We start from the raw sequence: 168,300 nt of genomic DNA on the forward strand, positions 1-168,300 counted from the left end.
CACGACACCACCATCTTCGAACCACACCCGCCCAGCCACAAGCAGTTTTCCCTCACCACCGAGACGCGAAGCGGCTTCGCCGCTCGATACGCCGCGTTCCGCGGCTACTCGACCAGCATGCTGCGCTCCATGCTGGTCGAGTAGCCCTCGGAGAGGGCGTATCGAGACCCACGCTCTGCCGGACCTGGGTCTCGATACGCCGCTGCGCGGCTACTCGACCGGCATGCTGCAGCCCATGGTGGTCGAGTAGCCCTCGGAGAGGGCGTATCGAGACCCGGCGGACCGCGGAACGACGAACGACCGGCGGAGCGGGCTCCGGCCGGTCGTGCGTCGTGGGAGCGCCGCTGGGGCGCCCCGGGTCAGGCCTGCTTCTTGAGGCGGCTGGTCGCGCGGGCGCGGGCGTTCGCGTCCAGCTCGACCTTGCGGATGCGGACGATCTCGGGGGTGACCTCGACGCACTCGTCCTCGCGGGCGAACTCGAGGCACTCCTCGAGCGTCAGCTGGCGCGAGGGCGTCATCGACTCGAACGTGTCGGAGGTGGACTGACGCATGTTGGTCAGCTTCTTCTCCTTGGTGATGTTCACGTCCATGTCGTCGTTGCGCGAGTTCTCGCCGATGACCATGCCCTCGTAGACCTCCTCGGTGGGGTTCACGAAGAAGGTCATCCGCTCCTGCAGGGCGATGATCGCGAACGGCGTCACGACGCCGGTGCGGTCGGCGACGATCGAGCCGTTGTTGCGGGTGACGATGGCGCCGGCCCACGGCTCGTAGCCGTGCAGGATCGCGTTCGCGATGCCGGTGCCGCGCGTGGTGGTGAGGAACTCGGTGCGGAAGCCGATCAGGCCGCGCGAGGGGACGATGAACTCCATGCGGACCCAGCCGGTGCCGTGGTTCGCCATGTTCTCCATACGGCCCTTGCGGGCGGCGAGGAGCTGGGTGATCGCGCCGAGGTACTCCTCCGGAGCGTCGATGGTGAGGTGCTCGAAGGGCTCGTGCACCTTGCCGTCGACCTGGCGGGTGACCACCTGCGGCTTGCCGACCGTGAGCTCGAAGCCCTCGCGGCGCATCTGCTCGACGAGGATGGCCAGTGCGAGCTCGCCGCGGCCCTGGACCTCCCACGAGTCGGGGCGGCCGATGTCGAGGACCTTGAGCGACACGTTTCCGATGAGCTCGCGGTCGAGGCGGTCCTTGACCATGCGCGCCGTGAGCTTGTGGCCCTTGACCTTGCCGACCAGCGGCGAGGTGTTGGTGCCGATGGTCATCGAGATCGCCGGGTCGTCGACCGTGATGGCCGGCAGCGGGCGGATGTCCTCCGGGTCGGCGATGGTCTCGCCGATGGTGATCTCGGGGAAGCCCGCGATCGCGACGATGTCGCCGGGGCCGGCGGTCTCGGCCGGGTAGCGGTCGAGCGCCTTCGTGATCAGCAGCTCGGTGATGCGCGCGTTGGTGTGCGAGCCGTCGTGGTGGACCCAGGCGACGGTCTGGCCCTTCTTGATCGTGCCGTTGAAGACGCGGAGGAGGGCGAGGCGGCCGAGGAACGGCGACGCGTCGAGGTTGGTGACGTGGGCCTGGAGGGGCGCCTCGTCGTCGAAGGTCGGCGCCGGGATGTGCTTGAGGATCGCCTCGAACAGCGGCTCGAGGTCCTCGGCGTCGGGCAGCGTGCCGTCCTCCGGCTTGTTCGCGGAGGCCCGGCCGGCCTTGCCGGACGCGTAGACGACGGGGACGTCGAGGATGGCGTCGAGGTCGAGGTCGGGGACGTCGTCCGCCATGTCGGAGGCGAGGCCGAGGAGGAGGTCCTGGCTCTCGGCGACGACCTCGTCGATGCGGGCATCGGGGCGGTCGGTCTTGTTGACCAGCAGGATGACGGGGAGCTTCGCCTCGAGCGCCTTGCGCAGCACGAAGCGGGTCTGCGGGAGGGGGCCCTCCGACGCGTCGACGAGGAGGCAGACGCCGTCGACCATCGACAGGCCGCGCTCGACCTCGCCGCCGAAGTCGGCGTGGCCGGGGGTGTCGATCACGTTGATCGTGATGGGGCCGTCGACCGCGTGCTTGCCGCTGTAGGACACAGCGGTGTTCTTCGCGAGGATCGTGATGCCCTTCTCGCGCTCGAGCTCGTTCGAGTCCATCGCGCGCTCGTCCACGTGGGCGTGCGCGTCGAAGGAGTTCGTCTGCTTGAGCATGGCGTCCACCAGGGTGGTCTTGCCATGGTCGACGTGGGCGACGATCGCGACGTTGCGCAGGTCGGAGCGGGTGGCACTTGCCATGTGAACGGACTCGTCTCGTGTTCTCGTGCAGTAAGGGGGACCCTCCATCGTACCGCAGGCTCGCGCCGAGACGGCGGAGGGCCCCGTTCCGGGCCGGCGACCCGATGAACATCGGGTGTCGCCGGCCCGGAACGGGGCCCTCGTGGAGTGGATCCGGCGGACTAGACCGCGAACTCGATCCCGGCGCCGGGGATGGCGGCGAGCAGCTCGCGGGTGTACTCCTGCTGCGGCGACTCGAACACGGTGTCGGTCGAGGCGTGCTCGACGATCCGGCCCTTCTGCATCACGCAGACGTCGTCCGCGATCACGCGGACCACGGCGAGGTCGTGCGTGATGAACAGGTAGGTCAGCCCGAGCTCGGCCTGCAGGTCCGCCAGGAGGCGGAGGATCTGCGCCTGGACGAGCACGTCCAGGGCCGACACCGCCTCGTCGAGCACCACGATCTCGGGCTTGAGCGCGAGCGCGCGGGCGATCGCCACGCGCTGGCGCTGGCCGCCGGAGAGCTCGTTCGGGTAGCGGCTCGCGATGACCCGCGGGAGGGACACCTGGTCGAGCAGCTCGAGCACGCGCTCGCGCTGCGAGGTGCGGTCGCCGACCTTGTGCACCCGCAGCGGCTCCGAGATGGTGTTGCCGATGTTGTGCAGCGGGTCGAGCGAGCCGTACGGGTCCTGGAACACCGGCTGCATCGAGCGCCGCAGCGCCAGCATCTCCTTGCCGCGGAGCTTCTCGGTGCGGCGGCCGTCGATCGAGATCGCGCCGGACGTCGCCGTCTCGAGACCGAGCACGAGGCGGGCGATCGTCGACTTGCCCGAGCCCGACTCCCCCACGAGCGCCGTGGTGGTGCCCTTGGGGATCGAGAACGACACGTCGTCGACCGCCGTGAAGTCCTCGGCCTTCAGCCCGCCGCGGCGGATCTTGAAGACCTTGGTGAGCCCGTCGAGCTCGATCATCGGCCGCGCGGTGGTGGTCGCCGCGCCGTGGTGGGCGCCGGCCGCGCCGACCAGGTCGACCTCGCGGACGGCGTCGGACTCGCCGGGCACCGCCTCGGTCGCCGTGCCGGCGGTGGACTGGATGCGGCGCGAGGCGAGGCTCGGCGCCGCGGCGATCAGGCGCTGCGTGTAGGGGTGCTGCGGGTTCTGCAGCACCTCCACCGAGGCGCCCGACTCCACGATCCGGCCCTTGTACATCACGATGAGCTTCTCGGCGCGCTCGGCGGCGAGGCCCAGGTCGTGCGTGATGAAGAGCAGCGCGGTGCCGTCGGTCCTCGTCAGGGTCTCGAGGTGGTCGAGGATGCGCCGCTGCACCGTCACGTCGAGCGCCGAGGTGGGCTCGTCCGCGATCAGCAGCTGCGGCGACGCGGCCAGGCCGATGCCGATCAGCACCCGCTGGCGCATGCCGCCGGAGAACTGGTGCGGGAACTGCTTGAGCCGCTTCTCGGCGTCCGCGAGCCCGGCGTTCTGCAGGACCTCGATCGCCTTGGCACGGACCTCCTTGCGGCCGGAGGCGAGGCCGTTGGCCTTGATCGTCTCCTCGACCTGGAAGCCGACCGACCAGACCGGGTTGAGGTTGGACATCGGGTCCTGCGGCACGTAGCCGATCCGGCGGCCTCGGATGTCCTCCAGCTCGGTCCTGGTCGCCTTCGCGAGGTCCTTGCCGTCGAACAGCACGGAGCCGCCAGTGACCGTGCCGGTGCCGGGGAGCAGGCCGATGATCGCCGCGGCGGTCGTCGACTTGCCGGAGCCGGACTCGCCGACGATCGCGACGGTCTGGCCGTGCTCGATCGTCAGGCTGACGCCGCGGAGGGCGGGGACCAATCCGCTGCCGGTCTGGAAGCCGACCTCGAGGTCGGTGACCTGGAGCAGCGGCCCCTGCGGGGTGCTCGGTGTCGTGGACGTCATCGGAGGGCCCTCGCCTTCGGGTCGAGCGCGTCGCGGAGCGACTCGCCCAGGAGGATGAAGCTCAGCACCGTCACCGTCAGCGCGATCGACGGGTAGATCAGCGTCTGCGGGTTGGTGCGCAGGTCGCGCTGCGCCTGGCTGATGTCGTTGCCCCAGGACATCACCGAGCCGGGCAGGCCGACGCCGAGGAACGACAGCGTCGCCTCCGCGGTGATGGCCGCGCCGAGCGAGATGGTCGTGACGACGATGACCGGAGCGATCGAGTTCGGCAGCACGTGCCGGAACAGGATCGCCATCTTGGACAGGCCCGTCGCGGTGGCGGCGCCGACGAAGTCGGACTGCTTGACGCGGAGGACCTCGGAGCGCAGCACGCGCGCCGTCGTCGGCCAGGCGAACGCTCCGATCGCCAGGGCGATGACGAAGACGTTCCGGTAGGCCGAGAAGACCGACATGATGACGACCGCGGCGAGGATGTAGGGGATCGAGAAGAAGATGTCGCCCAGGCGCATGATCACGGTGTCGACCCAGCCGCCGAAGAAGCCGGCCAGCGCGCCGCCGATGACGCCGGACACGGTCGTGATGACGATCACGATCAGACCGACGGTCAGCGACGTGGACGTGCCGTGGATGATGCGCGAGAAGACGTCGCAGCCCTGCTTGGTGTAGCCGAGCAGGCTGCCGCCGCCCGGGCCCTGGTTGCTGAACGAGAGCGCGCACTGCCGCGGGTCCACCGAGGTGAACAGGCCGGGGAGCAGGGCGACCGCGATGATCACGACGATCATCACGCCGGAGATCCAGAACATCGGGCGCTTGCGCAGGTCACGCCAGGCGTCGGTCCAGAGGTTGCTGGGCTTCTCGTCGAGGCTGACCGCGTCGACGGACGCGATCGGCGTCTCCTCGAGCGGGGCGACGAAGTGGTCGATGCGGCGGGCCTTCTGCGCGCCGCCGGAGAACTCATTTGGCATAGCGGATCCTCGGGTCGAGTACGGCGTAGAGCAGGTCGACGAGGATGTTCACCACGAGGTAGAACAGCACCATGACCGTGACGAAGGAGACGACGGTCGGTCGCTCCCCTCGGATGATCGCCTGGTAGAGCGTGTTCCCGACGCCGGGAACGTTGAAGATGCCCTCGGTCACGGTGGCACCGACGATCAGGAGGCCGAAGTCGGCTCCGAACTGCGTGGTGACCGGGATCAGCGAGTTGCGCAGGACGTGCACCGGGATGACGCGACGACGCGAGAGTCCCTTGCTGTACGCGGTGCGCACGAAGTCCGAGCCGGCGGTCTCGATGACCGAGCCGCGGGTCAGGCGGATCGCCGAGGCGACCACGAACAGCGCGAGCACGATCGCCGGGAGCAGGAGCCTCTGGAACGACGCGTCGGCACCGACCGTCGGAGGGAACCAGCCCAGCTGGATCGCGAAGAACGACTGCGCGATGAAGCAGAGCACGAAGATCGGCACCGAGACGAGCAGGAGGCTGACGACCAGGGCGCTCGCGTCGAAGAAGCTGCCCTTGCGCAGTCCGCTGATGAGGCCGATGGTCAGCGCCACGACGATCTCGATGATGATCGCCATCATCGCGAGGGTCAGGGTCACCGGGAAGGTGCGGGCGAGGATCTCGTTGACCGACTGGCCCGAGAACGAGATGCCGAAGTCGCCGCGGACGACGCCTCCCAGGTAGTACAGGTACTGGACGATGAACGGCTCGTTCAGGTGGTACTGCTCCTCGAGGCGGGCGAGGAGCGCGGGGCTCGGCGTCTTGTCGCCGAAGAGCGACAGGAGCGGGTTCCCCGGCATGGAGAAGACCATGAAGTAGATGAGGAACGTGGTGCCGATGAGCACGGGGACGGCTTGCAGGATGCGTCGGACGATGTAGGCGAGCATGTCAGCCCAGCCGGTTCCGGAGTCGCATGGATGGGGACCTCATTCGATTGTGACCGAAACAGGGCGCTCCGCCCGTGCCGTGACCTGGTGGCCGGCGGCACGGGCGAAGCGCCCCAGTGGTTCGAGCTTAGTTCTTGGTGATCTCGTAGTAGAGCGGCACCGAGTTCCAGCCGAACTCGACGTTCGACACGCCCTCGCCGTAGCCGCCGGTCACGTTCGCGTACCAGAGCGGCAGCGCCGGGAGGTCGGTGAGGAGGGTCTCCTGTGCCTGCTGGAACGTGGTGTTCGCAGCGTCGGTGTCGGCGTCGGAGAGGCCCGAGGCGACGAGAGCGTCGAACTCGGGGTTCGTGTAGTCGCCGTCGTTCGACGAGGCGCCGGTCACGTAGAGCGGTCCGAGGAAGTTGTAGAGGCTCGGGTAGTCGGCCTGCCAACCGGTGCGGAACGCCGTCTCGATCGAGCGGTCGACGATCTTGGTGCGCGCCTCGGCGAAGGTCGGGTAGGCGTCGCCCTCGGCCTCGATGCCCAGCGTGTTCTTAATCGAGTTGGTCACCGCGTCGACCCAGCCCTGGTGGCCGCCGTCCGCGTTGTAGGCGATCTTGAAGGTGCCGTCCCAGGGGCTGATCGCGTCGGCCTGAGCCCACAGCGCCTTGGCCTCGTCGGGGTTGTACTCGAGCACGTCGGCGCCCTCGAGGGAGTCGCTGTAGCCGTCGATCACCGGGGAGGTGAAGTCGGAGGCGGGGGTGCGGGTGCCCTCGAAGATCACGTCGGTGATCTCCTTGCGGTCGAAGGCCATCGAGATGGCCTGACGGCGCAGCTGGCCCTCCTCACCGCTGAAGTGCGCGAGGCGCTCCGGGATGGTGAAGGACTGGAAGATCGCGGCGGGCTGGTTCACGGCGCGGTCGCCGAGGTCGCTCTCGAAGGTGCCGAAGGCGGAGTCCGGGATCTGGTCGACCACGTCGACGTTGCCGCCGAGGAGGTCGGCGTAGGACGCGTCCTGGGTGGCGTAGAAGACGATCTTCAGGCCGCCGTTCTGCGCCTCGCGGGGACCGGAGTAGTCCTCGTTCTTGACCAGGTCGATCTGGACGTCGTGCTGCCACGCGTCGTCGCCGGCCAGCTTGTACGGGCCGTTGCCGATCGGGTTCTCGCCGAACGCGGCCATGTCGTCGAACGCGACGGCGGGCAGCGGGTAGTACGCCGAGTAGCCGAGGCTGATCGGGAAGTCCGACTGCGGGGACTTGAGCGCCACGGTGAAGGTGGTGTCGTCCACGGCCTTGAGGCCGGTGAGCTCGCTGTCCTCGGTGTCGCTGTAGCCCTCGAAGTTCGCGAAGAATGACGAGCTGAGCTGGTTGTTCGAGAGCTTCGCGCCGTAGTTCCAGGCGTCGATGAAGGAGCTCGAGGTCACCGGGTCGCCGTTCGTGAACGTCAGGCCGTCCTTGATGGTGATGGTGTAGTTCTGCGCGTCGTCCGACTCGATCGACTCGGCGACGTCGTTGTTCGGCGCCCCCTCGGCGTCGTAGTAGACCAGGCCCGCGAAGATCTCGTCGAGGATCTTGCCGCCGCCCACCTCGTTGGTGTTGGTCGGGACCAGCGGGTTCTGCGGCTCCGAGCCGTTGGTGGAGATGATCGCGGCGGTGTCGCCGCTCGCGTCTCCCCCGCCCGAGTCGTTCGAGCTGCTGCAGCCGGCCAGGACCAGCGTGCTCGCGGCGACGAGCGCCAGAGCTCCGAGGCCGTAACGTCTGATTTTCACAATTCCTCCAGTGGTGTGGGGGCGCGCGAGAAGTGGTTTCCCTGACGCGTGGAGTGCCGTGCGCGTGGCGACGACGTCGGCGCGCGAGACTGGTGGCCACCGCGCGAATGCCTCCGACGAGACTATGTATCGACTGCCTATCGCCACAAAACGATGAGGAAACCGTTACACAGCGGTAACCAGGAGGTGGAATCCTTGCGCGGATTCGCACGAAACGTGCGTCTGCGCGTCGTTCCGCGCACACCAGCGAATCCGAGGAAGGGGCCCGCGTGTCCACCGCTCCCCCAGCGTCCGCACAGTCCCGGGGCCGGATCGGGGCGGAGATCCTCCTGGTCCTCGGGCTCTCCCTCGGGGCGTCGGCGGTCTACTCCGTCGTCTCGATCGCCAACAAGCTCACCCGCTCGGTGTCGCTCGGGCAGCAGTCGACGACGATCAACGGAGCGCTCAGCGACCGGCCCGCTTTCGACCTGATCTACCAGCTGCTCGCGCTGTTCTTCGACCTCGTGCCGGTGCTGCTGTGCGTCTTCCTGCTCTGGCAGGGCGGCCGGCGTCCGCTCGGTCGGCTCGGTCTCGACCTGCGCCGGCCGCTCCCCGACCTCGGCACAGGAATCGTGCTCGCGGTGGCGATCGGCGCACCCGGCATCGGTCTGTACGCGCTCGGCCGGGCGCTCGGGATCACGGTGGCGGTCGTGGCGTCGCCGCTGGACGCCTACTGGTGGACGGTGCCCGTGCTGGTGCTCTCCGCGATCCGGGCGGGGGTGCAGGAGGAGGTGATCATGATCGGCTACCTCTTCGCGCGCCTGGGCGATCTCGGCTGGGGGCGGTGGAGGATCCTGTTCGCGAGCGCCCTGCTCCGAGGCAGCTACCACCTGTACCAGGGCATCGGGCCGTTCATCGGCAACGTGATCATGGGCGTGGTCTTCGGGCTGTTCTACCAGCGCTTCGGGCGGACGCTGCCGCTGGTGATCGCGCACTCGATCATCGACATCGTGTCGTTCGTGGGCTACCCGCTGGCGGTCGCCCTCTGGCCGGAGCTGTTCGCGGCGCCGACGCCGCAGCCGACGCCCTCGGTCACTCCCACCCCTTGACGCCCCTCGTCGTCCGACGCCGAGCCGATCCGTCACGAACGGTCGTATCGCGAGAGCGGACACGACCGTCCGCGACGGATCGGCGGCGGGCGTCAGGCGCGGATCAGGCGAAAGCCTCGATCGGCGGGCAGGCGCAGACGAGGTTGCGGTCGCCGTAGGCCTGGTCGACGCGGCGGACCGGCGGCCAGTACTTGCCGCGCACCAGCGAGCGGACCGGGTAGACGGCCTCCTCGCGGCTGTACGGGTGCGACCACTCGGCGTCGACGAGGCACTCCGCGGTGTGCGGGGCGCCCCGCAGCGGGTTGTCGTCCACCGGCCACTCCCCCGCGCCGACGCGGTCGGCCTCGGCCTTGATGCCGATCATCGCGTCGATGAAGCGGTCGATCTCGGCGAGGTCCTCGCTCTCGGTCGGCTCGACCATCAGCGTGCCCGCGACGGGGAAGCTCATCGTCGGCGCGTGGAAGCCGTAGTCGACGAGGCGCTTGGCGACGTCGTCCACCGTCACTCCGGTGGCCGCGGTGAGCGGTCGGATGTCGAGGATGCACTCGTGCGCGACGAGTCCGCTGCCGCCGGTGTAGAGCACCGGGTAGTGCTCGCGCAGGCGGGCGGCGACGTAGTTGGCCGAGAGCACCGCCGCGCCGGTGGCGGCGCGCAGTCCCTCCTCGCCCATCATCCGGGCGTAGGCCCAGGAGATCGGCAGGATGCCCGGGCTGCCGTACGGGGCCGCGGAGACGGGAGCGCCGCCGTGCACGACGGTCTCGCCGTGCTGGCCGACGGAGTGCTCGAGCCGCTGCGCGAGCGGGTGGCCCGGCAGGAACGGCGCGAGGTGCGCCTTCGCGGCGACCGGGCCGACGCCGGGGCCGCCGCCGCCATGCGGGATGCAGAACGTCTTGTGCAGGTTGAGGTGCGAGACGTCGCCGCCGAAGTCGCCGAAGCGGGCGAAGCCGAGCAGCGCGTTGAGGTTCGCGCCGTCGACGTAGACCTGACCGCCGGCCTCGTGCACGAGCCGGCAGATCTCGGCGACCTCGTGCTCGTAGACGCCGTGGGTGGACGGGTAGGTGATCATCAGCGCGGCGAGGCCCTCGGCGTGCTCCGCGATCTTCGCGCGGAGGTCGTCGAGGTCGACGTTGCCGAGCTCGTCGCAGGCGACGACCACGACACGCATCCCGGCGAGGACGGCGCTGGCCGCGTTCGTCCCGTGGGCGCTCGAGGGGATGAGGCAGACCGTGCGCTCCTCATCACCGCGCGAGCGGTGGTAGCCGCGGATGGCGAGGAGCCCGGCGAGCTCGCCCTGCGAGCCGGCGTTGGGCTGCAGCGAGACGGAGTCGTAGCCGGTGAGGTGCGCCAGCCAGCGCTCGAGCTGGTCGATCAGGGCGAGGGAGCCCTCGACGTCGGCCTCGGGGGCGAAGGGGTGCAGGCCGGCGAACTCGGGCCAGCTGACCGCCTCCATCTCGGCGGCGGCGTTGAGCTTCATCGTGCAGGAGCCCAGGGGGATCATGCCGCGGTCCAGCGCGTAGTCGGCGTCGGCGAGGCGCTTGAGGTAGCGCATCATCGAGGTCTCGCTGCGGTGCGTGTTGAAGACGGGGTGCACCAGGAACGGCGTGGTCCGCTCCAGCGCGCCGGGGATGCTGCGCGCGGCGCCGGCGAGGACGCCGTGCCGGGCGTCGAGGTCGCCGATCGCGACGGCGACCGCCACGACCTCCTCCGGGGTCACGGTCTCGTCGAGGGCGACCGCGACGGTGTCCGCGTCGACGAGGCGCAGGTCGAAGCCGGCCTCGCGGGCGCGGGAGACGGCCGCCTCCGCGCCCTGCGGCACGACGACCGCGACGGTGTCGAAGAAGTCGGCGTGCCGGAGCGCGTGGCCGCGGTCGAGCAGGAGCCGCGCCAGCAGCGCGGCACGGGAGTGCACCTGCTCGGCGATCCGGGCGAGGCCGTCCGGACCGTGGTAGACCGCGTACATCGCGGCCATCACGGCGAGCAGGACCTGCGCGGTGCAGATGTTCGAGGTCGCCTTCTCGCGGCGGATGTGCTGCTCGCGCGCCTGCAGTGAGAGCCGGTAGGCGGGGTTGCCCGCCGCGTCCTGGCTGACGCCGACGAGGCGTCCGGGCAGCTGGCGCTCGAGGCCCTTGCGGACGGCGAGGTAGCCGGCGTGCGGCCCGCCGAAGCCCATCGGGACGCCGAAGCGCTGGGTGGTGCCCACGGCGACGTCGGCGCCGAGCTCGCCCGGCGAGCGGACGAGGGTGAGCGCGAGGAGGTCGGCCGCGACGACCGCGAGACCGCCGTGCGCCTTGACCGCGCCGAGGACGGCGGACGGGTCCCAGAGGTGGCCGGACGCGCCGGGGTACTGGACGAGGGCGCCGAAGGACTCGGGCAGCTCGTCCGCGTCGGTCCGCGAGAGCGGCAGCTCGACGATGCGGATGCCGACCGCCTCCGCCCGGCCGCGCAGCAGCGCGAGGGTCTGCGGCAGCGCGTCGGAGTCGACGACGAAGACGTCGGTCTTCGCCTTGGAGGCGCGGCGCGCCAGCAGCATCGCCTCGACGACGGCGGTGCCCTCGTCGAGCATCGAGGCGCCGGCGGTGTCGAGACCGGTGAGGTCGGCGACCATCGTCTGGAAGTTGATCAGCGCCTCGAGCCGGCCCTGGGAGATCTCGGGCTGGTACGGCGTGTACGCCGTGTACCAGCTCGGGTTCTCGAGGACGTTGCGCTTGATCACGGCCGGGGTGAGCGTGCCGTGGTAGCCGAGGCCGATCAGCGGACGTCGCACGGTGTTGCGCGCGGCGAGGGCGCGCAGCTCGGCCAGTGCCTCGGCCTCGGTGGCCGGCGCGGGGAGCACCGGTGCGAGATCGCGGACGTGGATCGACTCGGGGACGGCGGCCTCGACCAGCGCGTCGACGGAGTCGTAGCCGAGGGCGGCGAGCATGGTGCGCTGGGCGTCGGCGTCGGTCCCGATGTGGCGGGACTCGAACTCTCCGGGCGTGCGGGCCGCCATCTACTCGCCCACCAGCTCGTCGTAGGCGGCGGCGTCGAGCAGGCCGTCGGGCAGGGCGTCGAAGCGCACCTTGATCAGCCAGCCGTCGCCGAAGGGGTCGGCGTTGACCAGCTCGGGGTTGTCGACCACCGCGGCGTTGGTCTCGAGGACCTCGCCGTCGACGGGGGCGAACAGCTCGCCGACCGACTTGGTCGACTCGATCTCGCCGACGACGCTGCCGCCCTCGACCCGGCTGCCCGCCTCGGGCAGCTCGACGAAGACGACGTCGCCGAGCTTGTCGGCGGCGTACGCGGTGATGCCGACGGTCGCGGTCTCACCCTCGACCAGGATCCACTCGTGGTCGGAGGTGTACTGGAGCTCGGTGGGAACGGCCATGGTCAGTTCTTCTTTCTGGAGTAGAAGGGGAGCTCGGTGACGGTCATCGGGAGCCGGCTGCCGCGGATGTCGACGGAGACGACGCTGCCGGGCTGCGCGGAGGCCGGCGCGACGTAGGCCATCGCGATCGGCACGCCGAGGGTGGGCGAGAGGACGCCGCTGGTGACGACGCCGATGACGTCGTCGTCGGGGCCGTGCACGCTGTACTCGGCGCGGGCGGCGCGGCGGCCCTCGCCGATCAGGCCGACGAGCACGGGAGCGTCGCCGGAGGGGCCCTCCTCGCTGGCCGCGCGGCCGACGAAGTCGATCGGCTTGCCGAGGGCGACGACGCGGCCCAGGCCGGCCTGCGCCGGGAAGACGTCGCGGGAGAGCTCGTGGCCGTAGAGCGGCATGCCCGCCTCGAGGCGGAGGGTGTCGCGCGCGGCGAGCCCGGCGGGGACGAGGCCCGCGCCGGCGCCGGTCTCGGCGAGCGCCTCCCAGAGCTCCGGGGCGGTGTCGGGGGCGACGTAGATCTCGAAGCCGTCCTCGCCGGTGTAGCCGGTGCGGGCGATCAGGATCGGGTGCGCCTCGAAGCTGGCGGGCACGGCCCGGTAGTAGCGCAGCTCCTCGAGCAGGCGGGCGGCGTCGTCGGTGTCGAGCACCGACTCCTCGCCGCGGTCGACCTCGATCGCGAGGCCCTGCACGTTCTGCAGGATCTCGAGCGAGCGCGGGCCCTGGATCGCGATCAGGGCGACGTCGTCGCTCTCGTCGTAGAGCTCGCACTCGAACATCGCGGTGCGGTCGCGCAGCTGCTCGGCGACGACGTGGCGGTTGGCCGCGTTCGCGACGACCATGAAGCGGTCCTCGCCGGTGCGGTAGACGACGAGGTCGTCGATCACGCCGCCGGTGCGGTCGAGCAGGAGGGTGTACTTCGCGCGGCCGACGGCGACGGCGGAGAGGTCGCTCGCGAGCGCGTAGTCGAGGGCGTCCACCGCCTCCGGGCCGACGACGAGGATCTCGCCCATGTGGGAGAGGTCGAAGAGGCCGGCCGCGGTGCGGACCGCGTGGTGCTCGGCGAGGTCTCCGGAGTAACGGACGGGCATCCACCAGCCGGCGAAGTCGGTGAAGGAGGCGCCGGCGGCCACGTGCACGTCGTGCAGCGGCGAACGGCGGGGCTCGGTGCTCGGCGCGGTGGCGTCGGGCGAGTCGATCTCGATGCCGCCGGTCTCGGGGGCGCCGGACTCGGCAGGGGTCTCTTCGACAGGGTTTTCGTCAGACATGGGAGTTCTCCATTTCGTCGCAGTGCTGCGCACGCGCCCGCACAGGTCGGTGATGCGTGGCACAGCAGTGCCGTGGGAACTCCCCCTCTGTCGTGGTGCCTGAGAGATTCACGCCGCCCCTCGCGGGGCGATCGCTTTCACCATCGGCGGATCCTCTGCGGATCGCTTTCCAGAGTGGCCAGTTCGACGCGGTACAAGACCTGAGAGATTGGCGGGGAGGCTTGCTCCTTCGGTGCCGACCGGAGTCGGCTCTCCCGCGTCGCGTATGCGGCCCGGTATTCGGTTGTCCGCTCACCCTAGCGGGCGGGTGCGCGTCCTGTCCCCCCGCCGCGAGATGCCACTTGTGCACGCTTCTCACGGCGTGTCGCGTACGCAAGTGGCATCTCGCGGCGGGGAGGAAGGCGTGCACCGGGTTGGTGTTCGGGTCGGGGTGACACTAAGCTCGAGGGAGTCGTTAGGGTCAGGGTGACCTTTAGGGGGGTCTCGTGGAGGCAGCAGTGCCGCAGCTCGCGGTGTCCACCGTGATCTTCGCGCTGCGCCCGCATCCGGAGACCGGGGCCGCGGCCGTCTGGATCCCCGTCGTCCGCCGGCTCCGCGATCCGTATCAGGGGCTCTGGGCGCTGCCCGGCGGTCCGCTCCGGCCCGACGAGGACCTCGCCGAGGCGGCGCGCCGCACCCTCCGCGAGACGACGGGCCTCGCCCCGCGCTACCTGGAGCAGCTCTACGCCGTCGGCGGCACCGAGCGCTCCCGCGGCGAGCGCCGCGTCGTCTCCATCGTCTACTGGGCCCTGGTGCGCACCTCCGAGGCCGACGCGGCGATCGTGGACGAGAACGTCGCCTGGCTCTGCACCGATCTGCTGCCCGAGCTGGCCTTCGATCACGGGCTGATCGTCGACTACGCCCTCTGGCGCCTGCGCAACAAGATGGAGTACTCCCGGATCGCGCAGGCCTTCCTCGGCGAGACCTTCACGCTCGCCCAGCTGCGCGAGGTGCACGAGGCCGTCCTGCAGAAGCCCCTCGACCCGGCGAACTTCCGCCGGACGATCGAGGCCTCCAAGACCGTGGTGCCGACCGAGCAGCGGCTGACGGGCACCCGTCACCGCCCGCCCCGGCTGTACCGCTACGACGGGTCCGTGGCACTCGTCGACAACGGGCCCCTGCCGGTCTAGCGCCGGCCGCCGCCCGCACCAGGCCGCCGCCGGCCCCGCACCGGCCGCCGCCCCCGTCCGAACCGCACCATCGAGGAGACACCGTGACATCGGTCGACAGCACCATCCAGCTCATCGAGCGGGGAGCCGCCCCCGGCGCGACCTGCGCGCCCGAGCTCGCCGAGGCGCCCTGGGCGTTCGACCTCGGCCTCCCGGCCTACGGACCCGGCGCCTCGCAGGCGGACCCGATCCCGGCGGCGTCGCCCGTGCAGGGCCGCCTCCCCGACGAGTACACCGCGGCGAGCGCCGACGAGCTGCACCGCCGCATCCTCGCGGCGAAGGAGACGCTGGGCGAGCGCGTCGTCGTGCTCGGCCACTTCTACCAGCGCGACGAGGTGGTGCAGTACGCGGACTTCGTCGGCGACTCCTTCCAGCTCGCGAAGGCGGTGGCGAACCGGCCCGACGCCGAGGCGATCGTCTTCTGCGGCGTGCACTTCATGGCCGAGACCGCGGACATCCTCTCCCGGCCGGACCAGGCGGTCATCCTGCCGAACCTCGCCGCGGGCTGCTCGATGGCGGACATGGCCGACATCGACTCGGTCGAGGACGCCTGGGCCGAGCTGACCGAGCTCTACGGCACGGAGCCGGACGCCGACGGCCGGGTGCCGCTGATCCCGGTGACCTACATGAACTCCTCCGCGGCGCTGAAGGCCTTCTGCGGACGGAACGGCGGCGTGGTCTGCACCTCGTCGAACGCGACCACCGTGCTCGAGGACGCGTTCGCGCGCGGGCAGCGGGTCCTCTTCTTCCCCGACCAGCACCTCGGCCGCAACACCGCGAAGGCGATGGGCGTGCCGCTCGAGCGGATGCCGATGTGGAACCCGCGGAAGCCGGGCGGCGGCTCGGACGAGGCGACGCTGCTCGACGCGCAGGTCATCCTCTGGCACGGCTTCTGCTCGGTGCACAAGCGCTTCACGGTCGCGCAGATCGAGCGCGCGCGGCTCCAGCACCCGGACGTCCGCGTGATCGTGCACCCGGAGTGCCCGATGGCCGTCGTCGACGCGGCGGACGAGTACGGCTCGACCGACTACATCGTCAAGGCGATCCAGGCCGCGCCGGCGGGCAGCACCTTCGCGATCGGCACCGAGATCAACCTGGTGCAGCGCCTCGCCGTGCAGTACCCGCAGCACACGATCTTCTGCCTCGACGACGTGGTCTGCCCGTGCTCGACGATGTACCGGATCCACCCGGGGTACCTCGCCTGGGTGCTGGAGGGGCTGGTCGCGGGGACGGTGCACAACCGGATCTCGGTCGACGAGTCGGTTCAGGACCAGGCGCGCGTGGCGCTCGAGCGGATGCTCGCGGCGGTTCCGCCGGCCGGTCCGGCCGCTCCCGTTCCTGCTCCTGCTCCCGCGGCAGGGGTCTGACATGGCCCGCGTCGTCGTGGTCGGCAGCGGGATCGCCGGGCTGGTCGTCGCCCTGCTGGCCTCGCGCCGGCACGAGGTCGTCCTCGTCACCAAGGGCGCGCTCGCGGAGTCGAGCACGCGCGCCGCGCAGGGCGGGATCGCCGCCGTCACCGCGGCGGGAGACTCCGTCGCTCTGCACGTCGAGGACACCCTGACCGCGGGCGCCGGGCTCTGCTCGCGCTCGGCCGTCGAGGTGCTCTGCGCCGAAGGCCCGGCGGCGGTCGCCGCGCTGCAGGCGTGGGGCGTCGGCTTCGACCGCGACGGCGACGAGCTCGCCCGCGGGCTGGAGGGGGCGCACTCGCGGCCGCGGATCCTGCACGCCGGCGGCGACGCGACCGGCTCCGCGATCGAGGAGGCGCTCGTCGCCGCGGTGCGCGCCGCTGCCGTCACGGTGCTCGAGGAGACGGTGCTGGTCGACCTGGTGCGCCCGGGAGCCGCCGTGACCGGCGTGGACGTGCTGCGGGACGGCCGGGTCGAGCGGATCGACGCCGACGCGGTCGTCCTCGCGACCGGCGGCGCCGGGCAGCTCTACCGGCACACCACGAACCCCGCGGTCGCGACCGGCGACGGGCTCGCCGCGGCGCTCCGGGCCGGTGCCCAGACGGCCGACCTGGAGTTCTACCAGTTCCACCCGACCTGGCTCGCGCTGGCCGGCGGGTTCCTGGTGTCGGAGGCGGTCCGCGGCGAGGGCGCGGTGCTGCGCGACGCCGCGGGCGTGCGCTTCCTCGTCGGCGTGCACCCGGACGCCGAGCTGGCGCCCCGCGACGTGGTGGCCCGCGCGATCGCCGACCGGATGCTGCTCCAGGGTGGGCTGCCGGTGCACCTCGATGCGCGCGCCGTTCCCGCGGACGTGCTCGCGCAGCGCTTCCCGACCATCTCGGCCGCCTGCCGCGCGGGCGGTCTCTCGCTCGCCGACGACCTCATCCCCGTGACGCCGGCCGCGCACTACTGGATGGGCGGGATCGCCACCGACCTCGACGGGCGGACCAGCCTCCCCGGGCTCTTCGCCGTGGGCGAGGTCGCCTGCACCGGCGTCCACGGCGCGAACCGGCTGGCGTCGAACAGCCTGCTCGAAGGCGTCGTGTTCGCGCGGCGGGTCGCGGCGGCGCTCGACGGACCGGTCGATGCGCCGACGTCCGACGCGGTCGAGCCCTCCGCCCTCGTGCCGCTCGCGCTCGACCGCGCGCAGCTGCAGGAGACGCTCTGGACCGGCGCAGGTCTCTCCCGCGACTCCGCCGGTCTCGAGACCGCCCGGGCCGCCCTCGCCGCCGCCGGCTCCCCCGCCGTGCTGTCCCGGGCGACCCTCGAGGACGCGAACCTCCGCGCCTGCGGCCTCGCCCTGATCGACGCCGCCCTGGCCCGCGCCGAGTCGCGCGGCGCCCACCACCGCACCGACCACCCCCACCCCTCGGCGAGCGCCTACCGCGTCGCCGGTACGAGAAAGGTCGCCGTCCCGTGCTGACCCGTCAGAGCATCGAGCGCATCGTCACCCTGGCCCTGGAGGAGGACGCCCCCTGGGGCGACCTCACCTCCGACACCCTGCTGCCCGCCGATGCGACGGCCTCCGCGGCGCTCGTCGCGCGCGAGCCCGGCGTCTTCAGCGGCGGCGCGGTGCTGCTCGGCACCTTCCTGCAGGCCGACTCGCGGATCAGGGTGCAGGACATCGCCGCCGACGGCACGGTCTTCGCGGCCGGCGACGTCCTCGCCCGGATCGACGGACCGGCCGGCGGGGTGCTGCGCGGCGAGCGCGTGGCACTTAACCTCGTGCAGCGGATGAGCGGCATCGCGACGCTGACCGCGCGCTACGTCGAGGCCGTGGCGGGCACCCGCGCGCGCATCGTCGACACCCGGAAGACCACCCCGGGCCTGCGCGCCCTCGAGCGGCACGCCGTGCGCAGCGGCGGCGGGCACAACCACCGCTTCTCACTCTCGGACGCGATCCTGGCGAAGGACAACCACCTCGCGATCCTCGCGCAGCGCGGTCTCGACCTGACGGAGGCGCTGCTCGCGGCGCGCGCGGCCGTTTCGCACACGACGCACATCGAGGTCGAGGTCGACCGGCTCGAGCAGATCGGCGCGGCCCTGGCCGGCGGCGCCGACACGATCATGCTCGACAACTTCACCCCCGAGCAGCTGGCGCAGGGCGTCGCCCTGATCGGCGGCCGGGCCGTGGTCGAGGCGAGCGGCGGGGTGAACCTCGACACGGTCCGCGCCATCGCCGAGGCGGGCGTCGACGTGATCTCCGTCGGCGCGCTCACGCACAGCGTCCGCTCGCTCGACCTCGGCCTCGACATCGCGATCGAGGCACCGGCCGCGTGATCTACCTCGACCACGCGGCGACCTCGCCCGTGCGCCGCGAGGTGCTCGAGGCGATGTGGCCGTTCCTGACCGGCGAGTACGGCAACCCGTCGAGCAGTCATGCGCTGGGCGCTTTGGCGGCGCGCGCGCTGGAGGAGGCGCGGCGGCACGTGGCGCGCTTCCTCGGCGGGCGCGGCTCGGAGGTCCTCTTCACCTCGGGCGGGACCGAGTCGATCAACACGGCGGTCAAGGGCATCGCGCTCGGCGGTCTCGCCGCGGGGCGCGGCCGGCACGTCGTGATCTCGGCGATCGAGCACGAGGCGACGGTGGAGTCGGCCGATCATCTGCGGCGGTTGCACGGCTTCGAGGTCTCGGTCGCGCCGGTGGACGGCGAGGGGCGGCTCGACGTGGCGGCGCTCGCCGCGCTGCTGCGGCCGGACACGGCGCTGGTCTCGGTGCTGGCGGCGAGCAACGAGATCGGCACGCTGCAGGACGTGCCGGCGATCGCGGCGCTCTGCCGGCCGCACCGGATCCCGCTGCACGTGGACGCGGTGCAGGCGGCGGGGTGGGTGGATCTCGCCGGACTCGGCGCGGACGCGGTGTCGATCTCGGGGCACAAGCTCGGGGCGCCGAAGGGCGTGGGGGCGCTGCTGCTGCGCAGTCGCGTGCCGTTCGAGCCGCTCGTGCACGGCGGCGGTCAGGAGCGGGCGCGGCGCTCGGGAACGGAGAACGTGGCGTTCGCGGTGGCGCTCGGGGCGGCTGTGCAGCTCGTGGATCCCGCGCGGGGCGCCCGCGTCTCGGCCGTGCGCGACGCGTTCGCGGCGCGGGTGGCGGCGGAGGTGCCGCGGGCCGTGCCTCTCGGGGCGGCGGAGCACCGGCTCCCCTCGATCGCGTCGTTCGTCGTGCCGGGGCGCAGCGGCGAGTCGATCCTGCTCGCCCTGGAGGAGCGCGGCGTCGTGGTGTCCAGCGGCTCGGCCTGCGCGGCCGGCCGCGACGAGCCGTCGCCGACGCTCCTGGCGCTCGGCCTCGAGCCGGCCGTCGCGCAGACGGCGGTGCGCTTCAGCTTCGGCGCGGAGTCGACGCCCTCGGACGCGGAGGCGGCGGCGGACGCGTTCGCGGCGGTGCTCGGGCGGGCGTAGGGCGCGGCGCGAGTGCACCTCCTCCCTGCTGATCGAGTAGCCCGCGCTGCGGGCGTATCGAGATCCACCACCGTCAGGAGCAGGGCCCTCAGCGCTCACCTACCGACGGGGCAGGTCTCGATACGCCCCTGCGGGGCTACTCGACCAGCATGGCTGCGGGCGTCTCTTCCAAGTAGATCCACCATCGTCAGGAGCAGAGCCCTCAGCGCTCACCTACCGACGGGGCAGGTCTCGAGACGCCCCTGCGGGGCTGCTCGACCAGCATGTGCGTGCGGCCCGACCCGCTGACCAGACGTCATGCGCCGATGTCCTCGAGTTCTTGCGCCGGGAACGCTCTGGCTGTCGATCGTGCCTAGGGTCCTCCACGGACCAGGACGACGACGATCCTGCAGAAGGACGATCGGTCGGTGTGCAGATGAGGAGTCGCGAGCGGACGCAGGCGCCCTCCCGAACCGGCGCCAGGGCGGCGACCGTCCTCGCGGTTGTGACCGCCGTCCTCAGCGGCTGCGCACTCGGACTGCCGCCGATCGAGGGATCCGCACCGCCGTCGCCCGCTCCGAGCGCCGTCCCGAGCGTCGACGGACCCGGTCCGGCCGTGCCTCTCGATCTCGAGGAGTTCGATGCGATCAACAGCGCGACGGTCGCGTCGATCGGCGACCCGAGCGGCGCGGATCTGACGCGGGCGCTGATCGCCGGTGGCGTGGACCGGGCCGGTCTCGAGGTCACGGCCGACATCACGACCGCCGACAAGAGGGCCGATGCGGTCTTCGTCGCGGTGAGGGTCGGCGACTCCTGCCTCCTGGGTCAGTACCGGCACAAGGCCTCGGGCGAGGACGGCGACCCGAGGTACCTCGGGGCGGTCGTCGCACCGCTCGCCACCGGTCGGTGCCTGATCGGGGACCCGATTCCCGTCGAGTGACGGGCACTCTTCGGAGACGTCGCTGCGCCCTTCATGCTGATCGAGTAGCCCGCAGAGCGGGCGTATCGAGATCCACCGGCGACAGACGAGACGACTGTCGACCTGCCCTGCTGGGGACGGTGGGTCTCGATACGCCCCTTCGGGGCTACTCGACCAGCATGCAATCGCGATCCACCCCTTCGGGGCTACTCGACAGCATGCAATCGCGATACACCCCTGCGGGGCTGCTCGACCAGCATGCAGTCGCGGCAGGTCCCTGCGGGCTGCTCGACCAGCAGGCAGTCGCGACTGGCCCCTTCGGGGCTGCTCGACCAGCGTGCAGAACGGCGGCGGTGCGCCGTCGCGTCACCGCTCGCCTCGCTCCCGACACGCCGGATGCGCGACGGATGTCGGCCGATCGGGAATGTCGGAGGCGCCTGGCAGTGTTCTGAGTCTCGTACCACCCGTCGCATCGACGTCACCCTGGCGATGCGCCCCCTCACGACGATCCCCTTCACGACCGGAGACGCACCTGTGACCGAGCGCACCCTTCCCGAGACGCGGCCCGCCGCCGCGACCGACACGCCCTCGACGGCGCTCGATCCGCGCAGCCGCCTGGTGATCAGCCTGCTGCTGGTCTCGGCCTTCGTCGTCATCCTCAACGAGACGATCATGAGCGTGGCGCTGCCCGACCTCATGCGCGACTTCGGTGTCGAGGCTCACGTGGGCCAGTGGCTGTCCACCGCGTTCATGCTGACGATGGCGGTCGTCATCCCGATCACCGGCTACCTGATCCAGCGGCTGCACACCCGCACGCTCTTCGCCGCCGCGATGACCCTCTTCAGCCTGGGCACGCTCAGCGCCGCGCTCGCCCCGACCTTCGAGGTCCTGCTGGCCGCGCGCGTCGTGCAGGCCGGCGGCACGGCGATCATGATGCCGCTGCTGATGACCACCGTGATGACCCTCGTGCCGCCGGCGATCCGCGGCCGGATGATGGGCAACATCTCGATCGTCATCTCGGTCGCACCCGCCGTCGGGCCGACGATCTCGGGCGTCATCCTCAACTTCCTCAGCTGGCGCTGGATGTTCTGGATCGTGCTGCCGATCGCCGTCGGCGCGCTGATCCTGGGCCTCCGCAAGGTCGAGAACGTCACCGAGCCTCGCAGGATCCCGATCGACTCGCTCTCCGTCGTCCTCTCCGTCTTCGGCTTCGGCGGGCTCGTCTACGGGCTCAGCAGCCTCGGCGAGGGCGGCGAGGCGATCGTCGCTCCCTGGGTGCCCTTCGTCGTCGCCGGTGTCGCGCTCGCGGCGTTCATCGTCCGCCAGCTGCTGCTGCAGAAGACCGACCGCGCCCTGCTGGACCTGCGCACCTTCTCCTCCGGCAACTTCACCGTGGTCATCGTGATGATGGCGGTGAGCATGTCGGCCCTCTTCGGCACGCTGATCCTGCTCCCGCTCTACACGCAGAACGTGCTCGGCCTCACCCCGCTCGAGACCGGCCTGCTGCTGCTCCCCGGCGGGCTGCTGATGGGTCTGCTCGCGCCGTTCGTCGGCCGCGGCTACGACCGCTTCGGCCCGCGGGTGCTGCTGGTGCCAGGGTCGATCATCGTGGCCGGTGCGCTCTGGGGCTACACGACGCTCGACGAGAACTCGGTCTCCTGGTTCATCCTCTCCCTGCACGTGGTGCTGAGCCTCGGCCTCGCGCTGGTCTTCACGCCGCTGTTCACCGCGGGCCTCGGCTCAGTGCGCCCCGCGCTCTACTCGCACGGCAGCGCGATCATCGGCACGGTCCAGCAGCTCGGCGGCGCCGCCGGCACGGCGCTGTTCGTCACGGTGCTCTCGGTGCAGTCGGCCGCGCTCGCCCGCGAGGGCGTCGACGAGGTCGTCGCCACAGCCGGTGGCATCCACTCCGCGTTCGTCTGGGGCGCCTCGATCGCGACCGCCGCGATCGTCGCCGCCTTCTTCGTGAAGCGCCCCGCCGAGACGGACGGCCCGCGCCCGGTCGTCGCGCACTAGGCCGAGGGCCGGTGCTCCGCGTCCGCGCGGGGCACCGGCTGTTCACCTCCGCGACACCGGGTGCCCCTACCGTGGCGCCCCGGCCGACCCGCTCCCGGACGCGCGGCCGGAACGGAGAGCACTCGTGAGCACGGACGCGCATCCTCAGGACCTCCTCGACGCCGGCGCCCTCGCCCCGGCACCGCGCACCCTGATCGACGTCCTCCGCGACACCGCCGAGCGCCACCCCGACGCCTCCGCGCTCGAGGACCCGGCCGGCGCCCTGAGCTACCGCGAGCTGCTCGCCCGCGTCGTCTCCGCCGCCGCCGAGCTGACCGCCGCCGGGGTGCGTCGCGGCGACCGAGTGGGCGTGCGGATGGCGAGCGGCTCGCGCGAGCTCTACCTCGCGATCCTCAGCATCCTCGCCGCCGGTGCCGCCTACGTCCCGGTCGACGCCGACGACCCCGAGGAGCGGGCGCGACTCGTCTTCGGCGAGGCCGCCGTCCGCGGTGTCATCACCGGCTCCGGCCGCTTCGAGCGCGCCGACGCGGAGCCCGCGCGACTGTTCACCGGGTCGGCACCGCACCCCAGCACCGCCTCGATCCCGCTGCTGCAGCCGCCGACCCTCGAGGACGACGCCTGGATCATCTTCACCTCGGGCTCGACCGGCACGCCGAAGGGCGTGGCCGTCAGCCACCGCTCGGCCGCGGCCTTCGTCGACGCCGAGGCGCGCGTCTTCCTCCAGGCCGAGCCCCTCGGGCCCGGCGACCGGGTGCTCGCGGGCCTCTCGGTCGCCTTCGACGCCTCCTGCGAGGAGATGTGGCTGGCCTGGCGGCACGGCGCCTGCCTCGTGCCCGCCCCGCGCTCGCTCGTGCGCAGCGGGATGGACCTCGGGCCCTGGCTGACGACGCACGGCATCACCGTCGTCTCGACCGTGCCCACCCTCGCCGCGCTCTGGCCCGCCGAGTCGCTCGAGAACGTCCGCCTGCTCATCTTCGGCGGCGAGGCCTGCCCGCCCGAGCTCGGCCAGCGCCTGGCCGTCGACGGCCGCGAGGTCTGGAACACCTACGGCCCCACCGAGGCGACCGTCGTCGCCTGCGCCGCTCCCCTCGGCGGGCCCGGCCCGGTGCGGATCGGCCTGCCGCTGGGCGGCTGGCGGCTCGCCGTCGTCGATCCCGAGGGCCGCCGCGTCGGCGAGGGCGAGGTCGGCGAGCTGATCATCGGCGGCGTCGGCCTGGCCCGCTACCTCGACCCGGCGAAGGACGCCGAGAAGTACGCCCCCGCGCCGACGCTGGGCTGGGAGCGCGCCTACCGCTCCGGCGACCTCGTGCGCTTCGAGAGCGCCGGGCTGGTCTTCCAGGGCCGCGCCGACGACCAGGTCAAGCTCGGCGGCCGGCGCATCGAGCTCGGCGAGGTCGAGGCGGCGCTGCAGGGCCTGCCCGGAGTCTCGGGCGCGGCGGCCGCCGTCCGCACCACCGGCGCGGGGATCCAGGTGCTCGTCGGCTACCTCGCCCTCGCCGGCGGCCGTGAGCTCGACCGCGACGCCGCGCTGACGCGGCTGCGCGAGGAGCTGCCGGCCGCCCTGGTCCCGCTGCTCGCGGTGGTCGACGAGCTGCCGACGCGCGTGTCGGGCAAGGTCGACCGGGCCGCCCTGCCCTGGCCGCTGCCGGAGAGCACCGCGGCCGACCCCGGGCTCGACGCCGGGACCGCCTGGCTCGCCGGACTCTGGCGCGAGGTCCTCGGCGTCCCGGTCGACGAGAGGGCGAACTTCTTCGACCTCGGCGGCGGGTCGCTCGCCGCCGCCCAGCTCGTCGCCCGGATCCGCGAGCAGGACCCCGAGTTCACCGTCGCCGACGTCTACGCGCACCCCCGGCTCGCGGCGATGTCAGCCGAGATCGCAAGTCGCGCGACCGGCGCCGGCGAGGTCTCGAGCCACCGGATCGCCCCGGTCCCGCGCCGGATGCAGGTGCTGCAGACCCTCCTCGGCGCGCCGCTCCTGGTGCTGAGCGGCGCCCGCTGGACGACGGTGGTGCTCACGGTCTGCGCACTGCTCGACCTGCTGCCCGGCTTCGGCTGGCTGCCGACCGTGCCGCTGCCCGGGCTCGTCGTCGCGTTCGCGCTCTTCTGCACTCCGTTCGGCCGGATGGGCCTCACCGTCCTCGCCGCCCGCGCACTGCTGCGCGGGGTGCGCGCCGGCGACCACCCGCGCGGCGGCGGGGTGCACCTGCGGCTCTGGCTCGCCGAGCGGATCGCCCACCAGCTCGGCGCCGTCAGCCTCGCCGGAGCACCCTGGGTCGCGCACTACGCCCGTGCGCTCGGCGCCCGGATCGCCGACGACGTCGACCTGCACTCGCTGCCGCCGCTCACCGGGATGCTCACCCTCGGCCGCGGCGCCGCCATCGAGCCCGAGGTGGATCTCTCCGGCTACTGGATCGATGGCGACGTCCTGCGGGTCGGCGCGGTCCGCGTCGGCGCCGGCAGCACGGTCGGCGCCCGCAGCACCCTCCTGCCCGGCACCCGCATCGGCAAGAACGCGCAGATCGAGCCCGGCTCCGCGGTCTTCGGCCGGGTGCCGGCCGGCCAGCGCTGGGGCGGCTCGCCCGCGCAGCGCCTCGGCAAGGCGAGCGCGGGCTTCCCCGCCGAGCGGCCGCCGCGTGCGACGCCGTGGGTCTGGGCCTACGCGGTCTCGGCGGTCGGCCTCGCCGCCGTGCCGGTCGTCTCCTTCGCGGCGGGACTCGGCGTGCTCGCCCTCGCCGTGCAGGGCGCAGCGGATCTCGCTGAGGCTCTCCCCCGCGCCGTCGCCGCCCTCGTCCCCGCGGTCGCCGTCACCGGCGTCGTGCTGGCGGGCCTGGTCGTGGTGCTCGTGCGCCTACTCGGCCGCGGCGTCGAGGCCGGCACGCATCCCGTCCGCGGACGGATCGGCTGGCAGGTCTGGTCGACGGAGCGCCTGCTCGACCACGCCCGCGCGCTCCTCTTCCCGCTCTACTCCGGCCTGTTCACACCGGTCTGGCTGCGGCTGCTCGGCGCGAAGGTCGGCCGCGACGTCGAGGCCTCGACCGTGCTGCTGCTGCCCGCGATGACCACCATCCGCGACGGCGCCTTCCTCGCCGACGACACCCTCGTCGCCTCCTACGCCCTCGGCGGCGGCTGGATGCGGCTGGCCCGCGCGGAGATCGGCGAGCGCGCCTTCCTCGGCAACTCCGGGATGGCGGCGCCCGGCCACACGGTGCCGGCGGGCGGACTGGTCGCGGTGCTCTCCTCCGCCCCGCGGAAGTCGAAGGCGGGATCGTCCTGGCTCGGCTCCCCGCCCGTGCGGCTGCGGCGCACGGTGGTCGAGGCGGAGTCGGCGCGCACGTTCCGCCCGGCCGCGCGCCTGCGTGCCGCGCGCATCGCCTGGGAGCTGCTGCGCTTCGTCCCGGTCGTCGTCTCGATGGCGATCGGCCTCGGCGTCGTGGCGGCACTGCTGGCGCTGGTGCCGGTGATCGGGGCGATCGCGACAGCGGTCGCAGGCGGCGTCGTCCTGCTCGCCGCCGGTGCGGTCGCCGCCGGTGTCTCGACCGGGGCGAAGTGGCTCCTGATCCAGCGCGTGCGGCCGAGCGAGCAGCCGCTGTGGTCCTCCTTCGTCTGGCGCAGCGAGCTCGCCGACACCTTCACCGAGATGGTGGCGGCGCCGTGGTTCGCGCACGCCGCGGCCGGAACGCCCGCCCTCGTCTGGTGGCTGCGGAGCCTCGGCGCGCGGATCGGCCGCGGAGTCTGGTGCGACAGCTACTGGCTCCCGGAGGCAGATCTGGTCGATCTGGGCGACGGAGCGACCGTGAACCGGGGCTGCGTCGTGCAGACCCACCTGTTCCATGATCGAATCATGAGCATGGATCTCGTGAGTCTCGACGCCGGCGCGACCCTCGGCCCGCACAGCGTGATCCTCCCCGCCGCGACGATCGCGGCGCACGGCACGGTCGGCCCCGCCTCCCTCGTCATGCGCGGCGAGCTCGTGCCCGCGGGCAGCCGCTGGAGCGGCAACCCGATCGGCCCGTGGCGCGAGGTCCGCATCGGCGACTACCACGCGCCCGTCGCGTGAGCGACGCGCAGACCGGGCTGGAGACGGCGGGCGACCCGTACCTCCCCGGCATCGGCAACACCGGCTACCGCGTCGAGTCCTACGAGCTCGACCTGGACTACCGGGTCTCGAGCAACCGGCTCGCCGGCCGGGCGACCCTGCGGATCGTCGCGCTGCAGCCGCTGCGCCGCTTCTCGCTCGATCTCAGTCGCCTCCGGGCGACGCGGGTGCGGGTCGCCGGACGCAAGGCGCGCAGCGACCAGGCGGCGCACAAGCTCCGGATCACCCCCGCCGAGCCGCTCGAGGCCGGCGCGAGCGCCGTCGTCGAGATCGAGTACGGCGGGCACCCCGGGCCGCGCGCCAGCCACTGGGGCGAGCTCGGCTGGGAGGAGCTGACCGACGGCGTGCTCGTCGCCTCGCAGCCCTCCGGCGCGTCGACCTGGTACCCCTGCAACGACGACGTCGCCGACAAGGCGACCTACCGGATCAGGGTGAGCGCGGAGGAGGGCTACTCCGTGCTCGCGAACGGCGTGCTGCTCGAGACGAGCGAGCGCTCGGGCCGCCGCACCTGGCTGTACGAGCAGCGCGAGCCGACCGCGAGCTACCTCGCGTCGGTGCAGATCGGCCGCTACGTGCTCGAGGACCGCCTGCTCTCCGGAGTGGCCGTGACGCTGGCGCGCCCGGCCGCGCTGGCCGCGCGGGTCGCCCGCGACTTCGCACCGCTCAGCGCCATGCTCGCGTTCTTCTCCCGGGTCTTCGGCCCGTACCCGTTCCGCCAGTACACCGTCGTGGTCACCGCGGACGAGCTGGAGATCCCGCTCGAGGCGCAGGGCATGGCCGTGTTCGGCGCGAACCACGTCGACGGCCGCGGCGGCTCGGAGCGGCTGATCGCCCACGAGCTCGCGCACCAGTGGTTCGGCAACAGCGTCGGCCTCGCCCGCTGGCGGCACATCTGGCTGAACGAGGGCTTCGCCTGCTACGCCGAGTGGCTGTGGTCGGAGGAGTCGGGCGGACTCAGCGCCGACGCCCAGGCCCGCCGGCACCACGCGCTCCTGCGGTTCCAGCGCCAGGACCTCGTGCTGGGCGACCCAGGACCGGTGGACCTCTTCGACGATCGCGTCTACAAGCGGGGCGCGCTGACGCTGCACGCGCTGCGGCTCCGGCTCGGCGACGAGGCGTTCTTCCAGCTCCTGCGCACCTGGACCGCGCGGCACGCGTCCGCCACCGCCAGCGAGGTCGACTTCCGCGCGCTCTGCGCCGAGGTCGCCGGAGGCTCGGAGATCGCGGGCGGCACGGCCGTCTCGGCTGTCGAAGCGCTGCTCGACGCCTGGCTCGTCGACGTGCGGCTGCCGCCGCTACCGGCCGCCCGCTGAGACCAGCGAGTCCTCGAGCGCGTCGCCGTGCTCGCGGCGCCAGCCGATGATCGGACCGGCACCGCCGACGGAGTCGCCCAGCGCGACGCTGACCCGGAGCGACGGGTCGAGGTGCGGCTCGGCGAGCCGGAAGCGCGAGGTGTCGATCCGTGCCTCCGCGGTGAAGCGCGACTCGTGGATCCGGACGCGCCGCGGGTCGACGTCCAGCCCGCGGCCGTCCGCCTTCAGCGCGGCCTCGATGCGGGTCCAGTGCAGGATCGGGTCGGCCGCGCGGAACCCGCCCGTGGCGAAGGGAGCGCCGGCGATCCGCGTGATCGCGACGCCGCGCTCGGGCGGACCCGCGACCGGCTCGACGTCGACCCCGACGACGCCCGCGCTGCTGGCCGCGACGACGACCGCGCCCGGGCAGTGCGCGATGCTGACGGAGAGGTGCTCGGCGCCCTCGATCCAGGGGCGCCCGTGCGGACCGCCGCAGCGGGAGCAGCGGGCGGTGACCCGGACCATCGAGGCGGACAGCCCCAGGAGCTCGCCCGCGAGCATGCGCAGCAGGACGCGGCCGAAGACGAAGCGCTCCGCCACCGCCGCCGACCCCGTCGCGCGGTAGCGCTCCCGCTCCGCCGTGCCGAGCAGCGGCAGCAGCCGCTCGGCGTCGAGGCGCTGCTCGTCGAGCGCGAGCCAGCGCAGGTGCACCCCCGGCAGATCGCGCACGCCGTCGTCGTTCCTCATCCCGTCCCCCACGGTCGTGTCCCCCATGATCCCGTCCCCCGGTCCGGCGCTACTCGGCGGACCGAGCGGTCGCCGCGTGCTCGCCGCGCTCGTAGACGTCCGCCGCCGAGCCGACGATCAGCGGGTCCGGCCCGAGCGGCGACACGACCTCGTCGTCCCGGCCGTCGTAGTCGTAGAGGCTCAGCACGTAGCGCATCGCCTCGAGCCGGGCGCGCTTCTTGTCGTTGCTCTTGACGATGGTCCACGGCGCGTCGGCGGTGTCGGTCGCCGCCATCATCGCCTCCTTGGCCGCGGTGTAGTCGTCCCACTTGTCCAGCGAGGCGAGGTCCATCGGCGAGAGCTTCCACTGCCGCACCGGGTCGATCATCCGGATGGTGAACCGGGTGCGCTGCTCCTCGGCCGAGACCGAGAACCAGAGCTTGACCAGGTCGATGCCCTCGCCGACGAGCATGCTCTCGAACAGCGGCGTCTGCCGGACGAACTCGTCGTACTGCTCCGGAGTGCAGAAGCCCATCACGCGCTCGACCCCCGCCCGGTTGTACCAGGAGCGGTCGAACAGCACGATCTCGCCCGCGGCGGGCAGGTGCGAGACGTAGCGCTGGAAGTACCACTGCGTGCCCTCCCGCTCGGTCGGCTTCTCGAGCGCGACGACCCGGGCGCCGCGCGGGTTGAGGTGCTCGGTGAAGCGCTTGATGGTGCCGCCCTTGCCCGCGGCGTCGCGCCCCTCGAAGACGACGACCAGGCGCCGGCCGTGCTTCTTGATCCAGTTCTGGAGCTTGAGCAGCTCGATCTGCAGCAGCCGCTTGCCGGCCTCGTACTCCTCGCGCGACATCCGCTCGTCGTAGGGGTAGCCCTCGCGCCAGGTGTCGATCTGCGTGCCGTCACGGCGCAGCAGCACCGGATCGTCGTCGTCCTCGTCGAGCACGACGAGGTCGCGGGCGTCCTCGGGCGTGAGCGAGCGGAGCAGCTCGGGCGTCGGCACGAGGGCACCGTGGGGAGCGGCATCGGGAGCGGCACCGGGAGCGGCATCGAGGACGGCGTCGGAGCTGAGGGAGCGATCGGAGACGGAGGGCACGGAGCGACGCTAGGGGCCCCGAGCGACGCCGGGGTGAACGGCGGGTGTCCGCCCTCTCGCGCCCGCGCGCACCCGGACGTACCCTCGTCGCATGTGCCGGAACATCCACACGCTCCACAACTTCGAGCCCGCCGCCTCCGACGAGGAGGTCCACGCCGCCGCCCTCCAGTACGTCCGCAAGATCAGCGGCGCCACCAGCCCGTCGAAGGCGAATCAGGAGGCGTTCGACCGCGCCGTGGCGGAGATCGCCCACATCACGGGCCACCTCCTCGAGGACCTGGTGACCACCGCGCCGCCGAAGGACCGCGAGGTCGAGGCGGCGAAGGCCCGCGAGCGCTCGGCCCAGCGCTTCGCGACGGCCTGAGCCGCGACGCACGCGCCGGCCGGTCCGGGCGAGGCACGCGCTAGCCGATCAGGTAGACGAACCCGCGACCCGACCGCGCGATCCGGGACGCGAAGTCCACGGCGCGGTCCAGGTACTGACCGAGCTGCTCCCCCTCGGGGTGCTGCGACAGGCCCTCCTCGAGTTCCTGCCGGAGCGCGAGGAGATCGTCGGCGATCTCGGGGACCTCGCCCGGCAGAACGGCGCGCGTCCACGGGTCCCAGCACATCCCCCGCAGCGAGACCCGGCCCTCCAGCATCCGGTGCGCCGGCCGCGGCAGCTGACCCGGCGAGCGCGGAGCGGTCAGCGCCTGCAATCCGGACCACGCCCGGTCGAGGCAGAGCATGTCGTCCTCCGGCACAGGCTGCGGCAGGTCGGCGGCCTCGATCGCGGCGCCGTGCGGCATCCCCCAGGCGCCCGCGAGGGCGGTCTCGCCGATCACGCTTCGCGGGTCGGCGAGCGCGCGCTCGGTCAGATCGGCATCGAAGGCGTAAGCGTAATAACGGATTCCCATGCGTCGATGCTGGCGAGCGCCGCGCTCGCTCCGGCTCCGGATCCCGAGATCTGGGGACGGCCGAGCGATCTCGCGGCTGTGGAGGGACGAGCGACCGCTTCTGTTCCCGGACTCGTCTAGGCGTCGAAGGCCGCCGGCGGCAGGTCCGTCTCGCCGTCCTCGACGGCGCGGACTATGCGCGCCGCGACCGACTCCGGCGAGTGCCCCGCGCCGAAGCGCGGAGCCGTGCCCGCCAGCGGGTGCTGCGACAGCGCGGTCTCCGTGTGGCCGGGCCGCGCGTCGAGCAGGAGGACGCCCGACTTCCTGTACTCCCGGGCCGATGCCCGGACGAACGAGTACAGGGCCGCCTTGGAGGCGGAGTACGCCGCGAGACCGGCGGTCGGTGCCTCGGCGACCACCCCGCTGATCGTGACCGCGAAGGGCCGATTCCCGGAGGCGGACAGGGCGGCGAACGACGCCGTGAGCACGCGGATCGGCGCCAGGGCGTTCACGTCGACGAGCTCCTCGAGCACCGCCGGATCGAGCTCGGCCGAGGGGCCGAAGGCGACGACGCCGGCCGCGACGACGACGCCGTCGAGGCGCCCGTGACGGCGGAGGACCTCGTCCACCAGGCGCTGCGGGGCGTCCTCGCCGAGGAGATCGGCGACGAGCGGCGCGTCGCCGAGGTCGCCGGCGCGGCGCCCGGAGCGGACCACGGTCGCGCCGCGCTGCTCCAGCTCGTCCGCGATCAGCCTCCCGAGGCCGCCGGAGGCACCGAGGACGAGGACGACGGAGCCTTCGAATCGAGTCATGTCCGAAGCGTAGACGGGGGGTCTGGCGCGAATCGCCTCTACCGGGCGGCGAGGGCCGTCAATACGGTGGATCGCATGTCGCGTCCGGACACCTGCGCCGTGCTCCACCGACTGGTGGAGGTCCTCGAGGACCCCGCGCCGATCAACCCGGGACACGCCCGGCACGTGAGCGGGCTGCTCGCCGGCGCCCTCGACTCCGCCCCGGCCCTCCGCGACTGCGCCGGCGCCCCGGCCCAGCTCGTCGCCTTCGCGACGGAGGACCCGGCGGACGAGAACCCGGCCCTCTGAGCGCACCGACGGCCACCGCGTCACCCGGCACGTCGCCGCCTCGCCCACTCCTCGGAAGTCGCGGTAGTCGAGCGCGAGCACCGCGACTTCCGCGGACTCGGAGGTGCCTCTGCCTCCCGGCCTCACTGCACTCCGCGGAAGTTGCGGTAATCGAGCGCGACTACCGCGACTTCTGCGGAGTCGCGGCCTCCCCCGCCGAGCGGAGGGACGCCGCGGGCCCCTCGTAGACTCGACGGGCCGAGAGAACGGGGACCCGGTGGACGACGAACGCGCCGCACCTGCGGGCTGGTACCGCGATGACGCCCACCCGGGGTCGATGCGCTGGTGGGACGGCACCGCCTGGACCGACGCCCGCCGCTCCTCAGAGGACTCGGCGCCCGGCGACCCGGACGAGCAGGAGAAGCGCGGGCGGCCGGACACCGCCCCCGAGCACGTCGAGTACCGCCTCCCCCACTCCGCCGGCACCCCCACCGTCGACGCCGTCGACGAGGCGGAGCGGATCGAGGAGATCGCCGCCGTCGTCGGCCGCCCGCTGCGCGTGGGCGAGATCTCGGATCAGATCGTCGACGTGATCCTCGTCCCCGAGCCGGACCACCCCACCGGCACTCCCGCCGTCTCGGTCCGCGCCGGCGGACGCGTGATCGGCTACCTCCCCGACGCCTACCGCCGCTCCCCCGCGCTTCCCGGGCTCTCCCGCGTGGTCGCGAGTCGCGCCGCCCCCAGCACCACCGCCCGGCTCCGCGCCGAGCGGACGGAGGAGGGACTGCGCGCCTCCGTCACGGTCGCCCTCGTCGCCCCCGAGCTGCTGATCCCACTCAACGCTCCGCCCCAGGAGCGCTACTCGATCCTGCCCTGGGGCCGCGCCCTGCAGGTGCAGCGCGAGGACGAGCACTTCGTTCGTCTGGCCGGCGTGGTCCCCGAGGGCGGCCGCGGGCTCCTCCTGGTGACGCTCCACCCCGTCGGCGGCCTCGTGGAAGTCCGCCTCGACGGCGACCGCGTGGGCGAGCTGACCGCGGCGATGTCCGAGCAGTTCGCGCCCACCCTCCGCCACCTCGCCGGCCTCGGCCTCACCGCCGTCGCCTACTGCTCGCTCCAGGGCTCGCCGCTCAGAGCCGAGCTGACGCTGCAGGCCGCCCGCGCCGCCGAACTGCCCGCGGACTGGGTCGACGGCCGCCCGGCGACCCTCCCCCGGCTGGTCCCCGGCGCCACGGAGGCGCCGCCCGCCTACGTAGCGCCGCTGCGCCCGACCCCGCGCACCTCGGAGGCCGTGGCCCGGTCCACCCGCCGCACCGTCGCCTGGGTCGTCGTCGGCGTCTGCACGCTGGTCGGCCTCTCCAGCTGGATCATCGGCGACGTCCTGAACTGACCCGACTCGTCGCCGCGCTGCCTCGTCAGCGGCCGAGCCGGGCGAGCAGACCTGCGCACGGTATGCCACGGCGATCTCGCCCATCTGAGAAAGCACGTCCGGGTAGCCACCTGGTCAAGAAAGTTCTCAAATTCTCGCCGCACTGCCCCTAGTCAGCAACTATGACCTCAAGAGGAACGCGATCAATCAGGTGAAGTCCGCCGACGGCATGATTGACGTCGCTCCAGCCTTTAACCCCGTTGCTTCGCAGAGATTCCACAGGACTGACAATTCGGTTCTCGCAATCAAACTTCCGGTATTTCAGAATACGATAGAACCACTCTTAGCACATATCTGTTGGCGCGCCCAGCGCGCTCGGCGTATCAATGTCGAAGCCGTTGCCAACCAAGGTCTTAACGTTGTACTCGTCTCGTGCTCCTTTGCATCTGCAACGAAATTCTTCATTCGCCATGTGCAACTCGCGCGTGGGTCATTAATTGCAATTCGACGTGCTGAATCACTCGAACGCACTGGCCTTGCCATACTTAAGGCCATGGTCGGCCGCAAAGCATCTACGCGCTCTTCTGATAGGTCGCGTTGAACACCACTTCGGCGAGCCAGTGCTTGAAACTGCTATTGTCCTGGAACTCCCTGAAGAGCTGCGTGTCATCAGAGATTAGGCGTAGCATGACGTTACTGAGGGCACGATCGCTCTCCACGCGCGCATTCACCGGGTCATCATTAGCCTGTGCGTTCTTGTAGGCCTCATCCTCGGACACGAGCCTCGGGATCTCCTCGGTGATGAAGCGCTCAACACGATCGGCGTCGTTCCACTCGATGTTGCCGAAGTGGTCGTTGAAGGTCCTGACGATCGCAGAAAGCCTCTCGAGTTCCGGGTCCGAGAGATGCCCTCCGCTGGCGGCCGGGACCGGGGCGAGAGTGCCGTCTTCGTCATCGAGCACGATTTTCATCGCGTTGAGCTTCTCCGCGCGGTACGACTCCAAGTCGATGTTCTCAAGGATTCCCGCGGAGAGATCCTCTTCCTTGGGAGCGGGCAGCTTGGGCACCAGGTGATCAAGGAAGATCGATCGCTTCTCCCACTCACTGCTGCCGTATGGCAGGACGGTAGAGAGGAAATTGTAGGTGCGAAGGAAGGCTTTGGCGCTTCCCTTAAACATCACCTGATCGTCTTCATCGAGAAGTTCGATGTACTCAGCGACGCTGGTGTCAAGCAACGGGTCAAGGCGATCACGCCTCTCCCCCGCCAGATACCGACTGACGAACTCATCGACTTGCTCAGGCGCGTAAATGCCAAACGTGTCAAGATCGTTGACCAGATCGTGCAGCTTGTTAGCGTCCGTCTCTTCAGACAGCACGGTCGTACGGTAGTAGGGCTCGAAAGCGCGTTGGATCTCATCCGGTCCATTGGCGAAGTCGAGGACCAACGTGTCGTGTTTCGCGGGGTGCGCCCGATTAAGCCGCGACAAGGTCTGCACGGCCAGCACACCCGAAAGGGCCTTGTCGACGTACATCGTGTGTAGTAGCGGCTCGTCGTACCCGGTTTGGAACTTGTTCGCGACAACAAGGATCCGATACGGATCGGTCTTCACCTGCTCGGCGATCGCGTTGGATGGAAAGCCGTTCAAGCTCGCTTCGGTAACTTTCAGGCCCTTGTATTCGTGCTCACCGGAGAAAGCAACGACCACCCGGTACGGGCTCTTGCGTGCTACGAGCGCGTCGCGGATCGCATGGAAGTACTCGATGCATCGCGCAATCGAGGACGTCACGACCATTGCCCTCGCCTGGCCGCCGATCTTGCGCTTCGCGACCACCTGGGCAAGGAAGTGCTCGACCATGATGTCGGTCTTCTGAGCGATGGCATGCTCGTTGCCCTCGACATAGGCACGAAGCTTCTTCGAGGCGCGCTTCGCGTCGAACTCGGGGTCGTCCTCCACAGTCTTCATCAGCTTGTAGTAACTGCCGACCGGCGTGTAGTTGGAGAGAACATCGATGATGAAGCCCTCCTGGATCGCCTGCTTCATCGTGTACGAGTGGAATGGTCGGAAGCTCGTGCCTCTTTCGTCGTTCGGCACCGGCTCGCCGAACATCTCAAGCGTCTTGTTCTTCGGTGTCGCCGTGAAAGCGAAGTAGCTCGCGTTCGTCAGCAGCTTCTTGCCCTCAATGATCCGATTGATCCGGTCCTCGACGGTGTCCTCCTCGTTGGTTTCGACACCTGCAAGCGCACGTGAGACGGCCGCAGAGGTCTTCGATCCTTGAGATGAGTGCGCCTCGTCGATGACGATGGCAAATGTGCGGTCACGGTGGTCCGCACCGATGTCATCCAGAATGTACGGGAACTTCTGCACCGTAGTGACGATGATTTTCTTGCCTGCGGTAATCGCGCTGCGTAAATCTCCGGATCGATCGGCATGCACCACCGTAGACCCCACCTGCAGGAACGACTTGATGGTCTGCGTGAGCTGACTGTCAAGGATGACGCGGTCGGTAACGACGATGATCGAGTCGAAGGCGATCTTGCCATGATGCTTGGCCTCGGTGAGCTGGTGAGTCAGCCAGGCAATCGAGTTTGACTTGCCACTGCCAGCCGAGTGTTGAATGAGATAGCGACGACCAGCGCCGTTCGCCTCGACATCGGACAGGAGTCGGCGCACGACATCGAGCTGGTGGTACCGAGGGAAGATTGCCTCGGAGACCTTCTTGCCAGTCTTCTGGCTCTTATCCACCACGACCTGCGCATAGTTCTCGATAATTCCGGCGAGGCTCTGCGGCGCGAGCACTCGCCGCCACAGGTAGTCCGTTATGACTCCATCGGAATTCGGCGGGTTACCCGCACCATCGTTGAATCCTTGGTCGAACGGCAGGAACCACGAAGAAGCGCCCTTGAGCTCGGTGCAGAATCTCGCGCGCTGATCGTCCAGGGCGAAGTGTGCGATCGTCCGTCCGAACGCGAACAGCGGCTCACGCGGATCGCGGTCGCGCTGGTACTGCTGAACCGCGTCTTCCACCGTCTGGTTCGTGATGTTGTTCTTCAATTCGAACGTAAAGATGGGCAGACCGTTGACGAACGCGACAAGGTCGACGGCATCGCCCGGACTACTGACGCTGTGATGCACCTGCCGAGTGATGACGAACCGGTTCGCGTCGAAGTGCTCAGCAGCCTTCGAGTTCCCATCGACAGGTGTCGGGTAATACAGATCAATGTGGTGACCGTGATGGTCGATGCCGTTTCGCAAGACATGGACGACACCCCGCCGCGAAATCTCACCCTGAACCCGAGCAAGGAACTTGTGGCGGGCGGGGGTCTCCGTTGTGAGCCCGAGCGGCTCCACGAGATGCTGCTGGGTCGACTCGATGAACGCAGTGAAACACCCGAGATCGATTGCGTAGGAGGCGACGTAGCCGCCGGGCGCACCCTCGGTCCAACCGCCCTCGCTCATCTGCGTGACGATGAGCGATTCCAAGCTGTCCTCGTTGAGACGCTGCATGTTTATTCCTCACCCTCGCTCAGTGCTACCTCGAGATCATCATCGACCGCAGCGATCAGGTTGTCGAACGATTCAGCTGCCTCGGGCAATGCAGCTGCGACCGCACGTACGTCCACTTGACCCGTTACGACATCAGCCACCAAGCGTGTGCGAAATTCCTGAAGTAACTCAATCTCACGCTGAGTCTGTTGCATCACACTGTTGATCTTCTGAGCAGCGATGCGTGCTTGGCGCACGAAGGACGTTTGGGCCTCTGGCGGAGCCAGCGGGATACTGATTCTCTTCATTCGGCCAAGACCAAGGTCCTGGTTCGTCGCACCTCGAGTCTCGAGTTGTGACTGCTCGTAACACGCTGGGGAGTTCAATACAATTTCGAGGAACTCCGGGGAGACTAAATCCTTGATGAGTTTCAGAACAGCTATGTGTACCCACACCTGAAACCGCTCATCGAGATCGACAGCCTTTGCCACCCCTGTCGTCCCACCCTTGGTGTATAAAACATCACCGATCTCAGGACGCACTCGTCTGTCGAACTCAGTCGCGAGACCCTCATCGACATACTTCACGTCGTCGAACGACCACGCCCCGGGTCGAATGTTGCGGGCCGACAAGAATGGAACGCCTGAGTCTGAATACGTGGGCGAGAAGTGAGGACCGTCGACTGCCCGGTGAAGCACTCGTCCGAGAGAAACCACGCTCCACCCATTCCTCACCACCGGGAACCATCGATCCCCCGTATTGGTGTCGCCGCTCGAAATCAGGGTACTCACTTCGACACGTTTTTGCTCCTCGAGGAGGGCAATGAGGCGGCGCTTGGCGACGATGGCCTTATCGATTCGGGCGTTCGCGTGGGCGAGGTACTTCACGATCGCAGCCTGCTCCTCGGCCGGCGGCACAAGGCAAGGCATCCGTTTCAGATCCGACCAACCCAGTTGCTGGCGCAGGCCGCTGCCCATCCCATAGATGCGCTTCGACGAGTCGACAACGGTCAGATACTGATACGCGTACGAATCTCCCCAGCTTCCAGAAGGGTGAAGACCAATGTACGCCGACGTGATAATTCCGCGGTTCTTGACATGCCCGACACGGATGCTCGTCCGGTCGTTCTGCAAGTCCGTGGGGCGCACAACGATATCTCCTGGATCAAGTATCTGATACCCCTCGTAGGAGTCGGGAACGAGTCCGCGTTGCTTCTCGACTGGCTTCACGACCACATGTCCGTAACTCAGCGAGAGCACCTGGGACTCGGTCAATCCGACGTTTTTCCGCCGATTCTCCCTCAGCACGGCGAGTCCGGGTTGCACACGCCAGTGTCTCGGTACTCGAGCTGACCAGAACTGGTTCCAGACCCTCTCCTCATACATCGGCAAATGGCGGAACATTAGTCCTCACCAGCGATCTCGGAGATCAGGTCATCGGTTTCGGCTTCGAGCGAGCGAATATCTGCTTGGATGTCAGCGAGGGTGCGCATTGGCGCGGGCCTATAGAAGTGGCGCGTGAAGGATATTTCGTAGCCGACCTTCGTCTTTGATTCATCGATCCAGGCATCCGGAGCATAGGGCGTGACTTCGCGACGGAAAAAGGCTTCGATGCCGTCATCGTAGCTATTTTCTGGCTCAGTCAGTGGCACCTGTTCAGTGTCGCGAAGTTCGGTGTCGGGCTCGTACTCCACCACACGCGTTCGCCCGCTGATGATCGCCTCATATCGGCCGTGAAGCGAGTTAGAAACGGCAGCGTACGGAAGTGCCCTTCTGATGACCGGCGGAGCAGTCTCATCGCGCACGCCGTCTTCTTTGAACTGCTTGATTTCCTTCGCTGTATACACGCGGTTCGGATCCACTCCGACAATGCGCAGAGGGCGCTCGACGGTGATCTTCTGGTATCCGAAGTCGACTCCGTCGAACACCTTAGAGCGATCGGTGTCGGCGTACTGGTCGAACGCCGTGAACGCTTCGAGCACTTTGTCCGCATCAGTCACGCTGACCTCTACACCCTTCTCACCGAGATTCCTTCGAAGGGGCGTGGACCAGCCAGTGGCATCGATCAGTTGTACCTTGCCCTTGCGGCGCTCCTCCTTCCGGTTGGAAAGCACCCACACGTAGGTCGCGATGCCGGTGTTGTAGAACATCTTGAGCGGCAGCGCGACGATCGCTTCGAGCCAGTCGTTTTCGATGATCCACCGACGGATATTGCTCTCGCCCTGCCCTGCATCGCCGGTGAACAGCGATGACCCGTTGTGGACCGACGCGATCCGGGAGCCCCGATCAGTTTCCTGCTTCATCTTCGAGATCAGGTTCGCGAGGAACATCAGCTGCCCATCGCTGCTGCGCGTGACAAGCGAGTACTCGCTATCGCCAGCGTGAGTGACCACGAAGCGCGGGTCGAGGATTTTCTTTGCGCCGCCGAGCCGGTCCTGATCGGTCTTCCAGCTCTTTCCGTAAGGCGGGTTCGAGAGCATGAAGTCGAACTCCTGGCCCGCGAAAGCGTCATTCGAGAGCGTTGAGTACTCCGGGCCGCCGACGATGTTGTCTGCAGCTTTCCCGTCCCCCTTGAGGATGAGGTCGGCCTTGGCGATCGCGTAGGTCTCGGCGTTGATCTCCTGCCCATACAGATGAGTGGAGACCTTCTTGCCGGAAGACTCAGCAAGGTGATGCAGTGTTTCCTCGGCGACAGTCAGCATGCCACCGGTGCCCATCGCGCCATCGTAGAGGCGGTACGTGCCCGACGGAATCACGTCAGCGATCGGTTCGAACATCAGCCGCGTCATCAGCCGGACCGCGTCGCGCGGTGTCCAGTGCTCGCCGGCTTCTTCGTTGTTTTCTTCATTGAAGCGGCGCACCAGCTCTTCGAAGACTGTGCCCATCCCGTGGTTGTCCATCCCGGCCGGGGAGAGATCGAGATCCGGCGCCAGGAACTTCTCGATCAACGCACCGAGAGCGTCAGCCTTCGTCAGCCGAGGTAACTGGTTTCGGAACTCGAAATTGTCGATGATCTCCTGCACGTTGGGCGAGAACCCGTCCAAGTACGCCTCGAAGTTCTGCCGCAGACGCGTCGAGTTCGACACGTGGCGCAAGTCCTTCAGCGAGAAACCTGACGTGTTGTAGAAGTCCTGCTTGGCAGCATCCCGCAGCGGTGCATCCTGGTCGCCGACGCCCGCCTCATCCAGCATCTTCTTCATCGCCATCACGGCGTCTCGCGTCGGGGCAAGGACGCTATCCAGGCGACGCAGGACGGTGAAGGGAAGGATCACGTCACGGTACTTGCCTCGGACATAGAGGTCGCGGAGCACATCGTCGGCGATGTTCCAGATGAGCGCCACGATTCGAGAATGGTTGATGGAGCTGTGTGGCACGGGGATCCTTCACTTGTGACTAGACATCCTGCTGAGCGGCGGGGCGATGTGACTCGTTCAGGCGATGCGGCTCAACCAACGCTGGAGTGGACGGCGCCACTGACATCGTGTCAGTTGGCACGATGCTTTGTCTGTTCGGTCAAGTTTTCGAGCGTCGCCCCCTTGACGGCTACGTGAAAGCATCTCAAGCACCGTCTGTCAGTGCCTAATGAGCAGTGCGCGCGCCTCGACACCTAGTTGCTCAGCGAGGGCCTCGACCGAGTCCAAGGTGAGGTTGCGCTCTCCACGTTCGATGCCAGCGAGGTACCGAGTCGACACTCCGAGCTGCTCGGCGAGACCTTCCTGCGACAGCTGACGTGCGAGACGTAGATCAAGGTCTGTTCTACACGTTGAAGCGGAACTCCACCACGTCGCCGTCCTGCATGACGTAGTCCTTGCCCTCGATGCGGGCCTTGCCCTTGGCGCGCGCCTCGGCGATGGAGCCGGTCTCGACGAGGTCGTCGAACGAGATGATCTCGGCCTTGATGAAGCCCTTCTGGAAGTCGGTGTGGATCACGCCGGCCGCCTGCGGGGCGGTCCAGCCCTTGCCGATCGTCCAGGCGCGCGTCTCCTTCGGGCCCGCCGTCAGGTAGGTCTGCAGGCCGAGGGTATCGAAGCCGATGGACGCGAGCTGGTTGAGGCCCGACTCGGTCTGGCCGGTGGACTCGAGCATCTCGGCAGCGTCGGCCTCGTCGAGGTCGATCAGCTCGGACTCGATCTTGGCGTCGAGGAAGATCGCATGCGCGGGGGCGACCAGCGCGGCCAGCTCGGCCTTGCGCGCCTCGTCGGTCAGCACGGCCTCGTCGACGTTGAAGACGTAGATGAAGGGCTTCGCGGTGAGCAGGCCCAGCTCGCGGATCGGCTCGAGCTCGATCGAGGACGCCGAGAGCGGCTTGCCGGTGTCGAGGAACTCGCGGGCCTTCTTCGCCGTCTCGAGCACGATGGGCTCGATCTTCTTCCCCTTGAGCTCCTTCTCGTAGCGCGCCTCGGCCTTCTCGAGGGTTTGCAGGTCGGCGAGGACGAGCTCGGTGTTGATCGTCTCCATGTCGCTCGCGGCGTCGACCTTGCCGTCGACGTGCACGACGTCGGCGTCCTCGAAGCCGCGGATGACCTGCGCGATCGCGTCGGCCTCGCGGATGTTGGCGAGGAACTTGTTGCCCAGGCCCTCGCCCTCCGACGCGCCGCGGACGATGCCGGCGATGTCGACGAACGACACGGGCGCGGGGAGGATGCGCTCGGAGCCGAAGATGCCGGCGAGCACCTCGAGGCGGGAGTCGGGCAGGTTCACGACTCCGACATTGGGCTCGATCGTCGCGAACGGGTAGTTCGCGGCGAGCACCGTGTTCTTGGTCAGCGCGTTGAAGAGCGTCGACTTGCCGACGTTGGGGAGTCCGACGATTGCGATAGTGAGAGCCACGGGCATCCATCCTACGGCGTGGTCGCGGGGGCGCCGCGTGCCGGTCCCGGCGGCGTCGGAGGTGCGTGAGAGGGTGAAGTCGTGCCCATCGACTTCACCGCCATCGACTTCGAGACCGCCAATTCGCACGGAGCGTCCGCCTGCTCGGTCGGGCTGGTGAAGGTCCGCGACGGCCGCGTCGTGGACCGCGCGGGCTGGCTCATCCGCCCGCCCTACGGCTACGACGACTTCCTCGAGTGGAACACCCGCATCCACGGCATCCGCAAGCACGACGTGCACGGCGCGGCCTCCTGGGTCGAGCAGTTCGCCGACCTCGTCGCCTTCGCCGGCGAGGACGTCTTCGTCGCCCACAACGCCGGCTTCGACATGAGCGTCATCCGCGCCGCCTGCGCCGCGACCGCGCTCGAGCTCCCCGCCTACGACTACCTCTGCTCGCTGCAGCTCGCCCGCAGGACCTACCAGCTCGAGTCCTACCGCCTGCCGTCCGTCGCGTTCGCCGCCGGCTACGACGACTTCCGCCACCACGACGCCTCGGCCGACGCCGAGGCCTGCGCCGCGATCGTCGTGCACGCCGCCCGCCGGCACGGGGCCGGGAGCCTGGCCGAGCTCGGGGAGCTGGCCGGGGTGTCGGTCAAGCGCCTGCGGCCGAAGGCTCCGGTCGCCGCCTGACCCCCGGGCGGCGATCCGAGAGCCCTTGCGACTCACTCCCCCGCGCGCGGGTCGCCGAACCAGTTGCTGAAGATGCGCCAGAAGTTGCGGTTGCCGTAGGCCGAGCACGCGTCGCCCGAGCCGTAGAGGTTCGCCAGCGCCGCGGCGTTCGGCTGATACGGCGTGTAGTAGTAGAGCCCCGCCGTCGCCGCGTTCTCGATCCGCACCGGAGCGGTCCCGCAGGCGGCGTCGGGCGAGTACTGGATCTCGCTGGTCTCGCCGACCGGGTACCAGTCGAAGCTGCTGTCGGGGTTCCGGTAGCGCTGGAACTGCCAGGCCGCACCGTAGACCTGGCCGAAGAAGCCGAAGTAGTCGCTGTCGCAGTCCGCCGTGTCCGGGCAGCCGTAGCCGGTGGCGCTGCGGAACTGCCGCTCGCTCGGCGCACTGTCGGTGACGAGCGACTGCTCCTTCTGCAGCAGTGTCAGCAGCACGGCGGGGCTGACGTCGCAGGCGCCCGCGACCGCGCTGACGATCTCCGCGGCGGAGACGTCCTGCCCGCCGAGGTACGCGTCGCACTGCTCGTCGGCGGCGACGTCGCCGGTGTCCTCGGCGTAGTCGCGCAGGCAGGGGACGTCGGTCCCGGCGCAGGAGGGCACCCGCGCGTTCAGGAACGCCTGCACGGTCAGCGGGCCGAGCGCGCCGCCGTCGAAGAAGACCTCGTCCGAGACGATGTCGCCCGGGTCGAAGCCGGACTCGTCCACACCACCGGCCAGGTCCGTCCACATCCGGATGCCGGGCACCGCGGTCGCGGGAGCGGTCGCGGGAGCGGTCGCGGCGCTCAGGTCCGAGGCTCCGGTGAGCAGCAGCACGACCCCGAGGGCGGCGAGGGCCGCCGTCCCTCCCCGGCGCCGTCGGACGGCGGACGAGGAGGCGGCGGCCGGTGAGGGATCGGCCGGGCTCATCCCTCCACGCTAGCGGCCGGGCGCCGGACGATCCGCCGCAGGGCGCGAGCCGCGCGGCAGCGTCCGATCGCGTGGCCGGCGCCCCGCGAACCGGTGGAGGACACTCCGTCGAGCACATCTCCCGGAGCGCAGGGCGGCCGCTCCGGAGCGCCGCCGCTCGGATGTCGGAGGTCCGTGGTCTCCTCGGCGCATGGAACTCAGCTTCGTTCTCGGCCTCGCGGTCGGCGCGCTCCTCGCCGCCGTCGTCGCCGTGCTGCTCGCCCGCGCCCGCACTCCCGACACCGCGCTCGCCCTCGAGCTGGCGACCGCGCAGGCGCGGGCCGAGGGGCTCGAGGAGCGGCACGAGTCCGTCGTGGAGCAGCACCGCGAGCACCTCGGCTCCGCCCGCGATCAGATCCGCGAGCTGCAGGAGCAGCTGCGGGTCGTCGCCGAGCGCGAGCGCCACGACGCGCGGATCCTGCAGACGCTCTCCCCCGTCGCCGAGAGCCTGCGCGGGATGCAGGAGTCGGTGCGCCGCCTCGAGAGCGAGCGCGCCGCGCAGTTCGGCGCCATCACCGAGCAGCTGGAGGGGCAGCGGCTCGCCGGGGAGAGGCTCCGCTCGACCACCGAGACGCTCGCCTCGGCGCTGCGCTCGAGCGCCAGCCGGGGTGCGTGGGGCGAGACGCAGCTGCGCAACGTCGTCGAGGCGGCCGGGCTGACCCAGCGGGTCGACTTCGACGTGCAGTTCGGCCTGGAGGGCGAGGGCGGGAGGGGCCGCGCCGACATGGTCGTGCGCCTGCCCGGCGGCAAGGCGATCGCCGTGGATGCCAAGGTGCCGTTCGACGCGTACCTCGAGGCGAGCGCGATCCCCGCCGGCGCGGGGGCCGACGAGGAGGCGCGGCGTGCCGGGCTGCTGCGCGCGCACGTGCGCGCCCTCCGCGGGCACATCGACGCCCTCGCCGGCCGCGCCTACTGGACCGGGCTGCCGGCGAGCCCGGAATTCGTCATCGCCTTCATCCCCAGCGAGCCGCTGCTCGCCAGCGCGCTCGACGCCGATCCGACGCTGCTGGAGTACGCGTTCCGCAAGCGGGTCGCCCTCGCCTCGCCGGTGACGCTCTGGTCGGTGCTGAAGACCGTCGCCTACACCTGGCAGCAGGACGTCCTGACCGACGACGCGAAGCGGCTGCTCGACCTCGGCAAGACGCTCTACGCGCGGCTGGCGACCCTCGCCGACCATGCGGAGGGGCTGCGCCGCTCGATCGAGAAGACGGTCGACTCCTACAACGCCTTCGCCGGCTCGCTCGAGACCCGCGTCCTCGTCACCGCGCGCCAGTTCGACACCCTCGACGAGTCCCGCGTGATCGCGCCGGCCGGCGGCGTCACGACGTCCCCGCGCCGCCTGACGGCCGTCGAGCTCCTCGCCCCGGACGAGCGCACGGCCTGAGCCGCGGGGTCTCGATACGCCGCTGCGCGGCTCCTCGACCAGCATGTGGGCGCCGCTCCGCGGCGGCTCGACCGTCGGACAGGGCGCGCCCCACCATGCTGATCGAGTAGCGCCGGGAGGGCGCGTATCGAGATCCACCCACGCATGAACGCGGGTCTCGATACGCCGCTGCGCGGCTACTCGACCGGCATGCGGCAGCGGCCGTCTAGACCCACTTCTCCGCGAGGTGCTGGGCCGTCACGCGGCGGATCGTGCCCGAGCGCGAGCGCAGGACGATCGACTCGGTGGTGATGATGTGGCCCTCCTTGCGGACGCCCTTCACCAGACCGCCGTTGGTCACGCCGGTGGCGACGAAGTAGGTGTTGTCGCTGCGGACCAGGTCGTTCGCGTGCAGGACGCGGTCGAGGTCGTGGCCGGCGTCGATCGCGCGCTGGCGCTCGTCGTCGTCCTTGGGGCGGAGGATGCCCTGGATCACGCCGCCGAGCGCGCGGATCGCGCACGCGGTGATGATGCCCTCGGGCGTCCCACCGGTGCCCACGCACATGTCGACTCGCGAGTCGTGCCGAGCGGCGTTGATGCCGCCCGCGACGTCGCCGTCGAGCAGCAGCCGCGTGCCGGCACCGGCGGCGCGGATGTCGTCGATCAGCTGCGCGTGCCGCGGGCGGTCGAGCACCGCGATGCGCATCTCGTCGACGGGCTTGCGCTTGGCCCGCGCCAGCGCGCGGATGTTCTCGCCGATCGGGCGCTGGATGTCGATGATCCCCACGCCCTCGGGCCCGGTGACGATCTTCTCCATGTAGAACACGGCGGACGGGTCGAACATCGCCCCGCGGTCCGCGACGGCGATCATCGACAGCGCGTTCTGCCGGCCCGCCGCGGTCAACGAGGTGCCGTCGATCGGGTCGACGGCGATGTCGGCGGCCGGCCCGGAGCCGTTGCCGACGTGCTCGCCGTTGTAGAGCATCGGCGCGTTGTCCTTCTCGCCCTCGCCGATGACGACGACCCCGTCGAAGTTGACGGTGCCGAGGAAGGTGCGCATCGCGTCGACGGCGGCGCCGTCGGCGGCGTTCTTGTCGCCCTTGCCGATGAAGGGGACGGCGCGGATCGCCGCCGCCTCGGTGGCTCGGACGAGCTCCATGCCGAGGTTGCGGTCCGGGTGGAGGTAGAGCGAGTCGTGGTCGATTTCGGTCACAGCGCGGAGTCCTTCGCGTTCGAGTTCGTGCAGACGGCGTCGTCGCAGGACCCGCGGAGCGGATCCCCATCCCAGGGCGAAGCCTATCGGAGGCGTGCCCCGCGCCCGGGGGATGCCCCGCAGCCGCCTCGCTAGACTCGACGCCGACGCGGGCCTCGCCCGACCCCCTCCCGTTCATCCGTCAAAGGAGATGCCATGCCCGTCGCTACCCCGGACCAGTACGCAGAGATGCTCGACAAGGCGAAGAAGGGCGGCTTCGCGTACCCCGCGTTCAACGTCTCCTCCTCGCAGACCATCAACTCGGTGCTGCAAGGCCTGTCCGAGGCCGGCTCGGACGGCATCATCCAGGTCACGACCGGAGGCGCCGACTACTTCGCCGGCCACACGGTCAAGAACCGCGCCGCCGGAGCGATCGCCTTCGCGAAGTTCGCCACCGAGGTCGCCAAGAACTACCCGGTCACGGTCGCGCTGCACACCGACCACTGCCCGCAGAACGCGCTCGAGGGCTTCGTCTACCCGCTGATCGCCGCCTCCGAGGAGGAGGTCAAGGCCGGTCGCGAGCCGCTCTTCCAGTCGCACATGTGGGACGGCTCGGCCGTGCCCCTCGACGAGAACCTGAAGATCGCCCAGGAGATCCTGCCGCGCGTGAAGGCGATCAACGCGATCCTCGAGGTCGAGATCGGCGTCGTCGGCGGCGAGGAGGACGGCGTCTCGCACGACATCAACGAGCACCTCTACACCACGCTCGACGACGCGATCGCGACCGTCGAGGCCCTCGGCTTCGGCGAGCAGGGCCGCTACATGGCCGCGCTGACCTTCGGCAACGTCCACGGCGTCTACAAGCCGGGCAACGTGCGCCTGCGCCCCGAGCTGCTCCGCGAGATCCAGGACGGCCTGCAGAAGAAGTACGGCACCGAGGCCCTCCCGCTCGACCTCGTCTTCCACGGCGGCTCCGGCTCGACCGACGAGGAGATCGCCGAGGCGGTCCGCAACGGCGTCGTGAAGATGAACATCGACACCGACACCCAGTACGCCTTCAGCCGCTCGGTCGCCGACACCGTGCTGAAGAACTACGACGGCTTCCTCAAGGTCGACGGCGAGGTCGGCAACAAGAAGGTCTACGACCCGCGCTCGTGGGGCAAGATCGCCGAGTCCGCCATGGCCGTCCGCGTCGCCGAGGCGACCCGCCAGCTCGGCTCCGCCGGCCACTCCGGGAAGTAGGGCACCGCTCCGTGACGAACGCACACGACCAGCCGGGCCGCACCGAGCGCCCGGAACCGCAGTACGGCGAGTACGCGCCGCCCGGCTGGTCGTGGACGCCTCCGGAGGACGCCGTCGTCGTCCCCGACCCGCGAGGGTCCGAGACCGATCCGCGGCCCGCGACCGCGCCGTCGGCGAAGACCGTCGCGCACCCCGTCGACCGGCTGATCACGATCGTCCTGCTCGCGCTCGGCGTCTTCTTCGCCGTGCCGACGCTGCTCGACCCGTCGAGCTTCGCGACCACCCTCTCCGAGCTCTACACGAGCCAGGGCATCGGCACCTACGCCTCCCCCGACCTCGCCCGCACCCTCGGGCTGGTCGTGGCGCTCGCGCAGGCGCTGATCGTCGCGTTCGCGGTCTGGATCTCGATCCGCCGGCTGCGGGCCGGCAAGCGCGCCGTGCTGGTGCCGATCCTGGGGATCGTCGCGACGGTCGTGCTCTCCCTGACGGTCGCGGCCATCGCGATCCTCGGCGATCCGACCTTCGCCGACTACGTCTCGCGGATGTCCGCCGGGACCGGCACGGACGTCTAGCGCCCGAGCCCGCTCACGCGAGAAGGCCGCCCTCCCTCGGGAGCGGCGGCCTTCTCGGTGTTCTGCGAGCGGAGCGTCAGGCGCTGACGGAGGCGCTCACGCGTCCGCCGGCCCCGCGGGCGTCGCGCTTGCCGGCGACGTCCTTGCGGAGCTCCTTGGGGAGCGAGAACATCAGGTCCTCCTCGGCCGTCTTGACCTCCTCGACGTCGCCGTAGCCGGCGGCGGCGAGGTCGTCGAGCACCTCGCGCACGAGGACCTCGGGCACCGAGGCGCCGCTGGTGACGCCGACGGTGCGGATGCCGTCGAGCCACTCCTGCTTGATCTCGCTGGCGTAGTCGATCCGGTACGCGGCCTTCGCGCCGTACTCGAGCGCGACCTCGACGAGGCGGACCGAGTTCGAGGAGTTGGCCGAGCCGACCACGATGACCAGCTCGGCGTGCTCGGCGACCTTCTTGATCGCGACCTGGCGGTTCTGGGTGGCGTAGCAGATGTCGTCGCTCGGCGGGTTCTGCAGGTTCGGGAAGCGCTCGCGGAGGCGGCGCACCGTCTCCATCGTCTCGTCGACCGAGAGCGTGGTCTGCGAGAGCCAGACGACCTTGTCCGGGTCCTTCACCACGATGTTCGGGACGTCGTCGGGGCTGCCGACCAGGGTCACGTGATCGGGGGCCTCGCCCGCGGTGCCCTCGACCTCCTCGTGCCCCTCGTGGCCGATCAGGAGGATCTCGAAGTCGTCGCGTGCGAAGCGGACGGCCTCGCGGTGCACCTTAGTGACCAGGGGGCAGGTCGCGTCGATCGCCTGGAGGCCCCGGTCGGCCGCGCCCTGCACGACCGCCGGCGAGACGCCGTGCGCGCTGAAGACGATGTGCGAGCCCTCGGGGACCTCGTCGACCTCCTCGACGAAGATCGCGCCCTGGCTCTCGAGCGTGGAGACGACGTGCACGTTGTGCACGATCTGCTTGCGCACGTAGACGGGGGCGCCGTAGTGCTCGATGGCCTTCTCGACGGCGACGACCGCGCGGTCGACGCCGGCGCAGTAGCCGCGCGGAGCGGCGAGGAGCACCCGCTTGGCGCCGTCGACGGGCTCGTCGCGCAGGCGCCCGGTAGCGCGGGGCATGCGCGGCATGGGCAGGCTGATCGGGGCTTCACTCACCCCGCGATTCTACGCGGTGCATCCTGTGCTCCCCGCGGAAGGGCCGGATCCGGCGACCGGTGGCCGGACGCGCGGCCCCGCGCCCGGCCGGGCGCCGCGGCGGCCGAGGTGTCGGAGGCATCCCGTACCGTGGTCCTCGCGGGTCCGCCACCCGCTCCCCCGCCCGCCCGCTCCAGCGAAGGCACTGATGACAGACGCCCCTCCCACCGCCGATGCTCCCTGGCCGGTCGGTCTGCTCGCGAGCAAGATCAAGGGCTGGATCGAGCGCCTCGGCACCGCGTGGGTCGAGGGCGAGATCACGCAGTGGGGCGTCTCCGGCGGGAACGTCTACGGCAAGCTGAAGGACCTCTCCGGCGACGCCACCGTCGGCTTCACGGTCTGGTCCTCGGTCCGGGCCCGCCTCCCGGCGGACCTCAAGCAGGGCGACCGGGTGATCGCCCTGGTCAAGCCGAACTACTGGGTCAAGGGCGGCACGCTCTCGATGCAGGTGTTCGAGATGCGGCACGTCGGGCTCGGCGATCTGCTCGAGAAGCTCGAGCGCCTGCGCCGCCAGCTCGCCTCGGAGGGGCTGTTCGAGCCCGCGCGCAAGCAGCGGCTGCCCTTCCTCCCGCACGGGATCGGCCTGATCACCGGCAAGGACTCCGACGCCGAGAAGGACGTCCTCCGCAACGCGCAGCTGCGCTGGCCGGCCGTGCGCTTCCGCGTCGTGCACGCCGCCGTGCAGGGCGAGCGCACGGTGTCCGAGGTGACCTCAGCCCTGCGCACCCTCGACGCCGACGCGAGCATCGACGTGATCGTGATCGCCCGCGGCGGCGGCGACTTCCAGAACCTGCTCGGCTTCAGCGACGAGTCCCTCGTGCGGGCGGTCGCGGCCTGCACCACCCCCGTGGTCAGCGCGATCGGGCACGAGGCGGACCGCCCGCTGCTCGACGACGTCGCGGATCTCCGCGCCTCCACCCCGACCGACGCGGCGAAGCGGGTCGTCCCGGACGTCTCCGACGAGCTGCTCCGCGTGCAGCAGGCGCGGCTGCGGATGACCACCCGGGTCAGCGGGCTCGTCTCGCACGAGATCGACCGCCTCTCGCAGCTGCGCTCCCGGCCGGTCCTCGCGCAGCCCCGGGTCCTGGTCGACCAGCGCTCGGAGGAGCTGACCCGCTGGGTCGCCCGCGGCGCCGAGCTGGTCGAGCGGCGGATCGAGCGCGCCCACCTGGAGGTCGAGCGCCTGCACGGCCACCTCCGCGCGCTGTCGCCGCAGCACACCCTCGACCGCGGCTACGCGATCGTGCAGAACGGCAGCGGTCACGTGGTCCGCACCCCGCAGGACGCGGCCGAGGGCGAGGCGCTCGTGCTCACCCTCGCCGAGGGCGCCGTCGCCGCCCGCTCGACCGGGCCCGCGGCCGATCCCGCCGGCCGCGGCTGACCCGCCCCGCTCCCACCCGCCCGCGCCCTCCTCGCAGCCCCGATCGATAGGATCACCACCATGGCCGACGCCCGCACCGACTCCCCCGCCGTGCCGTCGAGCGACCCCGTCCCGTCCCGCGAGACCGACGTCTCCGGCTTCAGCTACGAGCAGGCGCGCGACGAGCTCGTCCGCGTCGTCTCCGAGCTCGAGCAGGGCAGCTCCACCCTCGAGCGCTCGCTCGCCCTGTGGGAGCGCGGCGAGGCGCTCGCGGCCCGCTGCGAGGAGTGGCTGATCGGCGCCCGCGCGCGGCTCGACGCCGCCCGCTCGGGCGGATCGAGCGCCGGCGGATCGAGCGCCGGATGAGCCGCGAGAAGCCGCCGCGCGTCGTCGCCGAGCTCGGCCGTCCCGAGACGGCCGCCGAGACCGCGGCCCGCAAGGCCGAGAACTCCCGGCTCTACCGCCAGCGCAAGACCGTCAACAACCTCGTCTTCTCGCTGCTCGCCACCGTCGGCGCGGTCGCGCTGATCGTGCTGATCGTCCCCCGCGGCGAGGGCACCGTCCGCGACCCGGTGGACGTGCCGGCGGTCGCCGCCCAGTTCCAGCTCGGCGAGAGCGAGACCCTCGCCGCGCCCGACATGCCCGACTCCTGGTCCTCGAACGCGGCCGAGCTGCGCGAGGACGGCGGGATCGAGTACTGGTACGTCGGCCTGATCACGCCGAAGAACGGCTACATCGGCGTCAGCCAGGGCTTCGACGCCGATGAGCGCTGGGTCTCCGGCCAGCTCGACAGCGCCGCGGCGACCGGCGTCGAGCAGATCGACGGCCGCGAGTGGACGGTCTACGACCACCGCGACGGTGCCGGCGAGACCGGCAACAGCCCCTACGCTCTCGAGACGACGGCCGGTGGCAGCACCTACCTCGTCTACGGTACGGCGCCGACGGACGAGATCCGCCAGGTCGTCGACGCCATCACCCCGCAGATCGGCCAGGAGGAGTCCCGTTGAGCTTCGATCCGTCGAGTCCCCAGCACGAGGTCCCGCAGAGCATCGCCGTCGCGCGCGAATCGCGCCCGCCGTCGTGGGTCTGGAAGGAGATGCTGCGCGGCAACCAGCGCTTCGTCGCCGGTGAGCCCCGCCACCCCCGTCAGGACGTCGAGCGCCGCAACGAGCTCGCCGCCGAGCAGAAGCCGCTCGCCGCGCTCTTCGGCTGCAGCGACTCGCGCCTCGCGGCCGAGATCATCTTCGACCTCGGCCTGGGCGACCTCTTCGTGGTCCGCAACGCCGGCCAGGTCATCGCGGACTCGATCATCGGCTCGCTCGAGTACGGCGTCGCTGTGCTCGGCGTGAAGCTGATCCTCGTCCTCGGGCACGACGAGTGCGGAGCGGTCAAGGCCGCGATCCAGTCGCAGGCGCCCGACGCCGAGCGCCTCCCGCCGCACATCGAGCACCTGATCGAGCCGATCATCCCGGCCGTCCGCCGCATCGTCGGCCCGCAGCCCGACGGTCGCGTGCTCGTCGACCCGTCGACGACCGACGCCCTCGCGGTCGGCCGCGAGCACCTCCGCGACACGGTGGCCGAGCTGCTGCAGCGCTCCCCGCTCATCGCCGACGCGGTCGCCGCGGGAGAGCTCGCGGTCGTCGGCGCCAACTACCGCCTCGCCGACGGCACCGTCGACTCCGACGTGGTCCTCGGCATCGACCCGCCGCAGATGAGCCCGTACCGCTCGGAGCAGGAGCGCACCTCCAGCCCACTGCAGAGCGTGTCGAGCCCCGACGCGACCGCTCCGGCCGCCGAGTAGCCGGCCCTCGACCTCCTCTCTCCGAACCGATGAACCGAACAGAACAGGACGAACACAGCGTGGTGGACACCTCCCCGACCGACTCCGGCGCCGACGACGCCTTCCGCATCGAGCACGACACGATGGGCGAGGTCCGCGTCCCGCGCGACGCGCTCTACGCCGCGCAGACGCAGCGCGCGGTCGAGAACTTCCCGATCTCCGGCGCCGGCCTCGAGCCCGCCCAGATCGCGGCCCTCGCCCGGATCAAGAAGGCCGCGGCCCTCGTCAACGCCGATCTCGGCGTGCTCGAGGGCGAGATCGCCCGCTCCATCGCCGACGCGGCCGACCTCGTCGTCGGCGGCGGCTACGGCGAGCACTTCCCGATCGACGTCTACCAGACCGGCTCCGGCACGTCGTCGAACATGAACATGAACGAGGTGCTCGCCACCCTGGCGACCACCGCGCTCGGCCGCCCGGTGCACCCGAACGACCACGTCAACGCCTCGCAGTCCTCGAACGACGTCTTCCCCACCTCGGTGCACGTCGCCGTGACCGGTGCGCTGATCCAGGACCTGGTGCCCGCCCTCGAGCACCTCGCCGAGGCCCTCGAGACCAAGGCCGAGCTGTGGGCCGAGGTCGTCAAGGCCGGCCGCACCCACCTGATGGACGCGACGCCCGTGACCCTCGGCCAGGAGTTCGGCGGCTACGCGGCGCAGATCCGCCTCGGCATCGAGCGCGTGCAGTCCGCCCTCCCCCGGGTCGCGGAGGTCCCGCTCGGCGGCACCGCCGTCGGCACCGGCATCAACACGCCCGCCGGCTTCCCGGCGAAGGTCATCGCCCGCCTCGCGGAGGAGACCGGCCTGCCCGTCACCGAGGCGCGCAACCACTTCGAGGCGCAGGGCGCCCGCGACTCGCTCGTCGAGGCGTCCGGCGCGCTCCGCGTGCTCGCGGTCAGCCTCACCAAGATCAACAACGACCTGCGCTGGATGGGGTCCGGCCCGAACACCGGTCTCGGCGAGCTCAGTATCCCGGACCTCCAGCCCGGCTCGTCGATCATGCCGGGCAAGGTGAACCCGGTGATCCCGGAGGCGGTCCTGATGGTCTGCGCCCGGGTCATCGGCAACGATGCGACGATCGCCTGGGCCGGAGCCTCCGGAGCCTTCGAGCTGAACGTCGCCATCCCGGTGATGGGCACCGCGCTGCTGGAGTCGATCCGCCTGCTCACCGCCTCGGCCACGCTGCTCGCCGATAAGACCATCGACGGCCTCGAGGCGAACGTCGAGCACGCGCGCGCCCTCGCCGAGTCCTCGCCCTCGATCGTCACGCCGCTGAACAAGGTGATCGGCTACGAGGCCGCCGCCAAGGTCGCGAAGAACTCGGTCGCGAAGGGCATCACCGTCCGTGAGTCCGTCGTCGACCTCGGCTTCGTCGAGCGCGGCGAGGTGACGGAGGAGCAGCTCGACAGCGCCCTCGACGTCATGTCGATGACCCACCCGGGCTGAGCCGGCCTCCCTGCTGGTCGAGTAGCGCCGCAGGCGCGTATCGAGACTCACTCTCCGGACACCGGCGGATCTCGATACGCCCGCTCCGCGGGCTACTCGATCAACATGAAGGGTCGGCCGTCGCGCGACGGGCGCCCGCGCATGCTGGTCGAGTAGCCCCGCAGGGGCGTATCGAGACCCGCCGCCGTCACCGCGCGGCCGGCCGCCGCGCCCACGACGGCGCGCGCTCGGGCCGCGGACCGATGCCGACCAGTACCGCCGGCACGACGGCGAGCCCGGGCAGCAGCCGGAGCAGCGCCGCGAGCGCGGGCGGCGGCCCTGAGAGCCGCCCGGCCAGCGCCGGCAGGATCAGGCGCGCGTGCAGCACCCGCTGCAGCGACTGGATCAGCACGGCGGGCAGCGCGCGCCGGCGCTGCACCCGCGCGAGGACGCGCTCGCCGGATGCCGTCCGCAGCACCCCCCGGCGCAGCGGCCCAGCCAGCAGCCACGCCGCCGCCACCGCGTCCTGCACGGCCAGGTTGATGCCGACGCCGCCCACCGGCGACATCGCGTGCGCCGCGTCGCCGAGGCAGAGCACCCCCGGAGCGTGCCATCGCGGCAGCCGCTCGAGCCGGACGTCGAGGTGCTTCACGTCGTCCATCGACGCGATCCCCGCCACGTCCTCGGCGACCTCGGGGAGCAGCTCGGCCGCCTCCGCCCGGAACGCCTCGATCCCCCGCTCCCGCACCGCCGCGTCGGTCCCCTTGGGCCCGAGCCGCGCGATCTGCAGAGAGCCGTCGCGCGGGATCGCGATCGACACCCGCCCGCGCCCGATCCGCGGCAGGAGGGACTCGCCCACGGCCCGCGCGGTCGGCAGGCGGTACCACCAGACGTCGAAGCCGACCGGCAGCGACCGCACCCGCAGCCCGACCGCCCGGCGCACCGCCGACCAGCGCCCGTCGCAGGCGACGGTCAGATCGGCGAGCAGGCGCCCCTCCCCGGCCGGCGACCGGTACTCGACACCGACGACCCGCCCGCCCTCGCGGACGACGCCGGTCACCTCGTGCTCGGTGAGGAGCGTGAAGCAGCGCTCGGCCTGCGCCGCCTCGGCGACCAGGGCGAGCAGGTCCCACTGCGGCACCATCGCGACGTACGGGTGGCGCACCGGCAGCCGCGTGAAGTCCGCGATCACCACGTCGCGCCCGTCGCGGCCGGGGATCGTCACCCGCTCCACCCGCGAGTGCCGGATCGCCTCGAAGCGGTCGAGGAGCCCGAGGTCCTCGAGCAGCCCCAGCGTCGTCGGATGCACCGTGTCGCCGCGGAAGTCGCGGAGGAAGTCGGCGTGCTTCTCCAGGACCGTCACCGCGACGCCGGCCCGCGCCAGCAGCAGACCGAGCACCAGGCCCGCCGGGCCACCGCCCACGATCGCGCAGGTCGTCCGCCGCTCCCGCACCGCGCTCCCGCTGTCCGTCCCGTCGTCTCCGTCGCCGTCCGCCATGTCGGCCTCCTCGCTCGGCACCCGGTCTACACCTCCGCGACCGTGCGGACCAGCGTCCGAGGCTCGCCCGTCACGCGCCGACGATGACGAGCCAGAACGCGGCGAGCTGGAAGGGTCCGAACGGGATCCGCTCGCCCCCGCCGCGGAGCGCCGACGGCAGACTCCACGCGCCGGCCAGGACGAACGCCAGCACCGGCGCGGCCAGCGCGAGCCCCGGATCGACCGCCGCGAGCGGAAGCGCGAGCCCCGTCCCGAGCTTCACGTCGCCCCGGCCGAGCCCGCCCGCGGCGTGCAGCACCCCGAGCGCGAGCGCGGTCACCAGCGCGGCGGGGAGCTCCGCCGGCACCCGGCCCACCGAGGATCCGCCGGCCGTCGACGCGAGCCCCGCCAGCAGGATCGGCACCGTCAGCGCGTTCGGCAGCCGCCGCTCGCGCACGTCCGCGACCACGAGCGGCACGGTCACCGCGGCGACGACGAGGACGACGATCGCCGCCCGCCCCTCGACCCTCGCGAGCCCGATCGCGCCGAGCAGGACCGCGCCGACGAGCGCTGCCGAGAGGTCCTGGAGCCGGTGCATCCGGAGACTGTAGGGCCGATCGCCCCGCGCCCGCCGGAGTTGTCCACAGGCGATGCCGGACGTCCGCCCTTCACTCCCGCGGCGGCACCGGCCCGAGCAGCGCGTTCGCGAAGAGCCCGTGCGCGGACTCGTCGTCGGAGGGGTGGAAGAGCCCGGCGAGCACGTCGCGGTAGAGCCGGGAGAGCTCGGAGTCGCGGCGGTAGGACGAGCCGCCCGAGACGCGGACCGCGCTCTCGACGATGCGCAGCGCCGCCTCGGTGGTGCGGATCTTCACACCGACGAGCGACGGGAACCAGCCCGCCCCGCGATCGACCAGCGCGTCGACGTCGGCCGCCGCGCTCGCGAGCGGTGCCCGGAGCCCGTCGAGCAGGATCGCGGCGTCGGCGAGGCGCCAGCGGATGTCCGGGTCCTCGGCCAGCGGGCGCCCGCCGGCCCGAAGCGACGTCCGCTTCCGCGCCGACGCCACGCCGAGGTCGAGGGCGCGCTGGGCGACGCCGAGGTAGACCGAGGCGATCAGCAGCTCGAAGTCGGCGAAGATCGCGAAGACCAGCGGGTCGGTGGTCGGGCCGACGGGCAGCGAGCGGAACATCCGCGCGGCCGGCACCTCGACGCCGTCGAGCACCGTGGTCCGGCTCTGGGTGGCGCGCATGCCGAGGGTGTCCCAGTCGTCGTGCACGGTGAGCCCCGGCACCGGCGCGTCCGGCGACGGCCGGTCGACGAAGCCGTGCACGAGCCGCGGCTCCGGTCCGCTGTCGTCGCGGCCGAAGACGCCGAGCCGCGTCCAGGCGGGCGAGAGCGAGGTGAAGATCTTGGTGCCGGTGAAGCGGTAGCCGCCGTCGCCGAGGGGCTCTGCGCGGGTGAGCGAGTCGGAGAGCACGAGGTCGTTGCCGGGCTCGCTGTTGCCGAAGGCGAAGACGTGCCCGGCCGCCGCGTCGACGAGGACGCGCTCGAGCGAGGCGTCGCCGCGGGCGCGCAGGGCCTTCGCGATCCCGGTCCAGACCAGGTGCATCGTGGTCGCGAGCGCGGTCGCGGGAGCGGCCGTCGCCAGCCGGGTGTGCTCGGCCGTGGCCTGCTCGAGGCCGAGGCCGCCGCCGCCGAGCTCCGCCGGGACGAGCATCGTCAGATACCCGGCGGCCTTCAGCTCCTCGAGGTCCTCGGTGAAGAAGACGTTGCGCGCGTCGTAGTCGGCCGCGCGGAGGCGGAAGCGCTCGAGGAGCGCGTCGTCGAGGATGCTCACCCGCCCCACGCTACGCGCCGCAGCCCCGGATCACTCCAGCCGTGGAGCACCTCCGGCACGCGGAACGGCCTCCGGCTCGCGGGAACCAGTGATTCCGGCGAGCCGGACGTGATTCTGCGAGCCGGAGATGACCGAAGGTCGCTCAGGACCTAGGCCGACTCGTTCGACTCCAGCATCTCGGTGACGAGCGCCGCGATCGCCGAGCGCTCGGACCGCGTCAGCGTCACGTGCGCGAACAGCGGGTGCCCCTTCAGCGTCTCGATCACCGAGGCGACGCCGTCGTAGCGGCCGACCCGCAGGTTGTCGCGCTGGGCGACGTCGTGGGTGAGCACCACCCGCGAGTTCTGGCCGACCCGGGACAGCACCGTCAGCAGCACGTTGCGCTCGAGCGACTGCGCCTCGTCCACGATCACGAAGGCGTCGTGCAGCGAGCGCCCGCGGATGTGCGTCAGAGGCAGCACCTCGAGCATGCCGCGCTCGATCACCTCGTCGAGCACGTTCTGCGAGACCAGCGCGCCGAGGGTGTCGAAGACCGCCTGCGCCCAGGGGTTCATCTTCTCGGCGGCGTCGCCGGGCAGGAAGCCGAGGTCCTGGCCGCCGACCGCGTAGAGCGGCCGGAACACCATGATCTTCTTGTGCTGGCGCTTCTCCAGCACCGCCTCGAGCCCCGCGCAGAGTGCGAGCGCCGACTTGCCGGTGCCGGCCCGGCCGCCGAGCGAGACGATGCCCACCTCCTGGTCGAGCAGCAGGTCGATCGCCAGCCGCTGCTCCGCGGAGCGGCCGTGCAGCCCGAAGACGTCCTTGTCGCCGCGCACCAGCGTGATCTGGCGCTTGCCGGTCACCCGCGCGAGCGCCGAGCCGCGATCCGAGTGCACGACCAGGCCGGTGTTGATCGGGATGTCGGCGACCTCGTCGGTGAAGAGCCGCTCGCGGTCGTAGAGCTCGCTCATCTGGTCGCCCCGCAGGGTGACGTCGTCCATGCCCGTCCAGCCCGACTCGGGGGCGAGCTCGGCGAGGTACTCCTCCGCGGCGAGGCCGATCGAGGCGGCCTTCACCCGCATCGGCATGTCCTTGGACACGACGGTGACGAGGGCGCCCTCGCTCTGCAGGTTCATCGCCACGGCGAGGATCCGCGAGTCGTTGTCGCCGAGCTGCAGCCCGCTGGGCAGCACCGACATGTTCGAGTGGTTCAGCTCGACGCGGAGGGTCCCGCCCCGGCCGACCCGGATCGGGAAGTCCAGCCGCTCGTGCTTGACCCGCAGCTCGTCGAGGTGCCGCAGCGCCTGGCGGGCGAAGTAGCCGATCTCGGGGTCGTTGCGCTTGCCCTCGAGCTCGCTGATCACGACGATCGGCAGGACGACGGCGTGCTCCGCGAAGCGGAACATCGAGGAGGGATCCGACAGCAGCACCGAGGTGTCGAGGACGTAGGTGCGCTGGAGCTGCTCGGTGCGATCCGAGGAGCCGTGCTGCGCGCGGCGGTGGACCGCGCCCTGCGTGCCGTTCTGCGGATCCGTACCCTGGGGAACTGTCACGTCGACTCTCCACATTCCGGGGGCCGGAGCCCCCGACTCACTTCAGAGGATTCGAGTCGGCCGGTGGTGCGTCTCGGCACCGCGCAGTTCCTTCACTGGCAGTCATCGAGTCGTACTTGTGTGGCCGACTCGACCAGGCGCGTCACCTGATGATCCGAACCTAATCCCGGAAATGACAGCCGTGTGGTTCTTGCCGAGACGAACGTGTAACGGCTATGTGAACAGCGCGCGCGGGAGGGCGGCTCAGCTGCCGAAGCGGCGGTGCCGGCCGGCGTAGTCGCGCAGCGCCCGGAGGAAGTCGACCTCGCGGATGTCGGGGCCGAGCGCCTCCATGAAGTAGAACTCGCTGTGCGCGCTCTGCCAGAGCATGAAGTCGGAGAGGCGCTGCTCGCCCGAGGTGCGGATGACGAGGTCCGGGTCGGGCTGCCCGCTCGTGTAGAGGTGCTCGCCGATCAGCTCGGGCGTGAGCAGCCCCGCGACGTCCTCGATCGACGAGCCGCGCTTGCCGTGCTCGTCCAGGATGCTGCGGACCGCCTGCGCGATCTCGTGCCGGCCGCCGTAGCCGACCGCGAGGTTCACGTGCAGACCGGTGTGCGAGGCGGTGCGCTCCTCCGCGCAGTCGAGCGCCGAGACGAGCGACTCCGGCAGCCCGTCGTCGGAGCCCACGTGCTGCACGCGCCACTCGGGCTGCTGCGAGACCTCCTCGGCGAGGTCGGCGATGATCGCGATCAGCTCGGTCAGCTCGGAGCTGTCCCGGCCGACCAGGTTGTCCTGCGAGAGCAGGTAGAGGGTGACGTGCCGGACACCGAGCTCGTCGCACCACTGCAGGAACTCGTGCACCTTGGCGGCGCCCGCCCGGTGGCCGTGGGCGGCCGTCTCGAGCGCGCGCTGGCGGGCCCAGCGGCGGTTGCCGTCGATGATCATCGCGACGTGGTTCGGCAGCGCGGCGCCCTCGAGACTCGAGCGCAGCCGCTTCTTGTAGACGCCGTAGAGGAGGTCCCTTCCCACAGGCAGTCTCGGCTTCGGCACCCTGCCACGGTAGTCGAAGACGGACCCGGATGACGGACCCCACGGCCACTCCCCCGTCCGAGCGCGGACTCCCGGGGCGGGCGGAGCGGCGGGTCGTATCCTCGACCGTATGAGCCACCGGCCGACCTCCCCCACGCCCGATCCGGATGCGCGCGCCCTGGCGGAGGACGACGCGGCAGGCCCGGCGCTGCCCGCCCTCCCGCTCGTCGAGGACGAGATCGCGCACGGTGCGGCGACGGAGGCGCGGCCGACCTGGCGCGGCTGGATCCACGCCGGACTGTTCCCGGTCGCGATCGTCGCGGGCATCGTCCTGGTCAGCGTCGCCGAGGGCGCTCCGGCGAAGTGGGCCGCGACCGTGTTCGCCGTCTCGTCGCTGCTGCTCTTCGGCAACTCGGCGCTCTACCACCGCTTCGACTGGTCGCCGCGGACCAAGATGATCCTCAAGCGGATCGACCACGCGAACATCTTCCTGCTGATCGCCGGCACGTACACGCCGCTCGCCGCGCTCGCCCTGCCGCCCGCGCAGGGCTCGCTGCTGCTCGTGCTGGTCTGGGCGGGGGCGCTGCTCGGGATCGGCTTCCGGGTGTTCTGGATCTCCGCGCCGCGCTGGCTCTACGTGCCGCTCTACCTGCTGCTGGGCTGGGCGGCGGTGATGTACCTCGGCCCGCTGTTCGAGGCGAGCGCGGCGATGATGGTGCTCGTGCTGGTCGGCGGCCTCTGCTACTCCGTCGGCGCGGTCGTCTACGGGATCAAGCGGCCGAACCCCGTGCCCGGGGTCTTCGGCTTCCACGAGATCTTCCACGCGCTGACCGCGGTGGCGTTCCTCTGCCACTGGACGGCGGCGCTGATCGTCTGCCTGCACCCGACCTACAACGTCGGCTGAGCGCCGGGCGCCGTCAGCGCAGGGCGCATCAGCGTCCGAGCGTCAGCGTCCGGACGGGGCGTCCTCCGCGCGCTCGCGCTCCTCGGAGTCGAGCTGCTCGTTGACCTGGGCGCGGTAGGTCGTCCGGCGGACCCGGCGGACCATGTCGAGTGCGAGGAACACGGCGGCGAGCGCGATCACGAACATCGTGATGAAGCCGAACAGGCCGGGTGTCACCGTGTCCTCGTTGAACTCCGGCGCGGTCGTCGGCACCGGCGTCGCCTCGGCGGCGCGGATCAGGGCGAGGTGGGCGGCCTCGAGAACGGTCGCGGCGATCATGCGGACTGCTCCTCGGGGGCGGGGGCGGCGAGGGCGGCGTCACCCGGCAGCGCGACGTCGATCCCGGCGAAGAGGTCGGTCTCCGGCGTCGGCGCGTCGACCCGGCTCTGCACGAGCTGGAAGTCGTCGGTCGGCCACGCGGCGTCGATCGCGGAGTGCGGGAGGAAGAAGAACTTGTTGTCGGGCGCGACCTGGCTCGCGTGCGCCAGCAGGGCCGCGTCGCGGCGGTCGTGGAAGCCGGAGACGACGATCTTCGTGGTGGCGAGGTAGGGCGTCTCCTCGTTCCAGCGCTTCATCTCCTCGAAGGAGGCGAGCAGCGGGTCCTCCGGGTCGATCGAGCGGATGTGCTCGGCGATGGCCCGCAGCTTCTGCGAGGAGAAGACGCGGTCGTAGTAGAGCTTCGAGACGGACCAGGCGGCGCCGGTGCCTGGGTACTCGTCGGCCTCGCCCGCGGCGCGGAACGCCTCGACCGCGACCTGGTGCGCCCGGATGTGGTCCGGGTGCGGGTAGCCGCCGTTCTCGTCGTAGCTGATGATCACGTGCGGGCGGAACCGGCGGACGAGGCGCACCAGCGGTGCCGAAGCGGTCGGCAGCGGCAGGCCGGCGAAGGAGTCCGCGGCGACGGCGCCGTCCTCGGGCATCCCGGAGTCGACGAAGCCCAGCCAGGCGTGCTCGATGCCGAGCGCCCGCTGCGCGGCGGCCATCTCGTAGCGGCGCAGGCCGCCCATGTCGCGCTCGGCGTGCGCGCGGGCGCCGAGCGCCTCGTTCAGAACGGAGCCGGCCTCGCCGCCGGTGCAGGAGACGACCATGACCTCGGCGCCGCGATCGGCGTAGGAGGCGAGGGTCGCGGCGCCCTTGCTGGACTCGTCGTCCGGGTGGGCGTGCACGGCGAGCAGGCGCGGGACCTCGCGCGGCGCGGCGTCCGCACGCGCCTCTGAATCTGCGGAGACCTGGACGGCCTGGGACACGATCGCTCGATTCCTCGGGGTTTAATGGGGGGCGTCGCTCGGTTCTCACCGGCGCACGTCATCCGCCAGAATAGTCGCTTCACCCAGGGAGTTCCGTGGCCGCCCGAACGTCCGAGAGCGACGAGCGCGCGAGCGACCCCGCCCTCGACCCGGACGCCGTCCGCGCCGCCGGACCCCTCGCCTCCCGCTACGGGAGAACGCCGCGCAGCCGCCGCGGCGACCGCCGGCTCTTCGCCCTCGTCGCCGTCGCCTTCGTCGCGGTGTTCGCCGCCTGGGTGATCTGGGCCGGCCTCGACGGAGCCCGCGACGGCGTCGACGTGCAGGACACCGCGCACGTGGTCGTGGACGACCGCACCGTCCAGGTGTCCTTCGACCTCACCGTCCCGACCGGACGCGACGCGGCCTGCGCCGTCCAGGCGCTCAACGAGCAGTCCGCCGTGGTCGGCTGGCTCGTCGTCGAGTACCCCGCGTCCACCGATCGCTTCCGCTCCTACACCGAGACGGTGCGCACCACGGAGCTCGCCACGACAGGTTTGATCTCCTCCTGCTGGCTCCCGTAGGGTGTCGGGGTGCCCTGACGGACTCGTCGGGGCCTTGTCTTTTCCCCCGCCGCACGCCCTCGGTCGATCCGCTCGACGGGCCAGGCGCCCGACAGCACCGTCGGTCGCGCGCGGCCGTCATGTGAGGAGCCCACCATGGCCGACCAGCCTCAGGTCACCTGGATGACCCAGGAGTCGTACGACCGCCTCCAGGCGGAGCACACCGAGCTGTCCACCAACGGACGCCTCGAGATCGCCAAGCGCATCGAGGTCGCGCGCGAGGAGGGAGACCTCAAGGAGAACGGCGGCTACCACGCCGCCAAGGACGAGCAGGGCAAGATCGAGGCGCGCATCCGCCAGCTGACCGCGCTGCTGCGCGAGGCCGAGATCGGCACGCCGCCCGAGAGCCACGGCGTCGTCGAGGCCGGCACGATCATCACCGCCGAGATCGCCGGCGACGAGTCGCGCTTCCTCCTCGGCAACCGCGAGATGGCGGGCGAGAGCGACCTCGACGTCTACAGCCCGCAGAGCCCGCTCGGCGGCGCGATCATGGGTCTGAAGGTCGGCGACTCCACCACCTTCGAGGCCCCCAACGGCCGGAACATCACGGTCAAGGTCACGAACGTCGAGACCTGGAACGGCCACTGACCCTCAGCGCTGACGCACTCCGCGAGATGCCACTTGTGCGCTCGACACGCCGTGTCGGGCCGTCACAAGTGGCATCTCGCGTTTTTGGAGGGCTAGCCGCGGGAGAGGCGGGGGCTGTAGCCGGCGTCGCGGAGGACCTGGAGGACGCGGTCGGCGTGCTCGGGGCCGCGGGTCTCGACGCTGATCTCGAGCTCGACCTCGCTGATCTGCAGGCCGCGGCCGTGCCGGGTGTGCAGCACCTCGACGACGTTGGCGTTGGCCTCCGAGATCAGGTCGGCGATCCGCGCGAGCTGACCCGGCCGGTCCGGCAGGCCGATGCTCATCTTCAGGTAGCGCTCGGAGGCGGCGAGGCCCCGGCTGATCACCCGCTCCATCATCAGCGGATCGATGTTGCCGCCGGAGAGGATGACGGCGGTGCGGCCCGCGTTCCGGATCTTGCCGGTGAGGATCGCGGCGATGCCGACGGCTCCGGCCGGCTCGACGACGAGCTTCGCGCGCTCGAGCAGCACCAGCAGCGCCCGGGCGGTGTCGTCGTCCTCGACGGTGACGACCTCGTCGACGACCTCGCGGATGATCTCGAAGTTCAGCTGGCCGGGCTTCGCGACCGCGATGCCGTCGGCGATGGTGGGCGAGATCGTGATGGCGATCGGCTCGCCGGCCGCGAGCGAGAGCGGGTAGGGCGCGGCGTTCGCGGCCTGGACGCCGATGACGCGCAGCGTGCGGCCCTCCTGGGCGGCCTTCTGCTTCGCGGCCGACGCGACGCCCGCGATGAGCCCGCCGCCGCCGATGGGGACGACGAGCGTCTCGACGCCGGGGGCCTGCTCGAGGATCTCCAGGCCGATGGTGCCCTGACCCGTGATCACGTCGGGGTGGTCGTAGGGCGGGATGAAGACCGCGCCCGTGCGCTCGGCGAACTCGGCCGCCGCTGCGAGGGCCTCGTTGAAGATGTGCCCGCTGAGCACCACCTCCGCGCCGTAGTCGCGGGTCGCCGCGAGCTTGGGCAGCGCGACGCCGATCGGCATGAAGATCGTCGCCTTGATGCCGAGCTCGCGCGCCGCGAAGGCGACACCCTGCGCGTGGTTGCCGGCCGAGGCGGCGACGACGCCGCGCTCCCGCTCCTCGGGGGTGAGGTGCGAGAGCCGGAACACGGCGCCGCGGATCTTGTACGAGCCGGTGCGCTGCAGGTTCTCGCACTTGAGGAAGACGGGCGAGCCGAGGACCTCGGCGAGGAAGGTGCTCGTCTCCATCGGGGTGTTCGCGATGACGGGGGCGAGGACGGTTCGGGCCGCCTCGAACTCGCTCAGGGTCGGTCCGACGACGCGGCTAGTCTGCATGCTCTTCGGCAACTCTCTCGGGGGTTCGGGTCGGCGAGCGCCAGGCTCCGCTCGCGACGTAATTGACCATGACGTTGAGGGTCGCGACCACGGGGACCGCGAAGAACGCGCCCGCGATGCCCGCGACGATCGAGCCGCCGGCGACCGCGAGGACGACGGCGAGCGGGTGCACCTTGACGGCGGAGCCCATGATCAGGGGCTGGAGGATGTGCCCCTCCAGCTGCTGCACGCCGAGGACGACGATCAGCAGGATCAGCGCGATGACCGGTCCGTTGTAGACCAGGGCGATGAAGACGGCCAGCGCACCGGTGACGACCGCGCCGATCACGGGCACGAAGGAGCCGAGGAAGACCAGCACGCCGATCGGGATCGCGAGCGGGACGCCGAGCAGGAACGAGCCGAGCCCGATGCCCACCGCGTCGACGAAGGCGACCAGGATCTGCACCTTCACGAAGTTGGTCAGCGTGATCCAGCCCGCGCGGCCGGCCCCGTCGACGGCGCTCCGGGCGCGGTGCGGGAAGAGCCGCACGACCCAGCGCCAGATGTTCGGACCGTCGATCAGGATGAAGAGGGTCGAGAACAGGGTCAGCAGCACGCCGGTGAGCACGTGCCCGACCGTCGAGCCGACGCTGAGGGCACCGCTGACCAGCATCCCCGAGTCCTGCTGCACGGCGGCGAGCGCCTGCTGCGCGTACTGGTTGATGTCGGTCTCGGTCAGGTGCAGCGGGCCCTCGAGCAGCCACGACTTCAGGGCGTCGTAGGACTGCACGGTCTGGCGGCTGAGGTCGTCGAAGCCGGAGGTGACCTGGGTGACGACGAGGAAGAGCAGGCCGCCGATCACCAGGACGATGCCGAGCTCGGCCACCACGATCGCGAGCCACTTGGGCCAGTGGTGCCGCTGCAGGAACGTCGAGAACGGCACGAGCAGCGCCGCGATGACGATCGCGAGCAGCAGCGGGATGACGATCAGCCGCAGCTCGATCACCAGCAGGCCGATCACGGCGAGGGCGCCGGCGACCACGAGGATCCGCCAGGCCCAGGCGCCGGCGATGCGCATCCCGGTGCTGACGAAGGCCGCGTCCGGGTCGAGCGGGCGGGGCTGCGGAGCCCGCTCGGGAGCCGCGGCGGCGCGGACGGCGTCGCGGGCGCCGGACGTGCGGCGGGACCGGCCGAGTCTCATCCGCCCAGACTAATCCCCGCCGCATTCCGCGGGCGGAATCCGCGACAGCTCACGAGGCCGCGCGGACGGCCACCGGCCGCCGCGCGAGCGCGAGGCCGACCCGCTCCCCCGGCTCGAGCCGGATCCCGGCCGCGTGCTGGACGACGAGCTCGTCCCCCTGCTCGGTGCGGACCGTCGAGCGGCGCACCGGGCCGAGGAAGCTGGTGGCGACGACCACGGCAGGCAGATCGCCCGGAGCACCGCCCGGCACGATCTCGATGTCCTCGGGGCGGAGGAACGCCGAGACGGCGCCGTCGACGGCCGCGCTGTCCACCAGCGGCAGGCGCGCGCCGAGCACGGAGACCGCCCCGCTCGAGACGACCCCCGGCACGACGTTCGAGAGGCCGACGAAGTGGGCGACGAACGACGACGACGGCCGGGCGTAGAGGTCCTCCGGCGCGCCGAGCTGCTCGATCCGCCCCGCGTTCATCACCGCGACCCGGTCGGCGACGGCGAGCGCCTCCTCCTGGTCGTGGGTGACGAAGAAGGTGGTGATGCCGATCTCGGACTGCAGGCGCTTGATCTCGTCGCGCAGCTGCACGCGGACCTTCGCGTCCAGCGCGGAGAGCGGCTCGTCCAGGAGCAGCACCCGGGGGCGGGTGACGAGCGCCCGCGCCAGCGCCACCCGCTGCTGCTGCCCGCCGGAGAGCTGGTGCGCGTAGCGGTCGCCCAGGGCGCCGAGGCCGACCAGGTCGAGCGCGTCCTGGGCGGCCGTCCGGCGCTCCTTGGCCGCGACGCCGCGGGTGCGCAGGCCGAACTCGACGTTCTCGCGCGCGCGCAGGTGCGGGAAGAGCGAGTACGACTGGAAGACCATGCCCATGTCGCGGCGGGCGACCGGCAGATCGGCGACGTCGCGCTCGTCGACCAGGATGCGGCCGGAGTCGATCCGCTCGAGCCCGCTGAGGGCGCGGAGAGCAGTGGTCTTGCCGCAGCCCGAGGGGCCGAGCAGGGCGATGAACTCCCCGGGCGCCACGTCGAACGAGACGCCGTCGAGGGCTTTCGCCGCGCCGAAGTGCCGGGCGACGTCGAGGAAGCGGACGCGGGCGCCCGGGGAGGAAGGCGCGGTCACGAGATGCCTTTCGAGGCGCGGCGTCCGGTCGCGACGAGGCCGATCCGCGCGAGGCGGCCGATCCCGAGCAGCAGGGCGAAGGCGAACAGGAGGGAGAGGAGGGAGAAGATCACGGCGACGTAGGCGTCCTGCTTCGACACCTGCACGAGACCGGTCTGCAGCGTCGTGCGGCTGAGCAGCGAGGCGATGGTGTACTCGCCGAGGACCACGGCGACCGTGATCAGCGCGGCGGCGACCAGACCGCGGCGGAGGTTCGGCAGCAGCACCCGGACGAGCACACCGAAGGGGCCGGCGCCCAACGAGCGCGCGGCCTCCGAGAGCGTGATCGCGTCGAGCCCGGCGAGGTCCGCGGCGATCGCGCGGTAGGCGTAGGGCAGCACGAGCACGCCGTAGGCGAGCGCGAGCGTCCAGGGGGCCGAGCCGACGAGCCGGGTGATCACCGAGTACACCGGGGCCAGCCCGACGACCAGCACGATCGCGGGGACGGTCAGCGGGAGCAGGCAGACCAGCTCGAGCGCCCGGCGCAGGCCCGGCAGGCGGATCTCGACGAGGAGCATCGTCGGCACCAGCAGCACGAGCACGATCAGGGCGGTGACCACCGCGAGGATCAGCGAGTTGCCGATGCCCTGGAAGAGTGCGCGGTAGCCGCGCTCGTTCTCCGGGTCGAGGATCGCGGTCCAGTGCGAGAGGTCGTAGCCGCCGGCGCCGCGGAGGGTGAACTCGGCCATCGCGATCAGGGGCACCGCGAAGGCGAGGCCGGTGACGACCAGGACGAGGCGGGACAGCGCGCGGGTCATCGCTGCCACCGCAGGGCCCGGCGCTGCAGCAGCGCGTAGCCGGACATCAGCACGATCATCACGAGGAGCATGCCGAGCGCGAGCGCGCCGGCCAGGTTCTCCCGGCCGAGGACCGTCTCGCTGACGAGCGCGGCGCGGATCTGCAGCGGCACGATCTGCGCGCCCTGGCTGATCAGTGCCGCGGCCGTGGCGAACGAGGAGAACGCGTTGGCGAACAGCAGCAGCACCGAGCCGAGGAAGGAGGGGGCGAGCACGGGGACCGCCACGCGCCACCAGTAGCTCACCGCTCCCCCGCCGAGCACGGCGTTCGCCTCGGTCCACTCGGGGCGCAGCCCCTCGAGGGCGGGCAGGAAGGTCAGCACCATCAGCGGCACCTGGAAGTAGAGGTAGGGCAGGATCAGCCCGGGCAGCTGGTACAGCCAGACGCCGTCGGCGTAGAGGTCGACGCCGGCGCCGGCCAGGAGGGTCGTGACCAGGCCCTGCACGCCGATCGTCGCGATGAAGGCGAAGGCGAGCATCACGCCGCCGAACTGGGCGAGGACGCTCGCGGCGGCGTCGACGATCGTGCGCAGCGGACCGCGCGGATCGGCGCCGAGCAGAGCGAGGCAGACGATGCCGCCGAGGACCGCGCCGACGACGGCGGTGAGCGCCGACAGTCCGAGCGAGGCGCCGAAGGCGGACAGGACGACCGGGTCGCCCAGCGCCGCGACGTTCGCGAGCGTCGGCCGGCCGTCGCCGTCCACGAAGCCCGTCCAGACCGCGAGGACGGTCGGCACGGCGAGGAAGAGCAGGACGTACACCGCGAACGGAGCGACGCCGAGCGCTGCGGGGAGACCGCGCCGTCCCCGGGGCGCGCGGGCCCCGGGAACGGCGCGGACGGCGGCGGTCGTCACTGGATCGCCGCGCCCCACTTCTCGGCCAGCAGGGCCGAGGCGGCCTCGGTCTGCTCGGAGGTGAACTGGACGAGGTCCTCCGGAGCGGCGCCGACGGCGTCGAGGGCGTCCTTGTCCACCGTGCCGGCGTCGACCATGGCCGCCAGGCGCACCGGGTAGGCGCCGGCCGCGAGGTAGAGGTTCTGCGCGGCGTCGGAGTAGAGGTACTCCTGCCAGAGGCGCGCGGCGGCCGGGTGCGGCGCGTCGGCGTTGATCGCCTGGTTGTAGTAGCTGCCGACCGCGGTGCCGGGCAGCACCGTCGTCGTCCACTCGCGCGTGCCCTCGTTCGCCTTCGCGGCGGCGAGGTTGTTGTAGCTCCAGTCGAAGACGACCGGGGTCTCGCCGGAGGCGATGGTCGCGTCGGTCGGATCCAGCGGCAGGAAGTTGCCCGCGTCGTTCAGCTTCTCGAAGAAGTCGATGCCGGGCTGGACGTCGTCGGCCGAGCCGCCCGACTGCAGGGCGGCGAGCTGCACGGCGGCCGCCGCGGCACCGGCCTGGGTCGGGTCGCCGTTGATCGCGACGGAGCCGCGGTAGTCGGCGCCGAGCAGGTCGTCGAGCGACTCCGGCGCGGGCACGGCGTCGGCGTCGTAGCCGATCGACATGAGGCCGGTGTAGTCGTTCACCCAGAGGCCGGTCTCCTCGCGGTTGCCCTCGGGGATGTCGTCCCAGGTCTCGACCTTGTACGGCGCGAACAGGTCGGTGTTGGCGAGCGCGACGGCGGCACCGAGGTCGAAGACGTCCGGAGCGGTGTCCTGGCCGGCCAGGTTCTGCGCGGTGCTGATCTCCTCGGCGGAGGAGACGTCGGGGTCGGCCGAGTTGACGGTGATGCCGTACTCGTCCTCGAAGCCCGAGATGAGCTCGCCGTAGTTGGCCCAGTTGTCGGGCAGCGCGATCACGTTGAGCTCGCCCTCGGCCTTCGCGGCCTCGACCAGGGCGTCGAGCCCGCCGAGGTCGGCGGCGGAGGTCGCGGTCGAGGCGTCGACGGACACGTCGCCGGACGCGGAGCCGGACGAGGCACCGGCGTCGCCGGAGCAGGCGGTCAGGGTGAGAGCGAGAACGGCGGTCGCGGCGGCGAGCACACCGGCGCGGGGGAAGCGCTGGGTCGTCAAGAGTCCTCCAGGAGTCGGGTGGGTGGGCCCCTGCGGGCGCCTCGGGAAACGTAGGGGCGGCTCCCGACATCCCGGGGCCGCCCGGATGAACCGGACGGGAACACTCGGCGCCGAAGCCGGATCGCCTCCGATCGGCCGATGTCGGCGGCCTTCGCTAGCGTGGGGGCACCATGACCGAGCAGCTCAGCCCCGCGCTCGCGCGCCGCATCGCCCTGGCCGCCCAGGGCTTCGGTGCCGCCCCGCCGCCGCGGGTCGGCACGCGGCAGATCCTCGGCGTGATCGACCGGATCCGGCCGCTGCAGCTCGATTCGGTCAACGTCTTCGAGCGGAGCCACTACCTCCCCGTCCTCGCCCGGCTCGGCCCCTACGACCGCGCCCTCCTCGACGCGGTCGCGTTCTCGCCGAAGGGCCACTACCTCGAGTACTGGGCGCACGAGGCGGCGCTGATCCGTCGCGCCGACCTCCCGCTCTACCGCTGGCGGATGGAGCACTACCGCCGCGTGCGCCTGCCCGAGCACGAGGGCTGGGCGGCCGAGAACCGGTCGACGCTCGACTGGCTGCGCGCGGCCCTCGCCGACGGGCCGCTGCGCGCGTCGGAGATCGAGCACGAGGCCAACACCCGCACCGGACCGTGGTGGGGCTGGTCCGACATGAAGCGCGGGCTCGAGGTGCTCTTCCGCTGGGGCGAGGTGGTGACCGCGGGGCGCACGCGCTTCGAGCGCTCCTACGCGCTCGCCGAGCAGGTGCTGCCCCGCGAGGTGCTCGAGGCGGAGGTCTCCACCGAGGACGCGGTCCGCGAGCTGGTGCGCCGCTCCGCCCTCGCGCTCGGCGTCGGGACGCTCGGCGATCTGGCCGACTACCACCGGCTGCTGAAGGCGCCGACGCTGGCGGCCGTGCACGACCTCGTCGACGCGGGCGAGCTGGTGCCGGTCGAGGTCCGCGGCTGGGAGCGGTCGGGACGCCCGCTGCCGCTCTGGCGGCACACGGCGGCGCGGCGACCGCGCGAGCTGCGGGCCGACGCACTGCTCTCCCCCTTCGACCCGGTGGTCTGGCACCGCCCGCGCGCCGAGCTGTTCTTCGACTTCCACTACCGGATCGAGATCTACACCCCCGCGGCGCAGCGCGTGCACGGCTACTACGTGCTGCCCGTGCTGCTCGACGACGTGATCGCGGCGCGCGTCGACCTCAAGAGCGACCGGCAGAACGGCGTGCTGCGGGTGCAGGCGGCCTGGCGTGAGCCCGGAGCGCCGCCGGACACGGCCGAGCGCCTCACCGCGCTGCTCGTCGCCGCCGCGCGCTGGCAGGGGCTCGAGACCATCGACGTCGTCGGGCGCGGCACCCTCGCGCCCGAGCTCCTCGTCGCACTCACCACCGGCCACCGGGAGGTCCTCGCATGAGCGGTCCGCAGGAGCGGCAGGGCACCATCGCGCTCGCCCTGTCCGAGAAGTGCGTCGCCCTGCTGCTCGAGCGCGGGACCACGAAGGGCGTCAGCTCGATCGACCTGGCGCACGCCGCCGGCATCTCGCTGCGCACCTTCCACCGCTACCTCGGCGGCAAGGAGGACTGCGTGCGGCCCGTGCTCTACGCGGCCGTCGCGGCGATGGCGCGCGAGCTCGTCGCGCGGCCGGAGCCGGAGTCGCTGAACACCGCGCTGGGCGCCGCCTTCGCCGCGGCCGCGTCCGGTCCGCAGCTCGAGCGGACGCTGCGGCTGATGCCGCTGCTCACCGAGACGCCCGGCATGCGCGCGGTCTGGGCGCAGTCGCTGCACGACGGCGAGGTGGCGCTCACCCCGAGCATCGCGCAGCGGATGGGGCTCCCCGCGGCGGACGAGCCGCGCGCGGCCGTGCTCGCCACGGTCGTGCTCGCCCTGGTGCGGCGCGCCCTCGTGGACGCCGTCGCGACGGGCACGGACCCGTCCCCCGTCTTCGACGAGTACCTCACGACGCTCGACGGCGGGCCGCTCGCGGCGGGAGCGGCGACGCGCTGACGCCGGGTCGAGAAGCACATGCTGATCGAGTAGCCCGCGCAGCGGGCGTATCGAGATCCACCAGCGTCAGAAGTCGATTCTGCAGACCCGGCGTGTTGATGACGGTGGGTCTCGATACGCCCCTGCGGGGCTACTCGACCAGCAGGAGGGGGCGACGTCGCGCAGCTCCTCGACCGGCATGAGGGGGGGCGCCGCCGGGGCGCCGCTTCCTCCGCGCCGTCAGAACTGGACGCGGGGCGGCTCCGAGATGGCGGCGAGGTCGCCGACCTCGAAGAACTCGCGCTCGGAGAACCCGAGGCGGCGGGAGAAGAGCGTGTTGGGGAAGACGGTGACCTTGGTGTTCATCTCGCGGACGCCGCCGTTGTAGAAGCGGCGGGCCGACTGGATCTTGTCCTCGGAGTCGACCAGCTCGCCCTGCAGCTGCAGGAAGTTCTGGCTCGCCTGCAGCTGCGGGTACGCCTCGGCGACGGCGAAGATCGACTTCAGCGCCTTCTGCATGTGGTCCTCGGCGGCGGACGCCTCGGCCGGACCCTGCGCGGAGAGCGTCTCGGCGCGGGCACGGGTCACCGAGTCGAACACCTGCCGCTCGTGCGAGGCGTAGCCCTTCACCGAGTCGATGACGTTCGGGATCAGATCCGCCCTCCGCTTCAGCTGGACGGTGATGTCGCTCCAGGCCTCGTCGACGCGGACGTTCAGCGTGACGAGGGAGTTGTAGGTGGCCCAGAGGTAGATCCCGAGGATCACGACGAGCACGACGACGACGATGAGCGGGACGAGCCATTCCATGCCGACAAGTGTAGGGAAGGACCCCGCGCCGTTCCCCGCAGTCCGGCGCATTCGCAGAGACGCGGGTGGCGCTACTTCAGCGTCTTCTGCATCAGCACGGTGCTCAGCCAGCGCTCGAACTTGAAGCCGACGCGGCCCATCCGGCCGACCTCGACGAAGCCGTACTTCGCGTGCATCGTCAGCGACGCCTCGGCCCCCTTGTCCGCGATGACGGCCATGACCTGGCGGATGCCGACGGCCTTCGCGCGCTCGAGCAGCTCGGTCATCAGCGCCTTGCCGAGGCCCTTGCCTGTCGAGGCGGCGCGCAGGTAGATCGAGTTCTCGACCGTGAAGCGGTAGGCGCGCTTGGACGACCACGGCGACACCATCGCGTAGCCGAGGATCTGACCCGAGGGCGAGACGGCGACGATGAACGGCAGCCCGAGCTTCTGGTTGCGCGCGAACTTCGAGCGCCACTCCTTCAGCGTCGAGTCGTCCTCGTCGAAGGTCACCACGGTGTTCCGGACGTAGTGGTTGTAGATCTCCTGGATGTCCGGCAGGTCCGCGCTGCGCGCCTCGCGGATCTCGAAGGAGAACTCCGGCTCGGGGGCGGGTGCCCGGCGCAGGTGCGGCGGCAGGACCCGGCGCTGCTCGTACTCTTCCTCGAGCATCTCGCTCCTTCTCGGCGGTGGTGGTCGGCGTCGCTGATCCCGGGCGGCGGCCGCGATCCGGGCCAGCGTAGCCGGGGTGGCGGAGCACCGCACGCGCGGCGGGCCGCGGCGGCGGGCACCGAGGCTCAGGGCAGGAGCGCCCAGTCGACGGGCTCGGCCCCGCGCTCGGCGAGCAGCTCGTTCGCGCGGCTGAACGGGCGCGAGCCGAAGAAGCCGCGCGACGCGGACAGCGGGCTGGGGTGGGCGCTCTCGACGATGCCGGAGTCGCCCAGCAGCGGCCGGAGGTTCGCCGCGTCGCGCCCCCAGAGGATCGCGACGAGCGGCTGATCGCGGGCGACCAGCGTGCGGATCGCGTGCTCGGTGACCCGCTCCCAGCCCTTGCCGCGGTGCGAGGCGGGCGCGCCGGGTGCGACGGTGAGGACGCGGTTGAGCAGCAGCACGCCGCTGCGCGTCCAGCCGCTGAGGTCGCCGTGCTCGGGCGGGGCGACGCCGAGGTCCTCGCGGAGCTCGCGGTAGATGTTCTGCAGACTGCGCGGCAGCGGCCGGACGTGCCGATCGACGGCGAAGGACAGCCCGATCGGATGCCCGGGCGTCGGATACGGGTCCTGCCCGACGATCAGGACGCGGACGTCCGCCAGTGGCGCGGCGAACGCGCGGAGCACCTGCGCCCCGGCGGGGAGGTAGGGCCGCCCGGCCGCGGTCTCCGCGCGGAGGAAGTCGCCCATCGCCGCGATGTCGCCGGCGACCGGGGCGAGCGCCTCGGCCCAGCCGCGGTCGATCAGGCCGGCACCGGCCAGCTCCTGCAGGTCCACGCTCAGCTCGCGGCGAGGGTGGCGACCGACACTCCGGCCTCGCCCGCGCTCGCGCGCCAGACCGAGCCGGCGCCGCGGACGCGCAGCGCGCCCGTGCCGACGGTGAGCACGGTCGACTCGTCGATCGCGACGCCGCCGTCGACCAGTCCGGCCTCGACGGCCGCGACCAGGCGGCCGAGCGTGCCCCACTGCGCGGCGTGCACGTCGATCGAGACGTCGACCAGGCCGATGCCCTCGAGCACCGTCACCTCGTCCAGCTCCTCGGCCGCGAGCTCCGGCGCCACAGCGACTCCGCCGATGCGGTCGCCGCCGACGATCGCGCGGTCGGCGGCGACCGCGGCGCCCGCGGAGTAGCCGGCGTACGGCACTCCGGAGGAGACGAGGTCGCGCAGGCGCGGGAAGGACGCCTCGAGCGCGTCGCGGTAGGCGGGGGTGAGGCCGCCGCCGACGAAGATCCCGTCGACGTCGTCGAAGACCGCGGGGTCGATCCGGCCGCCCTCGGGCTTCATCACCGCGAACGGGAGGAGCTTGCCGACCGTGGCGAGCGTCGCGGCCCAGCCCGCGTAGACCTCGGGGCCGAGGCCGTCGTGCACGACGACGATCGCGATCCGCGGGCCCTCGATGCGGCCGGCGTCCACGGCGCGGTCGTGCGCCTCCGCCAGGAACGCGCCGTAGAGCTGCTGGTCGTGCTCGACGCCGCCACCGCCGCCGATCAGGTGGACGCTCACTCGCCGTCCTCCGCGAGGGCTCCCGCCACCGGGGGCAGAGCCGACCACGGGAAGACGATCCAGCGCGGCGTGCGCCGCCAGAAGAAGTCGGGCTCGAGCACCGTGCGGGGCTTGGTGTAGAGGGTGACGGTCTGCACCTCGGCGCCCATCGCGCGGATCAGGTCGACCGAGAGGGCGAGGGTGTGGCCGGAGTCGGAGACGTCGTCGACCAGGAGGATGCGCTTCCCGCGCACAGACGCCTCGTCCAGCAGCGGCGGCAGGACGACGGGGGCCGCGAGCCGCGCCTCGACGCCGGTGTAGAACTCGACGTTCAGCGCACCGCAGCTCTTGATGCCCAGCGCGTAGGCGACCGCGCCCGCGAGCAGAAGACCGCCGCGCGCGATGGCCACCACCAGCTCGGGTCGGTAGCCGGAGGCGACGACGTCGTCGGCGAGATGGCGAGCGGCGTCACCGAACTCGAGCCAGCCGAGGACCTCCTTCTCCGTGGCGGCGAGGAGGGCGGCGGAGTCGTCGGCGTCGGAAACCATGAGGGACAGGCTAGAGCGTCGCGAGGCCCCGCGTCACATCACGGGGCCCCGCGACGGGCGCCTGTCACGCCTTCGGGGTGAGCGCGCCCTTGATGACCTTGTGCGGGGCGGCCTGCGCCACCGGCTTGATCGTCACCAGATCGAGGTTGACGTGCGGCGGCAGCTCGACGGAGGAGACGATCGCCGCGGCGACGTCCTCGGCGACCAGCGGGGCGGGGACCTCGGCGTAGACCTTGTCGGCGCGCTCCTTGTCGCCGCCGAAGCGGACCAGCGAGAACTCCTCGGTGTGCACCATCCCGGGCGCGATCTCGATCACGCGGATCGGCTCGCCGGCGAGCTCGAGACGGAGCACCGCGACGAGCGCGTGCGCGGCGAACTTCGCGGCGTTGTAGCCGCCGCCGCCCTCGTAGGCGACGTGGCCGGCGATCGAGGTGACGGTGACGACATCGGCCGAGCCCTCGGAGCCGGCGTCGGCGATGCCCGCCCGGAGCAGCGGGAGCAGAGCGCTCGTGACGAGCTTGACCGAGAGCACGTTGATCTCGAACATCCGGGTCCAGTCGGCGGGGTCGGACGCCTCGACCGAGTCGAGGCCGAGCGCGCCGCCGGCGTTGTTGACGAGGGCGTGCACGGGGCCGGTCTCGGCGAGGTGATCGCGCAGCGCGTCGACCTGCGCCGCGTCGGTGAGATCGGCGACGAACAGGCTCGCCCCGGTCTCCGCGGCGAGCGCCTCGAGCCGCTCCCGGCGGCGGGCGACCGCCACCACGTCCCAGCCGTGCTCGCGGAACAGGCGGACCGTCGCCGCACCGATCCCCGAACTCGCTCCTGTCACCACGACGCGTCGAACCACGCTCGTCCTCTTTCCGTCAAGCCTCGGACACCATCGACTCCGTCGTCGGAGCCAACGCTAGCCTGGCCGCATGCAGCCCGCCGACCCGGCTCCCGCCACTGCCGGGTCGCCCACCGCCCCCAAGCGCCGCGTGCCCCTCTGGGACAACGCCCGCTTCGTCTGCGTCGCGCTCGTGGTGATCGGCCACGGCATCCAGCGGCTGACCGCGAACTCGGACACGTCGCTCGTCGTCTACCTGACGATCTACGCCTTCCACATGCCGGCCTTCGCGATCATCTCCGGCTACTTCTCCAAGGGAGGAGCGCCGAACGCCCGCGCGATGCGCCGGGTGCTCACCGACATCCTGCTGCCCTACCTGATCATGGAGACGATCTGGACGCTGGTGCAGTTCGCGGTCGAGGGCAAGCAGGAGTTCAACCCGACCAAGCCGAGCTGGACCCTGTGGTTCCTGCTCGCGCTCGGGATCTTCCGGCTGGTCCTCCCCTACCTCGCGCTGCTGCGCTGGCCGCTGCTGATCAGCGTGGTGCTCGCCGTCGGCGTCAGCTACTACGACAACATCGACTCGACCTTCTCGCTGGCGCGGGCGATCGGGATCCTGCCGTTCTTCGTCTTCGGCTGGCGGCTGCGCGGCTGGAAGGCCGGCTCGCGGCTGCTGGTGGACCGCTGGCTCGACCTGACGCCGCGGCAGATCCTGCTCTCCCGGGTGATCGCCGTCGCCCTCTTCGCGGCGACGGTCGTCGTGATGACCGTCAACATCGACGCCTTCCGCGCGGCGGACCTGCGCTACTGGTTCTTCTACGACCGGCCGTACGACGCGCTCGGCGAGACCGCCTGGTGGGCCGGGCTCGTCCGCCTGGCGCTGATGGCGACCGCGGTCGTGCTCTCGCTCGCGCTGTTCAGCCTGATCCCGCGCCGACGCACCGCGATGACGGCCTGGGGACAGTCGACGATGTACGTCTACCTGCTGCACAGCTTCGTCCTCTACCCGCTGCGCGAGTCCGGGCTGCTGTCCGCGACCGAGAGCACGGTCGCGCTGATCCTGATGATCGTCTTCTGCATCGCGGTCGCGATCGCGCTCTCGCTGGGCTGGACGCGCACCGTCTTCCACAAGATCGTCGAGCCGAGGGCGGCCTGGCTCTTCGCGCCGGTCGTCGACGAGCGGCCCGAGCGCCCGAACCGGGCCGACCCGACCGGGTCCAAGCGCGACCCGCATCCGACCTCCGGGATCCGCACCGGCCGCTGAGCCGTCGCGGTTACCCCGTGTGTCGGGCGCCCTGGCCGCGCCGGGGACCCGCACCTAGGCTCGTCGCGACGGGGAACGGCCTTCCGTTCCGAACCGACGATGCGATGGGATGCACCATGACCGACTCCGAGAAGTGGCAGTTCGAGACCAAGCAGATCCACTCCGGAGCCGCGCCCGATCCCGTCACCAAGGCGCGCGCGACCCCGATCTACCAGACCACCTCCTACGTCTTCGACAACGCCGAGCACGCGAAGAACCTCTTCTCGCTCGCGGAGTTCGGCAACATCTACACCCGCATCCAGAACCCGACGCAGGCCGTCGTCGAGGAGCGCCTCACCGCGCTCGAGGGCGGCTCCGGGGCGCTGCTGCTCGCGTCCGGCCAGGCGGCCGAGACCGCGGCGGTCCTCAACATCGCGCAGGCGGGCGACCACCTCGTCTCGTCGTCGTCGATCTACGGCGGCACCTACAACCTCTTCAAGTACACGCTGGCCAAGCTGGGCATCGAGACGACCTTCGTCGAGAACCAGGACGACCAGGAGGAGTGGCGCCGCGCGGTCCGCCCGAACACGAAGCTCTTCTTCGCCGAGACCATCGGCAACCCGAAGATCAACATCCTCGACATCCGCGCCGTGGCCGATGTCGCGCACGCGGCGGGCGTCCCGCTGATCGTCGACAACACCATCGCGACGCCGTACCTGATCCGCCCGTTCGAGCACGGCGCGGACATCATCGTGCACTCGGCGACGAAGTTCCTCGGTGGTCACGGCACGGTGATCGGCGGCGCGATCGTCGACGGCGGCACCTTCTCCTGGACCGCGAACGCGGCGAAGTTCCCCGGGCTGACCACGCCCGACCACTCGTACCACGGCGCCGTGTACACGGACGCGGTCGGCGACTCCCTGGCGTACATCATCAAGGCCCGCGTGCAGCTGCTGCGCGACCTCGGCGCCTCGATCGCGCCGGCGAGCGCCTGGCAGCTGATCCAGGGCATCGAGACGCTGTCGCTGCGGATCGAGCGCCACGTGCAGAACGCGCAGGAGATCGCGGAGTACCTGGAGAACCACTCCGACATCGCGACGGTCAACTACTCGGGGCTGCCCACCTCGCCCTGGTACGCGGCGGCGAACCACTACGCGCCGAAGGGCGTGGGCGCGGTCCTCTCCTTCGAGCTCAAGGGCGGCGTCGACGCGGGACGCGCCTTCGTCGACTCGCTCGTGCTCTTCTCGCACCTGGCGAACATCGGCGACGTCCGCTCGCTGGTGATCCACCCGGCGTCGACCACGCACTCGCAGCTCACCCCGGAGCAGCAGCTCACCGCCGGCGTCACCCCCGGGCTCGTCCGCCTCTCGGTCGGCCTCGAGAACATCGACGACCTCCGCGCCGACCTCGCCCAGGCCCTGCAGGCCGCCCGCAGCGTCGTCGAGGCCTCCCGCGCCAACGCCTGACGGCCCCGCCATGCTGGTCGAGTAGCCGCGCAGCGGCGTATCGAGACCCACCGTGCTGAGAACGGCGGATCTCGATACGGCCGCTGCGCGGCCTACTCGATCAGCATGGGCGGGCGGCCGCTCCGCGGCCTACTCGATCAGCAAGGCGAGCGTCACCCCCGCGTAACAAAGGCCGGGCGCTCGCCGCGCTCTGCCACGATGGACACCGCTATGGACTGGCAGCAGACACTCGAGGACACCGTCCCTTCGGCGTTCGTCACCGAGCGCCAGCTCCGCTCGGTGATCGGCAAGCCGCCCGCCACCGGGGCCTGGCGCGAGGGCGACCACCCAGGCGGGCGGCGCTTCGTCGAGATCGGCCCGTACGCCTTCGAGGCGGGCGGTCGCCTCCCCCACGTCCGGGTGGCCTACGAGAGCTGGGGCGAGCTCTCCCCCGCGCGCGACAACGCGATCCTCGTCCTGCACGCGCTGACCGGCGACTCGCACCTGATCGGCCGCGGCGACCCGGGTCACGCGACCGACGGCTGGTGGTCCGGACTCGTCGGCCCCGGTCTCGTGATCGACACCGACCGCTACTTCGTCGTCGCTCCGAACATGCTCGGCGGCTGCCAGGGCTCGACCGGCCCCGCCTCGCTCGCCCCCGACGGGCACGAGTGGGGTGCGCGCTTCCCGTACACGACGATCCGCGACCAGGTCGCCGTGCAGGCGCTCTTCGCCGACCGGCTCGGCATCGACCGCTGGCACACCGTCATCGGCGGCTCGATGGGCGGGATGCAGGCGCTGGAGTGGGGAATCGACCACCCCGAGCGGGTCGCCCGGCTCGCCGTCCTCGCCGCTCCTCCGCGCGCCACCTCCGACCAGATCGCGCTCAACTTCGTCCAGCTCGAGGCGATCCGCAACGACGCCGCCTTCGCGGGCGGCGCCTACTACGACGCCGGCGACGGCAAGGGCCCGTACCACGGCCTCGCGCTGGCCCGCCGGATGGCCCTGCTCAACTACCGCAGTCCGTCCGAGCTCAACGACCGCTTCGAGCGGAGCTGGCAGTCCGGTCTCAGCCCGCTCGGCGGCGGCGGCCGGTTCGCAGTCGAGTCGTACCTCGACTTCCACGGCAACAAGTTCACCCGGCGCTTCGACGCCAACAGCTACATCACCCTCGTCGAGGCGATGAACTCGCACGACGTGGGGCGCGGGCGCGGCGGCGAGGCGGAGGCGCTCGAGCGGATCACCAGCCCGACGCTCGTGCTCGGGATCGACAGCGACCGGCTGTTCCCGGTGGACGGGCAGCGGATCATCGCCGCCCACGCCCGCGGCAACATCGACGGCGACGAGGTCGCGGTGATCAGCTCGACGTTCGGGCACGACGCCTTCCTCATCGAGGACGACGCGGTCGGCGGCCACCTCGCGAGGCTCCTCGCGGTCTGACCCGATCCCGGCCGTCCCGCGGGCCGACCGCCGGTCTGTGACTATCGTGAGACGGGGGTCCGCCCCGCGCCGCCCACCGGAAGGAGCGTGCCCGTGCCGTTGGTCCGCAGCGCTCGCGAGCGCGACCGCCTCCTCCGCCAGTCCGCGTGCGGCATCGGCCTCCTGATCGACGCCACGGCGATCGCCCTGGTCCTCGGCCCCGGGGCATTGGCGCCCGACGCCGTGCCGTTCGCGGTGGCGCTGCTCCTCGGACTCGCCGTCCTCCACCTGCAGCTCGGCCGCAGCGGACGCACGCTCTGGGTGCTCCTGCTCGCCGTCGGCGGCCTCGCGCTGAGCATCGGGCTCGCGAGCGCCATCGGCGTGAGCAGCGGCTTCGAGGGCTACGTGCTCGTCGGCACCGCCAACGCCGTCACCAGCACCGTCGCCGTCGTCGTCACCACCTCCGTCCGCCGGCTGCTGCTGCTCCTGCCGGTCCTGGTGCCGAGCGTGGTCGTCTCCGTGCTGGTCGCCGAGGAGGCGATGCTGTCGAACGCGCTCGTGCAGAGCCTGCTGCCGTGGGGCACGCTCGCCGGCTTCGCGCTCTGGATCAGCACGGCCGTCCCCCGGGTCGTCCGGCGGATCGACAGCATCGGCAACGCGCACCGCGTCGAGCGGCAGGCCAGCGAGACGGAGGCGCAGCGCCGCCAGGGAGCGCGGCTCCTGCACGACACGGTGCTCGCGACGCTCACCCTGCTCGCCCACTCCGGCCGCGGCGTCTCCGAGGACGCGCTCCGCCGCCAGGCCGCGCAGGACGCGCAGCTCCTGCGCCAGCTGCGCCTCGGCGGGACGCCGACGCCGAGCGCGTCCGGCTCCTACCAGCTGACCAGCGTCACGGCGTCGCCCGCCGCGACCTCGCTCGAGGACGTCCGGGACCGGTTCGGCCGGCTGGGCCTCGAGGTCGTCCTGCACGGCTCCGGGGAGGTCGTCCTCGAGGGCGACGCGCTCGACTCCTTCCTGCTCGCCCTCGCCGAGTGCCTCGAGAACGTGCGGCGGCACTCCGGTGTCGAGTCCGCCGACGTCACGATCACCGAGGACGAGCAGACCGTCCGCGCGATGGTGACGGACGCCGGTGCCGGCTTCGACATCGCCACGGTGCCCGCGACGAAGCTCGGCTTCAAGGAATCGGTCGTCGCGAGGCTCGCGGACGTCGGCGGCCGCACCCGGCTCTTCAGCTCGCCCGGCTCCGGCACCACCGTCGTGCTGGAGGTGCCCAAGTGAGCGCCGGCACCGAGCGGGCCTCCCCCCTCCTCGGCGGACCCGGCGCCGCTCCCCGCCGGCCCGACGGCTCGCCCCGCTCCGCCCGCGCGCGGAAGGGACAGCAGGAGACCCTCGGCACCAGCTACCTCGGCAGCGGCCTCACCGGCATCGCGGCGGCGCTGATGGTCTACGAGCTCCTGGTCTTCCTCGCCACCGTCGACGACTACGCGCGGCCGGGGCTGGTCGTCGTCGCCTGGCTCCTCCTCGTCGCCTCCTTCACGGCGACCGTCGTCGCCATCCACGTCTGCGGTCAGCGCCTGCCCACGGCCGCCTACGTCGGCCTGCTCGTCGGGATCACCGGGGCCGTGGCGCTGGACCTGATCGCCGTCGCCGGTCACGGCCCGTCCGCCGCCGTCCCGACCGCCGCGGTGGCCGCCGCGGTCGCCCACGCCGCGATGATCGTGCACCGCCGCAGCATCGAGGTCCTCGCCGTCGCCTTCGCCATCGCGGTCGCCGAGCTCGTCGCGTACAGCGCCATGGGCTCGGGCGACGAGACCTCGTTCTCGGTGCGGATCAGCGCGATGGCCGTGACCCTCGCGCCCGCCGTCGTGGCCGTCGTGATGATGCGCGGCTTCCGGCGGATGGTCCAGCTCGAGATCGACCGCGCCCTCGTCCAGAGCACCACCCTCGGACCGCGCTACGCGGTCGGCATGCTCGCCTCGGAGGAGCTCGCCCGCCTCGACCTCGCGGCCGAGCGCCTGCTCGCCGAGGTCGGCGACGGCACGACCGTCCTGCCGCTCGATCCGCACCGCGCCGCGCACGCCGCCGCGCTCGCGACCAGCCTCCGCCTCCACCTCATCGAGGGGCGTCGCGAGACCTGGCTGCACCACGCGATCCAGGAGTCCGAGCTGCTGGCCCCGCTCGTCGATCTGCACGACCCCGACGGCACCGCCGGCCTCCTCGGCCACCAGCAGCGGGACGGCCTGCTCTCCGCCATCTGGCTCATCCTCGACGGCGCCTCCGGGCTCACCGTCGTGCTGCACGTCGAGGCGGGAGCACCGCGCGAACCGGACGCCGATGCTCCGCCGCGCTCCCTGCTGGTGCCGCTCACTCTGCAGTCCGAGGGCGTGCCCGTGCGCGGAGTCGATCCCGCGACGTGGGAGGCTATCGCACAGGTCGGTGCGTTCCGCGACACGTCGCACGACGACGCGCTCCGGATCGAGATCGACTGCTACGTCGAGAATCCGGCCGATCGCTGAGCAGAGACGACCGCCCCGCCCTCCCGCCGAGCCGAAGGACACCGATGACCTCCACCGCAGAACCGAAGATCACGCTCGCCGTGGTCGACGATCACAAGATGCTCCTCGGTGCCCTCACGGAGTGGATCCGCGGCGCCGCGTCGGACATCCAGCTGGTCGCCGCGGTCGCGTCCTGGCCGGAGCTGCTCACCCACCCCGAGTTCCCCGTCGACGTCGTGCTGCTCGACCTGGACCTCAAGGACAACATCCCGATCTCGGTCAAGCTCTCCACCCTGAAGACCACCGGCGTGAAGACCGTGCTGATGAGCACCTACTCCGAGCCGGCCGTGGTCCGCGAGGCGCTCGCCTCGGGCGCGCTCGGCTACCTCGTCAAGACGGAGGACGCCGACATGATCGTCGAGGCGATCCGCGCGGCCAAGGACGGCCACTCCTACATCTCGCACGAACTCGACATGGCCCTCTCCACCGGCGACTCCGACGGCGCCCCCAAGCTCAGCGCGCAGGAGCGCCGCGTGATGGCGCTCTACGGCGGCGGCGAGCCCGTCAAGTCCGTCGCCTTCGAGCTCGGCATCTCCGAGGAGACCGCGAAGTCCTACCTCAAGCGCATCCGCGAGAAGTACCGCGTGGTCGGCATCGACGTCGGCACCAAGGTCGCGCTGCGCAAGCGCGCCATCCACGACGGCATTTTGATCGAAACGGATTGAGGTGGGCGCGTTCCGCAGAGCGTCTTACGGCGGCTGCGGAAATCCGCTGGCACGCCGTCCCGAGAGATGCGTGCCCGCTTCCCTGCTGGTCGAGTAGCCCCGCAGGGGCGTATCGAGACCCACCGACGTCAGCAGGGCGGCATGCAGACCCCCCGTCCGGTGCCGGCGGGTGCCGCCGGGCCGGCCTTAAAGGGCGTTGACCGGGACGCTGCCCGTGGCGGGGCGGGCGGGGTCGCGCGGCGCGTCGACGGTGCCGCGGGCTCGGTCGATGGCGATGCTGGCGAAGGCGAGCAGGATGCCGGCCGCGGTGAGGACCACGCCGACCCAGATCGGCGACAGGTAGCCGAGGCCGGCGGCGATGGTCACCCCGCCGAGAGCGGCGCCGACGGAGTTGCCGATGTTGAGCGCGGAGTGGTTGAGCGCCGCGGCGATGGTCTGGCTGTCGCGGGCGACGTCCATCAGCCGGGTCTGGATGGCCGGCGACGCCCCCGCCGAGAAGCCCGCCGCGAGGAACGTGAACACGACCAGGCCCACGACCGACGTCGCGGTCAGCGCCAGGCCGATCAGCGACACGAGCACCCCGAGGAACAGCACCACGAGTGCGAGCCGCACGTTCCGGTCGGCCGCCCAGCCGCCCGCCAGGTTGCCGACCGTCATGCCCAGGCCGATCACCACCAGGATCCACGGCACGGCGCCGAGCGGCAGCCCGGTCACCTCGGTCGACAGCGGCGTGATGTAGCTGTACATCGCGAAGAGTCCGCCGAAGCCGATCGCGCCGATCAGCAGGGTCATCCAGACCTGCAGCCGGCCGAAGGCCTTCAGCTCGTTGCGCATGGTCGCCCCCGGGTTCCCCCGCTGGAACGGCACGAGCAGCCACACCGCGACGACGGTGACAGCGAAGATCGCCGCGACGACGAGGTACGCGCTGCGCCAGCCCGCGTTCTGCCCCACCCAGGTGATGGCGGGCACTCCGACGACGTTCGCGATCGTGAGCCCCGACAGCACGAAGGCGACGCCCTTGCCGCGTTTGCCCGGCCCCATCAGGTCGGCGGCGACGAGCGAGGCGATGCCGAAGTACGCGCCGTGCGGCAGCGCCGCGACGAAGCGGGCGGCCAGCACGAGCGGGAAGGTCGGCAGCAGGGCCGAGGCGACGGTCCCGATCGTGAACGCGGCCAGCAGCATCAGCAGCAGGCGCTTGCGCGGCCAGCGAGCGGCGGCCGCGGCGATCGTCGGAGCACCGACGACGACGCCGAGCGCGTAGGCGGAGATCAGCAGTCCGGCCTGCGAGTTCGCCTGCTCGGAGCTCGCGGCGTAGACGTCCGGGAGCAGGTCGGCGGCGAGCTGCGGCAGCAGCCCCATCGCGACGAACTCGGTCGAGCCGATGCCGAAGCCCCCCATCGCGAGGGCGAGCAGGGCGAGGCGGGTCCGGGCCGGGGAGAGGGTCACCGGACCACGATAGCGAGGATCGGAAACGGATCGAAACGATTCGAGTCGGAGAGCGCTTTCGCGTGCCTCACTCCTCGAGCGCGCGGCCGAGCCGCTCGATCTTCGCGTCGATCTCGCCCGAGTAGCCGGGCCGGATGTCGGCCTTCAGCACCAGCGAGACCCGCGACCCGTAGGCGCCGACCGCCTCGGTGGCGCGCTTGATCACGTCGAAGACCTCGTCCCACTCGCCCTCGATCTCGGTGAACATCGAGGTCGTGCGATTCGGCAGGCCGGAGTCGCGGACGATGCGGACGGCGGCGGCGACGGCGTCGTGGACGGAGGCGTCGGGGCCCTCACCGCCGGACGGAGCGACGGAGAATGCGACCAGCACGAGGGACCTCCCAGCGGACCCGACCACCGGACCCGCCGTCCAGCCTAGGCGCGCGGACCGCCGACGGCGCCGTCGGTCACCACAGCCTGCGCGAGCGGCGACCGCTCCCCAGAGGCCTCCGGCGAGACGTCCTTCGCGCGGCTCCCCGTCCGCCACAGCTCGCGGAGCACCCAGCCGAGCAGCACGAGCAGCAGGACGTTGCGCACGGTCAGCGCCAGCACCATGCCCGCGTTCGAGTACAGCAGGAAGAGGTAGAGGTACGGGTAGACGATCTGCGTGAACACCGCGATCGCCAGCGTCAGCTTGGCCGGCGTCGCGAAGTCGCGACCGGCGACGACCAGCCCGACGATGACGGGCGGCGCCAGCCAGACGATGTACTGCGGCGAGAGCACCTTGTTGATGTCGATCAGCACCAGGACGAGCCCGAGGCTCAGCAGCGGCAGCAGCCGCACCGGCGACGCCTTCGCGCGCAGGGCTCGGAAACCGAGCAGCACGGTGCCGATCACCGCGAGCGCGAGCGCCGGGTTCATCAGCTCGGCGGCGACATCGGTGAACGGACCGTGCATCTCGAAGGTGTTGATGTCGGCGGCGTACCAGACGTAGCTGCCGGCCCAGCCGCCGATCGAGAGCCACATCCAGAGCGTGCTGACGGGCGCCTCGATCTGCAGACCGCGCGTCGTCTGGTCGGTGACGAAGCTGAAGACGTACTCGCCGCCGCCGAGCGCGAACACACCGGCGATGATCGCGACGGAGAGCCCGGCGCCGACGGCCACCAGCCGCCAGCGGCCGCGCAGCACCAGGACGGCGGCGCCCAGCAGGGCCGCGGGCCAGACCTTGATCCAGGTGGCGACGGTGAGCGCGAGCGCCGCGATCACCGGGCGGCTCGAGGCCCAGAGCAGCCCGGCGATGGCGAGCGGAACGGTGAAGGCGTCGATCCGGCCGACGGCGATCGGCCCGAGGAGCACCAGGAAGAGCAGCCACCAGCGCGCCGCGGCGAGCCGGGCGGGGACGCCCCGGTGCAGGAGGAGCGCGAAGGCCGCCGCGTCGACGGCGATCACGCCGACCAGCCAGGTCAGGTCGTAGCCGGCCTCGCCGAAGAGCCAGGCGGCGCTGATCGGCACCAGGGCGAGGATCGGGTAGACCCAGCCGGTGTCGAAGCCGACGAGCCCGCCGCCCTCGACGGCGGTCCGCATCCAGCCCTTGTAGACGATGCTCACGTCCCCCATCGGCAGTCCCGGAGCGTACAGCGCGAGCAGCGAGAGCAGGACGTGCACGAGCGCGAAGCCGCTCCAGAGCACGGCGGCGGAGTCGCGGTTCTCGCGCAGCCACGCGATCGGGCGCGAGGAGGCCCGGGGGGCGGCGGTCTCTGAGGCGGCAGGGGTCGGCACCGCGTCAGTGTAGACGGCGCCCTCATCGGACCCCTGAACGGCCCCGGGAACCCCTCCCTGAGCGGCCACCGGCCTCATCAGTAGCCGGCGAAGGCGTCGGTGCGGACCTTCTTCGCACCGGCCGAGCGGAGGGCGCCGCGGACGGAGTCGACGAACGCGGGCGAGCCGGAGACGAAGCCGACGCGGCGTGGCGCGTCGGGCACGGCGTCCGCGAGGCGCTCCGCCGTGATCCGGCCGGCGACGTGCGACCAGCCCTCGGGCAGCCGATCCGGCGCCTCGGGCGAGACCAGCACGACGCGGGCCCCGGAGGCGCGGAGGAGCTCGCGGTACGCCACGTCCTCCAGCCGGGCGGCCGCGTAGACGACGACCACGTCGCGCTCCGGTCCAGCCGCGATCGCCCTCAGCTGGCTCGCGAACGGCGTGATGCCGATGCCGCCCGCGACCAGGAGCAGCGGCGTCGCCGGGTCGGCCGGCAGCACGAAGTCGCCGCCGACGCTCGTGGCGCGGACCAGGGCGCCGGGCTCGAGACCGGCGAGCGCCCGCTTGAAGCTGCTCGCCTTCTCGGGCAGCCGCATGGCCACGGCGATCTCGCCGTCGGCGGGAGCGGAGGCGATGGAGAAGGTGCGCCGGCTCCCCCGGCCGTCGGAGCGGTGCGGCACGTCGAGCTCGAGCCACTGGCCCGCCTCGAAGCGCACCGGCGTCCGCGGGGCGAAGCGGTACTCCGTGATGCCCGGCGCGATGACGCTCGAGGAGCGCAGCTCCAGCGACAGCCGCCGGCGCTGGCCGAAGAAGAACGCGATCGCGTTGCCCGCGACGAGGCCGAGCTCCGGGCTGGCGTGCAGCGGTCCGAGCGAGAACGGGACCGTCGTGAGCAGAGCCGCGACGACGGCCACGATCAGCTGCTGGGAGCGGCGCGGGGCGAGGGTCAGCGGCTCGGTCAGCATGAAGGCACCGGCGAACACGAACGGGTACGCGGTGAGGACCAGCGACAGCGCGGCTCCGGGCTCCTGGCCGTTCATCACCGAGTTGAGCACGGACACGGCGCCGGCGACCGCGACGAACACGACGACGATCGCCCAGCGGCGCACCCGCGCGACGACGACGAGCGCGCCGAGCAGCACCCACGGCCAGAGCGCGCCGGTGGGCAGCGCCCAGGCCGCGGCGGTCAGCGAGCCCGCGAACGGGGTGTCCTGCAGCAGGCCCTGCGCGATGCCGACGATCAGCACCGCGACGGCGGCCGGGTTGAAGAGGTGGCGACCGCGCCACACCAGCACGTACTTGGAGGCCGCCGCGATCACGCCGATCAGCGCCACGACGAGGAGCGCGCGCGGCTCCGAGGTCGGGAAGAGCAGGAACGCGATCAGCAGTCCGGTCACCAGCGACGACTCGAGGTGGGCGGGCGAGCCAACCAGCCGGGCGATCAGCCAGGTCGCCCCGGTCGTCGAGACGATCGCCACGACCGCGGTCGCCGCGATCTCGATCGGCGTGAAGAAGATCAGCCCGGCGGCGGAGTAGCCGAGCGCGACCACGAGGAGCGCGGCGAGCGTCAGCCAGACCAGCCGGTACATGGTGATGCGACCGAGGGCGCGATCGAGGGTGCCGAGCATCAGAAGACCTCTCCGGGGAAGCGGGGCGAGTAGTGCAGCCCGCCGGCGCTGAGCACGCGGACGAACTCGAAGTCGAAGCGCTCGGCGAGCACCTCGGGCGGGCGGACGAAGAGGGCGGTCGCGAGTCCGTCGGCGACGAGGGTGCTGTCGGCGACGACCCAGGTGGCGACGACCGTGTCGACGGGACGGCCGGTGCGGCCGTCGAGGACGTGGTGCAGCCCGTCGCCCCAGGCCCGGCGGTTGCCGGCCGAGGCGCAGAGCGCTCGCTCGCCCGGCTCGGCGACGCCGATCGCGCGGTTCGCGTCGAAGGGGTGCTCGAGGCCGACGCGGTAGGTGCCGACCCCGCGGGCGCGCAGGTCGCCGCTCGCGTCGACGACGGCGCGCTCGACACCGGCGCTCGCGAGCTCGTCCAGGACGAGGTCGACGAGCTGACCCTTGCCGGCCGCGCCGACATCGAGCACGACTCCGGCGGCGGTGCGCAGCGTCGCTCCCCCGCCGCCGCGGGCCGCGGCCCAGGACGGAGCCGGCGCAACGGGGCCGCGCGGCACCAGGGAGTAGGCCGGGTCGTAGCCGAGCTGCTCGAGGGCGTCGCCGACGAACGGCGTGACGCCGCCCCCGGTCAGCGCGAAGAGCTCGTCGTAGAGGGCGAAGAGCTCGACCGCCTCCGCCGGGAAGACGTGCTCGCCGGGCTCGGTCCGAAGGCGCGAGGCGGCGGAGTCGTCGCGGAACCGCGACCAGGTGCGGTCGTAGGCCTCGATGCGGACCTGGACCCGTTCGCGCACGACCGCGTCCAGCGGTGCGTCCGTGTCGATCTGCCAGGTGGTGCCGATCGCGTCGAACCGCCAGGCGTGCTCGAGGACGCGCCGGGTCGCGGTCGGCGCGGCGTCAGGGTGCAGAGGTTCAGGCCGCGGCATCGGCCTTGATCGTCTCGACGGCGTCGTTGAAGCCGCCGGAGGTGAGCGAGGAGCCGGAGACCTTGGTGACGTCGAGCTCGTCGAGGCTCTTGCCGACGACCTCGCCCGAGATGCCGCTGGCGAAGCGGGTCTGGTACTCCTGGCCGGTCGGGTTCTCGGACTCGGGGGTCACCGTGACGGCGGTGACGACGCCCGACTCGAGGGTCAGCTCGACGCCGACCGACTCGTTGCCGCCGGGCGAGGTGTAGGAGCCGTCGGCCTCGTAGGTGCCGTCGGCGTAGGCGCCGGTCGCGGCGGAGCCGGTCGAGTCGGTGCCGGTCGACTCGGAGGAGGAGGCGCTGGAGGTGGCGGCGGGCGCGCTGGTCGCGGCGGCGCTCGAGCCGGCGTCCTCGGTCCCGGCGGTGGCGGTGCTCGAGCAGGCGGCGAGGGCCGCGAGGGTGCCGGCGCCGGCGAGGAGGGTGAGGGCGTAGCGGACGGGAGTCGTGGTCTTCGCGGTCATGTCTGTTCTCCTGAGTGGGGGGGCGGACGCGGCTGTCGTCCCCGACGCTAGGGCCGGGAGCTCGGGGGTTCCGATGAGGCGGCTGTGCGGCTCCGATGTCCGGGTCGCGGGGGAAGGCCGTCTCTCCTGTGTCAACGGGCCGAGGACGCGATCGGTTCAGTGCGGCAGGCGACGACGGCGTTTCAGTTCAGCAGCCGCGCGACGACGCCGGGGAGCTGCTCGGCGATGTCGAGGGCCGCGATCGGCCCGCCTCTGGACGCCGCCGCGCCGGCCTGCGCGTGCAGGACGGCCGCGGCGGCGGCGACCGCCGCGAGATCCTCGTCCCCGAGCGCCGTCCCCCGGCCCTCCGCGTCCGCGGCCCGGCCGGCCAGCAGGGCGCCGAGCACTCCGCCGAGGACGTCCCCGCTGCCCGCCGTGGCGAGCCAGGGCGTCGAGCCGCTGACCTCGTGGGCGGTGCTCCCGGAGACCACGTGCGTGGTGCTGCCCTTGAGCAGCACGCAGACCCCGAAGCGATCGGCGGTGCGCCGCGCCCAGCCGCTCGCGTCGGCGGCGATCGCGGCCGCGTCGACGTCCACCCCGGCGCGCGTGAGCAGGCCGGCGAGCTCGCGGTAGTGCGGAGTGACGACCACCGGCCCGCGAGCCTCGCCGATCAGGTCGAGCGCGCCCGCGTCGAGCACCACGGGGACCCCCGAGTGCAGCTGCTCGAGCAGGACGGCGCGCTCGTCCTCGGACCGGTCGTCCGCGCTCGTCCCGGAGCCGAGGAGCCAGGCCTGCACCCGCCCGGCCGAGGTCACGACCTCGGGGCGACGCGCCAGCACAAGGGCGGACGGCCGCTCCGGCCCGAGGTAGCGCACCATGCCGAGCCCGGTGCGCACCGCCGCCTCGACCCCGAGCACCGCCGCCCCCGGGTAGCGCTCGGACCCGGTCGCGATCCCGAGCACCCCGCGGCTGTACTTGTCGTCGTCGGCGCGCGGCACCCGCACGGCCAGCGCCGCCTCCGCGAGCCCGAACTCCCTCTGCCCATCCGTCATTCCGCCAGCCTAGGTCGCACCCCCGACGCCACCCTCTGCGCGATCCACCCGCAGCAGAACGTCGGCAGCCGCGCGCCTGGTGACCGCGGGTCTCGACACGCCCTGCGGGCTACTCGACCAGCATGGTCGAGCCCGCGCCGACGCGCCCCGCACGCCCTGTCGCCTCGCCCGCCCTGACCGCCGGCGCGCGCGCCGATGCGCCTTCCCTGCTGATCGAGTAGCCCGCATCGCGGGCGTATCGAGATCCACCACCGTCAGAACGGCGGCGGCACATCGACGAAGCGCGGGCGCCCGGGCGGGTCCGGCGGCCGCCCCGGCAGCGGGGGCGGCCGGTTGATGACGCGCCTGCCGGTCGGGGTCGTCCAGACGATCGTCCCGTCGTCGTCCTTCGTGTAGGTCCATCGGTCGCCGTGCCGGAGATGATGGTGCGCCGTGCACAGCGACACCAGGTTCTCGAGCGAGGTCTCGCCGCCGTTGCGCCACTCGATCGTGTGGTCCGCTTCGCTGCGGGCGGAGGTGCGCTGGCAGCCTGCGAAGCGGCAGGTCTGATCCCGCAGCTGCACGTGCAGGCGCATGCGGGACGGCGGGAGGCGCTGCGTGCGGCCGACGGAGACGACCGCACCCGTGTCCCGATCGGTCAGCACCCGGGTGAAGGACGCTGCCGTCCGGATGAGCTCCCGCGCGACAGGGGCGGGAACCGGGCCGTAGCCGTCGAGCTCCGCGGGTTCGTCGTCGAGGTCGACGGCCGTGGACGCCGCGAGCGTGAGCCGCACCTCCGCCCGGACACCGGGAACGAACGTCGGGTCGGGCGGTCCTCGGCGTCGGGGGTGGTGCCGATGATGTCGCCGTCGCAGAGCAGGTCCACGGCGACGTCCGCGCGAAGCTGCGAGAGCGTGCGCACATCCCCGGCATCACGCAGAGAATGCGCCATCCGGTCCGCGCGGTCGTAGGCGCCCATCACCGCAGGGGCCGGCCCGTACAGGCAGAGCGTCGCCATCCCGTCCACGTCCGGCGTGACCCACACGGCCCGGTCCGTCCGGGCGCGGGCGTGCCGCGCCGCGAGGGACTCCTGGTGCAGTTCCTCCCGCCAGCGACGCAGAGCGCGTCGCAGCTGCGTCAGCGTCATCGACGGCGCCGCCTCCGCGACGCGCTCGTCGAGGGCCGCGCGGGAGGACTCGGGCAGGCTGCCGGCGGTCGCGCAGATCGCCTCCCCTTCCTCCCAGTGCAGGCGCGCGTGCGCGAGGAGGGCGCGGGTGAGCGGGAGGTGCTCGAAGAGCAGCTGCGCGTTCTCGAGGCGGCGGGCGATCACCTGCTCCGGCAGACCCTCCGCGACGGCGAGCTCCGCGCGGATCGAGCGCTCGACAAGATCGCGGGTCTCGCCGGGGGTCGCGCCGCGGGCGAAGGCGTCGGGGTGGGCGAGGGCCGTGCGATGGAAGTCGTAGAGGTACCGGGCCTCGGCGAGACGCGGCTGGGCTGCGGCGCGGGCGTTTGCGGCGGCGCCGTCGCTGAGGGCGCGCAGGTGCTTCAGCACCTCTTCCGTCGATCCGAACTCCGTCATACGAGTATTGAAGCAGGGACCACCGACACGGGGTCCGGCTCGAGGGTGCAGCGGGACGATCGCGGGCTGAATCGGGGCTGTGGAGGAGGCACTGCGCTGGTGGGCGGGTCTCGATACGCCCCTGCGGGGCTACTCGACCAACATGTTCCGCCACCGCCACCGCCACCGCCACCCCAGCGTTCAGCGAGGCCTCTATTACCCGCCGCAGCCGGCGAAGCCGCTGCCCCGCCGCAGCCGGCGAAGCCGCTGCCCCGCCGCAGCCGGCGAAGCCGCTCACACCCGCACGGCGGGCGAAGCCACTGTCACCCGCACGGCCGACGAAGCCGCTGCCACCCGCACAGCCGACGAAGCCGCTGCCCCACCGCAGCCGGCGAAGCCGCTGCCCCGCCACAGCCGGCGAAGCCGCTGCCACCCCGCCTCGAGTCGAGGCGCGGGCCGGGGAGGTGGTGATCGCAAGGCGGAGGAGGGAGCGATACCGGCGGTATCGCGACCGACGACAACGCCGCGAGCACCGCCTCCCCGGCCCGCGCCTCAGCGGCGGGTGGCGTCGTCGACTTCGCCGACCAACTCCTCGATGATGTCCTCGAGGAAGAGGACGCCGGTGGCGCGGCCCTGCTCGTCGAAGGCGCGGGCGAGATGGGCGCCGGTGCGGCGCATGATCGCGAGGGCGTCCTCGAGGTCGGTGGCCTCGAAGATCGAGGCGAGCTGGCGGATCCGCTTGGCCGGGATGGGCAGGCGGAACTTGGGCCCCTCGGTGTCGCCGTCGAGGTCGAGGACGTCCTTGAGGTGGATGTAGCCCTCGGGCTGCCCGTCCTCGCCGAGCACGACGTAGCGCGAGAAGCCGTGCTTCGCGACGGCGCGCTCGACGTCGGCGGGCGAGGCTCCGGCGGGGAGGCTGACGATGCCGTCGAGCGGCAGCGCCACGTCGTGCACCTTCTTCTCGGTGAACTCGAACGCGGCGAGGAGGGTGCCGTTGCTGCGCAGGGTGCCCTCGCGGGTCGACTGGTCGACGATCGTCTGCACCTCCTCGAGCGTGAAGGTGCTGTTCGCCTCGTCCTTCGGCTCGACCCGGAAGAGCCGCAGCACCCCGTTCGAGATCGCGTTGAGCGCGACGATGATCGGGCTGATCACGCGGGCGATCGCGACGAGCGGCGGCGCGAGCAGCAGCACGGCGCGGTCCGGCATCGAGAAGGAGATGTTCTTCGGCACCATCTCGCCGAGCACGACGTGCAGGAACGAGACGATCACCAGGGTGATCACGAACGCGACCGTGCCCGAGAACTCGTCCGGGATGCCGACCGCGTGCAGCGGCACCTCGAGCAGGTGGTGGATCGCCGGCTCGCTGACGTTGAGGATCAGCAGTGAGCAGACGGTGATGCCGAGCTGGGTCGTCGCCAGCATCAGGGTGGCGTGCTCCATCGCGGCGAGCGCGGTGATCGCGCTGCGGCGTCCGCTCTCGGCGAGGGGCTCGATCTGGGAGCGGCGCGCGGAGATGACCGCGAACTCCGCTCCGACGAAGAAGGCGTTCGCGGCGAGCAGCACCACGAGCCAGGCGATTCCTGCCCAGTCACTCATGGTCGGCCTCCTGGCGCCCTCGGTGCGGCCGGCCCACGTCGGCGAGCGGGTCGGGGATGCCCTCGCCCGCCGCGTCGGGGTCCGGGGTGAAGCGGAGCCGGTCGATGCGCCGGCCGTCGAGCCGCTCGACGCGGAGCGAACCGCCCTCGACGGGCACCTCGTCGCCGACGGCGGGCAGGCGGCCGAGCTCACTCATCACGAACCCGGCGACCGTCTCGTACGGCCCCTCCTCGGGGATGACGACGCCGGCGCGGTCGCGGACCTCGTCGGGCCGCAGCATGCCGGGGAAGGTGGTCGAGCCGGGCAGCTTCACGACGTCGGGGCGCGAGCGGTCGTGCTCGTCCGCCACCTCGCCGACGAGCTCCTCCACGAGGTCCTCGAGCGTCGCGACGCCCGCCGTTCCGCCGTACTCGTCGACGACGACGGCGAGCTGGAAGCCGCGGCCGCGCAGCTCGGTGAGCAGCACGTCGAGCTTCATCGTCTCGGGCACGCGGAGCGGCTCCGAGCGCAAAGCGGTGACGGGCACCTCGGAGCGCTTGCCGCGCGGCACCGCGACCGCCTGCTTGACGTGCACGACCCCGACGATGTCGTCGATGTCGTCGTCCGTGATCGGGAAGCGCGAGAGGCCGGTGGTCCGCGCGAGGTCGAGGACGTCCTGGGCGGTGCTGGAGCGCTCGAGCGTGGACAGCCGCAGCCGCGGGGTCATCACGTCGCCCGCGGAGAGCGCGGAGAAGCGGAGGGTGCGCCCGAGCAGGTCGGCCGTGTCCTCCTCGAGCAGTCCCGCGCTCGCGGAGTGCCGCACCAGGCTCGAGAGCTCCTCGGCGCTGCGGGCGCCGGAGAGCTCCTCCTTCGGCTCGATGCCGGCCAGGCGGAGCAGGGCGTTGGCGCTGCCGTTGAGCAGTGCGACGGCGGGGCGGAAGACCGTGGTGAACGCGGTCTGGATCGGCACGACCAGCTTCGCCGTCGCCCGCGGCAGCGCCAGCGCGAAGTTCTTCGGCACCAGCTCGCCGAGGATCATCGACAGCAGCGTCGCGATGACGATCGCGAGCACCGTCATGATCGGCGTCAGCACCTCGTCCGGGATCCCGAGACCGCCGAACGGCACGCGCAGCAGCGTCGAGAGCGCCGGCTCCATCGTGTAGCCGGTGAGCAGCGTCGTCAGCGTGATGCCGAGCTGCGCGCTGGAGAGGTGCGTCGAGGTGACGCGGAGGGCGGCGATCGTCATGCCGAGGCGGGTCTCGCCGCGGTCGCGGCGGGCCTCGAGGTCGGCGCGGTCGAGGTTGACCAGCGCGAACTCGCTGGCGACGAACACGCCGGTGCCGAGCGTCAGCAGCAGGCCGACGCCGAGCAGGAGCCACTCAGTGCCCACGGGGGTCACCCCCGGTCAGCGGAAGCGGGAGCGGCTGCAGGATCGAGCCCGAGGGGATCGGGGAGATCCGAACGAGCCGGTGCGAGGGCGGATGCGCAGAAGGGGGGTCGTCCATTGTGGCGTCGAGTCTAGCGGCATCCCGGCTCCGGCAGGGCCGCTCTCAGAGCCACTTCTTGCGCTTGAACACGGCGTAGAGCACGAAGCCGAAGACCAGCATCAGCCCGATCGCCCACGGGTAGCCGAGCCGCCAGTGCAGCTCCGGCATGTCGTCGAAGTTCATGCCGTAGATGCCCGCGACGAGCGTCGGCGCGAACAGGATCGCTGCCCAGGACGAGATCTTCCGCACCACGTCGTTCTGGGCCAGCCCGGTCTCGGTCTGCCGCCGCGAGACCAGCGTCGAGTGCACGGTCAGCGCCTTGTCCAGGATCGCCCGCAGCGCGTCGACCGCCTCCGTCACCCGGATGGTGTGGTCGAGCACGTCGCGGAGCGAGCGGTGCAGCTCGACGTGGTCGAGCGTCGCGTCGGCGCCCGGGGCCGCGTCCGGCGCCTCGGCGAGCTCGTGCAGCAGCGCCGTCAGCGGCTGCACCGAGCGCTGGAAGTGGATGACCTCGCGGGAGAGCCGGTAGATGCGCTCCGAGAGCCCGTCGTCCGAGCCGTCGCCGAAGAGCTGGTCCTCGATCTCGTCGACGTCGCCCTGGACGCCGTGCACCACCGGCGCGTACTCGTCGACGACCTGGTCGAGGATCGCGTACAGCACCGCCTCCGGTCCGCGGGAGAGCAGCGACGGGTCCCCCTCGAGCCGCTTGCGCACCGCCGCCAGGTCCGGCGAGTCGGCGTGCCGGATGGTCACCACGAAGTCCGGTCCGACGAACACGTGCAGCTCGCCGAAGACGACCGTCTCCGCCGAGTCCACGTAGCGCGCCGGACGGAGCACCACGAAGAGCCCGTCGTCGTAGCGCTCGAGCTTCGCCCGCTGGTGGCCGCTCAGCGCGTCCTCGACGGCGAGCGGGTGCAGCCCGAACTCCTGGGCGACCGCCTCGACCTCCTCGCGGCTCGGTCGGTAGAGCCCGATCCAGGCCATGCCGTGCTCGTCGCGCATCAGCTCGAAGGTGTCCTCGAGCGAGTCGGGGTTCCGGATGCGGTGACCGCCGACGTACACGGCGTTGTCGACGATCGTCATGGGCTCGGTTCTAGCACGCGCGCGCCGGGCACCGGCTGACGGTCACCGGCGAGCGGTCACCAGCTGACCGGCAGCGCCTTGCCCTCCTCGTAGCCCGCCGCCGACTGCAGGCCGACCAGCGCGCGCTCGTGGAACTCGGCGACGCTGCGCGCCCCGGCGTAGGTGAAGGAGGAGCGCACGCCCGAGGTGATCATGTCGAGCAGGTCCTCGAGCGAGGGGCGCAGCGGGTCGAGGTAGATCTTCGACGAGGAGATGCCCTCGGCGAAGAGCCGCTTGCGGGCGAGCTCGTAGGGGTCGAGGCGGTCGAAGCGCTCCTGCACCGCCTTGGCCGAGGCCATGCCCCAGCTCTCCTTGTAGATCCGGCCGGCCGCGTCGCTGCGCAGCTCGCCCGGCGCCTCGATCGTGCCGGCGAACCAGGAGCCGATCATCACGGAGGCAGCACCGGCCGCGAGCGCGAGCGCCACGTCGCGCGGGTAGCGCACGCCGCCGTCGGCCCAGACGTGCGCGCCGAGCTCACGGGCCCGCTCCGCCGTCTCGAGCACCGCGGAGAACTGCGGCCGCCCGACAGCGGTCATCATCCGCGTGGTGCACATCGCGCCCGGGCCGACGCCGACCTTGAGGATGTCCGCGCCCGCGTCGACGAGGTCGTGCACCGCGTCGGCGGTGACGATGTTGCCGGCGGCGATCGGCACGCCGAGCTTCAGCGCCGAGACGGTGCGCAGCGCGCGCAGCATCCCCTCCTGGTGGCCGTGCGCCGTGTCGAGCACGAGCACGTCGACGCCCGCGGCGACGAGGGCGCGCGCCTTGGCCGCGACGTCGCCGTTGATGCCGACCGCCGCGGCGATCCGCAGCCGCCCGTCGGCGTCCAGCGCGGGGTCGTAGATGGTCGAGCGCAGCGCGCCGGTGCGCGAGAGCGTGCCGACCAGTGCGCCGTGGTGCAGCACCGGGGCGAAGTCGAGGTCGGCCGCGACCATCAGGTCGAAGGCGGCGCGCGCGGTGGTGACGTCGTCGGCGTCGATCGAGGCAGAGGCGCCGTGCACGAGGTCGCCGAGCCTGGCGTCCTCCAGGGCCGTGGCGAGCCGCGCGGCCGGGACGCAGCCGAGGATCGTGCCGTCGTCCTCCTGCACCACGAAGCCGTGGCCCGCGACGGCCGGGAGGATCGCGAGTGCCTCCTCGACGGTCGTCGACGGCGAGGCGGTGAGCGCGCCGGAGAAGGCGACCGGCTGGTCCTTCACCCAGCGGATGGCCGCGTCGAGCTGCTGCAGCGGCATGTCCTGCGGCAGGACGCCGAGGCCGCCGCGCCGGGCGAGCGTCGCCGCGAGCCGGGGCCCGGTGACCGAGTTCATGTTCGAGGAGACGATCGGGATGCTGGCTCCGGTGCCGTCACCGGGAGCGAGCGACACGTCGAGCCGGCTGGTCACGGAGGACCGGCCGGGAACGAGGAAGACGTCCGAGTAGGTGAGGTCGCCGGAGGGTGTTCCACCGTAGAAGCGCATGGAGACGACGCTACTCCGGCCCGGCTGGGGACCTTCGCCGGAGGATCCGGGCTAGGCTTGACGACCGGGACGGGACCGGGCGACGACGCCCAGATGCGTGTCGGATGCGACGGTGCCGTCCGGATGATCGAGAACGAATCAACGGAGAGAGTGGGCGATCGGCTGTGTCGAGCCAGTTGACCGGAGCGGGAACAGATCAGGGCTCGGAGGACTTCGGGGCCAACGAGTGGCTGGTGGAGGAGCTGTACGAGCAGTACAGCGCCGACAAGGCCTCGGTGGACGAGTCCTGGTGGCCGATCCTCGAGCGCTACGGCAAGCAGCTCGGCGGTGCCGCACCCGCCGGCGCGGAGGCCCCCTCGGCCGCCGCCCCCGCCGCCCCGGCGAAGGCGCCCGTCGCCGAGCGCGTGTCGACGAGCGCGGGCGGAGCGGTGAGCCACCCGGCCACCTCGGCGACCAGCACGGCGAAGACCACCTCGAAGCAGCCGAAGGCGCAGCCCATCCCGGCCGACGCGCCCGTGAGCAAGCCGGCCGAGCCCGCCGCCGCCGTGGAGGAGGACGTCGTCTCCCCCCTGCGCGGCATGGCCAAGAGCCTCGCCACGAACATGGACGCGAGCCTGTCGATCCCGACCGCCACCAGCGTCCGCACCATCCCGGCGAAGCTGATGATCGACAACCGCATCGTCATCAACAACCACCTGCGGCGCACCCGCGGCGGCAAGGTGTCGTTCACCCACCTGATCGGCTGGGCGCTGATCCGCGCGCTCAAGGACTTCCCGAGCCAGAACGTCTACTACGACGAGCCGGACGGCAAGCCCTCGGTCGTCGCCCCGGCGCACATCAACCTCGGCATCGCGATCGACATGCCCAAGCCCGACGGCACCCGCGCCCTGCTCGTCCCGAGCATCAAGCGCGCCGACACGCTGAGCTTCACCGCCTACCTCGCCGCCTACGAGGACCTCGTCAAGCGCGCCCGCGGCAACAAGCTCGCGGCCGGCGACTTCGCCGGGACCACCCTCTCGCTGACCAACCCGGGCGGCATCGGCACCGTGCACTCCGTGCCCCGCCTGATGAAGGGCCAGGGCTGCATCATCGGCGCCGGCGCCCTCGAGTACCCGGCCGAGTTCCAGGGCGCGTCCGAGAAGACTCTCGTCGAGCTCGGCATCGGCAAGACGATCACGCTGACCTCGACCTACGACCACCGCGTCATCCAGGGCGCCGGCTCGGGCGAGTTCCTCAAGATCGTGCACGAGCTGCTGCTCGGCAAGCGCGGCTTCTACGAGGACATCTTCTCCGCGCTGCGCATCCCCTACGACCCGATCCACTGGTCGACCGACATCGCCGTCGACCTCGCCGAGCGCGTCTCGAAGACCTCGCGGGTGCAGGAGCTGATCAACTCCTTCCGCGTCCGCGGCCACCTGATGGCCGACGTCGACCCGCTGGAGTACGTCCAGCGCTCGCACCCGGACCTCGCCATCGAGAGCCACGGCCTCACCTTCTGGGACCTCGACCGCGAGTTCGTCACCGACGGCTTCGGTGGCTCCCGCCAGCTGAAGCTGCGCGACATCCTCGGCATCCTGCGCGACTCCTACTGCCGCACCGTCGGCGTCGAGTACATGCACATCCAGGACCCCGAGCAGCGCGCCTGGATGCAGCAGAAGCTCGAGCGCGGCTACGAGAAGCCGGGCCACGACGAGCAGCTGCGGATCCTCGGCCGCCTCAACGAGGCCGAGGCGTTCGAGACCTTCCTGCAGACCAAGTACGTCGGCCAGAAGCGCTTCTCGCTTGAGGGCGGCGAGTCGCTGATCGCGCTGCTGGACGCCGTCCTGCAGGGCGCGGCGGACGCGGACCTCGACGAGGTCGCCATCGGCATGGCCCACCGCGGCCGCCTCAACGTGCTGACCAACATCGCCGGCAAGACCTACGGCCAGATCTTCCGCGAGTTCGAGGGCACCCAGGACCCCAAGACGGTCCAGGGCTCGGGCGACGTGAAGTACCACCTCGGCACCGAGGGCACCTTCCGCGGCGCCGGCGGCGAGGAGATCCCCGTCTACCTCGCGGCGAACCCCTCGCACCTCGAGGCCGTCAACGGCGTGCTCGAGGGCATCGTCCGCGCCAAGCAGGACCGCAAGCCGATCGGCACCTTCACCACCCTGCCGATCCTCGTCCACGGCGACGCCGCGATGGCGGGCCAGGGCGTGGTCGTCGAGGGGCTGCAGATGTCCCAGCTGCGGGCCTACCGCACCGGCGGCACGATCCACATCAACATCAACAACCAGGTCGGCTTCACGACCCCGCCGCACGAGGCGCGCACCTCGATCTACTCGACCGACATGGCGAAGACGATCCAGGCGCCGATCTTCCACGTGAACGGCGACGACCCCGAGGCCGTCGTGCACGTCGGCCAGCTCGCGTTCGAGTACCGCCAGCGGTTCAACCGCGACGTGGTCATCGACCTGATCTGCTACCGCCGCCGCGGCCACAACGAGGGCGACGACCCCTCGATGACCCAGCCGCTGATGTACAGCCTGATCGAGGCCAAGCGCTCGGTGCGCAAGCTCTACACCGAGGCGCTCGTCGGTCGCGGCGACATCACCGAGGAGGAGTACGACCGGGCGCACCAGGACTTCCAGGACCGCCTGGAGCGCGCCTTCGCCGAGACGCACGCCGCGCAGACCGGCGCGATCCCGGTGATCAGCGCCGACGGCGACTCCGTGGCCGACCTCGAGCTGCCCGACGCCCAGCAGGGCGAGGACTACCCCGGCGAGCCCGAGGTGACCGGCGTCAAGGCCGAGGTGGTCACCCGCATCGGCGACGCGTTCACCTCGCCGCCCGAGGGCTTCACCGTGCACCCGAAGCTGCAGCAGCTCCTCACCAAGCGCCAGGAGATGAGCCGCTCCGGCTCGATCGACTGGGCGTTCGGCGAGCTGCTCGCGCTGGGCTCGCTGCTGCTCGAGGACACCCCGGTGCGCCTCGTCGGCCAGGACACCCGCCGCGGCACGTTCGTCCAGCGCCACGCGGTGCTGCACGACCGCGAGAACGGCCAGGAGTGGCTGCCGCTGATGAACCTGTCGGACTCGCAGGCCCGCCTGTGGATCTACGACTCGCTGCTCTCGGAGTACGCCGCGATGGCGTTCGAGTACGGCTACTCGGTCGAGCGGCCCGACTCGCTCGTGCTCTGGGAGGCGCAGTTCGGCGACTTCGCGAACGGCGCCCAGATCGTCATCGACGAGTTCATCTCCTCCGCCGAGCAGAAGTGGGGCCAGCGCTCGTCGCTCGTGCTCCTGCTCCCGCACGGCTACGAGGGCCAGGGCCCGGACCACTCCTCCGCACGCATCGAGCGCTACCTGCAGATGTGCGCGGAGCGGAACATGACCGTCGCGCGTCCGTCGACCCCGGCGTCGTACTTCCACCTGCTGCGCCGCCAGGCGTACTCGCGGCCGCGCCGCCCGCTGGTGGTCTTCACGCCGAAGGCCATGCTGCGCCTGCGCGGGGCGTCGAGCCCGGTCGAGGACTTCACCTCGGGCCGCTTCGAGCCCGTGATCGACGACGCCCGCATCCAGGACGCGTCGGCCGTGACCCGGGTGCTCCTGCACGCCGGCAAGGTGCACTACGACCTCAAGGCCGAGCTGGAGAAGAAGCCGGACGACGGCATCGCGCTGGTGCGCGTCGAGCAGTACTACCCGGCGCCGATCGAGGAGCTGCGCGCGATCGCCGCGCGCTACCCGGACGCGGAGTTCGTCTGGGTGCAGGACGAGCCCGAGAACCAGGGCGCCTGGCCGTTCATCGCGCTGAACGTCGCTCCGCAGCTGGACCGGCCGATCCGCGTCGTCTCGCGCCCGGCCGCGGCCTCCCCCGCCGCGGGCTCGGCGAAGCGTCACGCCTCCGAGCAGGCCGATCTGCTGGGCCGGGCGCTGCAGCGCTGACCGCCCGACCGGAGCCGCCCCCTCGGCGGCGGCTCCGGCTCGCAGAATCGACTTCGGCTCGTCGGAATCCTCGGATCCGGCGAGCCGGACGTCGTTCCACGAGCCGGACCTCGGCGACCTCTCGCCTCACGGGCGTCCGGCACGCGGAAAGACCTCCGGCTCGCCGGAACGGGCGGCTCCTGCGAGCCGGGCACGTTCCGACGAGCCGGAGGCCGTCGAGCAGAGAGTGCGGAGCGCTAGACCCGCGCCGGAGCCGCCGCGTGGCTCGCCTGCGCATCGCGCAGCATGCCGAGCACCTGGGCGCGGAGGTCCTCCGGCGCCGTCTCCTTGCACGCGCGCTGCACGGCGACGGTCAGCACGACGCCCACCTTCGCCTCACCGGAGCAGTCGGGGCAGTTCGCCATGTGCTCGCGGATGTCGGCGGCGTCCTCCTTGCACAGCTCGTTGTGGAGGTACTCCTCGAGCTCGGCCTTCGCCTTCGTGCAGCCGCAGTCGGTCATTTCGTGCTCCCGGTGGTGAAAGCGGCGCGGATCCCGCGCTCGCGTGCGTAGTCGGTGAGTCGTTCGCGCAGCATGCGCCGGCCGCGGTGCAGCCGGCTCATCACGGTCCCGACGGGGGTCTTCATGATGTCGGCGATCTCCTGGTACGAGAAGCCTTCGACATCGGCGAAGTAGACGGCGAGCCGGAAGTCCTCCGGGATCGCCTGCAGGGCCTCCTTGACGGCGGTGTCGGGGAGGTGGTCGATCGCCTCGGCCTCGGCCGAGCGGCTCGAGGTGGCGGTGGTCGACTCGGCGCCGCCCAGCTGCCAGTCCTCGAGCTCGTCGATCGCGCTCTGGTACGGCTCGCGCTGCTTCTTGCGGTACGAGTTGATGAAGGTGTTGGTGAGGATGCGGTAGAGCCACGCCTTGAGGTTCGTGCCCTGCTCGAACTGCTTGAACGCGCCGAACGCCTTCGCGAAGGTCTCCTGGACGAGGTCCTGGGCGTCGGAGGGGTTCTTCGTCATCCGCAGGCCGGCCGCGTAGAGCTGGTCGATGAAGGGCAGCGCCTGCTGCTCGAACAGCGCGCGGAGGTCGACCGGAGCGTCGGGAGAGGCGTCGTCGAGAGCCTCCTCGACGGTCTCCTCGATCGTCTCGGTCTCCTCGATCGCCTGCGCCTCGTCGGCGGTGCTGGGGCGTGTGCTGTCGTCGCGAGTCATCACACGCGATTCTAGGCCGCGGCGCCGGGAGGCGGCCGGTCGGGCCGGCCGGGGTCGCACGAGGTCGATCGTCGCCGTCATGCCTCGCCTCCCGCCTGATCCTGCCGTCGGTCCGTTCGCCGACTACTCTGACAACCGATGGTCTTCTCGCGTTATTCCGCTCCCGAGTTCGATCCGTACGGCGACGCCCGCGCGCTCCCCGGCGAGGAGGACTGGTCCGCGCCGTCCGCCGCCGGCGCCCTCGACGCCGTGGTCGAGCTGCCCGGCTCCAAGTCGCTGACGAACCGCGAGCTCGTCCTCGCCGCTCTGGCCGACGCTCCGTCCGTGCTGCGCGCGCCGCTGCACTCGCGCGACAGCGCCCTGATGATCGAGGGCCTGCGCTCGCTCGGCACGACGATCCGCGAGGAGGGCGCGACCGGCTCCTTCGGCGCCGACCTCGTCGTCGAGCCGGCCGAGGAGCTCTTCGGCTCCACGACGATCGACTGCGGACTGGCCGGCACCGTGATGCGCTTCCTGCCTCCCCTGGCCGGGCTGGCGCTCGGGCCCACCACCTTCGACGGTGACGCCTACGCCTACAAGCGGCCGATGGGCGCGACCATCGTTTCCCTCCGCTCGCTCGGCGTCGACGTGGCGGACGACGGGCGCGGCTCGCTCCCCTTCACCGTGCACGGCTCCGGCTCGATCCGCGGCGGCGACGCCGTGGTCGACGCCACCCGCTCGAGCCAGTTCGTCTCGGCCCTGCTCCTCGCCGGTGCCCGGTTCGACGAGGGACTGCGCCTGACGCACGAGGGCGGCGCCCTGCCGAGCCAGCCGCACATCGACATGACGATCGCCGCCCTCGCGGCCCGCGGCGTGAGCGTCGACGCCTCGATCCCCGGCACCTGGTCGATCGCCCCGCAGCGGATCGCCGGTGCCGAGGTCCTGATCGAGCCCGACCTCTCCAACGCCGCGCCGTTCCTGGCCGCCGCGCTGGTCACCGGCGGCACCGTCCGCCTCCGGCACTGGCCGGCCGAGACCACCCAGGTCGGCGCGCACCTCGAGCGGATCCTGCCGCTGTTCGGCGCGAGCGTCGAGCGCGACGGCGAGGACCTCGTCGTCCGCGGCGGGGACGAGATCCTCGGCGTCGAGCTCGACCTCTCGGAGGGCGGCGAGCTCGCCCCCGCGCTCGCGGCCCTCGCCGCGCTCGCGAGCGGCCCGAGCACGCTGACCGGCATCGGCCACATCCGCCACCACGAGACCGACCGCCTCGCCGCCCTCGCCGCCGAGATCAACGGCCTCGGCGGCTCCGTCACCGAGCTGGAGGACGGCCTGCGGATCGAGCCCGCCCCGCTGCACGGCGGCCGCTGGCGCACCTACTCCGATCACCGCATGGCCCACGCCGGTGCGCTGATCGGCCTGGTCGTCCCCGGCGTCGCGATCGAGGACATCGCGACGACCTCGAAGACCCTGCCGCAGTTCCCCGAGCTCTGGACCGCACTCGCGGGCGGGGTCTGACCCGTGTCGTGGTGGACGGACAGCGGCCTCGACGCCGACGGAGTGCTCGACGACTTCGACGGCTACGACGAGTCGGACGCGCGAGTGCGGCCGAACCCCAAGGGCACCAAGCCGCGGACGAAGAACCGGCCGGCCTACGAGGACGCCGAGATCGCGATGGTCCTCGGCGTCGACCGCGGCCGCTACACGGTGATGATCGGCGACGGCACCCCGGAGGAGCACGAGTTCACGGCGGCGCGCGCCCGCGAGCTGCGCAAGCAGGCGATCGTCCCCGGTGACCGCGTCGACGTGGTCGGCGACTCGAGCGGCGACGAGGGCACCCTCGCCCGCATCGTGCGGATCCGCGAGCGCTCGACGCTGCTGCGCCGCAGTGCCGACGACACCGACGCGATCGAGCGGGTGATCGTCGCCAACGCCGACCAGATGGTCTGCGTGGTGGCCGCCGCCGATCCGGAGCCGCGCACCCGGCTGGTCGACCGCTACCTGGTCGCCGCCTTCGACGCCGGCATCACCCCGATGCTCTGCATCACCAAGACCGACCTCGCCGACCCCGCGCCGTTCCTGCGCAACTTCGAGGGCCTCGACCTCCGCGTCTTCCTCTCCAGCCAGGACGAGCCGCCCGTCGACGAGATCGCCGAGGCCCTGCTCGGCCACGAGACGGTCGTCGTCGGGCACTCCGGGGTTGGCAAGTCGACGCTGGTGAACAAGCTCGTCCCCGATGCGCACCGGGCGATCGGCCGGGTGAACACGGTCACCGGGCGCGGCCGGCACACCTCCTCCTCCACGGTGTCGCTGCGCGTCGAGCGCGGCGACCGGCACGGCTGGGTGATCGACACCCCGGGTGTGCGCTCCTTCGGGCTCGGCCACGTGAACACCGACAACATCCTCGGCGCCTTCACGACGCTCGCCGTCCTCGCCGAGGACTGCCCGCGCGGCTGCACCCACCTCCCCGACTCCCCCGACTGCGCGATCATCGAGGCCGTCGAGGGCGGGCTGCTCGGCGCGAGCGGGCCGGAGCGCCTCGACTCGCTCCAGCGCCTCCTGACCACCTTCGCCACCACCGACGGAAGCAGACGATGACCGACACCGCCCTCCCCCCGATCCCCGCCGACGAGCGCCTCGCCGCGGGCGACACCGCCCCCGACTTCACGCTGCCCGACCAGGACGGCACCCCGGTCACCCTCGAGGGCCTGCGCGGCCGCCGCGTCATCCTCTTCTTCTATCCGCAGGCCGACACCCCAGGCTGCACCACCGAGGCGTGCGACTTCCGCGACAGCACCGCGGCACTGCAGGCGGCCGGCTACGAGGTGCTCGGCGTCTCGCGCGACACCCCGGAGGCGCTGCGCCGCTGGGCGGACGAGCACGGTCTCGCCTACCCCCTGCTGAGCGACCCGGACATGGCCGTGCACCGCGCCTACGGCGTCTGGGGCGAGAAGAACAGCTACGGCAAGACGGTCGTCGGCGTCCTCCGGTCGACCTTCGTCGTCGGCCCCGAGGGCGCCCTCGAGTTCGCGCAGTACAACGTGCGCGCCACCGGCCACGTGCAGGCCCTGCGCAAGAAGCTCAAGCTGGCCTGACCCGCCGACGCACGCCGGTGACCGGCGGAATCAACTCCGTCGGTCGCCGCTCGCGGACGGCGTGGGAGACGGCGATGCCGGTGCGGGCTCGGGACTGACGACGTATCGTCCGGTCACCGCACTACGACGCACGGCCCCGACCCGATAGACCCCGTTGCCCAGGCTCTGGTACGACGACCGCTTCACGTTCTTCGCCATCAGTCCTCCTCGTCGACAGTCTCGATGGTAGTCGCCGCCTCGGCGAACACCGGTCTGGTCAGGCGTGAACTCCACGCGTCACCGACCCGCGCCAGCGTCTCCCCCCAGAGCAGCTTCGATCCTTCGTACCGGGCCGCAGCCTCGGGCAGCCCGATGGTGAGGACCCCGGCGGTCGCCGTCGGGAGGACCGGATGGGGTGCGGGCAGAGGGAGAGCGAGCACCGACGTCCAGCGGTGGACACCGTCCCGCGGGAGATCCTTGTGCAGCAGAGTGTCGGAGCCGAGAGCCTGCCCGGCGATCCAGGGGCTGTCGAAGCCGGTCCCCACCCGCCGGAGACCGTGCCGGTCGAGGAACACCCTGTCCTGCGCCGCCCAGCGCGCGAGCATGCCGCGACCGTCCGACAACCACAGACTGAGGTTGAGCACGTCGACGTCGAACGCTGACCTGAGGTCGTCAGCATCGACCCGCAACTGCTCGACGTACTCCTGCTGAAGAGGCAGGAACCCCTCGAGGTGGTGGTCCCAGATCTGCGCGATCCGCTCCTGTGGAGCGCGGTAGCCCGGGGAATCGACGTGTCGGAGTTCACGTATCACCTGCGCTGCGTCCGAGAAGTCGTCGAGGAGCACCGGTCGGAGGCCGATGGCAGTCCACTGTCCGCTCAGCGCCTTCGCGAGTTCCGCGAACTGCGCCTTCGTGACGTCGAAACCCTGCCGAGCGAGCAGAACGACGGCGGCGTGCTCCCGCGGCGCCTCGGCGAGGGCGGCATGGAGCCATTGGCGCACGTCCGGGTCGCGATAGGACGTCCCGGCGATGATCAGGGCGCCCCGGCCGACAGCCTGCCGCAGGAAGACCGACTGCCAGGAGTCGCGCTCGGCGACCAGATCGAGGAAGTCGGTCAGGGTGAGGACGACGTCTCTCGTCTGCGTCGGACTGACGATCCCGTGGAGATGCCGGACGACGTAGGTCGGGAGACCAGGAGGCGCGTGCTCACCGGTCGCGGCGATGACCGGGTACTCGGTCTCGGCGCGGAGGGCGTGTTCCAGAAGTGTGTCGAAGTTGAGCGTCGCCAGACTCGTCTCGGCCGGGTCACCCCCGAGCGCGTGAGCAACGGCGGCGTAGTGCAGGGGCGAGATCTCGACGGAGGGGATCCCGTCGTAGAGGGCCGCGCGGAGCTTCCGATCCCACGCCTCACCGTACGCTTCGCGCGCCGCTGCGACGGCGATCAGCGGATCCTGCCTGCTCACGACGAGAGCACCCGCCTCGCTGTCCGGCACGACTCCGCTGTCGACGAGGAGACGGACGACGAGTTCGTCCCAGCCGGGAAGTCCTGACGTGGTCGAGGCTCCGGCGCCGAGAAGAAGGGTCGTGTGCTTCTCGGCACCGCAGCCTCGGAGCGAGGCCATGACGGCAGCAGTCAGGTCGGGTGCGCTCATCCGGCCATGCTGGCAGCGTGACGAGCTCGGCCGACGCCTGGCGCGACCGCGGCCGCCGGACGGCGGCTAGAAGCCCTCGTTGAAGCGCGGGGCGTAGTCGGCGCCGAGGGCGTCGAGCTCGTCGGCCGTCAGCTCGAGGTCGACGGAGGCGACCGCGTCCTCGAGGTGCTGCATCTTCGTCGCGCCGACGATCGGGGCGGTCACCGCCTCCTGCTGGCGCACCCAGGCGAGGGCGACCTGCGCGCGCGGGACGCCGCGCTCGGCCGCGATCCGCTCGACGGTGCCCGCGGTCCGGCGGTCGGCCTCCTCCTGCTGGTGGTAGAGCGTCTTGCCGTAGAGGTCGGTCTCGGTGCGCGACGTGGTCGCGTCCCAGTCACGGGTGAGGCGTCCGCGGGCCAGCGGCGACCACGGGATCACTCCGACGCCCTGGTCGAGGCAGAACGGGTGCAGCTCGCGCTCGTCCTCGCGCTGGATCAGGTTGTACTGATCCTGCATCGAGACGAAGCGGGTCCAGCCGCCGAGGTCGGCGGTGTACTGCGCCTTCGCGAACTGCCACGCCCACATGCTCGACGCGCCGATGTAGCGGGCCTTGCCCGACCGGACGACGTCGTGCAGGGTCTCCATCGTCTCTTCGATCGGCACCTGCGGGTCCCAGCGATGGATCTGGTACAGGTCGACGTAGTCGGTGCCGAGGCGGCGGAGGCTGTCGTCGATCGCGCTGAGGATGTGCCGGCGCGAGAGCCCGCCGCCGTTCGGACCCGGGCGCATGGTGCCGTGCACCTTGGTCGCGATGACGACCTCCTCGCGCACGGCGAAGTCGGCCAGCGCACGGCCGACGAACTCCTCGCTCGTGCCGTCGGAGTAGACGTCGGCGGTGTCGAAGGTGGTGATGCCGAGCTCGAGCGCCCGGCGGAGGAAGGGCCGCGACTCCTCCTCCCCCATGCTCCAGCCGTGCGCGCCGCGGTCGGGGGCGCCGAAGCTCATGCAGCCGAGGATGATCGGGGAGACCTGGAGGCCGCTGAGGCCGAGTCGGGTGGAGTCCATCCTCCGACGCTAGCCCAGTGACGCCGGCCCGGGGCGGCCGGCTCGGTGACGCTAGCCCAGCCCGGGATCGCGGCGGGTGGCGGCGACCGTGCTCGGCAGGAAGAGCAGCACCACGGCCAGCAGGGCCGGGGCCAGCAGCGCCCAGCCGATGTCCGGCACGGCGTACTGCCCCTGGAACGCGCCGAGGGCGACGGCCATCATCACCAGCTGGATCGTCAGGGCGGAGGCGCGGATCCAGCTGCGGCGCCGGGCGGTGCCCACGGTCGTCGCGGCGACCCAGGCCAGGGCGATGAAGGAGAGCACGACGATCGCAATCCCGCCGCCGGTGGAGCCGGCCCGGGTGGTGAGGAGCTCGATCACGAGCCACCCCGTGATGCACGCCACGGCAGCGGTCTCCAGCGCCAGAACGGCGACCAGGAGGAGCAGGCCGAGGGGCCGCCGGCCGCTTCCCGGCCTGGTCGGAGGCCGGTTCCCGTCCATGATCACAGATGCATCCCATCCAGCACTCTTGATTCGAGCCTGCCTCCGTGACAGGCTAGTGCAGTTCGTTTCACCGCTCACAGGGTCGTGGGTTACCGCCGATGTGAACACCCCGATCCTGCCGTGCCGAGAGGCATGCGTGCGAGCGGGGCGATCTCTCGGGAAGAACCGAGCACCGTCCGGTCCCGCACCCGAACCGCCCTGCGCAGCTGCGCAGGGTCTCGTGGCGTGCGCCGGTTCGGGCGCCCGGTGCATACCGATGGTCCAGGCCGTCGGTGTGACTCGATCATCCCACCCGAACACTGCGTGGTTCCTCCACGCACGCTGTCACACAAGGAGCACCCGCATGGACTGGCGCGACAAGGCCGCTTGCCTCACCGCTGACCCCGAGCTTTTCTTCCCGGTCGGCAACACCGGACCCGCGGTCGACCAGATCGAGAAGGCGAAGACCGTCTGCGGTCGCTGCACCGTCACCGAGGTCTGCCTGCAGTACGCCCTCGAGACCGGTCAGGACTCGGGCGTCTGGGGCGGCCTCAGCGAGGACGAGCGCCGCGCCCTCAAGCGCCGCGCCGCCCGCGCTCGCCGCGCCTCGTAGCGCCGGCACCGGGACCGCCCGGCACCGCACGACCCCGACCCCCGCTCGCCCTCCGGCAGCGGGGGTCGCGTCGTTTCCGGGGACACCCGGCGGGAGCGGGCCCGCGCGGCGCGGACCGGTCCGGCTCGGAGCGGTCCGGCTCGCACCGGTCCGGCTCAGACCCGCGGGCCCTTCAGCCAGCGCAGCGGCACCTCGATGGTCACCTCGGTGCCGCGGCCGACCAGCGTGTGCCAGTCGATCGTGCCGCCGAGCTCGCCCTGGATCAGGGTGCGCACGATCTGCGTGCCCAGACCCGAGCCGACCTTGCCCTCCGGCAGTCCGACGCCGGTGTCGCGCACCTTGACGGTGAGCTCGTCGTCGCCGCGGGTCGCGACGATCTCGACGTCGCCCTCGCGGCCGGCGAGGCCGTGCTCGACCGCGTTGGTGACCAGCTCGGTCAGCGCGAGGGCGAGCGGAGTGGCGTACTCGCTCGGCAGGTCGCCGAAGCTGCCGGTGAAGGTGGGGTGCACGGTGGTGTTGTGCGTCGACGCGACCTCGGCGATCAGCAGCAGGACCCGGTCGAACACCGCGTCGAAGTCGACGTTCTGCGCGAGCCCCTCGGAGAGGGTGTCGTGCACGACCGCGATCGCCGCGACGCGCCGCATGGCCTGCGTCAGCGCCTCGCGGGCGAGGTCGGAGTGGGTGCGCCGGGCCTGGATCCGCAGCAGCGACGCGACGGTCTGCAGGTTGTTCTTCACCCGGTGGTGGATCTCGCGGATCGTCGCGTCCTTGGTGATCAGCTCCCGCTCCTGGTGGCGCAGCTCGGTCACGTCGCGGCAGAGCACGACGGCGCCGACGCGCTCGCCGCGGTCGCGGATCGGGATGGCCCGCAGCGAGACGGTGACGCCGCGGGCCTCGATGTCGGTGCGCCAGGGCGCGCGGCCGGTCACGACCAGCGGCAGCGACTCGTCGATGACGACCTTGCCGGCGACCAGGCCCGTGGTGACCTCGGCGAGCGACTCGCCCTCGAGCTCGTCCGCGAAGCCGATGCGGTTGAAGGCCGAGAGCGCGTTCGGGCTGGCGAAGGTCGTGATCCCGTCCACGTCGAGGCGGATCAGGCCGTCGGAGGCGCGCGGGGCACCGCGACGCGGTCCGGTCGGCGCGCCGAGATCGGGGAAGTCGCCCGAGGCGATCATCGAGAAGAGGTCGTTCGCGCAGTCGTTGAAGGTCAGCTCCTGGCGGCTGGGCGTGCGCGTCTCGCTGAGGTTGGTGTGCCGGGTGACGACCGCGATCGGCTGATCGGTGGTCGCGCTGTCGGAGCCGCCGAGGCGCCGGATGACCGGCACGGCGCGCACGCGGGTGGGCGTCTCCTCGAACCAGTCCGGGGCTGAGGTGTCGACGATGCGGGCGCTCTCGAAGGCCTCGGCGACCTGGGCGCGCCACTCCGCCTTGATCTTCTGCCCGACGAAGTCGCGGTAGAAGAGCGTCGCCGCACTCGAGGGCCGGGCGTGGGCGACCGCGACGAAGCCGCCCTCGGCGGTCGGCACCCAGAGCACGATGTCGGCGAAGGCCAGGTCGGCGAGGAGCTGGAGATCGCCGACGAGGAGGTGCAGCCATTCGACGTCCGCGTCCGTGGAGCGGCCGTGGGAGAGGACGAGATCACTGAGGGTCGACACCCGACAAGCCTAGGTCCCGTCTTCGCGCGCACCGCACCTGCGGTGCCCCGCGCCCGGTTATCCACAGTCCGGCGCTGAGCCTGACGTGAGCATCGCTCGGCTGCTTCGATGAGGGCACCCCGTCGCGCTCGTCCTGCTGCGGCACGCACCGCCCGAGCCGAGAGGAGATCCGAACCGTGAGTCGCTCGTCCTGCCTTTGGAGCACGCCGCATGATCCACCCCACCAACGCGTTCGACTACCGCACCCTGCCGCTCGACGCGGACGCGGCCGCCCCCGCGACGTCGGCCGCCGCGTTCTTCGCCCCGCAGCCGGCCACGCGGGCGGAGCTGCCCGATCCCGAGCCGATCCTCGCCTGCCTGACGCTGCAGGTGGTCGAGGTCCTGGCCGGCTCCCGCGAGATCGACCAGCTGGCCCGCTGGCTGAGCGACGACGTCTACCGGCATCTGCAGAAGCGGGTGGTGATGGCCGCCCGCGCCCGCAGCCTCAAGGGGCGGTCGACGCAGCGCCTCCCGTCCACCGTCGGCCGGGTCGTCGTCACGGAGCCGCGGGACGGGATCGTCGAGGCGGTCGTCCTCGTGCACAACCGGGTCCGCACCCGAGCGGTCGCCATCCGGCTGGAGGGCACCGACGCCCGCTGGCGCGCGACCGCGATCAACGTGCTCTGAGACCGGCCGGCGCTCGCGGCTCGGCGCTCGGAACCCGGCACTCCCGGGTCAGCGCTCGCGGACGGGGGCCACCGGCGGCAGCACCACCTGGACGCCCTTCTCGCGCAGCGCCTCCTCGAGCTCCGGCGGCGGCGGCGCGTCGGTGACGAGGTAGTCGGCCCGGCCGAGCTCCGCCACCTGGGCGAACAGGGTGCGGCCGAACTTGGTCTGATCGGCCAGGATCGCCACCCGCTCGCAGCGGGCGATCATCTCGCTCATCATCACGCCCTCCGCCAGGTTGCTGGTCGAGTAGCCGTTCTCGGCCGACACGGCGCCGACGGAGATCAGGCCGATGTCGCAGTGCAGGTCGACGGCGCCGCCCGGCTCCGCGGCGGCGAAGCCCACCGGCCCGACCGTCGACTGGCCGCCGAGGCGGACGGCGCCGCCGAAGACGAAGAGGTCGCGGCAGGTCTTCGAGCCGATCTCGGCGGGGACGCGCAGGTTGTTCGTCGCGATGGTCAGCTCGCGGTGGTCGTTGAGGTGCCGGACGACCGCCAGCGAGGTGGTGCCCGCGTTCAGCATCACCACCGCCCCGTTCTCGACGAGGCCGGCGGCGAGCGCGCCGATCTTCTCCTTCGCGCCGCGCTGGATGCCCAGGCGCACGTCCAGGCGCTTCTCCGTCGCGGGCATCACCGAGAGGCTCACCGCGCCGCCGTGCGTGCGGACGAGGTAGCCGTCCGCGTCGAGCTGGTCGAGATCGCGGCGCACGGTGTCGGCCGAGACGGCGAAGCGGCGGGCGAGCGTGGTCACCGTGACCTCGCCCGCCTCGGCGACGTAGGCGGCCAGATCGGCCTTCCGGCCGGCCGGCAGACGGAGCGGGACGTCGTTCGCGGCGGGGGCGTCGTCGGTGTCGGGCATGTGCGTTGTCTAACACCGCTGTGCCGGATCCTGCAACTTGTCGCACTCGGATCGCGGCGAATCCTGCGATCTGGACCGCGTTTGTCGCACATCTCGGCAATTTCTCGCCGGTTCTTGCAGGACCACGCACCGCCAGGTACATTCGCAGAACACAAGCGCAAGAATGCGCACACAACAGCAGATAACTGCAGAGTTGCAGGGAGTGACATGAGCAAAGGTGCTCGCATCAAGAGAGCCGTCGTCTTCACCGTCAGCGCGGCGTTCGCCGCGACGATGCTGACCGGCTGCAGCCAGAATGGCGGCGACTCCGCGGCAGGCGGAGACGTCACCCTCGAATTCGCGCAGTGGTGGGAGCCCGAGCTCTCGGACGGCGCCCTCCGCGGCCTGATGGACGACTTCGAGGCCGCGAACCCCGGCATCACGGTCGACCTCCTCAGCGGTCCGTACGCCTCGACCAAGGAGCAGCTCTTCGCCGGCGCCGCGGCCGGCACGATGTCCGACGTCGTCGGTCTCGACGGCGCCTGGATCAGCGACTTCGCCAAGCAGGGCGCACTGGCCGACCTCAGTCCTCTGCTCTCGGACGCCGGCTTCGACGAGAGCCAGCTCTCCTCGACCGTCGTCGTCGACGGCAAGACCGCGATGGTCCCCGTCGTCAACTTCGTCTACCCGCTCTTCACCAACGACGCCCTGCTCTCCGAGGCGGGCGTCAGCGCTCCGCCCTCGACCCGCAGCGAGTTCGAGTCCGCGGCCAAGGCGATCACGGCGCTCGGCGACAACACCAGCGGCTGGGTGCTCCCGCTCTCGAGCGACGCGCCCAACGGGATCCAGAACGACGTCATGTCCTGGGTCTGGGCCTCCGGCGGCAGCATGCTCGCCGACGGCAAGCCCGACCTCACCAACGACGCCGTCACCAGCGCGGTCGACTACATCGCACAGCTCGACGCCGACGGCGTGATCGCCCCCGGCGCCGCGACGATGAAGGAGCAGGACAAGGTCGAGGAGTTCACCAACGGCCGCGTCGGCATGATGATCGACTCCCTCTCGCACATCGCCACGATCCGGGAGTCCAACCCCGATCTGAAGTTCAGCATCTCGGCCATCCCGGCCGAGGACGGCTTCAGCGGCGAGCGCGGCATCCCCTTCGCCTCCTGGGGCATCGGGGTCTCGGCCAGCAGCGAGCACCCGGCCGAGGCCGCGAAGCTCGTGTCGTTCCTGATGAGCGCCGACACGAACTCGAAGCTCTCCACGCTGGCGAACGCCTTCCCCGGCAACACCGCCTCGACGCCGGACTTCTCGGACAGCGACCCGCTGTACCAGGAGGCCTTCGACATCTACTCGGCCGGCTACCCGGCGAACGAGTTCGTCGGCCTGCCCGTCGCCGAGCAGCTGATGCGCGACTTCGACGAGCAGCTGCAGGCCGCCCTCAACGGCGACCAGAGCGTGGACGAAGCGCTGGAGAAGTCCCAGGAAGCCTGGCTCGGCGAGTTCTGAGCCGTGACGCGTCCGTCCCCGATCGCGCCGCGGGAGTCCTCTCCCGCGGCGCGGTCCCCCCTCACCCCGTCCCCGATCGAAGGAGGAGCGCCGTGGTCTCCCTGCTGAGCGCCCCCCAGCGTCCCGCCTCCGGGACGCCCGCCCCCGCCCCCGCGGGCCGCCGGAAGCGCCGCGACCTCGCGCCCTACCTCTACCTCTCCCCCACGGCGATCGTGATGCTCGTCCTGATGCTCGTGCCGGTGCTGCTGGTGATCGGGTACTCGTTCTTCGACAACGTCATCACGAACCCGAAACCCGCCTTCGTCGGCCTCGCCAACTACCTCGAGGTCCTCGGCGATCCGAAGTTCCGAACGGCCACCGGCAACACGATCGTCTTCGTCGGCGTCAGCGTGGCCGCCCACCTGGTGCTCGGCCTCGGCTTCGCGATGCTGCTGAACTCGCCGCTCGTGCCGACCGTCGCCAAGTCGCTCTTCCGCGTGGTCTACGTCCTGCCGTGGCTGTTCACCGTCGCGATCATCGCCGTGCTCTGGCGGCTGCTGCTGAACCCCAACGGCGTGATCAACTACGCGCTGATCTCGCTCGGGCTGACCGACAAGGGCATCGAGTGGCTCGCCTCCCCCGCGACCGCGCTGCTCTCGGTGACCTTCATCAACATCTGGGCCGGCTACTCGTTCTACATGATCACGCTGCTGGCGGGTCTGCAGGGCATCCCGCACGACCTCTACGAGGCGGCGAAGGTCGACGGGGCGAGCGCCTGGCAGCGGTTCTGGAACGTCACGATCCCGCAGCTCAAGCCGATCATCATCAGCATGTCGGTGCTCGACATCATCTGGACCTCGCAGCAGTTCGCGCTGATCTGGATGACGACCGGCGGCGGCCCGATCGACGCGACCGAGATGCTCAGCACCTACACCTACAAGCTCGCGTTCAGCCGCTACGAGTTCTCGGTGGCCTCGGCGAGCGCCGTCCTGATCCTCCTCCTCACCATGGTCCTCGCGTTCTTCTACGTGCGGAACCAGAAAGCCAGGGACTGACGTGACCGCCACCGCCACCCGCCCGGCCGTCCGCACGCCGCGGCTCCTCGCCGCGAAGGCCGGGGTCTGGGTCCTCCTCCTGATCGGCGCCGCCTTCGCGGGCCTGCCGATCGTCTGGATGGCCGCCAGCTCGTTCAAGTCGAACACCGAGATCTTCGAGTACCCGCCCCGGCTGATCACCGACACGTTCTCGTTCTCGGCCTACGCCGGGATCCTGGGCGACCCGACGAAGGTCCGCTTCTTCATCAACAGCTACGTCGTCGCCCTCGCGGTCGTCGCGCTGACGCTGGTCGTCGCGATCCTCGCGTCCTACGCGTTCAGCCGCTACGAGTTCCGCTTCAAGCGGCCGATCAACATCATCATCGTCAGCGTGCAGGCGGTGCCGCCGATCACCCTGCTGATCCCGTTCTTCGGGCTGATGGTGACGCTGCGGCTCTACAACACCTACCAGGGGCTGATCCTCACCTATCTGGTCTTCACGCTGCCCTACGCGATCATCATGCTGACCGGCTACTTCAACACCCTCCCCCGCGATCTCGACGAGGCGGCGCGGATGGACGGGGCCGGTCCGATGACGGTGCTCTGGCGGATCCTGGTGCCGATCGCGATCCCCGGGATCGTCTCGGTCGGGGTCTACACCTTCATGATCGCGTGGAACGAGTACCTCTTCGCGCTCACCCTGACCCGCACCGACGACATGCGCACGGTGCCGATCGGCATCCAGCTGCTGATGGGCCAGAACTCCTACGAGTGGAACGAGATGATGGCGATGAGCATCCTCGGATGCGTTCCCGTCCTCCTCCTCTTCCTCTTCTTCCAGCGGTACTTCATCGGCGGCATGACCGCCGGGGCCGTCAAGAGCTGAGGCGCGCGTCCGCGCGTCCGGAACACCACCACCACCACGAGAAGGACAGTCAGAGAATGCTTGTTTCCGGAAAAGACCTGCTCGACGTCGCCAATGCGAACGGCTTCGCCGTCCCGGCGTTCAACGTCAGCGACTACGCCATGATGAACGGCCTCTTCGAGATCAGCGAGGAGAAGGACTCCCCGCTGCTCATCGCGATCCACCCCGACGAGCTGAGCCACACCGGAGTGGACATCCTGCACGCGATCATCGCCCGCGCCCACCGCTCCAGCGTGCCGGTGACCATCCACCTCGACCACGGCGCCACCTACGAGCAGGTTCTGCTCGCGATCAAGTCCGGCTTCACCTCGGTGATGATCGACGGCTCGATGCTCCCCTACGACGAGAACGTCGCGATCACCAAGCGCGTCGTCGACGCGGCGCACGCCGTCGGCGTCTCGGTCGAGGGCGAGCTGGGCACGATCGGCAAGACCGACAACGAGGCCGAGGACGGCGCCGCGAACATCATCTACACCGAGCCGGACGAAGCGGTCGACTTCGTCGCCGCCACCGGGGTCGACAGCCTCGCGATCGCCATCGGCACCAGCCACGGCCTGTACCCGGCGTCGATGAAGCCCGCCCTGAAGCTCGACCTGCTCGCCGAGATCAAGAAGCGCGTCGCCGTGCCGCTCGTCCTGCACGGCGGCTCGAACAACCCCGACGCCGAGATCGCGGAGTCGGTGAAGCGCGGGGTCAACAAGATCAACATCTCCAGCGACATCAAGGCCGCGTACCACAAGAAGATGCGCGAGGTGCTGGCCGACCCCTCCGTCCGCGAGCCCAACACCATCCAGCCGCCCTCCATCGCCGCGATGAAGGAGACGGCCGCCGAGAAGATCGATCTGTTCGGCTCCGCCGGCAAGGCCGAGCTCTACTAGGCCCGGCGAGACGCAGGAGAGCAGCGCGGTGAACGAGAGGATCGTGCTCGGACTGGGCGGGACCGTCGACTACGAGATCGACTGGGACGACCACGTCGTCCAGGCACTCGCGGACGAGTACGGGATCCGCGCGGACGAGCTGACGAGGACGGCGCCGGTCAGCACCGAGCGCGAGCTTGTCGTGGCGCTCCTCGCGTTCCTCGCCGACGGTGCGGGAGGGGAGAGATTCGCCTCCTCCTCCCGCATCGTCGAGGAGTTCGCGCAGCGCTTCCCCCGGCGCATCACCCTCGGCGGCACGGGAGTGCGGGCGGGCTACGCGCTCGCCGTGCACGGCCTCGCCGCGACGCAGCACCTGGTGAGCATCGACGACCACGTCCGCCGGCTCCTGCCCGTCGGCACCGAGTACGTCTCGAGCGCGACCGCGGACAGCACCGACCCGCACCTGATCGTGCAGTTCCCGCGCGGGGCACGGGTCCGCCTCGGCGACCGCGTGCTGGTGGCGCCGCACCCGAACCGGGTGATCTTCGCGAACGACCCGCCCAACCGCGAGCTGCTGCTGGCGGAGGGACTCGGCGGGGTGCTGGCCGACGCGGGCGTCTTCCTGGTCTCCGGCTTCAACAGCATCCAGGACGGGGCGGTGCTGGCGGACCGGCTGGAGACGCTGCGGCGCCACCTCGCGGCGCTGCCCGCCTCCGCGGACGTGATCTACGAGGACGCCGGGTTCCACCTGCCCGCCCTGCAGGACCGGGCCCGCTCCGCCCTGCTCGGCTGCGTCGACGTCGTCAGCATGAACGAGGACGAGCTGCAGGCGCTGCTCGGGCACCGGCTCGACCTGCTCGACCCGGACGCCGTGGTCGAGGCGCTGGGCGCGGCCTCGGCGCTGCTCCCCGGCCCGGTGCTCGTCGTGCACACCCGGCACTGGTCGGCGGCCGTCGGAGCGGAGGCCGAGCGCTACCGCGCGGCGCTCCTGGGCGGAGTGACGATGGCGAGCACCCGCTACCTGCTCGGCGACGGCATCACCGCGGCAGACTACGACCGCGTCGCGCAGCTGCCCGCGCAGCCCGGTGGAGTCGCGGTCTGCGCCGCGGTCACGGCTCGGCTGCAGGCCGTCTGCACGCCCGGCCTCGTGCTCGAGACCGACCGCCCCACCACGATCGGCCTCGGCGACACCTTCGCCGGCGGCTTCGTCTCGGCGCTGGTGCGCCACCGCGTCTGACGGGACGCGGACGGCCCCGCACCCCGCGTGAGCGGGGCCGGGGCCGTCGGGGCGAGAGTGCCGGGAGTCAGCGGCGCTTGGTCTGCGCGCGGCGCTCCTGGCGGTTGTTCGGCGTCTCGTCCGAGCCGCCCGACTGCTGGCCGAAGGCGCCGGTGGTCGACGCGTCCTCGGCGTCCTCCGGTCGCGCCTCGCGGGCCGCCGCGGCGCTGGCCTTGGCCGTCGCCGCCTGCTGCACGCGCCCGCGCTGATCGCGGACCTCGACCCCGCCCGAGTCGCTCGGCGCGGAGTAGCTGAGCTTCTCGACCGGAGCGACCGGCTCGGAGAGGCCCTTCGCGGCGACACCGGCGACCTCGCCCTGCTTCTGAGTGACCTCGACCTCGAGGTTGAAGAGGAAGCCGACGGTCTCCTCGCGGATCTGGCCCATCATCTGCTGGAACAGGGTGAAGCCCTCGCGCTGGTACTCGACCAGCGGGTCGCGCTGGGCCATCGCGCGCAGGCCGATGCCGTCCTTCAGGTAGTCCATCTCGTAGAGGTGGTCGCGCCAGCGGCGGTCGATCACCGAGAGGACGACGCGGCGCTCGAGCTCGCGCATGGCGGGGGCGCCGAGCTGCTCCTCGCGGCCCTGGTAGGCGAGCTTCGCGTCCGAGAGGATCTCGCGGCGCATGAACTCCTTGTTGATCCGGCCGCGGCTGCCGGCCTCCTGGACGACCTCGTCGATCGACAGGCTGACCGGGTAGAGGGTCTTCAGCTCGGTCCAGAGCGCGTCGAAGTCCCAGTCGTCGCCGTTGCCCTCGCCGGTGTGCACCTCGAGGATCTCGTCGATCACGTCGACGAGGAACTTCTGGGTGCGCTCGTGCAGGTCGTCGCCCTCGAGGATGTGGCGGCGGTCGGAGTAGATCGCCTCGCGCTGGCGGTTGAGGACGTCGTCGTACTTGAGGACGTTCTTCCGGATCTCGGCGTTGCGCGCCTCGACCTGCGACTGCGCGCTGCGGATGGCACGCGAGACGACTTTCGACTCGATCGCCATGTCGTCCGGCACGTTGCCACGGCCCATCAGGGCCTCGGCCGCACCGGAGTTGAACAGGCGCATCAGGTCGTCGGTGAGCGAGAGGTAGAAGCGGCTCTCACCCGGGTCGCCCTGGCGGCCGGAGCGGCCGCGGAGCTGGTTGTCGATGCGGCGCGACTCGTGGCGCTCGGTGCCGAGCACGTAGAGACCGCCGGCGGCCTGGACCTTCTCGGCCTCCTCGGCGACCTTGGCCTTGACGCCCGCGAAGACGTCGTCCCACGCGGACTCGTACTCCTCGGGGGTGTCGACGGGGCTGAGGCCCTTGGTCGACATCTCGGTGACCGCGAGGAACTCGGCGTTGCCGCCGAGCATGATGTCGGTGCCGCGGCCGGCCATGTTGGTCGCAACGGTGACGGCGCCGAGGCGGCCGGCCTGGGCGACGATCGCCGCCTCGCGCGCGTGGTTCTTGGCGTTCAGCACCTCGTGCCGCACGCCCTTCTTGGCGAGCAGGCGGGAGAGGTACTCGCTCTTCTCGACGCTCGTCGTGCCGACCAGGACGGGCTGGCCCGCCGCGTGGCGCTCGACGATGTCCTCGACGACCTGCTCGAACTTGACCTGCTCGTTCTTGTAGACGAGGTCGGCGTTGTCGATGCGCTGCATCTTGCGGTTGGTCGGGATGGAGACCACGCCGAGCTTGTAGGTCGACATGAACTCGGCGGCCTCGGTCTCGGCCGTTCCGGTCATGCCGGAGAGCTTGCCGTAGAGGCGGAAGTAGTTCTGCAGCGTGACGGTGGCGAGGGTCTGGTTCTCGGCCTTGACCTGCACGCCCTCCTTCGCCTCGATCGCCTGGTGGATGCCCTCGTTGTAGCGGCGGCCGGCCAGGATGCGGCCGGTGTGCTCGTCGACGATCATCACCTCGCCGTTCAGGACGACGTAGTCCTTGTCCTTCTTGAACAGGGCGCGGGCCTTGATCGAGTTGTTGAGGAACGAGATCAGCGGGGTGTTCGCGGACTCGTAGAGGTTGTCGATGCCGAGGTAGTCCTCGACCTTCTCGATGCCGGGCTCGAGCACGCCGACGGTGCGCTTCTTCTCGTCGACCTCGTAGTCCTCGCCCTCGATCAGGCGCGTGGCGAGGCCGGCGAACTCGGCGAACCAGCGGTTCGCCTCGCCCGAGGCGGGGCCGGAGATGATCAGCGGGGTGCGCGCCTCGTCGATGAGGATCGAGTCGACCTCGTCGACCACGGCGAAGAAGTGGCCGCGCTGGACCATGTCCTGCGCCTGCCAGGCCATGTTGTCGCGGAGGTAGTCGAAGCCGAACTCGTTGTTCGTGCCGTAGGTGATGTCGGCCGCGTACTGCTCGCGGCGCTGCTCCGGCGTCTGGCCGGAGAGGATCACGCCGGTCGTCATGCCGAGGGCGCGGAACACGCGACCCATCAGCTCGGACTGGTAGTTCGCGAGGAAGTCGTTCACCGTGACGATGTGCACGCCGCGGCTCGCGATGGCGTTCAGGTACGCCGGCAGGGTCGCGACGAGGGTCTTGCCCTCTCCGGTCTTCATCTCGGCGATGTTGCCGAGGTGCAGCGCCGCGCCGCCCATCAGCTGGACGTCGAAGTGGCGGAGGCCGAGGGTGCGCCGCGACGCCTCGCGGACGGCCGCGAACGCCTCCGGCAGCAGGTCGTCGAGCGACTCGCCGTTCGAGTAGCGCTCGCGCAGCTCGACGGTCTCGTTCTTCAGCTCCTCGTCGCTGAGGTGCGTGAAGTCCTCTTCGAGGGCGTTGACGGCTTTCGCGTAGTTCTCGAGGCGGCGGAGGACCCGGCCCTCCCCGACGCGAAGGACCTTTTCGAGAACTGAGGCCACGGGGTACTCCAAAACGTAGAAGACAGGTGCCCGACGGCACGGCGCGGACGGAACCACACTAGCCGGGGCGGGCTGTGCGCGGTCCGACAGGGCGCGAAGAACCCCCCGGAGGCGGACCTCCGGGGGGCTCCCGGGTCAGACCGCGGCGGCCTCGGGCTGCGCGTCCGCCTCGTCACCGAGGCCGATCACGCCGTAGTCCCAGCCCTTGCGGCGGTAGACGACGCTCGGGCGGTCGGTGTCCGCGTCGATGAAGAGGTAGAAGTCGTGGCCGACCAGCTCCATGTAGTCGACGGCGTCGTCGACGCTCATCGAGACGGAGGGGAAGACCTTCTTGCGGATGACGACGGGGCAGTACGGCTCCTCCGCGTCGTCCTCGTCCGCGGCGACCGGCTCCGGGGCCGGCTCCTCCTGCACGGGGATCACGCCCGTGCTCAGGCGCTCGAGCACCTCGGCGTCCGCCGGCTGGATCGCGACGACGCTGAAGTCGTCGGCCGCCGCGTCGCGCAGCGAGGTCGGCCGATGCTGACCGCGATGCACCTTCTTGCGGTCCTTGGCTCGACGCACCCGTTCGAGCAGGCGCCCGAGGGCGACGTCGAAGGCCGCGTACTTGTCGGCTCCGCTCGCCTCGGCCCGCACCACGGGCCCCTTGCCGATGAGCGTGAGCTCGACCCGGTCGCCGCCGGCGGCGCCCTTGCCCTCGCTGTGACGGCTCGCCTTGATCTCGAGCGCGAGCGCCCGGTCGGCGAGGTGGGCGATCTTCTCCGACTTCTCCGTCGCGTAGGCGCGGAAGCGATCGGTGATGCCCATGTTGCGGCCTGTGATGTCGATGTCCATGACAACCTCCCAGTCGAGTACGGCGTGCCGCCTTTCTCCGGGCGGACCGTTCACGCCGTCCCCCGAGCGTAGACCCGTGGTCACCGGATCGTCCCCGGGAGTTCATCAGGAAGTCGCGCTGCGGCCGCCGGGGGTCCCCGCGAGCGCGACCGCCCCCGCCACGTCTCCCCCGCCCGCGCGGACGGCCCGGCGCAGCTCGAGCAGGGTCGCCCCCGAGGTGACCACGTCGTCCACCAGCAGGATCCGCTCGCCGTCGAGCGGACGCCTGGCGCGGAACGCGCCGTCGAGGTTCGCGCGCCGCTCCGCCCGGGCGAGGCCGACCTGGTCAAGCGCGAGCCGGGTCCTCGTGAGCGGCCGGGCGAGGCGCCCGCCGGCCGCGCGCACCAGCAGGTCGACGGGGTCGAAGCCGCGCCGCAGGTGCCGCAGGCGCGAGCCGGGCGGTGCGACCAGCAGCGCCGGAGCGCCGTCGAGCGCCTGGAGCAGCACGGGTCGCAGCAGCGCGCCGAGCGGTCGCGCCGCGTCCACCCGCCCCTCCGCCTTCAGCGCGAGGACGAGCCGCCGCACCGTCCCGGCGTACTCCGCGCCGACGCGCACCTCCAGCGGGTCGTCGGCGGACCCCAGGCGGCGGACGTCCGGTCGCGCCTGGGCGGCGAGCGCCGCGGTGCAGTCCGGGCAGGGCACCCGTGTCGTCGGCCGGCCGCAGGCCGGGCAGTCGACCGGCAGCAGCACGGCGAGGGCGTCGAGGAGGTGATCGCGCAGCATCGGGCGAGTGTGCCCGGGTTCAGGACCCCATGCCGGTCTGCGTCGCGAGGAGCTCGATGCCTGTCGCGACCGTCTGCCACGCCGAGCCGCGCTGCTGGCGCAGCTCGCCGCCCTCGGCGAGGAGGCGGATCTGCGTCGAGGCGTTGCCGGCCGCGATCTGCACGGTCCCGGTGGTCGTCCCCAGCGGGGTGTCCCCTCCGCCGAGCTGGTTCATCGTCACCGTGTCCTCACCGGTGGAGCCGCGGACGACCGAGACGACGTCGAGCTCGTCCGTCCAGGCGGCGGCGACCGCCGTGCCGAGGGTCGAGCGCAGCACGACCGGCTCGCCCACTGCGATCGGATCGCCGTTGGCCGAGCGGGTGACCCCGGCGACGAGCACGGTCGCCTGCTGCCCGTCCTGCGCGAGGGCGAGCATCCGCGTGCCGTCCCGGGACAGCGCGAACGACGCGATCGACTCGATCTCGGGCCAGGCGGTCGCGACCTGCAGCGACCGGGAGCCGTCGGAGGAGTAGGCGACCAGCTGGCCCGGCGCCGCCGTGGGCACCGACCAGACGTAGCCGAAGGGGTCCATGCCGGGGGCCGCGAGGCCGCTCCGGGCGTCGAGCAGCACGTCGTCGACCCCGGGCGTGAGCAGCGAGACGCCGGCCGAGGTGAGGACGGCCGCCGAGGCGCTCGAGTCGGCGCCCCGCTGCTCGCCCAGGACCGCGGCCCGCGGCGAGAGCGCCGCGATCCGGTCGGAGACGGCGGTCTCGGCGAGCCCCGAGGAGCCGAGGAAGCCGAAGTCGCCGTCGGTCAGCACCAGCGGCCGGGTGTCCACCCGCGGCGAGGTCGGCAGCCCGGTCACCTCGGTCGGGATCTCGATCGGGTTCTGCTGCACCGAGAGCGAGACCCCGGTGACATTCGAGACGTTGGCCAGGCTCCTGCCGAGCTGCAGCGCCATCCGGCGCCACTGCCGCTCGTCGGCCTCGAGCGCCGCGGAGTTCAGGTCGACGACGGCCCGCTGCGCTTCGACCGGCACCGTCTCGGCGGCGAGCGCCGTCCCGGTCGGGAAGGCCGAGACGACGGCGGACGAGTCGCGGAGCCACGGCGTCGGCCCGCGCAGCAGCTCGGTGACGATCGTGGTGCTGGTCGAGCTGTCCGCGCGCGAGGCGAACCAGCGCAGGTCCGGCACCAGGTAGGAGTAGCTCGGGTCGAAGAAGTAGAGCGCGTAGGTGGAGAAGACCTGCTCGAAGGTGGTCCGGTCGATGACGACTCCGCTGGGCGGTGAGCTGATCCGCCACTCGCCGTTCTCCTGGACGAAGCCGTAGTCCAGCTCCAGCGCGGTGGTCGTCGCGACCTCGGAGTAGACGCCGGTGGCGTCGACCTCGGCCACGGGGGTGATGGTGAGCGAGAGCGTCGACGCGCCGGGCTGGGTCGAGGAGCGCTGGCCCTCGTCGACGGTGACGTGCTCGCCCGGCGTCCAGTCGGCGCCGGTGGAGAGGAACTCGCGGGCGATCTTGTAGTTGTTCTGCGGGCTCGACGCCGCGTCGATGAAGCCGGTGAGGATCTCGAACTGGTCGGCGCCCTCGGCGGGGCCGGAGGGGAGGAAGTCGTACTGCAGGTCCTGCGGCGCCGTGTCCGGGCGGCCGACGCCGACGTCGCCCCCGCGCGGGATGCCCGCGCAGCCGGCGAGCGCGGCCAGCAGCAGCACGGCGGCGACGGCGGAGCGCAGGCGCCTCACTGGACGACCCCGTGCTCGGGGACGCCGCCGAGCGGCAGCGGCGGCAGGACGATGGGGCCGGAGTAGGCCTGCTCGCCCGCGTCCACGGGCGGCAGCGGCAGCGGGGAGGCGTCGATCCGCTCGCCGCGCCGGCGCGGGACGGTGAGCCGGAAGCACGCGCCGCGGCCGGGCATCGACCAGACCTGCAGCCAGCCGTGGTGCAGCGCGGTGTCCTCCTGCGCGATGGAGAGGCCGAGGCCGGTGCCGCCGAGGGTGCGGCGGCGGGACGGATCGGCACGCCAGAAGCGGTCGAAGACGCGGACCACCTCCTCGGAGCTCATGCCGTGACCGTAGTCGCGGACGGCGAGCGCCACCGCGGTGGCGTTGCTGTCGACCGTCACCACGATCTCGCGGCCGTCGCCGTGCTCGACCGCGTTGCCGAGCAGGTTGCGCACGATGCGGCGGATGCGGCGGGCGTCCATCTCGGCGTCGAAGTAGCCGCCGGGGGCGGAGAGCGTGAGCCGCGAGCCGTTCGCCTCGGCGATCCCGCGCATCCCCTCGATCTCCTCGCCGGCCAGCCGCACCAGGTTCACTGGCTCCAGCTCGAGCTCGGCCGAGCCGGCGTCGTGCCGGGAGATCTCCAGCAGATCGGCGAGGAGGCTCTCGAAGCGGCCGATCTGGCCGTGCAGCAGCTCGACGGTGCGCTCGGCGACCGGCGGGAAGCCCTCGCGCTGGTCGTAGAGCACGTCGCCGGCGAGCTTCATCGTGGTCAGCGGGGTGCGCAGCTCGTGCGAGACGTCGGAGACGAAGCGCTGCTGCACCCGGCTGAGCGTGGCGAGCTCGCTGATCTGCTCCTGGAGGCTGTCGGCCATCCCGTTGAACGACCGGGCGAGGGTGGCGATCACGTCCTGTCCCCTCTCCGGGATGCGCACGTCGAAGTCGCCCGCGGCGAGGCGCTGGCTGGTCTCCGCCGCCACTCGAACGGGCGCGACCACGATCCGGACGACGACCCAGCTGACCGCGCCGATCAGGAGGATCAGCAGGATGCCCGCGATGTTGAGGACCTGCTGCACGAACTGCAGCGTGCGCTCCGCGTCCGCGAGCGAGTAGCCGATGTAGAGCTCGTAGCGCCCCGCGGAGCTCGGCAGCTCGATCGTCGAGCCGACGACGATGCCCGGGAGCTGCTGACCCGAGGCGCCGAGGCTCACCGACTGCCAGTACTGGCCGTCGGCGCCGGCCTGCACCCGCGCGCGCAGGTCGTCGCTGATGACGCCGTTCTGCAGCTCGCGGTTGTAGCTGTCCTGCGGGGCGAGCGAGGACGCCTCCTGATCGGGCGCGCGCACGACCGCGATCAGGGCGGAGGAGGAGGCGTCGCGCACCGCGGTGCGCACCGAGTTCATGACCTCCTCCATGTCCTGCCGGGTCGAGACCGTCGCCGCGTCGAGGTAGCCCTGCGCGGCGCGGGTGGCCCGCGAGGTGTCCCCGGTGACCTGGTCGAGCCGCGACTGGAACAGGTTGTCGCTGATGCTGTAGGAGAGGTAGGCGCCCGTCGAGCCGATCGCGATGCCGCTGAGCAGCACGGTGATGGCGACGGCGCGGAACTGCAGCGAGCTCCGCCAGGCCCGGAGCACCCTCCGCGGCCAGCGCCGCAGCGCCGGCGCCCGGAAGCGGCGCGCGAGGCTCACGTCAGCTCGGCAGCACGGAGCCGGCGCGGTAGCCGACGCCGCGCACGGTCATCACGATGCGCGGATCGTCCGGGTCCTTCTCGACCTTCGCGCGCAGGCGCTGCACGTGGACGTTCACGAGCCGGGTGTCGGCCTTGTAGTGGTAGCCCCAGACCTGCTCCAGCAGCATCTCGCGGGTGAACACCTGCTGCGGCTTGGAGGCGAGGGCGAGGAGGAGGTCGAACTCGAGCGGCGTCAGGCCGATGCGGGTCTCGCCGCGGCGGACCTCGTGCCCGGCGACGTCGAGGCTGAGGTCGCCGACCTGCAGGACGGCGTTGGCGGCGACCTGGGAGGGGCGCAGGCGCGTCTTGATCCGCGCGACCAGCTCCTTCGGGTCGAACGGCTTGACCATGTAGTCGTCCGCGCCGGACTCGAGGCCCTGCACGACGTCGGAGGTGTCCGACTTGGCGGTCAGCATGATGATCGGGACGCCGGACTCCGCGCGGATGCGGCGGCAGACCTCGATGCCGTCGATGCCGGGCAGCATCAGGTCGAGCAGGACGAGGTCCGGCCGGGCCCGGCGGAAGGCCTCGAGGGCGCCCGTGCCGTCGGCGCAGAAGGAGACGTCCCAGTCCTCCGCGCGCAGGACGATGCCGATCATCTCGGCCAGGGCCGCATCGTCGTCGACCACCAGGATTCGCGCGCTCATGGGGTCAGGCTAACCGACGCGAGTGGGAGCACGGCCGCGCCCGACCGCGAGGGCCGAGCGCGGCTGTGACAGCATGGGAGGGATGACCGACGCAGCTCAGTGGCCACCGCCCGCCGGGGCTCCGGAGGACGGCGACGCACGTCCGCGCGTCGCCCCCGTCGCACCGGTCGCGCCCGTGTCCTGGACTCCGACCGCGGGTCCCGCCGGCCCGCCCCCGCCGCAGGGCTGGACTCCCCCGCCCAAGCCCGGGCTGATCCCGCTGCGGCCGCTCGGCTTCGGCACCCTGCTCGGCGCGCCCTTCGCGGTCCTCCGCCGCAGCCCGCGCACCACCCTCGGCGTCGCGCTGCTCGTGCAGGGCCTCGGCTCGCTGCTCGCCCTCGTGCTCTACGGCGCCGTCGCGCTTCTCGCGGTCGGCCGGATCACCCAGGCCGAGGTCGCCGATCGGGACGCCGTCGCATCGGGGTCGCTGGCGATCGTCGTGCTGGCGGCGCTGATCCCGCTCGCCGTCACCCTGGCCACCGGCGCGCTCGTGCAGGGCGTCGTCGTGCTCGAGGTGTCGCGCGCCGTCCTCGGCGAGCGGCCGACGCTGCGCGCGCTGCTCCGGCGGCTCCGCGGCCGCTTCTGGGCGCTGGTGGGCTGGACCGTGCTGCAGGGCGTCGGCGTCCTGGTGCTGGTCCTCGCCGCGACGGCGCTCTCGGTGCCGCTCTTCCTCCTCGGCTCCCAGGACGCGGGGGCCAGTGCCGTCGTCGGCGGGATCCTGGTGCTCGTGCTGGCCGGCCTCGCCGCGACCGCGGTGGGCGTCTGGCTCGCGACGAAGCTCGCGCTGGTGCCGAGCCTCCTGGTGCTCGAGCGGCTCCCGCTGCGCCGGGCGGTCGCGCGCTCCTGGCGGCTCGTCACCGGCGGGTTCTGGCGGACGTTCGGCGCGCTCGCGCTGATGGCGGTCATCATCCAGGCGGCCGGGCAGGTCGTCTCGACGCCGTTCAGCCTGCTGATCCCGATCGGCGGGGCGCTGGTCGCACCGACCGATCCGAACGCGCAGGTCGTCGCGTCGATCGTCGTCGCACTGCTCTCGGTCGCCGTCGGCCTCGTCGTCGGCGCGGTGGGCACGGTCCTGCAGTCGGCGGTCACCGGACTCGTCTACCTCGATCGCCGGATCCGGCGCGAGGGCTTCGACCTCGTGCTGATGCGGCATGTCGAGGAGCGCGCGGCCGGGCGCGAGTCCCCCGATCCCTTCCCCGCTCCGGAGCGGACCGCGCCGTGATCCGCCTCGCGCTCGCCACGGCGCCGCTCACCCCCGATGCGCAGGAGGCCCGCCGCCTGCTCCTCGAGGAGCTCGCCGACCCGCGCTACCGCGCCGCCGAGCCGAACTGGTTCGACCGCCTGGTGCAGGCCGTGCGCGACTGGTTCACCTCGCTCACGCTGCCGGGCGACGGTGTCGGCGTGCCGCTCGCCGCGCTGATCGGCGTGCTCGTGCTGGTGGTGCTCGTCGTGGTCGCCCTCGTCATCGCGGGACGGCCGCGACTGCGGCAGCGCAGTCGCGTGACCGGGGCGGTCCTCGCCGACGACGACGGCCGCTCGGCCGCGGAGCTGCGCGCCCTCGCCGAGGCGGCGGCCGCCCGGGGCGACTGGGACGAGGCGCTGGTGGAGCGGTTCCGCGCCCTGGTGCGCGCCCTGGACGAGCGCACGATCCTCACCGTCTCGCCCGGCACCACCGCGCACGGCTTCTCCCGCCGGGCCGCGGCCGTCTTCCCCGCCTCGGCCGACGCGCTCCGGCGCTCGGCGGAGGCCTTCGACCGGGTCCGCTACCTCGGCCTGCCCTGCGGGCGCGAGGACTGCGAGCGGGTCGCCGAGCTCGACCGCGCGCTCGCGGCCGCGCCGGTCCCGCTCGAGGCGCTGCGATGACGGCGCCCACTGCTTCACCGGCGCCGGACGCTTCCGTCGACACCGTCTCCTCCCCCACCCTCCGCGCGCTGCTGCGCCGGGGCCGGATCTGGGCGCTCCTCGCGGCGATGGTCGCCGTCGGCACGGTCCTGCTGACCGTGGCGACCGGCTCCCCGGTGCCGGCGGCCGACCTCGACGTCGACAGCGCGGCACCGGACGGCGCCCGCGCGGTCGCCCAGGTCCTGCGCGAGCAGGGCGTCGACGTCGTCCGCGCCGACTCGCTCGACGAGGCCCTGCGCGCGGTCGGCCCGGGCAGCACGCTGCTGATCGACGATCCGGGCTCGGCTCTGGACGAGGAGCAGTACGCCCGGCTCGCCGAGGACCCCGCCGCGGTCGTCCTCGTCGAGCCGTCCGGCGCGGCCCTGGACGCGCTGCTGCCGGGCGTCGCCTTCGCCGGCGCGCCGCAGGAGGACGGCGTGCTCGCCGCCTCCTGCGCGCTGCCCACCGCGGAGCGCGCCGAGGGGATCCCGTCGGGCGGCAGCACCTTCCGCGTCCTCGAGGGCGGCGCCCTGGGCTGCTTCCCGTCCGGTGACGACGCCTTCGCACTCGTCGCCGACTCCCCGGCCGGCGGCCCCGGCGTGGTCGCCGTCGGCGACGCCGACCTGCTGCGCAACGGCACCGTCGCCGAGGAGGGACGCGCCGCCCTCGCGCTGGGCCTCCTCGGCGGCGAGGACCGCCTGGTCTGGTACCGCGCCGGTGCGGCGGACGCGACGTCCGCCTCCGTCGACCCGGCCGATCTCGCGCCGGGCTGGGTCACGCCTGCGCTGCTGCTGCTCGTCGGGGTGTTCGTCGCCTCCGCCGTCTGGCGCGGGCGGGGCTTCGGCCCGCTCGCCGTCGAGCCGCTGCCCGTCGTCGTGCACGCGAGCGAGACCGCCCGCGGCCGGGCCCGCCTCTACGCCCACGGCGCCACCCGGGTGCGCGCGCTGGACGCCCTGCGGATCGGCACGCTGCACCGCTCCGCCGCCCTGCTCGGCCTGGCCCCGTCGAGCGGAGTGGACGAGGTCGTCGCGGCGGCCGCGGCCCTGCTCGAGCGCGACCCGCGCGCCCTGCGCCGGCTCCTCGTCGACGACGAGCCGGCGGACGACGCCGCTCTCGTGGCCGCCTCCGACGAGCTCCTGCGCTTCGAGAGCGCGCTCCGCGCCGCCCGCGCACCCCGCACGGGCACGGCCGCGGCCGGCACCCCAGGACCCGGCGCCGCCGGACCGGGCACCGCTCGACCCGCGCACGACCGCCTCGACCACGATCAGCCCGACCACGAACGACCGGAAGGCCCCCTCCGATGAGCGACTCCTCCCTCCCCCCGATCGCGGACGACGAGCTCCGCCGCGAGCTCGACCGCGTCCGCTCCGAGGTCGGCCGCGCCGTCGTCGGCCAGGACGGCGCCGTCTCGGGGCTGCTGATCGCCCTGCTGGCCGGCGGACACGTGCTGCTCGAGGGCGTGCCGGGCGTCGCGAAGACGCTGCTCGTGCGCGCGCTCTCGGTCTCGCTGGGCCTGGACACCCGGCGCGTGCAGTTCACCCCCGATCTGATGCCCGGCGACATCACCGGCTCGCTCGTCTACGACGCCTCCACCTCGGGCTTCGCCTTCCGCGAGGGCCCGGTCTTCACGAACCTGCTGCTCGCGGACGAGATCAACCGCACACCTCCGAAGACGCAGGCCGCGCTGCTCGAGGCGATGGAGGAGCGCCAGGTCAGCGTCGACGGCCGCACGCTCCGCCTCCCCGACCCGTTCCTCGTCGCGGCGACGCAGAACCCGGTGGAGTACGAGGGGACCTACCTGCTCCCCGAGGCGCAGCTCGACCGCTTCCTGCTCAAGCTGGTGCTGGACGTGCCGCCGCGGGACGTCGAGGTCGAGGTGCTCTCGCGGCACGCGGCCGGCTTCGACCCGCGCGACCTCGCCGCCGCGGGCGTCCATCCGGTGCTGGATGCGGGGCGGCTGCGCGCGGCCCAGGCCTCCGTCCGCCGCGTCGGCGCCGGCCCGGACGTGCTCGGCTACATCGTCGACCTCGCCCGCGCGACCCGCGAGAGCCCGAGCGTGAAGCTCGGGGTCAGCCCGCGCGGATCGACGGCGCTGCTCGCCGCGAGCCGCGCCTGGGGCTGGCTGAACGGCTACGGCTCGATCACCCCGGACCACGTCCAGGCGATGGTGCTGCCCGTGCTGCGGCACCGGATGCAGCTCCAGCCCGAGGCGGAGCTCGAGGGCGTGCGCACGGAGGCCGTCCTCGGCGGCATCCTGCAGCAGGTCCGCGTCCCGGTCTGAGCCGTGCACCTCACCGGACGCTCCGTCCTCGTCCTCCTCGTCGGCCTCGTGCCGGTCGTCCTGCTCGGACGCCGGGCCGAGGTCGCCTTCGCCGTGCTCGGGCTCTGGCTGCTGGTCTGGCTGATCCTGGTGGGCGTCGACCTCGCGGTGGCCGGCTCCGCGCGCGCGGTCGTGCTCGAGCGGCGGACCCCCGACCGGGTCCGCCTCGGCGAGCGCGCGGAGGCGACGCTGCTGATCACGAACACGGGACGGCGCCGCATCACCGGCGTCGTCCGCGACGCCTGGGAGCCTTCCGCCGGGGCTCTCGCGACCCGCTCGCCGCTGCGCCTGCCGCCCGGTGAGCGCCGCGCGGTCCGCACGGTCCTCGAGCCGCGCCGCCGCGGAGAGCGCCGGGCGCTGCACGCGACGATCCGCTCGAACGGCGTGCTCGGGCTGGCCGGCCGGCAGGCGACCCTCGCCGCGCCCGCGGTCGTCCGGGTGCTGCCGCCGTTCCGCTCCCGCCGCCACCTCCCCTCGCGCCTCGCCCGCCTCCGCGAGCTGGAGGGGCGCACCAGCGTGATGATCCGCGGTCAGGGCACCGAGTTCGACAGCCTGCGCGAGTACGTCCGCGGCGACGACGTCCGCTCGCTCGACTGGCGGGCCACCGCCCGGCGCCGCGAGCCCGTCGTCCGCACCTGGCGGCCCGAGCGGGACCGGCGGGTGGTGCTCGTGCTCGACACCGGCCGCACCTCGGCCGCCCGGATCGACGACGAGCCGCGCCTGGACACGGCGATCGAGGCGTCGCTGCTGCTGTCGGCACTGGCCGCCTCGGCCGGCGACCGCATCGACGTCCTCGCCTTCGACCGCGCCCGGCGCGCCCGCGTGCACGGCGCGACCGGCACGGAGGTGCTGAGCCGCGTGGTCGACGCGCTCGCCCCCGTGCAGCCGCAGCTGATCGAGACCGACTGGTCGGCCGTGCCGGGCCAGGTGCGCACCCTGGTCTCTCAGCGCTCGCTCGTCGTCCTGCTCACGGCGCTCGACTCCGTCGGCGCGGCGGAGGGGCTGCTCGCGGTGCTCCCGCAGCTCACGAGGCGGCACACCGTGGTCGTCGCCTGCGCGATCGACCCCGAGCTGGCCCGGATGGCCGCCGACCGCGGCGACCGCGGCGCGGTCTACGCGGCCGCGGCGGCGGAGCGCTCGCTCGCCGACGCGGACAGGCTGGCGGCCGCGGTGCGGCGGCTCGGCGGCGACGTGGTGCTCGCCTCGCCGGAGAAGCTGCCGCCCGCCCTCGCCGACCGCTACCTCGCGCTGAAGGCCACCGGCCGGCTCTGAGCCCGGACCTCGCGCTCAGCCCTCGCTGATGCTCCGCGAGCCGGCGTCGAAGCGGCCGAGGTCGCCCGTCTCCCCCGCCCGCACGGCCCGCCCGCCGAGCACCAGGAAGTAGGCGATGAAGCCGCCGAGCGCGAGCGCGCCGATGCCGATCTTCAGCCACCAGGGCCACGGCGCAGGCGTCACGAAGCCCTCGATCACGCCCGAGACGAGCAGCACGAAGACCAGCCCGATCGCGACCGTGAACAGGCTCCGCGCGTCCTCCGCGAGCGCCTGCCCCCGGGTGCGCGGCCCGGGCGCGATCCAGGCCCAGAAGATCCGCAGCCCGGCCGCCGCGGCGACGAAGACCGCCGTCAGCTCGAGCAGGCCGTGCGGGAGGATGTAGAGGAAGAAGGTGTCGCCCTCGCCGACGTGGAACATCACGGCGACCGAGGTGCCGAGGTTCTGCGCGTTCTGCAGCAGGATGTACGGCACGTAGACGCCGACGATGCCGAAGGCGACGCACTGCGCCGCGATCCAGGCGTTGTTGGTCCACACCTGGCCGGCGAAGGACGCGGCCGGGTTCTCGGAGTAGTAGTCGACGAAGTCCTCCTGCGCGAAGCGGCGCAGCTGCTCGTCGTCGCCGAGCGCGGCGAGCAGGCGCGGGTCGCCGAGGATCCAGACCGCGAAGAGGCCGGCGACCAGCACGGTCGCCAGCGCGACGGCCAGGGTCAGCCAGCGGATCCGGTACAGCGCGGCGGGGAACGAGACGACGGCGAAGCGGGCGACCGCGGCGAGCGGATCCTCGCGCGTCCCGGTCAGGCGGCCCCGCGCTCGCGAGAGCGAGACGGCCAGGCGCGTGCCCACGGCGGTCGACCCCGCGGTCGAGGAGATCGCGGCGAGATCGGCGGAGGCGGACTGGTAGCGCTCCACGAGCTCGTCGGCCTCGCCGCCGGTCAGCCGGCGCTTGCGCGCGAGCTCGTCCAGGCGGGTCCACTGGCCGCCGCGCGCGGCCGAGAGAGCATCGATGTCCATCTGCTGAGATGATAGCCGGGGCCGACGATCGAGGGAGCTGCTGCATGTCCGACGACCGCGACGACGCCCGCCTCGACAGCGCCGGCTTCGACACGGCGGGCCTGGTCACCGGCGAGGCGATCGCCCTCGAGATCCCCGTCACCTCGTTCGTCCTGCGGGCCGCCGGCGCGATCATCGACCTCGTCGCGGAGTTCCTGCTCGCCCTCGGTCTCTTCTACCTGGTCTTCGTCCTGGCCGGGGACGGCGGACTCGACCCCGCCGCCACGGCCGCCGTCGCGATCGCCGCACTCGTCCTCTCGATCGTGCTCGTGCCCGTCGCTGTCGAGACCGCGACGCGGGGGCGCTCGCTCGGCAAGCTCGCCGTCGGCGCCCGGGTCGTCCGCGACGACGGCGGCGCGATCGGCTTCCGCCACGCCCTCGTCCGGGGTCTCACCGGCGTGCTCGAGATCGTGATGACGGCCGGCGGGCTGGCCGCGGTGGTGGGTCTGCTGTCGCGCCGCTCGCGCCGGCTCGGCGACGTGCTCGCCGGCACGCACAGCCAGCTCGAGCGGGTGCCCGCCGCGCCCCCGCTCGTCGTCGAGGTCCCGGCCCCGCTCGCCGGCTGGGCGGCGACCGCCGACGTGGCGCGGCTGCCCGACGCCCTGGCGCGCCGGCTCGCACAGTTCCTCCGCCAGCGCACCGGGATGACCGAGCCCTCGCGCTCGCAGCTCGCCCGCTCGCTGGCGCAGGAGGCCGCCGCGTTCGTCTCGCCGCTGCCGGCTGCGCCCGCCGAGGACTTCCTGCTCGCGGTCGCCGCGCTGCGCCGCCGCCGCGAGGAGCGGGCGCTGGAGCTCGTCGACCGGCGGATGAGCCGGCTCGCGCCGGTGCTCGCGGACGCGCCGCGCGGCTTCCCGGTGCGCGAGGCGCCTCGGGCTCCGCGGGGCGCTCCGGCTGCATCGGGCGCTCCGGCTCCGCAGGACGCTCAGGCCGACGGCGGCTCGAGGTAGCGCACGGTCTCCCAGCCCCGGGGCACCAGCAGCCGCCGGTCGTGCTCGGCGCACAGGTCGTAGCCGTGCGGATCGGGCTGCGGGCTGAGCGGCCCGACCGCCACGAGCGAGTCCCGGTAGTCGTAGGTGAGCGTCACGACCGCGGGGAGGCTGCACCCGGTGCGCGAGCACTGCCGTCGGTCCATCGCGCCACAGTAGCAAGAGGCTCCGGGGCAATAAGCTGGTCCAATGCCCCGCGCACGCCGTTCCACCGCTCGTCAGTCGAGCTCGGTGCGCGGCGGCTCGCGCGACCGGCACGGCCGGGGCATCCGCGGCGCCGTGACCGGCCCGCACCTGCCGCCGCTGCAGACCCGCGCCGACTTCTTCGAGACCACCATCGGCTCCGCCTTCGACTATCTGCGCGACGCCTGGCCGGACGAGCTCGCGGGGATCCGGGTGGAGCTCGCCTCCACGCCCGACGTCGATCCGGCCCGGCTCGAGGGCACGGGCATCGCCCGCTGGCGGGTCGACCACGCCGCGCGGCGGATCACGCTGTACCGCGTCCCGATCGAGCGGCTGGCGAAGCTGCACCGCCGTGACGAATGGCACCAGCGGATGATGATCGAGAGCTACGTCTTCCGCGCGGTCGCCGAGCTGCTCGGCCGCGACCCGTGGGACATCTCGCCGGACCGGTTCCGGCACCACTGAGCGTCCGGCCCCACTGAGCCGGGCGGCGCCTCCGGGACGCCGCCGGCCGCTCAGTGCGAGTAGACGGTGACCGGGGAGGACAGCGGTCCGGGCGGCACGATCGCGTAGCCCGCGATGCGCCCCTCGTTCGCGATCGAGACGGACGCCTGCACCGGCTGGTCGCTGGTGACGACCACGGGGTCGACGCCGAGCTCGGCGGACACCGAGGCGAAGGGGCCGATGTCGAGGGTGCGGGTCCCGGTCTCGGACTCGAGCTGCACCGACGCCGAGGAGTCGCTGCCGTTCGCGAGGTGCAGGACGGCTCCGGTCTCGCGGGTGTTGCCGACGCCGAAGGGCACGTCGGTCGCCGTCCCCGACACGAACCAGGCGAAGTCGGTCCCGGCGGTACCGGTCGACGTCGTGCGGCCGGCAACGACGACGGGCTGGTCGGAGGTGAGCGTGACGCGGTAGGAGCCGTCCGCGAGGCCGGAGAGGGGGACCTCGCCGACGCGGCCGGCCGGGACGACGACCTGGGTCGAGGTGCCGGTACCGCTCGGGTCCTCGTTCGCGACCTCGATCGAGACCGTGCTGTCCGCCTCGCCGGGGGCGAGGATCCGCAGGACCGGGGTGCCGTCGCCTCCGGTGCCGTCGTCGCCCGCCGTGTCGGCCGGGGGCGACGCGACGGTGAAGCCGGAGATGACGGCGAGCGTGGACGGCGCGGCCGCGGGGCCGGTCGTCTCGACACCCTGCGGAGTCAGGCCGGAGATGACGCTGCTCTGGATGCTCGCCGCGATCTCGCCGCCGCGCGCGGTCATCCGGACGACCGGCTGGAGCACGTCGGGGGCGAGCCCGGCCAGCGGGAGGGCTCGGACGGTGCCGGCGGGGACGACGATGCCGGTCGCTCCGGTCGCCGGGACGACGCCGTTCTCGCCGTAGAGGGTGAGGTCGACAGTCGCCGCCACCTCGCTGGCGTTCGCGAGGACGAGGGTCGAGGTCCGGCCGACGTCGGTCGATCCGGCGACGAGCCAGCTGTCGGCGGACGGCTCGGCGCAGCCGAGTGCCGAGAGGCCGAACAGCTCCTCCGTCGCGATCGACTGGGTCGTCACGCCGCCGGGAGTCGGATCGGACTCGGCGGGGACGTCGACCCGGGTGATCCCCGTGCCCGGGGAGGCCACGTCGGCCTCCTCGAGCGCCGAGGCGTCGCCCGTCGCGTCCTGCGGCCAGAGCGAGCTGCCCGACTCGCCGAGGGCGCTGAGCTCCTCGGGGTCGCTCGCGTCGATCAGGTCGCCCGCGCAGACGAGCGCTCCGTCGGCCGCCACGGGGGTGACCACGACGCCGTCGGCGGCCCGGCTCGCGAGCGGCCCGGGGAGGATCTGGGGCAGGACGACCGCGGCGCCCGCGAGGGCGAGCCCCGCGACGCCGGCGGCTGTGCGGAGCGCGGTCCTGCGGCGGCGAGCGGCCGAGACGGTCCGGTCGCGCTTCGGAGCGGCTGCGGGGGTGTCCCGGCCGGGCTTCGCGGCGGAGCGATCGGCGCGCCGCTCGGCGCGCGAGGGGCGGGGCGGGGTCGGCGTCATGCGCTTCTCCTGGTCGGCGGGATCAGGCTCGGAGCGGCCGGGCGCGGACGGCTCGGCCGCGGGGCGAGCGGGCACCGCGGGATCGGCCGCGGAGCGACCGGGACCCGCCGGATCGGACTCCGTGGGATCGGGCACATTGGGATCGGGCACGACGGGATCGGGCACGTCGGGATCGGGCACGGAGCGATCGGGCACGTCGGAACCGGGCATGTCGGAACCGGGCACGGAGCGCTCGGGGACGGACGGATCGGGCACGGACGGATCAGGCATCGTCGGTCCCGTCGTCGAACTGGCCGGTCGCCTCGCCCGGCTCGTCGTCGATCCCCGCGACGGCGGCTCCCGAGCGGGACCGCTCGAGCGAGAGGCCGGTGGGGACGGCCAGCAGGAACGCGACCAGGAAGACGATGAGCAGCGCGATCGTGTAGGCCACGCCGAACGGGCCGACGACGCCCTGCGGCGCCGCGTCGATCCGGGTGCCCTCGGTGTCGACGGCGGTCCAGAGCAGGCCGTACTGGGTGTCGCCGACGGCGGAGAACGCGGCGTTCCCGTCCAGCGAGACCGCGGCGCGGGCGCTGACGGCCGAGGCCGCGTCGCCGGCGTCGGCGCCGGCCGGCGGGGCGAGCACGACGAAGCGGACGCCGAGATCCTGCAGCGCCGTTCCGACCTCGTAGCCGGTGCGCGAGACGAGGTTGCCCGCGAGCTCGTCGATCGCGTCGGTCTGCTCGGTGCCGGTGGCGGCGAGGGTCGACTGCTGATCGAGGGTCGCGCCCGCGCCGCGCTCGAGCCGCGCGAGGATCCCGCCGTCCGACTGCGGGACGAGCACGATCGTGCCCACCCGCGGCTCGTTCTGCGCCTCCGCCGCGACGTACGCCGGCAGCGAGCGATCGGAGCCGGCGGTCGTCACGGTCCCGCCGCCCATCGGGAACAGCACCGCCAGCGGAGCGACCGCCACGACCGCGGCGGCCGTGACGACCAGAGCCGGGACGACCCGGTAGGACGGCAGCGCGGCGACCGAGAGCGAGAAGCCGACGACCAGGCCGAGCCAGTACAGGCTGAGGCCCGTGCCGCTCCAGACGGCGACCGCCTCGGACCCGGTGGTCACCACCTGGACGTCCTGCGCGAGCGCGGCGGTCAGCAGACCGGCGGCGGCCACGCCCACGCCGCCGAGGGCGGAGAGGTTGTTCGGCAGCAGCAGCGCCGCGAGCGCCGAGATGATCAGCGGCAGCACGAGCACCGCGGTCGCGAGACCGGCCGCCGACGCGGGGACGCCCAGACCGCCGAGGAGCTCCAGCCAGCCGGTCGTGAAGCCCGAGGGGAAGCCGGCGACGAGCGAGAAGAAGTCGACCCGGCCGGTCGGCAGCGGCACGCCCGGGTCGGCGAGGATCGCGAACCAGTCGCCCCGCTGGGCGTGCGCGACGATGATCGGGAAGAGCAGCGCCAGAGCCGGGATCGGCAGTCCGGCGAAGCGGCCGATCCGGCGACCGGAGGTGGCGAGCACGACGATCCAGATCACCGCGAGCGGGATCGCGAGCACCGGCGCACAGGCGACGACCGCCGCCGCGAGGATCGACGCGGTCGCTGAGGACGACCAGGAGCGGTAGGCGCCGAATCCGGCGAAGAAGAGCCAGGGCAGCAGGACGTGCACCAGGATCGCGGCCGGGCGGCCCTCGGACTGCGCGGCGAAGAAGGCCGGCGCGAGCAGGTAGACGAAAGCGCCGGCGCCGCGGGCGATCGGCCGCGCGGTGAGGCGGGCGATCATCATCCACGCGCCCATCGTCGCGAGCGGCAGAGCCGTGAGGTAGAGGAGGACGATGGAGAAGCTCGGCGCCCAGAACGTGAGCGAGCCGAGCACGGCGAGCACGGCGGCGAACGGGTCCGCCGCGCCGATGAAGCCGGAGCCGAGGTCGCGCCAGCCGTACGCGGCGTTCCGCCACAGCTCGCCGACCGACGGCGAGAGGGTGAGCAGACCGCCGCCGCCCATGGCGGTGGCCGCGAGCAGGCGGGCGTAGACGATCAGCCCGGCGATCGCGGCGACCAGGACGATCCAGACGCCGCCGCCCTGGAAGAAGTGCAGCGGGTGGCGCTCGCGGCTGGCCTGCACCCGGACGGCGTCGTGGCGGACCGAGCGGAGCTGGCGGACCACGTCGAGCGGGATGCGCAACGGCGCGATGGCCTTCCAGCCGACGTTCTTCGACGAGCGGAGCACGCGTCTGGCGTGGAAGACCTTGGTGCCGCCGAACGCGACGACGAAGGCGGCGAGCAGCTCGCCGCCGACGAGGCCGGGCTGCTTGCGCAGGAGCCGGACGGCCGCGCGGCCGACGGCGAGCGGCACGAGCGAGAGCCAGTGCACGACGAGCAGCGCCACCGGGGCGTAGGCGAGGCGGCGGTGCAGCTGCGCGGTGCGGTGCTGGCGGGCGCGCCGCCGCTCCCCGCTGTCGATCCGGCGACCGTCCGGACGCTGCAGTCCGATGCGGGCGGTGGTGACCCGCGCGTCGGGGACGCGGCTGACCCGGTGACCGGCGAGGCGGGTGCGGATCGAGAAGTCGAGGGCGTCGTCGACCACGGGCAGCCCGGGGTCGAAGCCGCCCAGCTCCTCCCAGAGCGCGTGCCGCACGAGCATGCCGCCGGCGGCGACGGCCAGCACGTCGGGCGTCGCGTCGTGCTGGCCCTGGTCGAGCTCGTCCTCGACGAGGTGGACGGTGGTGCCGTAGTTGGTGATCGACTCGCCGTAGCTGCGGATGTAGCCGGAGCGGGTCCAGTCCATGACCTTCGGCCCGGCGACCGCGACGGAGGGCGCGACCTCGACCGCGCCGAGGAGCGCGGCGAGCGCACCCGGCTCAGGGGCGGAGTCGGCGGCGAGCAGCCACAGCCACTCGTCCTCCCCCGTCGGCGCCTGCATGACGCGCACCGCGCGGGCGACGGCCTGGCCGAACGGGAGGTTCTCGGCGACCTGGACGAACTGCGTCGGACCCCAGCCGGAGAGGAGCTCCCCGGTCGCGTCCTTCGAGCCGCCGTCGACGAACACGGTCGCATCGGGCTGTCGGGTCTGGGCCCGCAGAGCCGCGAGGGTGCGTTCCAGGTAGGCCGCGCCGTTGTGGGCGACCAGGACGGCGGTTACTCGGGGATACATCGCGGACCACCCTAAGCGATGGGCGCGCGGCGCCCCGCGGCGGCTCGCCGCCCCCGGTGAGCGGCGGTCGTCACGCCCGACGGCGCAGCTTGCGGCGCTCGCGCTCGGAGAGGCCACCCCAGATGCCGAAGCGCTCGTCGTTCTCGAGCGCGTACTCGAGGCACTGCGCCCGGACCTCGCACGAGGTGCAGATCTTCTTCGCGTCGCGCGTGGATCCGCCCTTCTCGGGGAAGAACGCCTCCGGATCGGTCTGCGCGCAGAGCGAGTCGACCTGCCAGGAGAGGGCGCCGCCGGGCGCCTCGCTGCCCGAGTCGATGCCCTGGCGGACGCCGGGGACACCGAGGCGGACGGGATCGACGAACCAGTCCTCGGGGACGGCGCTCATGCCGGAGGCCCGGTCGCTGCCGGGGCCTGCGTCGTCTCCGAAGCCTCTGTCGCTTCCGAAGCCTCCGTCGCTGCCAGAGACGCTGTCGGGAATCGCCATACCGTCTCCTACCCCGCCCGCGAACATGATCGGCGACCGGCTCCTCCCGGAGGGTGGGCCGCCTCAGTAATTACACCGGTGTCATTCGCTGAGGTCAAGTCGCGGACCATAAACCCTCAACCCGCCGTGGAGGGTTCACGACACACCGGCGTGTCGCGACCGTGTCGAAGCTCCCGGCCGGCGTCAGGACCCCGCGGCGCTCCGGGCGCGCCAGGCGCTCTCCACCATCTCGGCGACGGTGTGGCGCATCTCCCAGCCGAGGTCGCGGGCCGCGGTCTCGCCCGAGGCGACGATGCGGGGCGGGTCTCCCGGGCGGCGCGGCGCGACCTCCGGGGTGAAGGCGATGCCGGTGCTGTCGGCGATCGCGGTCATGATCTCGCCGACCGAGGCGCCGGTTCCGCTGCCGAGGTTGTAGACGGGCTCGATCGGCTCGCCGGCGGCCAGGCGCCGGGCCGCCGCGACGTGCGCGAGCGCGAGATCGGCGACGTGGATGTAGTCGCGGACGCAGGTGCCGTCCGGAGTGGGGTAGTCGTCGCCGTTGATGCGCGGCGTCCGTCCGGCCAGCAGCGCCTCGAACACCAGCGGGAACAGGTTGTGCGGGCTGGTGTCGTAGACGTCCGGGTAGCCGGAGCCGACGACGTTGAAGTAGCGGAGCGACGCGTGGCGCACCCCGTGCGCGCGGCCGGCATCGGCGAGCAGCCACTCGCCGATCAGCTTCGACTCGCCGTAGGGCGACTCGGGGCTCTTCGGGGTGCTCTCGGTGACGAGCTCGACGTCGACCGCGCCGTACACCGCGGCGCTGGAGGAGAAGACGATCGAGCGGACGCCGGCGCGCTCCATCGCGGCGAGCACGCGCATCGTGCCGGTGACGTTCTGCTCGTAGGTGTGCAGCGGGCGCTGCACCGAGACTCCCGCGTACTTGAAGCCGGCGACGTGGACGACGCCCTCGATGTCGTGCTGCGCGAAGACCTCGTCCAGCAGCGCCTCGTCGAGGATCGAGCCGCGGTGGAACGGCACGCCCTCGGGGACGAAGCCCTCGTGCCCGGACGACAGATCGTCGAGGACGACGGGGTCGATGCCCTGCTCGGCGAACGCGCGCACGACGTGCGCTCCGATGTACCCGGCTCCCCCGGTGACCAGCCATGCCATGTGGATCCTCCTCGATGACGGGCGCCGCGCGCGCACCGACGCAACCCTAGCGGCGGGGCGGCGCGGGCCAGGTGGCGGGATCTCGTGGTGTCGCGATATCCTGCCGTCGTGCTCCGCTCCGTCGCCGTCCTCGCCCTGCCCGGGGTCGCCCCGTTCGAGTTCGGCGTGGTCTGCGAGGTGTTCGGGATCGACCGGCGCGACCACGGCGGGCCGGTGTTCGACTTCCGGATCGCGACCGCGGATCCGGGGCCGGTGCGCACCTCGCTCGGCTTCGAGCTGATGATCGCCGACGGCCTCGAGGCGGCCGAGGACGCCGACCTGATCGCGGTGCCGGCGCACCCGATCGGCCCCGCCGACGAGCGCGTGCTAGCCCTGCTGCGCCGCGCCCACGAGCGCGGGGCGTGGATCGTGAGCGTCTGCAGCGGCGCCTTCGTGCTGGCCGAGGCGGGACTGCTCGACGGGCGACGGGCGACGACGCACTGGATGCACGCCGACGAGCTCGCCCGGCGCCACCCGGCGGTCGAGGTCGACCCGGACGTCCTGTTCGTGCAGGAGGGCCGGATCGTCACGGGCGCCGGGACCGCGGCCGGGATCGACGCGTGCCTGCACATCGTCCGCGAGGAGCTCGGCGCCGCGGCCGCGAACGTCGTCGCGCGCCGCATGGTGGTGCCGCCGCAGCGCCACGGCGGCCAGGCGCAGTTCATCCCGACGCCGATCCCGGAGGCGCGCGCGGACTCGCTCGCCGACGTCACCGAGTGGATGCTGCGCCACCTCGACGAGGAGCTCAGCGTCGACGACCTCGCCCGTCGAGCGCTGATGTCGCCGCGCACCTTCGCCCGCCGCTTCCGCGCCGACCTGGGCACCACGCCGCTGGCCTGGCTGAACCGCCAGCGGCTCCTCCGCGCCCAGCAGCTGCTGGAGGAGTCCGACCTCACCCTCGAGGCGATCGCCGCCCGCGTCGGCTTCGGCACCGCCGCCGTCCTCCGCCACCACTTCGCCCGCGTGCTGCAGACGACGCCCGCCGCCTACCGCCGCACCTTCGCGACGGCGGCCGCGGCCGCCTCCTGACCGGCGCCGGGACCCACCGACCCGGTGACGGTGGGTCTCGATACGCGCTGCGCGCTACTCGACCAGCATGGTGCGCGCTGCGCGCTGCTCGATCGGCATGGTGCGCCCGGCGGCATGCTCGACCAGCATGGTGCGCCCTGCGGGCTGCTCGACCAGCATGGTGCGCCCTGCGGGCTGCTCGACCAGCATGGGTGGGGCGGCCGTCCATGCTGATCGAGTAGCCCGCGCAGCGGGCGTATCGAGATCCACCACCGCAAGCACGGTGGGCCGAAGAGCCGCCCGTCAGACCGTGGCGACGAAGAGGGTGCCGCGGCCGGTGACCGAGAGGGCGCGCTCCGACGGCGTGACGTAGACGCTGCCGCCGCGCTCGACCTCGACCGAGCCCTCGGCGCCGTGGACGGTGAAGGACCCGGCGGTGGCGATCGCGATGGCCGGTCCGTCGAGCTCGACGCGCACCGGCTCGTCCGAGGCCGGCTCGACGACGGCGAGCAGGAAGTCCGGCACGTCCGGCCGGTAGACGCGCAGCCCGGGCGCCGGCTCCTCGGCCGGCAGGTACGGCACCGGCAGCGGCGAGAACTCGAGAACGCTGACCAGCTCGGGCACGTCGATGTGCTTGGGCGTGAGCCCGCCGCGCAGGACGTTGTCGGAGGCGGCCATCAGCTCGACCCCCGTGCCCGCGAGGTAGGCGTGGATGTTGCCGGCGGGCAGGTAGAGCACCTCGCCGCGGGCGAGCCGCACGCGGTTGAGCAGCAGCGAGAGCACGACGCCCGGGTCGCCCGGGTAGGCCTCGGCGAGCGAGAGCACCGTCGCCGTCTCGAGGCGGTCGTCGCCCTCCGACGCTCCCACCACGGCGGCGATCAGGGCCGCGACCTCCGCGCGGTCGCCGTCGGCGAGCAGCCAGGAGACGGCGCGCCGCAGGACGACCGACGGCTCGCCGTCGAGCTCGCCGGCGAAACGCGTGATCGCCGCCGCCCCCTCCCCCGCGGCACGGCCGGCCAGCTCCGCGAGCAGCGCCCGGGTGCCGTCGAGCTCGCGGAACCCGCAGAGCGCGTCGAAGCTCTCGGTGAGCGCGTAGATCAGCTCGGGCTTGTGGAACGGGTCCTTGTAGTTGCGCTCGGCCGCGTCGCGCGGGACGCCGGCCTCGTCCTCCTCGACGAACCGGCGCTGCGCCGTCTCCGACGACGGGTGCGCCTGGAGCGAGAGCGGTGCGCCCGCCGCGAGGATCTTGAGCAGGAACGGCAGCCGCGGTGCGCCGGACACGGGGTCGACCGAGCCGGCGACTCCGGCGAGCGCCGTCTCCGGCTCGCGGGCGATCCACTCGGCGAGGGTCGACGCGCCGACGGAGGCGGGGTCGAGGATGCGGGCCGGCGAGCCCGGGTGCGCGCCGAGCCAGAGCTCCGCCTCGGGTCGGCCGGACGGCGCGGTGCCGAGGGCGTCCGAGATGCCGGTGAGCGAGCCCCAGGCGTAGTCGCGGGGGGTGTTGCCGATCGGGATGAACACGGCGGAGGCCTTCCGTTCCGGGGCGGGCTGCGAGGCGGGATGCGGGGCTGCGCCGTCCGGACCCTGCCGGGGCGGCCCGGGCCCGACGCTAGCAGGATCTACAAGAGCGGCCCCGGAGGACCGGCCGCCGCTTGGCGCCGATCGCCAGCGTCCGCGCCGGCCGTCCGCCCCCTTCGTACGCTGGGAGGAGCCGCACCGCCGCCGCTCCTGCGGGCCGAGTCGCTGCGCGCCCGAGCGATGGAGCGATGAACCATGGACAGCACGACCTTCGAACTGCTCACCGCCGACTTCTACGGCTTCGAGTCGCGGCTCACCCCCGCCGAGAAGGAGCTCCTCGTGGGCGTCCGCGCGTTCCTCGAGGAGCAGGTCCGCCCGATCGCCGACGAGTACTGGGAGCGCGCCGAGTTCCCGCGCCAGCTCATCCCCGGGATCCACGCCACCGGCGTGATCGGCCTCTCCTGGCCCGAGACGCGGACGATCGAGAACTCGTCGGTGTTCCGCGGCTGGGTCGCCCTCGAGTTCGGCCGGGTCGACGCGAGCATCGCCACCTACGTCGGCGTGCAGAACGGCCTGGTGATGGGGACCGTCGGCGTCGCCGGCTCCGAGGAGCAGCGGGCCGAGTGGCTGCCGAAGCTCGCCTCGGGCGAGGTGATCGGCGCCTTCGGCCTCACCGAGCCGCACTCCGGCTCCGACTCCGCGCAGGGCCTGCGCACCACCGCCCGCCGCGAGGGCGACACCTGGATCCTCGACGGCGAGAAGCGCTGGATCGGGAACGCGACCTTCAGCGACGTCACCGTGATCTGGGCGAAGGACGTCGCCGACGGCCAGGTGAAGGGGTTCCTCGTCCCGACGAGCACCCCGGGCTACCGCGCCACGGCCATCGCCCGCAAGCAGAGCCTGCGCACCGTGCAGAACGCCGACATCGTGCTCGAGGGCGTCCGCGTGCCGGAGTCGCTGCGCCTGCAGGGCGCGAACTCGTTCCGCGACACGGCGAAGGTCCTCCGCCTGACCCGCGCCGAGGTCGCCTGGCAGGCGATCGGCGTCGCGATCGGCGCCTACGACGCCGCCCTGCGCTACGCCCGCGAGCGCGTCCAGTTCGGCAAGCCGCTGGTCGGGCACCAGCTGGTGCAGGACCTGCTGGTGAAGAGCATCGGCAACATCACCGCGAGCATCGCCCTGGCCACCCGGGTCTCCGAGATGCTCGACGCGGGCGAGCAGCGCGACGAGCACTCCGCGCTCGCGAAGGCGTACACGACGGCGCGGATGCGCGAGACGGTCGCCTGGTGCCGCGAGGTGATGGGCGGCAACGGCATCGTCCTCGACTACGGCGTCGCCCGGTTCTTCGCCGACGCGGAGGCCCTGTACTCCTACGAGGGCACCCGGGAGATGAACACCCTGATCGTCGGACGCGCGATCACGGGCAGCGCGGCGTTCGTCTGAAGCGCAGCCCGCCCGCTCGCCGGCCGCCCGCTCCCTAGACTGTTCGCCATGATCCGACGCGCCGCGCCCGCCGCTCCCCGAGCGCTCGCGGTGGCCGTGCTCACGGTGATGCTGGGCGGCCAGGCGCTGCGGAACCTCGCGGGCTGGTGGGGCTGGGGCGTCGTCGTCGCGGCGCTGCTGGTCGGCGTCGTCGTGCTGCTGGTCCGGGTGCGGCCACGGCTGCGCTGGAGCCGGACGCCCAAGGCGCTCGTCGCCTTCCTCGCCCTCGCCGTGCTCTCGCTGCTCTGGTCCGCGTACCCCGGGGCGAGCGCGATCGGCGTCGTCGCGCAGCTCGCCACCTCGCTCGGCGCAGTCGCCCTCGCCCTGACGCTCAGCACGGCGCAGTTCGTCACCGCCCTCGGCCGCGCGCTGCGGATCACCGTCGGCGGCTCGCTCCTGTTCGAGCTCGTCGTGGCGGTCGTCGTCCGCGCGCCCGTGCTGCCGTTCGTCATCGACCTCCCCGCCGGCCGCATCCCGGACGCCTTCTACTGGTCGCAGGCCGCCCTGTTCACCGGCGAGCCGATCCAGGGCCTCGTCGGCAACCGCAACCTGCTCGGCTTCCTCGCGCTGCTCGGCCTGATCGTCGTGCTGATCGAGCTGGCCGCGCGCAGCCTCCGTCCCCGCTGGGGCGTCGTCTGGATCGTCCTGTTCGCCGCGACGCTCCTGCTCACCCGCTCCGCCACCGTGCTGCTCTGCGTCGTCGCCGTCGCGGCGGCCGCGGGCTTCGCGCTCTGGGCGCGGCGCCGCGGCGAGTCGGAGCGGCGGCCCGTCTACGTCACGGCCGCGGCGACCGCCGTCGTGCTCGCGGGCTGCGCGATCGCCGGCTGGGGCGCCCTGCTCGGCCTGCTCGGCAAGAGCGAGGACGCGACCGGCCGGCTCGACATCTGGCGCTCGGTCTGGGCGCTCGCCGCCGAGCGGCCCGTCCTCGGCTGGGGCTGGGTCAGCTACTGGGCGCCCTGGGCCGCCCCGTTCGACACCCTCGCCGAGCGCAAGGGCGTCCTCTACCTGCAGGCGCACGACACCTGGCTCGACGTCTGGTTCCAGCTCGGCCTAGTCGGGCTCGTGCTCTTCACCGCCCTCGTCGTCTCCACCCTCTGGCGCGCCTGGTTCCGCGCCGTCGACCGGCCGCGCCGCAGCGCGACGACGGCGCTGCCCTACTCTGCCGTGTCGCTCGCGCCGCTGCTGCTGCTCGCCGCCCTCCTCGCGCAGGCGCTGTTCGAGAGCCGGCTCCTGATCGAGAGCGGCTGGCTCCTGCTGGCCGCCCTGGCGGTCCTGACCAAGCAGCCCGCGAACGAGGAGGAGGACGCGCTCACCGCCGAGCCGATCCCCCTCGCCGGCCAGCGCGCCGTCCGATGAGGGGCGGACGGCCGTCGGCGCTGCCGGCCGCCCTCGCGGACGCCCTGGCGTCCCCGCAGTTCGCGGCGGCCCTCGCGCAGACCTCCCTCGTCGTCGTGCTCTGCGCGCCGGCCGTGCGCGGGATGATCGGCTGGCCCGGCTACATCGCGGCGATCGCGACGCTCACCGCCCTCGCGGCCGTCATGCTCGTGCTGCGGCGCGAGCTGCTCGACTGGGAGGGGCTGCTGCCGACCAGCATCCTGGTCTTCCTCGGCTGGATCGCCCTCAGCACGCTGTGGAGCGGCTACCAGTGGGCCACCGCCTCGAGCGTTCTCTACCAGCTCGCCCTCGCCTTCCTCGCGATCGCGATCGGCCTCACCCGCGACATCATCCAGGTGATCCGCGCGGTCGGCGACGTGATGCGGTTCGTGCTGATCGGCTCGCTGGCCGTCGAGGTGCTCTCCGGCGCCCTGATCGACCGGCCGCTGCACTTCCTCGGCGTCGAGGGCCTCCTGGCCGCCGGCGGCCCGATCCAGGGGCTGGTCGGCACCCGCAACCAGCTCGGGCTGGTCTGCCTGCTGGCGGTCGTCACCTTCTCGGTCGAGCTGATGACCCGGTCCGTGGCGCGCGGCCCGGCCCTCGCCTCCCTCGCTCTCGCCGCGGTCACCCTGGTGCTCACCCGCTCGGCGGTCAGCGCCGGAGTGCTCGTCGTGGCGGCGGTCGTCGCGCTGATCCTGCGCTGGGTGCGCCGCGCCACCGGCGAGCAGCGCCGACGACGGCAGTACACGACGCTCGCGGTGCTCGTGGCGTCCGCGCTCACCGCCGGGCTCTTCCGCTTCCGGATCGTCGACCTGCTCAACGCGGGCAGCGAGTTCGAGTTCCGGGTCACGCTCTGGCAGCAGGTCTGGCGCTTCACCGACCTGGCGCCGATCATCGGCTGGGGCTGGGTGGGCTACTGGCGCACCGACCTGTACCCGTTCAACGCGATCGACTTCCTCTCCGGGCGGCCGCACTCCTCCAGCCTGAACGCGGTGTTCGACCTGGCGCTGCAGGTGGGCGTCGTCGGGGTCGCGCTCTTCCTCGTGCTGGTCGGCCTCGCGCTCTGGCGCTCGTGGATCATCGCCTCCGAGCGCAAGGCGGTCGTGCACGTCTGGCCGGTGCTGGTGCTCAGCGTCCTCGTCGTCACCTCGCTCGCGGAGAGCTCGCTCCTCGTCGACGCCGGCTGGCTGCTGCTGGTGATCTGCGCGATGCGCGCCGCGCAGGGGCTCAGCTGGCGGCGGCTCCTGCACCCCGGCGACCGGCCCGGCGGGCTGCCGCGACAGCCCATAGCACCGCCAGGTGCTCCTCCCGGCAGCGCTCCCAGCTGAACCGGGCCGCGCGCTCGACGCCCTTCGCGCCGAGCTCGGCGGAGCGCTCGATCGCCTCGAGGATCCCGTCCGCGATCGAGCGCGGCTCGAGCGGATCGACGAGTACCGCGGCGTCGCCGCAGATCTCGGGCAGCGAGCCGGAGTCGGCGGCCGCGACCGGGCAGCCGGAGGCCATCGCCTCGATCGGCGGGAAGCCGAAGCCCTCGTAGAGGCTCGGGAAGGCGAGGACGGCGGCGCGCCGGTAGAGCTCCGCCAGCTCCTCGGTGCCCACGTGCCCGCGCCACTCGACGAAATCGGGCAGCGGGCCGAGCTTCTCCAGGTCGCCGCCGGTCAGGACGAGCCGCAGATCGTGGCCCTCGGCGCGGAGCAGGCGCATCGCCTCGAACAGCCGCGCGTGGTTCTTGTGCGGCCAGGCGCGCGCCGGGTAGAAGACGAAGTCCTCGCGTGCGCCCAGGTGCGGGCGGAAGCGCTCGGTGTCCACCCCGAGGTGGGAGACGTGGATCCGCTCCTCCGGGATGCCGAGCAGCTCGACGATCCGCCCCTTGGTGAACGCGCTGATGGTGATGATCGCGTCGGCTCGGCGCGCGGTGGCCTCGTAGGCGATCCGCCGGAAGACGCGCTCGACGCGCGGGAAGAGCTGCGGGAGGTCCCGGTGCTGGAGGTCGAAGAGCATCTGCACGTGCCCCTGCCGCCGCGACGGCCAGGGCAGCGGGACGGTGAAGGGGAAGTAGAGGATCTCGTCCGGCCCGAGCAGGCGCCGGAGCCGGACGGTGCGCAGCAGCGCCTGCAGCATGCCCGTCGCTCGGCGCCGGTGGCCGGCCCCGCTGACGACGCCCTCGGCGACGATCTCGGGCACGCCCTCGCTGAAGCCGCGGGCGTTCTCGGGGACGAGCGCCTGCACGCGCAGCCCCTCCTCTCCCGGCCGCGTCACGAGGAGGCGGGTGAGCGCGCGAGCGTAGGTCTCGCCGCCGCCCATCCCGCCCGGGTCGACGGTGAGCACGGCGAGCGTGACGGGGAGGCGTTCCGGCATGGCGTCCGATCGGATCGAGGCTCCCTCGTGGTGAGGGCCGGGTCAGACTACCCGCGCCCGCCCTCGGCGCCGCGGAGCGCCCCCCGGCGGGTGCTCCGCGGCGCGGCGGAGGCCGGTGGGTAGTATGTAGCCCGCTGTCACCGACCCCGACGAAACGGACCACCACGTGCCCCGCGCTTTGATCACCGGAATCACCGGCCAGGACGGCCTCTACCTCGCCGAGCTGCTGCTCGAGAAGGGCTACGAGGTCTTCGGGCTCGTCCGAGGGCAGAACAACCCCAAGTACGAGCTCGTCCGCCGCACCGTCCCTGAGGTGACGCTGCTCACCGGTGACCTCACCGACGTGTCGAGCCTCGTGCGCGTGCTCGCCGCCTCGCAGCCCGACGAGGTCTACAACCTCGGCGCGATCTCGTTCGTCGCCTACTCGTGGGAGAACGCGTCGCTCACGACCGACGTGACCGGCAAGGGCGTGCTCAACATCCTCGAGGCCGTTCGCCTCTACGCCGGCGACGACATGTCGCGCGTGAAGTTCTACCAGGCGTCCTCGTCCGAGATGTTCGGCAAGGTCCAGCAGGTCCCCCAGAGCGAGGAGACCCTCCTCTGGCCGCGCTCGCCCTACGGCGTCGCCAAGGTCTTCGGTCACTACATGACCATCAACTACCGCGAGTCCTACGGCATGCACGCCTCGTCGGGCATCCTCTTCAACCACGAGTCGCCCCGCCGCGGCCCGGAGTTCGTCACCCGCAAGATCAGCCTCGCGGTAGCCCGCATCAAGCTCGGCCTCCAGGAGACGCTGGAGCTCGGCAACCTCGACGCCAAGCGCGACTGGGGCTTCGCCGGCGACTACGTCGACGCGATGTGGCGGATGCTGCAGCAGCCCGAGGGCGACGACTACGTGGTCGCCACCGGCGAGACCCACGAGATCCGCGAGTACCTCGACATCGCCTTCAACCACGTCGGCATCGAGGACTGGACCCCTTACGTCACGCAGAACCCCGCGTTCATGCGCCCGGCCGAGGTCGACCTGCTCATCGGCGACCCGGCGAAGGCGCGCGACGTGCTCGACTGGCAGCCGAAGGTCTCCTTCCCCGAGCTGGTCTCGATGATGGTCGAGAACGACCTCGCCGAGCAGTCCGCGCTGATCAAGTAGCCGCCGTGCCCGCAGCGTTCGTCACCGGGGCGAGCGGACAGGACGGGGGCTACCTCGTCGAGCGTCTGCTCGCCGACGGCTGGGAGGTCTCCGCGCTCGTGCGCGACGAGGACGCTTCCCTGCCCGCGTCCGTCCGCCCCTTCCAGGGCGACCTCCGCGACGCCGCGGGCCTCGGCCGCGTGATCGCCGAGGCGCGGCCCGACACGGTCTTCCACCTCGCCGGGATCTCCTCGGTGGCGCAGTCCTGGCAGGAGCCGGTGCTGACCGCCGAGGTCACCGGCACCGCGGTCGCCGCCCTGCTCGAGGCGTCGCTGGCCCTGCAGGACTCCGCGGGCCGCGAGGTCCGCTTCGTGCAGGCCTCCTCCTCGGAGATCTTCGGCGCCGCCACGGAGAACCCGCAGACGGAGTCGACGCCGATCCGCCCCGTGTCGCCGTACGGCGCCGCGAAGGCGTTCGCGCACCTCCTCGTCGGCGTCTACCGCGGTCGCGGCCTGCACGCGTCCTCCGCGATCCTCTACAACCACGAGTCGCCGCGCCGCCCCGAGAGCTTCGTGACCCGGAAGATCACGGCCGGCGTCGCCGCGATCGCCGCCGGGACCGCGACCGAGCTCTCGCTCGGCAACCTCGACGCCCGCCGCGACTGGGGCTGGGCGCCCGACTACGTCGACGCGCTCGTCCGCGCCTCGCGCGCCGAGGCGGCCGGCGACTACGTCGTCGCGACCGGCGTCGCGCACTCCGTCCGCGAGTTCGTCGGCGCCGCCTTCGCGGCCGCCGGCATCGACGAGTGGGAGGACCGGATCCGGATCGACCCGCGCTTCGCCCGCCCCGTCGACGCCCCGGAGATGCGCGGCGACGCGTCGAAGGCCCGGGCGGAACTCGGCTGGGCGCCGACGGTCGCCTTCGAGGAGATCGTCGCCCGCATGGTCGAGAACGACCTCGAGCTGGCCCGGGCCGCGAACTGAACCGCGGCCCGGCCCCGCTCGGGGCCGGGCCGGCTCACTCCGCGTCGGCGAACGACCGTCCTGCGACGGACGCGTCGTCGGAGGCGACGCCCTCCGTCGTCCCGGCGCCCTCGACGAGGTAGTCCCAGACGCGCTCCGCGTACTGGTCCCACGTCCCGCCGTCGATCGCCAGGGCCTCGGCGGTCAGCCGCTCGTGCAGCGCCGTGTCGGTCAGGAGCCGCTCGAGCGCGGCGGCGATGTCCTGGTCGTCGTGCGGATCGACGAAGAGGGCGCCGCCCTCGGACGCGACCTCGCGCATGCTGCCGAAGCCCGAGGTGATCACCGGCGTCCCCACCGAGAGCGACTCGACGATGGGCAGGCCGTAGCCCTCGTTGATCGAGGGGAAGACCGTGCAGTGCGCCAGGCGGTACGCGCTCCAGAGCAGGGCGTCGGTGATCGAGGACAGCGAGCGCACCGGGCGCCCGAAGCCCTCGAGGACCTCCAGCCGGTAGAGGAACTCCGCGCTGTTCCACGCGTTGCCGCCGATGAAGACGAGGCTGAACTCCAGACCGCGCCGCCAGAGCAGCTCGGCCGCGTGCAGGACGGCGAGGTGGTTCTTCCGCGGCTCGTGGCTGCCGACGCACACCACGAGCGGGAGACCTTCGGTCACGAGCGAGCGGGCGGCGGTGGCCAGCTCCTGCTCGGTGACGTCCTCGGGCTGCGACGGCAGGAGGATCGGCCGGATGTCCGGCCCCGCCACTCCGATGCTGCCCAGCATGTGGCGCCAGCCCGAGTACTCGGTCGCGGCCGCGGACGAGATCGTCGCGATCCGGTCCATGTGCGAGACCGCGACGAGGGTGCGCGAGAAGGCCGCGCTGATGCCGGTGCTCGCCGTCTCGGCGGTGGTGACCGGGACGCAGTCGAAGCCGATGGTGCCGGTGCGGTTGCCGCTGAACTCGGCCAGCGCCGCGATGCGGGAGGTCCGCTCGTCCTCGACCGCGAGCTCGGGGAGGATGTAGGTGCACTCCCACGGGACGATGACGCGGGAGCGGTCCTCCTGGGCGTCGCGGACGTCGCCGGCGACGGCGTTCCGGCTCTGCTCCGGGGTGAGCAGGACGAGCGACTCGTGCGTGCTGTCCCAGCCGGCGAGCAGGACCTCGTGGTCGCGGGACCACCGGGCGATGCTCTGCCGGACGACGCGCTGGATCCCGGTCGCGAGACCGGTCCGCGCGGTGTGGTGGACGTCGATCACGACGGCCCCGACGACCACCTCGACGTCGGGGTGGTGGAACCGGGCGAAGACGCGGTCCGAGGCGATCGTGGACGCGGCGTGGCGCAGCAGCTCCGCCGTGCCGCCGAGCCGCGCTCGGCGGCGGCCGTCGACGACGTCCTCGCGACGCGGCAGCGTCCCGCGGAGCACGGACAGCACGAGCCAGACCTCCCGGTCGCTCGGGGCCGGGAGGAGGACGCTCAGCTGCCCGGTGAGCGCGTCGACGCTCGAGAGCGGCTCGACCGCGGGGGCGAGGGTGCGGACGAGGGTCGAGAGACGCTCGATGAGGTACTGCTTACTGCGCACGGCGCGCCTCCTCAGGCTCTGTGGACTCGGGATCGAGGCGCTCGGGTCCGGCGGCCTCCGGCTCGAACGGCTCCGAGTCGAGCGGCTCCGAGTCGATCGGCGCCGAGTCGAGGAAGGCCGACGGAGCGATGAGGGCCTCCCACAGCTCCGCGGCGTAGTCGTCCCAGGTGCGCACCGGGCGCTCCACGGCCTCGCGGCGCAGCCGCTCGAGGAGCTCGGCGTCCGTGAGGAGCGCCCGCATGGCGTCGATCAGCTCGTCGTCGGACGCGGGGTCGATGAGCACGCAGCCGCCGTGCTCGGCGATCTGGGCCGTGCTGCCGAACTTCGAGGTGAGGACGGGCAGGCCGATCGAGAGCGCCTCGGCCACCGGCAGTCCGTAGCCCTCGTGCAGGGACGGGAACGCGAGGAACCGCGCCTCCCGGTAGCTGGCGACGAGCACGTCGTCGCCGACTCCGCGCAGGACCTCGACCGGCCGGCCGACCGCCACGAGCTCGCGCACGCGCGGATCGAAGACCTGGTGCGACCACGGGTTCGCCCCGCCGATGAAGCGCAGGCGGAACCGCAGCCCGGCGCGCCAGAGCACCTCGGCGGCGTGCAGCACGGCGAGGTGGTTCTTGCGCGGCTCCTGGCTGCCCACGCAGAGCACGAGCGGCATCGACGACGTCGTCCCGCCGACCGCGCGGATCCCGTCGGGCAGCTCGACCGGCAGCGGCACGGCCTGCACCGAGGGACCGACCAGGCCCTGGGCGGGGAGCGCGCGGACGAAGCCGCCGTACTCCAGTGCGGCCGCCGAGCTCACCGTCGCCACCCGTGCGGCGTGCTTCACGACCGAGAGGAAGTTGACGTAGCGCACCGTCTCCTCCGGCGGGACCGTGTCGGCGCTGATGACGGGGATGGCGTCGTGCCCGAGGATCACGACCTCGTTGCCGGAGTGCTCCGCGAGCGCGGACAGCGGCCCGCACTGGTTGTACTCGGGGACGGAGGGGATCACGACGACGCAGCGGTACGGCACCACGAACTCGGTGCGCTCGGGGTCGCCGTGGCGCCAGGCGCGACGGTCGGACGCGGCCCAGTCGACGACGCGCTCCCGCTCGATCGGGCTGAGCCGGCGGAAGGACAAGGAGCCGTGCACCCAGGCGACCGGGATGATGTCGTGCGTCGCGTCCCAGCGCGAGACGGTCTGGCGCACGACGCGCTGCACGCCGGTGTTGTGGCCGTGCCGGGCGGGGAAGTCGACGTCCACGAGGACGGCGCCGGTGACGACCTCGACCCTCGCTCCGAGGTCGGCGAAGCCGGTCGCGGTCCGCGAGCCGGCCTCCATGAAGATGCGCAGCGCCGCCTCCTCGGGGGCCAGCGCGATCGCGCGCCGGAACCACTGGAAGAGCTCGCTGGTGGGGTAGGCGGCGGTGAAGGAGACCAGCGCCACCCAGGTCAGCTCGTCGTCGCCGCGGAGCCGGATCTCCCGGGCCACCTCGTCGAGGTACGGGCCCGGGCCGCGGGCGAGCAGGGAGCGGCGGGTGTCCTCGTCGAAGAGGAGCGCTCCGATCTGCTCGAGGCGCTGCAGCATCGCCTCGGATCGCTCCGCGCGCGCGGCGGCGGTGCCCTCGCTCATCGCGCCCGACCGGACAGCCGGCGCTTGGCGAAGCGCGCCGAGTGGCCGATCGCGCCCGGCAGGCCGAGCTGCCGGACCCGGATCTGGAAGGTGCGGACCAGGCGCAGGGGCTTGGTGACCCGCCAGGAGAGGGTGTGCTCGAAGCCGCTGGCGGTCACCCCGCCGACCTGGATCCGCTCGACCCACAGGTCGAAGGGGTCGTTCAGCAGGGCGTCGACCTGGGTGCGCAGACGGCGCACCTCGTCGGCGTCGTCGCCCGGGAGGTCCTCGCTCGAGGGGGCCTCGTCCGGCCGGAGGGCCTGGAGGCTCGGGTCGGCGGAGATCGGCGCCTCCTCGGCGGAGCCCCCGAGTTCGGGGACCGGGTCGCCGGCACTCTGGGCCACAGGCTCCAGCGGGACGTCGGATGGCTGCGTGGGCATGGCGAACACCTCGTTCGTGTCGTTCAGTCGGCGAGCGGGGACAAGACTACCCGCGCGGCGGCTGGGGTCGGCGCGCGCTCCGGCCGTGGCGCTCGGGTCGGCACGTATAATGATGCGGTCCGTCGCACGGCGGAGGCCGAGACCTTGGAGTTCCATGCCCATCAGTCCAGTCGATCGCGCACGCTCCATCGCCGACGAGCCCTTCCAACTCGCCGGCACGACCTCGGCGGTCGGCGGCGGATCCGGCGGCTTCGTCGCCTCGCTCCTGGAGATCCTCCGGCACCGCGAGCTCCTGCGGCTCCTGGTCGGCCGCGAGCTCAAGTCCCGCTACAAGGACAGCAGCCTCGGCTTCGTCTGGAGCCTCGTCCGGCCGCTGATCATGCTGCTGATCTACTACGTGGCCATCGGCCAGATCCTCGGCGCCTCGCGCGGCGTGCCGAACTTCGCCATCTTCGTCTTCTCCGGGCTCACGCTCTGGGGGCTCTTCAGCGAGATCGTCACCGCCGGCACGACGTCGATCCTCGGCAACGGCGGACTGATCAAGAAGGTCTACCTGCCGCGGGAGATCTTCCCCGTCGCCGCGATCGGCTCGGCCCTGTTCAACTTCGCCGTCCAGTTCGTCGTGCTGATGGTGGGCGCGGTGCTCACCGGCTCGCTGGTCTTCGGCCGGGATCTGCTCTACATCCTCCCGGCGCTCGCGATCACCCTGGTCTACGGACTGGCGTTCGCGCTCGCACTGTCGGCGCTGAACGTCTACCTCCGCGACGTGCAGTTCCTCGTCGAGGTCGGCCTGCAGATCTTCTTCTGGCTGTCGCCGATCGTCTACGCGTGGAACTTCGTGGTGACCGCCACGACCGGCGCCGGCCGGGGCTGGCTCGAGCAGCTGTACCTCTTCAACCCCATGTCCAACGCGATCCTCGCCTTCCAGCGCGCGATCTGGGGCGACGGCTCCCGCGTCAGCATCATCGAGGGCAACGAGATCGCCCCCCAGGTCTGGCCGCCCGACATGGCGCTCCGCCTGCTCATCGTCTTCGCCGTCGGGGTGGTGTTCGTCTGGATCGGGCACCGCATCTTCCGGCGCCTCGAGGGCAACTTCGCCCAGGAGATCTGATCGTGACCCTCACCAGCAAGCCGGAGTCGGCCTCGGGCCCCACGGCCACCCCCACCGTCGTCCGCGTCCGCGGCGCGTCCAAGCGCTTCGTGATCCGTAAGGACAAGTCGTTCAAGGAGCGGATCGTCAACTTCGGCCGCGGGCGCAAGCACCGCGACGAGTTCTGGGCGCTGCGCGACGTGGACCTCGAGATCCCGCTCGGCTCCACCGTCGGCCTCATCGGCGCCAACGGCTCCGGCAAGAGCACCCTCCTCAAGCTGATCGGCGGCATCGTCCAGCCGACCACCGGGACGGTCGAGCGCCGCGGGCGCCTCGCCGCCCTGCTCGAGCTCGGCGCCGGGTTCCACCCCGACCTCACCGGCCGGGAGAACGTCTACCTCAACGGCGCCATCCTCGGGCTGTCCCGGGCGGAGCTCGACGGCAAGTTCGACGCGATCGTCGAGTTCTCGGAGATCGCCGAGTTCATCGACACCCAGGTGAAGTTCTACTCGTCGGGCATGTACGTCCGGCTCGCGTTCGCGATCGCGATCCACACGGATCCCGACCTCCTGCTGGTCGACGAGGTCCTCGCCGTCGGTGACGAGCCGTTCCAGCGCAAGTGCATGGACCGCATCCGCGCCTTCCAGCGCGCCGGGAAGACCATCGTCCTGGTCACCCACTCCCTCGAGCAGGTCGGCGAGCTCTGCGACCGCACGATCGTGCTCGAGAAGGGCAACGTCGTGTTCGACGGCGAGACGTCGGAGGGTCTGCAGGTGCTCCGCGAGAGCTTCGAGGACCGGCGCCAGGCCCGTCAGGAGCGCGAGGCGGCCGCCGCTGGCGCCGAGGACGAGCCGGCCCCGACCCTCATCGACATCCTCGACTGCCGGCTGCGCGGCGGATCGATCGAGCACGGCGGCATCGTCGTCCGCAGCGGCGAGTCGCTCGAGTTCGACGTCACCGTGCGCACCAGCCGGCCGGTCGACGACTGGAACATCGGCATGGGCATCGACACCCCCCTCGGGCAGCGCGTCTTCGGCACCAACACCGAGCGCATCGGCACCCCGCTGTCGAGCGTCGACGGCGAGATGACCGTCACCTTCACCCTGCCCGATCTGCACCTCGGCGGCGGCAACTACGCCGTGCACGCCTCGGCGGGCACCTTCTCGCAGGGCGAGACCACGCGTACCCCGGTCGCGGCGACCTTCACGGTCGAGCGCTCCTCCGTGCACGACGGCGTCGTCGACATCGACTCCGAAGTCCGCCTCAGCCGGCCGTGAGCGCAGCGCGCGGCCGGCTGCTGGTCGACGCGACCGCGCTCACCGCCCCGCGACTGACGGGCGTGGGCCGGGTCCTGCTCGGGGTCCTCCGCGCCCTCGACACGGACGACGTCGCGGCGCGAGCCGAGGTGCTGCTCGTCGTGCCGGCGAGCGAGGCGGACGCGCTCGAGCGCTTCGGCTTCCGCACTCTCCGCGTGCGCCCGGTGCCGCTCCCCCGCCGGCTGTGGAGCGCGTTGACGCGGCTCCCCTTCGCGGGGATCGACCTCCTCCTCGGGCGCGGCGCCTACTTCTTCCCCAACTTCCGCAACTGGCCGCTCGCCCGCTCGCGGTCGCTGACTTTCGTGCACGACGTCTGCTTCGCGGTCCTGCCCGAGCTGGTCCCCCGCGAGCGCCGCGAGCTGCTCGCGCGGGAGGTGCCGCGGTGGCTCCGGCGCTCCGATCTCGTCCTCACCGGCACTCCCTCCTCCGCGCGCGAGATCACCTCCGCGCTGGGCGTCGACGCGGACCGCGTCCGCGTGCTGCCGACCACGGTCGACGTCGAGCTCTTCCACGCCCGCACCGCGGCCGAGGTCGCCCGGGCCCGCGAGGCGCAGTCGCTCGGGCGCTACCTCCTCTTCGTCGGCTCGATCGAGAAGCGCAAGAACCTCGCGACCCTGGTCGACGCCTATGCCGAGGCCGAGAGGCCCGCCGGGCACACCCTGCTCCTCGTCGGCGGCGACGGCTGGGACAACGGCGACGTCCACGACGCCGTCGCGCGAGCGGTCGCCGGCGGGGCGGACGTCCGCTTCGCGTCGGGCTACGTCCCGGACGAGGACCTGCCCGCCCTGCTGACCGGCGCCGACGCCGTCGCGATGCCGTCCTGGCACGAGGGCTTCGGCCTTCCGGCACTCGAGGCGGTCGCCTGCGGGAGTCCCGTCCTCGCCGCCGACATCCCGGGACTGCGCGATGCGCTCGCGGGCCGGGAGGAGGACGCCGTCTTCGTCGCCCCGGCCGACCGGGCCGGCTGGGTCGCCGCGATCGAGGCGGCGGTGCGCAGTCCGCGACGCGTCCCGCCGCGGGAGGTGCCGGGCTGGGACCGCGCCGCGCGGATGCTGCTCGACCTGGCTCTCGCCGAGCCGACGGCCTGAGCGTCCGCCGCCGCGTCGGTCAGCGCAGGCGGGGGATGCGGCCGGTGTCCGCGGCTGCGGCCTGGTCGTCCTCGAAGAGGGCGGCGGCGGCCTGCTCCGCCTCGCGGTTCGCGACGACGCCCCCGCTCCGGTGGTGTCCGAAGACCCAGAAGCGGTAGAGCACGAACCGGAACGCGGTGGCGAGCAGGAGGCCGATGACGTTCGCCGAGATGTTGTCGGCGACGAGATTGTCGAAGCCGAGCACGTAGTGCGAGATGTAGAGCGGCAGCAGGTTGACTAGCATGCCGGCGACCGCGACGACGCTGAACTCGGCGAGCTCGAGGAGGTAGTTGGCGCGGCGGTGCTCGCGGAACGTCCAGTAGCGGTTGCCGAACCAGGTGACGACGGTCGCGGCGGCGACCGCGACGACCTTCGCGCCGATCGGGCCGGAGAGGACGTGCTCGCCGCCGATCCCGCCGACCCGCAGCAGGTTGAAGACGGTGACGTCGACGACGAGGCCGAGGATGCCGACGACGCCGAACTTCAGCGCGTACGAGATCAGACCGCTGTAGACCGCCTTCACGAGCGCGACCGGACTCCTCCTGGCCACGGGCTCAGACCTCCGCGCTCTGCGGCGGGCGGGTGCGGGAGCCCTCGCGGATGCGGATCTTGAGGAGGATCCAGAGCGCCTCGAAGCCGTCCTTGACGGTGATCTTCTTGCCCTCCTCGCGGGTGCGGGCCTTGTAGCTGATCCCGACCTCGTAGGGGCGGTAGCCGCGGGCGAGCAGCTTCGCGGTGACCTCCGCCTCCATGCCGAAGCCCTTCTCCTTGATCTCGAGCGAGCGGTAGAGGCTCAGCGGCATCAGCTTGAAGCAGGTCTCCACGTCGGAGATGTAGGCGTTGAAGAGGATGTTGGTGACGAGGTTCACCCCCTTGTTGCCGATGACGTACCAGTAGGAGAACGACGTGTGCGAGCCGAAGGTGCGGCTGCCGTACACGAGCTGCGCGTCGCCGTCGAGGACGGGCTGCAGCAGCGTCGGGATCTCGCTGGGCCGGTACTCCTCGTCGGCGTCGCAGATGATCACGTAGTCGCCGGTCGCCTCCTGCACGGCCCGGCTGATCGCCGCGCCCTTGCCCTGGTTCATCGGCTGGTGGAACACGCGGATGCGCGGGTCCTCGAGCGCGTCGAGGATCTGCTTCGTGCGGTCGCGGCTGCCGTCGTTCACGATGACGAACTCGATCTCGACGCCGTCCTGGAACCGGATCGCGAGGACGCGGTCGACGGCCTTCTTGAGGGTCGCCTGCTCGTTGTAGACGGGCATGAGGATGGAAAGCTTCACGTCGGGATTCTCTCTCGTGCGGCGCCGGGCGGGCTGCGGCGCGCGGTGGGGTTCAGGCGCGGTTGCGGCGCGCGTCGGAGTGCGGGGCGCGGCGGTCAGGGCGCGGTGACGAGGGTGGACCGGAACCAGGCGATGGTCCGCGCCAGTCCGTCCTCGAGCGGCACCGTCGGCTGCCAGCCGAGGATCTCGCGCGCCTTCGTGATGTCGGGCTTGCGGCGCTCCGGGTCGTCGATCGGGCGCGGCTCGTAGTGGATCACCGAGTCGCTGCCGATGAGGGCGACGATGAGACGGGCGATCTCGCCCAGCTCGAGCTCGTCGACGCTGCCGAGGTTGATCGGACCCGCGTCCGCCGAGTCCGCCATCCGGAGGACCCCGTCGACGAGGTCGTCCACGTAGAGCAGCGAGCGGGTCTGGGTGCCGTCGCCGTGCATCGGGATCGAGGTGCCGGCCAGCGCCGCCTTGACGAACGCCGGGACGGCACGGCCGTCGTCGATGTCCATGTTCGGGCCGTAGGTATTGAAGATCCGCACCACGCCGGTGTCGACGTCGAAGTAGCGGCGGTACGCGAACGTGATCGCCTCGGCGTACCGCTTCGCCTCGTCGTAGACGCTGCGCGGCCCGTTCGGGTTGACATTGCCCCAGTACTCCTCGTGCTGCGGGTGCACGTGCGGGTCGCCGTAGACCTCCGAGGTGGAGGAGACGACGAAGCGGGCGCCGTCGCGCTTGGCGACCTCGAGCAGTGCCTCGGTCACGGTCGAGCCCGCGTGCAGCGTCTCGATCGGGTGGGCGAGGTACCGCGGCGGCGAGGCCGGCGAGGCGAAGTGCAGGACGACGTCGAAGCGGCCGGGGACGGCGAGGGCGTTCGCGGCGTCGTCCTGGACGAAGGTGAAGCGCTCGTGTCCGCGCAGGGACTCGAGATTGGCGGTCGAGCCGGTCAGCAGCGAGTCGATCACCACGACGCTGTCACCGCGGCGGACGATCTCGGCCGCGAGGTGGGAGCCGAGGAATCCGGCACCGCCGGCGAGGAGGAACATGCGGGTCACGGTCGAGGACCGCCTCCTCAGATGGGGAACGACAGGGGAGAGCAGACCGGGGGCCCGGCGAAGCCAAATGAAAATACCATAGGGTTCCGGAGCGCCCCCCTCCCCCGCACTGTGCCCGACCGGTGCCCGACCGAAGGACGACCGCTCTGATGACACCCGAGGACGCGTCCGACACGCCGACCGCACCGGCCGGGCGGACCGACCCCGAGGAGCGGACGACCCCGGACGAGCAGCCCGCACCCGCCGAGCAGACCACCCCCGACGAGCAGCCCGCACCCGCCGAGCAGACCACCCCCGCCGAGCAGCCCGCACCCGCCGAGCAGCCCGCACCGGCAGCGCAGCCCGTCCCGGTGAAGCGCCGACCAAGCTTCCTCCTCGTCGACGCGGGCCTGACTCTGCTGTCGGCGGTCGTCGCCGCGGTGCTCGGCATGCTCGCCCTGCGGGTCGGTGTCGACCAGCTCGGGCAGCGCTGGAGCTTCGGCGGCGCCGACCAGGTGCTGCACTACGCGATCTTCTCGAGCGCGCGGGACGTCCTGCCGTTCTTCCCGAACGACCGGCTCGGCTTCCCCGAGGCGCAGAACCTGTTCTTCGCACCGCTGTTCGACCCGTGGTCCGCCGCGTTCGTCGCCCTCGTCGGCCCGTTCACGCCCGACGGCGTCTGGCTGTTCAACCTCTACAGCCTCGCCGGCTTCCCCGCCGCGGGCGCCACCGCGTACCTCTTCTACCGCGCCCTCCGCCTCCGCCGCCCGACCTCGCTCGTCCTCGGGGTGCTCACCGCGGTCCTGCCGTACCACTTCTTCCAGCTCGCGCTGGGCCATCCGTTCCTGGCCAACTACTGGTCCGTCCCGCTGATCGGCGTGCTGCTGCTCGTCATCGGGGGCGACGCCACCGACCCCCTCCGCCGCTGGACCTCCCGGCTCCCCGGCCGCCGCCGCGCCCTCCTCCTCCGTGGCGCGCTGGTGCTCGTCCTGGCGCTCGCCGTCGCCTGGACGCAGTCGTACTACTTCGTCTTCGGCGCAATCGTCCTCGGGGCGGCCTGGGCGGTCGCGGTGATCGCCGCGCTCGTGCGCCGGGCCCCGCTGCGGACTCTCGCGTGGCCGACCTTCGCGCTCGGCGCTCTTCTCGTCCTGATCGCGGTGCAGCTCGTTGTCCTCTCCGACGATCAGGGCGACCGCTACGAGAAGTACTTCCAGGGGCGCTCGGCCCAGGAGTCGGAGATCTACGGCGGCAAGATCCAGAACCTCCTGCTGCCCTCTCCACTCAGCGGGTTCGGCTCGCTGGCCGCGCTGGCCAGGAGCTACGAGGCCTCGACCGAGGTGGTGCCGAGGTCCGAGAACCCGGCGACGGCGGTGGTCGTCTCGATCGCCTTCCTGATCGTGCTGCTGATCGTCCTGGTCACCCTCTTCAGCGCTGGCCGCCCGGCGCCCGAGCGCCGGTCGCGCCTCTTCGGGCTCGTCGCCGACGCCCGAGTCGGCCTGCTCAGTCAGGCCTTCGTCGTCGGCCTGCTCTTCTTCGTCGTGGCCGGCTTCGGCGCGATCCTCGCCTACGTGGTCAGCCCGGAGATCCGGGCGTGGTCCCGGTTCGCCATCGTCCTCAGCGTGCTCGCCCTCGGCGTCGCGGGGCTCGCGCTGGAGGCGGTCGCCCCGAAGCTCCGGGTCCTGCTCCCGATCCTCGCGGCGGTCGCGGTGGTGGGCCTGATCGACCAGGTCGGCGGCGCGAGCACGGCGGTCGGCATCGCCGCCACCGACGATTCGGCGATCCGCTCCTTCGTCGAGGAGAGCGAGGAGGTGCTCCAGCCCGGCTGCGGCGTGGTCCAGCTCCCGCTCAAGGACTTCCCCGAGACCGGTGACATCGGCGACATGGGCGACTACGACGAGGCGCTGCCCTACGTCTACTCCTCGGACGAGGACGGCCTGCGCTTCAGCTACGGCGCCGTGCGCGGGACGTTCTCGGCCGACGACTGGGACGACGCGACCACGACCCGCGCCTTCGAGCGCGAGTACGACGCCTCCGGCGCCTGCGCGGTCCTCGTCGACACGGCGGCGTACGTCGACGACCCCGACGGCTGGCGCGCCTTCGTCGACGCGGTCGCGGACCCCGACGCCCCTGCCGTCACCAGCGACGACGCCGACCAGCGCTGGCTGCTCTTCCGCTCGTGATCGGCGCCGCCGGTGGCTCCGGACCCCGGACGCCCCGCGGTCAGGAAGCGACCGAGGTCAGGGGACGACCGGGAAGACCAGCCAGCGCCCGGAGGAGGACTGCGCCGTCGGCGTGAGCGCCCCGCTCACCGCGACGACGTCGTCCTCCCAGGCCCCTTCGCGACCGACGTACGCGGCGGTGTCGACGGAGACGGCGCACGCCCCGCTCGCCCGCACGGCCGCGGCGAACTCGGCGGGTGTCCCGAGGTCGTCGAAGACCTCGTAGCCCTCGGTGCCGCCGACCGACCCGTAGCTCCAGGCGAGGTCCTCGCCCTCGGTCCGCAGATACGGGAGGGCGGGGTCGTAGTCGCCCATGCTCCCGATCGCCCCGCTGTCGGGGAAGCTCTTGATCGGCAGCTGCACCACTCCGCAGCCGTCCGGCAGCGCGGCGTCGGTCTCGGCGACGAGCGCGGAGACCTCGGCGTCGTCGGTCGGCGCGATCGGCACCATCCGCGCGACTCCCGCGAGCTGATCGAAAAAAGCGATCCCGACGACCACGACGGCCGCCGCGATGCGCAGTCCGCGCCCGGTGATCCGGCCGAGGACGATCGCGACCGCGCCGAGCCCGAGCAGGATGATCACGATCGACAGCCGCGACCAGGCGCGGATCGTCGGATCGAGGAACAGCGCGATCGCCATGCCGAAGCCCGCGATGACGAAGAAGGCGAGCGTCCAGAGCGCCGCGATCGCGAGGACCCGCAGCCGCTCGTCCGAGAGGAGCCGCCCGACGGCGGTGAGGCGGAGCGCCCGTCCGCCGACGGCGCCGGTCAGCGGCAGCGCCAGCAGCAGGAGGCACAGGCCGGCGATCGCGAGCACGGGCATGCCGGGCGGCTCGGTCGTGACGGCGACGGCGGTCCCCGTCGAGTAGAGGTTCGTAAGGGCGCCGATCTTGGGCAGCTCGGTGCCCTGCCAGGGCAGGAAGAGCGAGAGCAGCTTGCCCGCGAAGATCTCCGACTCCCCTACCCCGCGGCTCTGGAAGTAGGCCGTCGTGCGCTCGCCCCAGTCGCTGCCGAGGACGGCGATCTCGATCCCGACGAAGACCCCGAGGACGGCCAGCGGCAGCCCCCGGCCGAGGACCTCGCGCAGCGGCACCCGGCTGGCGAGACCGGCGAGTGCGCAGAGCGCCCACACCCCGCCGAGCACGAGCACGCTGAAGACGTAGTAGTAGCCGCTGCTCGACGCGATGAGGGCGGGGAGGACCAGGACCGGCACGGCCCCGCGCAGCAGCCGCGCACGAGGCGTCGCGCCGCGCGCCCGCCAGGCGCGGAACGGGTCGGTCCGATCACCGGCGGCGACGAGGACCAGGATGCCGAGGAGGGGGATCGCCCAGTACGCGGCGAGGAACGGATGCCCGTAGCCGACCCGCAGGAAGTGGTAGGGGGCGAGGCTGAAGACGGCGGCCAGGAGCGCCGACGCCCAGACCGGGGAGCGCAGGCACCGGAAGAAGGCGTAGCCGGTCAGGGCGGTGGACGCGAAGGTCAGCAGGGTGAAGACGTTGAGCAGCACGAAGCCGTCGCGGACGACGAGGCTCAGCGCTCCGGCCGTCACCGCGGCGGCGACGTCGAACTGCGCGGTGAAGAAGGCGTTGAAGCCGTCCGGGAATCCCAGGGCCCCGTTCTCGGTGAAGGGGAACGCCTGCGTCGCGCTGCGGAAGAGCAGGTAGTGCAGCGTCTGGTCGCCACCGCCCACCTGCCAGCGCTGCGTCATCGCCGCCGGGGTCACGCCCAGCGCGACGACGGCGGCGAGCACGCTCGCGCCGGCGGCGGCGAGCGCCGCGCCGAGCTCGACGAGCAGGCGCCGGCGCGTCGCACCGCTGCCGCCCCGAGCCTCGGAAGCGGGACGCACCCGCCGCTCAGAGGCCACGCTCGGCCTCCGCCGTCTCGATGCCGCGCTGGACGATCGTGTTCAGGGTCGACTCGCCCGCGGTCCCGGCGTAGTCGTAGACGTCGAAGGTCGGGCAGGCGGTCACCGAGGCCGGCTCGCCGAGAGTGCCGAGCGCGAGGGCCGCCCAGTCGGGGTCCCGATCGGCGAGCACGTAGCTGAAGGTCTTCGACCGGTAGGCGGCCGCGTTGTTCATCCAGAGCTGCGGCGTGAAGTCGAAGTTGACCTGCTGGACGTCGACGGACGGATCGGCGTAGAGCGCCAGCGGCCGGGTGGTCCAGAACGAGCCGACGCCGGCCAGGTCGCGACCGTCGAGCCACTGCTCGAGGCACGCGCGCTCGGGAGTCGCGCCGGCCTGGGCGGCGGCGCTGCGGATCGGCGCCGCCGCGAGGACCGCTCCCCCCGCGGCGACGAGCACGACGAGGGCGGCGGCGACGACCCGCATCGGCCGAGGAAGCCGGACCCGGCGCAGCAGGCCCGCCCCGGGCAGGCCGCGCGGGACCCAGTCCTGAAGAGCGGGCAGGACCATCAGGGCGGGGAAGACCGCCAGCGGCAGCAGGTAGCGGCTGACCAGGCTGCCGGTGACGATCTGGCCGAGCACGAGGGACGCCGAGGCGACCAGGACGAACACGGCGAGGACCACGCTCGAGTCGGCCACGGCCCAGGGCGTCTCCGGCCGGACCTGGGTCGCCACCGCGACGACGAGGGTGAGCACGGCCGCGAGCAGGAGCAGGGCGACGACGAGGATCTCCACCTTCCCGAGCCGGGTGGAGCCGACGTCGCGCACCTGCAGGAGGAATCCGTCGACCGCGGAGCCCGCCCGCTCGAGGTGGAGGTAGGTGGCCGCGTCGACGGCGACGAAGCGCGCGAAGGCACCTCGGGCGGCGTAGCCGATGCCCGCGCCGGCGATCAGCACGGCGGAGATCAGCAGCGCGCGGCGCCAGGCCATCCGCCGCAGCACGAGCACGGCCAGCAGGGAGACCACGGCCGGCGCCGTGAACTGCAGGGCGAACAGCGGGTTGGAGAGCGTCGTCGCCGCAGAGACGACCGCCGCTCCGATCAGGGCGAGCGCCGTCCGCCGCGCGCCCGGCGGGCGGGCGGGGTCGAAGCCTCCGCTCGCCTCGGCCATCAGGGCGAGGGCCAGAACCGCGGCGAGCGCGACTCCGGAGTAGTAGGTCGTCAGCAGGATGCCGCTGGCGAACGCTCCCGCGTTGATCAGCCCGCGACCCTCGGTCGCCGCCAGCAGGAGCACCACCGAGGTCGCCGCGACGGCCGCTCCGATCCGCCACGACCGCGACCGGCCTGCGAGCACGCGCGCCGCCAGCCAGCGCACGCCGAGCTGGAGCACGGCGACGTTGACGAAGGCGTTGACGACGAGCGAGGCGACGGCCGACCCGCCGGCCAGCGCCAGGCTCAGCAGGTAGAGCGGCAGCTCCGGGAAGAGCAGGAGCTGACTGGTCGCCACCCATTCGAAGGGCTCACCGCGCTCGACCGACGCGACGAGCAGCGGGAGTGCGAGCGAGTCCCCGTCCGTCAGCAGATAGGTCCACCACGGCGTCCGGGACAGCACGGCGAGCACGACCGCGGTCGCGGCGAGCACGAGGAGCAGGCCCGCCGCCTCCGCTCCGATCGCGCGGAGCCTCGACCGCGTCGCGTCGACGCCCGTCATCGCGGGCTGCGGCGTCCCAGTCGGATGCGGAGGACGAGGAGGATGCTCTGCAGCATCGTGTTCCCCGGGATCTTCGACGTCCCCTCGGTGCGGTCGAGGAAGACGATCGGGATCTCGCGGGCGCGCTTCGCCGCGCTGATCGCGCGGTGCTTGAGGGCGATCTGGAACCCGTAGCCCGTCGCGTCGACCGTCTCGAAGTGGATGCGCTCGAGCAGCTCCCTGCTGAAGAGGTTGAAGCCGCCGGTCCAGTCGGTGAGGCGCGAGCCGAGCAGCGCCCGCGCATAGAGGTTGCCGCCGCGGCTCAGGATCTTGCGGTCGAGCGTCCAGTCGGGGGTGCCGCCGCCGGGGATGTAGCGCGAGGCGACGACGAGGTCGGCCCCGGCCCGCACCTCGCGCAGGAAGTCGTGGAGGTACTTCGGGTCGTGCGACAGGTCGGCGTCCATCTGCAGGATGTGGTCGGGCGGCTCCTCGGCCGAGAGGACCTGCCCGAAGGCCCAGAGGTAGGCGGCGCCGAGCCCCTCCTTGGTCGTCCGCTCGAGCACCTCGACCGTGAACGCGTCCGTGGACAGCTGGGCGCCGAGCTCGCGGGCCTTGGCGGCCGTCCCGTCGGGCGAGGAGTCGTCGACGATGACGGAGCGGATCCGCACGTCCGTCTCGCGCGCCACTGCGGCCGACAGGCGACGGAGCAGCTCGCCGATGTTGTCCGCTTCGTTGTACGTGGGGGTGACGATGGTGAGGGCGAGCATCTGATCCAATTCCGGCGGGAGCATGAACGGTCCGCCGCGGCGGAGGCAGTGGAACAGTACCAGCGGCCGTCGGCGCCTCCCAAGAATGAACGACCGGTGTCGGATCGGCTTCCTTCTCAGATTGGCGCGGCTCAATGCCGGGTCCGGCACAGATCCCCCACGTAGTGTGATCGGACGCGCATCTTCCCAGCGCGAGGAATCGAAGGAGCAGTCGTGTCGCGTTGGCCGTCGTCGTCGCGGTGGTTGGAATCGCAGAAGGTGCGGTTCCTCGTCGCCGGCTCGCTCAACACCGCCCTCGACTTCCTCATCCTCAACGCGCTCGCCCTGCTGGTCGGGCTGCCCACGCTGGTCGCGAACGTCGCCTCGGTGACGGTGGGGATCTCGATCTCCTATCTGCTGAACCACTTCTTCGTCTTCCGGCACCCGGACCGGCCGACCGTGCGCACCTTCGCGCAGTTCTTCCTGGTCACCGGCTTCAGCTCGCTCGTGCTCCAGTCGCTGATCATCTACGGCTTCGAGGTCTTCTTCGACACCCGGTTCGGCACCTCGCTCCTCTTCCTGCCCAGCGCGGGCGAGAAGGCCTTCCTCGCGATCAACGTCGCGAAGGCGGTCGCGGTGATGGTCGGCCTGGTCTGGAACTTCTGCCTCTACAAGTTCGTCGTGTTCCGTGCGCCGTCCGCGGCGATCGCCCCCGAGCTGGGCGAGGTCGTGGACGAGGTGGAGTCCGCCGCGCGCTGAGCGCCGGAGCCCCGCTCGAAGGCCCGTGCTAGCCTCGTCGAGTTCTTCCGACGGTGCCCCCGCCCGTCGACGCCGCTCCCCCGGAGGCTCTCATCGCCCGCTCGACGTTGCCCATCGCGGTCGTCGTCGTCACCCACTTCTCGGGTGAGGTCCTCCGCGCCTGCCTCGAGTCGATCCCGGAGGCGACCGAGCACGACGTGCGCGTCGTCGTCGTCGACAACGCGACCACCGACGACTCGGTCCGCCGCGTCGTCGAGCGCCGCCCTGAGGTCCTCTTCCACGAGACCGGTGAGAACCTCGGCTACGGCAGGGCGATCAACTACGCCGTCGACCGCCTCGGCCCCGAGATCGAGTGGATCCTGGTGACGAACCCGGACACGGTCTTCCTGCCCGGCTCGATCGACGCGCTCTACGCCGCGGCGACCGCCGATCCCGGGATCGGCTCGATCGGCCCGCGCATCCTCGACTCGGACGGCACGGTCTACCCCTCGGCCCGCGCACTGCCCTCGCTCGGGACGGGGATCGGCCACGCGCTGCTCGCGCACGTCTGGCCGGGCAACCCCTGGTCCCGCCGGTACCGCCGCTCCCGCGCGGTCGAGACGATGCAGCACGGCAGCATGACGGCCGGCTGGCTGTCGGGCGCCTGCGTGATGGTGCGGCGCACCGCGTTCGAGCAGATCGGCGGCTTCGACGAGCGCTACTTCATGTACTTCGAGGACGTGCAGCTCGGCGACTCGCTCGGGCAGCGCGGCTGGTCGAACGTCTACCTCGCCGACGCGGTCGTGTCGCATCTCGGCGGGCACTCGACGCGACTGGCCTCGGCGCGGATGCTCGCGGTGCACCACCGCAGCGCGTACGTCTACCTCGCGCAGAAGTACGACGCCTGGTACCAGGCGCCCGTCCGCCTGGCGGTCCGCCTCGGCCTCGGCGTGCGCGTCGCGCTGATGCGCCTGCGGCCCAGCCGCTGACGCCGGGATCTCGACTCCCCTGCTGGTCGAGTAGCCCCGCAGGGGCGTATCGAGCGGCGAAGCCGCTTCGCGTCTCGGTGGTGAGGGAAAACTGCTTGTGGCTGGGCGGGTGTGGTTCGAAGATGGTGGTGTCGTGGT

The 168,300-nt window shown here is 72.0% G+C and carries 145 protein-coding genes, 1 pseudogene and 1 riboswitch; of the genes and pseudogenes, 63 read left to right on the forward strand and 83 right to left on the reverse strand.

Annotated elements, in window-relative coordinates; translation table 11 throughout:
- Nucleotides 1-359 precede the first annotated feature (359 nt).
- The 5 genes from typA to EDF35_RS18185 all read right to left on the reverse strand — a co-directional run bounded on the left by typA (nt 360) and on the right by EDF35_RS18185 (nt 7,793).
- Complete coding sequence (typA, locus tag EDF35_RS18165; protein WP_123445448.1) at nt 360-2,264, reverse strand: translational GTPase TypA; 1,905 nt, start codon at nt 2,262-2,264, stop codon at nt 360-362.
- 161 nt (nt 2,265-2,425) lie between these two features.
- Nucleotides 2,426-4,162 (reverse strand): ABC transporter ATP-binding protein, encoded by a 1,737-nt coding sequence (locus EDF35_RS18170; protein ID WP_123702813.1) that lies wholly within the window; start codon nt 4,160-4,162, stop codon nt 2,426-2,428.
- The gene (locus tag EDF35_RS18175; RefSeq protein WP_123445446.1) at nt 4,159-5,127 is read right to left on the reverse strand and encodes an ABC transporter permease; all 969 of its coding nucleotides are present in this window, start codon (nt 5,125-5,127) and stop codon (nt 4,159-4,161) included. Before EDF35_RS18175 ends, EDF35_RS18170 begins: the two co-directional genes overlap by 4 nt.
- Nucleotides 5,117-6,046 (reverse strand): ABC transporter permease, encoded by a 930-nt coding sequence (locus EDF35_RS18180; protein ID WP_123445445.1) that lies wholly within the window; start codon nt 6,044-6,046, stop codon nt 5,117-5,119. Before EDF35_RS18180 ends, EDF35_RS18175 begins: the two co-directional genes overlap by 11 nt.
- Nucleotides 6,047-6,173: 127 nt before the next feature.
- Nucleotides 6,174-7,793 carry an ABC transporter substrate-binding protein gene (locus EDF35_RS18185; protein ID WP_123702811.1) on the reverse strand — a complete coding sequence of 540 codons (1,620 nt, stop codon included), beginning with the start codon at nt 7,791-7,793 and terminating at the stop codon, nt 6,174-6,176.
- A 269-nt stretch (nt 7,794-8,062) separates the two neighbouring features.
- Here EDF35_RS18185 and EDF35_RS18190 point away from each other — a divergent pair, with 269 nt between their 5' ends.
- Complete coding sequence (locus tag EDF35_RS18190; RefSeq protein WP_133963357.1) at nt 8,063-8,881, forward strand: CPBP family intramembrane glutamic endopeptidase; 819 nt, start codon at nt 8,063-8,065, stop codon at nt 8,879-8,881.
- A gap of 103 nt (nt 8,882-8,984) precedes the next feature.
- Here EDF35_RS18190 and gcvP read toward each other — a convergent pair whose 3' ends face one another.
- Genes gcvP through gcvT form a run of 3 tightly spaced genes read right to left on the reverse strand, consistent with a single transcriptional unit; the run spans nt 8,985 to nt 13,504 of the window.
- Entirely contained in the window at nt 8,985-11,870 is a 2,886-nt protein-coding gene (gene gcvP / locus EDF35_RS18195; RefSeq protein WP_133963358.1) for an aminomethyl-transferring glycine dehydrogenase, read from the reverse strand.
- Nucleotides 11,871-12,245: a glycine cleavage system protein GcvH gene (gene gcvH, locus EDF35_RS18200; protein WP_123702805.1), complete on the reverse strand. Its 375-nt coding sequence runs from the start codon at nt 12,243-12,245 to the stop codon at nt 11,871-11,873.
- Between the two features lie 2 nt (nt 12,246-12,247).
- Entirely contained in the window at nt 12,248-13,504 is a 1,257-nt protein-coding gene (gene gcvT, locus EDF35_RS18205; RefSeq protein WP_133963359.1) for a glycine cleavage system aminomethyltransferase GcvT, read from the reverse strand.
- A gap of 179 nt (nt 13,505-13,683) precedes the next feature.
- A riboswitch (glycine riboswitch) is annotated at nt 13,684-13,771 on the reverse strand.
- 218 nt (nt 13,772-13,989) lie between these two features.
- Here gcvT and EDF35_RS18210 point away from each other — a divergent pair.
- The 9 genes from EDF35_RS18210 to EDF35_RS18250 all read left to right on the forward strand — a co-directional run bounded on the left by EDF35_RS18210 (nt 13,990) and on the right by EDF35_RS18250 (nt 27,878).
- Entirely contained in the window at nt 13,990-14,673 is a 684-nt protein-coding gene (locus EDF35_RS18210) for an NUDIX domain-containing protein (RefSeq protein WP_123445439.1), read from the forward strand.
- A gap of 83 nt (nt 14,674-14,756) precedes the next feature.
- On the forward strand, nt 14,757-16,079 hold the full coding sequence (gene nadA / locus EDF35_RS18215; RefSeq protein ID WP_133963360.1) for a quinolinate synthase NadA: 1,323 nt from the start codon (nt 14,757-14,759) through the stop codon (nt 16,077-16,079).
- Nucleotide 16,080: 1 nt separating this feature from the next.
- Nucleotides 16,081-17,580 (forward strand): L-aspartate oxidase, encoded by a 1,500-nt coding sequence (gene nadB, locus EDF35_RS18220; RefSeq protein WP_133963361.1) that lies wholly within the window; start codon nt 16,081-16,083, stop codon nt 17,578-17,580.
- Entirely contained in the window at nt 17,574-18,437 is an 864-nt protein-coding gene (gene nadC / locus EDF35_RS18225) for a carboxylating nicotinate-nucleotide diphosphorylase (RefSeq protein ID WP_133963362.1), read from the forward strand. The genes nadB and nadC overlap by 7 nt, the downstream gene beginning before the upstream one ends.
- Entirely contained in the window at nt 18,434-19,555 is a 1,122-nt protein-coding gene (locus EDF35_RS18230) for a cysteine desulfurase family protein (protein ID WP_133963363.1), read from the forward strand. The genes nadC and EDF35_RS18230 overlap by 4 nt, the downstream gene beginning before the upstream one ends.
- 484 nt (nt 19,556-20,039) lie before the next feature.
- Nucleotides 20,040-20,474, forward strand: coding sequence for a hypothetical protein (locus EDF35_RS18235; protein WP_133963364.1), 435 nt, complete (start codon nt 20,040-20,042; stop codon nt 20,472-20,474).
- A gap of 468 nt (nt 20,475-20,942) precedes the next feature.
- Nucleotides 20,943-22,469, forward strand: coding sequence for a DHA2 family efflux MFS transporter permease subunit (locus tag EDF35_RS18240; RefSeq protein WP_133963365.1), 1,527 nt, complete (start codon nt 20,943-20,945; stop codon nt 22,467-22,469).
- A 124-nt stretch (nt 22,470-22,593) separates the two neighbouring features.
- Nucleotides 22,594-26,526: a Pls/PosA family non-ribosomal peptide synthetase gene (locus EDF35_RS18245; RefSeq protein WP_133963366.1), complete on the forward strand. Its 3,933-nt coding sequence runs from the start codon at nt 22,594-22,596 to the stop codon at nt 26,524-26,526.
- Nucleotides 26,523-27,878, forward strand: a complete 1,356-nt coding sequence (locus EDF35_RS18250) for a M1 family metallopeptidase (protein WP_243840055.1) — start codon at nt 26,523-26,525, stop codon at nt 27,876-27,878. Before EDF35_RS18245 ends, EDF35_RS18250 begins: the two co-directional genes overlap by 4 nt.
- Here the strand turns inward: EDF35_RS18250 and EDF35_RS18255 are convergent.
- Together EDF35_RS18255 and ppk2 are read right to left on the reverse strand one after the other, a co-directional pair.
- Nucleotides 27,861-28,604, reverse strand: a complete 744-nt coding sequence (locus tag EDF35_RS18255) for a hypothetical protein (protein ID WP_123445431.1) — start codon at nt 28,602-28,604, stop codon at nt 27,861-27,863. The genes EDF35_RS18250 and EDF35_RS18255 overlap by 18 nt on opposite strands.
- A 49-nt stretch (nt 28,605-28,653) precedes the next feature.
- Nucleotides 28,654-29,529, reverse strand: a complete 876-nt coding sequence (gene ppk2, locus EDF35_RS18260; protein WP_243840063.1) for a polyphosphate kinase 2 — start codon at nt 29,527-29,529, stop codon at nt 28,654-28,656.
- 241 nt (nt 29,530-29,770) lie between these two features.
- On the opposite strand from ppk2, the gene EDF35_RS18265 reads away from it, so the two are divergent.
- Entirely contained in the window at nt 29,771-30,043 is a 273-nt protein-coding gene (locus EDF35_RS18265) for a DUF2277 domain-containing protein (RefSeq protein WP_133963367.1), read from the forward strand.
- Nucleotides 30,044-30,083: 40 nt separating this feature from the next.
- Here EDF35_RS18265 and EDF35_RS18270 read toward each other — a convergent pair whose 3' ends face one another.
- Both EDF35_RS18270 and EDF35_RS18275 read right to left on the reverse strand, forming a co-directional pair.
- Nucleotides 30,084-30,575 (reverse strand): DUF1877 domain-containing protein, encoded by a 492-nt coding sequence (locus EDF35_RS18270; RefSeq protein ID WP_133963368.1) that lies wholly within the window; start codon nt 30,573-30,575, stop codon nt 30,084-30,086.
- Between the two features lie 116 nt (nt 30,576-30,691).
- On the reverse strand, nt 30,692-31,366 hold the full coding sequence (locus tag EDF35_RS18275) for an SDR family NAD(P)-dependent oxidoreductase (RefSeq protein WP_133963369.1): 675 nt from the start codon (nt 31,364-31,366) through the stop codon (nt 30,692-30,694).
- 75 nt (nt 31,367-31,441) lie between these two features.
- Between EDF35_RS18275 and EDF35_RS18280 the strand changes: the two genes are divergently transcribed.
- Together EDF35_RS18280 and EDF35_RS20950 are read left to right on the forward strand one after the other, a co-directional pair.
- The gene (locus EDF35_RS18280; RefSeq protein ID WP_123445428.1) at nt 31,442-31,654 is read left to right on the forward strand and encodes a hypothetical protein; all 213 of its coding nucleotides are present in this window, start codon (nt 31,442-31,444) and stop codon (nt 31,652-31,654) included.
- Between the two features lie 256 nt (nt 31,655-31,910).
- Nucleotides 31,911-33,020: a DUF2510 domain-containing protein gene (locus tag EDF35_RS20950; RefSeq protein ID WP_166674166.1), complete on the forward strand. Its 1,110-nt coding sequence runs from the start codon at nt 31,911-31,913 to the stop codon at nt 33,018-33,020.
- A gap of 551 nt (nt 33,021-33,571) precedes the next feature.
- Here EDF35_RS20950 and EDF35_RS18290 read toward each other — a convergent pair.
- From EDF35_RS18290 to ychF, 5 genes and pseudogenes are all read right to left on the reverse strand, one after another.
- Nucleotides 33,572-36,505 (reverse strand): DEAD/DEAH box helicase family protein, encoded by a 2,934-nt coding sequence (locus EDF35_RS18290; RefSeq protein ID WP_133963370.1) that lies wholly within the window; start codon nt 36,503-36,505, stop codon nt 33,572-33,574.
- A 2-nt stretch (nt 36,506-36,507) separates the two neighbouring features.
- Entirely contained in the window at nt 36,508-37,758 is a 1,251-nt protein-coding gene (locus EDF35_RS18295) for a restriction endonuclease subunit S (protein ID WP_166674167.1), read from the reverse strand.
- A 128-nt stretch (nt 37,759-37,886) separates the two neighbouring features.
- The gene (locus tag EDF35_RS18300) at nt 37,887-39,857 is read right to left on the reverse strand and encodes a class I SAM-dependent DNA methyltransferase (protein ID WP_133963372.1); all 1,971 of its coding nucleotides are present in this window, start codon (nt 39,855-39,857) and stop codon (nt 37,887-37,889) included.
- 198 nt (nt 39,858-40,055) lie between these two features.
- Nucleotides 40,056-40,214, reverse strand: a pseudogene (locus EDF35_RS18305) (helix-turn-helix transcriptional regulator); the annotation flags it as partial.
- Nucleotides 40,215-40,239: 25 nt separating this feature from the next.
- Nucleotides 40,240-41,313: a redox-regulated ATPase YchF gene (gene ychF / locus EDF35_RS18310; protein ID WP_127886145.1), complete on the reverse strand. Its 1,074-nt coding sequence runs from the start codon at nt 41,311-41,313 to the stop codon at nt 40,240-40,242.
- Between the two features lie 81 nt (nt 41,314-41,394).
- Between ychF and EDF35_RS18315 the strand changes: the two genes are divergently transcribed.
- Nucleotides 41,395-41,982: an exonuclease domain-containing protein gene (locus EDF35_RS18315; RefSeq protein ID WP_123445426.1), complete on the forward strand. Its 588-nt coding sequence runs from the start codon at nt 41,395-41,397 to the stop codon at nt 41,980-41,982.
- Nucleotides 41,983-42,014: 32 nt separating this feature from the next.
- On the opposite strand, the gene EDF35_RS18320 is transcribed toward EDF35_RS18315, so the two are convergent.
- Complete coding sequence (locus EDF35_RS18320) at nt 42,015-42,923, reverse strand: hemagglutinin (protein ID WP_133963373.1); 909 nt, start codon at nt 42,921-42,923, stop codon at nt 42,015-42,017.
- Between the two features lie 190 nt (nt 42,924-43,113).
- Between EDF35_RS18320 and EDF35_RS18325 the strand changes: the two genes are divergently transcribed.
- The gene (locus EDF35_RS18325; RefSeq protein ID WP_133963374.1) at nt 43,114-44,346 is read left to right on the forward strand and encodes a DNA recombination protein RmuC; all 1,233 of its coding nucleotides are present in this window, start codon (nt 43,114-43,116) and stop codon (nt 44,344-44,346) included.
- A 205-nt stretch (nt 44,347-44,551) separates the two neighbouring features.
- On the opposite strand, the gene glpX is transcribed toward EDF35_RS18325, so the two are convergent.
- Entirely contained in the window at nt 44,552-45,484 is a 933-nt protein-coding gene (glpX, locus tag EDF35_RS18330) for a class II fructose-bisphosphatase (protein WP_123704712.1), read from the reverse strand.
- A 249-nt stretch (nt 45,485-45,733) separates the two neighbouring features.
- Between glpX and fbaA the strand changes: the two genes are divergently transcribed.
- Together fbaA and EDF35_RS18340 are read left to right on the forward strand one after the other, a co-directional pair.
- Nucleotides 45,734-46,759: a class II fructose-bisphosphate aldolase gene (gene fbaA, locus EDF35_RS18335; RefSeq protein WP_123445424.1), complete on the forward strand. Its 1,026-nt coding sequence runs from the start codon at nt 45,734-45,736 to the stop codon at nt 46,757-46,759.
- A gap of 11 nt (nt 46,760-46,770) precedes the next feature.
- The gene (locus tag EDF35_RS18340) at nt 46,771-47,331 is read left to right on the forward strand and encodes a DUF6264 family protein (RefSeq protein ID WP_133963375.1); all 561 of its coding nucleotides are present in this window, start codon (nt 46,771-46,773) and stop codon (nt 47,329-47,331) included.
- Between the two features lie 76 nt (nt 47,332-47,407).
- On the opposite strand, the gene EDF35_RS18345 is transcribed toward EDF35_RS18340, so the two are convergent.
- Nucleotides 47,408-48,454 (reverse strand): 4-hydroxy-3-methylbut-2-enyl diphosphate reductase, encoded by a 1,047-nt coding sequence (locus EDF35_RS18345; RefSeq protein ID WP_123445422.1) that lies wholly within the window; start codon nt 48,452-48,454, stop codon nt 47,408-47,410.
- A gap of 214 nt (nt 48,455-48,668) precedes the next feature.
- On the opposite strand from EDF35_RS18345, the gene xseA reads away from it, so the two are divergent.
- From xseA to EDF35_RS18370, 5 genes are all read left to right on the forward strand, one after another.
- The gene (gene xseA, locus EDF35_RS18350) at nt 48,669-49,901 is read left to right on the forward strand and encodes an exodeoxyribonuclease VII large subunit (protein ID WP_133963376.1); all 1,233 of its coding nucleotides are present in this window, start codon (nt 48,669-48,671) and stop codon (nt 49,899-49,901) included.
- Between the two features lie 60 nt (nt 49,902-49,961).
- The gene (locus tag EDF35_RS18355; RefSeq protein ID WP_133963377.1) at nt 49,962-50,246 is read left to right on the forward strand and encodes an exodeoxyribonuclease VII small subunit; all 285 of its coding nucleotides are present in this window, start codon (nt 49,962-49,964) and stop codon (nt 50,244-50,246) included.
- Nucleotides 50,243-50,887 (forward strand): DUF4245 domain-containing protein, encoded by a 645-nt coding sequence (locus tag EDF35_RS18360; RefSeq protein ID WP_123445420.1) that lies wholly within the window; start codon nt 50,243-50,245, stop codon nt 50,885-50,887. Before EDF35_RS18355 ends, EDF35_RS18360 begins: the two co-directional genes overlap by 4 nt.
- Before the next feature lie 89 nt (nt 50,888-50,976).
- Complete coding sequence (locus EDF35_RS18365) at nt 50,977-51,681, forward strand: carbonic anhydrase (protein ID WP_123732408.1); 705 nt, start codon at nt 50,977-50,979, stop codon at nt 51,679-51,681.
- A 59-nt stretch (nt 51,682-51,740) separates the two neighbouring features.
- The gene (locus EDF35_RS18370) at nt 51,741-53,162 is read left to right on the forward strand and encodes a class II fumarate hydratase (protein WP_243840057.1); all 1,422 of its coding nucleotides are present in this window, start codon (nt 51,741-51,743) and stop codon (nt 53,160-53,162) included.
- Between the two features lie 187 nt (nt 53,163-53,349).
- Here EDF35_RS18370 and EDF35_RS18375 read toward each other — a convergent pair whose 3' ends face one another.
- From EDF35_RS18375 to EDF35_RS18395, 5 genes are all read right to left on the reverse strand, one after another.
- Nucleotides 53,350-54,639, reverse strand: coding sequence for an FAD-dependent oxidoreductase (locus tag EDF35_RS18375; protein ID WP_133963378.1), 1,290 nt, complete (start codon nt 54,637-54,639; stop codon nt 53,350-53,352).
- A 70-nt stretch (nt 54,640-54,709) separates the two neighbouring features.
- Nucleotides 54,710-55,216, reverse strand: coding sequence for a prepilin peptidase (locus tag EDF35_RS18380; RefSeq protein ID WP_133963379.1), 507 nt, complete (start codon nt 55,214-55,216; stop codon nt 54,710-54,712).
- A 70-nt stretch (nt 55,217-55,286) separates the two neighbouring features.
- Nucleotides 55,287-56,462, reverse strand: coding sequence for an acyl-CoA dehydrogenase (locus tag EDF35_RS18385; protein ID WP_133963380.1), 1,176 nt, complete (start codon nt 56,460-56,462; stop codon nt 55,287-55,289).
- A gap of 140 nt (nt 56,463-56,602) precedes the next feature.
- Nucleotides 56,603-57,985, reverse strand: a complete 1,383-nt coding sequence (locus EDF35_RS18390; RefSeq protein WP_243586457.1) for a PhoH family protein — start codon at nt 57,983-57,985, stop codon at nt 56,603-56,605.
- Between the two features lie 243 nt (nt 57,986-58,228).
- Nucleotides 58,229-58,993, reverse strand: a complete 765-nt coding sequence (locus tag EDF35_RS18395; RefSeq protein ID WP_279587533.1) for an isoprenyl transferase — start codon at nt 58,991-58,993, stop codon at nt 58,229-58,231.
- 130 nt (nt 58,994-59,123) lie between these two features.
- Here EDF35_RS18395 and EDF35_RS18400 point away from each other — a divergent pair, with 130 nt between their 5' ends.
- On the forward strand, nt 59,124-59,897 hold the full coding sequence (locus tag EDF35_RS18400) for a hemolysin III family protein (protein WP_123702747.1): 774 nt from the start codon (nt 59,124-59,126) through the stop codon (nt 59,895-59,897).
- A gap of 42 nt (nt 59,898-59,939) precedes the next feature.
- On the opposite strand, the gene EDF35_RS18405 is transcribed toward EDF35_RS18400, so the two are convergent.
- Both EDF35_RS18405 and mca read right to left on the reverse strand, forming a co-directional pair.
- A complete protein-coding gene (locus EDF35_RS18405; RefSeq protein WP_133963381.1) occupies nt 59,940-60,215 on the reverse strand; it encodes a hypothetical protein in 276 nt (91 codons plus the stop codon).
- Nucleotides 60,212-61,183 carry a mycothiol conjugate amidase Mca gene (mca, locus tag EDF35_RS18410; protein ID WP_185020354.1) on the reverse strand — a complete coding sequence of 324 codons (972 nt, stop codon included), beginning with the start codon at nt 61,181-61,183 and terminating at the stop codon, nt 60,212-60,214. Before mca ends, EDF35_RS18405 begins: the two co-directional genes overlap by 4 nt.
- Nucleotides 61,184-61,278: 95 nt before the next feature.
- Between mca and EDF35_RS18415 the strand changes: the two genes are divergently transcribed.
- Both EDF35_RS18415 and greA read left to right on the forward strand, forming a co-directional pair.
- Nucleotides 61,279-61,743, forward strand: a complete 465-nt coding sequence (locus tag EDF35_RS18415; protein ID WP_123702743.1) for a DUF4307 domain-containing protein — start codon at nt 61,279-61,281, stop codon at nt 61,741-61,743.
- Nucleotides 61,744-61,878: 135 nt separating this feature from the next.
- Nucleotides 61,879-62,370, forward strand: a complete 492-nt coding sequence (gene greA, locus EDF35_RS18420) for a transcription elongation factor GreA (protein ID WP_123702741.1) — start codon at nt 61,879-61,881, stop codon at nt 62,368-62,370.
- 92 nt (nt 62,371-62,462) lie between these two features.
- On the opposite strand, the gene ilvA is transcribed toward greA, so the two are convergent.
- The 6 genes from ilvA to EDF35_RS18450 are packed head-to-tail and all read right to left on the reverse strand — an operon-like array spanning nt 62,463 to nt 68,830.
- Entirely contained in the window at nt 62,463-63,704 is a 1,242-nt protein-coding gene (gene ilvA / locus EDF35_RS18425; RefSeq protein WP_123731965.1) for a threonine ammonia-lyase, read from the reverse strand.
- On the reverse strand, nt 63,694-64,884 hold the full coding sequence (locus EDF35_RS18430; protein ID WP_123702736.1) for an AI-2E family transporter: 1,191 nt from the start codon (nt 64,882-64,884) through the stop codon (nt 63,694-63,696). Before EDF35_RS18430 ends, ilvA begins: the two co-directional genes overlap by 11 nt.
- A 49-nt stretch (nt 64,885-64,933) precedes the next feature.
- Nucleotides 64,934-65,992, reverse strand: a complete 1,059-nt coding sequence (locus tag EDF35_RS18435; RefSeq protein ID WP_133963382.1) for an ABC transporter ATP-binding protein — start codon at nt 65,990-65,992, stop codon at nt 64,934-64,936.
- On the reverse strand, nt 65,989-66,789 hold the full coding sequence (locus EDF35_RS18440) for an ABC transporter permease subunit (RefSeq protein WP_133963383.1): 801 nt from the start codon (nt 66,787-66,789) through the stop codon (nt 65,989-65,991). Before EDF35_RS18440 ends, EDF35_RS18435 begins: the two co-directional genes overlap by 4 nt.
- Nucleotides 66,786-67,682 carry an ABC transporter permease gene (locus EDF35_RS18445; RefSeq protein WP_133963384.1) on the reverse strand — a complete coding sequence of 299 codons (897 nt, stop codon included), beginning with the start codon at nt 67,680-67,682 and terminating at the stop codon, nt 66,786-66,788. The genes EDF35_RS18440 and EDF35_RS18445 overlap by 4 nt, the downstream gene beginning before the upstream one ends.
- Nucleotides 67,679-68,830: an extracellular solute-binding protein gene (locus tag EDF35_RS18450; protein ID WP_133963385.1), complete on the reverse strand. Its 1,152-nt coding sequence runs from the start codon at nt 68,828-68,830 to the stop codon at nt 67,679-67,681. Before EDF35_RS18450 ends, EDF35_RS18445 begins: the two co-directional genes overlap by 4 nt.
- A gap of 170 nt (nt 68,831-69,000) precedes the next feature.
- Here EDF35_RS18450 and EDF35_RS18455 point away from each other — a divergent pair, with 170 nt between their 5' ends.
- Both EDF35_RS18455 and EDF35_RS18460 read left to right on the forward strand, forming a co-directional pair.
- Complete coding sequence (locus tag EDF35_RS18455; RefSeq protein WP_133963386.1) at nt 69,001-70,227, forward strand: crosslink repair DNA glycosylase YcaQ family protein; 1,227 nt, start codon at nt 69,001-69,003, stop codon at nt 70,225-70,227.
- Complete coding sequence (locus EDF35_RS18460; RefSeq protein WP_133963387.1) at nt 70,224-70,817, forward strand: TetR/AcrR family transcriptional regulator; 594 nt, start codon at nt 70,224-70,226, stop codon at nt 70,815-70,817. Before EDF35_RS18455 ends, EDF35_RS18460 begins: the two co-directional genes overlap by 4 nt.
- Before the next feature lie 219 nt (nt 70,818-71,036).
- Here EDF35_RS18460 and EDF35_RS18465 read toward each other — a convergent pair whose 3' ends face one another.
- From EDF35_RS18465 to EDF35_RS18490, 6 genes are all read right to left on the reverse strand, one after another.
- Complete coding sequence (locus EDF35_RS18465; RefSeq protein ID WP_123702724.1) at nt 71,037-71,603, reverse strand: LemA family protein; 567 nt, start codon at nt 71,601-71,603, stop codon at nt 71,037-71,039.
- 71 nt (nt 71,604-71,674) lie between these two features.
- Nucleotides 71,675-72,253, reverse strand: coding sequence for a GNAT family N-acetyltransferase (locus tag EDF35_RS18470; protein ID WP_123702722.1), 579 nt, complete (start codon nt 72,251-72,253; stop codon nt 71,675-71,677).
- 125 nt (nt 72,254-72,378) lie between these two features.
- Complete coding sequence (locus EDF35_RS18475; RefSeq protein ID WP_133963434.1) at nt 72,379-73,071, reverse strand: uracil-DNA glycosylase; 693 nt, start codon at nt 73,069-73,071, stop codon at nt 72,379-72,381.
- On the reverse strand, nt 73,068-73,793 hold the full coding sequence (locus tag EDF35_RS18480) for a Type 1 glutamine amidotransferase-like domain-containing protein (protein WP_133963388.1): 726 nt from the start codon (nt 73,791-73,793) through the stop codon (nt 73,068-73,070). Before EDF35_RS18480 ends, EDF35_RS18475 begins: the two co-directional genes overlap by 4 nt.
- Nucleotides 73,790-74,320: a phosphoribosyltransferase gene (locus EDF35_RS18485; protein WP_123731958.1), complete on the reverse strand. Its 531-nt coding sequence runs from the start codon at nt 74,318-74,320 to the stop codon at nt 73,790-73,792. The genes EDF35_RS18480 and EDF35_RS18485 overlap by 4 nt, the downstream gene beginning before the upstream one ends.
- A gap of 64 nt (nt 74,321-74,384) precedes the next feature.
- Nucleotides 74,385-75,167, reverse strand: a complete 783-nt coding sequence (locus tag EDF35_RS18490; RefSeq protein ID WP_243840058.1) for an SDR family NAD(P)-dependent oxidoreductase — start codon at nt 75,165-75,167, stop codon at nt 74,385-74,387.
- Between the two features lie 70 nt (nt 75,168-75,237).
- On the opposite strand from EDF35_RS18490, the gene EDF35_RS18495 reads away from it, so the two are divergent.
- The 6 genes from EDF35_RS18495 (at nt 75,238) to EDF35_RS18520 (ending at nt 82,473) form a co-directional block, all read left to right on the forward strand.
- Nucleotides 75,238-76,410, forward strand: a complete 1,173-nt coding sequence (locus tag EDF35_RS18495) for an acyltransferase family protein (RefSeq protein WP_123735272.1) — start codon at nt 75,238-75,240, stop codon at nt 76,408-76,410.
- Between the two features lie 116 nt (nt 76,411-76,526).
- Nucleotides 76,527-77,855, forward strand: coding sequence for a bifunctional o-acetylhomoserine/o-acetylserine sulfhydrylase (locus EDF35_RS18500; RefSeq protein ID WP_123445398.1), 1,329 nt, complete (start codon nt 76,527-76,529; stop codon nt 77,853-77,855).
- A 210-nt stretch (nt 77,856-78,065) separates the two neighbouring features.
- Nucleotides 78,066-79,274: a homoserine O-acetyltransferase gene (locus EDF35_RS18505; protein WP_133963389.1), complete on the forward strand. Its 1,209-nt coding sequence runs from the start codon at nt 78,066-78,068 to the stop codon at nt 79,272-79,274.
- Nucleotides 79,275-79,367: 93 nt separating this feature from the next.
- Entirely contained in the window at nt 79,368-80,531 is a 1,164-nt protein-coding gene (locus EDF35_RS18510) for an ATP-binding protein (protein WP_243840059.1), read from the forward strand.
- A complete protein-coding gene (locus EDF35_RS18515) occupies nt 80,528-81,769 on the forward strand; it encodes a hypothetical protein (protein ID WP_133963390.1) in 1,242 nt (413 codons plus the stop codon). Before EDF35_RS18510 ends, EDF35_RS18515 begins: the two co-directional genes overlap by 4 nt.
- Before the next feature lie 44 nt (nt 81,770-81,813).
- Nucleotides 81,814-82,473, forward strand: coding sequence for a response regulator (locus EDF35_RS18520; protein ID WP_123445394.1), 660 nt, complete (start codon nt 81,814-81,816; stop codon nt 82,471-82,473).
- A gap of 186 nt (nt 82,474-82,659) precedes the next feature.
- Here the strand turns inward: EDF35_RS18520 and EDF35_RS18525 are convergent, their stop codons facing one another.
- The 13 genes from EDF35_RS18525 to EDF35_RS18585 all read right to left on the reverse strand — a co-directional run bounded on the left by EDF35_RS18525 (nt 82,660) and on the right by EDF35_RS18585 (nt 96,906).
- The gene (locus tag EDF35_RS18525; RefSeq protein WP_133963436.1) at nt 82,660-83,871 is read right to left on the reverse strand and encodes an MFS transporter; all 1,212 of its coding nucleotides are present in this window, start codon (nt 83,869-83,871) and stop codon (nt 82,660-82,662) included.
- Between the two features lie 115 nt (nt 83,872-83,986).
- Nucleotides 83,987-84,289, reverse strand: coding sequence for a thiamine-binding protein (locus EDF35_RS18530; protein WP_123702710.1), 303 nt, complete (start codon nt 84,287-84,289; stop codon nt 83,987-83,989).
- A gap of 44 nt (nt 84,290-84,333) precedes the next feature.
- The gene (locus EDF35_RS18535) at nt 84,334-85,677 is read right to left on the reverse strand and encodes a glycosyltransferase family 87 protein (protein ID WP_166674169.1); all 1,344 of its coding nucleotides are present in this window, start codon (nt 85,675-85,677) and stop codon (nt 84,334-84,336) included.
- A gap of 77 nt (nt 85,678-85,754) precedes the next feature.
- Nucleotides 85,755-87,284, reverse strand: coding sequence for an RnfABCDGE type electron transport complex subunit D (locus EDF35_RS18540; protein ID WP_133963392.1), 1,530 nt, complete (start codon nt 87,282-87,284; stop codon nt 85,755-85,757).
- Nucleotides 87,284-88,198, reverse strand: coding sequence for an FAD:protein FMN transferase (locus tag EDF35_RS18545; RefSeq protein WP_133963393.1), 915 nt, complete (start codon nt 88,196-88,198; stop codon nt 87,284-87,286). The genes EDF35_RS18540 and EDF35_RS18545 overlap by 1 nt, the downstream gene beginning before the upstream one ends.
- Nucleotides 88,185-88,697, reverse strand: a complete 513-nt coding sequence (locus tag EDF35_RS18550) for an FMN-binding protein (protein ID WP_123702702.1) — start codon at nt 88,695-88,697, stop codon at nt 88,185-88,187. Before EDF35_RS18550 ends, EDF35_RS18545 begins: the two co-directional genes overlap by 14 nt.
- A gap of 182 nt (nt 88,698-88,879) precedes the next feature.
- A complete protein-coding gene (locus EDF35_RS18555) occupies nt 88,880-89,728 on the reverse strand; it encodes an ADP/ATP-dependent (S)-NAD(P)H-hydrate dehydratase (RefSeq protein ID WP_133963394.1) in 849 nt (282 codons plus the stop codon).
- 254 nt (nt 89,729-89,982) lie between these two features.
- Complete coding sequence (locus EDF35_RS18560) at nt 89,983-90,372, reverse strand: HNH endonuclease signature motif containing protein (protein ID WP_133963395.1); 390 nt, start codon at nt 90,370-90,372, stop codon at nt 89,983-89,985.
- The gene (locus EDF35_RS21310) at nt 90,366-91,286 is read right to left on the reverse strand and encodes a hypothetical protein (protein WP_133963396.1); all 921 of its coding nucleotides are present in this window, start codon (nt 91,284-91,286) and stop codon (nt 90,366-90,368) included. Before EDF35_RS21310 ends, EDF35_RS18560 begins: the two co-directional genes overlap by 7 nt.
- Nucleotides 91,287-91,817: 531 nt before the next feature.
- A complete protein-coding gene (locus EDF35_RS18570) occupies nt 91,818-92,861 on the reverse strand; it encodes a hemolysin family protein (RefSeq protein ID WP_123444413.1) in 1,044 nt (347 codons plus the stop codon).
- On the reverse strand, nt 92,854-94,239 hold the full coding sequence (locus tag EDF35_RS18575) for a hemolysin family protein (RefSeq protein ID WP_123702696.1): 1,386 nt from the start codon (nt 94,237-94,239) through the stop codon (nt 92,854-92,856). Before EDF35_RS18575 ends, EDF35_RS18570 begins: the two co-directional genes overlap by 8 nt.
- 151 nt (nt 94,240-94,390) lie before the next feature.
- The gene (gene corA / locus EDF35_RS18580) at nt 94,391-95,410 is read right to left on the reverse strand and encodes a magnesium/cobalt transporter CorA (RefSeq protein WP_123702694.1); all 1,020 of its coding nucleotides are present in this window, start codon (nt 95,408-95,410) and stop codon (nt 94,391-94,393) included.
- A gap of 56 nt (nt 95,411-95,466) precedes the next feature.
- Nucleotides 95,467-96,906: a GuaB1 family IMP dehydrogenase-related protein gene (locus EDF35_RS18585; protein ID WP_133963397.1), complete on the reverse strand. Its 1,440-nt coding sequence runs from the start codon at nt 96,904-96,906 to the stop codon at nt 95,467-95,469.
- A gap of 164 nt (nt 96,907-97,070) precedes the next feature.
- Here EDF35_RS18585 and EDF35_RS18590 point away from each other — a divergent pair, with 164 nt between their 5' ends.
- Nucleotides 97,071-100,829 carry a multifunctional oxoglutarate decarboxylase/oxoglutarate dehydrogenase thiamine pyrophosphate-binding subunit/dihydrolipoyllysine-residue succinyltransferase subunit gene (locus EDF35_RS18590; RefSeq protein ID WP_208323101.1) on the forward strand — a complete coding sequence of 1,253 codons (3,759 nt, stop codon included), beginning with the start codon at nt 97,071-97,073 and terminating at the stop codon, nt 100,827-100,829.
- A gap of 236 nt (nt 100,830-101,065) precedes the next feature.
- Here EDF35_RS18590 and EDF35_RS18595 read toward each other — a convergent pair whose 3' ends face one another.
- A complete protein-coding gene (locus EDF35_RS18595) occupies nt 101,066-101,329 on the reverse strand; it encodes a zf-HC2 domain-containing protein (RefSeq protein ID WP_123444408.1) in 264 nt (87 codons plus the stop codon).
- Nucleotides 101,326-102,024, reverse strand: a complete 699-nt coding sequence (locus tag EDF35_RS18600) for a sigma-70 family RNA polymerase sigma factor (protein ID WP_133963399.1) — start codon at nt 102,022-102,024, stop codon at nt 101,326-101,328. The genes EDF35_RS18595 and EDF35_RS18600 overlap by 4 nt, the downstream gene beginning before the upstream one ends.
- Before the next feature lie 138 nt (nt 102,025-102,162).
- Between EDF35_RS18600 and aroA the strand changes: the two genes are divergently transcribed.
- From aroA to bcp, 3 genes are read left to right on the forward strand one after another with little or no spacing between them, the layout of a single operon-like run.
- Nucleotides 102,163-103,518: a 3-phosphoshikimate 1-carboxyvinyltransferase gene (aroA, locus tag EDF35_RS18605; protein WP_133963400.1), complete on the forward strand. Its 1,356-nt coding sequence runs from the start codon at nt 102,163-102,165 to the stop codon at nt 103,516-103,518.
- A gap of 3 nt (nt 103,519-103,521) precedes the next feature.
- Nucleotides 103,522-104,598 (forward strand): ribosome small subunit-dependent GTPase A, encoded by a 1,077-nt coding sequence (rsgA, locus tag EDF35_RS18610; RefSeq protein ID WP_173250401.1) that lies wholly within the window; start codon nt 103,522-103,524, stop codon nt 104,596-104,598.
- Nucleotides 104,595-105,095 carry a thioredoxin-dependent thiol peroxidase gene (gene bcp, locus EDF35_RS18615; protein ID WP_133963401.1) on the forward strand — a complete coding sequence of 167 codons (501 nt, stop codon included), beginning with the start codon at nt 104,595-104,597 and terminating at the stop codon, nt 105,093-105,095. Before rsgA ends, bcp begins: the two co-directional genes overlap by 4 nt.
- Before the next feature lie 197 nt (nt 105,096-105,292).
- On the opposite strand, the gene EDF35_RS18620 is transcribed toward bcp, so the two are convergent.
- The 3 genes from EDF35_RS18620 to EDF35_RS18630 form a co-directional block, all read right to left on the reverse strand.
- On the reverse strand, nt 105,293-106,726 hold the full coding sequence (locus tag EDF35_RS18620; RefSeq protein WP_133963402.1) for an SIR2 family protein: 1,434 nt from the start codon (nt 106,724-106,726) through the stop codon (nt 105,293-105,295).
- Between the two features lie 66 nt (nt 106,727-106,792).
- Entirely contained in the window at nt 106,793-107,770 is a 978-nt protein-coding gene (locus EDF35_RS18625) for an aldo/keto reductase (protein ID WP_133963403.1), read from the reverse strand.
- A gap of 51 nt (nt 107,771-107,821) precedes the next feature.
- Complete coding sequence (locus tag EDF35_RS18630) at nt 107,822-108,130, reverse strand: hypothetical protein (protein WP_243840060.1); 309 nt, start codon at nt 108,128-108,130, stop codon at nt 107,822-107,824.
- Between the two features lie 466 nt (nt 108,131-108,596).
- On the opposite strand from EDF35_RS18630, the gene EDF35_RS18635 reads away from it, so the two are divergent.
- Nucleotides 108,597-108,845, forward strand: a complete 249-nt coding sequence (locus EDF35_RS18635) for a WhiB family transcriptional regulator (RefSeq protein WP_056045195.1) — start codon at nt 108,597-108,599, stop codon at nt 108,843-108,845.
- A gap of 155 nt (nt 108,846-109,000) precedes the next feature.
- On the opposite strand, the gene EDF35_RS18640 is transcribed toward EDF35_RS18635, so the two are convergent.
- Nucleotides 109,001-110,500: a PAS domain-containing sensor histidine kinase gene (locus tag EDF35_RS18640; protein WP_123702681.1), complete on the reverse strand. Its 1,500-nt coding sequence runs from the start codon at nt 110,498-110,500 to the stop codon at nt 109,001-109,003.
- Nucleotides 110,501-110,710: 210 nt separating this feature from the next.
- Between EDF35_RS18640 and EDF35_RS18645 the strand changes: the two genes are divergently transcribed.
- A complete protein-coding gene (locus EDF35_RS18645; protein WP_221180885.1) occupies nt 110,711-111,166 on the forward strand; it encodes an Rv3235 family protein in 456 nt (151 codons plus the stop codon).
- Between the two features lie 48 nt (nt 111,167-111,214).
- On the opposite strand, the gene EDF35_RS18650 is transcribed toward EDF35_RS18645, so the two are convergent.
- A complete protein-coding gene (locus tag EDF35_RS18650; RefSeq protein ID WP_123444402.1) occupies nt 111,215-112,063 on the reverse strand; it encodes a DeoR/GlpR family DNA-binding transcription regulator in 849 nt (282 codons plus the stop codon).
- Between the two features lie 207 nt (nt 112,064-112,270).
- On the opposite strand from EDF35_RS18650, the gene EDF35_RS18655 reads away from it, so the two are divergent.
- The 5 genes from EDF35_RS18655 to EDF35_RS18675 all read left to right on the forward strand — a co-directional run bounded on the left by EDF35_RS18655 (nt 112,271) and on the right by EDF35_RS18675 (nt 117,586).
- Complete coding sequence (locus tag EDF35_RS18655; protein WP_133963405.1) at nt 112,271-113,554, forward strand: sugar ABC transporter substrate-binding protein; 1,284 nt, start codon at nt 112,271-112,273, stop codon at nt 113,552-113,554.
- 92 nt (nt 113,555-113,646) lie between these two features.
- On the forward strand, nt 113,647-114,588 hold the full coding sequence (locus tag EDF35_RS18660) for a sugar ABC transporter permease (RefSeq protein WP_243840061.1): 942 nt from the start codon (nt 113,647-113,649) through the stop codon (nt 114,586-114,588).
- A gap of 1 nt (nt 114,589) precedes the next feature.
- The gene (locus EDF35_RS18665; protein ID WP_207901631.1) at nt 114,590-115,453 is read left to right on the forward strand and encodes a carbohydrate ABC transporter permease; all 864 of its coding nucleotides are present in this window, start codon (nt 114,590-114,592) and stop codon (nt 115,451-115,453) included.
- 56 nt (nt 115,454-115,509) lie between these two features.
- Nucleotides 115,510-116,370, forward strand: a complete 861-nt coding sequence (locus EDF35_RS18670) for a ketose-bisphosphate aldolase (protein ID WP_123702677.1) — start codon at nt 115,510-115,512, stop codon at nt 116,368-116,370.
- Nucleotides 116,371-116,398: 28 nt separating this feature from the next.
- Nucleotides 116,399-117,586, forward strand: a complete 1,188-nt coding sequence (locus EDF35_RS18675; protein WP_133963406.1) for an ADP-dependent glucokinase/phosphofructokinase — start codon at nt 116,399-116,401, stop codon at nt 117,584-117,586.
- A gap of 67 nt (nt 117,587-117,653) precedes the next feature.
- Here EDF35_RS18675 and secA read toward each other — a convergent pair whose 3' ends face one another.
- The 6 genes from secA to mtrA all read right to left on the reverse strand — a co-directional run bounded on the left by secA (nt 117,654) and on the right by mtrA (nt 126,117).
- Nucleotides 117,654-120,449 (reverse strand): preprotein translocase subunit SecA, encoded by a 2,796-nt coding sequence (gene secA, locus EDF35_RS18680; RefSeq protein WP_133963407.1) that lies wholly within the window; start codon nt 120,447-120,449, stop codon nt 117,654-117,656.
- A gap of 135 nt (nt 120,450-120,584) precedes the next feature.
- On the reverse strand, nt 120,585-121,283 hold the full coding sequence (gene raiA, locus EDF35_RS18685) for a ribosome-associated translation inhibitor RaiA (RefSeq protein WP_123444397.1): 699 nt from the start codon (nt 121,281-121,283) through the stop codon (nt 120,585-120,587).
- A 105-nt stretch (nt 121,284-121,388) separates the two neighbouring features.
- Complete coding sequence (locus tag EDF35_RS18690) at nt 121,389-122,045, reverse strand: phosphoribosyltransferase family protein (protein WP_133963408.1); 657 nt, start codon at nt 122,043-122,045, stop codon at nt 121,389-121,391.
- Nucleotides 122,046-122,064: 19 nt separating this feature from the next.
- The gene (locus EDF35_RS18695; RefSeq protein WP_133963409.1) at nt 122,065-123,765 is read right to left on the reverse strand and encodes a GerMN domain-containing protein; all 1,701 of its coding nucleotides are present in this window, start codon (nt 123,763-123,765) and stop codon (nt 122,065-122,067) included.
- Nucleotides 123,762-125,429 (reverse strand): MtrAB system histidine kinase MtrB, encoded by a 1,668-nt coding sequence (mtrB, locus tag EDF35_RS18700; RefSeq protein ID WP_132435837.1) that lies wholly within the window; start codon nt 125,427-125,429, stop codon nt 123,762-123,764. Before mtrB ends, EDF35_RS18695 begins: the two co-directional genes overlap by 4 nt.
- Before the next feature lies 1 nt (nt 125,430).
- The gene (gene mtrA, locus EDF35_RS18705) at nt 125,431-126,117 is read right to left on the reverse strand and encodes an MtrAB system response regulator MtrA (protein WP_123444394.1); all 687 of its coding nucleotides are present in this window, start codon (nt 126,115-126,117) and stop codon (nt 125,431-125,433) included.
- A gap of 82 nt (nt 126,118-126,199) precedes the next feature.
- Here mtrA and EDF35_RS18710 point away from each other — a divergent pair, with 82 nt between their 5' ends.
- Genes EDF35_RS18710 through EDF35_RS18730 form a run of 5 tightly spaced genes read left to right on the forward strand, consistent with a single transcriptional unit; the run spans nt 126,200 to nt 131,629 of the window.
- Nucleotides 126,200-127,378, forward strand: a complete 1,179-nt coding sequence (locus EDF35_RS18710; RefSeq protein ID WP_133963410.1) for a hypothetical protein — start codon at nt 126,200-126,202, stop codon at nt 127,376-127,378.
- On the forward strand, nt 127,375-128,019 hold the full coding sequence (locus EDF35_RS18715) for a DUF4129 domain-containing protein (protein WP_133963411.1): 645 nt from the start codon (nt 127,375-127,377) through the stop codon (nt 128,017-128,019). Before EDF35_RS18710 ends, EDF35_RS18715 begins: the two co-directional genes overlap by 4 nt.
- Entirely contained in the window at nt 128,016-129,341 is a 1,326-nt protein-coding gene (locus EDF35_RS18720; RefSeq protein ID WP_133963412.1) for a DUF4350 domain-containing protein, read from the forward strand. The genes EDF35_RS18715 and EDF35_RS18720 overlap by 4 nt, the downstream gene beginning before the upstream one ends.
- Complete coding sequence (locus tag EDF35_RS18725; RefSeq protein ID WP_133963413.1) at nt 129,338-130,318, forward strand: MoxR family ATPase; 981 nt, start codon at nt 129,338-129,340, stop codon at nt 130,316-130,318. The genes EDF35_RS18720 and EDF35_RS18725 overlap by 4 nt, the downstream gene beginning before the upstream one ends.
- Nucleotides 130,319-130,321: 3 nt before the next feature.
- Nucleotides 130,322-131,629 (forward strand): DUF58 domain-containing protein, encoded by a 1,308-nt coding sequence (locus EDF35_RS18730; RefSeq protein WP_123734331.1) that lies wholly within the window; start codon nt 130,322-130,324, stop codon nt 131,627-131,629.
- A 15-nt stretch (nt 131,630-131,644) separates the two neighbouring features.
- On the opposite strand, the gene EDF35_RS18735 is transcribed toward EDF35_RS18730, so the two are convergent.
- The gene (locus EDF35_RS18735; protein WP_133963414.1) at nt 131,645-132,640 is read right to left on the reverse strand and encodes a stage II sporulation protein M; all 996 of its coding nucleotides are present in this window, start codon (nt 132,638-132,640) and stop codon (nt 131,645-131,647) included.
- A 44-nt stretch (nt 132,641-132,684) separates the two neighbouring features.
- Here EDF35_RS18735 and EDF35_RS18740 point away from each other — a divergent pair, with 44 nt between their 5' ends.
- Nucleotides 132,685-133,626, forward strand: a complete 942-nt coding sequence (locus EDF35_RS18740; RefSeq protein WP_133963415.1) for an RDD family protein — start codon at nt 132,685-132,687, stop codon at nt 133,624-133,626.
- Here EDF35_RS18740 and EDF35_RS18745 read toward each other — a convergent pair.
- Nucleotides 133,602-133,811: a DUF3499 family protein gene (locus EDF35_RS18745; RefSeq protein ID WP_123444386.1), complete on the reverse strand. Its 210-nt coding sequence runs from the start codon at nt 133,809-133,811 to the stop codon at nt 133,602-133,604. The two genes, EDF35_RS18740 and EDF35_RS18745, sit on opposite strands and share 25 nt — an antisense overlap.
- A gap of 43 nt (nt 133,812-133,854) precedes the next feature.
- Here EDF35_RS18745 and EDF35_RS18750 point away from each other — a divergent pair, with 43 nt between their 5' ends.
- Nucleotides 133,855-134,313: a metallopeptidase family protein gene (locus tag EDF35_RS18750; protein WP_123734335.1), complete on the forward strand. Its 459-nt coding sequence runs from the start codon at nt 133,855-133,857 to the stop codon at nt 134,311-134,313.
- A gap of 50 nt (nt 134,314-134,363) precedes the next feature.
- Here EDF35_RS18750 and EDF35_RS18755 read toward each other — a convergent pair whose 3' ends face one another.
- The 4 genes from EDF35_RS18755 to galE all read right to left on the reverse strand — a co-directional run bounded on the left by EDF35_RS18755 (nt 134,364) and on the right by galE (nt 140,629).
- Nucleotides 134,364-135,866, reverse strand: a complete 1,503-nt coding sequence (locus EDF35_RS18755) for a DUF5719 family protein (RefSeq protein ID WP_133963416.1) — start codon at nt 135,864-135,866, stop codon at nt 134,364-134,366.
- Nucleotides 135,867-136,128: 262 nt separating this feature from the next.
- Nucleotides 136,129-138,996 (reverse strand): glycosyltransferase family 2 protein, encoded by a 2,868-nt coding sequence (locus EDF35_RS18760; protein ID WP_133963417.1) that lies wholly within the window; start codon nt 138,994-138,996, stop codon nt 136,129-136,131.
- 70 nt (nt 138,997-139,066) lie between these two features.
- The gene (locus tag EDF35_RS18765) at nt 139,067-139,381 is read right to left on the reverse strand and encodes a WhiB family transcriptional regulator (RefSeq protein WP_123444423.1); all 315 of its coding nucleotides are present in this window, start codon (nt 139,379-139,381) and stop codon (nt 139,067-139,069) included.
- Nucleotides 139,382-139,663: 282 nt separating this feature from the next.
- A complete protein-coding gene (gene galE / locus EDF35_RS18770; RefSeq protein WP_123444382.1) occupies nt 139,664-140,629 on the reverse strand; it encodes a UDP-glucose 4-epimerase GalE in 966 nt (321 codons plus the stop codon).
- Between the two features lie 108 nt (nt 140,630-140,737).
- Here galE and EDF35_RS18775 point away from each other — a divergent pair, with 108 nt between their 5' ends.
- On the forward strand, nt 140,738-141,697 hold the full coding sequence (locus EDF35_RS18775) for a helix-turn-helix domain-containing protein (protein ID WP_133963418.1): 960 nt from the start codon (nt 140,738-140,740) through the stop codon (nt 141,695-141,697).
- Nucleotides 141,698-141,751: 54 nt separating this feature from the next.
- Here EDF35_RS18775 and EDF35_RS21455 read toward each other — a convergent pair whose 3' ends face one another.
- Together EDF35_RS21455 and manA are read right to left on the reverse strand one after the other, a co-directional pair.
- Complete coding sequence (locus tag EDF35_RS21455; RefSeq protein WP_279587534.1) at nt 141,752-141,886, reverse strand: hypothetical protein; 135 nt, start codon at nt 141,884-141,886, stop codon at nt 141,752-141,754.
- A gap of 93 nt (nt 141,887-141,979) precedes the next feature.
- Nucleotides 141,980-143,197, reverse strand: coding sequence for a mannose-6-phosphate isomerase, class I (manA, locus tag EDF35_RS18780; RefSeq protein ID WP_133963419.1), 1,218 nt, complete (start codon nt 143,195-143,197; stop codon nt 141,980-141,982).
- A 252-nt stretch (nt 143,198-143,449) separates the two neighbouring features.
- Here manA and EDF35_RS18785 point away from each other — a divergent pair, with 252 nt between their 5' ends.
- The 3 genes from EDF35_RS18785 to EDF35_RS18795 are packed head-to-tail and all read left to right on the forward strand — an operon-like array spanning nt 143,450 to nt 147,378.
- Nucleotides 143,450-144,637, forward strand: coding sequence for an acyl-CoA dehydrogenase family protein (locus tag EDF35_RS18785; RefSeq protein WP_127886096.1), 1,188 nt, complete (start codon nt 143,450-143,452; stop codon nt 144,635-144,637).
- A gap of 48 nt (nt 144,638-144,685) precedes the next feature.
- Nucleotides 144,686-146,032 carry an O-antigen ligase family protein gene (locus tag EDF35_RS18790; protein WP_133963420.1) on the forward strand — a complete coding sequence of 449 codons (1,347 nt, stop codon included), beginning with the start codon at nt 144,686-144,688 and terminating at the stop codon, nt 146,030-146,032.
- Entirely contained in the window at nt 146,029-147,378 is a 1,350-nt protein-coding gene (locus EDF35_RS18795; RefSeq protein ID WP_123702641.1) for an O-antigen ligase family protein, read from the forward strand. Before EDF35_RS18790 ends, EDF35_RS18795 begins: the two co-directional genes overlap by 4 nt.
- On the opposite strand, the gene EDF35_RS18800 is transcribed toward EDF35_RS18795, so the two are convergent.
- Nucleotides 147,278-148,408: a glycosyltransferase family 1 protein gene (locus EDF35_RS18800; protein ID WP_123444376.1), complete on the reverse strand. Its 1,131-nt coding sequence runs from the start codon at nt 148,406-148,408 to the stop codon at nt 147,278-147,280. The two genes, EDF35_RS18795 and EDF35_RS18800, sit on opposite strands and share 101 nt — an antisense overlap.
- A gap of 166 nt (nt 148,409-148,574) precedes the next feature.
- Between EDF35_RS18800 and EDF35_RS18805 the strand changes: the two genes are divergently transcribed.
- Both EDF35_RS18805 and EDF35_RS18810 read left to right on the forward strand, forming a co-directional pair.
- The gene (locus EDF35_RS18805; protein WP_123444375.1) at nt 148,575-149,558 is read left to right on the forward strand and encodes a GDP-mannose 4,6-dehydratase; all 984 of its coding nucleotides are present in this window, start codon (nt 148,575-148,577) and stop codon (nt 149,556-149,558) included.
- A gap of 5 nt (nt 149,559-149,563) precedes the next feature.
- Nucleotides 149,564-150,520, forward strand: coding sequence for a GDP-mannose 4,6-dehydratase (locus EDF35_RS18810; RefSeq protein ID WP_133963421.1), 957 nt, complete (start codon nt 149,564-149,566; stop codon nt 150,518-150,520).
- A 34-nt stretch (nt 150,521-150,554) separates the two neighbouring features.
- Here the strand turns inward: EDF35_RS18810 and EDF35_RS18815 are convergent, their stop codons facing one another.
- The 3 genes from EDF35_RS18815 to EDF35_RS18825 are packed head-to-tail and all read right to left on the reverse strand — an operon-like array spanning nt 150,555 to nt 154,106.
- The gene (locus tag EDF35_RS18815) at nt 150,555-152,075 is read right to left on the reverse strand and encodes a glycosyltransferase family 1 protein (protein WP_133963422.1); all 1,521 of its coding nucleotides are present in this window, start codon (nt 152,073-152,075) and stop codon (nt 150,555-150,557) included.
- Nucleotides 152,065-153,687 carry a glycosyltransferase gene (locus EDF35_RS18820; protein WP_133963423.1) on the reverse strand — a complete coding sequence of 541 codons (1,623 nt, stop codon included), beginning with the start codon at nt 153,685-153,687 and terminating at the stop codon, nt 152,065-152,067. Before EDF35_RS18820 ends, EDF35_RS18815 begins: the two co-directional genes overlap by 11 nt.
- Nucleotides 153,684-154,106 carry a hypothetical protein gene (locus tag EDF35_RS18825; protein ID WP_133963424.1) on the reverse strand — a complete coding sequence of 141 codons (423 nt, stop codon included), beginning with the start codon at nt 154,104-154,106 and terminating at the stop codon, nt 153,684-153,686. The genes EDF35_RS18820 and EDF35_RS18825 overlap by 4 nt, the downstream gene beginning before the upstream one ends.
- A 154-nt stretch (nt 154,107-154,260) precedes the next feature.
- On the opposite strand from EDF35_RS18825, the gene EDF35_RS18830 reads away from it, so the two are divergent.
- Genes EDF35_RS18830 through EDF35_RS18840 form a run of 3 tightly spaced genes read left to right on the forward strand, consistent with a single transcriptional unit; the run spans nt 154,261 to nt 157,600 of the window.
- Nucleotides 154,261-155,217, forward strand: a complete 957-nt coding sequence (locus tag EDF35_RS18830; RefSeq protein ID WP_123444370.1) for an ABC transporter permease — start codon at nt 154,261-154,263, stop codon at nt 155,215-155,217.
- A 2-nt stretch (nt 155,218-155,219) separates the two neighbouring features.
- A complete protein-coding gene (locus tag EDF35_RS18835) occupies nt 155,220-156,473 on the forward strand; it encodes an ABC transporter ATP-binding protein (RefSeq protein ID WP_123444369.1) in 1,254 nt (417 codons plus the stop codon).
- A complete protein-coding gene (locus EDF35_RS18840) occupies nt 156,470-157,600 on the forward strand; it encodes a glycosyltransferase family 1 protein (protein WP_133963425.1) in 1,131 nt (376 codons plus the stop codon). The genes EDF35_RS18835 and EDF35_RS18840 overlap by 4 nt, the downstream gene beginning before the upstream one ends.
- Before the next feature lie 19 nt (nt 157,601-157,619).
- Here the strand turns inward: EDF35_RS18840 and EDF35_RS18845 are convergent, their stop codons facing one another.
- The 3 genes from EDF35_RS18845 to EDF35_RS18855 form a co-directional block, all read right to left on the reverse strand.
- A complete protein-coding gene (locus EDF35_RS18845) occupies nt 157,620-158,189 on the reverse strand; it encodes a GtrA family protein (protein ID WP_123444367.1) in 570 nt (189 codons plus the stop codon).
- Between the two features lie 4 nt (nt 158,190-158,193).
- Complete coding sequence (locus EDF35_RS18850; protein WP_133963426.1) at nt 158,194-158,919, reverse strand: glycosyltransferase family 2 protein; 726 nt, start codon at nt 158,917-158,919, stop codon at nt 158,194-158,196.
- Nucleotides 158,920-159,014: 95 nt separating this feature from the next.
- Nucleotides 159,015-159,953, reverse strand: a complete 939-nt coding sequence (locus EDF35_RS18855) for an NAD-dependent epimerase/dehydratase family protein (RefSeq protein ID WP_133963437.1) — start codon at nt 159,951-159,953, stop codon at nt 159,015-159,017.
- A gap of 158 nt (nt 159,954-160,111) precedes the next feature.
- On the opposite strand from EDF35_RS18855, the gene EDF35_RS18860 reads away from it, so the two are divergent.
- Entirely contained in the window at nt 160,112-162,121 is a 2,010-nt protein-coding gene (locus EDF35_RS18860) for a hypothetical protein (RefSeq protein WP_133963427.1), read from the forward strand.
- A 57-nt stretch (nt 162,122-162,178) separates the two neighbouring features.
- On the opposite strand, the gene EDF35_RS18865 is transcribed toward EDF35_RS18860, so the two are convergent.
- Genes EDF35_RS18865 through EDF35_RS18875 form a run of 3 tightly spaced genes read right to left on the reverse strand, consistent with a single transcriptional unit; the run spans nt 162,179 to nt 166,456 of the window.
- Nucleotides 162,179-164,023 carry a hypothetical protein gene (locus tag EDF35_RS18865; protein WP_133963428.1) on the reverse strand — a complete coding sequence of 615 codons (1,845 nt, stop codon included), beginning with the start codon at nt 164,021-164,023 and terminating at the stop codon, nt 162,179-162,181.
- On the reverse strand, nt 164,013-165,710 hold the full coding sequence (locus EDF35_RS18870) for a hypothetical protein (protein WP_133963429.1): 1,698 nt from the start codon (nt 165,708-165,710) through the stop codon (nt 164,013-164,015). Before EDF35_RS18870 ends, EDF35_RS18865 begins: the two co-directional genes overlap by 11 nt.
- Nucleotides 165,707-166,456, reverse strand: a complete 750-nt coding sequence (locus EDF35_RS18875; RefSeq protein ID WP_133963430.1) for a polyprenol monophosphomannose synthase — start codon at nt 166,454-166,456, stop codon at nt 165,707-165,709. Before EDF35_RS18875 ends, EDF35_RS18870 begins: the two co-directional genes overlap by 4 nt.
- A gap of 213 nt (nt 166,457-166,669) precedes the next feature.
- Between EDF35_RS18875 and EDF35_RS18880 the strand changes: the two genes are divergently transcribed.
- Both EDF35_RS18880 and EDF35_RS18885 read left to right on the forward strand, forming a co-directional pair.
- On the forward strand, nt 166,670-167,194 hold the full coding sequence (locus EDF35_RS18880; protein WP_123444360.1) for a GtrA family protein: 525 nt from the start codon (nt 166,670-166,672) through the stop codon (nt 167,192-167,194).
- Between the two features lie 53 nt (nt 167,195-167,247).
- Nucleotides 167,248-168,162 carry a glycosyltransferase family 2 protein gene (locus EDF35_RS18885; protein ID WP_243840062.1) on the forward strand — a complete coding sequence of 305 codons (915 nt, stop codon included), beginning with the start codon at nt 167,248-167,250 and terminating at the stop codon, nt 168,160-168,162.
- Nucleotides 168,163-168,300: the final 138 nt, after the last annotated feature.

The sequence above is a fragment of the Rathayibacter sp. PhB151 genome (assembly GCF_004366415.1).
Classification (GTDB): domain Bacteria; phylum Actinomycetota; class Actinomycetes; order Actinomycetales; family Microbacteriaceae; genus Rathayibacter; species Rathayibacter festucae.

Bases quoted from the DNA above. Each gene is read 5' to 3' on its own strand.
- typA (WP_123445448.1), bottom strand. From the start codon at position 2,264: ATGGCAAGTGCCACCCGCTCCGACCTGCGCAACGTCGCGATCGTCGCC.
- EDF35_RS18170 (WP_123702813.1), bottom strand. From the start codon at position 4,162: ATGACGTCCACGACACCGAGCACCCCGCAGGGGCCGCTGCTCCAGGTC.
- EDF35_RS18175 (WP_123445446.1), bottom strand. From the start codon at position 5,127: ATGCCAAATGAGTTCTCCGGCGGCGCGCAGAAGGCCCGCCGCATCGAC.
- EDF35_RS18180 (WP_123445445.1), bottom strand. From the start codon at position 6,046: ATGCTCGCCTACATCGTCCGACGCATCCTGCAAGCCGTCCCCGTGCTC.
- gcvP (WP_133963358.1), bottom strand. From the start codon at position 11,870: ATGGCGGCCCGCACGCCCGGAGAGTTCGAGTCCCGCCACATCGGGACC.
- gcvH (WP_123702805.1), bottom strand. From the start codon at position 12,245: ATGGCCGTTCCCACCGAGCTCCAGTACACCTCCGACCACGAGTGGATC.
- gcvT (WP_133963359.1), bottom strand. From the start codon at position 13,504: ATGTCTGACGAAAACCCTGTCGAAGAGACCCCTGCCGAGTCCGGCGCC.
- nadB (WP_133963361.1), top strand. From the start codon at position 16,081: ATGGCCCGCGTCGTCGTGGTCGGCAGCGGGATCGCCGGGCTGGTCGTC.
- EDF35_RS18240 (WP_133963365.1), top strand. From the start codon at position 20,943: ATGCGCCCCCTCACGACGATCCCCTTCACGACCGGAGACGCACCTGTG.
- EDF35_RS18255 (WP_123445431.1), bottom strand. From the start codon at position 28,604: ATGAGGAACGACGACGGCGTGCGCGATCTGCCGGGGGTGCACCTGCGC.
- EDF35_RS18265 (WP_133963367.1), top strand. From the start codon at position 29,771: ATGTGCCGGAACATCCACACGCTCCACAACTTCGAGCCCGCCGCCTCC.
- EDF35_RS18270 (WP_133963368.1), bottom strand. From the start codon at position 30,575: ATGGGAATCCGTTATTACGCTTACGCCTTCGATGCCGATCTGACCGAG.
- EDF35_RS18275 (WP_133963369.1), bottom strand. From the start codon at position 31,366: ATGACTCGATTCGAAGGCTCCGTCGTCCTCGTCCTCGGTGCCTCCGGC.
- EDF35_RS18280 (WP_123445428.1), top strand. From the start codon at position 31,442: ATGTCGCGTCCGGACACCTGCGCCGTGCTCCACCGACTGGTGGAGGTC.
- EDF35_RS18290 (WP_133963370.1), bottom strand. From the start codon at position 36,505: ATGCAGCGTCTCAACGAGGACAGCTTGGAATCGCTCATCGTCACGCAG.
- EDF35_RS18320 (WP_133963373.1), bottom strand. From the start codon at position 42,923: ATGAGCCCGGCCGATCCCTCACCGGCCGCCGCCTCCTCGTCCGCCGTC.
- EDF35_RS18325 (WP_133963374.1), top strand. From the start codon at position 43,114: ATGGAACTCAGCTTCGTTCTCGGCCTCGCGGTCGGCGCGCTCCTCGCC.
- glpX (WP_123704712.1), bottom strand. From the start codon at position 45,484: ATGGAGCTCGTCCGAGCCACCGAGGCGGCGGCGATCCGCGCCGTCCCC.
- fbaA (WP_123445424.1), top strand. From the start codon at position 45,734: ATGCCCGTCGCTACCCCGGACCAGTACGCAGAGATGCTCGACAAGGCG.
- EDF35_RS18345 (WP_123445422.1), bottom strand. From the start codon at position 48,454: ATGCCGCGCATGCCCCGCGCTACCGGGCGCCTGCGCGACGAGCCCGTC.
- xseA (WP_133963376.1), top strand. From the start codon at position 48,669: ATGACAGACGCCCCTCCCACCGCCGATGCTCCCTGGCCGGTCGGTCTG.
- EDF35_RS18355 (WP_133963377.1), top strand. From the start codon at position 49,962: ATGGCCGACGCCCGCACCGACTCCCCCGCCGTGCCGTCGAGCGACCCC.
- EDF35_RS18360 (WP_123445420.1), top strand. From the start codon at position 50,243: ATGAGCCGCGAGAAGCCGCCGCGCGTCGTCGCCGAGCTCGGCCGTCCC.
- EDF35_RS18365 (WP_123732408.1), top strand. From the start codon at position 50,977: ATGCTGCGCGGCAACCAGCGCTTCGTCGCCGGTGAGCCCCGCCACCCC.
- EDF35_RS18375 (WP_133963378.1), bottom strand. From the start codon at position 54,639: ATGGCGGACGGCGACGGAGACGACGGGACGGACAGCGGGAGCGCGGTG.
- EDF35_RS18380 (WP_133963379.1), bottom strand. From the start codon at position 55,216: ATGCACCGGCTCCAGGACCTCTCGGCAGCGCTCGTCGGCGCGGTCCTG.
- EDF35_RS18400 (WP_123702747.1), top strand. From the start codon at position 59,124: ATGAGCCACCGGCCGACCTCCCCCACGCCCGATCCGGATGCGCGCGCC.
- EDF35_RS18405 (WP_133963381.1), bottom strand. From the start codon at position 60,215: ATGATCGCCGCGACCGTTCTCGAGGCCGCCCACCTCGCCCTGATCCGC.
- greA (WP_123702741.1), top strand. From the start codon at position 61,879: ATGGCCGACCAGCCTCAGGTCACCTGGATGACCCAGGAGTCGTACGAC.
- ilvA (WP_123731965.1), bottom strand. From the start codon at position 63,704: ATGCAGACTAGCCGCGTCGTCGGACCGACCCTGAGCGAGTTCGAGGCG.
- EDF35_RS18430 (WP_123702736.1), bottom strand. From the start codon at position 64,884: ATGAGACTCGGCCGGTCCCGCCGCACGTCCGGCGCCCGCGACGCCGTC.
- EDF35_RS18440 (WP_133963383.1), bottom strand. From the start codon at position 66,789: ATGACCCGCGCGCTGTCCCGCCTCGTCCTGGTCGTCACCGGCCTCGCC.
- EDF35_RS18455 (WP_133963386.1), top strand. From the start codon at position 69,001: ATGACCGAGCAGCTCAGCCCCGCGCTCGCGCGCCGCATCGCCCTGGCC.
- EDF35_RS18460 (WP_133963387.1), top strand. From the start codon at position 70,224: ATGAGCGGTCCGCAGGAGCGGCAGGGCACCATCGCGCTCGCCCTGTCC.
- EDF35_RS18465 (WP_123702724.1), bottom strand. From the start codon at position 71,603: ATGGAATGGCTCGTCCCGCTCATCGTCGTCGTCGTGCTCGTCGTGATC.
- EDF35_RS18470 (WP_123702722.1), bottom strand. From the start codon at position 72,253: ATGCTCGAGGAAGAGTACGAGCAGCGCCGGGTCCTGCCGCCGCACCTG.
- EDF35_RS18485 (WP_123731958.1), bottom strand. From the start codon at position 74,320: ATGGTTTCCGACGCCGACGACTCCGCCGCCCTCCTCGCCGCCACGGAG.
- EDF35_RS18495 (WP_123735272.1), top strand. From the start codon at position 75,238: ATGCAGCCCGCCGACCCGGCTCCCGCCACTGCCGGGTCGCCCACCGCC.
- EDF35_RS18500 (WP_123445398.1), top strand. From the start codon at position 76,527: ATGACCGACTCCGAGAAGTGGCAGTTCGAGACCAAGCAGATCCACTCC.
- EDF35_RS18505 (WP_133963389.1), top strand. From the start codon at position 78,066: ATGGACTGGCAGCAGACACTCGAGGACACCGTCCCTTCGGCGTTCGTC.
- EDF35_RS18520 (WP_123445394.1), top strand. From the start codon at position 81,814: ATGACCTCCACCGCAGAACCGAAGATCACGCTCGCCGTGGTCGACGAT.
- EDF35_RS18525 (WP_133963436.1), bottom strand. From the start codon at position 83,871: ATGGGGGGCTTCGGCATCGGCTCGACCGAGTTCGTCGCGATGGGGCTG.
- EDF35_RS18540 (WP_133963392.1), bottom strand. From the start codon at position 87,284: ATGCTCGGCACCCTCGATCGCGCCCTCGGTCGCATCACCATGTACCGG.
- EDF35_RS18545 (WP_133963393.1), bottom strand. From the start codon at position 88,198: ATGCCGCGGCCTGAACCTCTGCACCCTGACGCCGCGCCGACCGCGACC.
- EDF35_RS18550 (WP_123702702.1), bottom strand. From the start codon at position 88,697: ATGACCGCGAAGACCACGACTCCCGTCCGCTACGCCCTCACCCTCCTC.
- EDF35_RS18555 (WP_133963394.1), bottom strand. From the start codon at position 89,728: ATGACGGATGGGCAGAGGGAGTTCGGGCTCGCGGAGGCGGCGCTGGCC.
- EDF35_RS21310 (WP_133963396.1), bottom strand. From the start codon at position 91,286: ATGACGGAGTTCGGATCGACGGAAGAGGTGCTGAAGCACCTGCGCGCC.
- EDF35_RS18570 (WP_123444413.1), bottom strand. From the start codon at position 92,861: ATGAGTGACTGGGCAGGAATCGCCTGGCTCGTGGTGCTGCTCGCCGCG.
- corA (WP_123702694.1), bottom strand. From the start codon at position 95,410: ATGACGATCGTCGACAACGCCGTGTACGTCGGCGGTCACCGCATCCGG.
- EDF35_RS18585 (WP_133963397.1), bottom strand. From the start codon at position 96,906: ATGCGCTTCTACGGTGGAACACCCTCCGGCGACCTCACCTACTCGGAC.
- EDF35_RS18595 (WP_123444408.1), bottom strand. From the start codon at position 101,329: ATGACCGACTGCGGCTGCACGAAGGCGAAGGCCGAGCTCGAGGAGTAC.
- EDF35_RS18600 (WP_133963399.1), bottom strand. From the start codon at position 102,024: ATGACTCGCGACGACAGCACACGCCCCAGCACCGCCGACGAGGCGCAG.
- aroA (WP_133963400.1), top strand. From the start codon at position 102,163: ATGGTCTTCTCGCGTTATTCCGCTCCCGAGTTCGATCCGTACGGCGAC.
- bcp (WP_133963401.1), top strand. From the start codon at position 104,595: ATGACCGACACCGCCCTCCCCCCGATCCCCGCCGACGAGCGCCTCGCC.
- EDF35_RS18620 (WP_133963402.1), bottom strand. From the start codon at position 106,726: ATGAGCGCACCCGACCTGACTGCTGCCGTCATGGCCTCGCTCCGAGGC.
- EDF35_RS18625 (WP_133963403.1), bottom strand. From the start codon at position 107,770: ATGGACTCCACCCGACTCGGCCTCAGCGGCCTCCAGGTCTCCCCGATC.
- EDF35_RS18635 (WP_056045195.1), top strand. From the start codon at position 108,597: ATGGACTGGCGCGACAAGGCCGCTTGCCTCACCGCTGACCCCGAGCTT.
- EDF35_RS18645 (WP_221180885.1), top strand. From the start codon at position 110,711: ATGATCCACCCCACCAACGCGTTCGACTACCGCACCCTGCCGCTCGAC.
- EDF35_RS18650 (WP_123444402.1), bottom strand. From the start codon at position 112,063: ATGCCCGACACCGACGACGCCCCCGCCGCGAACGACGTCCCGCTCCGT.
- EDF35_RS18655 (WP_133963405.1), top strand. From the start codon at position 112,271: ATGAGCAAAGGTGCTCGCATCAAGAGAGCCGTCGTCTTCACCGTCAGC.
- EDF35_RS18670 (WP_123702677.1), top strand. From the start codon at position 115,510: ATGCTTGTTTCCGGAAAAGACCTGCTCGACGTCGCCAATGCGAACGGC.
- raiA (WP_123444397.1), bottom strand. From the start codon at position 121,283: ATGGACATCGACATCACAGGCCGCAACATGGGCATCACCGATCGCTTC.
- EDF35_RS18690 (WP_133963408.1), bottom strand. From the start codon at position 122,045: ATGCTGCGCGATCACCTCCTCGACGCCCTCGCCGTGCTGCTGCCGGTC.
- mtrA (WP_123444394.1), bottom strand. From the start codon at position 126,117: ATGAGCGCGCGAATCCTGGTGGTCGACGACGATGCGGCCCTGGCCGAG.
- EDF35_RS18710 (WP_133963410.1), top strand. From the start codon at position 126,200: ATGACCGACGCAGCTCAGTGGCCACCGCCCGCCGGGGCTCCGGAGGAC.
- EDF35_RS18720 (WP_133963412.1), top strand. From the start codon at position 128,016: ATGACGGCGCCCACTGCTTCACCGGCGCCGGACGCTTCCGTCGACACC.
- EDF35_RS18725 (WP_133963413.1), top strand. From the start codon at position 129,338: ATGAGCGACTCCTCCCTCCCCCCGATCGCGGACGACGAGCTCCGCCGC.
- EDF35_RS18735 (WP_133963414.1), bottom strand. From the start codon at position 132,640: ATGGACATCGATGCTCTCTCGGCCGCGCGCGGCGGCCAGTGGACCCGC.
- EDF35_RS18740 (WP_133963415.1), top strand. From the start codon at position 132,685: ATGTCCGACGACCGCGACGACGCCCGCCTCGACAGCGCCGGCTTCGAC.
- EDF35_RS18745 (WP_123444386.1), bottom strand. From the start codon at position 133,811: ATGGACCGACGGCAGTGCTCGCGCACCGGGTGCAGCCTCCCCGCGGTC.
- EDF35_RS18750 (WP_123734335.1), top strand. From the start codon at position 133,855: ATGCCCCGCGCACGCCGTTCCACCGCTCGTCAGTCGAGCTCGGTGCGC.
- EDF35_RS18755 (WP_133963416.1), bottom strand. From the start codon at position 135,866: ATGACGCCGACCCCGCCCCGCCCCTCGCGCGCCGAGCGGCGCGCCGAT.
- EDF35_RS18760 (WP_133963417.1), bottom strand. From the start codon at position 138,996: ATGTATCCCCGAGTAACCGCCGTCCTGGTCGCCCACAACGGCGCGGCC.
- EDF35_RS18765 (WP_123444423.1), bottom strand. From the start codon at position 139,381: ATGAGCGCCGTCCCCGAGGACTGGTTCGTCGATCCCGTCCGCCTCGGT.
- galE (WP_123444382.1), bottom strand. From the start codon at position 140,629: ATGGCATGGCTGGTCACCGGGGGAGCCGGGTACATCGGAGCGCACGTC.
- EDF35_RS21455 (WP_279587534.1), bottom strand. From the start codon at position 141,886: ATGCTGGTCGAGCAGCCCGCAGGGCGCACCATGCTGGTCGAGCAGCCC.
- EDF35_RS18785 (WP_127886096.1), top strand. From the start codon at position 143,450: ATGGACAGCACGACCTTCGAACTGCTCACCGCCGACTTCTACGGCTTC.
- EDF35_RS18790 (WP_133963420.1), top strand. From the start codon at position 144,686: ATGATCCGACGCGCCGCGCCCGCCGCTCCCCGAGCGCTCGCGGTGGCC.
- EDF35_RS18795 (WP_123702641.1), top strand. From the start codon at position 146,029: ATGAGGGGCGGACGGCCGTCGGCGCTGCCGGCCGCCCTCGCGGACGCC.
- EDF35_RS18800 (WP_123444376.1), bottom strand. From the start codon at position 148,408: ATGCCGGAACGCCTCCCCGTCACGCTCGCCGTGCTCACCGTCGACCCG.
- EDF35_RS18820 (WP_133963423.1), bottom strand. From the start codon at position 153,687: ATGAGCGAGGGCACCGCCGCCGCGCGCGCGGAGCGATCCGAGGCGATG.
- EDF35_RS18825 (WP_133963424.1), bottom strand. From the start codon at position 154,106: ATGCCCACGCAGCCATCCGACGTCCCGCTGGAGCCTGTGGCCCAGAGT.
- EDF35_RS18830 (WP_123444370.1), top strand. From the start codon at position 154,261: ATGCCCATCAGTCCAGTCGATCGCGCACGCTCCATCGCCGACGAGCCC.
- EDF35_RS18855 (WP_133963437.1), bottom strand. From the start codon at position 159,953: ATGTTCCTCCTCGCCGGCGGTGCCGGATTCCTCGGCTCCCACCTCGCG.
- EDF35_RS18860 (WP_133963427.1), top strand. From the start codon at position 160,112: ATGACACCCGAGGACGCGTCCGACACGCCGACCGCACCGGCCGGGCGG.
- EDF35_RS18870 (WP_133963429.1), bottom strand. From the start codon at position 165,710: ATGACGGGCGTCGACGCGACGCGGTCGAGGCTCCGCGCGATCGGAGCG.
- EDF35_RS18875 (WP_133963430.1), bottom strand. From the start codon at position 166,456: ATGCTCGCCCTCACCATCGTCACCCCCACGTACAACGAAGCGGACAAC.